General features: G+C 74.0%; 195 protein-coding genes and 5 pseudogenes (1 of these 200 only partly in view). 94 read left to right on the top strand and 106 right to left on the bottom strand.

Going from position 1 to position 228,060, the window contains the following annotated elements; translation table 11 throughout:
• Positions 1 to 1,907, top strand: a 1,907-nt coding sequence (locus tag D7M15_RS00030) for a helicase associated domain-containing protein (protein ID WP_121515582.1), incomplete at its 5' end; no start/stop codon positions are given.
• Positions 1,908 to 2,129: 222 nt separating this feature from the next.
• Here the strand turns inward: D7M15_RS00030 and D7M15_RS00035 are convergent.
• From D7M15_RS00035 to D7M15_RS00075, 9 genes are all read right to left on the bottom strand, one after another.
• Entirely contained in the window at positions 2,130 to 2,687 is a 558-nt protein-coding gene (locus tag D7M15_RS00035) for an XRE family transcriptional regulator (RefSeq protein WP_121515583.1), read from the bottom strand.
• 9 nt (positions 2,688 to 2,696) lie between these two features.
• Positions 2,697 to 4,943: a helix-turn-helix transcriptional regulator gene (locus D7M15_RS00040; RefSeq protein WP_121515584.1), complete on the bottom strand. Its 2,247-nt coding sequence runs from the start codon at positions 4,941 to 4,943 to the stop codon at positions 2,697 to 2,699.
• A 342-nt stretch (positions 4,944 to 5,285) separates the two neighbouring features.
• Entirely contained in the window at positions 5,286 to 5,684 is a 399-nt protein-coding gene (locus D7M15_RS28805; RefSeq protein ID WP_240649060.1) for a DEAD/DEAH box helicase family protein, read from the bottom strand.
• Positions 5,685 to 5,881: 197 nt separating this feature from the next.
• Positions 5,882 to 6,388, bottom strand: a complete 507-nt coding sequence (locus D7M15_RS00050; protein ID WP_121515585.1) for a hypothetical protein — start codon at positions 6,386 to 6,388, stop codon at positions 5,882 to 5,884.
• A gap of 268 nt (positions 6,389 to 6,656) precedes the next feature.
• Positions 6,657 to 7,901 carry a TIGR02679 domain-containing protein gene (locus D7M15_RS00055; RefSeq protein ID WP_206337292.1) on the bottom strand — a complete coding sequence of 415 codons (1,245 nt, stop codon included), beginning with the start codon at positions 7,899 to 7,901 and terminating at the stop codon, positions 6,657 to 6,659.
• A complete protein-coding gene (locus tag D7M15_RS00060; protein ID WP_121515586.1) occupies positions 7,898 to 12,922 on the bottom strand; it encodes an SbcC/MukB-like Walker B domain-containing protein in 5,025 nt (1,674 codons plus the stop codon). The genes D7M15_RS00055 and D7M15_RS00060 overlap by 4 nt, the downstream gene beginning before the upstream one ends.
• The gene (locus tag D7M15_RS00065; RefSeq protein WP_121515587.1) at positions 12,919 to 14,232 is read right to left on the bottom strand and encodes a DUF2398 family protein; all 1,314 of its coding nucleotides are present in this window, start codon (positions 14,230 to 14,232) and stop codon (positions 12,919 to 12,921) included. Before D7M15_RS00065 ends, D7M15_RS00060 begins: the two co-directional genes overlap by 4 nt.
• A complete protein-coding gene (locus D7M15_RS00070) occupies positions 14,229 to 15,785 on the bottom strand; it encodes a DUF2397 family protein (protein WP_121515588.1) in 1,557 nt (518 codons plus the stop codon). Before D7M15_RS00070 ends, D7M15_RS00065 begins: the two co-directional genes overlap by 4 nt.
• Before the next feature lie 286 nt (positions 15,786 to 16,071).
• Entirely contained in the window at positions 16,072 to 18,462 is a 2,391-nt protein-coding gene (locus D7M15_RS00075; RefSeq protein WP_240649061.1) for a UvrD-helicase domain-containing protein, read from the bottom strand.
• A 325-nt stretch (positions 18,463 to 18,787) separates the two neighbouring features.
• On the opposite strand from D7M15_RS00075, the gene D7M15_RS00080 reads away from it, so the two are divergent.
• On the top strand, positions 18,788 to 20,164 hold the full coding sequence (locus tag D7M15_RS00080; RefSeq protein ID WP_121515590.1) for a hypothetical protein: 1,377 nt from the start codon (positions 18,788 to 18,790) through the stop codon (positions 20,162 to 20,164).
• Between the two features lie 93 nt (positions 20,165 to 20,257).
• Here D7M15_RS00080 and D7M15_RS00085 read toward each other — a convergent pair whose 3' ends face one another.
• From D7M15_RS00085 to D7M15_RS00120, 7 genes are all read right to left on the bottom strand, one after another.
• The gene (locus tag D7M15_RS00085) at positions 20,258 to 20,626 is read right to left on the bottom strand and encodes a hypothetical protein (RefSeq protein ID WP_127201701.1); all 369 of its coding nucleotides are present in this window, start codon (positions 20,624 to 20,626) and stop codon (positions 20,258 to 20,260) included.
• A 55-nt stretch (positions 20,627 to 20,681) separates the two neighbouring features.
• Positions 20,682 to 22,562: a hypothetical protein gene (locus D7M15_RS28810; RefSeq protein WP_240649062.1), complete on the bottom strand. Its 1,881-nt coding sequence runs from the start codon at positions 22,560 to 22,562 to the stop codon at positions 20,682 to 20,684.
• A gap of 23 nt (positions 22,563 to 22,585) precedes the next feature.
• Positions 22,586 to 23,404 (bottom strand): hypothetical protein, encoded by an 819-nt coding sequence (locus tag D7M15_RS00100; protein ID WP_240649063.1) that lies wholly within the window; start codon positions 23,402 to 23,404, stop codon positions 22,586 to 22,588.
• On the bottom strand, positions 23,401 to 24,786 hold the full coding sequence (locus D7M15_RS00105) for a hypothetical protein (RefSeq protein ID WP_240649064.1): 1,386 nt from the start codon (positions 24,784 to 24,786) through the stop codon (positions 23,401 to 23,403). Before D7M15_RS00105 ends, D7M15_RS00100 begins: the two co-directional genes overlap by 4 nt.
• 74 nt (positions 24,787 to 24,860) lie before the next feature.
• Complete coding sequence (locus D7M15_RS00110) at positions 24,861 to 25,694, bottom strand: ATP-binding protein (RefSeq protein WP_121515594.1); 834 nt, start codon at positions 25,692 to 25,694, stop codon at positions 24,861 to 24,863.
• Positions 25,688 to 26,491, bottom strand: a complete 804-nt coding sequence (locus D7M15_RS00115) for an ATP-binding protein (protein WP_121515595.1) — start codon at positions 26,489 to 26,491, stop codon at positions 25,688 to 25,690. The genes D7M15_RS00110 and D7M15_RS00115 overlap by 7 nt, the downstream gene beginning before the upstream one ends.
• A complete protein-coding gene (locus tag D7M15_RS00120) occupies positions 26,488 to 28,071 on the bottom strand; it encodes a Mu transposase C-terminal domain-containing protein (RefSeq protein WP_240649065.1) in 1,584 nt (527 codons plus the stop codon). Before D7M15_RS00120 ends, D7M15_RS00115 begins: the two co-directional genes overlap by 4 nt.
• Positions 28,072 to 28,474: 403 nt before the next feature.
• Here D7M15_RS00120 and D7M15_RS00125 point away from each other — a divergent pair, with 403 nt between their 5' ends.
• From D7M15_RS00125 to D7M15_RS00135, 3 genes are read left to right on the top strand one after another with little or no spacing between them, the layout of a single operon-like run.
• On the top strand, positions 28,475 to 29,185 hold the full coding sequence (locus D7M15_RS00125) for a hypothetical protein (RefSeq protein ID WP_240649066.1): 711 nt from the start codon (positions 28,475 to 28,477) through the stop codon (positions 29,183 to 29,185).
• Positions 29,182 to 31,155, top strand: a complete 1,974-nt coding sequence (locus tag D7M15_RS00130) for a hypothetical protein (protein ID WP_121515596.1) — start codon at positions 29,182 to 29,184, stop codon at positions 31,153 to 31,155. Before D7M15_RS00125 ends, D7M15_RS00130 begins: the two co-directional genes overlap by 4 nt.
• 37 nt (positions 31,156 to 31,192) lie before the next feature.
• Positions 31,193 to 33,262: a hypothetical protein gene (locus D7M15_RS00135; protein WP_121515597.1), complete on the top strand. Its 2,070-nt coding sequence runs from the start codon at positions 31,193 to 31,195 to the stop codon at positions 33,260 to 33,262.
• Positions 33,263 to 33,478: 216 nt separating this feature from the next.
• On the opposite strand, the gene D7M15_RS00140 is transcribed toward D7M15_RS00135, so the two are convergent.
• Positions 33,479 to 35,182: a helix-turn-helix transcriptional regulator gene (locus tag D7M15_RS00140; RefSeq protein WP_240649067.1), complete on the bottom strand. Its 1,704-nt coding sequence runs from the start codon at positions 35,180 to 35,182 to the stop codon at positions 33,479 to 33,481.
• Positions 35,183 to 35,285: 103 nt separating this feature from the next.
• On the opposite strand from D7M15_RS00140, the gene D7M15_RS00145 reads away from it, so the two are divergent.
• A protein-coding gene (locus tag D7M15_RS00145; protein ID WP_240649068.1) for an IS5 family transposase occupies positions 35,286 to 36,094 on the top strand; the annotation gives its coding sequence in 2 pieces (ribosomal slippage) (positions 35,286 to 35,603 and positions 35,606 to 36,094; 807 coding nt in all).
• 428 nt (positions 36,095 to 36,522) lie between these two features.
• Here the strand turns inward: D7M15_RS00145 and D7M15_RS00150 are convergent.
• From D7M15_RS00150 to D7M15_RS00160, 3 genes are all read right to left on the bottom strand, one after another.
• Positions 36,523 to 37,059, bottom strand: a complete 537-nt coding sequence (locus D7M15_RS00150) for a hypothetical protein (protein WP_240649069.1) — start codon at positions 37,057 to 37,059, stop codon at positions 36,523 to 36,525.
• Positions 37,060 to 37,341: 282 nt separating this feature from the next.
• Complete coding sequence (locus tag D7M15_RS00155; protein ID WP_121515598.1) at positions 37,342 to 37,995, bottom strand: DUF998 domain-containing protein; 654 nt, start codon at positions 37,993 to 37,995, stop codon at positions 37,342 to 37,344.
• Between the two features lie 192 nt (positions 37,996 to 38,187).
• Entirely contained in the window at positions 38,188 to 38,814 is a 627-nt protein-coding gene (locus tag D7M15_RS00160) for a TetR family transcriptional regulator (protein ID WP_121515599.1), read from the bottom strand.
• A 70-nt stretch (positions 38,815 to 38,884) separates the two neighbouring features.
• Between D7M15_RS00160 and D7M15_RS00165 the strand changes: the two genes are divergently transcribed.
• Positions 38,885 to 39,760 (top strand): 2-dehydropantoate 2-reductase N-terminal domain-containing protein, encoded by an 876-nt coding sequence (locus D7M15_RS00165; RefSeq protein WP_121515600.1) that lies wholly within the window; start codon positions 38,885 to 38,887, stop codon positions 39,758 to 39,760.
• 130 nt (positions 39,761 to 39,890) lie between these two features.
• Here D7M15_RS00165 and D7M15_RS00170 read toward each other — a convergent pair whose 3' ends face one another.
• The gene (locus D7M15_RS00170) at positions 39,891 to 40,100 is read right to left on the bottom strand and encodes a hypothetical protein (protein ID WP_121515601.1); all 210 of its coding nucleotides are present in this window, start codon (positions 40,098 to 40,100) and stop codon (positions 39,891 to 39,893) included.
• A gap of 333 nt (positions 40,101 to 40,433) precedes the next feature.
• Between D7M15_RS00170 and D7M15_RS00175 the strand changes: the two genes are divergently transcribed.
• Positions 40,434 to 41,558, top strand: coding sequence for an NADH:flavin oxidoreductase (locus D7M15_RS00175; RefSeq protein ID WP_121515602.1), 1,125 nt, complete (start codon positions 40,434 to 40,436; stop codon positions 41,556 to 41,558).
• 90 nt (positions 41,559 to 41,648) lie between these two features.
• Here the strand turns inward: D7M15_RS00175 and D7M15_RS00180 are convergent, their stop codons facing one another.
• On the bottom strand, positions 41,649 to 42,026 hold the full coding sequence (locus D7M15_RS00180) for a VOC family protein (RefSeq protein ID WP_240649070.1): 378 nt from the start codon (positions 42,024 to 42,026) through the stop codon (positions 41,649 to 41,651).
• A 62-nt stretch (positions 42,027 to 42,088) separates the two neighbouring features.
• Entirely contained in the window at positions 42,089 to 42,718 is a 630-nt protein-coding gene (locus tag D7M15_RS00185) for a hypothetical protein (RefSeq protein ID WP_121515604.1), read from the bottom strand.
• A gap of 220 nt (positions 42,719 to 42,938) precedes the next feature.
• Here D7M15_RS00185 and D7M15_RS00190 point away from each other — a divergent pair, with 220 nt between their 5' ends.
• On the top strand, positions 42,939 to 43,901 hold the full coding sequence (locus D7M15_RS00190; protein ID WP_165906174.1) for a LysR family transcriptional regulator: 963 nt from the start codon (positions 42,939 to 42,941) through the stop codon (positions 43,899 to 43,901).
• Between the two features lie 143 nt (positions 43,902 to 44,044).
• On the opposite strand, the gene D7M15_RS00195 is transcribed toward D7M15_RS00190, so the two are convergent.
• Both D7M15_RS00195 and D7M15_RS00200 read right to left on the bottom strand, forming a co-directional pair.
• On the bottom strand, positions 44,045 to 45,064 hold the full coding sequence (locus tag D7M15_RS00195) for an NAD-dependent epimerase/dehydratase family protein (RefSeq protein WP_121515606.1): 1,020 nt from the start codon (positions 45,062 to 45,064) through the stop codon (positions 44,045 to 44,047).
• On the bottom strand, positions 45,061 to 45,498 hold the full coding sequence (locus tag D7M15_RS00200) for a MerR family transcriptional regulator (protein WP_121520050.1): 438 nt from the start codon (positions 45,496 to 45,498) through the stop codon (positions 45,061 to 45,063). The genes D7M15_RS00195 and D7M15_RS00200 overlap by 4 nt, the downstream gene beginning before the upstream one ends.
• Before the next feature lie 104 nt (positions 45,499 to 45,602).
• Here D7M15_RS00200 and D7M15_RS00205 point away from each other — a divergent pair, with 104 nt between their 5' ends.
• The 3 genes from D7M15_RS00205 to D7M15_RS00215 all read left to right on the top strand — a co-directional run bounded on the left by D7M15_RS00205 (position 45,603) and on the right by D7M15_RS00215 (position 47,385).
• Complete coding sequence (locus tag D7M15_RS00205; RefSeq protein ID WP_206337293.1) at positions 45,603 to 45,923, top strand: hypothetical protein; 321 nt, start codon at positions 45,603 to 45,605, stop codon at positions 45,921 to 45,923.
• A 37-nt stretch (positions 45,924 to 45,960) separates the two neighbouring features.
• The gene (locus D7M15_RS00210) at positions 45,961 to 46,266 is read left to right on the top strand and encodes a hypothetical protein (RefSeq protein ID WP_206337294.1); all 306 of its coding nucleotides are present in this window, start codon (positions 45,961 to 45,963) and stop codon (positions 46,264 to 46,266) included.
• Between the two features lie 129 nt (positions 46,267 to 46,395).
• Entirely contained in the window at positions 46,396 to 47,385 is a 990-nt protein-coding gene (locus D7M15_RS00215; RefSeq protein ID WP_121515607.1) for a S66 peptidase family protein, read from the top strand.
• Positions 47,386 to 47,410: 25 nt separating this feature from the next.
• Here D7M15_RS00215 and D7M15_RS00220 read toward each other — a convergent pair whose 3' ends face one another.
• The 3 genes from D7M15_RS00220 to D7M15_RS00230 form a co-directional block, all read right to left on the bottom strand.
• The gene (locus tag D7M15_RS00220) at positions 47,411 to 48,208 is read right to left on the bottom strand and encodes a DeoR/GlpR family DNA-binding transcription regulator (protein WP_121515608.1); all 798 of its coding nucleotides are present in this window, start codon (positions 48,206 to 48,208) and stop codon (positions 47,411 to 47,413) included.
• A gap of 93 nt (positions 48,209 to 48,301) precedes the next feature.
• The gene (locus tag D7M15_RS00225; RefSeq protein WP_121515609.1) at positions 48,302 to 49,660 is read right to left on the bottom strand and encodes a gluconate:H+ symporter; all 1,359 of its coding nucleotides are present in this window, start codon (positions 49,658 to 49,660) and stop codon (positions 48,302 to 48,304) included.
• Positions 49,657 to 51,081 (bottom strand): homoserine dehydrogenase, encoded by a 1,425-nt coding sequence (locus D7M15_RS00230; RefSeq protein WP_121515610.1) that lies wholly within the window; start codon positions 51,079 to 51,081, stop codon positions 49,657 to 49,659. Before D7M15_RS00230 ends, D7M15_RS00225 begins: the two co-directional genes overlap by 4 nt.
• Positions 51,082 to 51,278: 197 nt before the next feature.
• Between D7M15_RS00230 and otnK the strand changes: the two genes are divergently transcribed.
• From otnK to D7M15_RS28825, 6 genes and pseudogenes are all read left to right on the top strand, one after another.
• Positions 51,279 to 52,538, top strand: a complete 1,260-nt coding sequence (gene otnK, locus D7M15_RS00235) for a 3-oxo-tetronate kinase (protein WP_121515611.1) — start codon at positions 51,279 to 51,281, stop codon at positions 52,536 to 52,538.
• Positions 52,535 to 53,293, top strand: coding sequence for a class II aldolase/adducin family protein (locus D7M15_RS00240; protein ID WP_121515612.1), 759 nt, complete (start codon positions 52,535 to 52,537; stop codon positions 53,291 to 53,293). Before otnK ends, D7M15_RS00240 begins: the two co-directional genes overlap by 4 nt.
• Positions 53,294 to 55,268: 1,975 nt before the next feature.
• Complete coding sequence (locus tag D7M15_RS28815) at positions 55,269 to 58,595, top strand: type I polyketide synthase (RefSeq protein ID WP_121515613.1); 3,327 nt, start codon at positions 55,269 to 55,271, stop codon at positions 58,593 to 58,595.
• A pseudogene (locus tag D7M15_RS29315) lies at positions 58,552 to 59,040 on the top strand (polyketide synthase); the annotation flags it as partial. The gene D7M15_RS28815 and the pseudogene D7M15_RS29315, both read left to right, overlap by 44 nt.
• 30 nt (positions 59,041 to 59,070) lie before the next feature.
• Positions 59,071 to 59,529: a polyketide synthase gene (locus D7M15_RS28820; protein WP_240649537.1), complete on the top strand. Its 459-nt coding sequence runs from the start codon at positions 59,071 to 59,073 to the stop codon at positions 59,527 to 59,529.
• A 54-nt stretch (positions 59,530 to 59,583) separates the two neighbouring features.
• Positions 59,584 to 66,600 (top strand): type I polyketide synthase, encoded by a 7,017-nt coding sequence (locus tag D7M15_RS28825; RefSeq protein ID WP_240649538.1) that lies wholly within the window; start codon positions 59,584 to 59,586, stop codon positions 66,598 to 66,600.
• Positions 66,601 to 66,763: 163 nt separating this feature from the next.
• Here the strand turns inward: D7M15_RS28825 and D7M15_RS00260 are convergent, their stop codons facing one another.
• Positions 66,764 to 67,531: a MerR family transcriptional regulator gene (locus D7M15_RS00260; protein WP_121515616.1), complete on the bottom strand. Its 768-nt coding sequence runs from the start codon at positions 67,529 to 67,531 to the stop codon at positions 66,764 to 66,766.
• Between the two features lie 150 nt (positions 67,532 to 67,681).
• On the opposite strand from D7M15_RS00260, the gene D7M15_RS00265 reads away from it, so the two are divergent.
• The 6 genes from D7M15_RS00265 to D7M15_RS00290 all read left to right on the top strand — a co-directional run bounded on the left by D7M15_RS00265 (position 67,682) and on the right by D7M15_RS00290 (position 71,186).
• A complete protein-coding gene (locus tag D7M15_RS00265; RefSeq protein WP_240649071.1) occupies positions 67,682 to 68,110 on the top strand; it encodes an ester cyclase in 429 nt (142 codons plus the stop codon).
• A gap of 144 nt (positions 68,111 to 68,254) precedes the next feature.
• Complete coding sequence (locus D7M15_RS00270) at positions 68,255 to 68,458, top strand: hypothetical protein (protein ID WP_121515617.1); 204 nt, start codon at positions 68,255 to 68,257, stop codon at positions 68,456 to 68,458.
• Positions 68,459 to 68,582: 124 nt separating this feature from the next.
• The gene (locus D7M15_RS00275) at positions 68,583 to 68,951 is read left to right on the top strand and encodes a DUF4267 domain-containing protein (RefSeq protein WP_206337295.1); all 369 of its coding nucleotides are present in this window, start codon (positions 68,583 to 68,585) and stop codon (positions 68,949 to 68,951) included.
• A gap of 13 nt (positions 68,952 to 68,964) precedes the next feature.
• Positions 68,965 to 69,189 (top strand): hypothetical protein, encoded by a 225-nt coding sequence (locus D7M15_RS00280; protein ID WP_121520053.1) that lies wholly within the window; start codon positions 68,965 to 68,967, stop codon positions 69,187 to 69,189.
• A gap of 90 nt (positions 69,190 to 69,279) precedes the next feature.
• On the top strand, positions 69,280 to 70,293 hold the full coding sequence (locus D7M15_RS00285) for an SPFH domain-containing protein (protein WP_121515619.1): 1,014 nt from the start codon (positions 69,280 to 69,282) through the stop codon (positions 70,291 to 70,293).
• Entirely contained in the window at positions 70,290 to 71,186 is an 897-nt protein-coding gene (locus tag D7M15_RS00290; protein WP_121515620.1) for a hypothetical protein, read from the top strand. Before D7M15_RS00285 ends, D7M15_RS00290 begins: the two co-directional genes overlap by 4 nt.
• Here the strand turns inward: D7M15_RS00290 and D7M15_RS00295 are convergent.
• Positions 71,179 to 72,180 (bottom strand): sucrase ferredoxin, encoded by a 1,002-nt coding sequence (locus D7M15_RS00295; RefSeq protein ID WP_121515621.1) that lies wholly within the window; start codon positions 72,178 to 72,180, stop codon positions 71,179 to 71,181. The genes D7M15_RS00290 and D7M15_RS00295 overlap by 8 nt on opposite strands.
• Positions 72,177 to 73,382: a cupin domain-containing protein gene (locus D7M15_RS00300; protein ID WP_121515622.1), complete on the bottom strand. Its 1,206-nt coding sequence runs from the start codon at positions 73,380 to 73,382 to the stop codon at positions 72,177 to 72,179. Before D7M15_RS00300 ends, D7M15_RS00295 begins: the two co-directional genes overlap by 4 nt.
• 35 nt (positions 73,383 to 73,417) lie before the next feature.
• On the opposite strand from D7M15_RS00300, the gene D7M15_RS28695 reads away from it, so the two are divergent.
• On the top strand, positions 73,418 to 73,693 hold the full coding sequence (locus D7M15_RS28695; RefSeq protein ID WP_206337296.1) for a hypothetical protein: 276 nt from the start codon (positions 73,418 to 73,420) through the stop codon (positions 73,691 to 73,693).
• A 160-nt stretch (positions 73,694 to 73,853) separates the two neighbouring features.
• Here D7M15_RS28695 and D7M15_RS00310 read toward each other — a convergent pair whose 3' ends face one another.
• The 3 genes from D7M15_RS00310 to cseB form a co-directional block, all read right to left on the bottom strand.
• A complete protein-coding gene (locus D7M15_RS00310; protein ID WP_121515624.1) occupies positions 73,854 to 74,810 on the bottom strand; it encodes a serine hydrolase in 957 nt (318 codons plus the stop codon).
• Positions 74,811 to 74,945: 135 nt separating this feature from the next.
• The gene (locus D7M15_RS00315) at positions 74,946 to 76,232 is read right to left on the bottom strand and encodes a HAMP domain-containing sensor histidine kinase (RefSeq protein ID WP_240649072.1); all 1,287 of its coding nucleotides are present in this window, start codon (positions 76,230 to 76,232) and stop codon (positions 74,946 to 74,948) included.
• A gap of 1 nt (position 76,233) precedes the next feature.
• A complete protein-coding gene (gene cseB, locus D7M15_RS00320; RefSeq protein ID WP_121515625.1) occupies positions 76,234 to 76,935 on the bottom strand; it encodes a two-component system response regulator CseB in 702 nt (233 codons plus the stop codon).
• 224 nt (positions 76,936 to 77,159) lie between these two features.
• Here cseB and D7M15_RS00325 point away from each other — a divergent pair, with 224 nt between their 5' ends.
• Positions 77,160 to 77,930, top strand: a complete 771-nt coding sequence (locus D7M15_RS00325) for a phytanoyl-CoA dioxygenase family protein (protein WP_121520055.1) — start codon at positions 77,160 to 77,162, stop codon at positions 77,928 to 77,930.
• Between the two features lie 128 nt (positions 77,931 to 78,058).
• Entirely contained in the window at positions 78,059 to 78,205 is a 147-nt protein-coding gene (locus D7M15_RS28310; protein ID WP_165906175.1) for a hypothetical protein, read from the top strand.
• A gap of 28 nt (positions 78,206 to 78,233) precedes the next feature.
• Here the strand turns inward: D7M15_RS28310 and D7M15_RS00330 are convergent, their stop codons facing one another.
• Together D7M15_RS00330 and D7M15_RS00335 are read right to left on the bottom strand one after the other, a co-directional pair.
• Positions 78,234 to 78,644: an HIT domain-containing protein gene (locus D7M15_RS00330; protein ID WP_121515626.1), complete on the bottom strand. Its 411-nt coding sequence runs from the start codon at positions 78,642 to 78,644 to the stop codon at positions 78,234 to 78,236.
• 132 nt (positions 78,645 to 78,776) lie between these two features.
• Positions 78,777 to 79,841: pseudogene (locus D7M15_RS00335) on the bottom strand (peptidoglycan recognition family protein); the annotation flags it as partial.
• Between the two features lie 692 nt (positions 79,842 to 80,533).
• Between D7M15_RS00335 and D7M15_RS28315 the strand changes: the two are divergent.
• Positions 80,534 to 80,968, top strand: a complete 435-nt coding sequence (locus D7M15_RS28315; RefSeq protein WP_165906176.1) for a DUF2690 domain-containing protein — start codon at positions 80,534 to 80,536, stop codon at positions 80,966 to 80,968.
• Positions 80,969 to 81,207: 239 nt separating this feature from the next.
• Positions 81,208 to 81,791: pseudogene (locus D7M15_RS00345) on the top strand (DUF3291 domain-containing protein).
• On the opposite strand, the gene D7M15_RS00350 reads toward D7M15_RS00345, so the two are convergent.
• From D7M15_RS00350 to D7M15_RS00365, 4 genes are all read right to left on the bottom strand, one after another.
• A complete protein-coding gene (locus D7M15_RS00350; RefSeq protein WP_121515629.1) occupies positions 81,788 to 82,387 on the bottom strand; it encodes a TIGR03086 family metal-binding protein in 600 nt (199 codons plus the stop codon). The pseudogene D7M15_RS00345 and the gene D7M15_RS00350 overlap by 4 nt on opposite strands.
• Positions 82,388 to 82,582: 195 nt before the next feature.
• Positions 82,583 to 83,476 (bottom strand): DUF5753 domain-containing protein, encoded by an 894-nt coding sequence (locus D7M15_RS00355; RefSeq protein WP_240649073.1) that lies wholly within the window; start codon positions 83,474 to 83,476, stop codon positions 82,583 to 82,585.
• Positions 83,477 to 83,808: 332 nt separating this feature from the next.
• A complete protein-coding gene (locus D7M15_RS00360; RefSeq protein WP_121515631.1) occupies positions 83,809 to 84,639 on the bottom strand; it encodes a hypothetical protein in 831 nt (276 codons plus the stop codon).
• 209 nt (positions 84,640 to 84,848) lie between these two features.
• Entirely contained in the window at positions 84,849 to 86,075 is a 1,227-nt protein-coding gene (locus tag D7M15_RS00365) for an acyl-CoA dehydrogenase family protein (protein WP_121515632.1), read from the bottom strand.
• Positions 86,076 to 86,297: 222 nt separating this feature from the next.
• Between D7M15_RS00365 and D7M15_RS00370 the strand changes: the two genes are divergently transcribed.
• A complete protein-coding gene (locus D7M15_RS00370) occupies positions 86,298 to 86,942 on the top strand; it encodes a TetR family transcriptional regulator (protein WP_121515633.1) in 645 nt (214 codons plus the stop codon).
• Between the two features lie 115 nt (positions 86,943 to 87,057).
• On the opposite strand, the gene def is transcribed toward D7M15_RS00370, so the two are convergent.
• Positions 87,058 to 87,636, bottom strand: a complete 579-nt coding sequence (gene def / locus D7M15_RS00375) for a peptide deformylase (RefSeq protein ID WP_121515634.1) — start codon at positions 87,634 to 87,636, stop codon at positions 87,058 to 87,060.
• 107 nt (positions 87,637 to 87,743) lie between these two features.
• On the opposite strand from def, the gene D7M15_RS00380 reads away from it, so the two are divergent.
• The 5 genes from D7M15_RS00380 to D7M15_RS00395 all read left to right on the top strand — a co-directional run bounded on the left by D7M15_RS00380 (position 87,744) and on the right by D7M15_RS00395 (position 92,010).
• Complete coding sequence (locus tag D7M15_RS00380) at positions 87,744 to 88,982, top strand: MurT ligase domain-containing protein (protein ID WP_121515635.1); 1,239 nt, start codon at positions 87,744 to 87,746, stop codon at positions 88,980 to 88,982.
• A gap of 34 nt (positions 88,983 to 89,016) precedes the next feature.
• Entirely contained in the window at positions 89,017 to 89,745 is a 729-nt protein-coding gene (locus D7M15_RS00385) for a glutamine amidotransferase (protein ID WP_121515636.1), read from the top strand.
• 141 nt (positions 89,746 to 89,886) lie between these two features.
• Positions 89,887 to 90,846 (top strand): cytochrome c oxidase assembly protein, encoded by a 960-nt coding sequence (locus D7M15_RS00390; RefSeq protein ID WP_121515637.1) that lies wholly within the window; start codon positions 89,887 to 89,889, stop codon positions 90,844 to 90,846.
• Between the two features lie 136 nt (positions 90,847 to 90,982).
• The gene (locus tag D7M15_RS28320) at positions 90,983 to 91,159 is read left to right on the top strand and encodes a hypothetical protein (RefSeq protein WP_165906164.1); all 177 of its coding nucleotides are present in this window, start codon (positions 90,983 to 90,985) and stop codon (positions 91,157 to 91,159) included.
• Positions 91,160 to 91,302: 143 nt separating this feature from the next.
• Positions 91,303 to 92,010, top strand: a complete 708-nt coding sequence (locus D7M15_RS00395) for a lysophospholipid acyltransferase family protein (protein WP_121515638.1) — start codon at positions 91,303 to 91,305, stop codon at positions 92,008 to 92,010.
• A 124-nt stretch (positions 92,011 to 92,134) separates the two neighbouring features.
• Here the strand turns inward: D7M15_RS00395 and D7M15_RS00400 are convergent, their stop codons facing one another.
• Positions 92,135 to 93,793 carry an alpha/beta hydrolase gene (locus D7M15_RS00400; RefSeq protein ID WP_240649540.1) on the bottom strand — a complete coding sequence of 553 codons (1,659 nt, stop codon included), beginning with the start codon at positions 93,791 to 93,793 and terminating at the stop codon, positions 92,135 to 92,137.
• Positions 93,794 to 94,141: 348 nt separating this feature from the next.
• Here D7M15_RS00400 and D7M15_RS00405 point away from each other — a divergent pair, with 348 nt between their 5' ends.
• Complete coding sequence (locus tag D7M15_RS00405; protein ID WP_240649542.1) at positions 94,142 to 95,092, top strand: M28 family metallopeptidase; 951 nt, start codon at positions 94,142 to 94,144, stop codon at positions 95,090 to 95,092.
• Between the two features lie 188 nt (positions 95,093 to 95,280).
• On the opposite strand, the gene D7M15_RS00410 is transcribed toward D7M15_RS00405, so the two are convergent.
• The gene (locus D7M15_RS00410; protein WP_121515639.1) at positions 95,281 to 95,583 is read right to left on the bottom strand and encodes a type II toxin-antitoxin system Phd/YefM family antitoxin; all 303 of its coding nucleotides are present in this window, start codon (positions 95,581 to 95,583) and stop codon (positions 95,281 to 95,283) included.
• Between the two features lie 86 nt (positions 95,584 to 95,669).
• On the opposite strand from D7M15_RS00410, the gene D7M15_RS00415 reads away from it, so the two are divergent.
• The 3 genes from D7M15_RS00415 to D7M15_RS00425 are packed head-to-tail and all read left to right on the top strand — an operon-like array spanning position 95,670 to position 97,181.
• Complete coding sequence (locus D7M15_RS00415; RefSeq protein ID WP_121515640.1) at positions 95,670 to 96,326, top strand: ATP-dependent Clp protease proteolytic subunit; 657 nt, start codon at positions 95,670 to 95,672, stop codon at positions 96,324 to 96,326.
• On the top strand, positions 96,323 to 96,640 hold the full coding sequence (locus tag D7M15_RS00420; RefSeq protein WP_121515641.1) for a hypothetical protein: 318 nt from the start codon (positions 96,323 to 96,325) through the stop codon (positions 96,638 to 96,640). Before D7M15_RS00415 ends, D7M15_RS00420 begins: the two co-directional genes overlap by 4 nt.
• Before the next feature lie 28 nt (positions 96,641 to 96,668).
• Positions 96,669 to 97,181: a DUF6328 family protein gene (locus D7M15_RS00425; RefSeq protein ID WP_121515642.1), complete on the top strand. Its 513-nt coding sequence runs from the start codon at positions 96,669 to 96,671 to the stop codon at positions 97,179 to 97,181.
• Between the two features lie 30 nt (positions 97,182 to 97,211).
• Here the strand turns inward: D7M15_RS00425 and D7M15_RS00430 are convergent, their stop codons facing one another.
• Positions 97,212 to 98,366, bottom strand: a complete 1,155-nt coding sequence (locus tag D7M15_RS00430; protein ID WP_121520058.1) for an 8-amino-7-oxononanoate synthase — start codon at positions 98,364 to 98,366, stop codon at positions 97,212 to 97,214.
• Positions 98,367 to 98,586: 220 nt separating this feature from the next.
• Between D7M15_RS00430 and bioB the strand changes: the two genes are divergently transcribed.
• The 4 genes from bioB (at position 98,587) to D7M15_RS00450 (ending at position 102,470) form a co-directional block, all read left to right on the top strand.
• On the top strand, positions 98,587 to 99,651 hold the full coding sequence (gene bioB, locus D7M15_RS00435) for a biotin synthase BioB (protein ID WP_121515643.1): 1,065 nt from the start codon (positions 98,587 to 98,589) through the stop codon (positions 99,649 to 99,651).
• The gene (locus D7M15_RS00440) at positions 99,644 to 100,954 is read left to right on the top strand and encodes an adenosylmethionine--8-amino-7-oxononanoate transaminase (protein ID WP_121515644.1); all 1,311 of its coding nucleotides are present in this window, start codon (positions 99,644 to 99,646) and stop codon (positions 100,952 to 100,954) included. The genes bioB and D7M15_RS00440 overlap by 8 nt, the downstream gene beginning before the upstream one ends.
• A 68-nt stretch (positions 100,955 to 101,022) precedes the next feature.
• The gene (gene bioD, locus D7M15_RS00445) at positions 101,023 to 101,736 is read left to right on the top strand and encodes a dethiobiotin synthase (protein ID WP_121515645.1); all 714 of its coding nucleotides are present in this window, start codon (positions 101,023 to 101,025) and stop codon (positions 101,734 to 101,736) included.
• Between the two features lie 143 nt (positions 101,737 to 101,879).
• The gene (locus tag D7M15_RS00450) at positions 101,880 to 102,470 is read left to right on the top strand and encodes a GNAT family protein (protein WP_121515646.1); all 591 of its coding nucleotides are present in this window, start codon (positions 101,880 to 101,882) and stop codon (positions 102,468 to 102,470) included.
• Positions 102,471 to 102,527: 57 nt separating this feature from the next.
• Here D7M15_RS00450 and D7M15_RS00455 read toward each other — a convergent pair whose 3' ends face one another.
• On the bottom strand, positions 102,528 to 102,899 hold the full coding sequence (locus D7M15_RS00455) for a fic family toxin-antitoxin system, toxin component (protein WP_121515647.1): 372 nt from the start codon (positions 102,897 to 102,899) through the stop codon (positions 102,528 to 102,530).
• A complete protein-coding gene (locus tag D7M15_RS00460) occupies positions 102,896 to 103,132 on the bottom strand; it encodes an antitoxin (RefSeq protein ID WP_121515648.1) in 237 nt (78 codons plus the stop codon). Before D7M15_RS00460 ends, D7M15_RS00455 begins: the two co-directional genes overlap by 4 nt.
• Positions 103,133 to 103,483: 351 nt before the next feature.
• Here D7M15_RS00460 and D7M15_RS00465 point away from each other — a divergent pair, with 351 nt between their 5' ends.
• The 7 genes and pseudogenes from D7M15_RS00465 to D7M15_RS00495 all read left to right on the top strand — a co-directional run.
• Positions 103,484 to 104,830, top strand: coding sequence for a hemolysin family protein (locus tag D7M15_RS00465; RefSeq protein WP_121515649.1), 1,347 nt, complete (start codon positions 103,484 to 103,486; stop codon positions 104,828 to 104,830).
• Positions 104,827 to 105,846, top strand: a complete 1,020-nt coding sequence (locus tag D7M15_RS00470) for a hemolysin family protein (RefSeq protein WP_121515650.1) — start codon at positions 104,827 to 104,829, stop codon at positions 105,844 to 105,846. The genes D7M15_RS00465 and D7M15_RS00470 overlap by 4 nt, the downstream gene beginning before the upstream one ends.
• A 94-nt stretch (positions 105,847 to 105,940) precedes the next feature.
• Positions 105,941 to 106,732: an SGNH/GDSL hydrolase family protein gene (locus tag D7M15_RS00475; protein ID WP_121515651.1), complete on the top strand. Its 792-nt coding sequence runs from the start codon at positions 105,941 to 105,943 to the stop codon at positions 106,730 to 106,732.
• 10 nt (positions 106,733 to 106,742) lie between these two features.
• Positions 106,743 to 108,173: an adenylosuccinate lyase gene (gene purB / locus D7M15_RS00480; protein ID WP_121515652.1), complete on the top strand. Its 1,431-nt coding sequence runs from the start codon at positions 106,743 to 106,745 to the stop codon at positions 108,171 to 108,173.
• Positions 108,174 to 108,250: 77 nt separating this feature from the next.
• Positions 108,251 to 108,742 (top strand): G/U mismatch-specific DNA glycosylase, encoded by a 492-nt coding sequence (mug, locus tag D7M15_RS00485; protein ID WP_240649074.1) that lies wholly within the window; start codon positions 108,251 to 108,253, stop codon positions 108,740 to 108,742.
• Between the two features lie 207 nt (positions 108,743 to 108,949).
• Positions 108,950 to 110,116 carry an ROK family protein gene (locus tag D7M15_RS00490; RefSeq protein ID WP_121515653.1) on the top strand — a complete coding sequence of 389 codons (1,167 nt, stop codon included), beginning with the start codon at positions 108,950 to 108,952 and terminating at the stop codon, positions 110,114 to 110,116.
• Between the two features lie 367 nt (positions 110,117 to 110,483).
• Positions 110,484 to 112,871 (top strand): annotated as a pseudogene (locus tag D7M15_RS00495) (GH92 family glycosyl hydrolase); the annotation flags it as partial.
• A 108-nt stretch (positions 112,872 to 112,979) separates the two neighbouring features.
• Here the strand turns inward: D7M15_RS00495 and D7M15_RS00500 are convergent.
• Positions 112,980 to 113,726 carry a GntR family transcriptional regulator gene (locus tag D7M15_RS00500; RefSeq protein WP_121515655.1) on the bottom strand — a complete coding sequence of 249 codons (747 nt, stop codon included), beginning with the start codon at positions 113,724 to 113,726 and terminating at the stop codon, positions 112,980 to 112,982.
• Positions 113,727 to 113,937: 211 nt separating this feature from the next.
• Between D7M15_RS00500 and D7M15_RS00505 the strand changes: the two genes are divergently transcribed.
• Positions 113,938 to 114,699 (top strand): SDR family oxidoreductase, encoded by a 762-nt coding sequence (locus D7M15_RS00505; RefSeq protein ID WP_121515656.1) that lies wholly within the window; start codon positions 113,938 to 113,940, stop codon positions 114,697 to 114,699.
• A gap of 60 nt (positions 114,700 to 114,759) precedes the next feature.
• Here D7M15_RS00505 and D7M15_RS00510 read toward each other — a convergent pair whose 3' ends face one another.
• On the bottom strand, positions 114,760 to 115,662 hold the full coding sequence (locus D7M15_RS00510; RefSeq protein WP_276314409.1) for an RNA polymerase sigma-70 factor: 903 nt from the start codon (positions 115,660 to 115,662) through the stop codon (positions 114,760 to 114,762).
• Positions 115,663 to 115,796: 134 nt separating this feature from the next.
• On the opposite strand from D7M15_RS00510, the gene D7M15_RS00515 reads away from it, so the two are divergent.
• Positions 115,797 to 116,696 carry an alpha/beta fold hydrolase gene (locus D7M15_RS00515; protein WP_121515658.1) on the top strand — a complete coding sequence of 300 codons (900 nt, stop codon included), beginning with the start codon at positions 115,797 to 115,799 and terminating at the stop codon, positions 116,694 to 116,696.
• A gap of 46 nt (positions 116,697 to 116,742) precedes the next feature.
• Here D7M15_RS00515 and D7M15_RS00520 read toward each other — a convergent pair whose 3' ends face one another.
• Entirely contained in the window at positions 116,743 to 119,721 is a 2,979-nt protein-coding gene (locus D7M15_RS00520) for a tetratricopeptide repeat protein (protein WP_127201702.1), read from the bottom strand.
• A gap of 240 nt (positions 119,722 to 119,961) precedes the next feature.
• On the opposite strand from D7M15_RS00520, the gene D7M15_RS00525 reads away from it, so the two are divergent.
• Positions 119,962 to 121,611 (top strand): alkaline phosphatase D family protein, encoded by a 1,650-nt coding sequence (locus tag D7M15_RS00525; protein WP_121520060.1) that lies wholly within the window; start codon positions 119,962 to 119,964, stop codon positions 121,609 to 121,611.
• Positions 121,612 to 121,889: 278 nt separating this feature from the next.
• Positions 121,890 to 123,188 carry a GNAT family N-acetyltransferase gene (locus D7M15_RS00530; RefSeq protein WP_121515660.1) on the top strand — a complete coding sequence of 433 codons (1,299 nt, stop codon included), beginning with the start codon at positions 121,890 to 121,892 and terminating at the stop codon, positions 123,186 to 123,188.
• Here the strand turns inward: D7M15_RS00530 and D7M15_RS00535 are convergent.
• Entirely contained in the window at positions 123,115 to 124,311 is a 1,197-nt protein-coding gene (locus D7M15_RS00535) for a PLP-dependent transferase (RefSeq protein ID WP_121520061.1), read from the bottom strand. The genes D7M15_RS00530 and D7M15_RS00535 overlap by 74 nt on opposite strands.
• Positions 124,312 to 124,416: 105 nt before the next feature.
• Between D7M15_RS00535 and D7M15_RS00540 the strand changes: the two genes are divergently transcribed.
• Together D7M15_RS00540 and D7M15_RS00545 are read left to right on the top strand one after the other, a co-directional pair.
• On the top strand, positions 124,417 to 124,890 hold the full coding sequence (locus D7M15_RS00540) for an Lrp/AsnC family transcriptional regulator (RefSeq protein ID WP_121515661.1): 474 nt from the start codon (positions 124,417 to 124,419) through the stop codon (positions 124,888 to 124,890).
• A gap of 31 nt (positions 124,891 to 124,921) precedes the next feature.
• Entirely contained in the window at positions 124,922 to 126,682 is a 1,761-nt protein-coding gene (locus tag D7M15_RS00545) for a DUF885 domain-containing protein (RefSeq protein WP_121515662.1), read from the top strand.
• Between the two features lie 72 nt (positions 126,683 to 126,754).
• Here D7M15_RS00545 and D7M15_RS00550 read toward each other — a convergent pair whose 3' ends face one another.
• The 3 genes from D7M15_RS00550 to D7M15_RS00560 form a co-directional block, all read right to left on the bottom strand.
• On the bottom strand, positions 126,755 to 129,892 hold the full coding sequence (locus D7M15_RS00550; RefSeq protein ID WP_121515663.1) for an SMC family ATPase: 3,138 nt from the start codon (positions 129,890 to 129,892) through the stop codon (positions 126,755 to 126,757).
• Positions 129,889 to 131,073 (bottom strand): exonuclease SbcCD subunit D, encoded by a 1,185-nt coding sequence (locus D7M15_RS00555; RefSeq protein WP_121515664.1) that lies wholly within the window; start codon positions 131,071 to 131,073, stop codon positions 129,889 to 129,891. The genes D7M15_RS00550 and D7M15_RS00555 overlap by 4 nt, the downstream gene beginning before the upstream one ends.
• Positions 131,074 to 131,144: 71 nt before the next feature.
• The gene (locus tag D7M15_RS00560; protein WP_121515665.1) at positions 131,145 to 131,783 is read right to left on the bottom strand and encodes a YigZ family protein; all 639 of its coding nucleotides are present in this window, start codon (positions 131,781 to 131,783) and stop codon (positions 131,145 to 131,147) included.
• A gap of 82 nt (positions 131,784 to 131,865) precedes the next feature.
• On the opposite strand from D7M15_RS00560, the gene D7M15_RS00565 reads away from it, so the two are divergent.
• Complete coding sequence (locus D7M15_RS00565; RefSeq protein WP_121515666.1) at positions 131,866 to 132,333, top strand: CoA-binding protein; 468 nt, start codon at positions 131,866 to 131,868, stop codon at positions 132,331 to 132,333.
• 162 nt (positions 132,334 to 132,495) lie between these two features.
• Here D7M15_RS00565 and D7M15_RS00570 read toward each other — a convergent pair whose 3' ends face one another.
• Positions 132,496 to 133,068 carry an XRE family transcriptional regulator gene (locus D7M15_RS00570; protein ID WP_121515667.1) on the bottom strand — a complete coding sequence of 191 codons (573 nt, stop codon included), beginning with the start codon at positions 133,066 to 133,068 and terminating at the stop codon, positions 132,496 to 132,498.
• 103 nt (positions 133,069 to 133,171) lie between these two features.
• On the opposite strand from D7M15_RS00570, the gene D7M15_RS00575 reads away from it, so the two are divergent.
• Positions 133,172 to 134,047: a DMT family transporter gene (locus D7M15_RS00575; RefSeq protein WP_121520062.1), complete on the top strand. Its 876-nt coding sequence runs from the start codon at positions 133,172 to 133,174 to the stop codon at positions 134,045 to 134,047.
• Between the two features lie 59 nt (positions 134,048 to 134,106).
• Here the strand turns inward: D7M15_RS00575 and D7M15_RS00580 are convergent, their stop codons facing one another.
• Complete coding sequence (locus tag D7M15_RS00580; RefSeq protein WP_121515668.1) at positions 134,107 to 134,853, bottom strand: acyltransferase; 747 nt, start codon at positions 134,851 to 134,853, stop codon at positions 134,107 to 134,109.
• Between the two features lie 178 nt (positions 134,854 to 135,031).
• Between D7M15_RS00580 and D7M15_RS00585 the strand changes: the two genes are divergently transcribed.
• The gene (locus D7M15_RS00585; protein WP_121515669.1) at positions 135,032 to 135,610 is read left to right on the top strand and encodes a gamma carbonic anhydrase family protein; all 579 of its coding nucleotides are present in this window, start codon (positions 135,032 to 135,034) and stop codon (positions 135,608 to 135,610) included.
• 67 nt (positions 135,611 to 135,677) lie between these two features.
• A complete protein-coding gene (locus D7M15_RS00590; RefSeq protein WP_121515670.1) occupies positions 135,678 to 136,559 on the top strand; it encodes a fused MFS/spermidine synthase in 882 nt (293 codons plus the stop codon).
• Between the two features lie 24 nt (positions 136,560 to 136,583).
• Here the strand turns inward: D7M15_RS00590 and D7M15_RS00595 are convergent, their stop codons facing one another.
• Entirely contained in the window at positions 136,584 to 137,690 is a 1,107-nt protein-coding gene (locus D7M15_RS00595; RefSeq protein ID WP_121515671.1) for a hypothetical protein, read from the bottom strand.
• 161 nt (positions 137,691 to 137,851) lie between these two features.
• Here D7M15_RS00595 and D7M15_RS00600 point away from each other — a divergent pair, with 161 nt between their 5' ends.
• Positions 137,852 to 138,307, top strand: a complete 456-nt coding sequence (locus tag D7M15_RS00600; RefSeq protein ID WP_121515672.1) for a DUF4442 domain-containing protein — start codon at positions 137,852 to 137,854, stop codon at positions 138,305 to 138,307.
• 30 nt (positions 138,308 to 138,337) lie between these two features.
• On the opposite strand, the gene D7M15_RS00605 is transcribed toward D7M15_RS00600, so the two are convergent.
• Positions 138,338 to 139,279 (bottom strand): LysR family transcriptional regulator, encoded by a 942-nt coding sequence (locus tag D7M15_RS00605; RefSeq protein ID WP_121515673.1) that lies wholly within the window; start codon positions 139,277 to 139,279, stop codon positions 138,338 to 138,340.
• Between the two features lie 72 nt (positions 139,280 to 139,351).
• On the opposite strand from D7M15_RS00605, the gene D7M15_RS00610 reads away from it, so the two are divergent.
• Together D7M15_RS00610 and D7M15_RS00615 are read left to right on the top strand one after the other, a co-directional pair.
• Positions 139,352 to 139,756 (top strand): hypothetical protein, encoded by a 405-nt coding sequence (locus D7M15_RS00610; protein ID WP_121515674.1) that lies wholly within the window; start codon positions 139,352 to 139,354, stop codon positions 139,754 to 139,756.
• A gap of 224 nt (positions 139,757 to 139,980) precedes the next feature.
• A complete protein-coding gene (locus D7M15_RS00615; RefSeq protein WP_121515675.1) occupies positions 139,981 to 140,694 on the top strand; it encodes a VTT domain-containing protein in 714 nt (237 codons plus the stop codon).
• A 48-nt stretch (positions 140,695 to 140,742) separates the two neighbouring features.
• On the opposite strand, the gene D7M15_RS00620 is transcribed toward D7M15_RS00615, so the two are convergent.
• Positions 140,743 to 141,324: a TIGR03086 family metal-binding protein gene (locus D7M15_RS00620; protein WP_121515676.1), complete on the bottom strand. Its 582-nt coding sequence runs from the start codon at positions 141,322 to 141,324 to the stop codon at positions 140,743 to 140,745.
• A 64-nt stretch (positions 141,325 to 141,388) separates the two neighbouring features.
• On the opposite strand from D7M15_RS00620, the gene D7M15_RS00625 reads away from it, so the two are divergent.
• A complete protein-coding gene (locus D7M15_RS00625) occupies positions 141,389 to 142,192 on the top strand; it encodes a helix-turn-helix domain-containing protein (RefSeq protein ID WP_121515677.1) in 804 nt (267 codons plus the stop codon).
• Positions 142,193 to 142,222: 30 nt separating this feature from the next.
• Here the strand turns inward: D7M15_RS00625 and D7M15_RS00630 are convergent, their stop codons facing one another.
• A complete protein-coding gene (locus tag D7M15_RS00630) occupies positions 142,223 to 143,005 on the bottom strand; it encodes a nucleotidyltransferase domain-containing protein (RefSeq protein WP_121515678.1) in 783 nt (260 codons plus the stop codon).
• Positions 143,006 to 143,331: 326 nt separating this feature from the next.
• Here D7M15_RS00630 and D7M15_RS00635 point away from each other — a divergent pair, with 326 nt between their 5' ends.
• The 5 genes from D7M15_RS00635 to D7M15_RS00655 all read left to right on the top strand — a co-directional run bounded on the left by D7M15_RS00635 (position 143,332) and on the right by D7M15_RS00655 (position 148,488).
• Positions 143,332 to 144,210, top strand: coding sequence for an undecaprenyl-diphosphate phosphatase (locus D7M15_RS00635; RefSeq protein WP_121515679.1), 879 nt, complete (start codon positions 143,332 to 143,334; stop codon positions 144,208 to 144,210).
• 524 nt (positions 144,211 to 144,734) lie between these two features.
• The gene (locus D7M15_RS00640; RefSeq protein ID WP_121520063.1) at positions 144,735 to 145,247 is read left to right on the top strand and encodes a TetR/AcrR family transcriptional regulator; all 513 of its coding nucleotides are present in this window, start codon (positions 144,735 to 144,737) and stop codon (positions 145,245 to 145,247) included.
• A gap of 1 nt (position 145,248) precedes the next feature.
• A complete protein-coding gene (locus D7M15_RS00645) occupies positions 145,249 to 145,599 on the top strand; it encodes a hypothetical protein (protein WP_121515680.1) in 351 nt (116 codons plus the stop codon).
• Positions 145,600 to 145,612: 13 nt separating this feature from the next.
• Complete coding sequence (locus tag D7M15_RS00650; RefSeq protein WP_121515681.1) at positions 145,613 to 146,641, top strand: alpha/beta fold hydrolase; 1,029 nt, start codon at positions 145,613 to 145,615, stop codon at positions 146,639 to 146,641.
• Positions 146,642 to 147,321: 680 nt separating this feature from the next.
• Positions 147,322 to 148,488 (top strand): DMT family transporter, encoded by a 1,167-nt coding sequence (locus D7M15_RS00655; protein ID WP_121515682.1) that lies wholly within the window; start codon positions 147,322 to 147,324, stop codon positions 148,486 to 148,488.
• 49 nt (positions 148,489 to 148,537) lie between these two features.
• Here the strand turns inward: D7M15_RS00655 and D7M15_RS00660 are convergent, their stop codons facing one another.
• Together D7M15_RS00660 and D7M15_RS00665 are read right to left on the bottom strand one after the other, a co-directional pair.
• Positions 148,538 to 149,485, bottom strand: coding sequence for a SigB/SigF/SigG family RNA polymerase sigma factor (locus tag D7M15_RS00660; RefSeq protein WP_121515683.1), 948 nt, complete (start codon positions 149,483 to 149,485; stop codon positions 148,538 to 148,540).
• A 310-nt stretch (positions 149,486 to 149,795) separates the two neighbouring features.
• A complete protein-coding gene (locus D7M15_RS00665; protein WP_121515684.1) occupies positions 149,796 to 150,701 on the bottom strand; it encodes a Gfo/Idh/MocA family oxidoreductase in 906 nt (301 codons plus the stop codon).
• A gap of 207 nt (positions 150,702 to 150,908) precedes the next feature.
• On the opposite strand from D7M15_RS00665, the gene D7M15_RS00670 reads away from it, so the two are divergent.
• Positions 150,909 to 151,439, top strand: a complete 531-nt coding sequence (locus D7M15_RS00670; protein WP_121515685.1) for a hypothetical protein — start codon at positions 150,909 to 150,911, stop codon at positions 151,437 to 151,439.
• 25 nt (positions 151,440 to 151,464) lie between these two features.
• Here the strand turns inward: D7M15_RS00670 and D7M15_RS00675 are convergent, their stop codons facing one another.
• The 6 genes from D7M15_RS00675 to D7M15_RS00700 all read right to left on the bottom strand — a co-directional run bounded on the left by D7M15_RS00675 (position 151,465) and on the right by D7M15_RS00700 (position 156,002).
• Positions 151,465 to 151,962, bottom strand: coding sequence for a hypothetical protein (locus D7M15_RS00675; protein ID WP_240649544.1), 498 nt, complete (start codon positions 151,960 to 151,962; stop codon positions 151,465 to 151,467).
• A 154-nt stretch (positions 151,963 to 152,116) separates the two neighbouring features.
• Entirely contained in the window at positions 152,117 to 152,788 is a 672-nt protein-coding gene (ung, locus tag D7M15_RS00680) for a uracil-DNA glycosylase (protein ID WP_121520065.1), read from the bottom strand.
• A gap of 234 nt (positions 152,789 to 153,022) precedes the next feature.
• On the bottom strand, positions 153,023 to 153,778 hold the full coding sequence (locus tag D7M15_RS00685) for an SDR family oxidoreductase (protein WP_121515686.1): 756 nt from the start codon (positions 153,776 to 153,778) through the stop codon (positions 153,023 to 153,025).
• Between the two features lie 101 nt (positions 153,779 to 153,879).
• A complete protein-coding gene (fabG, locus tag D7M15_RS00690) occupies positions 153,880 to 154,641 on the bottom strand; it encodes a 3-oxoacyl-ACP reductase FabG (protein WP_121515687.1) in 762 nt (253 codons plus the stop codon).
• 150 nt (positions 154,642 to 154,791) lie between these two features.
• On the bottom strand, positions 154,792 to 155,184 hold the full coding sequence (locus D7M15_RS00695; RefSeq protein ID WP_121515688.1) for a DUF3037 domain-containing protein: 393 nt from the start codon (positions 155,182 to 155,184) through the stop codon (positions 154,792 to 154,794).
• Positions 155,181 to 156,002, bottom strand: coding sequence for a HipA family kinase (locus D7M15_RS00700; RefSeq protein ID WP_121515689.1), 822 nt, complete (start codon positions 156,000 to 156,002; stop codon positions 155,181 to 155,183). The genes D7M15_RS00695 and D7M15_RS00700 overlap by 4 nt, the downstream gene beginning before the upstream one ends.
• Positions 156,003 to 156,059: 57 nt before the next feature.
• On the opposite strand from D7M15_RS00700, the gene D7M15_RS00705 reads away from it, so the two are divergent.
• Both D7M15_RS00705 and D7M15_RS00710 read left to right on the top strand, forming a co-directional pair.
• Positions 156,060 to 158,168 carry a prolyl oligopeptidase family serine peptidase gene (locus D7M15_RS00705; RefSeq protein ID WP_121515690.1) on the top strand — a complete coding sequence of 703 codons (2,109 nt, stop codon included), beginning with the start codon at positions 156,060 to 156,062 and terminating at the stop codon, positions 158,166 to 158,168.
• 85 nt (positions 158,169 to 158,253) lie between these two features.
• Positions 158,254 to 158,718, top strand: a complete 465-nt coding sequence (locus tag D7M15_RS00710) for a Rieske (2Fe-2S) protein (RefSeq protein ID WP_121515691.1) — start codon at positions 158,254 to 158,256, stop codon at positions 158,716 to 158,718.
• Between the two features lie 138 nt (positions 158,719 to 158,856).
• Here the strand turns inward: D7M15_RS00710 and D7M15_RS00715 are convergent, their stop codons facing one another.
• The gene (locus tag D7M15_RS00715) at positions 158,857 to 159,762 is read right to left on the bottom strand and encodes a LysR family transcriptional regulator (RefSeq protein ID WP_121515692.1); all 906 of its coding nucleotides are present in this window, start codon (positions 159,760 to 159,762) and stop codon (positions 158,857 to 158,859) included.
• A gap of 72 nt (positions 159,763 to 159,834) precedes the next feature.
• Between D7M15_RS00715 and D7M15_RS00720 the strand changes: the two genes are divergently transcribed.
• Positions 159,835 to 160,821: a DMT family transporter gene (locus D7M15_RS00720; protein WP_121515693.1), complete on the top strand. Its 987-nt coding sequence runs from the start codon at positions 159,835 to 159,837 to the stop codon at positions 160,819 to 160,821.
• Positions 160,822 to 160,861: 40 nt separating this feature from the next.
• Here the strand turns inward: D7M15_RS00720 and D7M15_RS00725 are convergent, their stop codons facing one another.
• A complete protein-coding gene (locus D7M15_RS00725; RefSeq protein ID WP_121515694.1) occupies positions 160,862 to 161,377 on the bottom strand; it encodes a (2Fe-2S)-binding protein in 516 nt (171 codons plus the stop codon).
• A gap of 107 nt (positions 161,378 to 161,484) precedes the next feature.
• Entirely contained in the window at positions 161,485 to 163,716 is a 2,232-nt protein-coding gene (locus tag D7M15_RS00730; protein ID WP_206337441.1) for a molybdopterin cofactor-binding domain-containing protein, read from the bottom strand.
• Positions 163,717 to 164,362: 646 nt separating this feature from the next.
• Here D7M15_RS00730 and D7M15_RS29320 point away from each other — a divergent pair.
• The 3 genes from D7M15_RS29320 to D7M15_RS00745 all read left to right on the top strand — a co-directional run bounded on the left by D7M15_RS29320 (position 164,363) and on the right by D7M15_RS00745 (position 169,145).
• Positions 164,363 to 167,002, top strand: a complete 2,640-nt coding sequence (locus D7M15_RS29320; RefSeq protein WP_276314410.1) for an SAM-dependent methyltransferase — start codon at positions 164,363 to 164,365, stop codon at positions 167,000 to 167,002.
• Positions 167,003 to 167,113: 111 nt separating this feature from the next.
• A complete protein-coding gene (locus tag D7M15_RS00740; RefSeq protein WP_165906177.1) occupies positions 167,114 to 167,965 on the top strand; it encodes an SAM-dependent methyltransferase in 852 nt (283 codons plus the stop codon).
• Positions 167,966 to 168,212: 247 nt separating this feature from the next.
• On the top strand, positions 168,213 to 169,145 hold the full coding sequence (locus D7M15_RS00745; protein ID WP_121515696.1) for a PRC and DUF2382 domain-containing protein: 933 nt from the start codon (positions 168,213 to 168,215) through the stop codon (positions 169,143 to 169,145).
• A gap of 107 nt (positions 169,146 to 169,252) precedes the next feature.
• On the opposite strand, the gene D7M15_RS28830 is transcribed toward D7M15_RS00745, so the two are convergent.
• Together D7M15_RS28830 and D7M15_RS28835 are read right to left on the bottom strand one after the other, a co-directional pair.
• Entirely contained in the window at positions 169,253 to 169,735 is a 483-nt protein-coding gene (locus D7M15_RS28830; RefSeq protein WP_276314481.1) for an SRPBCC family protein, read from the bottom strand.
• Between the two features lie 3 nt (positions 169,736 to 169,738).
• Positions 169,739 to 170,272, bottom strand: a pseudogene (locus D7M15_RS28835) (YbhB/YbcL family Raf kinase inhibitor-like protein); the annotation flags it as partial.
• 151 nt (positions 170,273 to 170,423) lie between these two features.
• On the opposite strand from D7M15_RS28835, the gene D7M15_RS00755 reads away from it, so the two are divergent.
• Complete coding sequence (locus D7M15_RS00755; protein WP_121515698.1) at positions 170,424 to 171,113, top strand: GntR family transcriptional regulator; 690 nt, start codon at positions 170,424 to 170,426, stop codon at positions 171,111 to 171,113.
• Positions 171,114 to 171,164: 51 nt separating this feature from the next.
• On the opposite strand, the gene D7M15_RS00760 is transcribed toward D7M15_RS00755, so the two are convergent.
• From D7M15_RS00760 to D7M15_RS00800, 7 genes are all read right to left on the bottom strand, one after another.
• Positions 171,165 to 171,602: an SRPBCC family protein gene (locus tag D7M15_RS00760; protein ID WP_121515699.1), complete on the bottom strand. Its 438-nt coding sequence runs from the start codon at positions 171,600 to 171,602 to the stop codon at positions 171,165 to 171,167.
• A gap of 80 nt (positions 171,603 to 171,682) precedes the next feature.
• Positions 171,683 to 172,549: a glutathione S-transferase family protein gene (locus D7M15_RS00765; RefSeq protein ID WP_121515700.1), complete on the bottom strand. Its 867-nt coding sequence runs from the start codon at positions 172,547 to 172,549 to the stop codon at positions 171,683 to 171,685.
• Between the two features lie 487 nt (positions 172,550 to 173,036).
• The gene (locus D7M15_RS00775; protein WP_121515702.1) at positions 173,037 to 174,317 is read right to left on the bottom strand and encodes an acyl-CoA dehydrogenase family protein; all 1,281 of its coding nucleotides are present in this window, start codon (positions 174,315 to 174,317) and stop codon (positions 173,037 to 173,039) included.
• Positions 174,318 to 174,546: 229 nt separating this feature from the next.
• Entirely contained in the window at positions 174,547 to 175,737 is a 1,191-nt protein-coding gene (locus tag D7M15_RS00785) for an LLM class flavin-dependent oxidoreductase (protein WP_121515704.1), read from the bottom strand.
• A 59-nt stretch (positions 175,738 to 175,796) separates the two neighbouring features.
• Positions 175,797 to 176,354 (bottom strand): NADPH-dependent FMN reductase, encoded by a 558-nt coding sequence (ssuE, locus tag D7M15_RS00790; RefSeq protein WP_121515705.1) that lies wholly within the window; start codon positions 176,352 to 176,354, stop codon positions 175,797 to 175,799.
• Positions 176,355 to 176,774: 420 nt separating this feature from the next.
• Positions 176,775 to 177,800 carry an LLM class flavin-dependent oxidoreductase gene (locus tag D7M15_RS00795; RefSeq protein ID WP_121515706.1) on the bottom strand — a complete coding sequence of 342 codons (1,026 nt, stop codon included), beginning with the start codon at positions 177,798 to 177,800 and terminating at the stop codon, positions 176,775 to 176,777.
• A gap of 617 nt (positions 177,801 to 178,417) precedes the next feature.
• Entirely contained in the window at positions 178,418 to 178,810 is a 393-nt protein-coding gene (locus tag D7M15_RS00800) for a nuclear transport factor 2 family protein (protein ID WP_121515707.1), read from the bottom strand.
• An 83-nt stretch (positions 178,811 to 178,893) separates the two neighbouring features.
• On the opposite strand from D7M15_RS00800, the gene D7M15_RS00805 reads away from it, so the two are divergent.
• Positions 178,894 to 179,487, top strand: coding sequence for a PadR family transcriptional regulator (locus tag D7M15_RS00805; RefSeq protein ID WP_121515708.1), 594 nt, complete (start codon positions 178,894 to 178,896; stop codon positions 179,485 to 179,487).
• Between the two features lie 117 nt (positions 179,488 to 179,604).
• Positions 179,605 to 179,997: a nuclear transport factor 2 family protein gene (locus tag D7M15_RS00810; protein ID WP_121515709.1), complete on the top strand. Its 393-nt coding sequence runs from the start codon at positions 179,605 to 179,607 to the stop codon at positions 179,995 to 179,997.
• 88 nt (positions 179,998 to 180,085) lie between these two features.
• On the opposite strand, the gene D7M15_RS00815 is transcribed toward D7M15_RS00810, so the two are convergent.
• Positions 180,086 to 180,952 carry a (2Fe-2S)-binding protein gene (locus tag D7M15_RS00815; protein ID WP_121515710.1) on the bottom strand — a complete coding sequence of 289 codons (867 nt, stop codon included), beginning with the start codon at positions 180,950 to 180,952 and terminating at the stop codon, positions 180,086 to 180,088.
• A 96-nt stretch (positions 180,953 to 181,048) separates the two neighbouring features.
• Between D7M15_RS00815 and D7M15_RS00820 the strand changes: the two genes are divergently transcribed.
• The 4 genes from D7M15_RS00820 to D7M15_RS00835 are packed head-to-tail and all read left to right on the top strand — an operon-like array spanning position 181,049 to position 187,501.
• Entirely contained in the window at positions 181,049 to 182,281 is a 1,233-nt protein-coding gene (locus tag D7M15_RS00820; protein ID WP_121515711.1) for an ATP-grasp domain-containing protein, read from the top strand.
• A complete protein-coding gene (locus D7M15_RS00825) occupies positions 182,278 to 184,317 on the top strand; it encodes an IucA/IucC family siderophore biosynthesis protein (protein WP_240649075.1) in 2,040 nt (679 codons plus the stop codon). The genes D7M15_RS00820 and D7M15_RS00825 overlap by 4 nt, the downstream gene beginning before the upstream one ends.
• Before the next feature lie 5 nt (positions 184,318 to 184,322).
• A complete protein-coding gene (locus D7M15_RS00830; RefSeq protein ID WP_121520069.1) occupies positions 184,323 to 186,224 on the top strand; it encodes an IucA/IucC family protein in 1,902 nt (633 codons plus the stop codon).
• On the top strand, positions 186,221 to 187,501 hold the full coding sequence (locus D7M15_RS00835) for a type III PLP-dependent enzyme (protein ID WP_121515712.1): 1,281 nt from the start codon (positions 186,221 to 186,223) through the stop codon (positions 187,499 to 187,501). The genes D7M15_RS00830 and D7M15_RS00835 overlap by 4 nt, the downstream gene beginning before the upstream one ends.
• A 70-nt stretch (positions 187,502 to 187,571) precedes the next feature.
• On the opposite strand, the gene D7M15_RS00840 is transcribed toward D7M15_RS00835, so the two are convergent.
• The 8 genes from D7M15_RS00840 to D7M15_RS00875 form a co-directional block, all read right to left on the bottom strand.
• Positions 187,572 to 187,922: a VOC family protein gene (locus D7M15_RS00840; RefSeq protein WP_121515713.1), complete on the bottom strand. Its 351-nt coding sequence runs from the start codon at positions 187,920 to 187,922 to the stop codon at positions 187,572 to 187,574.
• Between the two features lie 146 nt (positions 187,923 to 188,068).
• On the bottom strand, positions 188,069 to 188,593 hold the full coding sequence (locus D7M15_RS00845; protein WP_206337297.1) for a hypothetical protein: 525 nt from the start codon (positions 188,591 to 188,593) through the stop codon (positions 188,069 to 188,071).
• A gap of 126 nt (positions 188,594 to 188,719) precedes the next feature.
• The gene (locus D7M15_RS00850; RefSeq protein WP_165906178.1) at positions 188,720 to 189,589 is read right to left on the bottom strand and encodes a putative RNA methyltransferase; all 870 of its coding nucleotides are present in this window, start codon (positions 189,587 to 189,589) and stop codon (positions 188,720 to 188,722) included.
• Positions 189,590 to 189,612: 23 nt separating this feature from the next.
• Positions 189,613 to 190,521, bottom strand: coding sequence for a SigB/SigF/SigG family RNA polymerase sigma factor (locus D7M15_RS00855; protein WP_121515715.1), 909 nt, complete (start codon positions 190,519 to 190,521; stop codon positions 189,613 to 189,615).
• Positions 190,522 to 190,749: 228 nt separating this feature from the next.
• Positions 190,750 to 192,243 (bottom strand): DEAD/DEAH box helicase, encoded by a 1,494-nt coding sequence (locus D7M15_RS00860; protein ID WP_121515716.1) that lies wholly within the window; start codon positions 192,241 to 192,243, stop codon positions 190,750 to 190,752.
• Between the two features lie 207 nt (positions 192,244 to 192,450).
• Positions 192,451 to 192,654, bottom strand: a complete 204-nt coding sequence (locus tag D7M15_RS00865) for a cold-shock protein (protein WP_121520071.1) — start codon at positions 192,652 to 192,654, stop codon at positions 192,451 to 192,453.
• 221 nt (positions 192,655 to 192,875) lie between these two features.
• Positions 192,876 to 193,427: a pyridoxamine 5'-phosphate oxidase family protein gene (locus tag D7M15_RS00870; protein ID WP_121515717.1), complete on the bottom strand. Its 552-nt coding sequence runs from the start codon at positions 193,425 to 193,427 to the stop codon at positions 192,876 to 192,878.
• Positions 193,428 to 193,619: 192 nt separating this feature from the next.
• Positions 193,620 to 194,459 carry an endonuclease gene (locus D7M15_RS00875; protein ID WP_121515718.1) on the bottom strand — a complete coding sequence of 280 codons (840 nt, stop codon included), beginning with the start codon at positions 194,457 to 194,459 and terminating at the stop codon, positions 193,620 to 193,622.
• 301 nt (positions 194,460 to 194,760) lie between these two features.
• Here D7M15_RS00875 and D7M15_RS00880 point away from each other — a divergent pair, with 301 nt between their 5' ends.
• The 3 genes from D7M15_RS00880 to D7M15_RS00890 all read left to right on the top strand — a co-directional run bounded on the left by D7M15_RS00880 (position 194,761) and on the right by D7M15_RS00890 (position 197,227).
• The gene (locus tag D7M15_RS00880; protein WP_121515719.1) at positions 194,761 to 195,273 is read left to right on the top strand and encodes a DoxX family protein; all 513 of its coding nucleotides are present in this window, start codon (positions 194,761 to 194,763) and stop codon (positions 195,271 to 195,273) included.
• Between the two features lie 94 nt (positions 195,274 to 195,367).
• Positions 195,368 to 195,562, top strand: a complete 195-nt coding sequence (locus D7M15_RS00885; RefSeq protein WP_121515720.1) for a hypothetical protein — start codon at positions 195,368 to 195,370, stop codon at positions 195,560 to 195,562.
• Between the two features lie 111 nt (positions 195,563 to 195,673).
• Complete coding sequence (locus D7M15_RS00890; RefSeq protein ID WP_240649546.1) at positions 195,674 to 197,227, top strand: hypothetical protein; 1,554 nt, start codon at positions 195,674 to 195,676, stop codon at positions 197,225 to 197,227.
• On the opposite strand, the gene D7M15_RS00895 is transcribed toward D7M15_RS00890, so the two are convergent.
• Complete coding sequence (locus D7M15_RS00895) at positions 197,215 to 198,738, bottom strand: PLP-dependent aminotransferase family protein (protein ID WP_121515721.1); 1,524 nt, start codon at positions 198,736 to 198,738, stop codon at positions 197,215 to 197,217. The genes D7M15_RS00890 and D7M15_RS00895 overlap by 13 nt on opposite strands.
• Before the next feature lie 101 nt (positions 198,739 to 198,839).
• Here D7M15_RS00895 and D7M15_RS00900 point away from each other — a divergent pair, with 101 nt between their 5' ends.
• Together D7M15_RS00900 and D7M15_RS00905 are read left to right on the top strand one after the other, a co-directional pair.
• A complete protein-coding gene (locus D7M15_RS00900; RefSeq protein WP_240649076.1) occupies positions 198,840 to 199,574 on the top strand; it encodes a hypothetical protein in 735 nt (244 codons plus the stop codon).
• A gap of 305 nt (positions 199,575 to 199,879) precedes the next feature.
• The gene (locus tag D7M15_RS00905) at positions 199,880 to 200,257 is read left to right on the top strand and encodes an RNA polymerase-binding protein RbpA (protein ID WP_027751042.1); all 378 of its coding nucleotides are present in this window, start codon (positions 199,880 to 199,882) and stop codon (positions 200,255 to 200,257) included.
• A 257-nt stretch (positions 200,258 to 200,514) separates the two neighbouring features.
• On the opposite strand, the gene fxsA is transcribed toward D7M15_RS00905, so the two are convergent.
• The 5 genes from fxsA to D7M15_RS00930 form a co-directional block, all read right to left on the bottom strand.
• Positions 200,515 to 201,123, bottom strand: a complete 609-nt coding sequence (fxsA, locus tag D7M15_RS00910; RefSeq protein WP_121515722.1) for an FxsA family membrane protein — start codon at positions 201,121 to 201,123, stop codon at positions 200,515 to 200,517.
• Between the two features lie 3 nt (positions 201,124 to 201,126).
• The gene (locus tag D7M15_RS00915) at positions 201,127 to 201,897 is read right to left on the bottom strand and encodes a polyprenol monophosphomannose synthase (RefSeq protein WP_121515723.1); all 771 of its coding nucleotides are present in this window, start codon (positions 201,895 to 201,897) and stop codon (positions 201,127 to 201,129) included.
• The gene (gene lnt, locus D7M15_RS00920; protein ID WP_240649077.1) at positions 201,894 to 203,684 is read right to left on the bottom strand and encodes an apolipoprotein N-acyltransferase; all 1,791 of its coding nucleotides are present in this window, start codon (positions 203,682 to 203,684) and stop codon (positions 201,894 to 201,896) included. The genes D7M15_RS00915 and lnt overlap by 4 nt, the downstream gene beginning before the upstream one ends.
• 492 nt (positions 203,685 to 204,176) lie before the next feature.
• Positions 204,177 to 205,778 carry an amidohydrolase gene (locus tag D7M15_RS00925; protein ID WP_240649547.1) on the bottom strand — a complete coding sequence of 534 codons (1,602 nt, stop codon included), beginning with the start codon at positions 205,776 to 205,778 and terminating at the stop codon, positions 204,177 to 204,179.
• 197 nt (positions 205,779 to 205,975) lie between these two features.
• A complete protein-coding gene (locus D7M15_RS00930) occupies positions 205,976 to 206,416 on the bottom strand; it encodes an Lrp/AsnC family transcriptional regulator (protein ID WP_121515725.1) in 441 nt (146 codons plus the stop codon).
• Between the two features lie 201 nt (positions 206,417 to 206,617).
• Between D7M15_RS00930 and D7M15_RS00935 the strand changes: the two genes are divergently transcribed.
• Together D7M15_RS00935 and D7M15_RS00940 are read left to right on the top strand one after the other, a co-directional pair.
• Positions 206,618 to 207,016: a hypothetical protein gene (locus D7M15_RS00935; protein ID WP_121515726.1), complete on the top strand. Its 399-nt coding sequence runs from the start codon at positions 206,618 to 206,620 to the stop codon at positions 207,014 to 207,016.
• Between the two features lie 245 nt (positions 207,017 to 207,261).
• Positions 207,262 to 207,906, top strand: a complete 645-nt coding sequence (locus D7M15_RS00940; protein WP_121515727.1) for an endonuclease — start codon at positions 207,262 to 207,264, stop codon at positions 207,904 to 207,906.
• Between the two features lie 92 nt (positions 207,907 to 207,998).
• On the opposite strand, the gene D7M15_RS00945 is transcribed toward D7M15_RS00940, so the two are convergent.
• Positions 207,999 to 209,171 (bottom strand): acyl-CoA dehydrogenase family protein, encoded by a 1,173-nt coding sequence (locus D7M15_RS00945; protein ID WP_121515728.1) that lies wholly within the window; start codon positions 209,169 to 209,171, stop codon positions 207,999 to 208,001.
• Between the two features lie 347 nt (positions 209,172 to 209,518).
• Between D7M15_RS00945 and D7M15_RS00950 the strand changes: the two genes are divergently transcribed.
• Positions 209,519 to 211,687, top strand: a complete 2,169-nt coding sequence (locus D7M15_RS00950) for an alpha-galactosidase (protein ID WP_121515729.1) — start codon at positions 209,519 to 209,521, stop codon at positions 211,685 to 211,687.
• A 169-nt stretch (positions 211,688 to 211,856) separates the two neighbouring features.
• Positions 211,857 to 213,584 carry a bifunctional 3'-5' exonuclease/DNA polymerase gene (locus D7M15_RS00955; protein ID WP_121520074.1) on the top strand — a complete coding sequence of 576 codons (1,728 nt, stop codon included), beginning with the start codon at positions 211,857 to 211,859 and terminating at the stop codon, positions 213,582 to 213,584.
• Positions 213,585 to 213,624: 40 nt separating this feature from the next.
• On the opposite strand, the gene D7M15_RS00960 is transcribed toward D7M15_RS00955, so the two are convergent.
• From D7M15_RS00960 to D7M15_RS00975, 4 genes are all read right to left on the bottom strand, one after another.
• Positions 213,625 to 214,524: a helix-turn-helix transcriptional regulator gene (locus D7M15_RS00960; RefSeq protein ID WP_121515730.1), complete on the bottom strand. Its 900-nt coding sequence runs from the start codon at positions 214,522 to 214,524 to the stop codon at positions 213,625 to 213,627.
• A 129-nt stretch (positions 214,525 to 214,653) separates the two neighbouring features.
• A complete protein-coding gene (locus tag D7M15_RS00965) occupies positions 214,654 to 215,496 on the bottom strand; it encodes an SAM-dependent methyltransferase (protein ID WP_121515731.1) in 843 nt (280 codons plus the stop codon).
• 207 nt (positions 215,497 to 215,703) lie between these two features.
• Complete coding sequence (locus D7M15_RS00970; protein ID WP_121515732.1) at positions 215,704 to 216,405, bottom strand: GntR family transcriptional regulator; 702 nt, start codon at positions 216,403 to 216,405, stop codon at positions 215,704 to 215,706.
• A 159-nt stretch (positions 216,406 to 216,564) separates the two neighbouring features.
• Positions 216,565 to 217,947, bottom strand: a complete 1,383-nt coding sequence (locus D7M15_RS00975) for a peptidase C39 family protein (RefSeq protein ID WP_121515733.1) — start codon at positions 217,945 to 217,947, stop codon at positions 216,565 to 216,567.
• Positions 217,948 to 218,434: 487 nt separating this feature from the next.
• Between D7M15_RS00975 and D7M15_RS00980 the strand changes: the two genes are divergently transcribed.
• Both D7M15_RS00980 and D7M15_RS00985 read left to right on the top strand, forming a co-directional pair.
• Positions 218,435 to 219,025, top strand: coding sequence for a hypothetical protein (locus tag D7M15_RS00980; RefSeq protein WP_121515734.1), 591 nt, complete (start codon positions 218,435 to 218,437; stop codon positions 219,023 to 219,025).
• Between the two features lie 486 nt (positions 219,026 to 219,511).
• Complete coding sequence (locus D7M15_RS00985; RefSeq protein WP_121515735.1) at positions 219,512 to 221,473, top strand: AAA family ATPase; 1,962 nt, start codon at positions 219,512 to 219,514, stop codon at positions 221,471 to 221,473.
• A gap of 50 nt (positions 221,474 to 221,523) precedes the next feature.
• On the opposite strand, the gene D7M15_RS00990 is transcribed toward D7M15_RS00985, so the two are convergent.
• The 7 genes from D7M15_RS00990 to D7M15_RS01020 all read right to left on the bottom strand — a co-directional run.
• A complete protein-coding gene (locus D7M15_RS00990) occupies positions 221,524 to 222,579 on the bottom strand; it encodes a hemolysin family protein (RefSeq protein ID WP_121515736.1) in 1,056 nt (351 codons plus the stop codon).
• Positions 222,576 to 224,060 (bottom strand): hemolysin family protein, encoded by a 1,485-nt coding sequence (locus D7M15_RS00995; RefSeq protein ID WP_121515737.1) that lies wholly within the window; start codon positions 224,058 to 224,060, stop codon positions 222,576 to 222,578. Before D7M15_RS00995 ends, D7M15_RS00990 begins: the two co-directional genes overlap by 4 nt.
• Positions 224,061 to 224,412: 352 nt before the next feature.
• A complete protein-coding gene (locus tag D7M15_RS01000; RefSeq protein ID WP_121515738.1) occupies positions 224,413 to 224,874 on the bottom strand; it encodes a PH domain-containing protein in 462 nt (153 codons plus the stop codon).
• Positions 224,875 to 224,890: 16 nt separating this feature from the next.
• Positions 224,891 to 225,739: an ATP phosphoribosyltransferase gene (hisG, locus tag D7M15_RS01005; protein WP_121515739.1), complete on the bottom strand. Its 849-nt coding sequence runs from the start codon at positions 225,737 to 225,739 to the stop codon at positions 224,891 to 224,893.
• A gap of 102 nt (positions 225,740 to 225,841) precedes the next feature.
• Positions 225,842 to 226,114 carry a phosphoribosyl-ATP diphosphatase gene (locus tag D7M15_RS01010; protein ID WP_121515740.1) on the bottom strand — a complete coding sequence of 91 codons (273 nt, stop codon included), beginning with the start codon at positions 226,112 to 226,114 and terminating at the stop codon, positions 225,842 to 225,844.
• Between the two features lie 32 nt (positions 226,115 to 226,146).
• Positions 226,147 to 226,632: a 6,7-dimethyl-8-ribityllumazine synthase gene (gene ribH / locus D7M15_RS01015; protein ID WP_121515741.1), complete on the bottom strand. Its 486-nt coding sequence runs from the start codon at positions 226,630 to 226,632 to the stop codon at positions 226,147 to 226,149.
• Between the two features lie 154 nt (positions 226,633 to 226,786).
• Positions 226,787 to 228,060, bottom strand: the 3' portion of a protein-coding gene (locus D7M15_RS01020) for a bifunctional 3,4-dihydroxy-2-butanone-4-phosphate synthase/GTP cyclohydrolase II (protein ID WP_121515742.1). 52 nt of this gene lie beyond the right edge of the window; 1,274 of the gene's 1,326 nt are visible here — the last part of the coding sequence; the start codon falls outside the window, past its right edge; its stop codon occupies positions 226,787 to 226,789.

The raw sequence follows: 228,060 nt of genomic DNA on the forward strand, positions 1-228,060 counted from the left end.
CCATCGAGCGGGCGATCCTCGCCGGGTTCGAGATCGACGTGCTGGAGATCCGGGACCCCGACCCGATCCTGGGTCTGTCCGAGGATGCTCTGCGCGGCCGGCGGCTAGCGCTGCTCCAGGCCGCGCTGCTGGAGCACGCGGCGCAGATGAACCTGCACACCGTCATGACCTTCCATCAACGGGTCGAGGAAGCCGAGGCGTTCGCGGAGCAGATGCCGCGTACGGCGGCCGAGCTCTACGCCACCGAGGCGTCCGAGGCCGCTCTCGCTCACGCGGAGGAGCTGCCCGCCTCCTCCGTCGACGCCCAGTTGTACGAGCTCGAGGACGGTCGCCACGTGCCCCCGGACCGGGTCTGGGCCGGCTGGCTGTGCGGCGACCACCCCATCGCCCACCGGCGCGAGCTCATCCGCCAGTTCGCAAACGGCATCAACGCCGCGAACCGGCGAGTCCATCGGGCGTTCCTCGCCTCCGTACGCGCCCTCGGCGTCGGCGTCGACATCACCGGACTGCGCGGTGTGGAAGCGGTGTGCATCGTCGGCTCGCGCAGCTCCCAGGTCGACATCGTCCAGAACATCGGGCGGGCGCTGCGCCCGAATCCGGACGGCAGCACGAAGGTCGCGCGGATCATCATCCCGATCTTCCTGCAGCCCGGGGAGGACCCCAAGGACATGGTCGCCTCCGCCAGCTACCAGCCCCTCGTCGACATCCTCCAGGCCCTGCGCTCGCACTCGGAGCGCCTCGTCGAGCAGCTCGCCTCGCGTGCCCTGACCCGCGGCGCCGAACGCCGGCGCCTCCACGTCCGCCCTGCCCCCGCAGGAGGAACCGGCGGCGGGGACGACGAGGAGACCAATGAGGCGCAGCGGGAGATCGAGCGCGTCACCCAGGTCGTGGTCAACTTCGCCCGCCCCCGCGACGCCGCCGACATCGCCGCTCTGACCCGCTGCCGCGTCATCCGGCCCGAGTCCCTGGTCTGGCTCGAGGGCTACCAAGCCCTCATCCGCTGGCGGAAGGAGAACGAGATCACCGGCCTACACGCCGTCCCCTACGACACCGAGGCGACAGTGGGCGCGACGCCGGACTTCCCCCTGGGCAGATGGGTCCACCAACAGCGAAAAGCGCTGCGTGCCGGTGAGCTCGACCCCCACCGCAAGGAGCTCCTCGACCTGCCGGAAGCCGGGATGGTGTGGGAGCCGGGCGAGGAAGCCTGGGAGACCAAGCTCGCCGCGCTCCGCTCCCACCACCGCGCCACCGGACACCTCGCGCCAAGGCAGGACGCAGTGTGGGGCGAGGGCCAGGCGATGGTGCCCGTCGGACAGCACATGACCAACCTCCGGCGCAAGGGCGCGAAGAACGGCCTGGGCAAGGACCCGGAGCGGGCCGCCGTACGTGCGGCGCAGCTGACGGAGATCGACCCGGACTGGGACTGCCCATGGCCGCTGGACTGGCAACGCCACCACCGCGTCCTCGCAGACCTCGCCGACGCCGACGGGCACCTCCCCGACATCCAGCCCGGCGTACTGATGGACGGCGACGACCTGGGGAAGTGGCTGAAGCAGCAGAAACAGCCGGGCACCTGGGCACGGCTCCTGCCCGAACAACAAGAGCGCCTCACCCGGCTGGGCGTGACGCCCGCTGAGCCGTCGTCTCCCGCCCACACGGAGAAGGGCCCGAGCAAGGCGCAGCAGGCGTTCCAGCGGGGCCTGGCAGCCCTGGCGCAGTGGGTGGAGCGGGAGGGCGCCCACCGGCCGGTGCCAAGGGGCCACGGTGAACTGATCGCGGTCGACGGGGAGGCCGAGCCGGTGAACGTGAAGTTGGGCGTGTGGGTCTCCAACACCAAGACCCGCCGCGACAAGCTCGACCAGGAACAGCTGGCCGCGCTGCGCGAGCTCGGCGTGGAATGGGCCTGACGCCGTCTCCGGCTGACCGTTTGAACCGTCCGGACACGCGAAGTGCGGAGAGACCCCGGGGAGTCAGGCCCTGGCTCTTGTGCGGTCAGCGCTCCAGTTCGGGCAGGTAGGCGACAGGCCCGGTGTCGAGCAGGAGATGCGGCTGACAGTCTCGCTCAGGGCGCTGTCGGAACGCGGGGACGACCTGCACCAGCGGAAGCCGTCTGCCGTTGGGCGCGGTTGCTAGAGCCCGAACTCCAGGTGCTCGATGTCCGTAAAACGGACCTCCTCCAGGCTGCCGGCGCGGCGGCCGTTGTCCTGGAAGTACACCTCCTTGAGCGCTTCGGCAGCGATTTCCTGGAGTTCGCGTTCGCTGGCGCCGGCCTCCTGGGCCTCGAAAAGGCGGGCGGCGTGCTGCGGGGGCAGGGCGACGGTCAGGTGCCGGATACGGTCCTGGTCCGTCGACCCGATCGGCGCGGTGTAGCCCATGCGGGCGCGGGTGTCGATGACGATGCCGCCGGTGGTGGCCGCCTTCTGCCGGGCCTTGGCCCTGATCTGCGGCTGCCACCGCTTCTTCACCTCGCGCTCCAGGCGCGTGGCGAGGTCGGCGCGGGGCTTCTTGATCTGGTCTTTCACGTACCGCTCGACGGTGCGCTGGGAGATGTGCAGCATCTGGGCGACCGCCTTGGTGCTCCCCAGCTGCTTGACGAGGTACCGCATCTGCGCGCCCGCGCTCTTGGGCGCCGGGCGGGTGAACGCCTTCTGCACCGCGGCGTCCAAGCCGTCCCCGAACAGGCTCATCGCCCTCTCCTACTCTCCGTTGTCGGCGTCGGTGACGGTGCCGTCCTTGATGTACCGGGCGAGGTTGAGCTCCGGGGCCTTGAACTGCTCCCGTACGCCCTCGCCCCACAGCACGCTCTGCGTGCCCTCGTGCTTCACCAGCCCGGGGTTGACCCCGAGCTTGAAGCCGCCCGGCAGCGGCTTGCCTTCCCGGTACGGCAGGAAGTCCAGCGGGGACTCGCCGTCGACCGCGTACACGACGCAGTCGGAGAGGATCGCGACCGGGTACTGCCCGGTGAACGACGCGTGCTTGACGATCTTGCGGTGCAGGTTGATCCGGGTACGGGAGATGACCGCCGCGCGGATGTCCGGCCGCCACGTCGGGCGGGACAGGGCGCGCCACGGCTCGCCCGGCCGCCAGTTCTCCCCGCGCGGGCGCTCGCGGAGCTTGCCCAGGCCGCCCTTGACCGTCGCCTTGATCGCCGAGACGACGAGTCCCAGCTCCGGGTCACGGTTCTTGTAGCCGTCCATCGCGGCGAGGAAGTCCTCCGGGGCGAGGTCGGCGGCGACGCCGAGATCGGCCATCGTGGCGAGGTAAGCGTCACGCAGCCGGTTGTACCAGCCGTCCAGGTAGCGGCCGTTGTCGTACCGGACCCACGCCTCGGTCGGCCGCACCTCGTACCCGAGCTCCACCGCGTACGCCACGGTCGGCGTCGCGTACCAGGCCGGCCCCTCGGGGCGCTCGCCCTTCCACGTGAACGGGCTGGGCAGCAGCGTGCCGTCCAGCTCCGCCCACTCCTTCCCGACCTTCACCTTCGACAGGTCGACGTGGCTCAGGTCGACCAGCCAGCTGCCGGGCAGCTTCGGGTCGAACGCCGGGTTCTTGACGTGCGTGGGCGCCCCGAGACCGACGGTCAATCCGTTGGCGCCCGCCCCGAACGCGAGGTTCACGTCAATACCGACCAGGTGGCGGCGCAGGCATTCGGCGTCGGTGAGCGGGCGCGCCCAGTCGTACGCCTCCTCGAACAGCTTCTCGTCGGGGCCGCGGACGTGGAAGCGGGGCAGGTCCGCCAGGAGCGGATGCCCGTCGGGAGCCTCGCACGGCGCGCAGTCGACGGGGTCCTTGCCCAGGGAACCGGGGTTGTGCTCGGAGTGCCGCTTGCCGTCGGCGTCCGGCTCGGAGGCCCGGGTCGGCGGGTGCAGCGCGGTCATCAGCTCCAGGCCGGTCACGGCGGTCGATCCGCGCGGCGTCATCACCCTGGAGGCGTACACGCCCAACATCTGGGCGAGTTCCGCCGGCGGGAGCTGCCCGGCCTCACCCCAGTGCCGGGTGTCCAGCGCGTTCCAGGAGGGGATGCACAACTGCACGCAGGCCCGCTCCGAGCCCTGCGCGGGGCGGTAGATCCGCGCCCACGGCCCGAAGCCCCTCTTCGTCAGCTTCCACTCCGCGCGGACCAGCTGCTTGATGACCTTGTGGCCCTCCGGTAGCCGGCCGGAGAGCCGCTCCTGCTCCGTGAGCGTGGCCGGGAGGCCGTAGCGCTCCAGCACGGTCTCGGTGAGGACGAGCAGCGGGTCGGCGTCCTTTCCGGGGCCGGAGAGCTTCGGCTGTCCCAGCTTGGCCTCCTTGAGCGTCCAGTCCACCAGGGACGGCAGGGACTTGGCGGGCACATGAAGGACCAGGCCGCCGGTGCAGTACGCCAGCACCTGCCCGTCAGCGTCGACGTCCAGGACCGCCAGCGGACCGTTCTCGAACCGCGGGTCAGCGCCCCCGCCCGCCGGGGTCCCGGCCGGGGCCGCCTTCCGCGCGCCCGGACGGCGCGACGTCGACGCCGGCCCGGCGGTGCGCACCGGACGGAATGCGGTCGCCTGAGCGACGGTGGGGGCAGGGGTCTGGGTGTTCTCGTGTGCCGTCGTCATGGCCGCAGCACCGCAGGCCGGGTCTGTGGGCAGAGCCCGAGCTTCCGGCATGGGGGCCACGGGGGCGGCGAACATCGCCGGTACCGCCGCGTCCTGCTCCGCCGCACCGGTGTTGGCCGGGGCGGGGTAGAGCTTCGCGAGCCCGTCGAGAAGCCGCGCATACGCGTCGCGCTCCGGCGGGCGGGGCTCGGTCTTGCCGGACTCCCAGCCACTGACCGTGGCCCGGCGCACCTTCAGCGCGGTGGCCACCTCGTCGATCGTCAGACCGTGCGCAGCACGCAACCTCTTCCGCTCCGCCGGCGGCGGAAGGACGGCGCGGGACGCGAGCAGCGCATCGACCGCGTCGAACAACTCGGACATGGAGCACCTCCCGACCTGAAGCCTACCCCACGAACCGCACGATTCGCGTACGTTCAACGCACGAACAGCGTGCACATGGCGTGCATTTCAGATAATGGCGTTCCAGGGGCCTGGCAGACTGATCTCTCGCAGCGAAGGTTGAGTGGCCGTTACAGCCTGGCTGCCTGGGGCAGGCGATCAGGGACGGGGACTCCCAGGCCGGTACGAGGTCCGTTTCGGGCGTGGGCGGGCATCCGGGGCCTCGGCCAGCGGCGCCTCCCACTCATACGGCGTCGCGGTCAGATACAAGCGGCGCTTGGTGCGGACCCGGGAGGAGTCGTGGATCACCGGCCAACCCTTGTCTCAGCCGCCCGCGGTGCGGTGTGCCTCATCCGCGAACGCGAGATCGAAGACTGCAGCCGGGAAGACGGAGTGCTGGATCTCCTCGATCCGCAGGAGTGAGTCGAGGGTCACGAACACGGTCGCCGGCTCGTTCTTCTTGGCACGCTGGGCCAGCCAGTATGCGAGGTACTCCCCCGACCCCGTACTGCTCGCTTCTGCCTCGGCCAGCACGGGATGCTTGTGCGCCTCGAGTGAGGACACGGCCATCAGCGGCTCGCGGCGGCCGTCCGCACGGGCGGCCTGGGCCCATTGGCCGATCAGATCCCGGGAACGGCACCACACCAGCAGAAGCCGGGTATCGAGGGCCTCGGCCGCCCGCAGGGCGATCAGCGTCTTGCCCGTGCCGCACGCGAGCACCATTTGACCACGCGAAGCCAGCTTCCTGGGGCCGGGTAGCCTGCTGTGAACCGCCGCCTGCCGACCGGAGCGCAGCATACGGCGGACGGGCGCGATGGCGGCGGCCAGAGGCGGGGGCTGTCCGGGGCGGCAGAGCTGGGGTCGGTGGCCATCAGGTGGTCCTTGGGAGTATCGGCTGCACGTCGCGGGGCAGAGGGAGGTTACTGATAGAGGAAGTCCGCTCCCCATACCTGGAGTCCGTCGACCAGGGCTACGGCGGTGTCCGCCGCTTCCCGGAGCTGTGCGGCTGTGCACGCGTCGTAAATGGCGTTGATCGCCTTTGAGTTGTGGTATTCTGCGGCGATTCGGCGGAAGGTGGCCGAGGGACGGAAAACGGTATCCGCCGCCGCACGCTCATCCACGAGTTCCGCGGGAAGCCCGCAGTACGTCTCCGACGTGATGTAGCACGCCCAGTCGACCAGTTTGCGTGTCGACCACACATCGTATGCGACGCGGTCGAGGAGCAGCGGACGGCAGTGGGGGTCAGGGCATTCGTCCACCGTCGCGTAGAACAGCTGGTCCACCAGGGCAGCGTCGACCCTGGTCCCAACCGGGTACAACTCGGACGGCGGCACGAACTGCCGCTGCCGACGGCGGACCGTGGCCGCAGCGTGTACATGGTCAGCGCCGATCACCATTCTTTCCACGGCCTCCTCCAGCAGGCTCATTTCCCGGCATCACAGTTCATCGTCGCGCGCCCTGGGTCACAGCGGCCGCAAAACGGCGAACACGCCGCACAACGGTAGATCTTCTTGTAGGGGGCGGAGCTCGAAGGCCAGCTCGCTTGGGGGCGGGCCTCCCCGATCCGGTCGGACGCGGTCCGCGGTGATCCAGTCGTGCTCATCGATGACCGAGGTGCGCGTCACCTCGGTGCGGGCGGACCGCCGGTTCCGTCGGTAGGGCATCAGCCCCTGGCCGATCTGGGGTGGATGACACTCATCTGCCTGCCTCCGGCGGGCTCGCTGGCTGCCCCAGCACCTGGCGCAGTACCGCATCGTGCTCCTGGAAGACCGCTCTCCCGCCTGCCCTCAAGGCGTCCCACACGGTCTCCTCTCCTGTTCCAGGAGCCGGCCCGAGAGGGACTGATGAGGGCTCGGGGCCCGCGTCTTGAACCGTCGATGCGTCCATCGCGACCAGCTCGGCTCCGTACGTGCGGGCCACGTACTCGGCAATCCGCAGACCACTCCCGTCCAGGTCGCCGCTGTATCTCAGGTGGATTCCCTGGTCGACCGCGAGCTGCAGGAGGGTGTGGTCGACGCTGCCGAGCTGCCCGCAGGTGCACGCCAGCGGGCCCGGGCTGTCGCAGGCCATGGCTGCTTCGAGGACCGAGGGGTTCTCGACCACGGTGAGCACCTGGGGTGCGAGCGTGGGCGGGGTACGGGTCAGGTCGAGCAGGGTCAGCGCCACTGGTGTGGCCGCCTCTCGTAGCCGCCGGTCCACCGGCCCGTCGCCCACGGCCTGCACCTGGTACAGCAGCACGGTGGCCGACAGCCGGTCGGCGATCACTCCGTAGTCGGCGAGCAGCGCCCGGACCAGGTCCGGGCGGCTCGGTTCGGGGCGCCCTGCCAGTTCGGCGATTGCGGCGGCCAGTCGGGTGCCGGCGGTGGTGTCCAGGTCGAAGTAGTGCGGGTCGCCCGCGCAGTCGTGCGAGAGCTTCGCCAGAGAGACCGCGGGGCTGTGCGGCAGCTGCGAGGTGGCGGCAGCCATGGCGTCGACGAGGCGGCGTATCGAGGCCGCGTCGTCGTCCGCGACGCCGGCCGCCCGCATCCGCGCCACCAGGGCAGGTAGGTGCGGCAGGGCTCGGCTTGTGTAGTCCCACAGTTCCTGGCGCAGCGTTGCGGCTGTGCGCCGGTCTGCTGCGCGGTCCTCCACTGGGCGGCCGACGGCGCGTTCCACCAGCGGTGACAGGTCCTCGGTGGTCAGGCCGAGGACCGTCAGTAGTTCGCGGAGCGGCACGCGGACGCCGGTCGCACTGACAGCGACGGCTGAGCGGACACTGCGGCGGCGGGCGGTGGTGTCCAGCCAGGAGCGCAGGGTGGCGATTCCCGCCGGGGGCAACGTGGGCACCCGTACGGCGGCGATCGTCTCGGGGGCCTGGCCGGAGCACAGTCGGTCGTGGATGGCCGTCCACAGGGGGGCCAGGTCGGGGTCGTCGGCAATCAGGCCGAGGTCGGCGCTCACGTGTGCTCCTCGCGATGGGCCTGATCCAGGGCCAGGTCGAGGGTGAGGGGCTGTGGTTCGCCGTGGCCTTGCCACAGCCAGGGCACGGTGACCCGGTTTCGTCCGGCGGTGACTACTTGGTGGACCATGACCTGCCCGGCTTCCTGTTTGATCATGGGGGTCATGAAGGGGGCGGTAGCGAGCACGTCGAAGTCCCAGGAGCGCAGGAGCGCGAGGACTTGGCGCAGGTTGGGTTCGTCGAATGCTGCGTCGATCTCATCGACGGACAGCAGCCGGGGTCCGTGGAAGCCTTCGCCGGAGTACATCGACCATGCTGCGGCCAGCAGCGGGAGCATGGTGGCCAGTCGCCGCTCGCCGGTGGACAGTGACTCCAGCGGGTTGGAGCGGGCGGTCACCTTGCGGAATTTCTCCGTGCTGCCGTCGCCGAACGAGGCGTGGGTCAGGGAGATTTGCCAGTCGTGCCAGGCGCGGTAGTCGAAGGTGTGGGCGACGCGCTCGGCCCAGGGCTCGCCGGCCTTTTCGTCCATTCGCTGACGCAGCACGGCGTACATCTGCTCGAAGACCGCGTCGGAGGGCGGCTGGGAGATGAGGTCCACCATGCGCTGGGCGTCCTCGTCTTCGCGTACCGTCCATTCGACCTGGACGCCGACGCCTGCGACGCCGGTACGGACTTCGCTGAGGGTGGAGCGGATCTTGCGGACCAGTTCCTGGGCCGCCTCACGACGCAGGCGCACATCGCTGCGCAGTCGGGTGAACAGGCTGGTCTTCAAGGTCTGTTTGATGTCTGCGCGCAGGTCGTCCTCGAGTTGGCCGGTGGTGGCCTCAAGGGCCTGGACGGCGGTGTGGAGGTCTTCTCCGCGGACAGCGCCTGGATCGGCGACGACGGCGCGGCGCCAGTCGCTGTTCTCGATGCTGATCAGGGTGACCTGGCGGTCGAAGCGGACCAGCGCGGTGTTCGCTGTGCGGGCACTGGTCTCCAGTCCCGCCAGGGCGCGGTCGCGGGTCTGGGTGAGGGCGGCGAGGCGGTCGGCGGAGGCGGGGCGGTCAGCGAGCAGGCGGCGGGCCCAGGCCAGGCCGGCGGTGAGGTGAGCGGGCCGTTTGGAGGCGTCGGTGGGCAGGTCGTCGGGCACGGTGGCGAGGTTTTCCTCGGCGAGCCGGGCCAGTTGGCGCAGGCAGTCGTCGCGGCGGTTCTCGGCGGCCTGCCGGTAGGGGGCGATGCTCTCGAGTGTCGCCTGGGCGGCGGCGGCCTGTACGGCGGCGTTGCTGCGCCGTTGGAGGAGTTGCTCGGCCTGGGTGCGGGTTTGGTTCAGGGTGGTGGCGGTGTTCGCGCGGTGCTGCCGCAACCGCTCGTATTCGGCGCCGTGCAGGGCGCGGATCTCGGCGACGGCAGCGGCTTCTCGCTGGGCATCCCGACGGGCGGCGTCTGCCTCCTGGCGGGCGCGTTCGCAGCGGCTCGTCCATTGCGTGGCCGCACGGACGTCGTGGCCGGCGCGCTGGAGCAGGTCGGTGGCGCGCAGTGCGGCGTGTTTCCATGTCTCGGTCTGCGAGGCGAGTTGTTCGGTTGCACGTTGATGGTGGTCGAGCGCGGCCGGCTCGGTGGGCAGGAGCGTTCCGTCGGGCAGGGTGGCCCGTCGGTTGAGCGTACGCAGGGCGCCTTTGACCGTCTCGCCGGCCGTTCGGTGCCGTTCGGCGGCAGCCAGCACTGTGCTGCGGGATCGGGTGAGGGCGTCGCCTGCATCGTCCTCGGCCTCCTGGGCGGTGCGGGCGGCGGCGAGGGCGGCGAGGGGGAAGGCGGCCTGTTCGGCGTCCGCCTGTTGTTGTGCGTCGGCGGCTGCGGCCAGGGCAGTCTCGCTGCGCTGTGCGGCCTGCTGCCGCTGATCGAGTGTCTGGTGTGCTTGGTCGGCCTGGGTGCCGGTGTCGGTGGCGGCCTGCTCGGCGTGACGCAGCTCCTGTTCGACGGCGGCCAGGCGTGCGGCGCGGGCGACGGCGGCGGTCTGCAGCTCGGCGAGGGCCTGCTGGCGCCTGTGTCCGGCATCTGCGATACGGCTGTCTGTCTGTCGTCGGACAGTCTCGGCCTCGCGCCGCAGCCGGGCCGCGGTCTCAGTGGCGGTCAGCAGCGCCTCCGCCTTCGGCAAGGCGTCGCGTTCGTCGGCGGCAGCCTGGATGTCCTGGCGGCGGCAGCGGGCCTCTTCCCGCGCGGCGTCAAGGAGCTGCTCGGCGGCGGCCAGGTCGCCCTCGAGGGCGGCAACGCGCTCCAGCCGGGCCCGCTCGCGGGCGGTACGGCCGATGTACGCGGCTCGGTAGCCGTCGGGGGCGGCAGCCGTGAGCACGCCGGATGTCAGCCGGCCGGTGGCCAGGTCGTTGCCGGGGGTGTCGACGGGGATGGCGTGCAGGAGTCGCCGGATGCGGTCGGGGTCGATGGCCGGGTCTGGTTCGAGGTGCAGCAGGTCGGCCAGAGTGGTTCCGGCGGTGGGGTGGGGGGTGGGGGTGAGGGTGAGGTCGCCGGCCACCGCGCTGCCGTCTGAGGTGACCAGGGCGTCGAGGATGCCGGCGACCAGTAGGGCGCCTTCGAGGCTGCTAGCTTCGGTGTCGGTCAGGTGGGGGGCGAAGTCGACCAGTGCCCACAGGGGGATGCCGTCGTGGTCCTGGCGGGTCCGCCACGGCGGGGCAGGCGGGGTGGCGGCGGCCTGGCGGCTTGCGGCCAGCTTGGCTTCGATGGCGGCGACGTCGGCGGCGGCGAGTTCGGCCTGGTGCTCGGCGGCCTCAGCGTGGTGGTGCAGGCGCGGAGCGGTGGCCGCGTGGGCGCGCTGTGCCATCAGTTCGATGTCGGCCGGGCGGAGGGTGCCCAGCCAGGTCTCGGTGTCGTTCGCGGGGCTGTCCGATGCGGGGGCCTGGGGTACCTGGATGGCCTCGGCAGACAGATGGACGAGGCCGGCTCGCCAGCGGTGCACGTCCCCCAGCCAGGTGCGGGCGGCGCGGGCGGCAGCGTCCACGCCGGCGTTCCATCGCTGCTGGGCGGCAGCGAGGTCGGCGCGCGCGGCGTCCTCGGCCTGCTGGTAGGTGGCGTGGGCTTGGTCTCGTTGTTGTTCGGCTTCCTCGGTCTCGGCGCGGGCGGTCTCCTGCGCGTCGCGGTAGGCGGTCATGGCCTCGGTGGCTGTGGCCTGCGCGGCCTGGTACACGGCGCGGGCTCGCTTGGCGGTGGCGGCGGCCTCGGTGGCCAGGGCGGCATCGGTGGCGGCGGTCTGCTGGTGGCGGGGCAGGTCGATGCGGGCCCGGGCCGCAGCGGCAGCGGAGGCGAGCCAGGTGGTCAACTGCCCGAGGTCCACGCGGCGCTCGTCGTCGGCGCAGGTGGTGAGTTCGCTGGGGGCGGGTTCCAGCTGACGGATGGCGGCTGACCATTCGGTGGTACGGGAGGCGAGTTCGTGCTCGGTGTGTTGCCGGTGGGTGGTGGCTTCGGCGGCGAACCGGCGGTGGGTGTCCTCGTCGTCTTCGGCGGCGCGCAGTTCTTCGGCAGCCGTGTATTCGGCTTCCTGGGCCAGTTGGTGGCGGCGCAGCGCGTCGTCCACCGCCCGTATCTGGCTGGTGCGTGCTTCGGCCCAGGCCCCAGGAGTTGCGCACAGGGGGTCGATATCGATGGCCGTTTGGCTGCCGATGTCGGCCGAAGTCAGCTGCCCGGCGGCGGCCAGAAGGCGTTCGATGGCGGCTTCGGCACCCAGCGTCGTGGCGATATAGCGCAGTTCATCCGCCAGGTGGGCCAGATGGTGCTGGCTGGTGCGGGCAAGGTCCGCCGAGCCGTCGGCCTGTTCGGTGGCCGCGCTCGCGTCGGTGGTGGCCTGCCTGGCACGTTCGGCGGCCTCGTCGGCGGTCTTAGCCAGTTCGGCGGCCCGGATTTCCCGGTGCGGCAGGTCGGCCCCGGCGTGGCCGCGCAGCTCGCTGTCGGCTGCCTCGAGGCGGCCTTCGAGTTCGGAGATCCGGCTGAGAGTGGCTGTGTGCTCCTGGTCAGCTGCCACCTCGGCGTCCTGGGCCGCCTGGACCTGGGCAGTCGCCTCCCGTGTCCGCCGGGTCTGGTCGTCGAACTCGGTGTTGGCGGCGGTCAGCGCCGCGGCCTGGGTTTGCGCGACGGTGGTGAGGTAGCGGCGGTAGGCCCGGTCGGTGCTTTGAAGCAGCTTGGCTTCCTCGTGGGTGCGCTGCAGTTGCGTCTCCAGTTCGGCGATGCGTTCCATCGCCTCCGCGATCAGGGTGAGGCTGTCGGTGTCGAGGGCGGGCAGCGCGTCGGTGAGTACCTGGCGCATGCGTGTGGGCGAGATGGCCTCGGCGGTGCGCAGACTGCGCAGGCTGCGCAGGACGGCGATGAGCGCGTCGAACTGGACTTCGTCGAGCGGGGCGAACAGGCGGGTGCGGATGGTTGGCCGATAGTCGCGTTCGTCCTCAACGACGGGCAGGTGGGCCAGCGCCTTGGTGCGCAGGCTGGGTGAGGCGGTGAACAATTCTCCGTCGCAGGCGGCCAGTTGCCCGGCCAGGTCCTCGATCCGGACCGGCTCGCGGTCGCGTTGCAGCAGCAGGTCGGCCCCGATGCGGCCGGGGGCAAGGAAGAACGCGCGGTGCAGGTGGCCGCCGGTTGCCCGCAGCCACAGTCCGGTGGTCAGGAACGTCACCTCGCCGGTGTCCGCATCGCGCAGCCCGTACTCCAGCCACCAGGCGCCGGTACGGTCCTCCCGGTCGTTGAAGTCGGTGTGGCGGCTGGTGAGTGTGCCGGCCGCTTTGCCGGACACCGACAGGGCCGTCTGGGAGGTGTCTGCGTCCAGCAGGACGGTGACCAGCATGGAGGCGGTCAGAGATTTGCCGGAGCCGTTGGGGCCGGCCAGGGTGAGCCAGCCGTCGGCGAACAGCAGGTCCTCGCTGGCCCAGGCCCAGGAGTTGACGATACCGGCGCGGGTGGGCTGCCAGCGGCCGTCGGCGCCGGGCTGGCCGAGGGGCACGGCCCAGGCCGGGTGCGCGGTGGGATGGTCGGTGACGCTCATGGGTGAAGTTCCTGCCTGTCCTGCGTGCGGCGCGGTGGGGGCGGTGAGAAGCCGGGTTCGGCCGGCACGGAACGGGGAGGGTGTCGCAGGTGGGTACGCCACAGGTAGATCCCGGGGGTGGGGTGCCAGTGGTCGGTCAGGTCGGGGTCTGCGGTGAGCAGCCCGGCCTGGACGAGTTCGGCGGTGGCGGCGCGGGCCAGGGCGGGCAGGCGCCGGTCGTAGGCGGCGGCCCAGCGGGGCAGGTCGTCGCGGTGCCGCTGGAACAGGGCAGTCACCTCGGTGATCGGAAGTGGGCCAGTGGGGGCGGCGCGGCGGGGCAGTTCGGCGAGCAGGGCGAGGGCTGCCTGCCGCTCGGTCCGGCGGCCCTGAGGGAAGTCGATGCCGCTGCCCAGACCCGTCGGATCGGTGGTCTGCCACCAGTCGCGGCGGACGGTGGCGGCAAGCCCGAGGCAGGCCACGACGCTCAGGGCCCGTTCACGGCCGGTGAGCGTGTGGAGGTAGGCGGTGGTCTCCGCAGCATCGTCATGGGGATCGGTGGCGGGGTCGTCAACGAGCCGGCGCAGCGCCTTCAGCCGCCGCTCGTCCCGGGTCGGGGCTCCCGATGGTTCGAGAGCGGCGGTGTGGTCCAGCAGCGACTCTGCGGACAGAGCGGCGGCGTGCTGCTGCGGGGAGAGGTCGTCCAGACCGAGCAACGTGGGGGAAAGCGAGGAGAACTTGGCGGCGAGACGGTCTCTGGATGCCGTGACGACCAGGTCGCTGTCCTCGTCGGTGACGGCACGGTCGAGGTCGGCGTCCACAGTGACCGATCCTTCAGCGACCAGGAGCTTGAGGGCGTCGACCAGGTGCCGGCGGCTTTCGCGGGCTTCCTTCTTGCCCGTGCCGTCGGAGGCCACGATACGGAACTGCGGCAGCCGCCCAGCGGGAGCTTCGGCCGCGCACACCTGCGCGACGGCCTGCAGCAGCTCGCGCAGACTGACGCGCGGACGACGCCACAGCTGCTCGCAGACCAGACAGACCAGTACCAGGACCTCGGTGGGAGCCATCTGCGTGGCGCGGCCGTCGCGGGGAACATGGGGGCCGCGGTCGTCGGGTACGTCGGCGCGGCGCTTGTGGAGGCGGACCAGTTCGGCGACTTCATGGACCTCCAGGCGCCAGCCAAGTTCGGCGCGGAAGAACTGGGCAAGCGCCGCACCGCCTTTGACGGCGGCGCGGTAGAGCTCCGGGTCGCTCTCCGCGCGCAGACGGCCGGTGGCGATGAGCCGGCGGGCTGCCTCGCGCAGGTCGGGATCGAGGAGGTCCGGCGCCGTCATGCCACGCTCCATGTCTTCGGGACGCGCTCTGGTCGATCACTCGCGGCGGCATGGTCGGTGGCGGTGACCCGTACTCTCAGGTCGGGTCCGGTCAGTCGGCCCTCTGCGAGTGCCACGGTCACGGTCCGGTCCGGGTCACCGCGCCAAATGTGGACCACGACGCCTGCCCCGTCGGCCTCGGCCTGCCCGCGGCCGGTAGAGGGGTCGATCTGGGCGTAGGCGACCTCGATGGCGCGGAACAAGATGACCGCCGCGTCGGTGGGCAGGCCGGCGAAGTGCTCCAGCCCCACCTCCGTGTCGGTGGCCAGCAACGCGGCGAAACGCCGACGCCGTGCCGCCTCGGCTGCGGCTTCGGCCAGCGCGGCCTGGCGCTCAGCCGCGGTGTCGGGTACCTTGCGGGGCCGGCCGCTGGATGGGCCGTGCCGCTCATGTTCCCGCAAGGTCACCTCCACCTGGTGCCGGCCGGCGCCGGCCGCGGCGGCGGTGCCGTGGGCGACGTCTTCTTCTGCCGGGCCGATGAGCGCATGCCAGGCCGGCCAGTCGCCGAAGGCCGCGGCATACACGCGCCGTGCCTCGGTCGGCGTGGGCTGCCGGTGGAGGCTGCAGGCGAGGGAACGGAAGTCGACCCCCAGGTCGGAGCCGCGCCGCCGCGCGGCGTAGCGCCGGTCGATGGCGACCAACAGCGTGTGTACGGCGCCGGTGGCCGAGGCGATCAGGCGATGCACGGTGCCGTCGGGGCAAAACCACGCCTGGAGGTCTCCCAGACGGCGCACCCGTTCGTCGACCCAGTGCTGCTGGTCACCGGGGTCGATCAGGCCGGCGTGGGGCACGGCGGCTTCGACGATCCGGCGGGGACCTGCCGCCTGCAGGTCGCCCAGCGCGGCCTCGACCCGTCGCAGTGCCCGACCGTACTCGCGGGGAAACTGGCGCAGCGCTTCGATAACCCGGTCGCGGTTGTCGCCGAACAGGCCGTCATCGGTGACGTCGGACTGGACCATCTGCGCCAGGGCGGCGTAGAAGTCGGCGGTGACCCGCTGGAGTTCGTCGATGCGGGTGCGGACGTCCTCCAGGTCGACGGGAAGCAACCCGTGGTCGGCGCCGAGGTGCTCAAGGATGCCGCGCACGGTGTGCTCGACGCTGTCCAGCAGGCGGCTGGGCAGTTGGAGCGCGCGGCGAGCGTCGACCACGGCCGCCCGGACGGCGGCGACGATGCCTCGTCCCTTGCGGGTCAGCGCCCACGCCTCCTGGCGGATGATCATGCCCTGGTAGCTGCGTACGGGGGCGGCGTAGTCACGGAACGGTTCGGCGAAGCCCCACTTGGCCAGCTGGTCCAGCGCCTTGAGCAGGTCCGGCTCGGGAAGCGGGTCGTGGTAGCCGATGGCCCGCAGCTGGTCGGCGACGTCCGCCAGCGTGGACATCGGGCCGCGCGTGGACAGTTCCTCCAGGGCTGCCAGCAGCGCGGTGTACCGCTCCCGGACCAGGTCGTCGGGCAGCGCGAACGCGGCCCAGTCGCCGGGATGGACCTCCTGCCACCACATGCGCGGTCGGCTCATCGCCCGCCCCTTTGTTGCCACGGCGCCTCCACGCTCAAGAACTCGTGTTCGTTTGGTGGTGTCCCGCCTCGGTTCGTGACCCGCTTGGCTGGTGTCTGTGCGACGGTATCCGCCGCCACTGACATTGACTGCCGAAGCAAAGTACGGCGTATATCAACGAATCATCGCTTTCGTGCGCTGTGGATCACTGCCTGGCGGAGCTTGCGGGTGTGCGCTGCATCTGAGGTCATGCCCGTGAAGCCGGGGGCACAGTGGAGCGCTGGGTGCGGCACGGTGCGAAGTGGCCTCAGCGGCGGGCAGCCTCACGCAGGTGCCGACGGAGCCGTTCGCGTAGCTGCGCCAGCGGCATGGCCGCGCCGAGCCGACGCAGGAAGTCGGCGGCATCCCAGGTGATCAGGCCGCCCTGGCGCGAGAGGTACATGCCCACCTGGTCGATGCCGAACTGGTCGTCGTAGTCCAGCAGGAGGTATCCGGCGAGTTGATAGATCTCCTCTCGGCCCAGGCGGCGGGGGTCCTTGGTGGCTTTGCAGTCCAGCAGCAGGCCGCCGAGGATGTAGTCGGCGTCGGCGCCGCCGATGTCGCCGCTGCCGGCGAAGACCGGACCGCACACGCGGGCCCTTTGCGGCAGGGCCCGGAAGGCGGCAAACGGACCCTCGGCGAGCCGCATCTGCTGGCCGATATCGGTCACAACGTACTCGGGGACCGCAGCGGTGAGGTCGTCCAGGGTCGTGGCGGGGGTGGCGGAGCTGAGCATGCTGAAGCGGCGGATCTCACCGGTGCGGGCGATGTCCTCAAAGAAGCCGGCAACGAAGCACAGCCGGATGAGCGCGTTCTCGTCCAGGCTGCCGGGATCGGCGAGGCAGGTGTCGACGCTGGCCAGCAGCTCCCGGCCCACCGTGTGCAGGGCCTTGCGGGCCCCACGCGCCGGTGCTCCGCGCAGCGGTCCGGTCTCGTCAAGGAGCATGACACCGGCGACAACGGCCAGTCCGAGCCGCCCGCCGAGACTGAGGCGCAGGCGGTAGTCGACGGCGTGCCCGAGGGCCGACCAGTTCGGGTACTGCACGTCGATCGGCTGCACCGGGTGAGGGAGGCCGGCGATGCGCGCCTGATAGTCGCCCACCAGGTTCTGGCTGTACGAGAGGTGGGCGACCATGAACTGCGAGATCGGTGAGGAGTCGTACTTCAGCTGCCCGGTCAGACTGAGCTCGATCATCGGCCGGCCGGCCACCGTGCCGTCCCGGCCGGCGTCGGCCATGGTCTTTTCATACGCGTCGATCCAGGCGATGCCCTCGGTGTCCAGCAGATGGCGGGCGCGGGTGACCGCGACGTAGATCAGGCGGGCCTCGCTCGCGTTCAGCGCGCGTTGCAGACCCAGGTCGTCCACCGACGGGGCCATGAAGCCCTTGCCGATGCGTACCGACGGCCACTCGCGTCCCTTGGCCTTGTGCGCGGTGGAGACGGTGACCTGCGCTTTCTCCTCCGGTGAGAGGCGGTCCACCGCGGCGATGATCTGGTCGGGGCCGTAGGTGTCGACCAGTTGCACGATCGCTTTGAGGTCCTGGCCGGCCTTGTCCTGCTCGGCGTACTCCTGCACCTCGCCCCAGGTGGAGAACAAGAACAGCTCCGGGTGGCTGGTGCGCTGCCCGGCTTTGAGCTCGAGTGCGGCCTTGGCGATGCGCTGCAGCGCGCTGCCTCCGCCGGTCAGCGCCACCGGGATGCCGAGCTCCAGGTAGGACAGGACCTCGCTCATCGCGTCCACGTTGCCCCGGCACAGCACCGCCTCGGGCTGCGCCACCTCGCCGACACGGGAGCCGGGTCCGTGGCCGGTCAGCTGCATCTCCGACTCGGCGTGTCCCAGCCACCGGTTGGCCACCTCGGCGATGGCCGGGCCGAAGCGGAAGGACTGGGTCAGGCGCAGCTGCTCAGCGGGGAAGCCGGTCATCACATCGCGCGCGTTGCGCCAGCCGTAGATCTGCTGGGCGGGGTCCCCGACGCACACCCGCTGCGCGTCCTGGGCGAGGAAGACCTCCTCCAGGACGGGGTTGGTGTCCTGGGCCTCGTCCAGCAGGACGAAGTCCGCCCCGAGCTGCGGGGAGGTCATCGCCCACAGCTTCATGTAGTGGTCGTGCTCGAACCGCAGCCGGCCCGCGGGCGAGCAGATGTCCTGCCACGCACGGTGTGCGTAGGGCAGCAGGGTGCGGGCGAGATGGTCCTGGCCGGGGCCGTCGAGGCCGTTGACCGGCTCCATGTGGCGGGCCATGACCTGCCGGTCGGTGGTGTAGCAGAACTTGCGGACCATGCCCATCACCAGGCGCGCGGCGTGAGTGACCTTGATCTGGCGGGAATTGATGTCAAGGTCGCGGGTGATGCCGAGCAGGCGGGCGGTGTGCTTGGCGGGTATCCGCGCCGAGGCGTCCAGACGCTCACGGTAGTGGTGGCCGACAGCGCGGAAGGCCAGGGAGTGCGCGGTGCGGCACTCGACGTTCGGCCCGAAGCGTCCGCGGGCGTCGTCGGCGATCGCCCGGTTGAACGCCACGTACAGCCCGCGTTTGCGGGTGGCGGCGCCCATCAGGATGAGTGTCGAGGTCTTGCCCGTGCCGGCGCCTGCGACCAGGGCCAGGTCCCGGCCGGAGGCGAACACCTCGCGGGCAGCGTGCTGTTCCTTCGTCGGCTCCATGGCCATGAGTTCCTCTCTGGGAAGCGCGGCTTCATGTACCGCAGCCCCAGAGGCTGGACCAGTCGATGACCAACCGTCAATACAATTATACGTTCGGTAGCCAGTTCCGGCCGAATTCAGGACGGGCCGCACAAGGAAGCGCCGCGGACCTGTGCGCTGCCGGTTCTTCCCTCCCCGCTCCTTGGGCGGTGCATCCGGTCGCTGCAATCAGGCCAGCGAACTTCCCTGATTCCGGAAGGAGTTGTCAGTCCCGGTTTCTATGCTGCCGTGGAACCGCTGGGCACCGCGCTGATGCCCGGCCACACGATCAATTGGGAGGTGCGGCATGGCGACGTGTACCCGCCGGGCCAAGTCGACCCGGCACTTATGCCGACGCGAGGCCGCCGAGTGGCCCCGCTACGACGATCTTCCCGCCCCCGTGGTGGCGTGCGCCAGCCACCTCACGCCGGCGGAATGGGCTGCCTGCCAGGAAGCCCGCGCCCGGGCGCGCACCGAGTACGCCGCCCGCCAAGCAGAGGAACTGGCCGCACGCGAAGAACGGGGTGAACAGGCGCAGCCGGCGGCCACCGTGGCGCACTATGTCCCGCGGCCGTGCACCGGCCAGTGCGTCTCCCAGGAACGCGCCTGGGGCCGCGAAGCCGACAGCGCTTCCAGCCTGTGCGCGACCTGCGACGGCTACGTGTGCCTGGCCTGCGGCAAGGCCGAAGTCGACGGCATCTTCGACTTCTGCAGCCGATGCTCGGCGTTCGAATCGGAGATCGACCAGGAGCCGGACGCGGTCTGGGACGATGAGATCGACACCGGGCCCGAGCCGCGCATGCGGCTGACCGCGATGGTGAACCAGCTCGTCGCGGCCACCGGCGCCACACACCGCGACGTCAACGCCCGCATCAACCGGACCATCGGAATACACACCCGCGTCGGAGCCGACGCGCAGATGATCCGCCGCGCCGCACGAGCCGCCCGCGACTGGCTCGACCAACTCCTCCCAAGCCCCCAGCCGGACACCACAAGCGCCCCGCCCGGCGTGCCCGATCCCGGCGCAAGGACAGTGACCGCGGAGCACGTCGAGCCCTCTGCGCGGGCCGAAGGCGCTGCGCTCACGGGCGGCCTGGCACTACGGTCAGCGCCCATGGACACCCCCGCACCACGCCCTGCCGACGACGCCGTGGGCGAGCACGCCGAGCTGACCGTGACCGTGCGCCTGACCGGCCAGAGCGCCAGGCGCCTGCGCCGCGCGGCCGAGATCCAGCAGCGGCCCATCGAGGATGTCGCGGCCGAGTGCATCAGTGACGACATGCACCGTGACGTGCACGAGGCGCTGTACAGCGGCAGCGACGCGTACGCGGCCACCCTCGACGGCCTCGCCAAGCGCCTCGCACTCCTCGTCCGCGAACTGGGCGCCCTCCCCTCCGGTACCGCCGCCAAGGTGATCGCGCTGGCAGCCGCCGAGAAGCACGGGCCCCTGCCCGAAGAATGGCACCAGCGCATGCTTGAGCAGCTCACCGACCTGTGGACCGGCCGCACCACCGAGTTCGGCCAGCGGCCCGACGGCTCCGTCGGCCCGCTGGAGGACATCAAGGTCCACGCGATGGTCACCCCCGCGCAATGGGACGCCCTGGCCCGCATCGGCACTCCCGGCAGCCTCGCACACGGCACCCAAAAAGCCCTCGAGGTCGGGAGCACAGCCCTGGACCGGTAGCCGGTCCGGCCCGCGCGGGGCCCGGCTAGCATGGCCCGCTCCCCCGCCCAGCAGGAGAAGGCAATCGATGGACCCCGAACACTGCCCCTTCCATCACCGCCAGGACACCCGCGTGCCCCCCGCCCGGCTGCTGGCCCCGGCTGGCAGCAGCACCGCCGGATCGGTCTCGGCCGCCAGCGCCTGGCCGTCGAGCGGCCCCGCCTGAACGCACAGCGGCGCACGGCACCCGGACGCGGAAGCCTGGGCGAGCGCCGTCTTGAAGTACTGCTTGCGCCGCGGCAGCACCGGCAGCGCTTGGCACCGCAGGTAGGGCGATGGCAGGCCGGGCTGGTAGCGGTCGCCGAGCGGCAGCGCGAGCGCGGCGGCGAGGAATGTGGCGTGCAGGAACGGCGATGCCTTGGCAACCGGCCCGGCGGGCGGGATCGTCTCGCGGGGGAAGGCCGCGTCCCGTGCGTCGACCAACCTCACGCACCTGTGCGGTGAATGACACGTGGCTTCGTGTCACCGAGGCATCTGGTCAAGAAGTCATGAGGCGGTCATAGCGCTCAACCTGCTGGGCCAGGTCCTCTTCGGGGACGCCAGTAAAGGCACTCAACCGAGCGTAAGACAGGCCGGCCCGGCGCCCGACCAGCGCGAACTCCCACAGGGCCTGGTCGATCCGGGCCCGGGCAGTGCCGAAGGAGACCATGCCGAGCTCGACACCGTCGGCCGCCGGCAAGGTGCCCTCGATCTTCAGCTCCGTCAGGTGACGCACCGCGCAGGTGATCAGATCGGTGACGAACTCCGGCATGTCGGAGGGGACGTTGCCTGCCCAGGTCCGCTCATGTGGCACCGGCGAGCCGATGTCAGCGTGCTGCTGGGAGCGGCGATCGGTGATGTACTCCCACACCCACCGGTAGGACACCGGGAGCCCGTCGGTGCGACGGTCCAGCTCCTCATACAGCTCGAAGGCCGAGCGGCGCTCCTCGGGCGCCTTGGCCTGGTCTTCTTCCAGCAGCGCATCCAGGAACTGGCGGGCCTGGTCCAGGCCCTCTTCGTCGACCGGGAGGGGATGCGGCAGGGGCAGCACGGCCGAGATCGCCTCCTTGACCGTCGCTCTGGCCACACCGTGCCGCGCGGCCAGGGAGCGGGGCAGCCTGTCGCCGGCGCGGTGGTCGCGGCGGATCGCCTCGAACAGTTCTGTCCCCGGCTCGGTCATCGTCTGCTCCCTATGTGTGTGCGGGTGCTGGTTGTGTTTACCCGCCTCATGCTGCCCGGCCCGGCGTGGGTGTGCTGCCCGCGCTGCGGCGCGAGGCCGGCCGGCCGGCCGGCCGCCTGGAACGCGAGGTCGCGGCAGAGTGCCGCTTCGGGTCCCGTGGTGCTCGTGCAAGCCGCAGGCGTGGGCTGCCTCGGTCACGGCCGTCTGGTCCCAGGGACTCAGCCGCAGCGGGCGGGCGCTGTGCTGGCGCCCTTCCAGTTGCCCGAAACGGCGCCCTGCCTCGATCAAGTCCACCGCCCAGGTGGGGGCCGGGCGCTCGGGGCCACGGCTTTGCCGGGCCGGCGGGGTCGTGTGAGCGGCGGGCCACTGCAGCTGCGTGGCGGGGCAGCCGGTGAAGATGCGCACCGCCAGCGCCGCGGCGTGAACGGGATGGGCGATCCGCGTATGGAGCCGGCGCGCGAGGAGCACAGTCGGCTCGTCGGGCTGGGACGGGAAGCGGCCGGCCGCGGGGAGCGGGAGCACCGCGCAGCCCAGGCGGCGGACCGCTGCCTCGATCACGCCGCGGCCCGGCGTACGGCGGGTGGGCAGCAGGAAGCACGGCTCACCCTCGCGGGGCGGGAACGGCTCGCCTGCCTCCCACCACGCGAACCGGCCGGCGGGCGGTGATGGAGCGGACGCGGCCAGGGCACGGTGGGCCGCGGCCAGGGTGTCCGCCTCTTCATGCGGGAGGGTGGCGAGCGCGGCGGCCAGCGCAGGCGGGAGCGGGCCGTGGCACAGCAGGGTCAACCGGATTCTGGTGAGCTCGGCCAGGGCGAAGAGGTACTCGAAGTGCCGGGAGCTGATGCGATGGGCCCGGGTGACGATGACATGACCGATGCGCAACGCCAAGATCCAGGCGGCGACCGCGCGCCAGGCGGTCTCGGTGCTGCCAGTCCAGTAGGCGCCGTCCTCGCTCCCCGTCAGGGGAAGGTGTTTGCCCAGGCTGCGCAGCAGGTCGTGGGCCAGGGAGGCGGGAGCACTCGCCACCGGGGTGGGGTGGACGGTGATACGGCCGAGCGCGGAGGTGTGGGCGGCCAGCGCGGCGGCCATGAAGGCGTAGTCGTCGCCGCGGTCGTGCACCACGGTGAGCGGGGACAGGCCGGGGCCGGCATCGCCCGGTGACCATGTGGGCTTCCACGGGCCGGTGGCGGTCTCGGGCACGGTGGCCGTACGCGGAGGCGGCATCATCGCGCTCCGGGTGGTGGCGGTGTGGCAGCGGCGGGCGCCGGCGGGGAGCCGCCGGCGGAGTGTGCGTCAGCCGCAGCGGCGTGCCGGTGGTCGGCGGCGTCCAGGAGGGGGTGGGCGGCCAGCCCAAGGGCGAACAACACATCCGGGTGGGGACTCTGCTGTTTTGCGGAGGGGGCAAGCAGGCGTCGGTTGGCCAGACGCGGGATCTGCTCGGCGGGCAGGTCGGGGGTGAGGCCGCTGGCTGCGCGGTGCAGCAGGAGGGTGAGGGCGGCGGCCTCGCCGGGGGCGAGGGAGGCGGCGGTGTGGCCGGTATTGTGCAGGTTCTTCCGCTGCCCCGGGTCAAGCAGGCCGGGGACGCAGGTCAGATGGATGGTGGTGTCGGTGTGGACGAGCCGGTGAGGGCTGCTGGGCTGCTCAAGGTGTGCGGCCAGGGTGGTGGCGGCGCGCTTCAGGCGGTGTGGGGGCCATTCCAGGGCGGAGGCCAGGTCGTCCGGGTGGATGCGGCCGACCTCCAGCAGGGCGGCGTGCAGCACGGTCGCGTGGGTGGCCGCACCCGGGACGGAACTGCGGGAGGCGCGCTCGGGGACGCGCAGGAGGGATTCGGGTGAGGTGTTCAGGGCGCGGGCGAGGGTGAACAGGGTCGCGGCGGGGAGGGTGCGCGGGGTGAGGTGGGTGCCCCAGTCGGCAGTGGGGATGCCGGTCAGCGCGGTCAGGTCCTCGTCTGTGAGCCTGCACTCCGCGGCGCGTGTCCGCAGGAACATCAGGTCGAACGCGACCGCGGACGTGTCGCTGGGCGGCTGGGGCTGGTCGGTCACGGGCGTAACTCCCCAAGGCGCGGCAGGATGTCCGGGGCGGGCGGCGCGGGGGTGTGCAGGTACCAGCAGCGGGCGGCGGTGTGCCAGTCGTCCCCCGCATGGGGGTGGGCCAGGACGGGGAGCGGGAAGCCGGCGTCGGCGATGAGGGCCTCGAATCGTGGTGTGGTGCCGAAGCAGTTCGCGAACAGGCCGTGGTTATCAGCGGTGCGCGGGGTGCGGCGGCGGAATTCGACGGCGGCGTGCAGCAGGGGGCGGGCGCGGGGCGGGACGGCGTACAGGTGCCGGGGCCCAGGAGGTTCGCCGATGTTGATCCGCGAGTCGCGGTCGATAGCCACGGTGGTGCCGTCCTCGTCGACGGATCCGATCTGGGTCATCGACAGCAGCGACTTCTCGGTGCCGGTGAACAACAGGGCCGCGATGGCGGCGGCGCGCAGCGGGTTGGGCAGGCGCACAGTGATCGTGTGCACGGTGCGCGGGGTGATGGGCACTGTGGTGAGGCCGGGCCCCGCGCAACTGGTGAGGTCGTCCGGCACGTTGAGCAGCACTGAGTGGCTGAGGAAGCCGGCCTGGGCGCCGCGCACGCGGGCCACGGTGTGCGCGGCGCTGGGACTTGAGACGGTCAGGCGGGCCAGGAACAGCCGCAAGGCCTCGGTCTCCTGCAGGGTGAAGGGGGTTGGCTCGGCCGGACCGTCGGCGGATTCGATGCCGCCGTCCGAGGCTGGTGGGGGTGGCAGGGTGCGGGCCAGCCAGGTGCGGGCGGCGGCGTAGCCGGCGCGGTACTGGCCGTCGCTGTGGGCGAAGTCGGTGGCGTTCTGGCGGCGCCAGCAGTCCGCGCGGAACGCAGCCACCGAGCTGCGCGGCAGCACCGGGAGCGGGTAGGCGTGATCGTGCGGCGGCGGGCCTGAGCGCCGCCCGGTGGCGGCCGGGCCGATCGCCTCGAGAACGGCGGCCGTGCCGCGTATGGTCACCACGTCCACCAACTCGGCGGCTGTGAGGTGGTCGAGCAGGCGCTGGAAGTCGGTCTGCTCCGGGGTGTGGACCAGGAGGGTCAGGCGGATACCGGTGTCCGCGTGCCACGCGGCCAGGCGGCGCAGCCGCTCGGTGGTGAGGCGGTGGGCGCGCAGCACGATGACCTCGTCAAGGCCGCAGTTCAGGGTCCAGCAGGTCACCGCCCGCCAGGCCGGGTCGGTGGACATCCGCTCGGCCTCGGGGCGCAAGAATCCGTCGCGGCCCATGGCGCGCAGCACGTCCCGCGCGAGGTATGCCGGGCTGGTGGTGTGCGGGGTGGGATCGACGGTGATCCGGCCGCTGGCGGGATCGGCCCACTGGTAGGCGGCTCGGTGTACCGCGTAATCGTCGTCACCGTCCAGCAGCAGCCTCACCGGCCGCGCCGCCGGGGGTGTAGCGGCCCGTGAAGCAGGAGCGGGGGCGAGGGTGGGAGAAAGTGTGGATGCGGTCATGGGCGACGTCCGCCGTCGACCCGGTCAGCCGCGTCCTGCAGCATGTCCCAGTCGGGCGTGCTTGCTCCGGTGGCAGCCAACACCCGCTGGGTGTGAAGGGTCAGCACGATCCAGCGGCGCAGACAACCATCGGCGAGGCGGGCGTCCAGCGCCTTGAGGTCGTCGGGCGCGACGCTCTGCCACAGCGGGTGCAGCGCGGGAAGTGCCTTGGGGACCTGGTCGCGGGTGAGCGGCCAGATGTAGGGCCAGCCGGCGGTGCGGGTGGCGAGCATCCGCTGGGCGCGCAAGGAGCGTTCGCCACGCGCCTGGGCGATCAGGACCACGCACAGCCCCTGGGGGAGGTCGTCGTGGAGGAAACGCAGGTACTCGAAGCAGGATGCCGACAGCCGGTGGGCGTCCTCGACCACGACGATCCGCGGCTTGAGAGCCAGGGCGCGACGAATCCAGGCGTCGGCGGCCCCTGGGTCGGCGGGCGCCTCACCACGGAGGCCAAGTGCACGGTGAAGGGCGGCTCGCAGGTCAGCCGGCGTCGGCTGAGCCCGGAAACGCAGCGGCAACAGCAACAGCTCACCGAGACGGCGGGCGGCGGTGTGGACGGCGAAGGTCTTGCCGACCCCGGCCTCGCCCAGCACGCACACAAACCGGCCCTGGGAGTACGCGTCGACGAGCGCGTCGCCCACGGCGAGCATGCCCGGGGTGAGCAAGGTGCGCACACCTGGGGTGTCGAGGAAGTGCAGACCAGACGAGGCCGCGTCGTCCATGACGGCGAAGGGCTCGGCTGCGGCGGCCGCGCCCCAGACGACCGACGGCACAGGCGGGATGGTCAGCATCGCTTCAGGGCCCAGTCCACGACCCGGTCGTCGACCTTGTCGACCCCCAAATGCTCCATGCCCTTGACCACGTGCTTGGTGACCTTCACCCACTCCCGGAAGGAGCCGAGCGCGTACTGGGTGTCGACCCGCTTCAGCAGCGCCTCATCCGCGCCCCTCCACACCGGGTGGGAGTCGGGCACGGTCTGGAGGACCTCGTCCTCGGTCATGGCCAGGATCTCCAGGCGGATGTAGATCCGCGAGGCCAGCGCCGGATCGCTCTGCAGCGTCTCGTACGCCTCCCGGCCGCCGACGAAGAGGATGGCGGGCTTGGGGTCGCAGGTGTCCCACAGCTTGCGCAGGAACTCGAAGTTCTCCCGCCGGTACTGCTGGGCCTCGTCGCACACGATCACATACGGGCGCCTGGGCAGGGTCTCGCGCAGCAGCTTGTCGAAAGCGGTCGGGGTGCCGGGCATCTTGCAGGACAGATTCATCTGGTGGAACAGCTCCTCGCGCAGGTCCTTCGGCCCCGGGCGGGAACGGGCGAAGTCCAGCGGGAGGATCAGATCCGGGTTCATCTCCTGGATCGTGGCCCGGGTGCCGAAACTCTTCCCCAGCCCGGCGTCGCCGTAGATCACCGACATCGCCCGTGATTCGACGGTGTCGACGACGGTGTCCTTGATCTGCAGCAGCGTGTCGGTGGCGACCAGTGAGGAGTCCTCAAGGCCGAGGAAGAACTGCGGACGCAGATCCGGACGGCGCGGCGGCCCCGATTCGAGCGGCTGGGACGGCGCGGCAGAAGTGGCGGCGGTGGTCATGTGTCCTCCGAAGACAGATCGGCGGGGGCAGTGGCTTGGCCGGGGCGCACCCAGCCGGCCGGGACGGGCGTCAAAGGCTGATACGGCTCTGCGCGCCGACGAGGCGCGGCAGGCGCTCGCTGGCTGGTGCCCGCGAGTTCGGCGAGGGCCTCTTCCTTGGTCATGCGGGTCGCAGAGACAGGCAGTTGGGGTTCGGTAGCCGGCAGATAACGGTCGCGTTTGCGCTCACCGGAGCGCTGCAGGGCCCGGCGCAGGTCAGCGCTATGCTCCTGGCGGTCGGCAAGGACCTTGGCGCGCAGTTCCTCGGTGGCCTCGTCGCTGAGGAACGCCCGGCCCAGGTAGCGGTCGCCGCGGAAGGTGTACAGGTCGATCTCATGACTGTGGTGTGGCATCCACCGCACCCACACCTCGACCCCGATCCGGCCCACGCCGTTCTCCGGCATGTAACAGCGGCCCGCGAACTCCACCCCGTGACTGGTGATCTTCCGTGGCCTGTGGTCGCTCTCCAGCATGAACGCACGCAGCTCGGCCGGGGTGGGCTCGGGACGGATCTCGGTGGGGTCGGCCAGCCACGCCTCAAGCGGCGTCACCCCGGTGCGCTTCACCACGTGCTGGGTGTTGTGCTCGGTGACCCACTCCCCCAGGAGCTCCACGAATGCCTCGAAGGCCAGCGGCGGATCCGTCTCGCCGACGCGACGGCGGTGATCAAGCAGGGGCGCCTGGGTGTAGCGGGGCAGGTCGGCGAAGAAGCGGGTCATGCTGGTGCGGTTCAGCCGTTCGATACCGCCTTTATGGCGGGCACTGCGCACCCGGTGCACCGGGGCGCCGAGCAGACCGAAAGCCCGCCGGACGGTCTTGGACAGGAAGTCGGCACCGCCGTCGACCCGTACCAAGTGAGGCAGTCCCCCGGCCGGCCCGTAAGGATCCTCCCGCAGCACCGACGCCCGCACGGCCGCCAGGACCGAGCCGCGGTGCGCGGAGCCAGCGGTGACCGCCCAGCCCATCACATAGCTGGTACCACGGTCCTCGAACCACGTCACCCACACCTTCGACAGCTTCCTGTCGGGCATCACCACCACGAGCGGAGCCTGCTTGTGGTCCCCCTCCCACACCTGGTTCCGGGCCACCGCCGGGCGCTGGAAGGCGGGGTCGAAGCCGCGGGCGGCCGGAATGCCCTCCCGCAGGCCCGCCATGAAACCGGGGTCGAGGTCACGGGCGATCGCGTCGTGCAGCGTCGTCAGACCGATCGGCTTCTCCCCCGCCGCCAGGGCCGCGCGCACCAAGTGCTCATGGGCACGCTTGACGTTGCCCTGGTAGTCGGCGAGGACATCGATGATCTCGTCGGTGATCCGCAGACGCTTCCTGGCAGGTTTCTCCGGCGTGCCACTCTCCTCGGCCTCCTTGAGCCAGCGCCACACCGTACGGATGCTCACGCCCGCCGACTCGGCAACCAGCCTCACATGCGCGGTGGTCAACTCCCCCGCCCCGCGTAGCCAGAGCAACTGGACCACTCCGGCAGGCCTCAGCTCATCCCGATGCCGGCCCAGCTCCTCCGTCGGGGCGCCCTCCAGCGCGGTCACTGGTGGCGACTACTGTGAGGCGGGCGTGCGGATAACGACACGGTGATCAACCACAGTCTCCAACGTCGAACAGCACTGACACGCAAGACAGTTCAGCCAGGGACCGTCCTCTGTGACGGACGAACCCGACGCGAGACTACGAGCCGGGAGTGAACCTCCAACCCAGCTGTTCACTCGGACGAATGGTGCCTCGACATTCCCACCAGACCGCGCACACGCGCATGCTAGCTGGCTCTGCAGTGCCTTCCGTCTTGGCCAGTTCCTGGCATCGGCCTCGCCCCGGCAGCGGCCGCCCCGGGGCAAGGCCGACTCGCAGTCCGAGTGCCGCCGAGCTATTACCCGCGCCCCAAGAAGACCTGTCACAGCTTGTCCGGTGATGTTCACCCGGCGCTACGCTGGCGCGGTGGATCACGAACCGCACGGAGGAGCGCAGGAAGCGCCGGTGACAAGTCGGGAGCAGGACGCGGTGCGCGTCCTGCTGCTCATCGACAGTGCCGGCGAGAGTCCGATCCAGCCGGAGTTGGCTGATCCGGCACTCGCCTCCGCCGTCGGCGTCGTACGTACCCAGGTGCGGCTGCAGAAGCTGGACTTCTGGCTTCGCAATCCCGACTACCTCGCGGATGAGTTGCTCACCGACTACGAGAGCAGTCGTGAGGCGCCTCTGCTGCACCTGGCAGGGGAGATCCTGGATTCCGAAGAACCCGAGGTGCGGCGCTACCCGATGCTGCGGCACCACTTCGGCGCGTACGAGCCGCTGGACGACGCGCTGGCCGTCTTGCGCAGTGCCGGTCTAATCGCCGTCCGGCGTCGAGGCACCGTCAGCCGTGTCCGCCAACATGACTACTTCCTGCTCGGCGACGGGCGCCGGGTGGCGAATGAGATCGTCTCCCAGGAGCCCGTGTTCCAGTACTACGTGGAGCGTGTCGCGCTGGTGGTGGCGCTGGCCGACGGGCTGGGTGGCACCGAGTTGAAGGCACGACAGTACTTGCAGCGGGAGTACGCGCAGACCGATCGGGGCACGCGAATCGGGTCGGTCAGCGCGCAGGCCCGAACGCGACTGGAGCAGTTCCGCGCGCAGGCTGCTGCGCCGCAGCGCGAAGCGGAGGTCAAGTGAGCGAGATCGAACGGTTGTTGGAGTCGCGGATCGCGGAACGCGCTGGTGTGCCGGAGGAGGGCGTGCGGGACGTGTTCGCCACCTACGGTCTGCCGTTGGTCGCGACGCCGTCCCGGCCGCGGTCGCTTCGCCTGCACCGGCTGCGGGTCAGCGGAGTACGCACGGGGTCCGTCGCTCCGGGGCCGTTCGACTCGACCATGCGCTTCTCCGACGGGATGACCGCCCTGGTGGCGTCCAACTTCCGCGGCAAGACGAGCGTCCTGGAACTGGTGACGTGGTGTCTACGCGGAACTCCCCGTGAACTGCAAAGCGGGGTGCGGAACTGGCTGAGCACCCTGGACCTCGATGTCGTAGTAGCCGGACAGGCGATGGGCTTTCGACTCGACATCGCTGAAGGTGAGATCGTCTCGGCAGTCGTGCTCACCGCCATGGACGTCACGCAACTGCAGTCGCTGCGCGAGGCCGACCCGGCACGAGACGTCTCACCGCTGATCCGGGCCGCCAGTTCCGCCAGCTACGCCGAACAGGTCCAGGCGCTGATGCTCGGCAGACTCGATCTGCAGCCGCTGGTCAACAGCTACAAGGGCACCGCCACCCAGACCCACGGCTGGCCCGCCTACTACGGCGCCATCTACCTGCCCGCCGGAGGCGACAAGGCTCTGCTGGGCGACCTCACCATGGCGGGGCTACCGGGCCGACTGCTGCAGGTTTTCCTGGACCTGCCGGCGACGGCCGCCCTCACCCGCGTGAAAACCGCCCTGGATGTGCGGGTCAACGAGAACAAGGCCCGTGCGGCAACCGCCGCAGCCATCGCCGGCGAACTCGATTCCCAACGCGTAAAACTACAAAGCGATTTGACGCAAGCCCGCGCCCGCCTGGAGGCTCTCGACAAAGAGTCGGCCATGGAGGAGTCGCTCTCCGGTCTCGCCGAACGGGCCGTCGCACTCGCCGGCCGGGTGGTAGACGCGCAGGAGACGCGGAACGAGCTGGTGCAGGCGCACCGCCTGGCACGGTCCCAGCGTCAGCAGGACACCAAGATGCTCAACGACGTCACCGAGAGCGCCACCGCGCGCCGGTTGTTCCACGGACTGGATCCACGCGCCTGTCCGCGATGCGATCAGGCGATCGAGGAAGAGCGCAGACTGCGGGAGAGTGCCACCCATGCGTGCGCCGTGTGCGCCCGACCGGTCGAGGGCGATGACGAGACCCCCGAGGACGTCATCACCGAGGCCAAGACACGGCTGAGTGCGAGCGAGGCGGCAGAGCAAGCCGCATGGGACACACTGGGCCCGGCCGAGGAAGACCTGGCACGGGTCACCGAAGAACTCGCCGCGGTGCAAGAGCGCCTGCGGCGTGCCCAGACCGCGTCGCAGCTACCGGCGAGGCTGGCAGCCCAGGAAGCAGTGCTGCGGCTCGAAGGGGCGCTCGACTTCCTTCCGAAACCCCGGCCGACCGCCGCTGCCCCTGCCGAAACGGCGGCGGTGGACATCCTGGCCGCAGGCGCCAAGATCCTGGAGGACGACAGCAAGGACGCAGCGGCCGCCCTCTTCGGCGCACTCAACGCGGAGATCGCCGAGCTCGGCCGTCGCTTCGGCATCGTGTCGCTGGAGTCCGTGGAGATCGACCGCTCCGCACGGCTGAAGGTCACCAAGGACGGCGGCATCGAGGACCGCTTCGGGAAACAGAGCGCGGGAGAGCGCCTGCGTCTTCGCATCGCGGTGGTCATCGCGCTCCTGCGCGTAGGCGCGGCGCACGGCGTGTCCACACACCCCGGCCTCCTCCTAATCGACAGCCCCAAGGCCGAGGAGGTCCAAGACCTGGACGCACACACCCTTCTGAAGGAACTGTCGCAGCTCGCGGCCGACAATAAGCTCCAGGCCGTGATCACCACCGCGGACCCCGTACTCGCCCATGATGTCCTGCCCCCGGACAGCGTCATCGAGGCCGCCGACGGCGCGCCACTGTGGTGAGCACCGTGCACCGCGCGCTCGGGGCGGAGCGGCGGCCGTGACCCGGCTCGCCGACCGCCTGTGCGCCCTGGCAGCCGACAGCGAGGCGATCAACTTCACGACCATCGCACTGCCGAACGACGTCGTCGAAAGCGAAGCCGCCACGGTCGCGGCGGGGCCGTTCTCCGCCTTGCTCGCCGAGGCCATCGCACACGCCTACGACCACGGCGAGGCGCAGTGGACGAACACCGCAGCCTCGTTCGCCGCAGGTCTGGCCGGCCAGCACAGCTTCCTCCACCTGACGAGCACGCTCGAGGCGCTGCTGCGCAGCCCACAGACCACCCAGGCCCTGGCCAAATCCCTCAACAACGCGCTCCTGAACGGCTTCGCCGACACGCTCCGGCAAACACCCCTTCTGGCGGCGGCGCGCCTCGAAGGCGCGGTACGGCTGGCGACCTCCAAGGCCGTCAGCCCCTACAAAGTCTGGGGCACACTGGACGAACTGCCCACCAACGGGCCCGAGGACTTCCTCGAATGTGTTCCCCGCATCCTCGGGGTTGCCCTGGACTGCTGGGCCCAAGAGGAAGCCGTCACCTCGACGGTGCGCGGCCTGCTGGAGCAGTTGTCGGTGGACGAAGCCGCAGACGCCGGCGCGATGTTCGAACTTGGCTGCGACCGGCTGCGCCAGGCCCTGGGCTCTTCTTCCCTCACCGATGTCACCCGCCAGACCGCCGAGGCCCGCAGGTACTTCGCCGCCGCTGGCGCCGCCGAGGAAGCACGCGACGACGCCAGCGTCTACGCCGCGGTCTGTGACGCCCTCCTCGGCTTCACCTCCCACGACGCCGACAAAGTCTCCGCCGCCGCGGACGCGATCGAGAACGCCATGCACCGACGGGCAGCCTGGCTTCTGGGCACACACCAACCCGCTTGGCTGCAGCCCCGGGTGTCGGCCGAGATCGCCTGGAGCCGTCTGCTCCTCCAACTTCGCGCGGCGAGCGATCTGCTCCACCAGCCGGTGTGGATGGACCCGTGGCGTGCGCTGGACGCGGTACTCGCCGCCTACCGCTCAGCCCGCACGGTCCAGCCCGTCGGCAACGCCGCCGAACTCACCGGCCTAGCAACGCTGGTGGAACCCGCCATCGAAGAAGGCTTCTTAAAACAGCAGTCCTTCCTCGCCGCCCTGCAACACGCCGCACAGCAACCACACGAGCACCCTGACGCCGTCTTCGACGCCACAACGGCCGCCCAGTTGGCCTCCAACCTCAGCAAGCGGATGCAGGACCGGCAGCAGAACACGACCCCGCAGCGGTCAAGCGACTTGGACGAAGATGATCAGAGCGGACGAACCGCCCCCCGGCTGCACCGCCTTGCTCCCACCCTCGTCCTCAATCTCGGCCTCGACGACGCCCTGCGGATCGCCCAGGGCCTGGACGACAGCGCACTGCTCACCATCGAAGGCATCGCCTACAACGGCGACGTCGCTCGCCTCAAGGCATCCGACCCGCTGATCATCCCTCAACTCGACCGTCTCATCGCCGAACTCTCAGCATTCCCCGACTTCACAGGCGAGGTCAGGCATACCTTCGAAGCCCTCGTCGAACAGACACTGCTCTTCCTCAAGAGCCGCTCCGATCTGACCAGCAAGAGCCTGCTCGGCCCAGGAAGGAAAGGCGAGAAGCCCTACGACTACCGCCGTCAGCCCGAGCAAGGACAACGAGCCCCGCTGGAGGACGACCTGCAGCGAGACTTCCACGGCTGGCTCCAAGCCGGCCCCTTGCACAACATCGTCAGTATCGAGCCCATCGACGCCGCTCTGGGGCGTGCCGATGTCCTGGTGCACTTCGGCGCCCTGCGCTACCTCACCGAGATCAAGATGGACTCCACGGACAACACCCGTGACCATCTCGAACGCAAGTACCTCACCCAGGCATCCGAATACAGCAACACCAACGCCCCCTTCGGTCAGCTCCTTGTCCTCGACCTGACCAACAAAGCCACCGGCACCCAGCGCATCGACGAATTGACATGGGTCACCTCCCACCGCCCCGACGGCGCGACAATCGACCGCGCGGTCGTCGCAGGCATCGTCACCGGCAACCGCGTCACCCCCTCCGTCTACTCACGCTGACCCCGTCCCCCTCCGCCCGCTGCCTCCCAGCAACATGATCAGCGACGCAAAGGAGACACGGGAAACACGACACCGAGCAGTGCGGGTTCATGCCACTGCAATATTCGGAAAACTGTCACCATGATCGACATGGTCAATCGGCCCTGAACAGCACTGATATGTCTACACGTCGGTGACACGCACAGCCGAACATCCCAGTGACATCACGACCGAACCTCACACCGTGCCCTTGATCGCGGCCAGCACAGCGGCCATCGCCGGATCGACCTCCCTGTGACGTTCCATCGCCACCAGGAACTCCACATCGGAAAGGTCCTTGGTGACGCCGAGGTCGGCGAGGGTATCGACATACGCATTCTTGAGCCGGTCGTGCCACGGGTCCAAGTACGCACCGGTCTCACGCCGCAGATACGCCTCAAGCGGCTCCACGTTGTGACCCAACTCCTGAGCGTAAGCGACGGTGTGCGTCTGATACCAGGCCGGCCCCGCCGGCCGCACGCCAGCCGGCGTGAACGGCGAAGGGAGCCGCGGATCCAGCTCGATACCCGAGAGATCCACCAACCAACTCCCCGGCACCTTCGGATTGAACGGCGGGCCCACGAAATGCACCGGCTCCGACAGGCCGACCATCAACCGCGCGGAAGCGGCGAGGAACGCCGTATTCAAGTCCAAGCCCACCGCGTACGGGAGCAGACACTCCTCGTCACTCAGCAGCTGAGGAACGCGCACCCACTGATACGCCTCCTCGTGAAGAAAACCACCCATCCACCCGGAACGGTGGACCGCAGGGTGCTCAAGCTGGCCCTCCGGCGGCGCCGGATCCATCGGCCCCGTACCCAAACTGCCAGGATTATGACCAGACACCCAATTACCAGTCACCTCATCACGCACAGGCCTCGTCGGCGGACGCAACGCCGTCATCAACTCCAAACCACACACAGCCACAGAACCACGCGGGGTGATGACGCGCTGGGCGTACACGCCGAGGACGCGGGCGATGTCGGCCGGTTCCAGGTCGCAGACGCCGGGCCAGGACCGCTCGTCGAGCGCGTCCCACGGCAGGATCGCCAACTGCACGCACTGCCGGTCGCGCCCCTGCGCCGTGCGGTAGATCCGTGCCCACGGACCGAAACCCCGCCGAGTGAGCTGCCAGCGCGCCGTGAGCACCTGACGGACGACCGGGTGGTCCTCGGGCAGACGCAGGCCGCGTCGGTCCTCGAGGCGCTCGGGCAGTCCGAGCTTCGCGGCCGCGGCCGCGGTGAGGACGACCAGCGGGTCGGCGTCCTTGCCGTAACGGTGCAGCGCCGACGCGCCGAGACCGGACTCGCCCAGTGTCCACTCCACCAGCTCCACCACGTTGGTGGCCGGGCAGTCGAGCACCAGGCCGCCCATCGCGTACGCGGAACCGTCACCGTCCAGCACCACGAGCGGACCGTGGGGAAAGCGCGGGTCGACGGCGGACGCGGCCCCCTTCTTCACCGCCGGGCGCCGCAACGCGGACGGGCGTACGACCGAACGACCCGGCGTCCCGACCAGGGCCGAGGCGGCCGGGGTCTGCTCAGGGGCGGCAGCCTCCGTCTGCTCCGGGGCGACCGAGCCGGAGAACGTCTCGAGAACCTCCGGCTCCGGCGCGGAGCCCGAGACCGGAGTGGGCGTGACGGAGGCGCCGTGCGCGGGGTACTTCGCCGCCCAGCCCTTCAGTAGCCGTTGATACGCCTCCAAGCGCGGCGACTTCGGCTCGGAGCGGCCGTTCTCGTAGTTCTTCACCGTCTGCACGGTCGACTTCAGGGCCTGCGCGAGCCGAGCCTGGGTGATACCCGCAGCCTCACGTAGCCGGGCGCGTTCCGCCGGGGGCGGGAGCTGCGGCTCCTCCTCCAGCAGAGCGTCGATGTTCGCGAACAGCTCTTCCTCGGACGCCATCTCGATCCCTTCTCGCACCCTCACCTTAGAGCTCGTAACACGATCTTGTTGAAGTGTCCTGGTCGGGCGTGACTGGTGCGGCGATTCGGCCGTTCGGAAGGTTGTGAGTACCCGGCCGTGGATCGTGGACGACGACTTGTGGGCGCTGATCGAGCCGCTGCTGCCGCCCTGGCCCGAGAAGGCGCCGGGGCCGCGGCCTGTGGCCGACCGGCTGTGTCTGCAGGGCGTCCTGTACGTGCTCCACAACGACATAGCCTGGCAACTGCTACCCTTGGAGCTGGGATTCGGCTTCGGGCAGACCTGCTGGCGCAGGCTGGAGCGGTGGCAGCAGGCCGGTGTCTTCGATCAGCTGCACCACCTCCTGCTCGCCGAACTCAACGCGGCCGGCGAACTCGACTGGTCCAGGGCGTGCGTGGACGGCTCCCACATCCGCGCGAAAAAGGGGGAGCCGACACCGGTCCGTCGCCGGTCGACCGGCGGAAGACGGGCAGCAAACACCATCTGATCTGCGACGGACGCGGCACTCCGCTCAAGGTCATCACCACCGCGGCCAACGTCAACGACGTCACCCAGACCCTCGCTCTCGTCGACGGCATCCCGCCCGTCGCAGGCCGCCCCGGCCGACCACGCCGCCGCCCCGACACACTGCTCGGGGACAAGGGCTACGACTCCAACCCCAACCGCCGAAAGCTACGCAAGCGCCGGATCCTGCCGGTCATCTCCCGCAAGGGCGCCCCGAACATCAAGGGGCTGGGCAAACTCCGCTACGTCGTCGAGCAGACCTTTGCCCTGCTCCACCAGTTCAAGCGGCTCGCCGTGCGATGGGAACGCCGCACCGAACTCCACGACGCATTCGTCTCCCTCGCCTGCAGCCTCATCTGCTGGAGACGGCTCAAGAAGCACCGATCATGATCGTGTTACGAGCTCTTAGCGCCATTTAACCTAGATATGCACCTCTTTCTTTAACCCGCCGGAAAGACTTGTGATAAGCCTCCGACGTGAACCCTGACTCGCAGCAGATCGGAGAAGGACTCTGAACCGTCGTGTCCCCTCAAGTGCCGGGCGGGGAGATGCGGGCGATCGCATGCTCGGAGCACCAGAAGGTTACGTGGGGTGGAAAGAAGCGTCCGGCGATGCCACGAAGGAACTAGAGGTGACGTCGAGCCCACCGCCCGCACCATCGACGTTCCGGAGAGGACCTTGACCGGCCTCGGCCTCCTCGACGGCGCCCTCTGGCCTTGGCCTTGCGCAAACCCCAGGACTACTTCCACCACGTGTGGTCCACCGCCCTCCGCACCACAGCCACGATCGCTACGGCGATGGATCCGGCAGTCGGCGACTCAACCGCCGGGCAGATCCGTTCCCTTAGGCGCCCGATAACAGCCTGAGTCGACATCGACGAGGATGATCTCTTTCAGATCCCCCGAACGCTTTTCCCGCCATTCCACGGACAGGGTGTGGTGCGTCTTGGGATGAACGGCGGTGATTTCCGGGTTTCCTGCCTCCGTGTTCGCCTTCCCGTCCCTGGTGATGTTCCAGCCGTTCTTGGGGAGTTCCGTGCGGAGTTTCGCCATCGCCGCGGCGAAACTCCCCCTCTGCACGTCGTAGACGCTCCACGGGTGGTTCACCGCGTAGTACGTCGTGAAGTCAGGATCGACAGCGTCGCAACTACCGGCCGCGGCACCCGACTCGCTCACCTCGCCCTCGATGGCCATCCATCCGAGGACCTTGCTGGAGGTCCTGTCCACATCTTCCTCGGCGGCCGCGACACCCCGTACCTCAGGTACGTACCCCAGCTCTTCCCGTGCTTCCGACTGCTCGTGTGCCACCTTGTCGGCGGGCTTCTCCACGTCACCCGACCCGTTTCCGTCGTCCATCGAACACCCCGTCAACCCAGCCAGCAGGATCGCCGTGGACACGGCGTACAGCGCCCGAACCCTCGGATGCTTACGAATGACTCGCCCCTGTATCTCTCGCCGCTCTTCCGGTTGCCCGAACCATTTCAGCCGCACGTTACGTAGTCCCCGACCACCACACTCGACAGGTTGCGGAGGCTCGTCGAGGGGTAACCACCGTCCGCGTCCCAGACCATCCTCGGGGAGCCAGGTCGCATCGCGTATCAGGGCGCGGCACGCGTGTGCACGCGTACTCGTGGGCGCTCAGGGGGCGGCTGGACGGGCTGCTGGCCGGTTGAGCAACAGCGCGACGCCGGCGACCAGTTGTGCGGCGAGTACGGGGTAGGCGGCGAGGCGCTCGAACGTGCCGGCGGCCTCGACGTGCAGGACGGGGTGGAGCAGACAGGAAACGCTTCCGACGGTCGCCAGCACCGTGAGAGCACCGGTGAGGAGGGGCGGCCAGCGCAGCCGACGGGACTGGACGGCTGCGAGCAGCACGACGACGTTGCCGCCGCCGATGGCGAGGACCGCGCCGATGAAGTGGAAGGGGAACGTCTCCGACGGCGTCTCGTGGAAGAACGCGATCGTCACCAGACCGACCGCGTAGGCGAGGGTGAAACCGAACATGCACTGCCCCAGGCGACCCGCCGCGCGGAAGCCCGGTGCGCGGGTCGCCGCCCACGACACCAGAAGAGCGTTCAGTACCCAGGCGCCGTTCAGCGCCCACGAGCGGGGTGAGTCGGCGATCCTGTCGTCGAACACCGTGCGCGAGGTGACCCCGAGGTCGCTGATGAGGTTGTCGGCGTAGCTGTAGGCAGGGGTCGACCAGGCATGGGCCGCGACCGCCTCACCGACCCAGTAAGCGGTGCAGGCGACCAGAAAGGCGAGCCCTGTCACTCGGTACGACGCGCTTCCCATGATCGTTCATCGTACGGGCCGTCCTCCGGCCCCATCCGACCGGTCACCGAACTCCACGCCCAACACAGAACCCCACGGAGAGGGAAGGGCCGGACAGTCACCGGAAGATCCGGCACCCCGACAACTCCCCCGCGCGAACAGGGAGATGGGCCGCGACTCCGCTCCGCACGGAGCCCGCCGACGTACGTGCCGTCAACCCCGGGTCGCAGGCGCACTCATCGCCGCCGCCAGGAACGTGATCGCCCACCGCCGGGACTCGTCACCCGCCACCGAAGACGCGCACCCCGGAGACGACCCCTGATGCACCTCAAGGCGGTCGACGGCCGTCACCGCGAGGATTCCCCGCATCCGGAACCACAGTTCAGCCGAGTCGACGCCGGGCAGTGCGCGTGCGAAGGCCGCGAGGTAGCGCGTACGCACCGCCTCCTCGGCCGGGCCGGTCCAGCCACGTACCTCGTTCGCCGGGTCGCTGAGGATCGCCATGATCAGCCGCGATCTCCGCGCACCCCCCTCGTCCACCGACATGCCGTCGAACAGCGGCCCCGCGAACGCCTCCACCAACGCGTCGACCGACGGTTCGGGCGTCCGCGCGAGCAGCCTGTCGAGCCCCGCGCGCTGGGCGGCGACGACGGGCTCGCTCACGCGGCGGGCGACCGCCGCCATCAGCTCCGCCTTCGAGCCGAAGTGGTAGCCGACAGCGGCGACGTTCGCCCCGGCGAGACCGGTGATCGCGCGGATCGAGGTGCCGCGGTATCCGTGCTCGGCGAAGAGCTGCTCGGCCGCGTCGAGGATCTGGGTGCGGGTGTCTGGGGTCGCCACGGAAGGAACTGTACATATGCTTGAATGAAACGAACGTATGAATCAAGCAAACGTGTGAGTGAGGATCGCCATGAAGTTGCTCGTGTACGGCGCCGGGGTCTGCGGCACCCTGTTCGCCGCCCGCATGTACGAGGCCGGGCACGAGGTCACGCTCCTCGCCCGGGGCGCGCGCCTGGCCGCCCTGCGCCAGAACGGGGTACGGCTCGCCCAGGAGGACAGCCCGGCGGTCCAACGACTGCCGATACCGGTGGTCGGGACCCCTGCCGACGCGTACGACCTGATCGCCGTCTTCGTCCGCGCCCACCAGGTGGACCCGGTGCTGGAATCACTCGCCGAGATCCGGGGCGACGTGCTGTTCCTGCTCAACTGGGCAGCCGGACCGGAGCCGTTGACCGCGGCGCTGGGCCACGAGCGGGTACTGCTCGGCTTCCCCACCAACGGCGGCACGATGGACGGCGACGTGGTCCGCTACCGCGGCAGCAGCGCACTCACCCGCCGGGTCGCGATGCCGATCGGCGAACCCGACGGCCGTACCACCCCGCGGGTGGCGCGGCTCGTGGACACGTTCCGCGCCGCCGGGATCAACGCGGCAGCCGAGACGCGGATGGATGCCTGGCTCACGACGCACGCCGCCTTCGAGGTGCCGCTCGGCCAGGCGGCGGGGGCGGCCGGCGGACCGGTGGCACTCGCCGCCGACCCGGCCGCCGTACACGCCATGCTCGAGCAGATACGGCGCAACCTCGCCACGCGGGGAACGCCACCGGTACCACGCGCCTTCACCGCCTTGCGCTCCCTCCCGCAGGGGCTCCTCGTGACCGTGCTGCGCCGCTTCCTCAGGAGCCCGACGGCCGTGCACAGCGGGCTCAACGACTCCTCCCCCGCCGCCGCGGCCGAACTCGAACGGCTCGCCGCGCAACTCCGGGCCCGTACGGAGACCCGCAGCTGACGTCTGACGACGCTCCCACGTACCTCCGGTACGGGCACGGGGCGTACCTGGCGCCGTCCGGGCAGCACCTCGGCCGCGAACGGTGCCACCAGCCGGTCCGGGTCCGCCCGCCCCATGTCGACGCACCGCGTCAACGTCGACCGGACTTCCCCTTCCGTACGAAGCCGTAGGCCACCGCCAGCGCGCAGACGACGATCGCCAGAACGCCCCACGTCCCGGTGCTCTCGGAGGCGACGAGGAAAACGCAGAGCATGATGCCCGGAACGGCGAACGCGGCGGCGAAGCGGGCGTAGCGTCTGACGACGGTCCGCTGCTCCAGGGACCATCCTGTGTAGGGCATACCGGTTTTCCTCCCGTACGGCCCGGACGGTGCTTCTCCGCCCACGGCCTTTTCTTCCTCTTCGACGGCTCGGGCCCCGACGTCGTCGGAGGCGGGCCGTCCTGCCTAGTCCAGCGTTCCCGGAGCCTCCCGGATGATTCCGATGTGGTGGGAAACCTGCCCGCGTGGTCGCGGCCCGCGTACGCCCTCGGTCGCGGCCACGGCGGTGGCACAGTGATGTGCCACACCCCGACCGTCCCGGGGGCCCAGGTCGAAATACGTGCGGGCCGAACGGAGTTGTGGTGAGGCGTACGTGTAGGTGTACGTCCCACCTTCCCCTGTCCAGGAGCCGTGATGACCCTCGCCCCCTCGATCGCCGAGCGCGCCGCCGCGGCGCTCTCCCGTCCCGCCGTGATCAACGGCCTCAAGATCCCCAACCGGATCGCGATGGCCCCGATGACCCGCATGTTCTCCCCGGGCGGGGTTCCCGGCGACGACGTCGCGTCGTACTACGGTCGCCGCGCCGCCGCCGGAGTCGGGCTCGTGATCACCGAGGGCACCTACGTCGGCCACCCGTCGGCCGGACAGAGCGACCGGGTGCCGCGCTTCCACGGCGAGGAGCAGCTCGCGGGCTGGCGGCGCGTGGCGGAGGCCGTGCACGCTGCCGACGGCAGGATCGTGCCGCAGCTGTGGCACATCGGGATGGTGCGCAAGGACGGCGAGCCGCCGTTCGCGGACGCGCCCGCCATGGGCCCGTCCGGGGTGCGGATCGACGGGAACGGGACGGGGCGCGCGATGACCCGTTCCGACCTCGACGACGTGATCGGCGCCTTCGCGGAGGCGGCGGCCGAGGCGGAGCGCCTCGGCTTCGACGGCGTCGAACTGCACGGCGCGCACGGCTACTTGCTCGACCAGTTCCTGTGGGAGCACACCAACCGCCGTACGGACGCCTACGGCGGTGACGCCACGGCCCGTACCCTGTTCACGGCCGAGATCGTGGCGGCCGTACGGGAACGCGTCTCCAACACGTTCCCCGTCCTGTTCCGATACTCGCAGTGGAAGCAGGACGCCTACGACGCCCGACTGGCGCACACCCCGCAGGAGCTGGACGCCCTGCTCGCCCCGCTCGCGGCTGCCGGGGTGGACGCCTTCCACGCCTCGACACGGCGCTACTGGGAGCCCGAGTTCGACGGCTCCGCGCTCAACCTCGCGGGCTGGACGAAGAAGCTCACCGGGCTGCCCACGGTGACGGTCGGCTCGGTGGGCCTGAACGGCGACTTCATCAACGCCTTCAAGGGTGAGGGCTCCAGCGTCCGCGGCCTGGACGACCTCGTGGAACGCCTGGAGGCCGACGAGTTCGACCTCGTCGCCGTCGGCCGCGCGCTGCTCCAGGACCCGACGTGGGCCGCGAAGGTCCTCGCGGGGCGCCTCGACGAACTCGCCCCGTACGACAAGGTCGCGCTCAAGTCCCTGAGCTAGTCGGGACGTCCGCCGCCGGGCCCCCGCGACGGGGCCCGGTCGGGGGCGGAACTCCGGGCCCGTACGACGCGCCCGTCGTACGGTGGGCCGCTACGACCGCCGGTCGGGCGGCAGGAACCCGTGCTCCGACAGGTCGAACCAGTTGCCCTCGGGGTCCGTCGCCCGGTACTCGGCGAACGGCCGGTCGCCGCCGCGCAGCACCGGCTCGGCGACGCCGTGCCCGGTCAGCCGTTCCGCGGTGGAGGCGACGTCGGGCACCTCGAAGCCGAAGTGGTTGAAGCCGACCGGTACGTCCCCGTCCAGGGCACGCTGGATGAGCGCGAGGTTGATGTATCCGTCGGTGACGAACCGGCTGCCGTCCGGGTCCTGGTGGAACTCCTCCATCTGGAGCGTCTCGCAGTAGAAGTGCGCCGCTGCGGCGGCGTCCTCGACGACCAGGGCCAGGTGCCGGAGGCGGGGCCTGCTCATGTCGGTTCTCCTCGGTGGTCTCGTCGGTGGTCTCGTCGGAACGTCGTGGTGGCCGTGGCCCGTCAGCCGTCGGCGTCGCCCGGTCCGGGCAGTACGTCGGCGGGCGCCAACCGGTGTACGCGCAGGGCCAGTCGGTCGCAGTTCCCGTCCCATGCCGAGAGGGCGTACCCGTGGGCTCCGTGCCGGCGTTCCACGTAGCAGACGACGTTGACGGGCCAGCCGCTGCCGCGGAACATGTGCCGGTCCATGTCGGTCGGCAGTTCGTCCAGCGGGTGCGCGTGGGCCTCCGGCGGGCCGAGCCGGTGCCAGTCGGGGTGCATGTGGACGGACCCGAGGATGTCCAGGCCCCTGCGGTCGGCCTCACGTCCGATGCGCAGCAGGTCCGCCGGGTCCAGCCACCAGGCGCGTACGGGATTCTCGTACGCGGTCCCGAAACGCGGCACTATCGTCGCGGCGAACTCCTGGCGCGCGGTCGGGTCGGTGGTGCGGGCGTTCCGTCCGAAGGCCACGTCGTGGACGAGCCAGTCACCTTCCGCCGCGGCCCCCAGCAGAACGGCGAAGCACGGCACCGGATTGGTCTCGGTGATGCACGCGTACTCCGTTTCCGCCGCGGCGAGAAAACGTTCCAGGGCGGATTGTGAGAACAGGACCGCGGATTTCTCGGAAACCTCGATGATGCGCTCTGTCGTCATTGCGGGACGCGCCAGCATGTAGCCCACCTGTTCGGGAATGCGGCTTCGTAGGCCGGTGTGCCTCACCGTGTCATCGGCGGCTGCGGGGCCGCAACGCGCCACTGGTGGAGGGGAATCGGGAAGTGGGCAATCGTCGCCCTCTGTCCTGTTTCGCGGCCCCATCGCATTGGGCGATAACACTTCTGTTCCACGGCCCGCGCCCAGCCGTACGATCTGGGCCATGCGTCTGGACGTGCGACATCTCGAACTTGTCCTCGCGATCGCCGAGGCCGGTAGCCTGCGGCGCGCCGCGACGCGGCTGCACCTCAGCCAGCCCGCGGTGACGGCCCAGCTCCAACGGATCGAACAGCACGTGGGCGGCGCCCTCTTCGTACGTCTCCGGGACGGGGTGACGCCCACGCGCGCGGGCACGCTCTTCCTCCGCGACGCGGCCCGGATACGTACGGACCTCGCGAATCTGGCGCACACCGTGCGGGGCGTCCTGCACGAGGACGCGGCGGCGCCGATACGGGTCGGCGGTGTGCCCGCTCAGCAGTTCAGCCTGCTGCTCAAGGCGTTGAGCGAGGTGGTACCGGAACGCGGCACCACCAGCCGTACGGTGCGCAGCACGGGGACCGCCACGGCGATGCTCGCCTCCGGCGAGTTCTGCGTGGCCGTGCTGCCGCGGTTTCCCGGCGCTCCGCTGGACCTGCCGGCCGGGGTGATGCACCGGGTACTGGTCACGGAGCCGATATTCGTCGGTGTGTCACGCGACCATCGTCTGGCGGGCGCCGGACGGATCGCGCTGCGCGAACTGGCGGACGACGAATGGGTGATGCCGCACCCGGACGACAGCGGAATGAACGAGTACGTGGCCGCGGCGTGCCGGAGTTCCGGTTTCGAGCAGCGCGTCACGCATTACGCGGACGAGGCGCAGGTGGCTTTCTCGTTGACCGCCACGGGCGAAACGGTGTGCGTGCTCTACCCGTTGGGCAGCGCGCGGGAAAAGCTGGCGACTCTCACGCTGGCGGGCGATCCGTTGTTCCGTGACATCGTTCTGGCCTGGCGTACGGATTCCCCTCTGGCGGGTGTGGTGGACGCGTTGTGCGCGCACATCTCCGAGGGATATCTCGCCCTGGTGGAGGCGGACGGGATCTACGCGGACTGGTGGCGCGGAAGCGGGGCGCGGCTCTCGCTCTCGTAGCGGTCGCGGGGAATCCGTCAGGCGTACGCGGCGCGCTTCGGGGGTCGCGGCTCGGTCCTGCCCGCCTCCCCACTCCCCACCGCCTCCCGGCGCGCGTCCAGCGCGGCCGCCGTGCCGTACGGCGGCGCCGCGGGCGGTCGCCGTCAGTCCGCCGCGTGCAGCATGCCCATCGCCCGCAGGCTCTCCACCGTCTCGACCAGCGTCGTCTCCACCGGGCGGGGGCGCCAGCCCAGCAGCGCGCGGGCCCGGTCGTTGCGGATGACGAGGCGCGGCGGCTCCTCCCCCGGCGCCTCCCGCGTGGGCGCGCGGTCCGCCAGGGCGCCGAAGCGGCGGCGCAGGAGCGCGGCCACCTCCAGGAAACTGGTGGTCGGGCCGTCGGCCACGGCGAGGAAGCGCAGGCCCGCCGCCTCCGGCGCGGCCATCGCCCGTACGTGCAGCTCCGCCACGTCCCGGACGTCGACGACGCCGAAACGGTGCCGGGGCGCGACCGGCATGCCCCCTTCCAGCATCGTCTTGACCAGCTCGGCCGAGGAGCGGATGTCGGTGGTGAGCGTGGGGCCGAACACACCGGTGGGGTTGACGACGACCAACTCGGTGCCGCCGCCCTCCCGTTCGGCCCAGTCCCAGGCGGCGCGTTCGGCGGCGGCCTTGGAACGCGGGTACGGGGCGAGGCCCGGGGTGTCGGGGTCGGTCCAGTCGTCCTCGGTCCAGTCGCCGGTGCCGGCGCCGGCACGGTCGGCGTCGGCACCGCCGACGCCGGGCTTCGGCGTGTACCCGACCGCGGCGAACGACGAGGTGAGCACCACCCTCCGGGCCCCCGCGTCCCGGGCGGCCCGCAGCACCCGCAGCGCGCCGTCCCGCGCGGGGACGAGCAGCGCGTCGGGGTCCTCGGGCCGCGCCGCCGGGAGGGGCGACGCCACGTGGTGCACCTCCGCGCAGCCGGTGGCCGCCGCGGCCCACCCGTCGTCCGCCGTGAGGTCGGCCGCCACCACCTCCAGCCCGGCGTCGTCCGCGCCCCCGCGCCGTACGGCCGCGCGTACGGTCTCCTCACGCGCCGTCGTCGAGCGGACGGTCGTCCGCACCTCCCGGCCCTGCCGCAGGAGTTCGGTGATCAGGTGCGTGGCCAGGTAGCCGGACCCGCCGGTGACCAGTACGGGGTTCATCGTGTCGCCTCCAGTCGGCCGACCGTCTCCAGCAGGCGGTCGGTGATGTGCTTCTCGGCGGCGCCGTCGCCCCGGTCGCGCGCGTCCCACAGGGCGGCCTTCTCCCGCAGGTACGTCAAGCGGACTCGCCGCGCGGCGAGTTCGGCCTCGACGCGTTCGGCGTACCGGAGGAGCAGGTCGCGCTGTTCGGCCGCGGCGGTACGGCCGCGGGCCCGGTTGGCGAGGTACGCGCGCATGTCCTCGATGCCGACGCCCACCGCCCGCAGGCACGCGAGGATCTCGGCCGTGTCGAGGTCGCGTTCGTCGTACCGCCGGTGGCCGCTGTTCTCGTCGCGGGCGACGGGGCCGAGCAACCCGACGTCCTCGTAGTACCGCAGGGTCGGTTCGCTCAGCCCGCTGCGCCGGGACATCCCCCGGATGGTGAAGGTCGCCATGTCGGCCACGACACCACACCTCAAGCGCTTGAAGGCAAGCACGTCGCGGCGTCACGCTGCCGGGCTCTCGACGGGAACGCGGTCCGCACCCCATGATGATCGCCATGGCCACGACAACACGTCGGGGTGCCGCGCTGGCCCTGACCGCCGCCCTCGCCCTGCTCTCCACCGGCACCGCGCACGCGGACCCGACCGTCCCCGAACACGCCGTCATCACCTGCGACAGCGCCAGCTTCTACGCCAACTACGACAGCGCCTCCGGCCCCACCGGGCTCAAGCGCACCCTGCTCCCCCGAGGCGACAAGGTCGGACACACCCGCGGCGCCCACCCCGTCTACAACGGGTGGGCCGCCACGTTCGACTTCGGCGCCAACGACTGGGGCTTCGTACGGCAGGAATGCCTCGGCGGCTTCGGCTCCTGGTGAACCCCCGCCCCCCACCCCGAAGGAGGACCGCTCCCCCATGACCCGTACCCGTACCCCTGCTCGTACCGGTAAGCGCCTCACCCTCGTCCTCGCCCTCACCGCCACCGTCGCAGCCCTGACCGCGGGCCCCGCCACCGCGGGCGACGGGCACGCCGGGAAGCGCGAGACCGTCTGCGCCGACGACCTCGCGGTCCGCGTCACCGCGCCGCACGGCGCCTGGATGGGCACCCTCTTCCGCGGCCAGACCTTCCTCGTCGAGGAGGCGGGCGGCGACTGGGTGTACGGCTTCGCGTACGGCGACATCAACCGCCGCGGCTGGGTGCAGAACGGCTGGTTCTGCTGACCCCTCCGCATCCCCGGCGGCCCGGACGGTACCCACCGCCGGGCCGCCACGCGCTCGCGGCGGCGGAATAGCGGGCGGGGGGACCGGGTTGACGGCCGTTGTCGACCCACCAGGACAGGAAGAGGTCCCGTGCCCCCGCTTCTCCGGCCCCGCGCCCTGCGTCCCGGCGACCTCGTGGTCGTCACCGCCCTGTCGGGCCAGCTCGAACCGGGCGAGGAACCCCTGCTCGCGCGTGGCGTGTCCGTACTCGAACGCATGGGCTTCCGCGTACGCGTCAGTCCGCTGGTCGACCCGGCCCGTACCCGCTGGTGGGCCTCGGGCACTCCGGCCCAGCACGCCGAGGAGCTCAACGCGTTGCTCCGCGACCCGGAGGTGCGGGCCGTCGTCGCGCACACCGGCGGGCAGTCCACGATCGGCTACCCCGACCTGATCGACCTGAACGCGGTACGGGCCGACCCGAAGCCGATCCTCGGCTACAGCGACATCTCACTCCTGCACATGGCCCTCCACGCGCGGACCGGCCTCGTCGGCTTCCACGCCGACATCGCCACCCACGGTTTCGGCCGCGACTGGTACACCCTCGTCGACGAGGACCGCCGCGCCCGGCTCGTCGACCTCTACACCCGCGTGCTGACACGGGCCGAGGCCCCCGGCGCGCTCCCGGCGTACGGGGCGTGGGAGACGTGGCGGCCGGGTCAGGCGCGGGGGCCGTTGTTCGGCGGCCTGCTGAACCGCATGATCCTGCTCCAGGCCACCCCGTTCGCGCCCACCCCCGAAGTGCTCGACGGCGCCGTGCTGTTCTGGGAGGAACTGCAACGGCCGGTCTCTCGGATCTGGAACGACCTGCACGCTCTGCGGCTGTCCGGCGTGCTGGACCGGATCGCGGGCATGGTGGTCGGCGTACCGACCGAGGTCGCGCCGTACGAGAACGCCGGGGAGCACGCGGACCTGCGCGACGTGGTCCTCGACGTGCTGGGGGAACGGGACGTCCCGGTTCTCGCCCGGGTCGACTTCGGGCACTCCTCGCCGAACCTGCCGCTGCCGCTCGGCGTCCGCGCGCATCTGGACGCCGACAACCGGACGTTGTCCCTCCTCGAACCGGCGGTCGCCGAGGGCTGAGCGGCACGGCCCGCGGCGCGGCCGTTCAGCCGCCCGCCGCCAGGTGGAGTTCCACGCCGCTGTCCCGTACGCCCGCGGCCGCGGCCTCGGAGAGGGCGTCGTCGGTGACGACGGTGCCGAGGTCGCTCAGGTCGGCCACCCGGTACCTGCCGAACGTGCCGAACTTCGACGAGCCCGCCACCAGTACGGCGCTCCGCGCGCTCTCCAGCGCGGCCCGCTTCACCTCGACCTTCGCGTCGGACGGGGTGGTGACCCCGCGCAGCAGGTCCCAGGAGCTGGTGCTGAGGAACGCGAGGTCGAGGGCGAGTTCCCGGAGCGTCGCGGCGGCGAGGCGGCCGACCGTGGAACGGTTCGCCACCTCGGCCCGGCCGCCGGTGTGGATGATCTCCAGGTGCGGGCCCTCCGCCATCAGCCGGTCGACGGTGCTGAAGTCGTTGCTGACGACGGTGAGCCCCCGGTGGCGGGCCAGGTGCGGCACCAGCGCCAGCAGCGTGGTCCCGGCGTCCAGGTAGAGCGTCATGCCGTCCTCGACGAACGCCGCCGCGCAGCCCGCCATCGCCTCCTTCTGCGGCTGCTCCAGCAGCGACTTGTCCTGGTGGCTCGGCTCGCTGCGCACCTGGCTGGCGATGCGTACGCCGCCGGGGACGGTGAACGCCAGCCCCTGGCGCTCCAGTTCGGCGATGTCCCGGCGTACGGTCATGTGGGAGACGCCGAGCAGCTGCGTGATCTGCTGCACGCTCAGCACACCGTCGCGGCGCAGGTGCTGGAGTAGTTTCTCCCGCCGCTGATACGGGATCAGCGGCGGTGACGCGTCATCGGCCATCGCCGTGTGCTTCCTTCCTCGTCGCGGGCCCGGTCCGCCCGGCACCCCGATTCTGCCCGGTGCCGCCCCCGGCGCGGCGGCGGCCCCGGCCCGTCAGCCGCCGACGAACAGGCTCAGCAGCAGCACACCGCCGAGGCTGAACAGCGACTGGAGGGACAGCATCAGCGTCCAGGTGCGGAAGGTCTGCGCGACCGACAGCTGGAAGTACTCCTTGAACAGCCAGAAGCCCGAGTCGTTCACGTGGGACAGCATGACCGCGCCGGACGCCGTGGCCAGGACGAGCAGTTCCGTCGACAGCCCCGGGTAGGCGCCCGCGAGCGGGGCGACGATGCCGGTGGCCGCTGCGGTGGCGACCGTCGCGGAGCCGAGGCAGATCCGCAGCAGCGCCGCGACCAGCCAGGCGAGGAGGAGCGGCGGTACGGACCAGTCGACGGCGTAGTCCGAGATGATGTCGTCGATGCCGGTGGCGGTGAGCATCGCCTTGAGGCCGCCGCCCGCGCCGAGGATGAGGACGATGCCCCCGACCGGCCCGAGCCCCTTCGCGGCCATGCCCTGGATTTGCCCGGCGCCGAAGCCGGAGCGCACCCCCAGTGCGAAGAACGCGAAGAGGACGGCGACCAGCAGCGACAGCACCGGCGAGTCGCACGCCTCGAAGGCGGTGTACGGGGCGGTGCCCTCGCGTACGTTCGCGGTCCCGACCGTGCCGATGAGCATGAGGACGGGCGGCAGCAGGACGGTGGTGAGGGCGAGGGCGAACGACGCCGGGCGCCGCTGGTTCTCCGGCGCGGGCCCCGGCTCGGGCACGGGCCCCTTGTCGAGGTCGGGCGCCGGGCCGAACCAGCGGGCGCCGTACCGGGTGAGGAGCGGGCCGGTCAGGACGGCGACGGGGACGCCGATGAGCAGCCCGTAGAGGATGGTCAGCCCGGTGCTCGCGTCGTACGCGGAGACCGCGAGGGTCGGCGCGGGGTGCGGCGGCAGCAGGCCGTGCGAGATGTAGAGGCCCGCGGCCATGGGGAGGCCGACGTACAGCAGGTGCGAGCCGGTGCGCTTGGCGACGGCGTACACCAGCGGGACGAGCATCACGAAGCTGACGTCGAAGAGGTGCGGCATGCCGATGAGCAGGGCGGCGGCGGTGATCGCGGCGGGCACCCACTTCACCGGGCGCGTGCCGATGAAGGCGGTGGCGATCCGGTCGGCGCCGCCGGAGCCGAGGAGGATGCCGCCGAGGAGCGTGCCGAGGCCGATGGTCGGGCCGACGCTCTTGAGCGCGTCGCCGAAGCCGTCCTGGAAGTGGCCGACGGTGTCGGCGGGGCCGATGCCGGAGGCCAGGCCGAGGCCGATGGCGCTGAGCGCGAGCGCCAGGAACGGGTGCAGCTTCGCCCTGGTGATCAGTACGACGAGGGCGACGACGGCCGCGAGGCCGAGGAGCAGGTGGCGTACGTCGTCGCTCATGACCCGTTCACCGGCGTTCCGTCGGCGGGGGCAGGGGCGGTGGCGGGGCGTGCCGTACGGCCGGAGTGCCAGGCGTGCAGCAGGTCGGGGTCCGGGTCGGCGAGGTGCCCGAGGGTGAGCAGTTCACCGGCCGGTACGTCGGCGGCGAGGGTCCGGTGGGCGGCGAGGTAGAGCGGCGCGACGTCGTCGGGGGCGTCCTCGGCGGCGAGCAGGACCGCCTGGACGCCGGTGACGTCGTGGTGGTGCCCGCCCATGTCCAGCACGGTGCCCGCCGTCAGCGTCCGCCGGGCCCGTCCGGCGAGTACGGCGTGCCCGCGGGGGTCCGTACCGCCGGAGGGCCGGTGGTGGAGCACGGCGGAGAGCAGGGTGACGGGGGTCTCGACGCCCATCAGGTGGTACGGCAGGTACACGGCGGCGTAGCGGCCGTCGCGGCTGACCACGTGGCCCTTGCCGCGCAGGGTCTCCCAGGTGACGGGGTCGCCGGTGCGTACGACGACGAACACGCCGCCCGCGAAGGACGCCTCGTCCGGCAGCCGCAGGGCGGTGAAGACGTCGACGGCGCCGGGGCGGTGCAGGACGCCGCCGTCGGCGCGGAGTGCGTACACGTCGGCCAACTCCGCGACGCGGGCGACGGGGTAGTGCAGCCGTTCGGTGTCGGGGCGGAAGCCGGTGCCGTTGGCGACGACGGCCATCTCGCAGTAGTCGGCGGTGGCTCCGGTGGGGAGGGCGGCGACCGCCTCGGTGCGGGCGGCGAGGGTGGCGCGCGGGTCGTCGCCGAGGGTGAGGAGGTCGGCCAGGCCGGGCGCGGGGACGCACGTGTCGAGCTGGGTGACGGTACCGGCGGCGGGGTCGAGGACGAGGTCGTACTCGGAGGACTTGCCCACGGCCACGACGTCCAGGCCGAGCAGGCGGACCCAGGTGACCAGGCCGATGAGGTTGGCGGGCTGGTCGCCGTCGGCCGTGGTGTAGACGACGTCGTGCGCGCGGGCCAACTCCGCGAGGTGGAGTCCGGCGACGGAGTCGACCTCCTTGCTGACCATGGCGACGTGGCGGCCGTCGGTCAGTGCCCGGCGGGCGGTGGCGTAGCCGGAGGCGGGGTCGCCGGTGGCCTCCACCAGGATGTCCCAGCCGCACTCGGCGAGCAGGTCCCCGCTGCGGACCAGGACCGTACGGCCGTCGGCGGCGGCCCGCCGTACGGCCGGGGCGTCGGCGCAGATCCGCAGGGCGTCGTGGGCGTACCCCAGTTCCAGGAGCATGGCGTGCAGCCAGTCCACGCCGTGGTCGCACAGGGCGGCCGGTTCGAGCCCCGGGACGCGCGGGGTCTGGGCGAGGAGGGTGCGGGCGAAGCCGCCGCCGGCGCCGGAGAGCGCGTAGCGCACGGTCCGGTCGCCGGTGGCGGCGAACAGGTGCTGGAGATTCATGGGCACTCCTCATCGGGTGCGCGGGGCGAGGGGGCTGCCGTGGTCGGCCGGTGGCCGGACCCACTCGGGAGCCGTTTCACAACATGTATCAAGACAAACCATTCACGTAAAGTCTGCTAACATTTTTTCACATCACGACCCACCGAGCGGTTCCATCCAGAGGCTTCGCGGACCGCGCGACACCACAGGGAGGCCCCATGCCGGTCCTCGGCGCCCTCGCGGACGACTTCACCGGAGCCACGGATCTCGCCACCGCGCTGGTGTCACGCGGCTTCCGCACCGTCGTCGCCGTCGGCGCCGACGCCGCCACGCCGGAGCGGACCGCCGACGCCGACGCGGTCGTCGTCGCCCTCAAGTCCCGTACGGCGCCCGTGCCGGAAGCCGTCGCGGACTCCCTCGCCGCGTTCCGCGCGCTCCGGGCGGCCGGATGCCGCCGCTACTACTTCAAGTTCTGCTCGACCTTCGACTCCACCCCCGACGGCAACATCGGCCCGGTCGCGGACGCGCTGCTCGACGCCGTCCCCGCCGACCGGACCGTGGTGGTGCCCGCGTTCCCGGCCACCGGCCGCACCGTGCGCGACGGGCTGCTGTACGTGCACGGCGAACCGCTCGACCGCAGCCCCATGCGGCACCACCCGCTCACCCCGATGACCGACGCCTCCGTCGTACGGCTGCTGCGCCCCCAGACCCGACACCCCGTACGGCACGTGCCGCTGGACACCGTCCGAGCCGGTACGGCCGCGCTGCGCGCCGCCCTCGACGACCCCGCCGGGGCGGGCACCCTCGCGGTGGTGGACGCCGTCACCGACGCCGACCTGCGCACCGTGTCCGCCGCCACCGCGCACCTGCCGCTGGTCACCGGGGCGTCCGGGCTCGCCCTCGGCCTGACCGGGCCCCGCCCCGGCGCCGCCCGCTCCGCCGCCGCGTCCCGCGCGGGCGACCCCGCCGCGGTGCTCTCCGGCAGCGCCTCGGCCGCGACCCGGGCCCAGGTCGCCCACGCCCGTACGCACCTCCCGCACCGCGCCCTGGACCTCGCCGCCCTGCGCGCCGACCCCGGCGCCGCCGTCGCCGCGCTCACCGACTTCGTCCGCGAGCAGTGGCGGCGCCGCCCCGGAGCGCCCCCGCTCGTGTACGCCTCGGCGGACCCGGCGGACGTGGAACGCCACACCCCGGCGGGCGCCGTACCCGCCGCCGTACTCCTCGAACGGGCCCTCGCGGACCTCGCCGTCGCGCTCGTCGACCACGGCGCGCGGCGCCTGCTGGTCGCCGGGGGCGAGACCTCCGGCGCGGTCGTGACCGCGCTCGGCGTCCGCACCCTGGCCATCGGCGCGCCCGTCGGCGCGGGCATCACCTGGGCACGCGCGGACGGCGAACGGTCCGGCGTCGATCTCGCCCTGAAGTCGGGCAACTTCGGGGACACCGACATCTTCACCACGGCGTGGGACGCCCTCGCATGAACGGCCCGGGGAGGGACGGCACGGATACGGACGGCCTGCCGACGAACACCGCGCGTACGGACCACGCGCCTACGGACCTCGCCGCCGCCGGGGCGCGCCTCGCCGCGCTCGGCCTGAGCCCCGGCTCGTCGGGGAACCTGAGCGTCCGCCAGGGCGACCGCCTGTTCGTCACCCCCACGGGGGCGGATCTCGCCCACCTCGCCCCGGACGCGTTGAGCGTCCTGGACCTCGACGGCACGCACCTGGACGGACCGAAGCCGTCCAAGGAACACCCGTTGCACACCGCCTTCTACCGCCGCGACCCGGCCGCCCGCGCCGTGATCCACCTGCACTCCCGGTACGCCGCGGCCGCCTCCTGCCTCCCCCCGTGGTCCGAGCGCAGCGCCATCCCGCCGCTCACCCCGTACTTCGTCATGCGCGTCGGCCAGACGCCCCTGCTGCCGTACGCGCCTCCCGGCGACGCCCGGCAGGCGGAGGACATGGAGCGGTTGCCGTTCCCCGTACGCGCCGTCCTCCTCCAGAACCACGGCCCCGTCGTCTCCGGTACGTCCCTCGCCTCGGCGCTGGAGGCGGCCATCGAGGTCGAAGAGGTCTCCGCGCTCCTCCTGGCGCTCGGGGAGCGCCCGGCGCGGCTCCTCAGCACGGCGGAGGCGACGGCGCTCGCCGCCCGTCACGGTTCCTGCTGGACGCCCGGCGCCGACCCCGTACCGGAACAGGCGTCGGCCCGGGCCGACTTCACGGATCGGCGCCCGTAACACGGCTCCGCCCTGCCGACCGACCGCGAAACCCTCTCCCGGCCGATGTGCCCCGCACCGCAGCCGGGAGAGGTTTGTTGACGCCCGGTCAAATACGGCATCCACGGACAGAGAGCGACCGCGCCAGTCCGTGTGCGTGACCTTTCTCACTGTGTGCACGCAGCCCGTAACCGTCAAGTTCACTCCAACTACGGCGCGGCGGCGCGCAGTTCAGTCGGACCGAAAGCGGAATCCGTGCAGCGCAGCGCACCCTCGACACCCACCCCGACGACCCGGGGAACCCCCGTCACCGGGCCGCTGGTGATCGAGTGGATAGAGAGAGACCAACACCGGAGGGCAAAAGTTGACCCTCAGTCATGAAGTGCCGTTCGAAGGCCAGTTGAATCACGATCAAGCTTTGATAGTGTCCAAAGCAGTCGCCGGAGGGGAGCCCGACGACGGCACCCGTACGAGGAGGTGAGCGACAAAGCAGTCGCACTCCCGATAGGACCTCTTCGCAGTGCCAAAGCTCCTGGAACTGACCACCCAGGTACGAAGGGAATACAACCCGTCCGCCGTCTCGGCCGACCATGCCGATCCACGGACTCCCGCATTCCCGGAAGACTCCGACCCCGCGGAGACCGTCACCATGATCGCGGTACCTTGTATAGCAGTTTTCTCATGCTGGATCATGAAAACCACATCATTCACTGCCCGCCGAAACGTCTCCGGACCCTTCGGCCGCAACGACGCGTGGTGGGGGCTGCGCGGCGTTGACGCAAAACGGCGTGAAACCGGAGCAGGCAGAGTATCCGGCTCGAGCTTCCGGACCGGAAACGGGCGCGGAAAGTGGCTGCCACTCGCCTCGCGTCCAGCCGACCCTCTTCGCCTCGGCGGCCACGGCGGGGCTTTCGCGCCCGCGGTGCTGAACGGCCGAGCCGACGCTCCTCCACCCCCCTGTCCAGCCAGGCCCGCGGACACCCTGGTACGGCTCACGCCCGGCCCGGCGCAGCGGCCCACCGGGCCCGACCGCGCAGGTCCCGCCCTGTCGCCCGCCGCAGGCAGCGCCTGAGCCGCCCCACACTTCCCACGCCGCGAACGCCGCGACGCTTTCCTTCCACGGCATCCGCCGGACGTACACCGGGAAAGCCTCACGTTGCACACGGCGCAACGTCTCCACTGTCAGCCGGGTGGCCCGAAACGCTGCCCAACCGCTGATATCGGGCAACCGTCGCGCACTCCGTTCCGCCCTTCGCCACAGCTGTGAACACACCACCTGGCAGGGGTAACCACGGGATGCCCTTTTCGTACGAGAGAAGCCCCGCGGAAAACGCCAGGGCAGCTCTTTCCGAGAACCCGCACCTCCCGCACGTACGAGATGCTCTGTTCCGCACACGAAGGCCACAGGACACCATGGTTGACTCGTTTTTATGCACCCTGACCAGAGCTGACCGAATTCACCCGTACTGCACCGGACTGCGGCACAGCCATGCCGCCTCGGCGCAATCGATGCCGTATCCCGCGGGGTAATAGACCAACCTCCGCGCAGAACCTTCAGCGGAATAGACCACTGACTTCCGGACCCCGCGCGCGGGAAATCGGTGAACCCGTGAAAGGCGTCCCGGCATGGTCGGCCGGACGATTCACGAACGATTTCACGCACGTTCCACACACCGCGCACACAGCTTCCGACGCGTCACGCGGAGGCCGTACGCGGGACGCGTCAGCACGGCGGCGGCGGCCTCGGCCGAGGCTCCGCACGGCAGCCGAGCCATGCCGCCTCGCACCACGGGCATCCCGGCCCTCCACCACGTCAACCGTCCACGCGCGCCGTACGCACCAGCCGTACGACATGCCCCGAACTCACCTGCCGTACGCGCGACTTGACGCCCACGGCGCAGCTCCCGCCCCGCGTTCAGAGGTGGGAGCCCCGGCCAGGCACTGGTCCTGACCGCAACCACCAGACCCACATCCACTGAGGGAGGCACTCGCCACCATGACGAGTGATCGTGTTTTGAGTAGTGACGCCGTCGCCGTTGTTGGCGCTTCGTGCCGCCTCCCTCACGCGCCGGACGTCGGTGCTTTCTGGGGGTTGCTGCGTGGGGGGCGTAGTGCGATCGGTGGGGTTCCGGCGGGGCGTTGGGATGCGGATGTGGTGTTGCCGGATGCGTCGGAGGCGCATCGGGCGGGGTTGCGGTTCGGGGGGTTCCTGGAGCGGGTCGACGGGTTCGACGCGGGGTTCTTCGGGGTGTCGCCGCGGGAGGCGGTGGCGGTTGATCCGCAGCAGCGGTTGTTCGCGGAGTTGGCGTGGGAGGCGTTGGAGGACGCGGGGATCGTTCCGGAGTCGTTGCGGGGTTCGTCGACCGCGGTGATGGTGGGGGCGATCGCGGGGGACTATGCGGCGTTGGCGCAGCGTGGTGGTGCGGTGACGCAGCATTCGTTGCCGGGGTTGAACCGTGGTGTGATCGCGAATCGTGTGTCGTACGCGTTGGGGTTGCAGGGTCCGAGTCTTGCGGTGGATTCGGCGCAGTCGTCGTCGTTGGTGTCGGTGCATCTGGCGGTGGAGAGTCTGCGTCGTGGTGAGTCGACGTTGGCGTTGGCCGGTGGTGTGGCGTTGAACTTCGCGCCGGAGAGTGCGGAGGTCGCGGGTCGGTTCGGTGGGTTGTCGCCGGATGGGCGTTGTTTCACCTTCGACGCGCGTGCGAATGGGTATGTGCGGGGTGAGGGCGGCGGCGTCGTGGTGTTGAAGCCGTTGGCGCGTGCGGTGGAGGACGGGGACACCGTCTACGGGGTGATCCTGGGGAGCGCGGTCAACAATGACGGTGCGACGGAGGGTTTGACGGTTCCCAGCGCCAAGGCGCAGGCGGCGGTGTTGCGTCGGGCGTGTGAGGACGCGGGGGTCGATCCGGCTGAGGTCGGGTATGTGGAGTTGCACGGGACGGGGACGCCGACGGGTGATCCGTTGGAGGCGGAGGGTGTCGCCGCGGTTTACGGCAGTGCCCGCCCGGCGGGTGTGCCGGTGGTGGTGGGGTCGGCGAAGACGAACGTCGGTCATCTGGAGGGTGCGGCGGGCATCGTCGGGTTGTTGAAGACGGTGTTGAGTCTTCGGCACCGGGAGATCCCGGCGAGTTTGAACTACGAGACCCCGAACCCGCGGATCGATCCGGAAGGGTTGAACCTGCGGGTCCAGACCGTCTCCGGTCCCTGGCCCCAGACGGCCGAGGGCGGGCGGTTGCTCGCGGGTGTCAGCTCGTTCGGTGTGGGTGGCACGAACTGCCACCTCGTCCTGAGCGAAGCCCCCGCGACCACCGAACCGGTCGAGGCTGACGACGACGAGACCGTTGGTGGCTCCGAGCTGCCGGTGGTTCCGTGGGCGGTGTCGGGTCGTACGGCGGCTGCTCTGCGTGCGCAGGCGGGTCGTCTTCGTGATGAGCGGGACGCGGACGCTGACGTGTTCGATGTGGGGTGGTCGTTGGCGTCGTCGCGGACGCATTTCGAGCACCGTGCTGTGGTGTTGGGTCCGGATCACGGGGCGCAGTTGGGGGCGTTGCGGGACGGGGATGAGGTTCCCGGTCTGGTCACCGGTGTGGTGGGGGACACGGGGAAACTGGCGTTGGTGTTCCCGGGTCAGGGTTCGCAGTGGGAGGGCATGGCCCGTGAACTCCTCGCGACCTCGCAGGTTTTCCGTGCGTCGATCGAGGCGTGCCACGAGGCGTTGGCCCCGCACACCGACTGGTCGTTGCTGGACACCCTGACCGGTGGTGAGGGTGCGGCGGATCTGGAGCGCACGGATGTGATCCAGCCGACGTTGTTCGCGGTGATGGTGTCGCTGGCGCGGGTGTGGGAATCGCTGGGTGTCACCCCCGACGCGGTGGTCGGCCACTCGCAGGGCGAGGTCGCCGCCGCGCATGTGGCCGGCGCGTTGAGCCTGGAGGACGCGGCGCGGATCGTGGCGCTGCGCAGCCGCACCATCATGTCCCTGGCCGGGACCGGCGGCATGGCCTCCATCCCCCTCTCGCAATCGGCTGTCCGGGAACGGATCGCCTCGTACGGTGACGCGTTGGGCATCGCGGCCGTCAACGGCCCCGGCACCACCATCGTGGCCGGTACGCCTGAGGCCATCGCCGAACTCGTCGCCACGGCGGAGGCGGAGGGGGTGCGGGCGAAGACCGTGCCGGTGGACTTCGCGTCGCACTCCCCGGCCGTGGAAACCATCCGCGAGCAGCTCCTCACCGAGTTGGCGGGGGTGGAGCCGCGGTCGTGTGAGATCGCGTTCTACTCGACGGTGACCGGTGGGGTCATCGACACCGGTGTGATGGATGCCGAGTACTGGTACACCAACCTGCGGCAGCCGGTGTTGTTCGAGTCGACGTTGCGGACGATGGCGGAGGAAGGGTTCGGGACGTTCGTCGAGTCCAGCCCCCACCCCGTGCTGACCCGCGCGCTGCGGGAGACGCTGCCCGGCACGCTGGTCGTGGACTCCCTGCGGCGGAACGAGGACGTGTGGCCGCCGCTGGCCACTTCCCTCGCCCAACTGCACGTACGGGGTGTGACCGTCGACTTCAACGGCCTGTTCACCGGCCGTACCCCCCGCCGGGTGACGCTGCCGACCTACGCCTTCCAACGGGAAAGCTACTGGCCGAACCTCACCACCGACTTCACCTCCACCGCCAGCACCGCTGTGCCTCAGATGGACGACGCTGCCGCGTCCTCCATCTCGCCGGTCTCGGCGACGGGGTCGTCGTGGCGGGAGAAGCTGGCCGCCACGGCGGAGGGTGAACGTCTGGATGTCGCGGTCGAGTTGGTGCGTTCCCGGACCGCGATGGTGTTGGGGCACCTCACCGCGGACAGCGTGGATATCGACCGGACGTTCCGTGAGTTGGGTATGGACTCCACTCTCGCGGTCCAGTTGCGGCAGAGGTTGGCGGACGCCACCGGTCTCACGCTTCCCGACACCGTCGTCTACGACCACCCCAACCCCACCCGCCTCGCCCAATGGCTCTGCGACCTCGCCCTCGGCACCTCCTCCACCTCGGCGGTGCGCGGTTCTGCTGTCTCGGTGGTGGATGCGGACGACCCCGTGGTGATCGTCGGCATGGCGTGTCACTTCCCGGGCGGGATCGATTCGCCCGAGGCGTTGTGGCGGTTCGTGGACGAGGGGACCGATGCGATCGGCCCGTTCCCCACCGACCGTGGCTGGGACCTCGAGGGCCTCTACGACCCCGAGCCCGGTATCCGGGGGGAAGACGTATGCCCGTCATGGCGGGTTCCTCGACCAGGCCGCCGAGTTCGACGCCGAGTTCTTCGGGATCAGCCCCCGTGAGGCGACGGCGATGGACCCGCAGCAGCGGATGCTGCTGCAAACCTCCTGGGAGACCTTCGAGCGTGCCGGGATCGACCCCGACACCCTCCGCGGCAGCGACACCGGCGTGTTCGTCGGCGCGATGCCCCAGGAGTACGGGCCCCGCCTCCACGAAGGCGGCGACGACATCGGTGGTTACCTCCTGACCGGTACCACCACCAGCATCGCCTCGGGACGCCTGGCCTACACCTTCAGCCTCGAAGGCCCCGCCGTCACCATCGACACCGCCTGCTCCTCCTCCCTGGTCGCCCTCCACCAGGCCGCCCAAGCGTTGCGGAGCGGGGAGTGCTCCCTCGCGCTGGCCGGTGGCGTGACCGTCATGTCCACCCCGGGCATGTTCGTGGAGTTCGGCCTCCAACGCGGACTGGCGACCGACGGCCGCTGCAAGTCCTTCTCCTCCGACGCGGACGGCACCAGCTGGGCCGAAGGCGCCGGCATGGTCCTCCTGGAACGCCTCTCCGACGCCCAGGCCAACGGGCACCAGGTCCTGGCCGTGCTACGGGGCTCCGCCGTCAACCAGGACGGCGCCTCCAACGGGCTGACCGCACCCAACGGCCCCTCCCAGCAACGCGTCATCCAAGCCGCCCTCGCCTCCGCCGGTCTCGCTCCGGGTGAGGTCGACGCGGTCGAGGCCCACGGCACCGGCACCTCCCTCGGTGACCCCATCGAGGCCCAGGCCCTCCTGGCCACCTACGGCCAAAACCGGGAACGGCCGCTCTACCTCGGGTCGTTAAAGTCGAACATCGGCCACGCCCAAGCCGCCGCCGGTATCGGTGGTGTCATCAAGATGGTGCAGGCCATGCGCCACGGCACCCTCCCCAAGACCCTCCACGTCGAGGAACCCAGCCCCCGTATCGACTGGACCACCGGCGCCGTCCAACTCCTCACCGAATAACAGCCCTGGCCCGAGACCGGCCACGCACGCCGCGCCGCCATCTCCTCCTTCGGCATCTCCGGCACCAACTCCCACATCATCATCGAACAAGCACCCGCGACCGACGACACCGAAGCGCCCCGTGGCGAGCGGCTGCCCTCCGTACCGTTGGCCCTCAGTGGTGCCACCCCCGAGGCCCTGCGCGCGCAGGCGGAGCGGATCTCCGCGTACCTGCGCGACCACGAGGACGTGGACACGCTCGACGTCGCCGCGTCGCTCGCCCTGGGCCGTACCGCGCTCGACCACCGTGGCACGGTGGTCGCGGAGGACCGTACGGGCCTGCTGGCAGGGCTCGCCACGCTCGCCGGAAACGGTACGTCGCCCGCTGTCGCCGTCGACAAGAACAAGTCCGGCCGTACGGCGTTCCTGTTCACGGGGCAGGGGAGTCAGCGGGTGGGGATGGGCCGGGAGTTGTATGAGGCGTTCCCGGTGTTCGCCGCCGCGTTCGACGAGGCCTGTGCCGTGCTCGACCCGGCGGTGCGGGAGGTGATGTGGGGTGACGAAGAGGCGTTGTCGCGTACGGAGTTCACGCAGCCCGCGATCTTCGCCCTCGAAGTCGCCCTCTTCCGCCTCGTCGAGTCGTGGGGTGTGAAGGCGGATTTCCTGGCGGGTCACTCGATCGGTGAGGTCGCCGCCGCGCATGTCGCGGGGGTGTTCTCCCTCGAGGACGCCGGGCGTCTGATCACCGCGCGTGGCCAGTTGATGCAGGCCCTGCCCGCGGGTGGGGCGATGGTGGCGCTTCAGGCCACCGAGGCCGAGGTCACCCCCCACCTGACAGGCCAGGTCGGGTTGGGTGCGGTCAACACCGAGGGCGCTGTCGTCATCTCGGGTGCCGAGGACGCCGTCACCGCGGTCGCCGCGCAGTTCGCGGACCGTAAGCAGACGCGGTTGAAGGTCTCCCACGCCTTCCACTCCCCCCTCATGGAACCCATGCTGGAGGAGTTCCGGCAGGTCGCACAGACCGTCACCTACCGCGCGCCGTCGATCCGGTTGGTCAAGGACATGGGTACGGCCGACTACTGGGTCGGTCATGTGCGGAACGCGGTGCGTTTCGCCGACGACGTCCGCACCCTCGAAGGCGAGGGCGTCACCCGGTTCCTGGAGATCGGTCCGGACAGCATCCTGACCGCCATGGCCCGCGAGACCGCCCCCGACGCCACCGCCGCCGGCACCCTCAACCGCAAGCACCCCGAAGCAGACAGCCTGTTCACCGGCATCGGCCGCCTGTGGGCCGCCGGCACCCCGGTCGACTGGAACGCCCTCTTCGACGGCCGAGGCGCCCGCCGCGTCGAGCTGCCCACCTACCCCTTCCAACGCGACCGGTACTGGATCACCGCCCCCAAGCCCACCCTCGGCGCCGAAGGCCTCGGCCTGCGCGCCACCGGGCACCCCGTCCTCACCACCCTCGCCGAACTCCCGGACGATGGTGGGCATCTGTTCACCGGACGTATCGCGGCGGACAGTCCCGCATGGGCGGCCGAACACATCGTGTTCGGCGCGTTGATCATCCCCGGCGTCGCCTTCGTCGACCTCCTCCTCGACGCCGCCCAACACGTCGACTGCACCCACATCGACGAACTCACCCACCAGGTGTTCCTCTCCGTCCCCGAACGCGGCGCGCTCCAGGTGAGGGTGTTCATCGAACCCGCCGACGGCTACGGCCGCCGCCCCTTCACCGTCCACTCCCGCGCGGAGGACGCGCCCACCGAGAACGACTGGACCCTCCACGCCACCGGCACCCTGGCGGCCGGTGAACGCGAGACCCCGGCCGTCGAGGGCGTGTTGACGGACGAGGTGTGGCCGCCCGTCGAGGGCGACGGGCTGGACATCACCGAGTTCTACCAGCGGATCACCGACGCAGGGTTCGGCTACGGCCCCCTCTTCCGTTCCGTGCGGACCGCGTGGCAGGACGGCGACACCACCTGGGCCGAGATCGTGCTGCCCGAGGACGCCGACGCCGAGCACTACGGCATCCACCCCGGCCTCCTCGACTCCGCCCTCCAACCCGCCGCCCTCGTCCTGGGCGACACCCCCGAACAGGACTCCATCCGCGTCCCGTTCTCCTGGAGCGGTGTCTCCCTCCACGCCACCGGCGCCCGCGCCCTGCGCATGCGCCTGACCTGGCCCGCGACCGACACCGTGTCCCTGGTCATCTCCGACCACACCGGCGCACCCGTCATGGCCATCGACTCCCTCGTCATGCGCGCCGTGGCCTCCGAACAACTCGCCGCCGCCCGCGCCGCCGACTCCGGCGAACTCTACGAAGTCACCTGGACCCCCACCCCCACCAGCAACGACGAGGACACCCCCACCTGGGCCGTCCTCACCCACGGGGACGAGGGGCGCACGGCACAACTGTCCGCACTCGGCGCGACAGGAGAACTCCGTGTCGAGGAGTTGGCCGAGCCCGGGGAACGGCCAGAGGTGTTGGTCACCTGGGTGACCTCGCAGGAAGGCGCCGATCCGGCCGCCGCTTCCCACACCCTCACCCACCACGTACTCGACCTCGTCCAGACCGTGCTGGCCGACGAACAAGAGCCCCGCCTCGTCCTCCTCACCCAACACGCCATGACCACCACCCCCAACGACGAGCGGGCCGACCTGGCCGCCGCCTCCGTCTGGGGCCTCATCCGCACCGCCCAAACCGAACAACCCGACCGCTTCACCCTCATCGACACCGACGGCACCGACGCATCGTTGAACGCCGTCCCCGCCGCACTCACCTCCAGCGAACCGCAGTTGGCGCTCCGCGACGGGAAGCTCCTCGCTCCCCGCCTCGCCCGCGCCACCAGCGAGAACGACAGCGAGCAGGCGACGTTCAGCCCGGACAAGACCGTCCTACTGACCGGTGGTACGGGTGCGTTGGGCACCCTCCTGGCCCACCACCTCGTCGAGAATCACGGGGTGCGGCACCTGCTGCTGGTCAGCCGCCGTGGTGAACAGCCCGGGAGCACACTGGTCGCGGACCTCGCCGCGCTCGGTGCGCAAGCCAGGATCGCGGCGTGTGACACCGCCGACCGGGACGCCCTGGAAACCCTCCTGGCCACCCTCCCCGCGGAGCACCCGTTGGGTTCGGTGATCCACTGCGCGGGCACCCTGGACGACGGCCTGATCACCGGTCTCGACCACACCCGCCTGGACACCGTCCTGCGCCCCAAGACCGACGCGGCGTGGAACCTGCACGAGCTGACCTACGCGACCGAGTTGGACGCGTTCGTGATGTTCTCCTCCGCCGTGGGCACCCTCGGTGGCCCCGGACAGGCCAACTACGCGGCCGCGAACAGCTTCCTCGACGCCCTCGCCCAACACCGCCACACCCAGGGCCTTCCGGCGAAATCCCTCGCCTGGGGCCTGTGGGAGGGCGGTATGGCCGACACCCTCGACGAAGCCGACCGCGCCCGCATGAGCCGGACCGGGCTGCTGCCCATGCCCGCCGACCGCGGCCTGGCCCACTTCGACACCGCGCTCACCGCACCCGCGGCGACCGTCGTGCCCGCCAAGCTCGACCTGACCGGTCTGCGCACCCGCGCCGCCACCGCACCCGTCGCGTCGATCTTCCGTGGCCTGGTCCGCACCCCCATGCGCGCCGCCGCGAAGGCCACCACCGCCACAGGGGACGCGGGGAGTCTCCAGCAGTCCCTCACCGGCCGCCCCGAAGCCGAACAGACCAAGGCGATCATGGACTTCGTCCGTGGCCACGTCGCCACCGTCCTCGGCTACAGCTCCCCCGAAGCCATCACTCCCGACAGTTCCTTCAAGGAACTCGGCTTCGACTCCCTCAGCTCCGTCGAGCTGCGCAACACCCTCAACAAGGCGTCCGGGATGCGCCTCCCCTCCACCCTCCTCTTCGACTACCCCACCCCCGCCTCCCTCACCGCCCACATCCGCACCGAACTGGTCGGCAGCGAACAGACCGACTCCGCGACGAAGACCCGCGGACCCGCCCGCACCCCACGCCGTAAGGGCGACGCCTCGGAACCCATCGCGATCGTGGGTATCGGTTGCCGCTTCCCCGGCGGCGCCACCACCCCCGAGGGCCTGTGGCAGCTCGTCGCGGAAGGCCGCGACGCCGTCGGCTCCTTCCCCGAGAACCGGGGCTGGGACGTCGAAGGACTCTACGACCCCGACCCCGACGCCGGAGGCAAGACCTACGCCCGCGAAGGCGGCTTCCTCTACGACGCCGACCGCTTCGACCCCGACTTCTTCGACATCACCCCTCGCGAAGCCCTCGCACTCGATCCCCAGCAGCGGCTTCTCCTCGAAACGACGTGGGAGGCGTTCGAGAGTGCGGGTATCGAGCCCGCGTCCCTGCACGGCAGCTCCACCGGCGTCTTCGCCGGAGTCGTCACCCAGGAGTACGTGTCCCTGACGCACCACGGCAGTGAACGCGTCGAGGGCTACCTCCTCACCGGCACGACCGCCAGCGTGGCGTCCGGACGTGTCGCCTACACCTTCGGCCTCGAAGGCCCCGCCGTCACCGTCGACACCGCCTGCTCCTCCTCCCTCGTCGCCCTCCACCAGGCGTGCCAGGCGATCCGGAACAGCGAGTGCGACATGGCCCTCGCCGGTGGCGCGACCGTCATGGCGAACGCGGGTATGTTCCTGGAGTTCAGCCGCCAGCGTGGCCTCTCCCCCGACGGCCGCTGCAAGTCCTTCGCCTCCGCCGCCGACGGCGTCGCCTGGGCCGAGGGTGTCGGCATGGTCCTCCTGGAACGCCTCTCCGACGCCCAGGCCAACGGGCACCCCGTCCTCGCCGTGATCCGGGGCTCCGCCGTCAACCAGGACGGCGCCTCCAACGGCCTCACCGCCCCCAACGGCCCGTCCCAGCAGCGCGTCATCCACGCCGCCCTCGCCCAGGCCGGACTCACCACCGCCGACGTCGACGCCATCGAAGGCCACGGCACCGGCACCAAACTCGGCGACCCCATCGAAGCCCAGGCCCTCCTGGCCACCTACGGCCGGGACCGGGACACCGACAACCCCCTGTGGCTCGGCTCGTTCAAGTCGAACATCGGCCACGCCCAAGCAGCCGCAGGCATCGGCGGCGTCATCAAGATGGTGCAGGCCATGCGCCACGAGACACTGCCGCGGACCCTGCACGTCGACGAACCCAGCCCGCACATCGACTGGGACGGCACCGTCCAACTCCTCACCGAGGAACAGCCCTGGCCCGCCGGGAACAAGCCCCGCCGCGCCGCCGTCTCCTCCTTCGGCATCTCCGGCACCAACGCGCACCTCATCATCGAGGACGCACCCCAGCCGAAGAACCACACCAAGCCCGTCGAACCGCGCCCCGCGCAGGTCCCCTGGCTCCTCTCCGGCAAAACCGAGGAAGCCCTCCGCGACCAAGCCCAACGCCTCCTCGACCACATCACCGAACACCCCGAACTGCCCCTGACGGAGGCGGCACACGCCCTCGCCACGACCCGCACCCACTTCGCCCACCGCGCGGCACTGACCCCCTCCGACCGGGACGGGCTCACGCGGGCGCTGCGTGCCCTCACCCGTCGTGAGTTCTCGAACGATCTGGTCACGGGCGCCACTCACCGGGGCAGGACCGCGTTCCTGTTCACCGGGCAGGGTTCGCAGCGGGCGGCCATGGGGCGCCGTCTCCACGCCACGTATCCCGTGTTCGCCACCGCGTTCGACGAGGTGTGCGCGGCGCTGGACACCCACCTGGAGGCCGAACGCCCGCTGAAGGACGTCGTGTTCGACGACGACCCGACGCTCCTGAACCGCACCGCCTTCACCCAGCCCGCGCTGTTCGCCCTGGAGACCGCGCTCCACCGCCTCGTCACCTCCTTCGGGATCACCCCCGACTACGTGACCGGCCACTCCATCGGCGAACTCACCGCAGCCCACGTCGCGGGCGTCCTCTCCCTCGACGACGCCTGCCGCCTGGTCGCCGCACGCGGCACCCTCATGCAGGCCCTCCCCGCCACCGGCGCCATGCTGTCGGTCCGCGCCACCGAGGACGCCGTACTCCCCCTCCTCGAAGGCAAGGAACAGGCCGTAGCCGTCGCGGCGGTCAACGGACCCGACTCCCTCGTCCTGTCCGGCGACGACGACGCCGTCACCGACATCGAGAACGCCCTCGCCCAACGCGGCGTCAAGACGCGCCGCCTGACCGTCTCCCACGCGTTCCACTCACCGCACATGGACGCGATGCTGGACGACTTCGAACGCGTCGCCGACAAGCTCACCTTCCACGCGCCGCGGATACCCGTGGTCTCCAACCTCACCGGCGAGTTGGCGGACGCCGACGAGATCACCACCCCCGCCTACTGGGCCCGGCACGTCCGGGAGGCCGTCCGCTTCCACGACGGCGTACGCGCCCTCCACCGCCACGGGGTACGGCACTTCCTGGAGCTGGGCCCCGACGGCACCCTCACCGCCATGGCACGCGAGGGCCTGCCCCACGACGCCACGGACCTCACCCTCGCTCCCGTGCTGCACCGGGAGCGGGACGAGGCGCACACGTTCCTCACCGCGCTCGGTACGGCCCACGCCCACGGCATCGCCGTCGACTGGACCCCCGTCTTCGGCGAGGACGCCGCCGCACACGTGCAACTGCCCACCTACCCCTTCCAGCGCCAGAGCTACTGGCTGGACACCAGGACGGTCACCGGCACACCCTCCGGCCTGGGTCTGGAACCGGCCGCGCACCCGATGCTGTCCACGCACACGGAACTCCCGGACGGGACGCACCTGTTCACCGGGCGGCTGTCGCTGAACACCCATCCGTGGCTGGCCGACCACCTGGTGCACGGCACGGTCGTGCTGCCGGGCGCGGCCGTCGTGGAGCTCGCCCTGTACGCCGCCCAGACGGTCGGCGTGGACGAGATCGCGGAGCTGGTCCTCAACTCGCCGGTCCTCTTCGATCCGAAGGCGGCCGTGCTGTTCCAGATCATCGTCGGCCCCGAGCAGGCCGGGGGCCGTACGTTCACCATGAGGTCCCGGGCGGAGGACGACCACGCCTGGGTGACCAACGCGAGCGGGGACCTGGCGCTCGTACGGGAGCTGGCCGGGTGAGCCCACGGGGTCGGGGGAACGGGTCGTGGTCCGGGTGACGGCCCGTTCCCCCTGACCCCGGCGCGGTAGGGAACGTACGGAGGCCGGTCGGCCCGCGGTGGCTCGCGGGCCGACCGGCCTCGGGCGTTCCGCGCGCGGGGGCCACCCGGCCGCGTACCGGCGCTCAGATGGTGTCCCGTGCCCGGCGCGCCACGGTCTCCAGGGCGCGGCGTACCGCGGCCGACTGGGCCGGGGCCAGGTCCCCGAAGAGCGCGTCCGCCGCGACGCCCCCGGTGCCGGAGGGTCCAGCCCCGCCGGGCAGGTACGCGGCCAGCCCGTCCGGCAGCAGCGCCGCGAGTTCCGCCGCGACGGTGCTGACGCGCGGGTCCCGGGTGGACGCGTCCGCGAGGTCGTCCAGGAGCGCGTAGACCGTGTCCGCCTGCCCCCGCATCCCCTCCAGGAGCGCCATGAGTCCGGCGCGCTGCTCGGCGGGGAGTACGCCGTCGAGGTACGCGAGGTGGTCGCGGTCCTTCGCCGCCATGGGCGACTCCCGTACGTCCCCGTCGAGTTCCGCCAGCAGCCTGGTGACCTCGGGCGACAGCGGCCCGCCGTCCGCGAGGCGCCCGGCGCGCGCCTCGGCGAGTACGGCGCGCAGCCGCGTACGCCGTTCCCTGAGCGCCGCCTCCTGCCGTCCCAGGCTCTCGTCGAGCCCTTCCAGGACCTCGACCAGTTCCCGCCCCCGGTCGTCCGTGAGGACGTCGCGCACCTCCTCCAGCGCGAGGCCCAGCTCGGTGAGGCGTCTGATCCGGGCGAGTACGACGGCCTCGCGCAGGCCGTAGTCCCGGTAGCCGTTGCCCAGTCGTACGGGCTCGGGCAGCAGCCCCTGGTGGTGGTAGTGGCGTACGGCCCGCGGGGTGACCCCGACGAGCGCGGCGACCTCGCTGATGCGCATGGGCCCAGTACAGACCCTGACGCCACGGCAACGTCAACACGGCGCGGGCCCGCGCGCGACCGCCTTGACCCTGCCGCGACGTCAGGGATTCCACTGGGCGTGCCCGGTCGCCGTACCGCGACCGGCGAACCCCCGGAAAGGACGGGTCACGTGACCACCACGCCCGAGCAGAACATCGCCCTCGTACGCACCGCCTACCGGGCGATGGAGAACGGTGATCTCGACGCCGCCGTCGGGATGCTCACCGAGGACTTCCTCGCCCACGTCCACGGCGCCGCCGAGCCCCTCCCCGGCCGTGACGTGTGGCGTTACGGCGCGCAGGGGATGCGGGACGCCTTCCCCGACCTGACGATCACCGTGCGGGACATCTTCGCCACGGGCGACAAGGTGACGGTCCTCGTGCTCATGGAGGGCACCCATCAGGGCGCGTTCCAGCAGTTCGAGGCCAGCGGCGCGCGGGTCGCGTTCCGCAGCGTGGAGGTCTACCGCGTGGCGGGCGGCCGGATCGCGGAGGAGTGGGTCGCGCCCGACCTCCTCCAGCTCATGCAGCAGATCGGTGCCGCGCCGGTCGGTCTCTGAGCGGCGGTCTCCCGTGGCGGGTGCGCGGCCGCCGTACGGGACGCGCGCCCGCCGTACGGAGCGTTCCTGGTTGAGCGCCGGGAACCGGGGCAGAGGCTGTTGCACGCTCAACGAGCCAGCCCGTCACGGCACTTGGAGGAAACGATGAGTTCGACCGACCGGTGGCACGTCGTCCCGCGGAGCCGCGTCGTCAGTGTGTGCCTGCTGATCGCCGGTGTCCTCACGCTGATCAGTTCCGGCAGCCAGTTGGCCGACGGCGTGGCCGCGCTGCCGCTCGTCGCGGCCGTCCTCGCCGTCGTCGTCATCGGCTTCTCCCTGGTGGGGCTCGTACGGTCCCCGGCCCGGTGACGCGGCGCGGGCCGGGGCGGTGGCGGGTTCGGACGCGTACCGGCGGCGAGGAGGGGAACCCCGGACCGGGGACGGCCCGCGCGTGCGGGTCGGCCGAGGACGCAGCGGACACGAGGAGGACGCCGTGGGAGCCGGACCGGTACGAGTGGTGGGCGCGGCGACCGCCGCTTACGGCGTAGGGGTGCTCGTCCGCCCGGAGCTGATGGCGCGCCCCTGCGGGCTGACCGACGAGGACGGGTCCGTGCCCGCCGCCACGGCGCTGCTGATCCGCGCCCTGGGGGCCCGGGACGCCGCGGTCGGCGTCGCCATGGTGGCGGCGGGGGACGGGTCGGCGCGGCGGACGGCGACCGCGTGCCGCGTGGTCTCCGACGTCGCCGACGCCGTACTGCTGGGCACCCTGCTCCCCGACCCGGCGGCGCGCCGCAAGGCGGCGGTCGTCGCCGGTGTCTGGGGAGCGCTCTGCGCGGCGGCGGGGCTGGCCGCGGACAGCTGACAGGATGAGCGGCATGGACACCGTGAAGCTGGAACTCGCCGCACAGCGCCACAAGGAGGCCGCCGCGGCCCTCGACGCCGCGGAGAGCGATCTGCGCGACGAGGCCGTCGCCGCTCTCCGCCAGGACCCGGCCGCGGCCCCGGACGTGCGGGGCGCCGATATGGCGGAGGTGGCACGTGTCACCGGCTGGACGGAGGAGCAGATCGCGTTGCTCGTACGGGCCGCCGGGTCGCGGTAGCCGGAGGCGCGCCTCACCCCTCTTATCGTCAGCTTGACGATTCATGGAGAGCCCCCTTATCGTCAACATGACGACATCAGGGGGTCCTCCATGGCCGACATCACCCGGCGCCTCGGCTGGCGCCATCTGCGTTCCGCGCCCACCGCGCACATCCGCCACCACCGGCACGGCCGTCTCGTCCACGACGGCCGGGGCATCGGCTTCTGGTACCGGTCGCTGTCGGCCGCGCTCAGCGAAGTGCCGGTCGACGACCGCGAGTTGGCGATGGCCTTCCACGCCCGTACGGCCGACTTCCAGGACGTCACCGTGCAGGCCACCGTCACGTACCGGATCAGCGACCCCGCCCAGGCGGCCGACCGGCTCGACTTCTCCGTGGACCCCGACACGGGCACCTGGCGCGGCACCCCCCTGGAGCAGATCGCCACGCTCCTGACCGAGACCGCGCAGCAGCACGCGTTGGACGTCCTGACGGGCATCCCGCTGGCCGACGCGCTGGCGAACGGCGCCGCCCGCGTACGGGAACGGGTCGCCGCCGGGCTCGCCGCCGAGCCGCGCCTGCCCGCCACCGGCATCGACGTGGTGACCGTACGCGTCGTCGCGATCCGCCCCGAGGCCGAGGTGGAACGCGCCCTGCGCACCCCCGCCCGCGAGCGGATCCAGCAGGAGGCGGACCGGGCCACGTACGAGCGCCGGGCCGTCGCCGTGGAACGTGAGCGCGCCATCGCCGAGAACGAGCTGGCCAGCCGCATCGAACTGGCCCGCCGAGAGGAGCAGCTGGTCGAGCAGCGCGGCACCAACAGCCGCCGCGAGGCGGAGGAGGAGGCGGCGGCCGACGGCGTGCGGGCCGAGGCCCAGGCCGCCCGCACCACCCGGCTCGCCCGCGCGGACGCCGAGGCGACGCGCGCCAAGGGCGCCGCCCGCGCCGAGGCGCAGGCCGCGTGGCTGCGGGCGCATGGCGAGACCGACCCCGCCACGCTGCACGCGCTGGCGGCCACCCGGGCGGCGGAGAACCTGCCGCGGATCGACAGCGTCACGCTCTCCCCCGACGTCCTCGGCGCCCTGCTCGGCAGGCTCGGACGCCCCTCGGCCGGGACCGACGCGTGAGCCTGGCGCCGCGTGCCGTGCTGGTGCACCGCAGGACGGAGTACGAGGAGCTGCTCGCGCGGCACGGTACGCACGGGCAGGCCGCGTTCTTCCTCTCCAGCCGGGGCCAGTCGGTCGACGAGGTCGTCCGCCGTCACGAGCGCACCCGGCGGGCGCTCCAGGAGGTGGCGGCGGCCGTACCGCTGACCTGGCGCAGCTGCCGGGTGGAACGGGCCGACCTGGACCGCTTCCTGTTCGCGCCGGAGGACGTGGTGGTCGCCGTCGGGCAGGACGGGCTGGTCGCCAACACCGCGAAGTACCTCGCCGGGCAGCCCGTGGTCGGCATCGACACCGACCCGGGGCGCAACCCGGGCGTGCTCGTCCGCCACCGCTGCGCCGACACGGCCGCCCTGCTGCGTGCCGCGGCCGCCGGGCAGGGGGCGGAGGAGCTGACCATGGTCGAGGCCGTCGCCGACGACACCCAGCGGCTGCTGGCGCTCAACGAGATCCACCTCGGCCCGCCCGGCCACCAGACCGTCCGCTACCTCCTCGCCCCGGGTGAGGAGGGTGACCCGGTCGAGGCGCAGGCGTCGTCGGGTGTGCTGGTCGGGACCGGTACGGGCGCGACCGGCTGGCTGCGCTCCCTCTGGTCGCAGCGCGGGGGCACCACCCCGCTGCCCGCGCCCCGCGATCCGCGCCTGGTGTGGTTCGTACGGGAGGCGTGGCCCTCCCCGACGACCGGGACGTCGTACGTCAGCGGGGAGTTGGGGCGCGGCCAGGAGCTGCGGCTGACCGTGGAGTCGGACCGCCTCACGGCCTTCGGGGACGGGATGGAGGGCGACGCGATGGAGCTGGCGCGGGGGCAGACCGTACGGCTGTCGGTCGCGGGCACCTCGTTGCGGCTCGTCACGTGAACGCGTCCGGGGGCGGTGACGTTGGCTTCGGTCCGGGCGGTGACGTGGACGGCGGAGGGGCCGGGGCGGCGGCGTGGAGCGAGACCACCTCGTACGAGAGTGCCGTGCTCGGCTGCGCCCCGCGGCAGGTCAACCGGCGTGGCGGGGCACGGCGGGCCAGCACCCCGACCTCCAGGAGCGGCGGGTGCGGCGGGCGGCCGGAGACCCGTACGCGCCAGCCGTCGCCCTCGCGTACGGAGCCGGTGACGGCGTAGTCGTACCGCCCGGCGGGCCCGAAGCGGGCGAGGAGCGCCGCCACGGCGGCCTGCTGCGGCGGGGGGAGGGTGGTGTAGCCGCGCAGGTGACCGGCGTGGACGCGGTCGGCGAGGTGTTCCGCGACGACCGCGACGGCGGCGGTGGCGTCGAGGCCGCCGTAGTAGACGCCGTCGGGAGCGACGACGACGTTGGCGGCGAACCGGTCACCGCCCACGTGCGTGCACTCCCACACCAGGTCGGGCCAGCGCTCGGCCAGGGCGCGCCCGACGGGCCTGCCGCGTACGGCGCAGCAGGTGTCGTGCACACCGTGGGCGCAGACGAGGACCACGGGCGGGTGGCCCGTCTCCCCCGGATCGTCCACGGCGGCGGCGATCGCCGCCAGGTCCTCGTCGCGGCGCCAGGTCCCCCAGCGCTGGCGCAGGGCGCCGGAGTCGTCGTGGCGGAGCACCGCCCAGCGGCCGTACGCGCGGGGTCCGCGCCGCCCCGCCCTGCCGGGCCGTCTGACCAGCAGGATGCGGGCCCGTACGGCCTGGGCGGCGGCGAAGACCAGCGCCTTGGTGGCCGGGTCGAGCGGGAGGCCGTCGAACCCGTCGGCGGGCCAGCCGCCCGGGTGCTCGACGAGCACCCAGCGCGAGCCGTACGGGGCGGTGCCCGCGAGCGTGTCCCCGCGCGCGCGGGCGGCGTCCGCGCACAGGAAGCGCGGCGGGGCGGCGGGCGGTTCGCCGGGCGGGCCGGTCACCGGTCGGCGGGCACCAGTACGCCCGCCCGCAGCAGCCGCTCGGCCAGTTCGACGCCGAGGTCGCCGGCGGTGTCGACCCGGCCCGCCAACAGCCGTGCCACGCGCGGCAGTTCCGTCTCCGGGAAGTCGAGCCAGCCGACCCGCGTGGACAGCCGCGCGCCCTCCAGCCGGGGCGCCAGCGCGTCCCGCAGCCGTACGGGCGAGGTGGGGCCGAGCGCGCGCAGCGCCGCCAGCTGCGCCAGCGGCCCCAGCGCCGCCGGGCGGCCCTGGCCCCGGTGCGCGCGGTGGAAGGACGGGGCGGGGTCGGCGGCGGCCACGGCGGCCAGCAGGCGTTCGCGGACCCGTTCGGTCTCGGCGCCCGTCGCGTCCGTACCCAGGGGCAGGCTGTCGCGCATGCCGGGGTCGTCGCGCAGGGCGGCGAGGGCGGCCCGGGTCAGCTGCTCGGCGAGGGCGTGGCGGGTCCAGGGGTGGACGCCGAGGGTGAGGTGTACGGAGACCTCGCCCCGGGCCCGCGCGGAGTGCAGCCAGCCGCGCGGCAGGTAGAGGACGTCGCCGGGGCGGAGGACCGCGTCGAGGCGGGCGGGTCCGCGGGCCGCCTCCGCGACGGCGGCGCGGTGGTCGGTCCACGGCTGGTCGCGCAGCGGGGCGGGGAGCACCGGTTCGTGGACGGTCCAGCGCTTCGTCCCCTCGACCTGGAGGACGAACACGTCGTGCACGTCGTAGTGCGCGTCGAAGCCGCGGTTCTGCGGGGGTGTCACGTACGCGTTGGCCTGCACCGGGTGCCCCAGCTCCGTACCCAGTCCGGCGACGAGGTCCGCGACCGGCTCCCACGTGCGGTGGAGCGCCTGGAGCACGAGCGTGGCGCCGTCCGCGAACGCCCGCCACAGCTTCGTGTCGTCCAGCTGGTCCCCGATGGTGGCGCCCACGCCCGCGGGCGCGGTGAACGCCGACTCGGGCAGCGTGGCGCCGTCCTTCGCGACGCGGAGGAAGGGCGTACGGAGTCCGCGCCGGGAGACCAGTTCGTCGACGGCCGCCGCGGAGAACAGGTCGGAGAAGTCGCTCGCGCCTTCGGTGAGTCGCGCGGAACGGGCCCACACGAGGTGGGCGAAGTCGTCCCGGGTCAGTCCGGTGAGGCGGGGGATCAGGACGCCGACACCGCTGGTGGTGTCGGCGTCCTGGTGCCCGGTGGGGGTCACGCTCAAGAACGGCTGCCCGCACCGCCGTCGGCGCCGCCGTCGTGTTCGCCGGGCGTACCGGCCGCGCCACCATCGGCGGGGCCCTCGGCACCTCCGTCAGCGCCACCGTCGTGCACACCCGGCGTACCGGCCGCGCCGCCGTCCGCCGGACCCTCGGCACCACCATCCGCCCCGCCGTCGTGTTCGCCGGGCGTACCGGCCGCGCCACCATCGGCGGGGCCCTCGGCACCTCCGTCAGCGCCACCGTCGTGCACACCCGGCGTACCAGCGGCGCCACCGTCCGCCGGACCCTCGTACCCGTTCGGGTCCTGTTCTGACTGGGTCATCGTTCCTCCAAAGGTCCGTGTGGCCGGATGTGTGTGCCCCACGCGCCGGACGAGACCGGGCGCTCCACCGGACGGGACCACTCCGCACGGCGGGACCCTACAAACCGTATCTCTCCGGACGAAAACCCTCGAATCCACCACCGCCGTCTCCTCACTTCGCGGCCCACGCGCGGGCGCCCTCCGCGAGTGCCCGGCTGCGCGCCAACGCAACCTCCAGGCCGGGGGCCGGGCCGGAGCCGGGGCGCTGGTGCAGTACGACGCCGAGGACCAGCCGTTCCGCCGCGCCCCCGCCCGTGGTCGCCGCCCACATCAGGGCGCCTCCGGCGGGGGTGCTGGAGCCGGTCTTCCCGCCGACGATCCCGGCGTGGCCCAGCAGGGTGTTGGTGTTGGCGAGCCGCGCCCCCGTGCCGGGTTCGGTGGTGCCCGGCTGCGCCACGATCTCCCGGAACGTACGGTTCCGCATGACCTTCGCGGCGAGTACGAGCTGGTCGTCGGAGGTGCTGCGGGTGGTGGGCTCGTAGCCACTCGCGCCCGTGTACGTCGTACGGTCCATGCCGAGCGCCGCCGCCGCGTCGTTCATCCTCGCCGTGAACGCCTCCTCGCTGCCCGCGTCCCAACGGGCCAGAAGCCGCGCCGCGTTGTTGCCCGAGGGGATCAACATCAGCTCCAGCAGGCGCCGTTGGGAGAGCCGCCGTCCCTCCCGCAGCCGTACGCTCGACTCGTCCGCCGACGCGGACTCCGCCGCCGCCCGCCGGTCGACCGTCACCGACGGGCCCGACTCCCCCGCGCGCAGCGGGTGGTCGCGGAGGATCACGTACGCCGTCATCACCTTCGTGACGCTCGCGATCGGCACGGGCTCCTGCCTCCCGCGCGTGCCCAGGCTCCCCACGCCCTCGACCGCGACGCTGGCCTGGCCCTCGCGCGGCCAGGGCAACGGCCGCGCGCCGGGGCTGAGTTCGTCGCCGTCGCGCGGGTCCGCGAGGCCCGGCACGCTCCACAGCGCGAGCAGCACGGCGGCGACCACGCCGACGACCGCGCGGGGCGGGCGGGCGCGTACGGGTGCCGGTGCGGGTGGGGGGACGACGGGTGTACGCGGTGGGCAGCGCATGGACGGACGCCTCCGGAGCCTCGGGGACGGCGGAACGTGAGCCGTTCACGCCTGCCGCCCACGCTCCGGCGCGCCCGTGTCCGCCACCCGCGCGCCCGGCGCTCCGCCGCCGCTCGGCCACGCCTCCGCCGTGTATCAGCCCCGGTCCGCGGGTGCCCCCGGCCCGCCCCCGGGCAGCCGCAGCGTGGCGACGGCGCCGCCCTCCGGCGCGTTCGCCAACGTCAGCTCCGCCCCGATGACCCGCGCCTGCCCCGTAGCGATCGTCAGGCCGAGGCCGTGGCCCCGACCGCGTTCCGCCGCGCCCGTACGGAAGCGCTGCGGGCCCTCGGCCAGCAGCACCGCCGGGAAACCCGGGCCACGGTCCCGTACGGAGACCACGCCGTCCCGCACCGCGACGCTCACCCGCGGCGCCTCCCCGGCCCGCGTGCCGTCCGGGACGGCGCCGTGCCGGTGGGCGTTCGTCACAAGGTTGACGACGATGCGGTCCAACCTGCGCGGGTCCGTCTCCACCAGCGGAGCGCCCTCGACCGTCAGCTCCACGGGGAACCCCAGGCGTGCCACCGCGTCCGCGACGACCTCGCCGAGCGGTACCCGGCGGAGGTCCGCGCGCTCCGCGTCCGCGTCCAGCCGGGAGACCTCCAACAGGTCCTCGACGAGGCCGCGCAGCACCCCCACCCGGTCCCTGACCAGGTCCGTCGCCTCGCCCTCCGGGAGCAGGCCCGCCGAGGTCACCAGGCCCATCAGGGGTGTCCGCAGTTCGTGGGCGACGTCGGCGGTGAACCGCTGCTCGCTCACCAGCCGCCCCTGGAGGCTGTCCGCCATGGAGTCGACCGTGGCCGCGATGTCCGTGATCTCGTCCCCCGCCCGGCCGCCCGCGCCGGTACGGGCGCCGAGGTCACCGGCGGTGATGCGGCCCGCCGTACGCGCCACCCGCCGCAGGCGCCGGTTCGGCAGCTCGGCGGCCAGCGCCGCGAGCGGCACGATCACCGCCAGCGCCAGCAGCGAGTACTTGACCATGTGCCGGTCGAGGGCGCGGCGGCTCAGCTGGTCGGGGACCATGTCCACGGGGATCGCGACCAGCCGCCCGCCGTCCAGCCGCCGTCCCGCCCACATCCGCGGCCGGTAGGCGCGGCTCTCGTCGTACAGGTGCGCCTCGTCCGCCGACCGCAGGCGCCGCGCCAGTTCGGGCGGCATCTCCCCGGCGCCGTACGCCAGGACGCCGTCCTCGTCGCCGGAATCCAGCGCGCCCTCCAGCGCGGAGTACGCGCGCGCGGCGCCGTCGTTCATCGACCGCTCGTACGTGCTCCGGTGCACCAGCAGGCCCACCGTGAGCGCGATCGCGCAGCAGGAGACGGCGACGAGCAGGGCGATCCGCCAGCGCAGGGAACGCCAGTTGGCCGTCTCCCGGACCAGGCCGCGCACGTCAGCGCCGCAGCTTGTAGCCGAAGCCGCGGACCGTCTCGATGCGTTCGGCCCCGATCTTCTTCCGCAGCCGCTGGACGCACAGGTCGACGACGCGGCTGTCGCCGTCCCACCCGTAGTCCCACACGTTCCGCAGCAGCGTCTGGCGTTCCAGCACGATGCCGGGGTGGGCCGCGAACTCCAGCAGCAGCCGCAGTTCCGTCGGCGCGAGCGCGACCGGCCGCCCCGCCCGGAACACCTCCAGGCCCCCGGTGTCGATGCTGAGGTCCCCGAAGACCAGCGGCGCCGGTCCGTCCGGAGCGGTGTCCGGCGGCGGGTCCGGCGCGGGGTCCGGGCGGAACGTCGTGCGCCGCAGCAGCGACCGGATGCGCGCCACGAGCACCGACGTGTCGACGGGCTTCACCACGTAGTCGTCGGCGCCCGCCTCTAGCCCGGACACCACGTCCAGCGCGTCCCCCCGCGCGGACATCATCAGTACGGGGTCCGTGCTGGTCTCCCTGATCCGGCGGCACAGTCCGATGCCGTCCAGGCCCGGCAGCATCACGTCCAGCAGCAGCAGGTCGTACCGCCCCTCCCGGAACAGCTCCAGGCCGGTCAGGCCGTCCTCCGCCGTGGTCACGCCGTAGCCGTAGCGCTCCAGGGCCAACGCGACGGACCGGCGGATGACCTTGTCGTCCTCGACGAGAAGTACGGATACGGGCATGTCCCCCACCTGTCGGCCCCTGTCACCTCGGTCGCCGCGTGCGCCCGGTCGCCGCCCAGCCTGCCGTGAGCGGGTGTCCGTACGGCCGTCGCGGAGCGTTGAACGTACCTCAGCCGTGTATCGGCCGGGCATCACGACCTGCCGCGACGCGCGTCGCCCGGCGCCGGGGGCGGTGCGCGAAAACCGTTTGCCGGAGCCGTGCGGCGGGCCGAGACTTGGCGACCGTGCTGACACGTACGGAGATCGAGGAGTTCGTCGCGAACGGCTTCGTCCGGGTGCCCGGCGCCGTGCCGGAGGAGGTCGTCGGGCGGTGCCGGGCGGAGCTGTGGGAGGCGACCGGGTCGGACCCGGACGACCCCGCGACGTGGACCGAACCGGTGGTGCGGCTGGGCGGCTTCGCGACGCCGCCGTTCCGGTCGGCGGCCAACGCGCCCGTACTGCACGAGGCGTTCGACCAGCTCGTCGGCGCGGGGCGGTGGCGGGCGCCGGGCGGGCTCGGCACGTTCCCCGTGCGCTTCCCCAGCGAACGGGAGCCGGGCGACGACGGCTGGCACCTGGAGGCGAGCTTCCCGGGCGCGGCGGGTGAGAACCGGGTCAACGTGCGTTCGCGCGGGCGGGCGCTGCTGATGCTGTTCCTCTTCTCCGACGTCGGCCCGGACGACGCGCCGACCCGGGTGCGCGTCGGGTCGCACCACGACGTACCGGCGCTGCTCGCGGACCACGGGGACGAGGGCCGCGAGTGGTTCGAGCTGTGCGGGGACGCCGTCGCCGCGAGCGAGGGCCGCCCCGAGACGGCGGCGACGGGCCGGGCGGGGGACGTGTACCTGTGCCACCCGTTCCTGGTGCACGCCGCGCAGCCGCACCGGGGCACGGTGCCGCGGTTCATGGCGCAGCCCCCGCTGGAGCCCGTGGGCCTCCTCGACCTCACGTCCGACGCGCCCGTCCCGGTGGCCCGGCCCGTGGTCGAGGCGCTGGCGCGGGCGCGGGAGTCGTAGCACGCGGAACGGCGGGCGGGCGTACGGGCGTTCGCGGGGCCCCCGGAGGCTGCGGCGCGGCCCCCGGCCCCCGCGTCTACCCGGCACAATGGACGGCAGGAAGCACGACCCCCGTCGGAGGAGAAGACATGCCCGGACTCATCGGCCGCCTCAAGGAGTTCAGCCGCAGCCCCCAGGGCCAGAAGGCCATGGACGCGGCGCGGCAGGCCGCTTCGGACCCCAGGAAGCAGGCGCAGGCCCGCAAGCTGCTCGACAAGCTCCGCAAGCGCCCCTGACCCGCCCGGTCCGTGACGTCGCCCGGCGCTACGGCAGTTCGGCCCGTACGCGCGCGGCGACGGCCTCGGCGTGGGCGTCGTCCGGGTAGCGCCCGCGGGGCCAGAAGAAGCCGCGCAGGCCGTCCTTGGGGTTGCGCGGCACGACGTGCAGGTGGAGGTGCGGCACGGACTGGCTGACGCGGTTGTTGGCCGCCACGAACGAGCCCGCCGCGCCGGTGCCGCGCTCCACCGCGCCGGTGACCTGCCGGACGGTCTCGAAGAACGGGCCGACCTCCGGCACCGGCAGGTCGGTCAGCGTCTCGGCGTGCCGTCGCGGGACGACCAGCGTGTGGCCGGGGAAGAGGGGCCGGGTGTCGAGGAACGCGACGGCCCGGTCGTCCTCGTACACGCGGTGGCCGGGCGCCTCACCGGCCACGATGGCGCAGAAGATGCAGTTCACCCGGCCCACCGTACGAGCCGGGGGCGGGCGGGGGCCGGAGCCGCCGCCGGAACGGTTCGGCGGCGGCCCCGGCCTGTGGCCTCCTCGGGGTGTGCGGCCTCGTCAGCCGTTGACGTAGGCCATGTACGTGTCCCAGTTCCAGTTCGGGCCCGGGTCGGTGTGGTCGTTGCCGGGCACCTCGCTGTGGCCGACGATGTGCGCGCGGTCCTTCGGGATGCCGTGGGTGTCGCACAGGTGCTTCGTCAGGGCCGCGGACGAGCGGTACATCGCGTCCGTGAACCACGACGGGTCGTCGACGAAGCCCTCGTGCTCGATGCCGAGCGCCGAGGCGTTGGCGGAGCGGGCGTGCCAGGCGGTGTCGGCGTCGCGGACCATCTGGGTGATCTCGCCGTCGGCGGAGCGGACCACGTAGTGGGCGCTGACCTCGGCCTCCGGGTTCTGGAACCAGCTGATGGTGCCCGCGTAGCTGCCCTGCGTGACGTGCACGACCACCTGGCTGATGGCCGCCGAGCGGCCCGCGGCGTAGTTCCCGGCGTTGGCCGGGACCCAGGCCGCGGGCGGGTAGTCGGGGCTCTGCGTGCCGATCGCGGGCACGTCGGCGTAGTCGCCGCGGTCGGGTCGTACGTCGCGCGCGCGGGTGCGTACGTCGGCGCCGCCGCGTACGCCCTCGGCGAGGATCTCGTACGCGCTATCCGCGTAGAACTTCGCCAGCCGTTCGTTCTTCACCCCGCCGTAGCGGGCGACGGCCGGGTACCACTTGGCGACGTCGTCCCGGGCGGAGGCGTCGAGGCCCAGCGCGTCGGCGTGCGCGCGGAGGACGGCGGCGCCGCCCCTTATGTTGGCGCGCGTGTCGCGCTTCAGGTCGGCCCGCGACTCACCGGTGATCTTCGCGGCCCGGCCCAGGGAGTCCCGCTCCGGGTTGCTGACCAGGTGCATCACGCCGTAGCCGTTGTCCTGGCTCGGCTTGCCGTCGTGGCCGTCGAGGTGCGTCTCGCCGTAGCCGACGGCCACGAGGAGGTCGCGCGGTACGTCGTACTCCGCCGCGGCGTCCGTGAACGCCCCGGACATGGAGTCCGCCTCGGGCGCGCCGGTGGCGGTGGCGGGCTGCGCGGTGAGGGTGATCGCGGCGATCGCGGCGGTCCCGCACACGACGGCCGTTCCGCGGCGCCACGCGCTCCTTCTGGCTCCTGACTTCATGGTGTTCCCTTCTGACATCCGGCGCCCGTGGGGGGTGCTCCGTGCTGCCGCTCCGTTCCCGACGGGACCGACACGCCGGACCCGGCCTGCCGTCAGGGACGTTCAGCGCGGCGGCGGACACGGGGGCCGGTGGGGAGCGGGGTGTCCGCTCTCCGGGGTGGGGGGGGCCGGCCGTCGTTCCGCCCGTTCGCATCGAGCCAGGCAAGGAAAGCAGCCAGATCATGTTCGCGACAAGATCTGGGAGCTGATGACAGGTCGATTCCCCAGTGACACGCGCGGATTCGGAGGTGGCGGCGTGGGCGCGACCACGGACGGGCACGGGCGGGCGGCGGCACCGTACGGCCGGGGTGGTACGACACGCCCGGGGTCGGTGGGAGCCGCGTGGCGGGAGAGCGCCCGCACGCGGCGCGCGGGGTGCCGTACGGCTCCCGGCCACACCCTGGCGGCGCGGACGCGGACAGCCGGTCGGGAACCGGCGCGGACTGACGGGAAATGCCGCAGTGCCGATCCGGGTCGCGCAACTACCGTCGAAAGAAGGGCGGTTGACGCATATCCGGAGGAGGGCACACGTGGCGGGAGAAGGCCGTGCGTCGGGGGCGCTCAGGCGTCTGGGTACGGGGCTACGGCACCCGGGACCAGCGCTGCGGTCCGCCTGGCGGTGGGCGAGCACCCATGCGAGGAGCGCCACGGCGTTGGCCCTGACCGTGGCCGTCGTGGGCGGCGTCGCGCCGGTGCTCGTGTCGGACTGGCTCGCCCCCGACCCGTCCTCGTGTCCCGGGTCGGGCTGCGGCGGGAAGGCTCCGCAGAGCGCGGGGTGCGACGCGGACGCCGTGTCGCTGGAGCCGCCGCGGGACAACCCCGTCCGGCTGATGGTGCGCTACAACGAGCGGTGCGACGCCGTGTGGGCGAAGGTCATCCGGGCGCGCGCGGGCGACAAGGTGACGATCCGGGTGGCCGGGGGCGACGCGGAATCGGAGGTCGTGAACTACGGCCGGGACCAGTACACCCGGATGACGTACGCGCCCGGGTCCTTCACCGCCACCGCCTGCGCCGTACCGAGCACCCAGTCACCCCGCACCTGGACGAAGTACTGCACCGAGGCCGAGCCGCGGTCCCCCTGGCGGTGAACGCGGGCGCGGACCGGTCGGCCGCCACGCGCGCACGGGCACCTTCCGTACGGCTCCGTGGCCCCGGAAGCACCGGGCCGGGAAGCCACGTGACCGGGGAGAACGCAACTTCGACACCGTCCGCGCGGACGGCTACGTTCACCCGGTCCCCGGCGGACGCGCACGGCCGAGCCCTCGGCCGCTCCGCGCGCACGCCACCGCACCGGGCCCGTGTGAGGCGCCCCGTCAGGGAGAGAAACGTGCCGCATCTCGCGCTCTACACCTTCGGCGTCCTCCACTCGCCGCTCGCCGCCGCCACGCCCCTCATGGACGCGTTCTACGACACCGGCGAGGCCGTCCACCGGGAGATCGCCCGGCGCCCCGGACACCTCGCGCACGCCGAGGCGGCGGACGCCGCCCGGGGCGACCTCTTCGACGCGGACTGGGGCGCGTGGGGAGAGTTCGCCGTACCGACCTGGTACGACAAGGGCCGTACGCCCGACACCACCGCCCTGGCCGCGAGCCTCTCCCTCTGGACGGCCTGCGCCCCGCGTTCGACGCCGTCCACTCCGGTGCGCACCGTACGGCGCTGCGGCGGCGCGGCGACTGGTTCGAGCGGACGGGGCGCGCCAACCACGTGCTGTGGTGGGTTCCCGAGGGCACGGTGCCCACCTGGCGGGACGGGGTCGCGCGGCTGGAACACCTGCACGGCCACGGGGCGGCGCCGTACGGCTTCACCTTCCGGGACGCGTACGCCCAGGACGGGGCCCCGGCGCGGGTGCGGGCCGACCGCGCGGCCGACGGCCGGGACCGCGGGGCTCGCGGGCTGGAGGGCCAGGGCTAGGGCTGGCGGGCGGTCCAGGCCGGGTCGCGGCCGCTGAGGCCGACCGCCTGGTCCAGCCGCGACGCGTCGGACGGCACCGGTACGGGCGTCCCGAACAGTCCCCCACCCTCCCCGGCCTCCTCGGCGGCCCGGCGCAGGAAGGCGACCACGGCCTCGGTGACGGCGGGGTCCCCGGCGTAGGGGCGGTTCAGGGCGCGGCTCAGGTCCCAGCCGTGGATGAGGAGTTCGTCGGCGGTGACGAGCGCCGCGACCCGGGCGGGCATGGTGACGCCGCCCGCCTCGGCCGTACCGACCCAGGCCGCGGGCCGCTGCCAGGCGGCGGCGAGCGCGTCGAGGCGCTCCGGCAGCAGGCGCCGCCACTCCGGGTCCAGCCGCTCGGCGGAGCTGGTGGGGGCGGCGGTCGCGCCCGCGTCGTAGGACTTCTCGGCGGCCATCCGGAACGCGGCCGCGAGGCCCATCATGTGGTCGAGCAGGTCACCGACCGTGTACTCCTCGCAGGGGGTGGGCAGCGTCAGCTGCTCGTCGCCGAGGTCGTCGAGCAGACGCTTCAACTCCTCGGTCTGGGCGGTCAGGTCGAACGCGGGCTTCTCCAGCATGCTGCTTCCTCGGTGTGTCGGGCGGCGTACGGCGTGCCGCGGGCGCGCGCGGGCTCCGCCGCGGTTGTCGGGGGTACGGACTCCCGGCGGGCCCGGAACTCATCGGTCCGCCGGCACTCCCCCGTACGGCGTGCCGACGGCGCGACGGGGCGTACGGGTCCCGGCGCGCCGTACCGTCGGCGGTGGGCGTCGCCGTTACCGGGCGTCGAGCCCGTCGATCATGCGCAGCAGCAGCGCGCGGGTGACCGGCGCGGGCTCGGCCCGGGTGACGAGCTGGTCGATGACGTGGCGGTAGGACTCGACCTGTTCGGGGTCGTCGGGGTAGGCGGCACCGATGAGCTGTTCCAGGTAGACCACGTCGGGGAGTTCGCGCTGCGGCAGCCGCAGCAGGGTCACGGGGCCGCCCGCCGCCGGGTGCGCTCCGGCCCGGAACGGCAGCAACTGCACGGTGACGTGCGGCAGTTCGCACACCTCCACGAGGTGCCGCAGCTGCGCGCGCATCACGTCGGGGCCGCCGACCGGGCGCCGTAGCGCGGCCTCGTCGATCACGCACCACAGGTGCGGGGGGCGGGGCCCGTGGAGGATGCGCTGGCGCCGCATGCGCAGTTCGACACGCCGTTCCCGCTGGTCCTCCGAGGCGTCGGCGTGGCCGAGGTCGATGACGGCACGCGCGTAGTCCTCCGTCTGGAGGAGGCCGGGCACGAACTGCACCTCGTAGCCGCGGATCACGTCGGCGGTCTGTTCCAGGCCGAGGTACGTGTGCAGCCAGCCGGGTACGACGTCCTCGAACTCCTGCCACCAGCCACAGGTGTTGGCCTGCTCGGTGAGCGCGAGCAGCATGGCGCGCTCGGACTCGTCGGAGACGCTGTAGATGGTCAGGAGGTCCGCGACGTCGCGCGGTCGGCAGGAGACGCGGCCCAGTTCGAGCGCGGTGATCAGCGCGGGCTCGGCCCTGATGGCCTCCGCCGCCTCCTCCCGGGAGACGTACTCCGCCTCCCGCAGCGTCCGCAGCCGCGCGCCCAGGACCATGCGCGGCACGGCCGGACCGCCCCGCTGGTCCGCGACGACACGGCCGGTAGGCCCGTTCACGGTGGCCCGAGTGCTACGCATCGTCTCGCTTTCCGTCCTGGCTGCGCCCTGCTCCGACCACGTTACGCCCGCGCCCGTACGGGCGGGCGCCGCGGGGGAACGGGCCCGGAACGGGCAGCACCGCTCCGCCCCGCAGCATCGCGGACCCCACGTCGCGCGGCACGTGCCGTACGGGCGATCCCGGCGTCGTTCCCAATGTAGGAGACAGCTGACCGCATGTCAGCAGCAGTGCGCAACCCGGCTGGTCGGTACGGCGGTTGACGCCCGTCGCCCGGAACGCGGTGCCCGTGTGGGCCCGTTCGCGCACCTCGCGGGCCGGGGCGGGCGGCGGGTCAGGTCGCCCGGCGCGGGGTGACGAGCAGGTGGCGCCTGCGGCGGCTGTCGAGATAGCGCTCGGCGTCCCAGCCGCGGGCGGCCAACAGCCGGGCGCAGGCGTCGAGTCGCTCGGCGGGGCCGTCGCCGTACGCGTCGCCGCCCACCGGCTCCGTACCCGCGGCGTGCCGCCACTCGACCCGTACGGCGTCCGGCCCGGCGTCCTCGTCGTCGGCCGCGGCGACCCGGTAGCCCGTACGCACCCGGCGCCCGGCCCCGTCCACGGCGGACGGCGGGACACCCGCCGACTCCAGGGCGAGCGCGACGGCGTGCAGGGGGCGCGCCCGTTCCCAGCCGGCGGGGACGGCGCGCGGGTCCCGGACCGGCTCGGCGTCCGGCGCCGCCCCGGAAGGAGGGGCGGCGGTGACACGTCGGATCTCCAGCAGGGCGTCCCAGGCCCGGCGCGCGGCCCCGAGGTGCGCCTCCGGGTCGGCGGGCGGATGCCCGTCGCCGTCCGCGGGGGTGAACGCGCCGCCCCCGGCGCCGGGTTCGACACGCGCCGGGCCCGCCGCCTCGGCCAGCAGGCGGTGCCGCAGGTCACGCCCGGCGGCCGTCAGGTAGTGCGCGCCGAAGCGCCCGTACGGGAGCGCCAGCCCGTACGCGGCCAGCTTGCGCAGGGTGGGCGCCCCGCCGCCGACGCGGCCGGTGTCGGGGTCCGCCTCGGACACGGCGCGCCGCTGGGCGCGCGTCAGCTCCGGCGCGGGCGGCGCGGTACGGGCCTCGCCCGGCTCCGCGCCGTGCGCCGCGCGCCGCTCCGGGTCGGTGGGTCCCGACGATGCCCCGGCCGTCATGCGCTCACCCCCGGGGGCGCCGTACCCGCGTACGCGCCCCGCACCCACCGTAGCCGCGACCGGCACGCGCGGCACGGCCGCGCGGACCTCTCCCCGCGTGGCGCCGAGGGACGGCAGGTCCCACCGTGGGCGCGGGTGATCCGGGCGCGCCCGCCGACCAGGCTCCCGGAGGGACCTGACCGGCGGGCGGGTGCCGTCGCGCCGGGGTGTCAGCGGATCGGTACGCCCGAGACCGTACGGGCGATGACCAGGCGCTGGATCTCGCTGGTGCCTTCGAAGATCGTGTAGATCGCCGCGTCCCGGTGCATCCGCTCGACCGGGTACTCGCGGGTGTAGCCGTTGCCACCGAGGATCTGCATGGCCTGCGCGGTGACGGACTTGGCGGTCTCCCCCGCGAACAGCTTCGACATGGAGCCCTCCGCCGAGTCGAACGGCTTGCCCGCCGCCGCCATCCACGACGCCCGCCACACCAGGAGGCGCGCGGCGTCGACGCGCGTACGCATGTCGGCCAGCTGGAAGGCGACGCCCTGGTTGTCGATGATCGGGCGCCCGAACTGCACGCGGGTCTTGGCGTATTCGAGCGCGACCTCGTACGCCGCGCGCGCGATGCCGACCGCCTGCGCGCCCACGGCGGGGCGGGACGCCTCGAACGTCGCCATGGCGGCGTTCTTCACCCGCTGGCCGCCGGTCTTCGCCCGCTCGCGGGCGCGGGCGAGGCGCTCGTCGAGCTTCTCCTTGCCGCCGAGGAGGCAGCTGCCGGGGACGCGCACGTCGTCGAGGACGACCTCGGCGGTGTGCGAGGCGCGGATGCCGTGCTTCTTGAACTTCTGTCCCTGCGCGAGACCGGGGGTGTCGGGCGGGACGATGAACGACGCGTGGCCCTTGGAGCCGAGTTCGGGGTCGACGACGGCGACGACGACGTGGACGTTGGCGATGCCGCCGTTGGTGGCCCAGGTCTTGGTGCCGTTGAGCACCCACTCGTCCTTGGCCTCGTCGTAGACGGCGCGGGTGCGCATGGCGGCGACGTCGGAGCCCGCGTCGGGTTCGGACGAGCAGAAGGCGGCGACCTTGACGTCGTCGGCGTCGCCGTACATCTGCGGGATCCAGGTGCCGACCTGCTCCTCGGTGCCGTTGGCGAGGACGCCGACGGCGGCGAGTCCGGTGCCGACGATGGAGAGGGCGATGCCCGCGTCGCCCCAGAAGAGTTCCTCCATGGCCATGGGGATGCCGAGGCCGGTGGGGTCGAAGAACTGCTGGGCGTAGAAGTCGAGCGAGTAGAGCCCGATCTTGGCGGCCTCCTGGATGATCGGCCAGGGGGTCTCCTCGCGCTCGTCCCACTCGGCCGCGGCGGGCCGGATGACGTCGGCGGCGAAGCCGTGTACCCACTCGCGGACGGCCTTCTGGTCGTCGTTGAGGTCGAGTGCGAATTCCGGCATGGGGAGCCTCCGCGGTGGTTCGGTGCCAGGATGGTGGTTACTATCGGTAACACGCAGTCTGTTACCAGCGGGTAGCACCTGTCAACTCCCCTCGTCCGCCCGCTGTCCGGAAGCGGCCCGCCGCAGGTCCGCGTACGTGCCGTCGCCGCCCCCGGCCATAACCGACGGCGACCGCCGGGTGTTACGTTGCGCGGCAGGAGATCACACGCGAGAGGACTCACCGTGGCGACGACACAGCGGGACGACCAGCGCGGCGCCACGGAGCGGCGGCGCGGGGAACTGCTGGAGGCCGCCGACAGAGTCGTCCTGCGCGACGGGCCCGCCGCCTCCATGAACGCGATCGCCGCCGAGGCGGGCATCACCAAGCCCATCCTGTACCGGCACTTCGGGGACAAGGGCGGCCTCTACCGCGCCCTGGCCGTACGGCACACCGACGCGCTCCTGGAGGCCCTGCGCGCCGCCCTCGACGCGCCCGCCGACCGCCGCGCGCGCGTGGAGCGGACGCTCGACACGTACCTCGCCGCGATCGAGTCCCGGCTGGAGGTGTACCGCTTCCTGATGCACCCCGCCGACAGCGGTTCCACCGGCGAGCAGGGCTTCGACGTCGGGCAGCACTCCGCCCCGCTCCTGCGGCGGCTCGGCGAGGAGTTGGCCACGGTCATAGCCGAACGCGTCGACCTCGGGCCCGGCGGCGCGGAGCAGGCGCGCGTTTGGGGGCACGGGATCGTCGGCATGATGTACGCCGCCGGGGACTGGTGGCTGCGGGAACGACCCTGCTCCCGCGAGGAGTTGGTACGTCACCTCGCGGACCTGCTGTGGGGGCGGCTGGCGACGGCGGCCGACCGCGAGGGCGGGCCGGGCTTCTGAACGGCCGCGCCGCGTACGGGAGTTGCCGGGCAGGCCGGTTGGCACATGCCGAAGGCCGCGTGCCGACGGCGTTTTCGGGCCAGGTTTTCCGGCCACCCCGCCCGTAGGCCCCGCCTCAGCCCGGCCCCGTACCCGACGCCGTACCCGTACCCGACCCCGTCGCCCACGGCGCGCGCCGCGCCGCCCGGAGCGTACGGCGGCGGCGCAGCCCGCCGAGGCGGTCCGGGTAGACCGTCCCCTCCAGGTGGTCGCACTCGTGCTGGAGGCAGCGCGCGAAGAAGCCCGTGCCGCGCACCCGCAGCGGTTTCCCGCTCAGGTCCTCGCCGGTCACCAGCGCCTCGTCGTGGCGTACGGTCGGCGCCTCCAGACCGGGCAGCGACAGGCACCCCTCCGGGCCGCGTACGGTGACACCGCCCGTCTCCGCGAGGCGCGCGTTGACCACGTGGCCGCGGTGGCGGCGGTCCTCATCGTCGGGGCAGTCGTAGACGAACACCCGTAGCGGCACGCCGACCTGGTTCGCCGCGAGGCCGACCCCGCCCACCGCGTACATCGTCGCGAACAGGTCCTCGACCAGCCGCTCCAGCGGCCCGTCGGCGGGCGTGACGTCGCGGCAGGGCGCGTGCAGGACGGGGTCGCCGAGCAGCCGCAGCTCCCGGTGGACGCCCGAACTGCCGGGGATCGTACGGCGTGGCATGCGGCAAGCGTACGAGTGCCGGGGCCCGGCCGGTGACGCGGTGTGCCGGACCGGCCGCGGACCTCGATAGGCTGGGCCGAGACCGAGGGCAAGGAGGCATCAGGACGATGGCAGGCAACACGGAGCCGCTGTCGCCGCGGGCGAAGCTGGCCGTGACGGCGGGCAAGGCTGCGGCCGCGGTGTCGCGGGCCGCGGGCCGCGGCAGCGGGTCGGTGATCGGCGGCAAGGTGGCGCTCAGGCTGGACCCCGATCTGCTTGCCCGGCTGGCACGACACCTGGACGTGGTCCTGGTGTCGGCCACGAACGGCAAGACGACCACGACCAGGCTGATCGCCGAGGCCCTGCGCGCCAACGGCGGCGTGGTCTCGAACGCGTTGGGCGCCAACATGCCCGCCGGGATCACGTCGGCGCTGGCCGGTGGCTCCGACGCCAAGTACGGCGTGATCGAGGTGGACGAGAAGTACCTCGCCGGTGTCGCCGGTGACGTGGGCCCCAAGGCGATCGCCCTGCTGAACCTCTCCCGCGACCAGCTCGACCGGGCCGCCGAGACCCGGATGCTGGCGGAGAAGTGGCGGGAGGGGCTGTCCGGTTCGAAGGCCGTGATCATCGCCAACGCCGACGACCCGCTCGTCGTCTGGGCCGCGTCCTCCTCGCCGAACGTCGTGTGGGTGGCCGCCGGGCAGGAGTGGAAGGACGACGCCTGGTCGTGCCCGTCGTGCGGCGGTGTGCTGCAACGGCCGGGCGACGACTGGTTCTGCGGCGACTGCGGTTTCCGCCGCCCCACCCCGACGTGGGCGCTGAACGGGGACCACGTGCTGGACCCGCACGGCGCGGCGTGGCCGATCCACCTCCAGCTGCCGGGCCGGGCGAACAAGGCGAACGCCACCACGTCCGCCGCGGTCGCCGCCGCCTTCGGGGTGCCCCCGCTGACGGCGCTCCAGCGCATGTACGCGGTGACGGCGGTCGCGGGCCGGTACGACGTGGTGTCGTACCAGGGGCGCGACATCCGGTTGCTGCTGGCGAAGAACCCGGCGGGCTGGCTGGAGACGTTCTCGCTGATCGACCCGCCGCCGACCCCGGTGATCCTCGCGGTCAACGCGCGCGGCGCGGACGGCACCGACACCTCCTGGCTGTGGGACGTCGACTACGCGCGCCTGGCCGGGCACCCGATCTGCGTGATCGGCGACCGGCGCCTGGACCTGGCGGTGCGGCTGGAGGTCGCGAACGTCGACTTCCAGGTGTACGACTCCGCGCAGGAGGCCGTACGGAACTGCCCGCCCGGTCGGATCGAGGCGATCGCGAACTACACGGCGTTCCAGGACCTGCGCCGCGTGGTCGGCAACTGACAGACGGACTCGCACAGATACGGAGAGCGGGCGCATGAGTGAGACCAACCTGCGGCTGGTGTGGATCTATCCGGACCTGCTGAGCACCTACGGGGACCAGGGGAACGTACTGGTCACGGAGCGACGGGCACGGCAGCGCGGGCTGGCGGTGCAGCGGGTGGACGTCCGCTCGGACCAGCCGCTGCCGACGTCCGGGGACATCTACCTGATCGGCGGCGGCGAGGACCGTCCGCAGCGGCTGGCGGCCGAGCGGCTGCTGCGGGACGGGGGCCTGACCCGCGCGGTGGACAACGGCGCGATCGTCTTCTCCGTCTGCGCCGGCTACCAGATCCTGGGCCAGGAGTTCGTCAACGACCTGAACCAGCCGCAGCCCGGTCTGGGGCTGCTGGACGTGGTCAGCACGCGCGGCGAGGCGGAGCGCTGCGTGGGCGACGTGCTCGGGGACGTGGACAGCAAGCTGAACCTGCCGCAGCTCACGGGCTTCGAGAACCACCAGGGCATCACCCACCTCGGCCCCACCGCGCGCCCCCTGGCGCACGTACGGCTGGGCAACGGGAACGGCACCGGCGACGGCACCGAGGGCGCCTGGAACGGCACGGTCTTCGGCACGTACATGCACGGCCCGGTCCTCGCGCGGAACCCGCTGATCGCGGACCACCTGCTGAAGCTGGCGCTGGACGTGAACGCGCTGCCCCCGGTCGAGGAGCGGTGGTACGAGGCGCTGCGCGGCGAACGGATCGCGGCGGCCACCCAGTCGGCGTGACCCGAGGCGTGTGACGCGCGGGGCGGTACGGGACTCCCGTACCGCCCCGTTCCGCGTGCGGCCACCCCGGCGCGTACGCCCGGGGGCGGCGGTTCTACCCTGGTGCGGACGGACGGACCGTCACGAACCGGGAGCGTACGGATGGACCACGGCGGCCACGGCGGGCACGGCATGACGACGGACCTGCCGCCGTTCACCCTCTCCTGCGGGCTGGAGTTCACCGGCGACGGGTTCTTCCTGGCGGGCTGCGTGCTGGCGCTCGCCCTGTACGGCTGGGGCGTGCTGCGGCTGCGACGGCGCGGCGACGCGTGGCCCGTGGGCCGTACGGTCGCGTTCACGCTGGGCGTGCTGACGGTGGCGCTGGTGATGTGCACGGCGCTCAACGCGTACGGCATGGTGCTGTTCAGCGTGCACATGGTGCAGCACATGGTGGTCAGCATGCTGTCGCCGATCCTGCTGCTCCTCGGGGCGCCGGTGACGCTGGCGCTGCGGGCCCTGCCCGCGGCGGGCCGCGGCAGGCGCGGGCCGCGCGAGCTGCTGGTGGCGGTGCTGCACAGCCGGTGGGCGCGGGTCGTGACGCACGCGGCGTTCACCATCCCGCTGTTCATCGCGAGCCTCTACGGGCTGTACTTCACGCCGCTGTTCGACTTCCTGATGGAGTCGCGCGCGGGGCACGTCGCGATGATGACGCACTTCCTGCTGGTGGGCCTGGTGTTCTTCTGGCCGATCATGGGCGTGGACCCGGGCCCGCACCGCCCCGGCTACGTGATGCGGATGCTGGAGCTGTTCGCGGGCATGCCGTTCCACGCGTTCTTCGGGATCGCGCTGATGATGGCGAGCGAGCCGATGGTGGGCACGTACGCCGATCCCCCGGCGTCGCTGGGCGTGACAGCGATGGACGACCAGACATGGGCGGGCGGCATCGCGTGGGCGTTCAGCGAGATCCCGTCGGTGCTGGTGCTGATCGCGCTGGTGTACCAGTGGTACTTCTCGGAGCAGCGGCAGGCGCGCAGCCGCGACCGCGCGGAGGACCGCAACGGCGACCGGGAGCTGGTGGCGTACAACGCCTACCTCGCGTCCCTCCAGTCGCGGGGCCGGTAGCCCGCGCGCGGAGCGCACGCCGGACCGTACGGGAGGTAGCGCTCGCGGGCGCGGCCGGTGACCATGGATACCTGGCGGACGGTCCGGCGTCGTTCCCGGCGGCGCCTCGCCGTGCCGCGGGGAGGAAGGTGCTGCGATGCTTGGGACGACGGGGCTGCCCCGTGCCGCGAAGGCGATGACCGTGTGCACGGTGGTCGCCCTGGTGGTGGTCACGGGGTACACGGTGGTGCTCGGCGGCAGCGGCTGGCTGTGGCTGGCCTGGATGGTACTGGTGCTGGTGACGGTCGGGATGGCCTCCGCCGGGGATGGCTGACGGGCCGGGCGCGCCACCGTACGCCCGCGCGCGGGCCGTACGCCGGGGGCGTTCCGCTCGGAATCGTGCCCCGGCACTCGCCCGTACGGTGATCGGCAAGTACATTGCGGCGACACCGTGAACGATGGGGGAAGGCCAGCCGCGTGTTCTACCACCTGCTGAAGTACGTGCTCCTGGGACCGCTGCTGCGACTGCTGTTCCGGCCGAGGATCGAGGGCCTCGAACACATCCCGGACGAGGGCGCGGCGATCATCGCGGGGAACCACCTCTCGTTCTCCGACCACTTCCTCATGCCCGCGGTGCTCCAGCGCCGCATCACGTTCCTGGCGAAGGCCGAGTACTTCACCGGGCCGGGCGTGAAGGGCCGCCTCACCGCGGCGTTCTTCCGGAGCGTCGGGCAGATCCCCGTGGACCGCTCCGGCAAGGGCGCGGGCCAGGCCGCGATCGACGAGGGGCTGGGGGTGCTGGCCAAGGACGAGCTGCTGGGCATCTACCCGGAGGGGACCCGTTCGCACGACGGGCGGCTCTACAAGGGCCGCGTCGGGGTCGCCGCGATGGCGCTGCGGGGGAAGGTGAAGGTGGTGCCGTGCGCCATGGTCGGCACGTTCGAACTCCAGCCGCCCGGACGCAAGTTGCCCCGGCTGGGCCGGGTGACGATCCGTTTCGGGGAGCCGTTGGACTTCTCCCGCTTCGACGGGATGGAGAACGACCGCACCGTGCTGCGCGGGGTCACCGACGAGATCATCTACGCGATCATGGAGCTGTCCGGCCAGGAGTACGTCGACCTGTACGCGCAGGAGGCCAAGGCCGCCGAGCAGAAGAGCGGTGAGGGCCGCCCCGGCGGCAAGTGACCCGACCGTTCCGGACCGCCGTCACCGGCCGGGAACACGTACGGCCCCCTTCCGCGGTCGGATTCCGACAGCGGAGGGGGGCCGCTTCACGCGATCACCCGGTCACCCGGTCACGGGAGCACCGTCACGGGAGCCGGGGCAGGTCCGCGGCGGCCTTGCGGGCACCGGCGGACTCGCTCGCCTTCTCCGGCTCGGGCACGGCGTGCGGCTCGCACGTCACGTCCCGGCGGTCGGTGGTGCCCTTCAGCAGGTACGTGTCGACCCGCTTGTTGACGCAGGCGTTCTCCAGACCGGTGACACCGTGCGAACCGGCGTCCCGCTCCGTGACCAGACGCGAGCCCTTGAGCCGCTCGTGCAGCTCGACGGCGCCCTCGTACGGCGTCGCCGCGTCCCGCTCGGACTGGACGATCAGCACGGGCGGCAGGCCCTTGTGCGTCGCCACGTCGACCGGGCGCTGCTGCTTGGCGGGCCAGGTGGCGCAGGGCAGGTTCATCCAGGCGTTGGACCAGGTGAGGAACGGGTAGTCGGCGTGCAGCCGCTCGCTGTCCCGGTTCCAGCGCGACCAGCTCCTGGGCCACTTGGCGTCGGTGCACTCGACGGCGGTGTAGACGGCGTTGCCGTTCTCCGACGAGGCGTTGCCCGCGGTGTCAGACATGTCCGGGGCGGCGGCGTCGACGAGCGCCTGCTCGTCACCCTTGAGGTACGCCGACCAGGTCGCCGCGGTGGGCGCCCAGGAGCTGTCGTAGTACGGCGCGCCCTGGAAGAACGACAGCAGCTCGGCGGGGCCGACGACGCCACCGAGGGGCTCCTTCTTCGCGGCGGCGCGCAGCTTCTCCCACTGGGCCTGGACCTTCTCGGGGGTGTCGCCGATGCCGTAGGTGGCGTCGTTGGCGGCGACCCAGTCCTTCCAGTCGTTCCAGCGCGTCTCGAAGGCGACGTCCTGGTCCAGGTTCGCCTGGTACCAGATCTTCTCCCGGGACGGGTTGACGACGCTGTCGACGACCATGCGGCGCACGTGGTCCGGGAAGAGGGTCGCGTAGACGGCGCCGAGGTAGGTGCCGTACGAGACGCCCAGGTAGTTGAGCTTGCGGTCACCGAGCGCGGCGCGGACGACGTCCAGGTCGCGCGCGGTGTTCGGCGTCGTCATGTGCGGCAGCATGTCGCCGCTGCGCTCGGCGCAGCCCTCGGCGTACTCGCGGGCGAGCTTGCGCTGGGCGCGCTTGTCGGCCTCGTCGTCCGGTACGGGGTCGGCCTTGGGCGCCTTGACGAACTCCTGCGGGTCCATGCAGGAGATGGGCGCGGAGTGGCCGACGCCGCGCGGGTCGAAGCCCACGAAGTCGTACGCCTTGGCCGTCTTGGTCCACAGCGGGTTCCCGGTGGTGACGCGCGTCGGGAAGCGCATGCCGGAGCCGCCGGGGCCACCGGGGTTGTAGACGAGGGAGCCCTGGCGGGCCTCGGCGCCGCCGGTGTTGCGGGCGCGGTTGACGGCGATGTCGATGGTGCGGCCGCGGGGGTGCGCGTAGTCGACGGGCACGGTGACGTAGCCGCACTGGATGGGCTTGTCGAAGCCCCAGTCCTTCGGGCAGTCCTTCCAGGCGACGCCCTTGTCGGCGGCGCGTGCCGCGGCCTGCCGTACGCCCCGGGCCTCGGCGGAGTCCTTCGCGGCTGCGCCCGTGCGGTCGGCGCGCTGGGCGGCGGTGGTCCCGTCGGCCATGGCCGACGGGACGGTTATCAGGCCGGCGACGAGCGCGCCGGCGGCGATCGTGCCCGACGCGGCGAGCACGGTGGTGCGTCTGTTCAACGTGAGGACCCCCAGTTTGGTCCCACCGCTGGTGACGGCGGTGGCATGTACGTGGTGATTTTGCGCCGAATCCTTCCTGCCCGCGGGTGTCGCGGGACAGGGTCGCCGGGCGTTCTTTGCCAAGTAATGAATATGATCGACGGTCAGCGCTCGGGAAAATGCCCGACTTTGCAGGGAGTCCGTACACCGTGAAGTCCGCTCCGCGCGACGCTCTGTTCACAGAGCGGCCTTGACGAGCGGCCCGCCGCAAAGAATCATCATGCGCGCGTCAGCCGTCCTGGTGGCGCAGCTCCGCAACCTCCCCCCACAGAACATCGGAGCCACATCGTGATACACAGAGTGAAGCGACGTTCCGCCATAGCCGTGGCCACGGGCACCGCCCTCGCCGCGTCGCTGCTGACCGTCGCCGGAGCCCAGGCCGGCGAGCAGTCCTCCGACGCCGCCGCCGCGCCCGACATCTCCGTCGAGAACGTCCAGGGCCACCTCAAGGAGCTGGACTCCATCGCCCAGGCGAACGGTGGCAACCGCGCGCACGGCGAGCCGGGCTACAAGGCGTCCGTGGACTACGTCAAGGGCAAGCTCGACGAGGCCGGGTTCGAGACCCAGGTCCAGGAGTTCGACGAGGGCGGCGCGACGGGTTACAACCTGATCGCCGACTGGCCCGGCGGCAGCGGTGACGACGTCCTGATGGCGGGTGGTCACCTCGACTCCGTCACCGAGGGCGCGGGCATCAACGACAACGGCAGCGGCTCGGCCGGCCTCCTGGAGGTCGCGCTCGCGGTGGCCTCGGGCGACCTGGAGCCCTCCAAGCACCTCCGGTTCGCCTGGTGGGGTGCCGAGGAGCTGGGCATGGTGGGCTCCACCCACTACGTCGACAGCCTCGACGAGGCCGAGCGCGGCAAGATCGGCGGCTACCTCAACTTCGACATGATCGGCTCGCCGAACCCCGGGTACTTCGTGTACCAGGAGGACCAGGCGCTGGAGAAGGTCTTCACGGACTACTTCGCCGGGAAGAACATCGAGACCGAGCCCGCCGAGGGCACCGAGGGCCGCAGCGACCACGCGGCGTTCTCCGACGCGGGCATCCCGGTCGGCGGTCTGTTCACCGGTGCCGAGGGTGTCATGACCGAGGACCAGGCGGCCAAGTGGAACGGCACCGCCGGTGAGGCCTTCGACAAGTGCTACCACTCGCAGTGCGACGGCATGGACAACCTCAACACCGAGGCCCTGGACGCCAACAGCGACGCCCTCGCGCACGCGGTCTGGGAGCTCAGCTCCTGACCCGGGTGCCACCCGTCCGGGTGCCGCGCGGCGGCTGAGCGGACTCCGCCCACCACCCGCGGAACGCCGGGCACGGACGGCACCACGCACGGACGAGTACGACGGTACGGCCCGCACGCAGGACGCGTGCGGGCCGTTCCGCGTTCCCGCACTCCCCCGGCGCCCCGTTCCGCCGTTTCCCGCTCCGGTCAGTCCCGACGGCCCGGACGCCGCTCCCCGGTGTCCGGGCCGCGGTGTTCCGCCGCGATGCCGAACCGGCGCCGTTCGCCGGGAGCGGACGGGAGGTCGCGGACGCTGGAGACGGTGCTGATCACCCCGTCCCGCTCGGCCTCGCTGAGGGCTTCGAGTCGTGCCAGGTCAGCGGCGGACACGAGACCCACCAGGGGCTTGCCGTGCCGGGTCACGACGACCCGTTCGCCGCCGTACACGACGCGGTTGATCAGTTCGGCGAGGGCTGCGCGGGCTTGCGTCACCGGAATCTCGTAGGCCATGCTCCCAGCATAACGTCATGTACGTCCTGTACATTTTTGACAGAGCGCCCGCGCGGGCGCCCCGTCACCCGACGAGAGGTGTGGCCATGGACCGCCCCCGCACGTACGCCACCGGGATCACCGTCCGCTACGTCCTGCCCGAGTTCACCGAGCGCACCAGCGCCGGGACCCGGACCCTCGACCCGTACTCGAAGCTCCTCGACGAGCGGATCGTCTTCCTCGGCACGCAGATCGACGACACCTCCGCCAACGACGTGATGGCGCAGCTCATGCACCTCGAACACGCGGCGCCCGACCAGGACATCTCGCTCTACATCAACTCCCCCGGCGGCTCCTTCACCGCCATGACCGCCATCTACGACACGATGGCGTTCGTCACCTGCGACATCGAGACGGTCTGCATGGGCCAGGCCGCCTCCGCCGCGTCGCTGCTGCTGGCGGCGGGCACCCCCGGCAAGCGGCTGGCGCTGCCCGGCGCGCGTGTCCTGATGCACCAGCCGTCCTTCTCCGAGCCCGTCCAGGGGCAGGCAGCCGACCTGGAGATCCAGGCGCGCGAGATGCTGCGCACCCGCGAGCTGATGGAGGAGATGTACGCGCGGCACACCGGCCGCCCGGTGGAGCTGATCCGCGCCGACATCGAACGGGACATGGTCCTCGACGCGGCGGGCGCCCGGGAGTACGGCCTGATCGACCGCGTCACCGTCTCCCGCAAGCGGTCCGCCGCCGGGCGCGCGAGCCGGTGAGCCACGCACTCCCGCCGGAGCTGCCGCCGCTGCCCGCGCTCACCCGCGCGGAGGGCCGGTACGTCGACGGCTACCTGGAGGTGGTGGACCTGCTCGGCCGGACCAACCCGGCGCGCGGCGGCGACACGTACGGCGCCCTGCGCGCGGCGCAGGCCCTCGCCGGTCGCGCCGCGGAGCTGCGGGACGCGCTCGCCGTGATGCACGAGCGCGGCGAACGGGAGCTGCACGCCGAGGTGTTGGCCCGCGCGCTGCGCGTGCTGGACGGCGAGCGGCGGGCGTCCCGGGTGGCGGTCCCGCCGGGGCGGCGGGACTGAAGCGCTCCCCAGCGGTTACCCGGTGTGCATGGATGCCGGGGAGTGCCGCGCGAGGGCCGGGGACGGGACGCCGAACGCGGCGCGGAACGAGACGCCGTACGAGCAGGCCGACCGCAACTTCGCGGAGCTGCTCCAGGAGTTGAGGGTGACGCAGACGGGGGTGCAGATCCTGTTCGCGTTCCTGCTCACGCTCGCGTTCACCGAACGCTTCCCGGACCTGGACGCGTACCAGCGCGGCACGTACCTCACGACGCTGCTGCTGGCGGTGCTGGCCGCCGCCCTGTTCACCGCGCCCGCCGCGCTGCACCGCACGCTGTTCGGGCGCGGCGCCAAGCGGCTGATCGTGGACGTGTCGTCGCGCCTCGCCGCGTACGGACTGGCCGTGCTGGCGCTCGCCCTGGCCGGGGCGGTGACGCTGGTGGTGGACGTGGTGCTGGGCCGGGCGGCGGGAGCGCTGACGGGCGGGCTGGCGCTGCTCACCTGCGCGGGTCTGTGGGCCGTGCTGCCGTGGGCGCTACGGCGCGGAGCGGGCGTCCCCTGAGACCGGCGGTCACGCCGCGCGCCCGCCCGTTCAGGCGCCCGGCGGCGCCGTGCGCAGCACCGTGTCCGCCGCCCGGCGCACCTCGTCGGGGCCCAGGTCGGCGCGGGCGGTGAGGCGCAGCCGGGACACCCCGTCGGGGACGGACGGCGGCCGGAAGCAGCCGACCGCGACGCCCTCCGCCCGGCAGTCCGCCGCCCAGCGGACGGCCGCCTCCGGGGAGGGCGCCCGTACGGAGACCACGGCCGCGTCCGGCTCGCGGGCGGTCAACCCGGCGGCGGTGAAGCGCCGGTGGAGCTCCGCCGCGACGTCCCGCACCCGCGCGGGACGGCCGGGTTCGGCGCGCAGCACCTCCAGGGCGGCGAGCGCCGCGCCGGTGGCGGCGGGGGCGAGGCCGGTGTCGAAGATGAAGGTGCGGGCGGTGTTCAGCAGGTGCTCGATCACGCGGCGCGGGCCGAGGACCGCGCCGCCCTGGCTGCCCAGGGACTTGGAGAGGGTGACGGTGACCACGGTGTCGTACGCCCCGGCCAGCCCCGCCGCGTACGGGCCGCCGCGCCCGCCGTCGCCGAGGACGCCGAGGCCGTGCGCGTCGTCCACGAGCAGCGCGGCGCCGTGCGCGCGGCAGGCGGCGGCGAGCGCGGGCAGCGGGGCGGCGTCGCCGTCGACGGAGAACACCGAGTCGGTGACGGCGACGGCCCGCCCCTGGTGGGCGTCGAGCGCCTTGCGTACGGCGTCCGGGTCGGCGTGCGCGACGACGGCGGTGTCGGCGCGGGACAGGCGGCAGCCGTCGATGAGCGAGGCGTGGTTGGCGGTGTCGGACACCACGAGGCCGCCGGGTCCGGTGAGGGCGGTGACGGCGGCGAGGTTGGCGGCGTACCCGGAGGACAGCACGAGGGCGGCCTCGAAGCCGCAGAACTCCGCGAGCGCCGCCTCCAGTTCGGCGTGCAGCGCGGTGGAGCCGGTGACCAGCCGGGAGCCGGTGGCACCGGCGCCCCAGCGGTGCGCGGCGTCGGCCGCGGCGGCGGTGACGGCGGGGTGGCGGGTGAGGCCGAGGTAGTCGTTGCCCGCGAGGTCCAGCGGCCCCGCGTCCGCGGGGCGGGGGCGCAGGGTGCGGGTCAGGCCGTCGCGGCGGCGCTGCTCGGCGGCGGCGTCGAGCCAGCCGAACGGGTCCTTGGGCGGTACGGGCATGGGTGGGCGGTCCTCGGTCTCGCGGGCGGCGGCGGTCGGCGTACGGCGGCGGGGCGGGCGCGGCGCGGGCGCCCGGCTCGGCGGGCGCTCCTGTCCGCCGACCATAGAACGTAGCCGCGCGGGCGGGCGGACAGGGTGTGGCGATACCCACACCGGAATCAACCGATCTTGTGGACTCCCTCCTTGGCCGACACCGCCGCCGTAGGCGAGTATCGGCGCCATGGACCTGCTGAACGCACTGGTGGACAAGGGGCTGCGGGGCGAATCCCCGACGCGCGAGGAGGCACTCGCCGTACTCGCCACATCCGACGACGAACTCCTCGACGTGGTGGCGGCGGCCGGGAAGGTGCGCCGCCGGTGGTTCGGGCGGCGGGTGAAGCTCAACTACCTGGTCAACCTCAAGTCCGGGCTGTGTCCCGAGGACTGCTCGTACTGCTCGCAGCGGCTGGGCTCGAAGGCGGAGATCCTCAAGTACACCTGGCTGAAGCCGGAGGAGGCCGCCAACGCCGCGAAGGCCGGGGTCGCCGGGGGCGCGAAGCGGGTCTGCGTGGTGGCGAGCGGCCGCGGCCCGACCGACCGGGACGTGGAACGGGTCTCCGACACCATCGCGGCGATCAAGGAGCAGAACGAGGGCGTCGAGGTGTGCGCCTGCCTCGGCTTCCTCTCCGACGGCCAGGCCGAGCGGCTGCGCGCGGCGGGCGCCGACGCGTACAACCACAACCTGAACACCTCCGAGGCGACCTACGCCGACATCTGCACCACGCACGGCTTCGACGACCGCGTGGACACCGTACGGAAGGCCAAGCAGGGCGGCCTGTCGGCCTGTTCGGGGCTGATCGCGGGCATGGGCGAGTCGGACGAGGACCTGGTGGACGTGGCGTTCGCGCTGCGCGGTCTGGACCCGGACTCGATCCCGGTCAACTTCCTCATCCCGTTCGAGGGCACCCCGCTGGCCGACGAGTGGAACCTCACGCCGCAGCGCTGCCTGCGCATCCTGGCGATGGTGCGGTTCGTGTGCCCGGACGCGGAGGTACGGCTCGCCGCGGGCCGCGAGGTGCAGCTGCGCTCGATGCAGCCGCTGGCCCTGAACCTGGCCAACTCCATCTTCCTGGGCGACTACCTGACCAGTGAGGGCCAGGAGGGCAAGGCGGACCTCGACATGATCGCGGACGCCGGTTTCGAGGTGGAGGGCGCCGACACCACCACCCTGCCCGAGCACCGCGTCGAGGAGCTGGTCAGCGTCCGCAGGCGCGGTACGGGCACGGACCTGCCGCCCAATGCCTGAGCCGGGCCCCCTGCCCGCCGCCGAACTCCTCGCGCTGGACCGGCAGCACGTGTGGCACCCGTACGGGCCGATGCCCGGCCGGGACGAGCCGCTGCTGGTCGAGTCGGCGTCCGGGGTACGGCTGCGGCTGGCCGAACCGGTCGAGGGGCGGCGGGAGCTGGTCGACGGCATGTCGTCCTGGTGGTCCGCCGTGCACGGCTACGGGCACCCGGTGCTGCACGACGCCGCGGTGGAGCAGCTGGGGCGGATGAGCCACGTGATGTTCGGCGGGCTCACGCACGAGCCCGCCGTACGGCTCGCGAAGCGGCTCGTGGACCTCACGCCCGACGGTCTGGAGCACGTGTTCCTGTCCGACTCCGGTTCGGTGTCGGTCGAGGTCGCGGTGAAGATGTGCCTCCAGTTCTGGCGGTCGACGGGGAACACCCGCAAGCAGCGGCTTCTGACCTGGCGCGGCGGCTACCACGGCGACACCTGGCACCCCATGTCCGTGTGCGACCCGGAGGGCGGGATGCACGGGCTGTGGTCCGGCGTCCTGCCCCGGCAGGTCTTCGCGGACGAGCCCCCGGCGGGCTTCGACGCCGAGCCCGACCCGGCGTACGTGGCGGCGCTGCGAGAGCTGGTCGCGCGGCACGCCGACGAGCTGGCGGCGGTCGTCGTGGAGCCGGTGGTGCAGGGCGCGGGCGGCATGCGCTTCCACTCCCCCGGCTATCTGCGGGTGCTGCGCGAGGCGTGCGACGAGTACGGCGTGCTGCTCGTGCTGGACGAGATCGCCACCGGGTTCGGGCGTACGGGCGCCCTGTTCGCCGCCGAGCACGCGGGCATCACCCCGGACGTGATGTGCCTGGGGAAGGCGCTGACCGGCGGCATGATGACGCTGGCCGCGACGCTCTGCACCCCGCGCGTGGCCGAGGGGATCTCCTCGGGCGAGGTGCCGGTGCTGGCGCACGGGCCGACGTTCATGGGCAACCCGCTGGCGTGCGCGGTGGCCGACGCGTCGGTCTCGCTGCTGCTGGAGCGGGACTGGGCGGGCGAGGTGAAGCGCGTCGAGTCCGGGCTGCGGGAGGGGCTGGAGGCCGCCGCGGACGTGCCGGGCGTGGTGGACGTACGGGTGCTGGGCGCGATCGGCGTCGTCCAGCTGGACCGGCCGGTCGACATGGCGGCGGCCCGGCGGGCGGCGGCGCGGGAGGGCGTGTGGCTGCGGCCGTTCCGCGACCTCGTCTACACGATGCCGCCGTACGTGACGGGTGACGAGGACGTGGCGCGGATCTGCGCCGCGGTGCGCGCGGCGGCAGCGGCGGGCTGAACGGGACCGGGTGGACAGGGCCGCGCCGGGAGCGTGGGGGCGCGGGCGGGGTACGGAGCGGGAGCACGATGGCGATCATGGTGGTGTCCGGTACGGGCACCGGCGTCGGGAAGACCGTCGCCACGGCGGCGGTCGCGGCCGCGGCGCTGGGCGCCGGGCGGTCGGTGGCGGTGCTGAAGCCGGCGCAGACGGGCGTCGGCCCGTACGAGCCGGGCGACGCGGCGGAGGTCGTACGGCTGGCGGGCGACGCGGTGACCACCGCCGAACTGGCCCGCTACCCCGAGCCGTTGGCGCCCGCCACCGCCGCCCGCCGCGCGGGCCTGCCGCCGGTCGGCCCGGAGGCGGTCGCGGAGGCGGCGGCGGAGCTGGCCGGGCGGCACGACCTGGTGCTGGTGGAGGGCGCGGGCGGGCTGCTCGTACGGTTCGACGACCGTACGGGCGCCACGCTGGCCGACGCGGCGCGGCTGCTGGCGGCGCCGGTGCTGGTGGTGGCGTCGGCGGGGCTGGGCACGCTCAACTCCACGGCGCTGACGGCCGAGGCGCTGTCCCGGCGCGACCTGGCGTGCGCGGGCGTGCTGGTCGGCGCCTGGCCGTCCGACCCCGACCTGGCCTGCCGCTGCAACCTCGCGGACCTGCCGGTGGCCGCCGGGGCGCCGCTGGTGGGGTTGCTGCCCGAGGGCGCGGCGGCCGGTGATCCGGCCGGGTTCCGCGCGGCGGCGCCGGGCTGGCTGGCGCCCGCGCTCGGCGGCCACTGGGCCGGGCCGGACGCGGCCACGGCGTAGGGACGACGGCGCGGCGCGTACGACCTGGGGCCGACGCGCGTACGGGCCGCGCGGTCCGTGGCCCGCAGCCGTACGGGCGTGAGACGATCCCGGCGCCGAGACGGCGCCCGGCCGCCGGGCCCGTGCGGAACGTGGAGGGTGCCATGCTCGCGACATCCCTGGGCGACGACGGCGCGGAACTGTGCCCGGTCGAGCCGTGGCGGGCCGCCGAGTTCCTGGCGCACATCGACCGCGGCCGGGAGTTCATCGGCCGCTACAACGGCCTGCCGGACGTCGTGACCGACCTGGCGTCGAGCCGCGCGTACCTGCGGGAGTACGCGGACCGGGCCGCCGCCGACACCGGGCGGCTGCACGGCATCCGGCTGGACGGCGCGCTCGTCGGCGGTGTCCTGCTGCGCACCCTGGACACGGTGCAGGGGACGGCCGAGGCGGGCTGCTGGCTGGAGCCGTCGGCCGTGGGCCGTGGCCTGGTGACGCGGGCGGTGCGCGTACTGGTCGACTGGGCCGTCGAGGAACGCGGCGTGCACCGCGTCGAGTGGTGGGCGGCGTCGGCGAACCTGCCGAGCATCGCGGTCGCCCGGCGGCTGGGCATGACGCGGGACGGTGTGCTGCGGGAGAGCTACGCGTACCGGGGGACGCGCCACGACATGGAGGTCTGGTCCGTGCTCGCCCCGGAGTGGCGGGCGGCGCGTACGGCGGGAGCGCCGGGGGCGGACCGGGCGGCGGCGCCGTAGCGCGTACCGACGGGGCGCGCGGCCGGGGCGACGTACGGGCGTCCCCGTGCGCGGGGCTCAGACGCTCCAGGTCCGCAGCTCCTCCGCGATGGCGTACACGTCGGCCATGCCGTCCTTCACCAGCCGCGCCAGGTCGCGGATCTGCTCGGGCGAGGTGGCGACCTTCAGCCCGCTGGCGACCAGGTAGGCGTACGCGACGGCGGAGGCGAACAGCGCGTTGGAGCGCTCCAGGGCGGGGACGTGCAGCAGCAGTTGGAGGAGGGCGGCGGCGCGTTCGTGCGCGTCGGCGTAGACGGGGCGGTCGAAGACGGCGGCCTCGTGGCGGCTGATGGCGGCGATGAGCGCGCCGTAGTCGGTGACGCGGGGGTCACCGGGGGTCTTCTCGTCCGCGATGATCAGCAGCCACGCCAGGTCGATACGGAGGGTCACCGACCGCTGCGGCCTTCGCTCTCCCTGGCGCCGAACTCCTCGGCGAACACCGACTCGTAGCTCTTCATGAAGTCCGCGGCGGCGTCCACGAAGGTGTGTCCGACCTCCCCGGCGTCCCGCTGGACCAGTTCCTCGATGTAGCGGTTCACGCTCATCCCCCTCTGGAGGGCCCGCTCGCGGGCGGTCTCCGCGGTCTCCTCGTCCACCCGTACGTTCAGCTGCGTCTTGGCCACACCTTCACGCTAGCGCCGGAACGCTATCACGACAAGCGGCGGTGCGTACGGCCCGCTCCCCGGCCCGTACGGCGGAGGGTCCGGCGCCCGTACGGGGATGGACCGCGCCCCGCCGGGTACGCGTGCCACGTCCCGCTTCCTCCCGGGGCGGGACGTCCCGCCCCGCCCGCAGTCGGGCCTTTGCGGCCCCTTTACCATGAGTCGTCCACCGCACCACCACCCCCACGAACTTCCTCCCCACGAAAGGTGTGAGCGTCCGCAGATGGGCGAGCCTCCTTCCCGCCGCTGCGCCGACCCGAGCCGTCGCGCACGTACCGCCACCCCCTCCCACCACGGGACGGGGGTGACCCGATGACCGAGACGCTCCTCCTCCTGGTGGCCGTCCTGCTCTCCCTGGCCTGCGGCTGCTTCGTCGCGGCCGAGTTCTCCCTGACGACCGTCGTCCGCGCCGAGCTGGAGAAGGCCGTGGAGAACGGCGAGCGCGGCGCCGCCAACGTGCTCAAGGCCGTCACGTCCCTCACCTTCCAGCTGTCCGGCGCCCAGCTCGGCATCACCGTCACCAACCTGCTCGTGGGCATGCTGGCCGAACCGTCCATCGCGCGGCTGATCTCCGGCCCGATCACCTCCCTCGGCGTACCGGCGTCGGCGGCCTCGTCCGTGTCGCTGATCGTGGGTACGGCGCTGTCCACCGTCTTCGTCATCGTCGTCGGTGAGCTGGTGCCGAAGAACTGGGCGATCTCCAGCCCGCTGCCGGTGGCCAAGCGCGTCGCCGCGCCGCAGCGGGCGTTCTCCGCGACGTTCCGGCCGCTGATCCGGCACCTCAACAACAGCGCCAACCGCATCCTGCGCCGCCTCGGCCTGGAGCCCACCGAGGAGCTGGCGTCCGCCCGTTCGCCGCAGGAACTGGTCGCGCTGGCCCGGCACTCCGCCAAGGAGGGCGCGCTGGAGCCGGACACGGCCGACCTGTTCGTCCGCACCCTGCACCTGTCCGAGCTGACCGCGGAGAACGTGATGACGCCCCGCGTCCAGGTCACCGCCCTGGAGGTGCAGGCCACCGCCGAGGACGTGGCGAACGCGACCCGCGCCACCGGTCTGTCCCGCTTCCCCGTGTACGAGGGCAGCATGGACACCGTCGTCGGCGTCGTCCGCATCAAGGACGTCCTGGCGCTGCCCGCCGCCGAACGGCCCACCCGGCCCGTGACGGCCCTCATGCGGGAGCCGCTGCTGGTGCCCGAGTCGCTCACCGTCGACCGGCTGCTGGACCGGATGCCGGGCGGCGAGCGGAGCATCGCCGTCGTCATCGACGAGTACGGCGGCACGGCGGGCGTCGTCACGCTGGAGGACATCGTCGAGGAGGTCGTGGGCGAGGTCCGCGACGAGCACGACCCGCAGGAGCGGCCCGACCTGGCGCCCGCGGGCGAGGACACCGAGGGGCGGCCGCGGTTCGACGCGGACGGCGCCGCCCGTACCGACCAGCTGGAGCAGATCGGGCTGCGCGCGCCAGAGGGCCCGTACGAGACCCTGGCCGGGCTGGTCGCGGCGGAGCTGGGCCGGATCCCCGTGGCGGGCGACGTGCTGGAGGTCGCGGACTGGCACGTGGAGGTGGCGGACGCCAGCGGGCGCCGCGCCGCGCGCGTACGGCTGACGGGGCCGCCGCCGACGGAGGAGCAGGACGAGGAAGAGGGGGTCTGGCGATGATGCTCGTGCAGGTTTTCGTCGGGCTGCTGACGCTGGTGCTGAACGCGGCGTTCGTGGGCGGCGAGTTCGCCCTGATCTCCGTACGGCGCAGCCAGGTCGAGCCGCTCGCGGAGGAGGGCGACCGGCGGGCCCGCAAGGTGATCTGGGGGCTGGAGCACGTCTCCGCGCTGCTGGCCACGGCCCAGCTGGGCATCACGCTGTGCAACCTGGTGCTGGGCGTCGTCGCGGAGCCGCTGATCGCGCACCTGCTGGAGCCGGTGTTCCACGCGGTGGGGGTGCCGGTGGGGCTGATCCACCCGGTGTCGTTCGCGATCGCGCTGGGGGTGGCCACGTATCTGCACATGCTGTTCGGCGAGATGGTGCCGAAGAACATCGCGCTGGCCGAGCCGCTGCGTACCGCGATGCTGCTGGGCCCGCCGCTGGTCACCCTCTCCCGGGCGCTGCGGCCCGTGGTGTTCTCCGTCAACGCCTTCGCCAACGGCCTGCTGAAGCTGCTGCGGGTGGAGCCGCGCGACGAGGTCGAGTCGACGTTCTCCGACGACGAGCTGTCCCGGATGGTCGACGACTCCGGCGAGGCGGGGCTGCTCGACGACCGCGCCACGGAACGGCTGCGGGACGCCCTGGAGCTGGGCCGCAGGCCCGTGTCGGAGGTGACGCGGCCGCTCGGCGCGGCGGTCACGGCCCCGCTGGGCGTCACCCCGGAGGAGCTGGAGCGGCTGTCGGCGGAGTCCGGCTACTCGCGCTTCCCCGTCGTGGGCCGCAACGGCCGCGCCATGGGCTACCTGCACGTCAAGGACGCGCTGGACGCGGCCCCGCGCGACGAGCCGTTCCCGCTGACGGCGATGCGGCCGATCGCGGTCGTCCGCGACTCGATGCCGCTGGACGACGTGCTGGGCGCGATGCGCGGCGGCGGTACGCACCTGGCGGCGGTCATCGGCGCGAACGGGCGGGCGGCCGGGCTGGTCACCATGGAGGACGTGCTGCGGCAGCTGGTGGGCGGGCCGCGGGCGGGCTGACGTACGGCCGGTGTGCGGGCGCACGGACACCGGCCGCCCGCACACCGGACCCGGCACGGGCGCCCCGGGGGGCCGGGGATATCCTGCACGGGCCATGGAGAGCACACCCACACCACCCCTGATCAGCAGCTACGTCGCGCTCGGCGACTCGTTCACCGAGGGCATGTCGGACCGGCTGCCGGACGGTACGTACCGCGGCTGGGCCGACCTGCTGGCCGCCCGCCTCGGCGCCCGCGCCGACGGCTTCCGCTACGCCAACCTGGCCGTACGCGGCAAGCTGATCCAGCAGATCGCCGAGGCCCAGGTCCCCGTCGCGGCGGAGATGAAGCCCGACCTCGTCACGCTCGTCGGCGGCGGCAACGACACCCTCCGCCCCCGTTGCGACATGGCACGGGTACGGGCCCTGCTGGAGGAGTCCGTCGAGACCCTCGCCCCGGCCTGCGGGCAGCTCGTCCTGATGTGCAACCCGGCCCGCAACGGCCCCGTCCAGGACCGCTACCGGGACCGGATGGAGGCGCTGTTCGCCCTCGTCGAGGAGCTGGCGGGACGGCACGGCGCGGTCCTCGTCGACCTGTACACCGGGGACCCCCTCGGGGACCAGCGCTTCTGGGCCGACGACCGGCTGCACCTCACCGAGGAGGGCCACCGCCGCGTCGCGGAGGCCGTCTGGCAGTGCCTCGGGAACGCCGCCGAGTCGGACTGGCGCAGCCCGCTGCCGCCCTCCGCGCGGCAGGGCTGGACCGCGCGCCGCCGCACGGATCTGCGCTTCACCCGCGAACACCTGGCGCCGTGGGTCGTACGGCGGCTGACCGGGCGCTCCTCCGGCGACGGCCGTCCGCCGAAGCGGCCGGAGCTGGCGCCGTGGCCCGGTGAGGACACGCCGTAGACTCCCCCGCGTGACCGAGAAGCCCCGCATCCCGAACGTCCTGGCCGGCCGCTACGCCTCCGCGGAGCTGGCCGTCCTGTGGTCCCCCGAGCACAAGGTGCTGCTGGAACGGCGGTTGTGGCTCGCCGTCCTCCGCGCGCAGCAGGACCTCGGCGTGGACGTGCCCGAGGGCGCGCCCGCCGACTACGAGCGCGTCCTGGACCGCGTCGACCTCGCGTCGATCGCCGCGCGGGAGAAGGTCACGCGGCACGACGTGAAGGCCCGGATCGAGGAGTTCAACGCGCTCGCCGGGCACGAGCAGATCCACAAGGGCATGACGTCCCGGGACCTCACCGAGAACGTGGAGCAGCTCCAGATCCGGCTGTCCCTGGAGCACGTACGGGACCGCACGGTCGCGCTGCTCGCGCGGCTCGGCGGGCTCGCCGCGGACCACGCGGAGCTGGTGCTGACCGGCCGTTCGCACAACGTGGCCGCGCAGGCGACGACGCTCGGGAAGCGCTTCGCGACCGCCGCCGACGAACTGCTGGCGGCGTACGGGCGGTTGGAGGACCTGCTGGGCCGCTACCCGCTGCGCGGCGTCAAGGGCCCCGTCGGCACCTCCCAGGACATGCTGGACCTGCTCGGCGGCGACCCGGAGCGGCTGGCGGAGCTGGAGCGCCGTACGGCCGCGCACCTGGGCTTCCCGCGCGCCCTCACCTCCGTCGGGCAGGTCTACCCGCGGTCGCTGGACTACGAGGTGGTGACCGCGCTCGTCCAGCTGGCCGCCGCCCCCTCCTCGCTGGCGCGGACGATCCGGCTGATGGCCGGGCAGGAGCTGGTGACGGAGGGCTTCCAGGAGGGCCAGGTCGGCTCGTCCGCGATGCCGCACAAGATGAACACCCGCTCGTGCGAACGCGTCAACGGCCTCGCCGTGATCCTGCGCGGCTACGCGTCGATGACCGGGGAGCTGGCGGGCGACCAGTGGAACGAGGGCGACGTGTCGTGCTCGGTCGTGCGCCGGGTGGCGCTGCCGGACGCGTTCTTCGCGTTCGACGGGCTGCTGGAGACGTTCCTGACGGTGCTCGACGAGTTCGGGGTGTTCCCGGCCGTCGTCTCCCGCGAGCTGGACCGCTTCCTGCCGTTCCTGGCCACGACGAAGGTGCTGATGGGTTCGGTGCGGGCGGGTGTGGGGCGCGAGACCGCGTACCAGGCGATCAAGGAGAACGCCGTCGCCGCCGCCCTGGAACTGCGCGCGGGCGCCGAACGGAACGTGCTGCTGGACCGGCTGGCCGACGACGCGCGGGTGCCGCTGGACCGGGCCGCGCTGGACGCGCTGATGGCGGACCGGCTGTCGTTCACCGGCGCCGCCGCGCAGCAGGTCGCGGCGGTCGTGGCGCGGATCGAGGAGGTCGTGAAGCGGCATCCGGAGGCCGCCGCGTACACCCCGGGGTCGATCCTCTGACCGGCCCGGCCCCGGCCCCTCCCCCGCGTCCGACGCCCGCCGAACTGGACGCCGCCCGCGACCGGTTGGTGCCCGACGTGGCGGGGCCGGGGCTGCGCGTGCTGTTCTGCGGCATCAACCCGGGGCTGTGGTCGGCCGCCACCGGCCACCACTTCGCCCGCCCCGGCAACCGCTTCTGGCCCGTCCTGCACGCCTCCGGCTTCACCCCGCGGCGGTTCGCGCCCTGGGAGGAGCGGGAGCTGCTCGGCCTGGGCCTCGGCATCACCAACGTGGTGCCGCGGGCCAGTGCCCGCGCCGACGAACTCGCCCGCGAGGAGTACGTCGCGGGCGGGCGGGCGCTGGCGGAACGGGTCGGGCAGTGGCGGCCGGACTGGCTGGCGGTGGTGGGCGTGACGGCGTACCGCGCGGCGTTCGACGACCGCAAGGCGCGGATCGGGCCGCAGGAGCGGACGTTCGGCGCCACCCGGGTCTGGGTGCTGCCCAACCCCAGCGGTCTGAACGCGCACTGGACGGCGGCGGGGATGGCCGAGGAGTACGGGCGGCTGCGCGCGGAGGCGTGCGGGACGTGAGGGCGTCGCGTACCCGTACGGGGTGGCGTCCGGTGCCGTCGGCTGTTCGCGCGCGGCGGGGCGAGCCCGTACGGCACGGGTTGACGTCGCGTCATCGCGCCGGTCCGCGCCGACCGGCGGCGGGAGTGGCGGGAGCCTCGTGCTCGCTCGCCGCGCCCTGCCGTTCCGGATACGATCCGGCACAGGCAACGGGGCAGGGAGGCGGCGTTGGGGAGGCTCACCGGCGGGGACCCGTCCCTGCTGCGACGGATCAACTCCTCCGTCGTGCTGCGCGCGCTGCGCGGCACGGCCGAGCCCCCCGCGCTGACCTTCACCGACCTCGTCCACGACACCGGCCTGTCCCGCCCGACGGTCGAGGGCGTCGTGGACGGCCTCATCGAGACGGGACTGGTGGCCGAGGCGCCGCCGGAGGCGGGCGTCCCGGGCGACCCGCGCCGCGGGCGGCCCGCGCGCCGCTTCCGCTTCCGCGCCGAGGCCGGGCACGTGCTGGGGGTGGAGATCGGCGCACACCGTACGGCGGCGGTGCTGGCGGACCTCACCGGCCGCGACGCCGGTACGGCGACCCGCGACGTCGGTGAGACGGACTGCGCCGACGTCCGGCTGGAGCAGGTGCGCGGCGCGATAGGGGACGTGCTGCGCCGTTCCGGGGTGCCGCGCGACTCGCTGCGCGCGGTGGGCGTGGGCAGCCCCGGGATCGTACGGGCGGACGGCACCGTCGGGCTGAGCACGGCGCTGCCGGGGTGGACGGGGCTGCCGCTGGCGGACCGGCTGCGGCGGTCGTTCCGCTGCCCGGTGCTGGTGGAGAACGACGCCAACGCGGCGGCGCTCGCCGAGCACTGGAAGGGCGCGGCGGTCGGTACGGACGACGTGGTGTTCGTGCTGGCGGGCCTCAGCCCGGGGGCCGGGTCGCTGATCGGCGGGCGTCTGCACCGCGGGTTCAACGGCGCGGCCGGTGAGATCGGCGCGCTGCACCTGCTGGGCCGCGAGGCGCGGCCGGAGAACCTGCTGTCGACGACCGGCGAGCCGCTGCCGCCGCTCGACGAGCCCGCCGTGGCGCGGGTGTTCGCGTTGGCACGGCACGGCGACGCGCGGGCCACCGAGGCCGTCGACCGGTACGTACGGCGGCTGGTGCACGACGTGGCGGCGCTGGTGCTGGCGCTCGACCCGGAGTTGGTGGTCGTCGGCGGCTGGGCGTCCGGGCTGGACGGCGTACTGGAGCCGCTGCGCCGGGAGTTGGAGCGCCACTGTCTGCGGCCGCCGCGCGTGGAGCTGTCGTCGCTGGGGGCGACCGCGGTGGCGGTGGGCGCGCTGCGGCTGGCGCTGGACCACACGGAGGAGCAGCTGTTCGCGGTGGAGGGCGCGGCGGCCCGCTAGGTGTGCTGTCCGCTTCCCGCGCACGCGTCGTACGGCAGCCGCGCACCGCTGGTCCGCGGGCCGCACCCTTGACACCCGTACGGGCTGACGGCGAGTATCGCGCCCGTTCGTTGACATCGTTATCACCCGGCGGTCCCCACCGGCCGGACCATGCCGCCCGCCGTACCGGAAGGAGCCGGAACGAGCAGGTCAGCGCAGGTCGGAAGAGGACGGAAGGCGACGGAGCACGCGCATGAGCCCAGTGACCCCCACCACTCCCCCAGGCGCCCCCGAGCCCGCGCCGCCGAGTGCCCGCCGCGGCTGGCACGGGCCGTTCGGCCGGACCGCACGCCGTGGCCGCGCCGGGGCCCTCGCCCCGGCCGTCGCCCTGCTGACGCTCGCCGCCGGCACCCCCGCCCTCGCCTCGGCCCCGGCCGCCGCGCCGGAGGCGGCGCGGCTCGCGGAGGACCCGGCGCAGTACGTGGACCCCATGATCGGCACGAGCAACGCGGGCAACGCGTACCCCGGCGCGGTCCGCCCGTACGGGATGCTCTCCTGGAGCCCGCAGACCTCGAAGGGCCAGCAGAACAAGAACCCGGCGCCCGGCGGCTACCAGTACGACGCCACGAAGATCCGCGGCTTCAGCCTCACGCACCTCAGCGGCGTCGGCTGCTCCGGCGCGAGCGGGGACATACCGATCATGCCGCACGTCGGCGCGGTCGACTCCTCGCCGAGCGCGGACACCACCGACAGCACGTACGCGTCGACGTTCTCGCACGAGAACGAGGAGGCGCGGCCCGGCTACTACAAGGTGGGGCTGGACAGCGGCGCCGGGGTCGAGCTGACCGCCACGGAGCGCACCGGCAGCGGGCGCTTCACGTTCCCCGAGGACAAGGCCGCGTCGCTGCTGTTCCGTACCTCCAACTCCGAGACGGGCAGCACCGCCGCGGACGTGAAGGTCGACAAGGAGCGGCGTACGGTCTCCGGTTCGGTCGAGGCGGGCAACTTCTGCGGCCCGCAGAGCGAGAACAACCGGCACCGGATGTACACGCTGCACTTCACCGCGCAGTTCGACCAGCCGTTCGCGGAGACCGGCGGCTGGCGGGACGGCGACCTGGAGCCGGGCGCCACCTCCGCCTCCGGCGGCACCGGTTACAACGAGGACGGCGACGCGCGGGCGGGCAAGGGCTCCGGCGCGTACGTCACGTTCGACGAGGGCGTCGGGGAGGTGGGCGCGCGGGTCGCGGTCAGCTACGTCAGCGAGGCGGGCGCCGAGGCCAACCTGGCGGCGGAGAACCCGGAGGGCACCGACTTCGGGAAGGTCGCGGAGGAGGCCACCGCCGACTGGAACGAGGAGCTGGGCCGGATCGAGGTCGGCGGGGACGACCAGAAGCGCCTCACCACCTTCTACACCGCGCTCTACCACTCGATGCTGGAGCCGACCGTCGCCAACGACGTGGACGGCAACTACACCGGCGCGGACGAGAAGACGCACCGGCTGAGCGAGGGCCAGGAGCGGCAGTTCGGCACGTTCTCCGGCTGGGACCAGTACCGGGCGCAGGTGCAGCTGATGGCCTGGCTGTCGCCCGAGGCCGCGAGCGACTACGCGCAGTCCCTCTACAACTTCGCGGGTCAGCGCGACGGCGAGTGGGACCGCTGGCTGCTGCACCACGCGAAGACCAGCGTGATGTCCGGCGACCCGTCCGCGGTCGCCCTCGCCGGGATGCACGCCTTCGGGGCCGACGACTTCGACGTACGCGGCGCCGTGGACTCCCTGGTCCGCGCGGCGAAGGAGCCGACGGCGAACGACTCGTCCGACGACGGCTGCCCCGTGGAGTGCGTCGGCCAGCGGCCCGCCCTGGACTTCTACCTGGACGAGGGGTACGTACCGGCCGACGACTGCCACTGCTGGGGCGGCGCGGCCGAGACGTTGGAGGACGCGGCGGCCGACTTCGGCCTGGCGGAGCTGACCGGGCGCCTCGGGGACGAGGCGAACGCGAAGGAGTTCCTGCGCCGCTCCGGGAACTGGGCGAACGTCTTCGACCCCGACGCCACCGACGACGGCGGCTACATGCGGAACCGCGAGCGCGACGGCAGTTGGGCCGGTGACAGCTTCGACCCGGCGACGGGCGAGGGCTTCGTCGAGGGCAGCAGCGCCCGCTACACGTGGATGGTCTACTCCGACGTGGCCGGACTGACGGAGAAGATGGGCGGCAAGGAGCGGGCCGAGGAGCGGCTGGACGCGTTCTTCCGCACGCCGGACGGGAAGTTCGACTTCTCGGCGGAGGACGACACCCGCTACGACCCGACGAACGAGCCGGACATCAACGCGCCGTACCTCTACAACTACCTGGGCACGCCCGCGAAGACGCAGGAGACGGTGCGCGCCGAGCTGGACCAGCTGTGGACGACGGGCCACGGCGGCATCCCGGGCAACGACGACGCCGGGACGATGTCCGCCTGGTACGTCTTCTCCGCCCTCGGCGTCTACCCGCAGGTGCCCAGCCGGGCCGACCTGGTGCTGTCGGCACCGGTGTTCCCGACGGCCGTGGTGCACGGCGGGAACGGCAACACCCTGCGGATCAACGCGCCGGAGGCGGCGGACGGCGCCGCGTACATCGCGGGCGTCCGCGTCGACGGCGAGGACTCGGACCGCACCTGGGTGCCGGGCTCGCTGGTCACCGAGGGCGGCACCCTCGACTACACCCTGGCCGACCGGGCCGGGGGCTGGGGCACCGGCGCCGACTCCGCGCCGCCGTCCTTCCCGCCGGGCGGCTGACGGCACACGTACGGCCCGGCTCCCCGCGAGGGGCCGGGCCGTACGCGCGGGGACGGGGCGGAGGTGTCCGTTCCTGGTCTCGGCTCGCGGTGTCGGCTCGTGGTGTCAGCTGGCCACCAGGGCGACCGGGTCGCTCTCCCCGAAGGTGAGCCGGCAGGTGTCGGCGCGGTAGGTGGAGACGCCGACCGCGGCCGTGCGGCCCTGCGCGAAGTACCGCGTGGTGACCACGAGGACGGGGGCGCCGGGCAGCCGGTCGAGCTGGCGGGCGTCGTCCGCCTGCGCCGAGCCCAGCTCCACGGCGCGGTCCTGGCCCTCCAGCTCCAGCCGCCGCAGCTCGCGCAGCACCAGTTGCGCGCGGGCCACGTCGTCCAGTCCCTCGCCGGGACCGGCCGCGGCGGGCACGGTGGCGGCGGGTACGTACAGCAGCTCGGTGGCGACCGGCTGGCCGTGGTTGAGCCGGGTCCGGCGGACGGCGTGCACCACGGCGGACGGCGACGTGGCCAGCAGCCGGACGACGGAGGCGGGCGGCGTGACGTCCTCGGAGCCGTCCGTCTGCCAGCTGTCGTCGGCGAGGCCGCCCCAACTGTCGTGCGTGGGGCCCACGTCGAGGCCGATACGGGGCGGCGCGACGGTGGTGCCGACGCCGCGCCTGCGCTGGAGGCGGCCCTCCAGCTCCAGCTGTTCGAGCGCCTGCCGCAGCGTGGCGCGGGCGACGCCGAACCGGGCGGCCAGCTCGCGTTCGTTCGGCAGGACCTCCCCGACGCCGAACTCGGAGTCGAGCGCGTCGGACAACACGGTCCGCAGATGCCAGTACTTCGGCTCCGGCACCGTCTCCAGCTGCGTGGTCCCCACCGTTGCCTCCCCGATCGTCGAGCCCAGCCCAGGCTTTACGCGTGATTCTTTATTAAAGGTTGTTGCGTATCGACGATATGGCCGCCCCCGGGACTTGGTCAAGACCAATGCCCGGCCGATGCCCGGCGACGGGCATTTCCCGGCGCCGTACGGTTGTCGCGGTCACTTCCCCGCTGTAATGATCGATCATCGCTCATTTCTGGGAGGCGGGATGACACATCGGGAGGAACGGCCCGTGACGGTCGTCACCGGCGGCAGTCGCGGCATCGGCGCCGCCACGGCCCGGCGGCTGGCCGCCGACGGGCACGACGTCGGCATCGGCTACGAGCACGCCGCCGACGCGGCCGAGGAGACCGCCGAGGCGGTCCGCGCGGCCGGGGGCGCGGCGGTGGCCGTACGGCTCGACACCTGCGACGAGGAGCAGGTCGACGCCCTCTTCGCCACGGTCCGCGACCGCCTCGGCCCGGTCACCGGGCTCGTCAACAACGCGGGGATCACCGGCCCGTTGGGCCGCCTCACCGAGACCCCGACAGCCGTGCTGCGCCGCGTCGTCGAGGTGAACGTGGTGGGCGCGCTGCTCTGCGCGCGCCGCGCCGCCCTGGAGATGTCGCGGCGGCACGGCGGGCGCGGCGGGGCCGTCGTGAACATCTCGTCGTGCGCGGCGACCCTGGGCAGCCCCGGCGAGTACGTGCACTACGCCGCCACCAAGGCCGCGGTCGACGCGATGACCGTCGGGCTGGCGAAGGAGCTGGGCCCCGAGGGCGTACGCGTCAACTGCGTACAGCCCGGGACCGTGCTCACCGACATGCACGCCGCGATGGGTGACGCGGAACGGCCGTGGAAGAAGGCGGCGATCACCCCGCTGGGGCGGCCCGGCGAGCCGTCGGAGATCGCCAACGCGGTGGCGTGGCTGCTGTCGCCCGAGGCGTCGTACACGACGGGCGCGGTGCTGCGCGTCTCCGGCGGGCTCTGACCGGACTCCGGCGGGCTCCGTACGGGCCGGGCGCACCCGGTCCGTACGGCCCGCCGCGCGTCAGGGCGCGAGCCGGGCGAGCTTGTCCGGGTTGGTGACCAGATAGACGGAGTGGACGCAGCCGTCCGCGACGTCCAGCACGAGCGCCGTGTGCGGGCGGCCGTCGCTGGTGGCGAGCACGCCGACGGCGCCGTTGAACTCGACGAGCGCGACGTCGAGGCCGGTGATCCCCTGCTGCGCGATGGCGGCCACGAAGCGGCCGACCTTGTCGGCGGACCCCATGATCCGGCGCGGCGCCTTGGCCTTGCCGCCGCTGTCCCCGATCAGGCGCACGTCCGGGGCGAGCACCGCGAGCAGCCCCGGCAGGTCACCGGCGGCGGCCGCCGCCAGGAAGCGCTCGGTCAGGTCCCGTTGCTGCTCCGGGTCGGCCTCGAAGCGCGGGCGGCGCTCCTCCACGTGGCTACGGGCGCGGCTCGCCAGCTGGCGTACCGCCGGGACGCTGCGCTCCAGCGTGGCCGCGATCTCCGCGAACGGGAAGCCGAACGCCTCCCGCAGCACGAACACCGCCCGCTCCAGCGGCGACAGCGACTCCAGCACCACGAGCACCGCGAAGGACACGGACTCCGCGAGCACGACGCGTTCCGCGCCGTCCGGTACGGACGGCGGCGCGTGCAGGTCGGTGGGCAGCGGCTCCGGGAGCCACGGGCCGACGTACGTCTCCCGCCGCGCCCGTACCTGGCGGAGCCGGTCGACGGCGAGGCGGGTGGTGACGCGGGCGAGGTAGGCGCGGGGCTCGCGCACGTCGCCGCGGTCGGCGGCGGACCAGCGCAGCCAGCTCTCCTGGACGACGTCCTCGGCGTCCGCGACGCGGCCGAGCATGCGGTACGCGACACCCAGCAGGAAGCCGCGGTGCTCCTCGAAGACATCGGTCGCCGTGCCGGTCGCGGTGTCGTCTGCTGCCACCGGACCATCCTGCCACCCGGGGGTACGGGCGCCGCGCGCTCCCCGTACGGACCGGTCGGTAACACCCTTCCGCCGCGCGCAGCTTGCTGACATCGTGTCCAACGCAGCGCCCGTTGTCCCCGAAGGAGTCCCGTATGTCCGTCGCCTCCCCGCACGCACCCGTACGCGCCACCCGGTCCGTCGTCCACGTCCCCGCCGCCGGCGGGCGGCCCGCCTTCGACGTCGCGTACGAGCGGCGCGGCACGGACGGCGGGCACGGGGACCGGCGGCGGATCGTGCTGCTGCACGGCATCGGGCACCACTGGCAGGCGTGGGAGCCGGTGCTGACGCTGCTCGCCGCCTCGCACGAGGTGGTCGCCCTCGACCTGCCCGGGATGGGCGCCTCCCCGGCGCTGCCGCCGGGACTCGGCTACGACCGCGGCGGCATGCGTCCGGTGCTCGCCGCCACGCTGACCGCGCTCGGCCTGGAACGCCCGCACGTCGTCGGCAACTCCCTCGGCGGGCTCCTCGCCCTCGACCTCGGGCTGCACGGCCGGGCGGCGTCGGTGACGGCGCTCTCCCCCGCCGGGTTCTGGACGGAGGCGGAACGGGTGTACACGGGCGTGGTGCTGCGCGGCATGCACGCCGCCGCGACGGCCGCGCCGGAGGCCGTGGTGGCCCGGCTGGCGCGGTCGGCGGCGGGCCGCGCGGCGCTGCTGGGCACCATCTACGCGCACCCCGGCCGCCGTTCGCCGGAGGCCGCGGTCGCCGAGACGGCGGCGCTGCGGGACGCGCCGGGCTTCACGCGGACGCTGGCCGCCGCGGCCCGTCCGGACACGCTGTTCACCAGTGACGTACCCGACGTCCCGGTGACGATCGCCTGGGGCGACCGGGACCGGCTGCTGCCGCGCCGCCAGGGCGTGCGCGCGAAACGCGTGATCCCCGGCGCGCGGCTCGTGCGGCTGCGCGGCTGCGGGCACGTGCCGATGCACGACGACCCGGCGCTGGTGGCGCGGGTGGTGCTGGACACGGTGCGGGAGCCGGTGACCCCGTAGCCCCGGCGGTCGTACGGGCGCCGCGCGCCGTCGGGCCGGGGCGCCCTCAGACCGGGGCGCCCGCCTCCGCCAGTACGGCCGCGGCCTCGCGGCGGCGGCTCTCCAGCGCGCCGTCGGGGTCGGGGGCGTCCGGCGGGCACGCGTCGAGCACGCGGGCGGCGCGTTCGGCGGCGGCGGCGTACCGGGCGAGGCCGATCTCCAGCCAGGCGGCGAGGAGTTCGGCGCCCGCGCGCGCGTCGAGCCCGGCCGGGCCGCAGGTGCCGAAGGCGGTCGCGGCGTGCTCCGCGAAGACGACGGCCTCCTCGTAGACGACGCGGCTCATGTCGTACCGCTCGGGCGGGTCGCGTTCCTCGTCGGGCGGCCCGGCGGTGGTCCGCAGGAGGAGTTCGGCGGTCTGCCGGTAGGTCTGGCCGAGTTCGCCGCGCAGCCCGGTCCGCTCGTCCTCCGTCGCGGCGTGCCGCAGCCCGCCCTCCACCTGCTGGAGGGCGGCCTCCATCAGGTCGATGGCCTCGGGCACGCGCGCGCCGTCGACGGCGATCCAGGCGCGGGAGCGCAGGGCGCGTACGGCGGCGTGCGTGTCGCCCAGCGGCACCCACAGCCCTTCGGCGCGGGCGTACGCCTCCTCGGCCTCGCCGGTGCGGCCCGCGTGCAGCAGCGCGTCGGCGGCGAGGTGGGTGAGCATGGCGTGGTCGCCCTGGTCCGTCCAGGGGGCGGCGGTCTCGGCGGCGGCGAGGAACTGGTCGGCGGCGGGGCCCGGTTCGCCGGTGCCGGTGAGGGCCTCCCCCAGCCAGCGGCGGGCCTGCACGGCGTCGCGGGGACCGGCGCCGGGGAGCAGGTCGGGCAGCGCGTTCTCCAGTACGGTCGCGGCCTCGGCCCAGCGGCCCAGGCCGACGTACGCGCCGCCGAGGCGGAGCCGGGCGCGCGCGGCGAGGGCCTCCGTCTCGCGGGTGCCGTCGCCGTCGGCGGCGCCGTCCGCGAGGCGCGCGGCCTCCAGCAGCAGCGCGACCTCCTCGTCGGGGCCGGACCGCGCGCCGACGGCCTCCGCCAGCGCCAGCCGTACGCGCGCGTGCTGGGCGGGGGTGAGTGCGCCGTCGTAGCGGGAGTCGCGGAGCACGGCGCGCAGCGCGTTCTCCGCCTCGGCGGCGGCGCCGTCGGCCAGCAGGGCGCGGCCGAGGGCGAGTTCGGCCTCGACGGCCTGCCAGGGGCGGTCCGCCGCGTGGTAGGCGCGGGTGGCGTCGGCCAGCAGGCGGGCGGCGGCGCCGGGGTCGCCGGACTGCCCGGCGACGCGGCCGCGCGCCTCGGTGGCCTCCGCGATGCGGGCGAGGACGCCGGGTTCGGCGCGGTGCGGCTCCGCGAAGCCGATCAGCTCGACGAGTTCGGCGTCGACGGCCGCGGCGGTCGGGGTGGTAGCGGGGTCCGGGGCGGTCGCGGGGTCCCGGCCGCCGTCGGCCGCGCCCTCGGCGGCGGCGAGCGCCGTGGCCCGTATCCGCGCGCGGGACAGCAGTACGGCCGTCGTCTGCCGCACCCCGGCGGCGCCCCGCGTGTGCAGCGCGAGGGCCTGCGCGCACAGCGGCGCGATCCGTTCCAGGGCGGTCGCGGTGTCCCCGGCGAAGGCGGTGGCCAGCGCGGCGCGTGCCTGGCAGGCGACGGCGTCGCCCTGCCGCCCGGCGGCCCGGAAGAGGGCGGCGGCGTCGGTGAACAGCGCGGCGCCCGCGGCCGGGTCCGTACGGGCCGTGCGCATGGCGTGGTGGTCGAGGAGTTCGGCGCGTTCCGCGTCCCCGAGGACGATCCCGGCGCGGGCGACCGCGTCCTCCGCGCGCCGCCAGTAGGCGGGCGCGCTGGGGTGGCCCTCGTCGCTGCGGCGGCGGGCCTCCGCGAGGAGCGCGAGCGGGTCGGCGCCCGCGAACGACGCGTCGTCGGGGTGACCGGCGTCGCCGTGTGCGGCGCCGCCGCCGAGCGGCGGGTGGCGCAGCCCCAACGGCACCGTGCCGGGCAGGGGTTCGGCGGCCATGCGCGCGCGTACGGCGTCGCTGACGGCGGTGGTGCCGTTGCGCGCGTCGAAGGCGCCCGCGAGGGCGAGGGCCTCGTCGGCGGCGTGTTCCAGCAGGGTGACGACGGTCCACTCGCGGCCCGGCGGGCCGGAGACCGGTACGGCGGCGTGGCCGAGGCCGGTGAGCCGCCGCAGCAGCAGCGCCACGCACACGGTCCAGTCGAGGTGGCCGCCGGGGTCGTCGCCCGGCTCCCAGCGCGCGACGCCGTGGGCGGCGAGCCGGGCCTGCTCGTCGAGTACGGCGAGGGCGCGCCGCTCGTTGCCGGTGAGGGCGCAGAACTCGACGTGCGCGGCCAGTTCGCGGCGGGCGTCGGGCAGGGCGCGCACCATGCGGTAGCCGGTGTGGTGGGCGGCGCGCGCCTCGTCCGTACGGCCGGTGCGGGCCAGCGGGAGCAGCGCGGAGGTGAGGACGGCGTACGGGTCGTAGGGGCACTCGACGGTGCCGTCCAGCAGCGGTGCCCAGATCCGCAGGGCCGCCGCGTCGTCCCCGAGCCGGGCCTGCCAGGCGCCCTGTTCGTGGAGTTCGCAGGCGGCGCAGTCGCTCGACGCGTCGCGGTCGGCGGCCAGCCAGGCGTCGTGGGCGCGGGCGGCGCGGGCGGTGTCGCCGGTGTGCAGGGCGAGGGCGAACTCGTTCTGGCGCACGGCCCGTTCGGAGTGCTCCGCGAGCCGGTGCCGGTGCGCGGCCTCCGCCTGCCAGCGTTCCAGGACGGCCAGGGGCAGTTCGGGGCGGCCGAGGAGGCCGCCGGGCGCCCACTTGAACAGCCGGTGCAGCCGGTGCGCGGCGTCCTCCCCGAACGCGTCGGGCCGCTCGGCGCGCAGCCGCAGCAGCCGGGCGTACGGGACCAGGGCGCGGTCGGAGTCGGGCCCGTACGCGTCGGCCTCCAGCTCCGCGAACAGCGCCTCCGCCTCGGGCACTTCGGGCGCTTCGGCGGCCCCGGGCGCGGGCGCCCCGGCGCCGGGGCCGTGCGGCGTCATCTGCGCGCGCCCGGCGCGTACGTGCGGACGGGGCGGGCGCGCGGCGGTATCCGTACGGGAGTCACCGGCGAATCCTATGACCGCCGCCCGCGCCGCACCACGGCGGTCGTACGGCGGGCGGTCCCGCGCGCGGCGGCGGTGTCGGCACGGGGCCGCGCGCCACCCTGTGCGGGCCGCCACCCGGCACGTACGATCCGGTTCGCCCGCTCTCCTCGTTCCCCCGCTCCCCGGAGGCCGTTGATGACGCACGCCGACCCCGACGCGACCCCCGCGGGCCGCCCCGCGCCCGCCCGCCGCGCCCTGCTGCGCGGCACCCTCGCCGCGTCCGCCGCGCTGCCGCTGCTCTCCCGTACGGCGCCCGCGCAGGCCCTGTCCGGGCGGCCGGAGGCCCGGTGGGGCGTGCAGACGGGCGACGTGACGGCCGACTCGGGGCTGGTGTGGGTGCGCGCGGACCGTCCGGCGCGGATGGTCGTGGAGACCTCGGCGACGGAGTCGTTCCACCGGGTACGCCGCTGGCACGGCCCGCTGCTGGGACCCGGCACGGACTTCACCGGGACGACGGCGCTGCGCGGCCTGCCCGCCGGGGAGCAGGTCCACTACCGGGTGCTGCTCGCGGACCCGGACGACCCGCGGCGCACGGGCGAGCCGGTGCGCGGCACGTTCCGTACGGCGCCGGGCGCGCGGCGGGCCGGGGGCGGCGCGGGCGGCGGCGACGTGCGCTTCGTGTGGTCCGGCGACATCGCGGGGCAGGGCTGGGGCATCAACCCGGACCGCGGCGGCTACCCGATCTTCGACGAGATGGCCGCGCTGGACCCGGACTTCTTCCTGAACAGCGGCGACACCATCTACGCGGACGGGCCGATCGAGGCGACCGTGCCGCTGCCCGGCGGCGGCGTGTGGCGGAACGTCACCACGGAGGAGAAGTCGAAGGTCGCGGAGACGCTGGCGGAGTTCCGGGGCAACTACCGCTACAACCTGCTGGCGCGCTCGCTGCGGGACTTCAACGCGCGGGTCCCGTGGATCGTGCAGTGGGACGACCACGAGGTGCACAACAACTGGTACCCGGGCCAGCTCCTGGACGACGACCGGTACACGGTGAAGGACACCGACGTGCTCGCCGCCCGTTCCCTGCGCGCGTTCCGCGAGTACTTCCCCTTCGGCGCCCCGCACACGGGCCCGGGCGGACACGGCGGGGAACACGGCGGCGGGGGCACGGACGGCGGGCGGGTGCACCGGGTGCTGCGCCACGGCCCGCTGCTCGACGTGTTCGTGCTGGACATGCGCGCGTACCGGAACGCCAACTCCCCCGGCAGGCAGCCCGACGACCGTCGCGGCATCCTCGGCGCCGAGCAGCTGCGCTGGCTCAAGCGGGAGCTGTCGCGGTCCCGCGCGGTGTGGAAGGTGATCGCCTCGGACATGCCGCTGGGGCTGGTCGTCCCGGACGGCGCCACCGACTTCGAGGCGGTCGCGCAGGGCGGCCCGGGCGCCCCGCTGGGCCGCGAACTCCAGATCGCGGAGCTGCTGCGGCACATCAAGCACCGGGGCGTCACCGGCACGGTGTGGCTCACGGCGGACGTGCACTACACCTCGGCGCAGCACTACGAGCCGTCGCGCGCGGCGTTCCAGGACTTCGCGCCGTTCTGGGAGTTCGTGTCGGGACCGCTGAACGCGGGCGGTTTCCCCGCGCTGAAGCTCGACGGCACGTTCGGGCCGCACCAGGCGTTCCTGAAGGCACCGGAGTCGGCCAACGTGCCGCCGTCGGCGGGCGGCCAGTTCTTCGGGCAGGTGGACATCGACGCGGCCAGCGGCGAGTTGACCGTACGGCTGCGGGAGGAGGGCGGCGCGGTGCTGTTCACGCGGACGCTCCAGCCGGGGCGCGCCGGGCAGTGAGCCGTACGGGCGGGTCGTGACGTACGCGGCGGGGCGGGGTGGGACGGACGGTGCGGCGTACGGCCCGCGTCGGGGGCGGCGGGCGTCAACCACCGGGCGGCGCACGGCGTCTGGCTGACCGTGGCCGCCTCCCGGCGGCCGTGCGGACGGCGCGGGCGACCCCCGGAACCGCCCGTACGGAATGGCCGAAAACGTCACCAACCCCACGGATACAGCTTTTACTCATCTGTCACGGGGCGTTCGTGGTCGCGCAACACCGGAGAGTGAGGGTGAGTCCCATGACCGACGTACCGCCGCACCCGCCGTCCCGCCGCACCGGCCGTCCCCGCCGCCGCGACCGGTTCACCGCCGCGTTCCGCCCGCGCTCCGCGCGCGGTCGCGCGCACGCGGCGCCGGAGGCGCGCGCGGTGGAGCCGTCCCTGCCGGACCTCCGCCCCGCGCTGTGGCGGATGCGGACGACCGTACGGGAGGAGCCGGGGTCCCTCGCCGCCCTGTGCACGGCGCTGGCGGAGCGCCGGATCGACGTCCTCACCCTCCAGGCGCTGCCGCTGGGCCCCGGCGGCCCCGACGACGCCCCGTCGCCGGGCGGTTGGACGGTGGACGAACTGCTGGTGCGGGCCCCCGGGGGGCTCACCGCCGACGACCTGAGGCAGCTGGTCGCGGGCGCGGGCGGCACCCGTACGTGGGTGGAGCGCGCCGTCGCGCACGACCTCGTCGACGCGCCCGCGCAGGCGCTGGCCCTGGCCACCCGCACCGCCCTGGACTCCGCCGAACTCCCCCTGGCGCTACGGCAGCTGCTGGGCCGTTGCGTCGTACGGTCGCTGCCCGCCGGTGCCGTGGGCAACGCGTCGGGCGCGTCCGGCGCGGCGGCGGTGCCGCCCGAGGGCGAGTTCGGGGAGCACCTGCTGCGCTTCCCCGACCCGGCGGGCGGCACCCTGGCCGTGGAGCGGCACGACCCGCCGTTCACCCCGGCGGAGTTCGCGCGCGCCCGCGCCCTGGTGGAGCTGGACGCGCGGCTCGGGGAGAGCCGCGTACCGCGCGGGCGGGAGGCGCTGGCGCTGTCGGAGGGGCGACGGATCACCGTACGGCGCGCCGACACCCGCGACGTCGAGGCCGCCCGCGCCATGCACGAGCGGTGCTCGCCGCGGACGCTGTCGCTGCGCTACCACGGGCCCGTCGGCGACGCGGACCGCTACCTCCAGCACCTGCTGTCGCCGCGCTTCGGCCGCACCCTCGCCGCGGAGACCGCGTCGGGCCGCCTCGTCGCCCTCGGCCACCTGCTGTGGGACGGCGACGAGACGGAGATCGCCCTGCTCGTCGAGGACGACTGGCAGCGGCGCGGCATCGGCACCGAACTCGTCCGGCGGCTCGTGGACATGGCCGCGGAGACGCGCTGCGCCCACGTGTACGCCGTCACCCAGGCGTCGAACACGGGCATGGCCGCGGCCATGCGGAGCCTGGGCCTCCCCCTGGAGCACCAGATCGAGGCCGGCACCCTGGTGATCACGGCGCGGCTGGACCGTACGCCCGCTCCGGCGTCTCCCGCGCACTCCCCGTCGGACGGCCCCGGCCGCTGAGCGCGGCGTCGAGGTCGCGCCACAGGTCCTCGACGTCCTCCAGCCCCACGGACATCCGCAGCAACCGGTCGCTGATGCCGCCCGCGGACCGGCCCGCCTCACCGACGACGCGGTGGCTGATCGAACCGGGGTGCTGGATCAGGGAGTCGACGCTGCCGAGGCTGACGGCGGGCGTCACCAGCCGCACCCCGGCGATCACCTCGTGCGGGTCGCCCGCCACCTCGAACGCGACCATGGCGCCGCCCAGCCGCGGGTAGTGGACGCGTACGACGCGGGGGTCCGCGGCCAGTCGCCGGGCCAGTTCGGCGGCGGTCGCGGACTGGGCGGCGACGCGTACGGGCAGGGTGGCGAGGCCGCGCAGCAGCAGGTAGCCGGCGAGGGGGTGGAGCACTCCGCCGGTCTCGAAGCGGACCTGCCGCAGCTTACGGGCGTACTCGGCGTCGCAGGCGACGACGCCGCCGAGCACGTCGCCGTGCCCGCCCAGGTACTTGGTGGCGCTGTGCAGCACCAACCGGGCCCCGCTCTCGTGCGGGCGCTGGAGCACGGGCGTCGCGAACGTGTTGTCCGCGAGCAGCGGCACCGTGCCGCACGAGTGGGCGATCGCCCGCAGGTCCAGCTCGCGGAGCGTCGGGTTGGCGGGCGTCTCGACGAGGACGAGGCCGGTGTCGGGGCGCAGCGCCTCCTCGATGCCCGCCGGGTCGGTCCAGGTGACCTCGGTGCCGAGCAGACCGCCGTCGAGGAGGTGGTCGCTGCACCCGTAGAGCGGGCGTACGGCCACGACGTGCCGCAGCCCGTCACCGACCCGTACGAGGACGGCCGCGGTGAGCGCCGCCATGCCGCTGGCGAAGGCGACGGCGTCCTCGGTGCCCTCCAGCCGGGCGAGGGCCTGCTCGAAGCGGGCGACGGTGGGGTTGTCGAGGCGGCCGTAGACCGGCGGCCCGTCGGGCAGTTCACCGGTGGCGGCGAACCGGTCGAGCCGGGCGGCCTCGGCGCGGCTGTCGTACGAGGGGTACGTGGTGGACAGGTCCAGCGGCGCGGCGTGCACGCCGAGGGCGGCGAGGTCGTCCCGCCCGGCGTGCACCGCCTCGGTGGCCAGCGCGCGGGCGGCGGGTGTCGGCTCCATGGTCGTCGGCTCCTCCGGTGTCGTCTTCGTCGACGGCGTCTGCGTGGTGCCGATTCTGAACACCTCACGGGTGGTTGCGGGGAACAGCCGTGCTACGTTCGGCCGATGCCTGGTTCCGTCGCGCTCGATCCGGTCGATCTGGACATACTGCGTCTGTTGCAGAACGACGCCCGGACGACGTACCGCGAGCTGGCCGCGGCCGTCGGTGTCGCCCCCTCCACGTGCCTGGACCGGGTCGCCCGGCTGCGGCGCGGCGGCGTCATCCTGGGGCACGCGCTGCGGCTCGACCCGGCGCGGCTCGGCCGGTCGCTGGAGGCGCTGCTGTCGGTGCAGGTGCGGCCGCACCGGCGGGAGCTGATCGGGCCGTTCGTGGAACGGGTGCGGGCGCTGCCGGAGTCCCGGGCGCTGTTCCACCTCACCGGGCCCGACGACTACCTGGTGCACGTCGCGGTGACCGGCACGGCCGACCTCCAGCGGCTGGTGCTGGACGAGTTCACGTCGCGCAACGAGGTCGCCCGCGTCGAGACGCGGCTGATCTTCCAGCAGTGGGAGTGCGGACCGCTGCTCCCGCCCGCGTGACGCGGCAGGCCGCACGTACCAGGATGGGCGCATGTCCGACGCGATGAACCCGAAGAGCACGCCGGCCCCCGACCAGGCGCCGCTCCTGCCCCGCGAGGTCGCCGACAGCTATGTCGACGCCCTCGTCGAACTCGACCCGATCACCGGCACCTACCTCGGTGTCCCCACCAGCCACGGCAGGCTGCCGGACTTCTCCCCCGCCGGGCAGGAGGCGCTGGCGCAGCTCGGCCGCGACACGCTCGTACGGCTGGCGGAGGCCGAGGAGCGGCCCGGCGCCGACAGCGACGCGGAACGGCGCTGCGCGCGGCTGCTGCGCGAACGGCTCACCGCCGAACTCGCCGTGCACGACGCCGGGGAGGGGCTGCGCGCGGTGAGCAACCTCAGCTCGCCCGTGCACTCCGTACGCGGCATCCTCAGCGTGATGCCCACCGAGACCGACGCCGACTGGGCGGCCGTCGCGTCGCGGCTGCGGGCGATGCCCGCGGCGCTGGAGGGCTACCGGCTGTCGCTGGAGGCGGGGCTCGCGCGGCGGCTCCCGGCGGGGCCGCGCCAGGTGGAGACGGTCCTCGGGCAGCTCGGCGAGTGGATCGGTGACACCCCGGACGGTGCGGACGGCGGGGCGTCGGACGAGGGGGCGGACGGCGGGAGTTGGTTCGCCGCGTTCGCCGCCGGGGGGCCGGAGGCCGCGCGCGCGGAGCTGGCGGACGCCGCCGCCGACGCGACGGGCGCGGTACGGGCGCTGCGGGACTGGCTGCGCGACGTGTACGCGCCGGGCATCGCGGGCTCCCCGGAGACCGTCGGCCGCGAACGGTACGCCCGCTGGGCCCGCTACTGGAACGGCACCGACCTCGACCTGGAGGAGGCGTACGCGTACGGCTGGGCGGAGTTCCACCGGCTGCTCGCCGAGATGCGCGCCGAGGCCGAGCGGATCCTGCCCGGCGCGGACACCCCCTGGGACGCGCTGCGGCACCTGGACACGCACGGGCAGGCGATCGAGGGCACCGAGGAGGTCGTCGCCTGGCTCCAGTCGCTGATGGACGAGGCCATCGACGAGCTGGACGGCACGCACTTCGAACTGGCCGAGCCCGTACGGCGGGTGGAGTCGCGGCTCGCCCCGCCCGGCGGCGCGGCGGCGCCGTACTACACGCAGCCGTCGCTGGACTTCTCCCGGCCCGGCCGCACCTGGCTGCCGACGATGGGCGAGACCCGTTTCCCCGTCTACGACCTGGTCTCCACCTGGTACCACGAGGGCGTTCCCGGGCACCATCTCCAGCTGGCGCAGTGGGCGTACGTCGCGGACCGGCTGTCGCGCTACCAGACGACGGTCGGCATGGTCAGCGCCAACGCCGAGGGCTGGGCGCTGTACGCGGAGCGGCTCATGGACGAGCTGGGGTTCCTCGGGGACCCGGAGCGTCGGCTCGGCTACCTCGACGCGCAGATGATGCGGTCGCTGCGGATCATCGTGGACATCGGCATGCACCTGGGGCTGGAGATCCCGGCGGAGTCGCCGTTCCACCCGGGCGAGCGGTGGACGCCGGAACTGGCGCAGGAGTTCTACGGGATGCACTGCGGGCGTCCGGCGGACTTCGTGGAGAGCGAGATGGTGCGCTACCTGGGCATGCCGGGCCAGGCCATCGGCTACAAGCTCGGCGAACGCGCCTGGTTGGCGGGCCGGGAGGCGGCGCGGGCGGCGCACGGCGACGCGTTCGACGCGAAGGCGTGGCATATGGCGGCCCTGTCGCAGGGGTCGCTGGGGTTGGACGACCTGGTCGCGGAGCTGTCGGCGCTCTGAGCCGGGCGGGGGCGGCGGTGCGGCGGGCGCCGGGTCGGCGGGCCGGGTGTCCGCCGACCCCGCGCCCGCCCGTCAGCCGCCGGACGGGACCGCGCGGCGGCGTACGGACGAGCCGGCGCGGGTCTTCACCACCTCCAGCTGGGCGGGGACACGGCGGCGCAGGTCCGGTACGTGGCTGACGATCCCGACGCTGCGGTCCCGCTCCCGCAGGGAGTCGAGCACGTCGAGCACCTCGTCGAGGGTGTCCTCGTCCAGGCTGCCGAACCCCTCGTCGATGAAGAGGGTGTCGAGCGGGGTGCCGCCCGCCTCGTCGGTGACGACGTCGGCGAGGCCCAGGGCGAGGGCGAGCGACGCGAAGAACGTCTCCCCGCCCGACAGGGTGGCCGTGTCCCGCTCGACGCCCGTCCAGGAGTCGACGACGTGCAGGCCCAGCCCGGACCGGCCGCGCCCCGTCGCGCGCTCCGCGGAGTGCACCAGGGTGTAGCGGCCGCCGGACATGCGCGCGAGGCGGGCGCTGGCGGCGGCCGCGACCTGTTCGAGGCGGGCGGCCAGCACGTACGTCTCCAGGCGCATCTTCCGCTCGTTCTCCGCGGCGGTGCCCGCGGTGAGGTGCGCCAGGGCGGCGACCCGCCGGTGGGCGGCGCGGCGCGGCGCCATGGCCCGGACGTCGGCGGCGGCGCGGGCGCCCAGCTCGTCCAGCTCGGCGCAGCGGGTGCGCGCCGCCTGCTCCACGGCGTGCGCGTCCCGCAGCCGCTCGGCGGCCGCGGCGGCGGCCGTCTCCGCCGCCCGCGGGTCGGCGGGCGGCCGGGACGCGGCGGCGGTCAGCCGCTCGTCGGCCAACTCGGCCGCCACGGCGGTCTCCTCGGCCTGCCAGCGGTCCAGCCACTCCTGCGCGGCGCGCTGCCGCGCCTCGTCCAGCGCGGCGTCGGCGGCGGCCTCCGGCGAGTCGAAGCCCGCCTGCCGGGCGGCCTCGGCGGCCCGGGTCCGCGCGTCCGTACGCCGCCGCGCCGCGTCCCGCGCCGCGCGGGCGGCGCCCGCCGCGTCGGTGAGGCACACCGCCAGCCGCTCCAGCTCCGCCGCGCGCGCGGCGACGTCGACCGCGTCGCCGCGCGCCCGCCGCACCTCCTCGGCCAGCTCGGCCTGCTCCCGCAGGAGCCCTTCGCGGTGCGAGGTACGGGCGGCCGCGCGCCGTTCCGCCTCGCGTTGCTCGCCCGTACGCCGCGCGTGCTCCCGTTCGGCCCGCTCCAGCTCCTCCCGCGCGGCGTGCGCGCCCGCGGCCTCCGCGTGCGCGGCGGCGTGCCCGGCCTCCAACTCCCGTACGGCGTCGGCCAGTCGGGCCACGGCTTCGGCGCCGGCCGTGGCGCGGGCGGCGGTCAGCCGCTCGTCCACGGCGTGCAGCGCGCGGGCCGCGTCCTCCCGGGCGGTCTCCGCCTCGCCGTGTCGGGCGAGCGCGGCCTCCTCGGTGTGCCGGTCGACGTGGTCCGCGCCGGGCCGGGCGGGGGCGGGGTGCTCGGTGCCGCCGCAGACGGCGCAGGGCGCGCCGGGGGTGAGCGCCGCGGCCAGCTCGGCGGCGATGCCGCGCAGCCGCCGTTCCTTGAGGTCGAGCCAGTGGTCGCGGGCGGCGGTGACCCGTTCGCGGGCCCGGAGCAGCGCCTCGTCCGCGGTGGTCCGTTCGGCCTCCAGCCGGTCGCGGTCGCGGGCGGCCGTGAGGCGGAGGCGGGCCGGTTCCAGTCGGCCCGCGATGTGTTCCGAGCGGGTGGCGGCGGTCTGCGCGCGCTCGACGCGTGCCCGCAGCTCGCCGTGGCGGCGCTCCCAGTCGGACAGCCACTCGTCGGCGTCCCGCAGGATGTCGTCGTCGGCGCGCGACTCCCGTTCCACGGCGGCCAGTTCGGTGTCGATCTCGCGGACGCGTCCCTCAGCCCGGCGGGCGGAGGCGAGCGCGCCGAGCCGCTGCCGGGTCTCCCGCTCCAGCTCGGTGAGGCGGGTCTCGTCCGCGGTGGCGTGCCCGGCGGGCAGCCGGGCCCGCCCGCGCGCCTCGTCGTCGGCCGCGGCGGCGTGCTCGGCCTCGGCGGCGGCACGCAGCGCCACGGCGGGCGCGACGGCGGCGGCGGCGCGGGCGCGCGCCAGCCGCCCGGCGGTGTCGCGCCGCTCCCCGGCCGCGCCCGACAGCTGCTCGTGGCGGCGCCGCGCCTCGGCGAACCGCTCCTGGCGGCGGGCCAGTTCACCGGCCTCGTCCCGGCGCCGTACGGCCGTGTCGTGCGCCTCCCGCGTCGTACGGGCGGCGACGGCCGCCGCGTCGCGGCGCTCCCGCGCGCCGCAGCGCGCCACGGCGGCCTCGGCCAGCACGGTGTCCGCGAGCGCCGGGTCGCCGGGGGCGCCGGGCGGCCCGGCCTCGCCGGGCTCCGCGCCGGGTCCGGCGGCGCGCTGGTCGGGCAGGCCGCCGCCGGGGGCGCGGCGGCGCCCGGCGGCGCGCCCGTTCCCACCGCCGGGCGCCGGTTTGGGCGGGTCCTCGGGGGCGTCCGCCTCGGCGGCCGGGCCCGCCGCCTGCCGCGTCCGGTGCGCGAGGGCGAGCAGCGCCTCGTCGGCCTCGCGCACCTCGTCCTGCGCGGACCGGCGCATCCGCGCCAACTCCTCCTCCACGGCGGCGAACCGGCCGGTGTCGAAGAGCCGCCCCAGCAGCTTCGCGCGGTCCTCCGCGCCCGCCCGCAGGAAGCGCGCGAAGTCGCCCTGCGGGAGGAGCGCGACCTGGCAGAACTGGTCGCGGCTCATGCCGAGCAGCTGCCCGACCTCGTCACCGATCTCCTGGTGCGACCGGCTCAGCGCGCGCCACTCCCCCTCGGCGGCGTCCCACTCGCGCAGCGCGGAGTGCGCGCGTTCGCGGGTGCGGCCGGTGCCGGTCTTCTTCGGGCGGAGCTGTTCCGGGCGGCGGGTGATCTCCAACCGCCGTCCGCCGACGGTGACGTCCAGCACGACCTCGGTGAGGGTGTGCGGGTCGGCGTGGTCGCTGCGCAGGGTGCCGCCGGGCTGCTGCCGGGCGCCGGGCACCGTGCCGTACAGCGCGAAGCACACGCCGTCCAGCAGCGACGTCTTGCCCGCGCCCGTCGCCCCGTGCAGCAGGAACAGGCCCGCGGCGCACAGCTCGTCGAAGTCGACGCGCTGGGTGCCGCCGAACGGTCCGAACGCCGTCAGCGTCAGCCGGTGCGGCCTCATCGGCCCACCCCTTCCGGCGCGCGCTCCGGCTCCGCGACGCGCTCCGGGCGCGTGGCCTCGAACGCGTCGCGCAGCAGGCGCCGTTCCCCCGGGTCGGCGTCCCGGCCGGGGCGTACGTGTGCCACGAAGTCCTCCGCGATCTGCTGGTCGGTGCGGGCGCGCAGCCGGTCGCCGTAGCTGCCCCGGGTGCCCTCCTCGGTCCGGTCGGGGTCGAAGACGAGGCTGAGGACGTGCGGGAAGCGCGCGGCCAGCCGCGCCATCGGTTCACGCGGCCGGGCGGTGTCGGTGAGCGTGGCCTCCACCCACGCGTCCTCGTGCCGTTCGAACTCCGGTTTCTCCAGCAGCTCGTCGAGGGTTCCGCGGAGCCGGGCGAGGGGCCGCGGCACCGGGCAGGGGACGCGTTCGGCGTGGACGGCGCCGTGCTCGTCGAGGTCGACGAGCCACATCGTCTTGCGGTGCCGGGCCTCGGAGAAGGAGTACGCGAGGGGCGAACCCGAGTACCGCACGCGTTCGTTGACGGTCTGGCAGCCGTGCAGGTGGCCCAGGGCCGCGTAGTCGACCCCGGCGAAGACCCCGGCGGGGACGGACGCGACGCCGCCGACGGTGATGTCCCGCTCGCTGTCGGACGCCTCGCCGCCGGTGACGAAGGCGTGCGCGAGGACGACGGAACGGGTGCCGCCGGGCCGTTCGGCCAGGTCGGCGCGGACCCGGTCCATGGCGGCGGACAGCACGGCGGTGTGGCCGCGGCCCTCGGCGCCCAGGACACCGCGGGCGAGGGACGGTTCGAGGTAGGGCAGCCCGTAGCAGGCGACGTCGCCGTGGTCGTCCGCGAGGACGACGGGGGTGCCGCAGCCCGCGGGGTCGGTGCGCAGGTGGATGCCGGATCTGCCGATGAGTCCGGCGGCGACGCCGAGGCGGCGGGCGGAGTCGTGGTTGCCGGAGGTCAGGACGGCGGGCACGCCGAGGTCGGCCAGGCGGTGCAGCACGTCGTCGAACAACTCGACGGCGGCGAGGGACGGGACGGCGCGGTCGTAGATGTCACCCGCGACGAGCACCGCGTCGACCCGGTGCCGGTCCACCGTGTCCACGAGGTGCGCGAGGAAGGCGCGCTGGGCGTCGAGCAGGCTGACGCGGTGGAAGCCGCGGCCCAGGTGCCAGTCGGATGTGTGGAGCAGACGCATGGTCAAGGACCCTACGGCCAGGCACTGACAACGCCCGCGACACCCGGCCCCCGCGCCGCGCCGGCCCCCGCTCAGGCCGGTCCGGCGGCCGATCCGTAGACCTCGCCGCCGAGTTCGAGCCGCGCCGTGCCCGCCGTCGCGTCCGCGAGCCAGCCGCCGAACGTCCCGACGTCCGCCTCCGGCAGCCCGACCGTGAACGTGACCTCCGTGCCGTACGCCACGTCCCGCACGTCGCGGCCCGCCGCGCGCAGGTCGTTCGCCAGGCGCCCGGCGCGGTCGTGCCCGACGGTGACCTCGGCGAGCCGGAAGCGTTCCCGTACGACGGTGCCGACCGCGTCGAGGGCCTCCCCGACGGCGCCGCCGTAGGCGCGGATCAGGCCGCCCGCGCCGAGCTTCGTACCGCCGAACCAGCGGGAGACGACCGCCACCACGTACCGCGTCTCGCGCCGCAGCAGCATCTGGAGCATCGGCACCCCGGCGGTGCCGCCCGGCTCGCCGTCGTCGCTCGCGCGCTGCACGGAGCCGTCCGCGCCGAGGACGTAGGCCCAGCAGTGGTGGCCCGCCGTCGGATGCGCGGCGCGGACCCGCGCGAGGAACGCCCGCGCCTCCGCCTCGTCGGCCGCGGGCGCGAGGGCGCAGCGGAAGCGCGAGCGGTTGACCTCCGTCTCGTGGACGCCCTCGCGGGCGAGGGTCACGTAGCGGTCGGGCATGCCGCCACCCTACGGGCGCCGCCGTACGGGGGCGGTGCCGGGCCGCGGGAATGCGGTGCCGGTGCGCGCCCGTTGTCCGGGCATGGGCGCAGACGAGAACGGCGAGAACGGCGGACCCGGCGGGTACGCGGACGAGGCGACGATCCGCAGGGTCCTCACCGGGACGGGCGACACCTGGGCCGTGGTGGGCCTGTCGAACAACGCGGACCGGGCGGCGTACGGCGTGGCCGGTGTGCTGCGCCGCCACGGCAAGCGGGTCGTGCCGGTGCACCCGAAGGCGGAGACGGTCGGCGGGGAGCGCGGGTACGCGACGCTGGCGGACATCCCGTTCCCCGTGGACGTGGTGGACGTGTTCGTCAACGCGTCGCTGGCCGGGCCCGTGGCCGACGAGGCGGTACGGGTGGGCGCGAAGGCCGTGTGGTTCCAGCTGGGCGTGGTCGACGAGGCGGCGTTCGCGCGGACCCGCGCGGCCGGGCTGGACATGGTGATGGACCGCTGCCCGGCGATCGAACTCCCGCGCCTGGAGCGGGAACGGCAACGGGCCGGCTGAGCGGCGCGCCGCGCGGGCGGCGGCTCGCACCCCGGGGCCGCCCGGCAGGCCGAAGGGGGGTGATGCCGCCGTGATCCATGCCGGCCTCCCCCACGGCGGGTCGTGCGGCCGTCCGGGGTACGGGTGTCACGGGCGTACGGGCCTCCCCGTCCCGTACGGGTCTCAGCGGGGCGCGGGAACGGAGACCGCCATCGTCATCTCGACCGGTACGGCGCCGTCGTTGCGGTAGCCGTGCGGGACGTGCGCCTCGAACGACGCGGAGGTGCCCGCGGGCAGCGCGTGGTCGGCGCCGTGCGCGGAGAGCGTCAGCTCGCCGGTGGTGACGTGCACCAGTTCCGTGGTGCCCGGCGGGTGCGGGTCGGAGGTGCTGCCCTCGCCGGGCATCAGCCGCCAGGACCACAGCTCCAGCGGCCCGGGTGCCTCCGTACCGGCGAGGAGGGTGCTGTGGCTGCCCGCCTCGGTGGACCAGAGGCGTACGGCCTGCTCGGCGGGTACGAGGCGGACCTGCGGCTGCTGGTCGTAGTCGAGCAGGGTGGTGACGCTGACGCCGAGCGCGTCGCCCACCTTGACGACGGTGCCGACGCTGGGGTTCGTGCGCGCCTGCTCGATCTGGATGAGCATGCCCCGGCTGACGCCCGCGCGCGCGGCGAGCGCGTCGAGGGTGAAGCCGCGTTCCTGGCGGTGGCGCTTCAGGTTGCGGGCGAGGGACTGCGTGAGGTGGTCGAGGTCGGTCACGTTACTCCGGCACCGTCAAATATTTTGGATGACTGGGTCGAACAGAATGCACTACGGTGTGCTGGACTTCAGCGTTCATCACACCGTACTGCGAGGAGCCGCGATGACTGCCGTACTGGCCCTGGTCACCAGTCTGATGTGGGGGCTGGCCGACTTCGGCGGCGGGCTGCTCACCCGGCGGATGCCCGCGCTCACGGTCGTGGTGGTGTCCCAGACGCTCGCCATGTCGGTGCTCGGCGTGCTCGTCGTCGCGACGGGCGGCTGGAGCGAGTGGGGGCCGCAGCTGTGGTTCGCGGTCGGGGCGGGCGCGGTCGGGCCCGTCGCGATGCTCGCGTTCTACCGCGCGCTGGCCCAGGGCCCGATGGGCGTCGTCTCGCCGCTCGCCTCCCTCGCGGTACTGGTGCCGGTCGGCGCCGGGCTGGCGCTCGGCGAACGGCCGGGCCCGCTGCAGGCCGTCGGGCTGCTCGTCGCCGTCGGAGGCGTGCTGCTCGCGGGCGGCCCGGAGCTGCGCGGCGCGCCCGTGCAGCGGCGGACGCTGCTGCTGACCCTGGTCGCCGCCTTCGGCTTCGGCGCGGTGCTGGCGCTGATCGAGCACGCCTCGTCGACCATGGCCGGGCTGTTCCTCGCGCTGTTCGTGCAGCGGGTGTGCAACGTGCTGGTGGGCGGCGCCGCGCTCTACGCGCAGGTACGGCGCGGCACCCCCGCGCTGCCCGGCCCGACCCGCGAGGAGGGCCGCCGGACGCTGACCGCCGCGCTGCCCGCGCTGGCCTTCGTCGGGCTGGCGGACGTCGCCGCGAACGGCACGTACATGGTCGCCGCGCAGCTCGGCCCCGTCACCGTCGCCGCCGTGCTCGCCTCCCTGTACCCGCTGGTCACCGCCCTCGCCGCGCGCGGCGTCCTGCGGGAGCGGCTGCGCGTGGTCCAGGCCGCGGGCGCGGGCCTCGCGCTGTTCGGCACGGTGCTGCTCGCGTCGGGCTGACCGGGCCGCGGGCGTACGGACGTACGGACACGGGCCGTACGCCTCGACGGCCGTACGCCTCAGGGCCCTTCGCGGCCGGTGGCGGGCACGTTCCGCTCGACCAGCTCCGTCAGCGCGGACAGCTGCTCCGGCGTGACGCCCTCCGGTATGGGTACGGGCGGCGGCGTGCGCAACGGCGGCTGCCAGCCGTCGTCGGGGTCCCAGCGGCGTACGATCCGCGCGGGCGCGCCCGCCGCGACCGCGTGGTCGGGCACCTCGCCGCGCACGACGGCGCCCGCCGCCACCACCACGTTCCGGCCGAGCCGCGCTCCCGGCAGGATCACCGCGCCCGCGCCCAGCCAGCTGCCGCGCCCGATCTCGACGGGCGCGGTGCGCGGCCACTGCTTGCCGACCGGCTGTTCGGGGTCGTCGTAGCTGTGGTTGGTCGAGGTGATGTAGACGTACGGGCCGCAGAACACGTCGTCCCCGAGGGTCACCGAGGTGTCCGCGATGACGTGGCTGCCGCGTCCCAGCACCACGCCGTTGCCGAGCCGCAGCACCGTCTCCGGGCCGAGGTCCAGGTCGGGCATCATGCCCGCGGTCAGCGTCACGTCCTGGCCGATGACGCAGTGGTCACCGATCTCGATCCACGCGGCGCCGAATATCGTCCCCTGCGGGAAGGCCAGTCGACTGCCGGTGCCGAAGGCCCGGAAGGCGTACGGGCCGCGCCGTTCGGCGGTCACGCCGCCCAGGCGCTGCGCGCCGCGCCAGAGTCCGTGCACCGCGCGCGCGGCGAGCGAGTCGAAGGCGTTCCTGAGCCGGGGCACCCGCTCACGGTAACCGCAGCCGCCCGTAGGGGCTCCGCGTACTCCCTGTGATCTTCCCCCCAGGACCCGGCCATGATCTACGGTGCAGCCAGGACGCACGGGCGGCACCGCACGCCCGGCGGCACGGGACGCACGGACGCAGGAACGCCGGAACGCACGGACGGAAGAGGCGAGGACCATGGCCGGACTGGATGCGCTGATCGCGAGTGTGGGCGGCCGTACGCCCGACGTGGACCCGGACGCGCTGGTCGCTCCCACGTCCGTCGTGGTCGGCGGGGTGACGCTCCGCGCGGGGGCCAGCGTCTGGTACGGCGCGGTGCTGCGCGGCGACTGCGACACGATCGTCCTCGGCCGGGACAGCAACATCCAGGACAACTGCACCGTGCACGCCGACCCCGGCTTCCCCGCCGTCGTCGGGGACCGTGTCTCGGTCGGCCACAACGCGGTGCTGCACGGCTGCACCGTGGAGGACGACGTACTGGTCGGGATGGGGGCGACGGTCCTCAACGGGGCGCGGATCGGGGCCGGTTCGCTGATCGCGGCGCAGGCCCTCGTACCGCAGGGCATGCGGGTGCCGCCCGGTTCACTGGTCGCCGGGGTGCCCGCGCGGGTGAAGCGGCAGCTGACGGACGAGGAGCGCGAGGGCATCCGGGCGAACGCGGCGATGTACGTGGAGCTGGCCCGCGCCCACCGGGCGGGCGGACTCGACCGCGAGGACGACGCCACCGGGCGCGGCGGGGCGGTCCCGGCGGACTGACCCGCGCGGGCACGGGCCGGGGGCGGCCACGGGAGCACCGGGCGCCCGCGCCCGCCACAATGGGGCCGTGCCAGAACCCGAGTCCCCGCACGAAGCGTTCCCGCCGGACGGCGAGCCCCTGCCCGAGAGCCGCCCCGTCACGGGCGGCACCGCGAAGCTGCTGCCCGACGTCGACCGGCCCCGCGCCTGGCTGTTGACCGTGGACGGCGCCCCGCAGTCGTACGTGGACCTCGACGACCCGCTGCACCTGGAGTTCGAGTACGCGCGACGGCTCGGCCACGTGCTGGACCTGGCCGGTCCCCCGGGCCCCCTCGACGTGCTGCACCTCGGCGGCGGCGCGCTGACGCTGCCGCGCTACACGGCCGCCACCCGCCCCGGCTCCCGGCAGCACGTCGTGGAGTACGACCGGGCGCTGCTCGCGTTCGTCACCGAGCGGCTGCCGCTACCGCCCGACCCCGGGCTGCGGGTCGAGGCGGGGGACGCCCGTACGGTGCTGGAGGGGCTGCCCGCCGCGAGCGCCGACGTGGTGGTCGGGGACGTGTACGGCGGCTCGCGCGTCCCCGCGCACCTCACCACGCTGCCGTACGCGCGGGCCGTGGCACGGGTGCTGCGCCCCGACGGCGTGTACGCCGGGAACCTCGCGGACGCGTCCCCGTTCCGCTTCCTCGCGTCCCAACTCGCCACGTTCGCCGCGGTGTTCCCGCACCTGTGCCTCATCGCGGAGCCCGCGGTGCTGCGCGGCAGGCGGTTCGGCAACACGGTGCTGCTCGCCTCCCGTACGGAGCCGCCCGTACGGGAGCTGGCGCGGCGCACCGCGGCCGACGCGTTCCCCGCGCGCGTCGTGCACGGGGCGGCGCTGCGCCGGATGGCGGCGGACGCCGCGCCCGTGCGGGACGAGGCCGCGGAGCGGTCACCGGTCCCGCCGGAGGGCGCGTTCGGCGTCGGCTGAGGGTGAGGGAGACCCGTACGGCCGTCAGCCGCGCGGGTCGCCGGCCTCGCCCGGTTCGCCGGAGGAACGGAGGCTGTTCATCATCTTCTTGACGGTGGCGTCGGGCAGTTCGTCGTCGACCCCCGCGTCCGTCAGCATGATCCAGATGGCGAGGTCGTCGTTGGCGTTGATCCACGAGACCGTGACGGCCTTGGCCGCGCCGGGGTCGCACTTGCTGTCCTTGGGGCCGCCCGTGAGCGTCGCGACGGCGGTGTGGCCCTTGATGCCGTGCGCGTTCTTGAACGGCTTGCCGCCGGACTCCTTCAGCGTGCCCTTCTGCTTCTGGTCGTAGCCTGCGAGCACGAAGTTGGACGCCGCGATCTCGGCCGCCTCCTTCGTGTTCTTGGACCCCTGCGCGCCCTTGGTGCCGACGACGGCGCGGTTGCTGTCCTTGCACCAGTCCTGCTTGTAGTACGCGGGCGCGGACATGGCGACCAGCAGTTTGCCGTCCTCGTCCTCGAAGCCCGTGATGGTGCCGGTGGAGGCGAGTTCCCAGTCCGGGGTCTTGGGGACGTCGAACGCGGAGAAGTGCTTGGGGTTGACCACGGTCTGCCAGCCGGGGACCACCGGGTCCGTGGGGTCGTCGGACTCCTCGGGGGTGGGCTCCGCCGAGGGCTCCTCCGCGGTCGGTGAGCCGGAGGGGCGCTTGTCCCCGCCAGCGGTCTCCTTGTCGTCCCCGTCGTCCTGGAGCAGCAGGAAACCGGCGACCGCGGCGGCGACCACGGCGACGGCCGTGACCCCGGCGATGACCGCCTTCTTCCGGCCACCCCCGCCCTGCGGCGGCTGCGGCGCGCCGGGCTGCCCGGGGGCGCCCCACTGCTGCTGCCCGTACGGCTGCGGCGGGTACGGCTGCTTGTCCGACGGCCCGCCCTGCGGCGGCTGGCCGGGCTGCTGCGGGTAGCCGCCCGGCTGCTGGGGATAGCCGTATCCCGGCTGCTGCGGCGGCTGTTGGGGGTAGGGGCCGGGCTGCTGGTACGGGTTCGGCTGCTGTCCCGCCCCCGACTGCGGGTGTCCGGGCTGTCCCGGTTGCTGGTACGGGTTCGGCTGCTGCGGGTTCTGTTCGCCACCGGGCTGCTGGTCTCCTGGCCACATGGCCGGTAACTCTATTGCCCGCTCAGGGGCCGGACCACGGCCGGTCGCGGATCGGTACCGAGCCGGTACACGGGCTCCGCGCGCACGGCTTCCCGTCCCCCGCCCGTACCGTCCCGGGATCGGCCTTCCACGCCTTGTTACCCGGTGGTAACGTGCCCGGCATGTCCGCAGAACCCCTGCCGTCGATCGGCGAACTGCTTCCGGCCACCGTGCCGATGGTCCGCACCCTCAACCTCGAATTCCACGAGACGACGGCCGAGCGCGCCGTCCTCTCGCTGCCCGACCAGAGCGCGTTCCACAACCACCTCGGCGGCCCGCACGCGGGGGCCATGTTCACGCTCGGGGAGTCCGCGAGCGGCGCCATCGTGCTGGCCGCCTTCGGTGACCAGCTCTCACGGGCCGTGCCGCTCGCCGTCAAGGCGGAGATCGGCTACGCGAAGCTCGCCAAGGGCACCGTCACCGCCACCGCCGAACTCGGCCGCCCCGCCACCGAGATCGTCGCGGAACTGGACGCGGGAGAGCGGCCCGAGTTCCCCGTGCGCGTGGCGTTCACCCGCGCGGACGGTGCCGTGACCGGCGAGATGAGCATCGTCTGGACCCTGCGCCCCAACGAATGAGCACGCCCCGGCGCGGGACGGCCCGTGGCGTCAGCCGCCCCGCGCCGGTTCCGGCGGGCGCGGGGTGTCGGCGTCCAGTTCGGCGGCGAGCGCGATGATCGCGTCCAGGACGGTGACGACCTCCGTGCGCGGTTCCGAACGGGTCGTACGGTGGCGGGCGATGAGGCTGCGGGTCCCCAGGCCGGGCAGGGACACCGCGCGGACCCCTTCGGGCAGCGCGCCGCGTACCGCCAGTGCCGGGACGACCGCGATCCCGAGGCCGCCGGAGACCAGCGACAGCGCCACCTGGTAGTCGTGGTAGCTGTGCGCCGCGGGCGGCGCGCCCGGCAGCCCGCGCCGGGCGTGCTCGGTGGCCGCGTGCGCCGCGGTGTCCGAGTCGACGCCGAGCCAGGTGAGGCTCGCCAGGTCGGCGGTGCTCGCCGGGACGGGCGTCGCCGCGGGCATCACCACCAGCCACGGCTCCTCCAGCACCGGCACGTCGCGGGTGCCGCGCGGCGCGGGCCCGGGGCCGACGCCGCCGTTGACCTCCAGCAGGAGCAGGTCGACGGCCCCCGCCCGCAGCTCCGCCTTGGCCTTCTCGCTCTCCATCTCCCGGATCACCAGCTCCAGCGCGGGGAACTCCTCCTCCAGCCGGTGCACGAGCGGCACCAGGAGCGTACGGATCACCGTCTGGAACGCGCCGATGACCACCGTTCCGGTCACGTCCTCCCGCAGCGCGGCGAGCGCCTTGCGGGCGTCTATCAGCTCGGCCTCCACCCGTTCCGCCGCGTCGGCCAGCACCCGGCCCGCGCGGGTGAGGACGGCGCCGCTGGGCTGGCGGTCCAGCACGGCGGTGCCGATCGCCTCCTCCAGCCGGGCGATCTGCTGGGACACGGCGGACGGCGAGAGACGCAGTACGTCGGCCGCCGCGAGCACGCCACCGGCCCGGTGGACGGCGAGGAGGACGGCCAGTCTGCGGGGGTCGATATCCATTCAGGTGAGCTTAACCCCGAGAGCAGATAACTTCGATTGCGCTACAGGGGTGCGGAAGGCCACGATGTCGGCATGAAGGAGATGTTGTCCCTGGTCGCGGAAGCGGCCGGATGGATCGGCGCCCTGTCCACCGCGGCGGCCTACGCCCTTGTTTCCCGTCGCCGGATCGAACCGGATTCGGCCGCGTTCCAGTCCCTGAACCTGCTCGGCGCCGCCCTGCTGGCCGTCTCGGCCGCCTCCACCGGCTCCTGGCCGTCCGTCACCGCGAACTTCGTCTGGATCCTCATCGGCGTGCAGGCCCTCGTGAGCGCCCGGCGCGTGATCGGCGCCGCCGCCGACCACGTCGACGACTGCCTGCGCACCCGGCTGGCGCCGGCGGCCGGGCACGCGGGCGACACGGAACGCGAACCCGCCGCCGTACCCGCGCTGCATCCCGTCGGCGCCGGTGAGGTGCTGGCGGCACCCCGGCTCGGCTGACCGACCGGGTCGACCGCGCCGCGCGGCGGCCCCGTACCGGCCCGCTCCCCCACCCACCCGTCCCACGGCCGCCCCGCCGCACACCGGCCCGGCGGCCGTACCCGTACCCCCGCGTCCCCCGTGGCCCCACAGCCCGTGTCCCCGTGCCCCCGGGCAGGGTCAGATATGTCACGGCGGAGTCCGGACCGGCCGGAACGCCACGCGCGTCGGCTACTCTCCGCAGGATGTCCGTCCCCGCCGCGCAACTCCCGGGCCTCCCCGCCCGTCTGTCCCGGGCGCTGCTCTCCCCGTGGTCCCGACTCGGCCTGCTCGTCGCGCTCCTCGCGACCGCCGCCGGGACGGTGCTGGCGTACGAACCGCAGCGCCTCCTCGCGGACGGCTGGCCGACCCGGCTGTCGGGTGCGGCGGCCGTCGTCCTGTTCGCGGTGGCGTACGGCTTCTGCACGACGGCGTTCGTACCGCGCCCCTTCCTCAACCTCGCCGCGGGCGCGCTGTTCGGCGCCCAGGCGGGTACGGTCGCCGCGCTCGGCGGCACCGTCCTCGGCGCGGGACTCGCCTTCGGCCTCGGCCGGCTGCTCGGCCGGGACGCGCTGCGCCCGCTGCTGCGGGCCCGCGTACTGACCGCCGCCGACCGGCAGTTGAGCGAACACGGCTTCCGCTCGATGCTGCTGCTGCGGCTGCTGCCGGGCGTGCCGTTCGTGGCCGCCAACTACGGCGCGGCGGTGTCGCGCATGAGCTGGTCCGCGTTCCTCGCGGCGACGGCGGTCGGCTCGGTGCCGAACACGGCGGCGTACGTGGTCGCGGGCAGCCGCGCCGCGACGCCCACCTCCCCGGCGTTCCTCACGGCGTTCGCCTTCATCGCGCTGTCCGGGCTGGCGGGCGCGGCCGTCGCCTGGCGCAAGCGCACCCGGCTGCGCGCCGCCGCGGCCACGGCCTGACGGACGCGCCCCCGGCACGTACGCGCGCCCCTCCCCTCCCCGGCCCGGTCAGCCCCGCGCGGGCGGGCGCCAGCCCGGGTCGCGCCCGGTGGCGGCCAGCAGCCGGTCGAACGGGGACGCGTCCGCCGGTACGGGCGCGGGCTCGGCGAAGACCCCCATCCGGCGGGCCGTGGGCGCCAGCCCGTCCAGCAGCGCGGTCATCTCCGTGACGCACGCCGGGTCCGGTGTGAAGGGCACGCCGACGGACCGCGCCAGGTCCCAGCCGTGCACGGTGAGGTCCAGCACCGCGAGGGAGCCGACGGTACGCGCGGGCATCTCCATCCGGCCCGCCGTCCCCTCCTCCGCGCCGGGCGCCGCCCACGCCGTGGCCAGTCGGCCGGTCTCCGCCGCGAACCGTTCCCGCCAGCCGTCGTCGGCCACCCGGTCCGGCGTCTCGGCCAGGTCGGTGTCGCCCTTGGCGGCGAGCGCCTGGAAGTTGACGACCACGGAGAAGAGGTGGTTGAGCAGGGCCCGTACGTCGTACTCGGCGCACGGCGTGGCCGCCCCGAGCCGGTCGTCGGGCACCGCGCCGACCACGGGGACGGCGCGGGTCGAGGCGGCCCCGAGCAGGTCGCTGATCGTGTGTGTCATGCGCCGAAGCTAGCCCCGGCGGCGCGGCGGAGGCTTGAAGAAACGCGACAGTAGGATCGCCGCCATGGCCGGTCCGCGACGCGACACCCGGGGCATCGTCGACGCTCCGGGGCTGTTCACGCGCGTACGCTTCCGCCGCCACGAGCCCGCCCCGGCGCTCCGCCCGTACCTGGAGCACTACTGGCTGATCGACTGGGACCTCACCGAGCCGTACGTCTCGCACGTGGTGCCGCACCCGTCGGTCAACGTCGTCTTCCAGCGGCACCCCGGGCTCCCCGCGTACGGCGAGGTCGCCGGGGTCGGCCTGGAACTGTCCGCGCACCGGCTGGAGGGGGCGGGCCGGGTGTGCGGCGTGCAGTTCCGGCCCGGCGGTTTCCGGCCGTTCGCGCCGCGGTTCCCCGTCTCGCGCTGGACGGGTCTGCGGGTGCCGCTGGCGGCGGCGTTCCCCGGCGTCGCGGACGACGCGGCGGCGCGCGTCCTCGACGGCGGCTCGGACGCCGAACGGGTCGCCGCGCTCGACGCGTTCCTGCTGGCGCGCGACCCGGAGCCGAGCCGCGCCGCCGACCGGGCGACGGAGCTGGTGGGGCGCGTGCGCGCGGACCGGGGCGTGCGGCGGGTGGCCGCGTTCGCGGCGGCCGAGGGGATGTCCGTACGGTCGATGCAGCGGCTGTTCGCGGCGTACGTCGGCGTCAGCCCCAAGTGGGTCGTCCTGCGCTACCGCATCCACGAGGCGCTGGAGCGCGCCGCCACCGGCGCGGGAACGGACTGGGCGGCCCTCGCCGCGGACCTCGGCTACAGCGACCAGGCCCATCTCGTACGGGACTTCACCGCCACGGTCGGGGTGCCGCCGTCCGCGTACGCGCGCTGAACGGCGCCCACCACGGCCCCGTCACCGCCGTCACGGCCGTTCGGCGGCGAGTGCCGCGCGGAACAGCTCCTCGGCGCGCGCGAGGACGCGTTCGAGCGTGCCCGGATCGGGGGCGCCCGCCGTGGGTGCGAGCGCGGCGGTGAGCGCGTCGACGTCGCGCAGTCCCGCGCGGCGCAGCAGCGCCTTCTCGTTGGTGACCCACTCCCCGCGCGCCGCGAGGACGGCGTGCGCGCACTGCGCCGCCGCCGTGGCGAGGGCGCCCGCGGTCTCGGTGAGGCGCGCGTGGGGCGCGTGGTGGGCGCGGGCGTACGCCAGCGTGGCGAGGGCCATGTCGTGCCACCGCCGCGCGGCGGCCGTACGCAGGGGCGCGGGGTAGCCGGCGGGGCGCGGGAGTACGCCCCGGAGCACGCGGTTGACGGCGAGTTCCGCGACGACGAGGTAGCCGGGGATGCCCGCGAGGTGGAACATCAGCGGCTCCACCCGGAAGCGGCCCTCCTCCGCCTCCGCGAGTTCGTGCTCGACGACGTCGAGGTCGCGGTAGTGGACGTCGACGCGGCGGCCCTCGACGGTCAGCCAGGCGCCGCCGTTGAACACTCCGCCACCCCACTCGCCGATCCCGGAGACCTCGCCGGGCCAGCCCAGCGCGCGCAGGTCGGCCGGGTCGAAGACGCCCCGGTAGTAGACGGCGAGGTCCCAGTCGCTGTCGGGCCGTTCGGTGCCCTGCGCGCGGGAACCGCCGAGCGCCACCGCCCGTACGCCCGGCAGGGACGCGAGTCGGTCGGCGAGGTGGTCGAGGAACTCCTGGTCGCGCATGGCACGGCAGCGTAGGGCACGCGACGGCCGCACGGCACGCCGTACGGGCGCGGGCGTACGGGCTCGCGCGGGGGCGGCCGACGGCCGGGCCGTGCGGGACGCTACGCTGCCTCGCAACCAGGGCGCGCACCTCATCCGCCGCCGCGCCGCCCACGTTGCCCCGGGGCTGACGTGCCGTCAGCCGTGTCCGTACGGGATCGGCGTGAGCGGGGCGACCCCACCGGCGGCACGACGAGACGCGCACCTCGCCCGGCAGTCCGCAACCATCCGCTGACCCGCGCCCGCGCCGGTCAGTACGATCACACCCCTGGACGGCACAACTCCCCATGTCTTGGTTCGAATCATTCATCCTCGGGCTCGTCCAGGGGCTGACCGAGTTCCTTCCGATCTCCTCCAGCGCGCACCTGCGGCTCACCGCCGCGTTCGCGGGCTGGGAGGACCCGGGTGCCGCGTTCACCGCCGTCACCCAGATCGGTACGGAGGCGGCGGTCCTCATCTACTTCCGCAAGGACATCGCCCGCATCATCTCCGCCTGGTGCCGCTCACTGGTCGACAAGGAGATGCGGCAGGACCACGACGCCCGGATGGGTTGGCTGGTGATCGTCGGGTCCATCCCGATCGGCGTGCTCGGGCTGGCGTTCAAGGACCAGATCGAGGGCCCGTTCCGCGACCTGCGGCTGATCGCCACGACGCTGATCGTGCTGGGCATCGTGCTGGGCATCGCGGACCGGGTGGCCGCCCGCCGGGGCGTCGGCGGACGGCACCGCGCCGCGCCGGAACCCAAGACGATCGAGGCGCTCAACGCGCGGGACGGCATCCTCTTCGGACTCGCCCAGTCCCTCGCGCTGATCCCCGGCGTGTCCCGTTCCGGCGCCACCATCAGCGGCGGTCTGTTCATGGGCTACACCCGCGAGGCGGCGGCCCGTTACTCGTTCCTGCTGGCCATCCCCGCCGTACTCGCCTCCGGCCTGTTCGAGCTGACGGCGATCGGCGAGGGGCACGTGTCCTGGGGGCCGACGCTGTTCGCGACGGGACTGGCGTTCCTGGTGGCGTACGCGGTCATCTCGTGGTTCATGCAGTTCATCTCGACGAAGAGCTTCATGCCGTTCGTGATCTACCGCATCCTGCTGGGCATCGTCATCTTCGCCCTCGTCGGCGCCGGTGTCCTCGACCCGCACGAGGGCGAGTCCATCGGCGGGGAGTGACCTCCGGGCGGCCACACGACGACCCGGACAGCTAGAGGTAGTTGAAGGCGTTCCCAGTCCACTTTCCTTGATCATCTCCCATTCCTCTCCCACCGGGAGACCAGGGCGGGCTGACCCTGGGGGTTCAGCGCACCCCGTCCCGACCCGAGGCCGCGCGCCGCCCCGCCGCCACCCGCGGTGCGCCGCTCCCCCGCGCTCCACGCGCGGCGGGAGGAACAGGCAACGACCGCACCGGAGCCGGTACCGCCTCCGATCACGGCCGATCGAGCGTGGACGAGCGCCGAGCCGCGGGTCCCGCACGTGAACGTGCGGGCGGGCGGCGGTAGCCACCGGCGGCCCCGTACGCACGACCGGCGGTCCTCACCGGACGGGCCGAGGAGTCCGGCCGGGCGGTGAGTCGCACCGACCACGCAAGCCCTGGGCGGCGCCCGGCACACGGAACGCATCGCACCCGGCCCGCCGTACCGAAATAAAGGAACGATCGTTCTTGACTGATCGTTCCTCACATGCGTACCGTACTGGCCATGGGCAGGCCGAGAGCATTCGACGAGGACGAGGTGGTACGAGCCGCCGTGGGCCTGTTCGGCGGGCGCGCGTACGACGGCGTGTCCGTCGACGACCTGGTCACCCACCTGGGCGTGCACCGCAACAGCCTGTACAAGACGTTCGGCAGCAAGCGCGGCCTCTACCTGATCGCCCTGCGTCGCCACCTCGCCGACGACGTCCGTCCGCTGCTGGACGCCCTCGCCGACGCGAAGGACGCGGAAGGCGCGCTACGGCTCGTCACGTCGGCCGACCTCCGCCTGCTCCTCCTGGCGGCGATCGAACGCTCACCGGTCGACGAGGAGGTCGCCTTCGAGGTCACGTCCGCCCTGGACTCCGTCGACAGGGCGATCGCCGACGCGCTCGGCGTTCCCACCGATGTGGCCACCGCCCTCACCGCCGCCGCACTCGGCATCCTCCTGCGCGGCAACCCCGACAAGGTCGCCACCGCTCTGACCCGGCACCTCGGCCCCCTCACCCGAAAAGGGACCTGACATGGCATCGATGCGGATCACCGACGGCCACCTGGAGGTCGTGATGGAGGGCCTCGACAAGCTCTGGACCTTCCGAACCCGTCTCACCATTCCCCTGGCCAACGTCCGAGGTGCGACCGTCGACCCCGGTATCGCCAGCGACTTCAAGGGCGTCCGCGCACCGGGCACCCACATACCCGGCCTGATCATCGCGGGCACCTTCCATCACGACGGCGACAAGGTCTTCTGGCACGTCAAGGACGCGTCGAAGGCCATCGTGGTCGAGCTCGCCGACGAGGAGTACACCCGCCTGGTCCTTCAGGTCGACGACCCCCGCGCGGCCGTGGCGCTGGTCGAGAACGCCCTCGCCTGAAGGAGGTGCACCGATGATCCGCCACCTGGCGACGGCTCTGCTGGCACTGGCCGTCGGAACCACCACTCCGGCCGCAGCGACACCGGCGCTCGTCCCCGCCGCCGACCGCGAGATCGTCTTCACGGCCGACGGAACGACCGTGTACGGCACCCTGCGCGTTCCCGAGCACCGCGCGGGGCACCGACTGCGCGCGGCACTGCTGCTGCCCGGCAGCGGCCCCACCGACCGCGACGGCAACCAGCCGCCCGGCTCGACTCCTGACACCCTGGCGCACCTGGCCGACGCGCTCCAAGGGGACGGCATCGCCACGCTGCGCTTCGACAAGTACGGCACCGGCCGCACCGGGCTGGGCGCCTACGCGGACCGCCCGGAAGAACTCGACCACCCCGCCTTCGTGCGCCAGGCCCGGGCCGCCTACGAGGCGTTGCGCGATCAGCCGGAGAGCGACCCGCGCTCCCTGCTGGTCGTCGGACACAGCGAAGGCGCGATGACGGGGCTGCTGCTGGGCGGCACCGTCCACCCGCGTCCGGCCGGGCTGGCCCTTCTGCAACCGCAGGCGATCCGCATGCTGGACCTGGTCGCGCTCCAGCTCAAGGCCCAGGTCGCCGAAGCGACCCGGCAAGGCCAGCTCACGCCGGAGGAGCAACGCACCATCAACGCGGCCGTGGCCGCGGCCGTCACCTCGCTGCGCGCACAGCGACCGGTGGACACCTCCGCTCTCCCGCCCGCGCTCGCCCAGCTCTTCGAAGCGTTCCAGGGTTCCAGCGCCCGGTTCGTGGCCAGTGACGACGCCGTCTATCCACCGGACACCGCTGCCGCGCTCGCGCCGGGAACCAAGGTGCTGCTGACCTGCGGGACGAACGACACCCAGGTCCCCTGTTCCACGACGAACGCCCTGACGACCGCCCTGCGCCGGGCCCACGCCGGGAGGCCCGGCCGCGTGAGGCTGCCGGAAGTGGACCATCTGCTGCACCGTGCCGACCGCCCGGACGCGCTCGCGCCACCCGTACTCGACGCGCTGCGCCGGTTCACCCTCCGCTGACGCCACCGGACGGGGGGCGGGAGCCACCTCCCGCGAGTCGGAACGCGGACACGTGCTGCGGCTCCCCGCCGGCAGCGGTACGGGACGCACCGGATCGGCCGGAACCGCTGTCCCAGGGTCGGGCTCCCCGAACCGGCGGGACACCCCCTCCCCGCAGGCGACGCGGTGGGGGCCCCGACCCGTCGCGACCGGACGCCACGGCCGAGGGATGCCGGGAACGGGCCGCGCCCGCGGCTCCTCCTGAAGTCGTAGCGGGGAGTGGTCCCCGGGGGGGCGGGTCCGTCGGTCGACGGAGGTGGGATTCCGTACGGGCCCGCACACCCGAGCGCCGTACCCGATATGTCCGTGTACGTGTCTGGTCATCCGCCCGCCACCTCGGCATCATGAACGGGAGACTCCCCCACCGGTCGACCGCCGGGCACCCCCGCGCTGGTGTCCGGCACGGGGCGGAGGACGCGGGCGACGCGCCCCGCCGCCCCGGAATGTCCGGCGCGACCGGAGTGTTGGGACTTGCGGGACTCCCGAGCGACGGAGGTCGTCTCCGCTGCCGGGTGTACCGGGCGACCCGACGTACTCCGCTGGCTGTACGGCAGGACTCCCCTGCCAGACGACGACAGGACGGTCGCGGAGGAGAAGGCTGGAACCATGAACAGCAAGAGCGCACCCCGCCGGAACCAGCCGTGAACGCCCTGCTGGCCTCCGTGCTGCTGTCGCTGGTGTCGGCCGTGGCGTACGCCGCGGCGGCCATCCTCCAGGAGCGGATCGCCGCGACCACCGCGCCGAGCCGCTACGCCCTGCTCCGGCGCGGCCGGTGGTGGGCGACGGTCGTCCTCAACGGTCTCGGCGCGCTCCTGCACGTGGCCGCTCTCGGTCTCGGCCCGCTGACGGTGGTGCAGCCGCTCGGCGTGCTGACCATCGTCCTCGCCGCGCCGATGGCCGCCCTCATGGTGAAGCGGCCGGTCACGTCGGAGGCGTGGCGCGGCATCCTGCTGGTCTCGGTCGGGCTCGCGGCGATCCTGCTGTGCACCGGCGCGCACCGGTCCCGTTCGCTGGGTGAGGCGGAGCAGTTCGCGGTGGCCGCCGCCGCGGGCGCGCTCATCGTGGTCCTCCTCGGGCTCGCCGTGGCGGCGCGCGGGGCGCGCCGGGCGGGCGCCCGCAGTGCCGCGTTGGCCATGGCGGCAGGTGTGGCGTTCGGTACGGCGTCGGTGTGCGTGAAGGCCGTGGCCGAGGGCTCGGCCCTGGAGTCTGCGGCGACGGCGCTGCCCGTGGCGGGGCTGATCGCGGCGTTCGCCGTCACGGGCCTCGCCACCTCGCAGGCGTCGTACCGCGGCGGCGGTCTCGCCGCGCCGCTGGCGACGTCGACGGTCGTGAACCCGGTCGTCGCGGCGGCCGTCGGCATCCTCCTGCTGGACGAGGGCTTCCGCTTCGGTACGGCCGGGGCGCTGGCGGCCCTCGCCGGGGCGCTGGTCGCGGGACGCGGGCTGGTCGTCCTGACCGGTACGGGCGGTGGTGCCATTACGGCGACCGCCGCGGACGCGGTGGCGGCGCCCGCCGAGCCGGTGACGTCCGCTCAGCCGGTGACGCCCGCCGACCCCGTGGCCACCGACGCGCCCGTGCCCGCCGACGTACCCGCCGCCCCCGCGCGCTCCACCGGCCCCGTGGTGATCCCCCGGCCGACGCCGGTCGCCGCGCGACCCGCCGTGCCGCGCGCCACCCCGTACGGGGGCCGCGCCCCGGTGACCGCGCGTGAACCGCGCTTGGCGGTGCCGGAGACGCTGCCCGCACTGGTGGCGGACCTCGTCCCCAACACCGTTCCGGACCGGCTGCCGCTCCCGGCGCCGCACTGAACCACGCCGGAGGGGCACGGCGAACCGCGCCCCTCCGGCACCGCGTACGTCAGGCGGCGGCGCGCGCCTTGCCGGGGGCCGGGGTGTCCGGGCGGTCGGCCGCCACGGCGTCCGCGCCCCCCGCGCCCTCGATCTCGTCGTGTATCCGCTTGCAGGTGCGGTTGATCAGCCGGGACACGTGCATCTGGGAGATGCCGAGCCGGTCCGCGATGGAGCTCTGCGTCATGTCGTGGAAGTAGCGGAGGTAGAGGATGTGGCGTTCGCGCTCCGGGAGCCGTTCGAGGTGCGGCTTCACGGCCTCGCGGTAGAGGACGAGGTCGAAGCCGGGCTCGCTGTCGCCCAGGGTGTCCTGGAGGCTGTACCCGTCCTCCGCGCCCGGGAGTTCGGCGTCGAGCGACAGCGGGCTGAAGCTCTCCAGCGCCTCCATGCCGGCCAGCACGTCCTCCTCCGGCATGCCGCTGTGCTGGGCGATCTCGGCCACGGTGGGCGAGCGGCCGTCCAGGTTCAGGGACAGTTCGCGGATGCTGACGCGGACGCGGTTACGGAGTTCCTGGACCCGCCGGGGGACGTGCAGGCCCCACAGGTGGTCGCGGAAGTGCCGCTTGATCTCCCCGACGATGGTGGGGACGGCGTAGCTCTCGAACGCGCTGCCCCGCTCGGGGTCGTACCGGGCCACGGCCTTGGTGAGTCCCAGCGCGGCGACCTGCTCCAGGTCCTCCAGGGACTCGCCGCGGTTGCGGTACTGGCGTGCCAGCCGCTCCGCCATAGGAATCCACGCCTCCACCACCTGTCGGCGGAGGGCGGCCCGTTCGGGGCCCTCCGGCAGCGCGGCGATCGCGGCGAAGTCCGCGGCGCTGTCCGGCGCGTCGTCGTGCGGGTGGCGACGCGTACGGCGGGGGGTGGGGTGCACCCGCTGCTGCCTGCGCTCGGTCGGCGCCTTGCGCTGCCGGGCGGCGGGACGTCGGTTGCGGTCTCGGGTACGTGTGGCGGTGGTCATTTCGCTCTCTCCGTCGCGGTTGTCTGATCTGTGAGCGATCACCGCGGGAGCAGACACAGGCGGGAGCAAGTTCGCGACACGCATGGTGTCGCACCGCTCCCGCGGCAGTGCCTTCACGTCCGAAGCACGAGGGTTCGCATGCCCGGCCCCCAGGGAGCCAAACCGGCGTGGGGAAACGGATTCCGACGGATTTCCGGAGCGCGCCGGAACCCGTGTGAGCAGGGGCGTAAGGGGCGGACGCGGGTACGGGGGCGAGGCGCGCGTACGGGCACGGAGGTGCGTACGGGACGGGCGCGCGTACGGGTTCGGGTCAGCCCGCCTGCTCGTGCACGGCGTCGACGATCCGCTCGCACAACTCGTGCGAGCGCAGGGCGTCCTGGGCCGACAGCGGGCGCCCGGCGCGTACCGCGTCGAGGAACGCCAGCACCGCCTGCTCGATACCGCGCTGCCGGGCGACGGGCACCCAGTCGCCCCGACGGCGGACGCTCGGCTGACCCTTGTGGTCGACGACGGCGGCGAGGTCGCGCACCTCGCGCTTGGTGTCCTGCCCGGAGACCTCCAGGACCTCCTCGGCGGAGCCGGAGAGCCGGTTCATCGCGCCGACGGCGGTGAAGCCGTCGCCCGCGAGCTGGAGCACCACGTGGTGCAGCAGCCCGTCCCGTACGCGGGCGCTCACGCCGACGTGGTCGACGGCGCCAGGGGCCAGGAAGCGGAGGGTGTCGACGACGTGGATGAAGTCGTCGTAGACCATCCGCCGCGGGTCCTCGGGCAGGCCGACGCGGTGCTTCTGGAGGACGATCAGGTCGCGGGGGTGGTCCAGGCACTGGGCGTAGCCGGGGGCGTGGCGCCGGTTGAAGCCGACGGCGAGCGGGACGCGCCGCTCGTCGGCGAGGGTCACCAGCCGGGTGGCGTCGGCGAGTTCGTACGCGAGGGGCTTGTCCACGTACGTGGGTACGCCCGCTTCGAGGAGCCGCGTGACGAGCGCGGCGTGCGCCGGGGTGGCGGCGTGGACGAAGGCCGCGTCGGGGCGCGCGGCGAGCAGGCCGTCGAGGCCGCCGTGGCGGTGCGCGCGGGGGACGCGGTGGGTGTCACCGAGCCGGTCGAGGACGGCCGGGTCGCGGGTGACCAGGTGCGGTTCCAGTCCGGGCTGGGCGGTGAGCACGGGCAGGTACGCCTTCTCCGCGATGTCGCCGAGCCCGATGATGCCGACCTTCACGCTGCTCCCCCTGGGACGTCGGGACACCGGACCGGTGCGCCCCGGCAGCATACGGCCACCGTCGCGGGTACGGGCCCGTACGGCGACACGTACGGCGGCACGGGCCGGGCCCCGGGAAGCGGGGTGGCGTCAACGGCAGCTCCGCGCCCGGGAGTTCACCCCTGCGGGGGCTGTCCCCCGCCCCGTGCGGCGAGCAGAGTGGCCGGGATGCGACGGATGACGGAGACGCTGCTGCTGGCCGGGCTCGCCGTGGCGGCGCTGTCGGGCTGTGTGACGGCGGAGGGCGGCGGCGGCCGGGACGGCGTACGGGGGCCGGAGCCCGTCCCGGAGCGGCCACGGCTGGACGGCGCGGCGCACGGCGCGCCGCCCGCGCCCCGCGAGGGGCTGTCGCGGCCGGAGCCGACGCGCTCCCGCGCGGCGCCCGCGCCGGACGGAGAGCCGGGCGCCGGCGCCCGTACGCCCGATGCCCCGGACGTCGGCCCCCGCGTCGCCGACGCCCGTACGCCCGCGCCGCCGCCCGCCGCCCGTCCGCCCGCGCGGGCCGACGGGGCGCCCGGCGGCCCGGGTCCGCGGCGGGGCGGCGTCCGCGCCCCGGAGGGCGCGCCGGAGCGGCGTGCCCGTACGGGCGGGGGCGGGGACGCGCCGGGGCCGGGCGTGTGCGCGCTCGGGGAGCGCTACGGGCGCTGGGACCCGGACAGCGCGCCCGCCGCCATCTGCCGCGACACGTACGGTCGCTGACCGGCGCGGGGTCCCCGCGCGGGCGCTACCGCGCGCGCTCCAGCGCGGCGAGCCGCACCTCCAGCCGTTCGACGGCGTCCCGTACGCCCCGGCCGTACGCGTCGTGCTCCAGGACGTCCGCCTTGCCGCGCGCGAGGGACAGCTCCCGGCGGGCGGCGGGGGCGTCCCGCAGTCTCACGTGGTCGGCGGCGAGGTTGAGGTGGAGCGACGGGTACAGCGCGCGCACCGCCGACGCGTGCCCGTCCGACCCGGCGCCCTCTCCCGACAGGGCGTCGGCCGTGGCCAGGGCCCGGCGGTCCCACGCCAGCTCGTCGACCGGGTCGTCCTGGGTGTCCGCCAGGTAGTGCGCGATGGTGCAGCGGTGGAAGAGGGCCGTCCCGTCGTCCGCCGTCTCCGCCCACAGCCCGGCGAGCCGATGGCGGGCCTCCTCCCGGTCGCCGCCCCGGTGCAGGACGACCGCCTGCCCGATCCGGGTCATCAGTGCCTCCTCGGCACCGCACGTCTCCCGCCGCTGCTCCGCCACGCGCTCCTCCTCGTCCGCTCCGACCGGCGACGGCCGCGACCCGTACCGGGCGCCGCCGCACTGGCCGCGCCCCGAGCCGGGCCCGGTCACAGCCACCTCCGCCGACGCTAGACCGCCGTCTCGGCAAGCGCGCTCCGCGCGACGGCCGTTCGGCTCAGTCCGCGAGGTTCGGCACGCGCCAGTCGATCGGGGTGTGCCCGTGCGCCTCGATCGCCCGGTCGATCTGGCTGAACGGTCGCGACCCGAAGAACTTCTTCGCCGACAGCGGCGACGGGTGCGCCCCCTCCACCACGGTGTGCCGCGCGGTGTCGATGAGCGGCAGCTTCTTGCGCGCGTACGCCCCCCAGAGCACGAAGACCGCCGGGTCCGGGCGGTCCGCCACGGCGCGGATCACGGCGTCCGTGAAGGTCTCCCAGCCCTTGCCCTTGTGGGAGTTGGCCTCGGCGGCGCGCACGGTCAGCACCGCGTTGAGCAGGAGGACGCCCTGGCGGGCCCACGGCATCAGATAGCCGTTGTCCGGGACGGGGTGGCCGAGGTCGTCCCGCAGCTCCTTGTAGATGTTGCGCAGCGACGGCGGGGTCTTCACGCCGGGCCGCACCGAGAAGCAGAGGCCGTGGCCCTGGCCCTCGCCGTGGTACGGGTCCTGGCCCAGGACCAGGACCTTCACCTGGTCGAACGGGGTGGCGTCCAGGGCTGCGAAGACCTCCTCGCGCGGCGGGTACACCGGGCCGCGGGCCCGCTCCTCCTCGACGAACTCGGTGAGCTCCTTGAAGTACGGCTCATCCAGCTCGCCGCCGAGGACGTCCTGCCAGGATTCGGGCAGCATGCCGTTCACGCCACAACCTCCGGTATGTGAGGGCTCGTCGGTGCTCCTGCACCGCACCGAAACGTACCGGCGGCCACTGACAACGCCGATCCGGGAGGACGGGAACAGGCCGTCGGCGCGTACGGGCCCCCGACACGTACACGTACGGCCCCGCGACGCGAGACACCCCGGTGCCGGTCCACAGGGGACCGGCGCCGGGGTGTCCGGACGGGCGACGCGCCGCCGTCCGCGGGCTCAGACCCCGGCGTTGAGGTACAGGCCGCCGTCGACGACCATCGTCTGCCCGGTGATCCAGCCCGCGTCCCGGGAGGTGAGGAACGCGACCACGCCCGAGATGTCCTCGGGGACGCCGAGGCGGCCCATCGGGTAGCGCGCGACGGCCTCCTCCTCGCGGCCCTCGTACAGCGCCACGGCGAACTTCGTCTTCACCACGGCGGGCGCGAGCGCGTTCACCCGCACCACGGGGGCGAACTCGTGCGCCAGCTGCTGCGTGAGGTTGACCATCGCGGCCTTGCTCATGCCGTACGCGCCGACGAACGGGGCGGCGCCGAGCCCGGCGATCGAGGCGATGTTGACGATGGAGCCGCCGTGGTCCCGCTGCCAGCCCGCCCAGGTGCGCTGGGCGAAGCCGAGCGCGGAGACCACGTTCGTCTCGAACACCTTGCGGGCGACGCCGAGATCCAGGTCGGCCATGGGGCCGAAGACCGGGTTGGTGCCCGCGTTGTTGACGAGGTGGTCGACGCGGCCGTACGCCTCCAGCACCCGCTCGACGGCGTCGGCCTGGTGCGCCTCGTCGTGCGCCTTACCGGCCACGTACATGGCGCGGTCGGTGCCGAGCCGGGCGACGGCCTCCTTGAGGGCGTCCTCGTTCCGTCCGGTGACGCAGACCCGGTCGCCCCTCGCGACGAGGGCCTCCGCGATGCCGTACCCGATGCCGCGGCTCCCGCCCGTGACGAGGGCGACCTCGCCGGTGTCCCGCTGCTCTGCCATGCCGTTTCCGCTCCGCTTCCGCTCCGTGCCCGATCCCGCCGCCGTACCGCCCGTGCGGTCGGCGTGTGCCGCCCGGCGTCCGAACGGACGCCGGGGAGGCGTCAGTTGAGCGGCCCGCCAGCGACGTACATGACCTGGCCGGACACGAAGCCCGCGTCGTCGCCGGTGAAGAAGGCGATGGCGTTGGCGACGTCCGCGGGGCGGCCGACGCGCTGGACGGGGATCTGCGTGGCGGCGGCGGCCTGGAAGTCCTCGAAGCCCATGCCGACGCGCTCGGCGGTGGACGCCGTCATGTCGGTGACGATGAAGCCGGGGGCGACGGAGTTCGCGGTGATGCCGAACTTGCCCAGCTCCTTGGCGAGCGTCTTGGTGAAGCCCTGCATACCGGCCTTGGCGGCGGCGTAGTTGACCTGGCCGCGGTTGCCGAGGGCCGAGCTGGAGGAGAGGTTCACGACCCGGCCCCACTTGGCGTCGACCATGTGCGACTGGCAGGCGCGCGTCATGAGGAACGCGCCGCGCAGGTGCACGTTCATGACGGTGTCCCAGTCGGCGTCGCTCATCTTGAACAGCAGGTTGTCGCGGAGGACGCCCGCGTTGTTCACGAGGACGGTGGGCGCGCCCAGTTCCGCGGCGACGCGCTCGACGGCCGCGGTGGCCTGCTCCGAGTCGGACACGTCGCAGCCGAACGCCGCCGCCGTGCCGCCCGCCGCCGTGATCTGCTCGACGGTCTCCTTGCAGGCCGCCTCGTCGAGGTCGAGTACGGCGACCTTGCGGCCCTCGGCGGCCAGGCGTACGGCGGTGGCCGCGCCGATCCCCCGTGCCGCGCCGGTGACGATCGCGACGCGCTGCTCGGTGCTGGACATGCTGGTTCTCCTCGCCGTGTCAATAGTGAGCAACCGCTTAGTAGGTCGCACGCGTGACGCTAGAAGGCCGGGCACTCCGTGTCAACGGGTCCTCGCGCCCGCCTCGTCCGGAGCCCGGCCCGTCCCGGACCCGCACCACCCCGCCCGCGCTCAGCGCACCAGCAGCTCCAGCAGCCGTTCCACCTCCGCCGCCGGGTCCGCCGTGAGCCCCGTGTGCACGGGGCCGGGCTGTACGACCGTACTCCGCGGCGCCACCAGCCAGCGGAACCGCCGCCCCGGGTCGTCCCCCGCGGCCTGCCCCGCCGCGTCGCCGCCCCGGCACACGCCCTCCACGGCGCGCAGCGCGGCCCGTACGCCGGGCAGGTCCGCGGCCGGGTCGAGGGCGCGCAGGCGCCCCTCGTCCAGGTGCGTGCGGGCCGTCACGAAGGTGTGCGCGCGGCAGTACAGCAGCACGCCCGCGTTGATCCGTTCGCCGCGCTCGACGCGCGGGACGACGTGCAGCAGCGCGTACTCGAACACGTCACGCCTCGTCCCGCCGCTCACCGCACACCGCCTTCCGCGCGTCCGGTGAGCCAGCCCGGCGCCCGCGAAGGCCGGTCGGGGCTCGGTGCGCCGAGGGTGACGCGTTCGTGCAGTCCCTCCGCGCGCGCGGTCAGCACCTCGACGTACGCGGCGCGTACGGCGTCGGGCGTGGCGAAGCCGGGCTCGTCCGCGAGCCACGCGTCGGGCACGTCGGCGGCGCACTCCGCGAGCAGCTCCGGCGTGACCAGCGGCGCCAACTCCCGTGCGGCCGCCGCCACGTCGGGCCCGAAGGGGGCGAGGGCGTGGTCGGAGGCGTCGTACGGGCGGCGCGCGGCGGCGGGCGCCGTGGGCCAGTTGTGGTGCCAGATCATGGCCGCGCCGTGGTCGATGAGCCACAGGTCGCCGTGCCACACCAGCAGGTTGGGGTTGCGCCAGGACCGGTCGACGTTGTTCACGAGCGCGTCGAACCACACGACGCGCCCGGCCTGCGCGGCGTCCACCCCGTACGCGAGCGGGTCGAAGCCGAGGGCACCGGGCAGGAAGTCCATGCCCAGGTTGGTCCCGCCGCTGGCCTTCAGCAGCTCCTGCACCTCCTCGTCCGGCTCGGCCAGGCCGAGGACCGGGTCGACCTCGACGGTGACGAGGTCCGGCACGCGCAGCCCGAGCCCCCGGGCGAGCCGGGCGCAGACGACCTCGGCGACGAGGGTCTTGCGGCCCTGCCCGGCGCCGGTGAACTTGGTGACGTACGTCCCGAGATCGTCGGCTTCGAGGAGCCCGGGCAGGGAACCGCCCTCCCGCAACGGGGTGACGTAGCGGGTCGCGGTGACTTGGGGGAGCATTCCGCCAGGTTAGAGGGCCTGCTTCCGCGCCCCGGCGGCGGATGCGAGAGTCACGGGATGCACTCCGACTCCGCGGCGGGCCCGGCCCGCGACTTCCCCCGCCAGTACGCCCGTACCCGCCGCTTCTCCCTCGGCGCGGTGCGCGACGTGAAGGTGTCGCCGGACGGGGAGCGGGTGCTGTTCGTGCGTACGGTCAGCGGCAGCGACCCCGTCGGGCGGCTCTGGGTGTGGGAGCGGGGCGTCGAGCGGCTCCTCGCGGACCCGCGCGCGCTCGGCGTCGTGTCGGGCACGCCCAGCGCGCGGGAGCAGGCGCGGCGGGAGCGGGCGCGCGAGCAGTCGACCGGGTTGACCGCGTACGCGACGGACTCGGCGGCGGAGCTGGCGGTGTTCACCCTCGGTGGGACGCTGTGGGCCGTCCGTACGCGCGGCGGGTCGAGCGCCGCGCCGTTCCCCGTGCCCGCGCACGGCCCGGTGCTCGACCCGCGGCCCTCGCCCGACGGGCGGCTCATCGCGTACGTCACCGGGGGCGCGCTCCGCGTCGTCGCGCCGGACGGCGGCGGGGACCGCGAACTGGCCGCGCCGGAGGGCCGGGAGGTGACGTACGGGCTGGCCGAGTACGTGGCAGCCGAGTCGATGGGCCGCATGCGCGGCTTCTGGTGGGCGCCGGACTCGACGGCGCTGCTCGTGGCGCGCGCCGACACCTCGCGCGTGGCCCGCCGCTACCTGACCGACCCGTCGCGGCCGCACCTGCCGCCGCGCGTCCTGCCGTACCCGGCGGCGGGCACCCCCAACGCCGACGTGTCCCTGCACGTCGTCGGGCTCGACGGGCGGCGGCGCGAAGTGGACTGGGACCGGGCGGCGTTCGAGTACGTGGCGGTCGCCGGGTGGGACGCGCACGGCCCGTTGGCCGCCGTGCAGACCCGGGACCAGCAGGCGCTGCGGGTGCTGGCCGTCGACCCGGGCACGGGCGCGACGCGGACGCTGTCGGAGCAGCGCGACCGGCACTGGGTGGAGCTGGTGCCCGGCACCCCGTGCCGTACGGCGTCGGGCGCGCTGGTCGACCCGTACGAGAGCGGCGACACGCGCGGGCTCCGCGTCGGCGGCCAGTCGGTCACGCCCGCCGGGCTCCAACTGGGGGCCGTGCTGGGCACGGACGGGGAGGCGGTGCTGTTCACCGCGGGCGACGACCCGACGGAACGGCACGTGTGGCGGTACGCGCCGGACACCGGCTGCGTACGGCTGAGCGGGGCGCCGGGGACGCACACGGCGGCGTACGGCGGCGGCACGGTGGTGCTGGACAGCCTGGAGCCGGACGGGCAGCGGGTGTCGGTGCTGCGCGGCGGCGTACCCGCGGGGACGATCCGCCCGCTGACGGAGGAGCCGTGCGTACGGCCGCGCCCGGAGCTGCTGGTCCTCGGCGAACGGGAGCTGCGCGGCTCGCTGTTCACCCCGTCCTGGTACGAGCCGGGGGCGCCCGGCAGCGCGCCGCTGCCGGTGCTGCTCAGCCCGTACGCCGGGCCGGGCATCCAGCTGGCCGTACGGGCGCGGCTGGCGCAGTCGTGCGTGGCGCAGTGGTTCGCGGAGCAGGGGTTCGCGGTGCTGGTGACGGACGGGCGGGGCACTCCGGGGCGCGGGCCGCGCTGGGAGAAGACCGTCCGCGGCGACCAGTTGACGCCCGTGCTGGAGGACCAGATCGACGCGCTGCGCGCGGTCACCGCCGACCGGCCCTGGCTGGACAGCGGACGGGTGGCGGTGCGCGGCTGGTCGTTCAGCGGGGCGCTCGCGGCGGCGGCCGTGCTGCGGCACCCCGAGGTGTTCCACGCCGCGGTGGCGGGGGCGCCGCCCACCGACCAGCGGCTGTACGACACGCACTGGAAGGAGCGCTACCTCGGCCACCCCGACGAGGAGCCGGACAACTACACCCGCAGCTCCGTCGTCCACGAGGCCGCCGCGCTGCGTCGCCCGCTGCTGCTGGTGCACGGACTCGCGGACGACAACGTGGCGTTCGCGCACACCCTGCGGTTCTCCTCGGCGCTGCTGGCGGCCGGGCGGGAGCACAGCGTGCTGCCGCTGACGGGGGCCTCGCACATGGTGCACGACGAGGTCGCGGCGGAGCGGCTGCTGACGTTCGAGCTGGACTTCCTGCGCGGCGCGCTGCGGCGTTGAACGCGGGGGCGGCGCGGCGCGTAAGAAGGGGGGACCGTTCGCGGCCGGACACGCGCCGGAACCGCCACCACAGAGGGAGCCCGCCATGACCGACCACCTCACCTCCCGCCGTACCGTCCTCGCCGCCGCCGGGACCGTTCCGCTCGCCACCGCGCTCGCCGGGTGCGGCGACTCGGAGGACTCCGGCGGCGGTGACGCGGGGAGCGACACCGGCGGCGAGGGCGGCGACGGCGGGAAGAGCCCCGACGCCGAGGAGAGTAAGGGGCAGGAGCTGGGCAAGGCGGCCGACGTGCCGGAGGGCGGCGGCAAGATCTTCGAGTCGGAGAAGGTCGTCGTGACGCAGCCCAGCGCGGGCGAGTACAAGGCGTTCTCCGCCGTCTGCACGCACAAGGGGTGCGTGGTGACGTCGGTGGGCGACGGTGCCGTCAACTGCGCCTGCCACGGCAGCAAGTTCGACCTGGCGGACGGCTCCGTCAAGGCCGGTCCGGCGACGAAGGCGCTGCCGGAGGTGAACGTGACGGTCGAGGGCGGCAGCATCAAGCTGGCCTGACGGCGGGCGGGGGGGGCGGCGCGCCCGGCGCGCGTGCGCCGCTCCCCCGCCGGGCGTACGGAGCCGGGGGCGGGGGTCGTACGGGCGGGGGCGTCGTACGGGACGCGGGCGCGGGCGTTGTACGGGCGCGCGTGCCACTCAGCCGCCGATGTCCGCAGCCGACCGCTGGAGCGCCTCGACCACGGCCCGGATGGACGGCCGCCGGTCGGCGTCCTCGCGCCAGATCGCGTAGACGTGCCGGCGCATGGTGCTCCGCACCGGCACCACCACGACGCCCTCCGGCACCGGGCCCCGGCCGAGCCGCGGGGCGATGGCGACGCCGAGCCCCTGGGCGACGAGCGCGAGCTGCGTGTGGTGCTCCTCCGCCATGTGCGACAGCCGCGGCTCGACCCCGTCGCTGCGCAGCGTGAACATCAGCCAGTCGTGGCAGAACTCGCCCTCGGGCCAGGAGACCCACTCGTCGTCCGCGAAGTCCCCCAGCGCCACCTCGCGCCGCCCCGCCAGCGGGTGGTCGGCGGGCAGCGCGACGTCGGCGATGTCGTCGTGCAGCGGTGCCTTGGCGAGGCCGTCGGGCAGGGACAGCGGGCGGTTGTGCCAGTCCAGTACGACGGCGAGGTCGATGTCGCCGCGTACCAGCTCCGGCACCGACCGGTGCGGCTCCATCTCCGACAGGCGGGCGCGCAGCTGCGGGTGGTCGCGCCGGAGCGCCGCGAGGGCGGCCGGGAAGAGGCCGCGGGCGGCGGTGGGGAAGGCGCCGAGGCGGAGTTCGCCGACGGGCTGGCCACGGTGGGCCTCCAGCTCGGCGTGGGCCAGTTCGAGCTGGGAGAGCATGCGGGCGGTGTGCCCGGCGAGGAGGCGGCCCGCGTCGGTCAGCCGGACCCCGCGGCCGTTCTTCGCCAGCAGCGGCTGGCCGGTCTCCCGTTCGAGCTTCGCCATCTGCTGGGACACGGCGGAGGTCGTGACGTGCAGCGCGTCGGCTGCCGCGCCGACCGACCCGTGGTGGGAGATGGCGTGCAGGACGCGCAGGCGGTCGAGACTCAACATGTAAGCCACACTACGACATGGGCGAAGAAGGAATCACTTGTGCTTACCTTTCGTAAGCGCCACCGTAAACGCATGCCAGCCGTCACCCGCACCCCGGTCCCCTCAGCCCCCTCCCCCACCGCACCGGCCGCCGCGCCCCCTGCGGCCTCCGCCCCCTCCGCGCCCGACCGCCGTACGGGTCACCGCCTGGACTGGCGCGTCAGGTTCGCGGCGCTGTCCCTCGTGTGGGGGTTCAGCTTCCTGCTCATCAAGCTCGGCACGGAAGCGTACGCCCCGCTCCATGTCTCCTTCGGCCGCCTGCTGTTCGGCGCGCTCGTGCTGCTCGCCGTGCTCGCCGTACGGCGGGAGCGGCTGCCGCGCGGCATACGGCTGTGGGGCCATCTCGCGGTGTCGGCGTTCCTGCTGAACGTCCTGCCGTACTCCCTCTTCGCCTACGCCGAGCTGACCATCCCCTCCACCCTCGCGGGCATCGTCAACGCGACCTCGCCGCTGTTCGCCATGCTGCTGTCCTTCGCCGCCCTCTCCGACGACCGGCCGACGCGCCGCCGCGTGGCGGGCATGGCGGTCGGCTTCGCCGGGGTGCTCACGGTGCTCGGCGCCTGGCAGGGCTCCTCCGGGCACGACCCGGTGGGTACGGCGATGGCGCTCGGGGCGTCGGCGAGCTACGCGGTGGGGTGGGCGTACGTACGGCGGACGCTCGCCGGGAGCCCGTACTCGCACACCGCCATGTCCGGCGGGCAGTTGCTCGTCGGCACCGTCCAACTCGCCGTCGTACTGCCGCTGTTCACCTCCGCGCCGGACTCCTTCGCGGTGGTGCCGCTGCTGGCGGTGGTCGCGCTCGGGGCGCTGGGGACGGGGCTGGCGTTCCTGCTCCAGTACGGACTGGTGGCCGAGGTCGGGCCGACCACCGCGCAGATGGTCACGTACTTCATCCCGGTCATCGCGACCGTCGCCGGAGTCGCGCTGCTCGGCGAACGGCTCACCTGGAACGCCCCCGTGGGCGCCGCCGTCGTACTCCTCGGCGCCGCGCTCGCGCAGAGCGGCCCGCGCCGGCCCTGACCGCCCGGCGCCGGGGCACGGGCGTGCGGCGCCGGTGCGGCTACCCGGCGCCGTCCGGGCCGTCCGCCGGGGCGCGGCGGCCCGCCGCGCGCGAGGCCGCGCGGATCGCCTCGCGGATACGGGGGTACGTGCCGCAGCGGCAGATGTTGCGGATGCCGTCGAGGTCGGCGTCGGTGATCTCGCGTCCCTCGTCGGCGAGTTCGCGCACCAGCGCGACCGCGGCCATGATCTGGCCGGGCTGGCAGTAGCCGCACTGGGCGACGTCCTGGTCGAGCCACGCCTGCTGCATGGGGTGCAGGTCGGCCCCTGCCGTGGCGGCCAGCCCCTCGATGGTCGTCACCTCGTCGTCGGGCCGCAGCTGACCGACGGGCACGGAGCAGGGGTTGACGGCCCGGCCGTTGAGGTGGCTGGTGCACGCCTTGCAGACGTTGATGCCGCAGCCGTACTTGGGCCCGGTGACGCCGAGCAGGTCGCGCAGCACCCACAGCAGGCGCTCGTCGTCGCCCGCCTCGACGGTGACCTGCTCCCCGTTGAGCCGGAAGGTGTGTGCGGGCATGGGTGCTCCGTGTGTCGTCGGATGCCCCGGGGCGGGCCCGGGTGCGTGCGGGCGGGTGGGGCGCGGGTGGGTGCGGACCGCGTACGGGAAAGGGGACGCGGGCCCGTTCAGCGGAGGCCGTCCAGGCCGTCGGTGGGCGAGGCGGGGACGGGCGGGACGGTGGGCTTGGGCTCGAAGGACAGGGTTCCGTGGTTGATCGGGAACGACGTCGGCATGGTGCCGGTGGCCCGGCCGTACGCGCAGGCCACCGCGGCCATGGCGGCGGCCACGCCCAACTCGCCCGCGCCGCCCGGGTGTCCGGTGGTGTCGGGCATGACGACGACCTGCACCTCGGGCGGGGTGTTCCACTGCCGGGTGTAGAAGTAGTTGTCCCAACTGGCCTCCAGGAAGTGCCCGTCGCGCAGGTGCAGGCTGGAGGTGAGCGTCTGCGCGATGCCGTCCATCAGGCAGCCGAGCATCTGCGCCTCCAGCCCGCGGGGGTTGACGGTGAGGCCGACGTCGACGACGACGACCGCCCGGGTCACGCGCGGGCCGCCGACGCCGTCGCGGATCGGCCGGTCCACCGTCTCGGGGCGGCAGTCCAGTTCGACCAGGACGGCGTTGCGGGAGTGGTACTCGGAGTGGAACGCGATGCCCTGCGCCACCCCTTCGGGCAGTTCGCGGCCCCACCCGCCGACCTCGGCGGCCTTGTCGAGGACGGCACGGGACCGTTCGTCGCGCAGGAAGTCCCGGCGGAACTCCATCGGGTCCCGGCCCATCGCGGCGGCGAGCCGGTCGACGACGAGTTCGCGCGCGCAGGCGACGTCCGGGGAGTAGACGTTGCGCATGCTGCCGGTGTTGAAGCCCTTGTCGACCTCGTTCAGCAGCCTGCTGTTGGCGCCGAAGTCGTACGGCAGGGACTGCGACAGGTGGAAGAACGTCTGCGCGAACCCGATGTCCCCGACCGGGAGTTGGGCGGCCAGCGCGGTGAACACCTCGCCCAGGCCGTGGCCGAGGTCGGTGGCGACGCCGGTGTGGCGCTGCTGGTAGCCGACGACGGTGTTCCCGACGTAGCCGATGCGCACCCGGGACGTGGCCATGGGGTGGGCACGTCCCTGGCGGGAGTCGTCGGCGCGGTGCCACATGAGCTTGACGGGCTTCCCGGTCTTCTGCGAGATCCGGGCCGCCTCCAGCGCCGCGTCGAAGAACAGCTTCCGGCCGAACGAGCCGCCGCCCTCGGTGACGTGGACGGTGACCGCGCCCACGGGCAGGCCGAGCGCGGCGGCGATCGTCTGCCGGGCCACGACCGGCGACTTGAGGCTGGACCAGATCTCCGCGCGGCCGTCCCGTACGTCCGCGATCGCGCAGTTGGGCTCCAGCGCGCTGTTGCCGCGGAAGTGGAACGTGAACCTGCCCTCGACGCTCTTCGTCAACGGCGGCAGCACGATGGGCGGTTCGGCCGCGCGCAGTGACTCCCGCACGGACTCGTCGGACTTGCCCTCGGCGGTGCCCGGCGCCCAACTGACCTCCAGGGCCCGTACGGCGTCCACGCACCGGCCGAACGTGGCCGCCCGGACGGCCACGCCCGTCGGGATCTCCACCACGTCGGTGACGCCCGGCATGGCGCGGACCTCGTCCGCGTTGGCGACGGACCGGACGCGGCCGTTGATCGTCGGCGGGCGGCACACCATCGTGGGCAGGGCCCCGGGGACGTCCAGGTCCATCGTGAACCGCTTGCGGCCGGTGACGGCGGCGAGCGCGTCGACCCGGCCGTGCGGCCTGCCGATCACGGCGAAGTCGCCGCGCGGTTTGAGCGCCACGTCGGCCCGCTCGGTCCGTACGGCCGCGGCGTCCTTGGCGAACGCGCCGATCCCGGCGCTCCGCCCGCCCGGACCGACGACCGCACCGGCCCGCAGCCGCACCTGGGACACCGGCACGCCCCACCCGGCGGCGGCCGCGCCCCGCAGGCGTCGACCGGCGAGGGCGGCGGCGACGCGGATCGGGGTGAACGTCGCGAAGGTCGTGTTGGAGGCGCCGGTCAGCTGGTTGAACAGCAGCTCCGGGCGGGCGTCGGCGAGGGTGACGCGCACCCGGGCGACGGGCACGTCGAGTTCCTCCGCGATGAGCATGGCCGTGGACGTGGTGATGCCCTGGCCGACCTCGGCGCGCGGCAGCGCGAAGGACACCGTGCCGTCCTCGTCGACCCGTACGGTGACGAGGCCGGAGGTGGGCAGCGCGGCGGCGGTCAACACGTCGTTGAGGTCGACGAGTTCGGTGATCTCGGGCGACGGCACGTCGGCGCGGGCGTCGGGTGCGGCGGTGAGTTCGGCGGCGGTCACCAGCGTGGGCGCGGCGAGCACCAGCCCGAGGAACCGGCGCCTGCCGACCGGCGCGGGGCCGTCGGGCGCCGGGCCGTCGGCGGGGGCCGTGTCCCGGCCGTGGTGCGGCGCGCGGTGGCGGTCGCCCCGGTTCGGTTCGGTGTCCAAGGACCTGCCCGTCTGCTCGTCGGGGTGTGGCGGCGTACGTGTCGCGGCGTACGTGCGCCGTACGGGTGCGCCGTACGCGCGTGCCGTACGGTCCCGGCCGCGGCGCGGCGGGCACGGGTGACAAGGGAACACCGTGCCGCGGCCGGGAGGAAGGGGTCGGTCGGGCCGGTTCGTGTCGGGGATCTCCAGCTCGACGCCCCGGCCCTCGGAGCGGAGGCGGGCGGGACCGTTGGTCCGGGACGGGGCGGCCGCCGTTCCCACGGTGTACGGGCGCACGAGCGGGATCCGGCGGGAGATCATCGGCCGGTCGTACGGCCCGCATCCCTCCCGGCCCCGGCGCGCCTCCCCCTCCACCTGCGCGTTTCCGGCCCGCGCGCGCCCCGTGCCCTCGACGCACCGCACGGAGTCGAAGGCGCCGCCGCCGTCCCCCGGGGCGTACGGTCGGCCCGAGCGTCGATCTTGGTCGGCGGGACGTCGGCTTGAGAGGGTGGGGGCACGCGGAGCCCCTGGAGGTGGTCGAGTGAGACTCGTCGAGTTCGTGCTGGACGGGCTGCTGCGCTTCGCTCCGGGTGAGCCGGGCCGGGCGCGGGAGGAACGCGTCGAGCGCGTGGTGCTGGTGGACTCGCCGCTGGCCGCGCGGGCGACGGGCGACGGGGACCTGGTGGTGGTCGCCGGTGGCGGCGCCGAGGTGTGGCGTACGGCGTCGGACCGCGGGGCGGTCGGCCTGGTCGCGTTGCGCGGGGCCGAGGACCTGCCGGAGCTGACCGGCGCGGCCCAGGTGCTCGTACCGGCCGGGGAGGCGCGGCCGGACGCGGTGGGCCTGTGGTCCGCGCTGGAGGCGCGGATGCGCCGGGCCCGCGAGGAGGAGCTGGTGGCGGCGGCCGTACGGGCCCGCCGTTCGCGGGAGCTGAGCCGCCTGCTGGTGCGCCTCGCCCGGGAACGGGACGGCGCCGCGGAGGTCGCCGCGTGGGGCGCCGGGCAGCTCGCGGCGCGGGTGTGGCTGGTCTCCCCCGGTGACGGGCCGCCGTTCGGCGCGGGCTGGGGCGGTTCGGGCGAGGTGCTGGACACGCTGGCGGCGGGCGCCGGTGAACCGATGGTGGAACGGGGTACCGCGCGCGGGGAGTACGGGGTGGCCGTGCGGGTCGGGTCGCGGGTGCCGCACCCGGTGCTGCTCGCCGTACGGGCCGAGGCGTGGACGGACGAGGACCTGGCGGTCCTCTCCGACGTGGCGTCCGGGGTCGAGGTGGCCGTCTGGGCGACGGACGTCGCCGCGCGCGCGGAGCGGCTGACATCGCTGTCGGCGCGGATGCGCGTCTCGGCGCTCCAGTACCTGATGGCGTGCGACCTGGCGGAGGCGGGCCGCGTCCTGGAGCACTTCGTGCCGGGGCTGGTCAGCGCGGGCTCCGGCGTGGTCGCGATCGTGGAGGGCGTCGACGGGGAGGACCGGCACCGGCTCGCGCGGATCGTCGAACGCGCCCTGCCGATGGGCTCGTTGACCGTGGAGTGCCCGGTCGAGGACCGGCACGTGATCGTCGTGGACCGCGCGCCCGACGGGCCGCAGGGGCTGATGGACGTCCTCCGCCCGGTGGTCCTGGCGAGGGAGGGCCGGGCGGCGGGGGTCAGCCGTACGACGCCGTGGCTGCGTACGGCCGGGGCGTACCAGGGCGCGATGGCCGCGCTGGCCCGCGTACGGGGGAAGTCGCCCGCGATCGGCGTCGACATCAGCGGCCCGGGGCTGGAGGAACTCCTCGGGCTGGACGCCCGCATCTGGTCCGCGCTCGTCATGCAGCCGCTGGAGGGCCTGCGCCGGACCGAGCACACCGAGCTGGCGCACCTCACGGCGGAGACCCTGTGGTGGGGACCGGACGCGGCGGCCCGGCTGGTCGGCCGCAGGCGCCGCGTACTGGCCGAACGGCTCGACAGGCTCAGCGAGTGGACCGGCCTGGACCACCGCGACCCCGGGCAGCGCGCCGGACTGCACCTGGCCGTACGGCTCTCCGCGCTGCCCGCGCCGCCGGTCCTGGACCAGACGGTGACGATGCACCAGGCCCTCGACCACCCCGGGGCGCGGTCGTGGGCGGAGGAGATCCTCGCGCCGCTGGAGGCGCCGCACCGGGACGCGTTGCGGGAGTGGGCCCGTACGGGAGGGGATCCGGCGCGGGCCGCCGAGGCGCTGGGCACCGGCGTACCGGAGACGGACGGGCTGCTGCGGGAGGCGGCGGCGCTGACCGGGAAGGAGCTGCTGCGGTATCCGGGGCCCGCCGAGGAGATGCTGCTGGCGCTGCACGTGGCCGGAGTGACGTCGCTGGGTAGCCTCCCGCCGTTGGGGGAACGGCCGTTGGCCGTCGGGCGGGGAGAGGAACCCATGGACGTCTCCGAGATCAACACGGACGAACCGCACGTGGCACGCGTCTACGACTTCCTGCTGGGCGGCCGGTGCAACTGGCCCGCGGACCGGCAGGTCGCGGAACGCCTGCTGGAGCTGAACCCGCTCACGAGGGTGGCGGTGCACGCCAACCGCGCGTTCATGCAGCGCAGTACGCGGTTCCTCGCGAGCGAGGAGGGGATCACGCAGTTCCTCGACCTGGGGTCGGGCATCCCCACGTCCCCGAACCTGCACGAGATCGCGCAGAGCAACAACGCCGGTGCCCGCGTCGTCTACGTCGACAACGACCCCATCGTGCTGGCCCACGCCGAGCCGCTGCTGCGCAGCACGCCGCAGGGCGCGACCGCGTATGTCGAGGCGGACGTCGTGCGCGACACCGCCGCGCTGCTGGAACACCCGGACGTGACGGCCCTGCTGGACGTCGACCGGCCGGTGGCCGTGAGCCTCAACGCGATCGTGCACTTCATGAGCGACGAGGTGGCGCACGGCATGGTCGACGTGCTGCGCGCCAAGCTGCCGCGCGGCAGCCACCTGGTGATCACCTCGATGACCCACGACTACGCTCCGGAGCTGATCGGCACCGTACGGCGCTACTACAGCGGGCAGGTCGTCCCCCTGGTGACGCGCACGCACGCGGAGATGCTGGAGTTCTTCAAGGGCACCGAACTGCTGGAGCCGGGTCTGGTCTCCGGCCCGCGCTGGCGGCCGGAGTCCGGCGCCCCGGCCGAGCGCGACGACCACACCAACCTGTACGCGGGGGTGGCCCGGCTCTGACGGGGCGGCGCGGGGCGGCGTCACCGCGTGATGTGCTGGGCCACCGCACGTACCGCACGCACCACCCGTTCCGCACGCACCGCCCGTACCGGGCGAGCCCCAGGGAGAACCGTGACCGACCACGCCAGCCACCCGCACGACCCGTCCCCGACCGGCCCCGCGGCGGGCGGGGGCGACCCGGAGCGGGCGAGTACGGCCCGCGCCTACGCCGGTTACCTCCGCCCGGCGGACGGAGGCGCCGCCCCGGAGGGCGACCTGGTGGCCGAGGTGCTGGCGGCCAACCCGGCCACGCAGGTGTCCGCGCGGGAGAACCGGCGCTTCGTCGCGCGGGCGCCCGCCGTGCTCGCGGGCTGGGGCGTCACCCAGTTCCTCGACATCGGCTGCGGCATGCCCGCCGAACCCAGCCTGCACGGGGCGGTGCAGGCGGTGGCACCCACCGCCCGCGTCGTCTACGTCGACCGCGACCCGGCGGTGCGCGCCCGCCACGACGCCCTCGGGCCGGGCGGCCCGCAGGGCGTGGTCCGTACGGTCGTGGGCGATCTGCGGGACCCCGGCGCCCTCCTCGACGACCCGGAGGTGACGGCCGTCCTGGACCTGTCCCGGCCGGTCGCGGTGTGCACGCACGCGGTCTTCCAGTTCTTCCGCGACGACGAGCGCGACCCGCGCGACGTGGTGCGCGAGCTGATGGCGCCGCTGGCCCCCGGCAGCTTCCTGTCCGCCACCCACGCCACCCCGGACTTCCATCCGGGGCGGATGCGGGCGGCGCTGGAGGTGTACCACCGGCACGGCGTCACGGGCGCCACCCTGCGCACCCGCGACGAGTTCGCCGGGTTCTTCGCCGGGCTGGAGCTGGTCGAGCCGGGGATCGTCCCGGTGCAGCGGTGGCGCCCGGACGTGCCGGAGGCGGATCTCCCGCCGGACGAGGACATGGGCTTCTGGGCCGCGGTGGCGCGCAAGCCGTGACGTGACGCGGCGGCGCACCCGTTCCCCGTGCACCCGACGTTCACCCGTTTGGGCGTACGTGGGCACTGCGCCACCCGCGCCCGGCACCCCGCCGCCGCCCCCTGCGTACGCCCCGGCACCGGCAGCGTCCCGCCCGCGCCCCCGGGGCACTGCGCTTGCGGGCGACGGCGGCCCGTGTGTCGCTGGGAGGACGCGCGCCCGCGGAAGGGAAAGCCCTTGCGCCACGCGTCGAACAAGGAGAGTGCTCATGGCAGGCGAGGCGTATCTCAGCACCAGCGAACTGCGCGGCCTGACCGTCCACGACCCGGACGGTGCGAAGGTCGGCAAGGTCTCCCAGGTCTGGCTCGACAAGGGCAGCGGTCAGCCCGAATGGGTCTCCGTCTCCACGGGCCTGTTCGGCACGAAAGAGACCTTCGTGCCCCTGCGCGGCGCACGCCGCGACGAGGACGGGCTCCAGATCGCGTACGACAAGGAACTGGTGAAGGAGGCGCCCCGGGTGGACGCCGACGAACACCTCGACCAGCAGGAGGAACGGAGGCTCTACCGCCACTACTCCGTCCACGACTCCGGCGGTCTCAGCGGCACCAGCTCCTCGGGCACGACGGGCGCGGCGGGCGCGGCGGGCGCGGCCGGGGCGGCGGGCGCCGCGGGCACCCGCGGCGCCAAGGGCGGCACCGGCGCCATGGGCGGCCACGGCGGGCACCGGCCGAGCGACGGGGCGGGCCGGGAACCGGCCGCCGCGGGCATGGGCCGCGAGGCCGCGGCCAGCCGCTCGTCCGGCAGCGAGGAGATGATCCGCTCCGAGGAGCGGCTGCGCGTGGCCACCACCGAGGACGAGGTGGGGCACGCGCGACTGCGCAAGGTGGTCGTCACCGAGAACGTCACCACCACCGTCCCGATCAGCCACGAGGAGGTGCACCTCGTCCGCGAGCCGATAGCCGAGGGCGACCGCAGCGCGCGGGGACGCATCGGTGAGGAGGAACGCGAGGTCACCCTGCACGCGGAGAAGGCGACCGTACGCAAGGAGACCGTGCCCGTCGAACGCGTACGGCTGGAGACGGACAAGGTCACCGAGCAGCAGGAGATCACGGACACCGTCCGCAAGGAGCAGCTGGAGTACGACGACCCCTCGGCGCAGGGCCGCGGTCGTCGCGGCGAGGGCCGGGGGCCGCGTCACTGACCGGCGAGCGGGCGAGCGCAGGCGGACGGCCGCGCCGTACCCGGGGCAGCGCGCCCCGGGTGCGGCGCGGCCGCGCGTACGTGCGCCGTGCGGCCGGTGGCGCGCCGTCAGGCGGCGGCGCGGCGGCGGACGACGCGTTCCAGGATGCCGAGGGTGGCCTTGAGCGCCGACTCGGGGACGACCGGGAAGGTGACCCGCCGCCGCCACTCCTCGCCCACCCGCGACCAGTCGTAGTACGAGGTGACGAGGGTGCCGCCGTCGGCGGGTGCGAGCCGGTAGCCGTACACGTGCCCGGCCGGGGGCCGTCGCCGGGACTCGACGGTCCAGGCGATCTCCGTGTCGGGGGTGAGCGCGGTGATGACGACCTCGACGTCGTACCGGCCCAGCGGCACGTCCCCCAGCGCCTCCCGGTCCATGTGCACCAGGAACCGGTCGCCGGGCCGCCGTACCCGCTCCCCCTCGGCGTCCAGCAGCATCCCGGAGGCGTCGATGTCGACATGTCCCCTCGGGTCGGTCAGGACCGCGAAGACGTCCCGGGCCGGGGCGGGCACCAGCCGGGAGACCTCGATCCGCCGGAGCCCGTCGGGCAGGGGCGGTGTCGCCGCGGTGGCGGTGAGGACCGCGCGGCCGAGGGTGTGCCCGGCCATGGCGAAGCCGAGGTACGCGGGCGTGGCGTCGTCCGGTACGTCGACCGTCGCGACGTCGAGGGCGTGCACCACGACCAGGTAGCGGTGCGGGCCGTGCCCGGCGGGCGGGGCGGCGCCGAGGAAGCGCGGGACGCGGGCGTCGTTGGGCAGTTGGCGGGCGCCGTCGGGGAGTCCGGAGCCGGTGTCGTCGCCCGCGCCCTCGGGCAGCGAGACGGTGCTCGCGGGGAGGTCGGCCACGGCCCAGTGCCAGAAGCCGGAACCGGTCGGGGCGTCGGGGTCGTACACGGTCACCGCGTAGCTCCTGGTGCCCTCCGGGGCGCCGCTCCAGGACAGCTGCGGGGAGGCGTCCTGGCCGCCGGGGACGCCGGAGAGCCCGGAGAGCTGCGCGACGGGCCACGGCTCGCCGTCGGCGACGGTGGTGCTGGTGACGGTGAAGGGGGCGGCGTCGGGGAGGCGGGCGAAGGGGTCGGTGGCAGTCATCGGGTGCTTCCTTCCGTGGAGACGTGCGCGGGTGGGTACGCGGGTGCGCCGGGTACCCGTACGCCGCCCGGTCGAGGGGCGGACCGGGCGACTCCTGATCGACCATAACAGCAATAATCGATTATCAACCGGACCGTCTATGCTGGCACCCATGACAAGGACGGCCGACCCCGGCGCCCCAGCGCCGAAACAGATGCTCTCCGAGCAGGTCCACACCCGGCTGCGGGATTCGATCATGCGCGGCGACCACGCACCCGGCGCGCCCCTCAAACCGCAGGACCTGGCCCGGGAGCAGGGCGTCAGCCTGGCCGTCGTCCGCGAGGCGCTGGTACGGCTCGTCGGGGACGGCCTCGCGGACCGGCTCCACAACCGCGGCTTCGCCGTGCCCGCCTTCGACGACCGGCGCTGGCGGCAGATCGTCGAGGCCCGCCGTACGGTCGAGCCCGTCATGCTGCGGATGGCCGTGGAACGCGGCGACCTCGACTGGGAGTCCCGCGTACGCGCCGCGCACCACCGGCTGGCACGCACCCCGCCGTACCCGCCGGGGTCGGGGCGGCACTACGGCGAGGAGTGGTCGGAGGCGCACCGGGTCTTCCACCGGACGCTGCTCGACGGCTGCGGCAACCCGGTGCTGCTGGAGACCTTCGACCGCACCTGGACGGCCGGTGAGCTGGCCCGCCGCTGGTCGGCACGGAGCGCGCCGGAACGGGACGGCGCGCTGGAGCACCGGCGACTGGAGGAGGCGGCCCTGGCGCGCGACGCCGACACCGCCGCCGCGCTGCTCGTACGGCACCTCACCCTGACCCTGACCGGCCTCGACGGCACGGAACCGGAGGGCTGACGGCGCCGGTCGTACGGGGGCCCGCGTACGGCACCCACGCGGCGTACGCCGTCAGGGGGTGGCCAGCAGCCGGTCCACCGCGCGACCGAACAGGCGGCGGGAGACGAAGCCGACGACCGGGTCGCACCAGCGCGGCTGCCAGCGCAGCCGCAGGTCCTCGCGCCAGACGGCGCGGGAGCCGGTCCCCTCCGGCCGCACCTCGATCTCGTTCCAGCCGAGGACCCACCGGCCGCGCTTCTCGACCCGGCAGCGCCCGGGGGCGCCGTGCCGTGGCGGCTGCCACGCCACCACCTCCATCGGGTCGTCAAAGGCGACGCCGAGGAAGCGGGTACGGGCGTTGAAGGCGGTGCCCACGCCCTCCTCCGCGCGCGCGGTGACGGTGACCTCGGTGAGCGGGATGACCGCCGAGTGGCGCTCCCAGCCGGTGAGACGCCGCCACGCCTCGTCGGCGGGGAGACCTGTTGACCTGTCGACACTGAAGGTGGCCATGGTCCGACCCTAGGTGGTGTCCGGCGCGTCCCGCCCCGGCCACGGCGGTCGCGGGTGGCCGTACGCGCGCGGGCGGCGCGTCAGCCGCGCGCCGCGCGGACCCGTGGGGCGGGCGGCCACGCGGCGTCGAGGGCGGCGCGCGCGTCCGGGGGCAGGTGGCCGCCGAAGGCGGGGTCGGCCGTCAACCGCCGCGCGTACGCCCACACATGGCCGTACGCGGCGGCGTCCGCGCCGAGCGTGTCGAGGGGGCGCGGCGGGATGGCCGGCGCCACCAGGGCAGCCCACGTCTCGACGTCCGCGAGGCTCGGGGCGTCACCGAGGAGGTACGGGCGTACGGCGAGCCGCCGGTCCCACACCTCCAGCGCGCCCAGCAGTTCGGCCAGGCCGTCGGCGCGGGTGGTGGCGGTGGCGGCCGGTCGTACGGCGCGTGCGCAGAGCCTCCCCAGGGTGTCGACGGCCTCCTCCGCGCCGGCCGGGTAGAGGTCCGGGCCGTGACCGCCGAAGCGGCGCGCGAGGTCGCGCAGGATGTCGGGGGTGTGGGTGCTGACGATGGTGCCGGTCCAGTCGTCGCTGAGCACCGGCGCCACGGCGGGCCCGGGGTGCTGGTGCCAACTCGCCTCGTAGAGCGCGGCCAACGCCCGGTGACCGCCGCCCGGGGCGTCGGGTACGGCGGGGAGCGGGGTGACCGGAAGGGTGTCACCGAGGTCGAGCAGGCCGTGGACGACGGCGAGTTGGAGGGACTCCGGACAGGACGGCGCGAGGTGCAGGCGGTAGCGGCGCGGTACGGCGTAGTGGCCGCTGCGGGCGTCGCGCCCGATGCGGCCGCGGAAGCGCGGAACGGGCGCCGCGCGCGCGGAGGCGGCGAACGGTGCGGCAGCGGGAGCGGTTACGGCTGTGGCTGCGGATACGGCTGCGGGGGATGCGGCGGGTGAGAATGCGGCGGGCATGCGTCTCCCAGGGTGCTCGGTCACGGGCGTACGGGCCGGGGCGCGCGGCGTCGTCGGCGCGGCCGGGACGTGCGGGGGGGGCGACGTGCGGGGCAGGGGCGACGTGCGGGTGGGATGCGGGCTCCTGGTCGGGCGGCGCCCACCGGGTGCGTGCCTCAGGCACGGCCCCCCGGCGGTGCGCCCTCGGCGCCGGGCGCGGGACTCGCCGCGCCGCACACCCGCAGCAGGTCGATGTGGCGGCGGGAGGTCAGCGGCGGGGACGCGTACAGCGACGGCCGTACCGCGGCGCGGGACCGGGGTGCCGGGGCAACCGCCGTACGGGGGCGGGCCGTTCGGCCACGGACCGTACGGACACGGGCGGCGTCGCCACCGGGGTCCGGCACCGCACAACCCATGATTCCCTACCGTTCCACTAGGGTTCTCCTTCGGAGTGTCGGCCCGCACCCGTCCGCCGTCAAGAGCGCGCGCACGACCCGGCGCGCGCCCCTCAGGCGGGCAGCGTGAAGGGCGGGTGCGAGCCGTGCAGGAAGTAGTCCCCGACCTCCCGCAGCCGGTGCGCGACGGGCTCGCGCAGGGTGTGCGTCCGCGCGTCGCGCCAGAAGCGGTCGAAGCCGTGGCGCGCGGCGGCCGCGTCGGCGCCGACCACGTCCAGCGCGCGCGTGGCGCCGTCCTGCGCGGCCCGCGCGGCGGCGGCCTCGGCCGCCCCGGCGAGGACGGCGATCTCCGCGCACTCGTCGTCGTCGAGGTCCTCGCCCCGCGCCAGCCCTGCCTCCAGGGCGCCGAGCGCCTGGTCCGCCAAGGCGGCGGCGGCCCGTACGGCGACGGCCAACTCCCCGTACAGCGCGACGGCGTACGGGTCCCGCCGCTCCGGCCCGTCCGGCCCGTCCCGCCACGGGTGCACGGCGTCCGGCCACGGGCGTCCGGCGGCGGGCGGGCGCCAGGCGGGCTCCGCCCAGGGGGAGTCGGCCAGTCGCTCGTACTCGCGCACCTCCGCGAGCAGCCCCTCCGCGACGCCGAGGCAGAACTGCGCGGAGACCAGCCGGGCCGTCGGTGCGGCCAGGCAGGCGTACGGCGACAGGATGCCCTCGTCCGGCGAGAGCGAGCCGAGGACGTCGTCCGCCGCGACCGGCACCTCGTCGAACTCGACCGCGCCGCCCGCCGCCAACCGCTGCCCGAAGGTGTCGCCGCCGCCCCCGGCCGTGACCCCGGGGTGGGCGGGGTCGACGAGGACGGCCAGCGGTTCGTCCGTGCCGGAGCGGACGGCGCGGACCGCAAGCCGGTCGGCCACGGCGACGCCGGTGACGTGGCGGCGGGAGCCGCCGAGGAGGTACCCGTCCGAAGTGGGGACGAGGGTGAGCGGCGGCTCCCGCCCGGCGATGCCGCCGCCCCAGCACCACTGACCGGCGGCGGACTGCCGTTCGACGCGCTCGGCGCGGGCGGGGCTGGCGAGGTGGCGGGCGGAGGTGGACAGGAAGTAGTGGTTGCCGAGGAGGTGTCCGAGGGCGCCGTCCGCGGCGGTGACGGTGCGCAGCACGGCGTGGGCCGTACGCCAGTCGGCGCCGCCTCCCCCGCGTTCGGCCGGTACGAGCAGCGCCAGCAGTCCGGCCTCGCGCAGCCGCGCGACCTCGTCGAGGGGCGCCTTGCCCGCCTGCTCGCGTACGACGGCGTCCGTGGCCAGGTCGTCCGCGATCTCGCGGGCGATGTGCGGCCAGTCGGGCCGCTCGTGCCCCGCGGGGGGCGGGGTCGCGTTCTCTCCGTTGACCGGCATCCGCTTCCCTACTCGTTCGATAGGAAATCCAGGATATCCCCTGTGCCACGGACGAGGTCGGCGAAATCACCGAACGTGCCGGGGGTCGCCGCGCCGTCCAGCGCGCGGAGGTGGCACTCCGTGTCGCAACGGGCGGCCCGCCACGCCCGGTCCGACCGCCGCTCCCGCGCCGCCCGTTGCCCGTACGGGTCCCGGTCCGGCCGCTGCGCCCGTTCCCCGTAGGCGTCGTTCACCGGGGGCTTCCCGCGCCCGCCGGCACCGCCCGCGCGCCGGGCCGTTCGGCGTCCCGCGTCCCGACTCCCGCCGTGGGGACGGCCGTACGGGCCGGGTGCGTCCAGAGGCCACGCGCGGCCAGCAGGGGCAGGACGCCCTCACCGAAGTGGTACGCCTCCTCCAGGTGCGGGTAGCCGGAGAGGACGAACTCGTCCACGCCCAGCCGGTGGTACTCCTCGATCCGGTCGGCCACCTCCGCGTGGCTGCCGACGAGCGCCGTGCCCGCGCCGCCGCGCACCAGCCCGATGCCCGCCCACAGGTTGGGGTGGATCTCCAGCCCGTCCCGGCCGCCGCCGTGCAGCGCCAGCATGCGCCGCTGCCCCTCCGACTCGCTGCGGGCGAGGCCCTCCTGCACCGCGCGTACGGTCTCCGGGTCGAAGCCGCGCAGCAGCCGGTCCGCCTCGGCCCACGCCTCCGCCGCGGTGTCGCGGGCGATGACGTGGAGGCGGACGCCGTGGCGCGGGGTGCGGCCGTGGCGCGCCGCCGCCTCCGTGACCCCGGCGGCCTTCTCCGCGACGGCTGCGGGGGGTTCGCCCCAGGTGAGGTACACGTCCGCGTGGCGGGCGGCGACCTCGACGGCGGCGGGCGAGGACCCGCCGAAGTACACCTCGGGCACCGGGTCGGGCAGCCGCGTCAGCGCGGCGTCCTCGACGCGCAGGTGCTCACCCGCGAGGTCGACCGTGCCACCGGCCCACAACTCCCGTACGACGTGCAGGAACTCACCGGTACGGCGGTAACGGGCGTCCTTGTCGAGGAAGTCGCCGTACGCGCGCTGCTCGTGGCTCTCGCCGCCGGTGACGACGTTCAGCAGCAGCCGCCCGCCGGTCTGCCGCTGGAAGGTCACGGCCATCTGCGCGGCGAGCGTGGGCGAGACGAAACCGGGCCGGAAGGCGACCAGGAACCTCAGCCGCTCGGTGTGCTGGCTGACCATCGCGGTGGTCAGCCACGCGTCCTCGCACCACGCGCCGGTCGGGGTGAGCGCGCCGACGAAGCCCAGGTCCTCGGCGGCGCGGGCGATCTGCCCCAGGTAGGCGACGGTCGGCGGCCGGTCACGGCCGGAGGCCGTGGTGGGGCTGCCGTGGCCGCCGCCGACGACGTGGCGGCTGTCGCCGTTGGTGGGCAGGAACCAGTGGAAGGTGAGCGGCATGTCGGACCTCCGGGGGTGCGGGAGTGCTGGAACGGGGTCGTGGGCGGCGGGCCCGCGCGTCATCCGGTGGCCGCCAGCACCGTCGTACGGCCGCCGAGAGCGGCGGAGAACTGGTCGGTGACCTGCGCCAACGCCTCCGCCGCGCCGGGCGCGACGGTCAGCGCGCCGTCGGCGCCGACGGCGAGGTCGGAGTCGAGCGTGAACCAGCCGGGGACGATGTGCGCCGCGCCCATCGCGCTCAGCACGGGGCGCAGGGCGTAGTCGATGGCCAGTACGTGCGCGGACGTGCCGCCGGTCGCCAGCGGCAGGACGGTCCTGCCGGTCAGCGCGTACTGCGGGAGCAGGTCGAGCAGCGACTTGAGCAGACCGGAGTACGCGGCCTTGTAGACGGGCGTGCCGACGACCACGCCGTCGGCACGCTCGAACTCCGCCACCACGCGCGCGATCGCCGGGTGCCGGAGGTCGGCCCCGAGCAGCGCCTCGGCGGGCAGGCCGCGGACGTCGAGCGGGACCACCTGGTGCCCGTGCAGGGCGAGTCGGGCGTCCAGATGGCGCAGGAGCCGCGCGGTGCGGGAGGTGGCGGAGGGGCTGCCGGAGACGGACAGGACGCGGGCCATACGGGGACCTTTCGGAAGTACGGGGCGTGTGCGGGGAGTTCACCGACGCGTACGGTCGCGGTGGGGGCCGTGAGGGACGGCAAGGGCACGTGGCGGTACGCGCGCACGGGTCGCGGACGGCCGTACGGAACCCGGATGCGGTGCGGCGGACTCGCCGGGCGGTTGGCGGCACCGGGGGGCGCGGCGCGGTCGGCGGAAGGCCGACCGGCATGGGCGCGGCGGATGTTGCCCGGTCGACTCAGCGACGGCGGGTGCGACAGGAAGCGCTGGAGACGCGCGCGAGATCGACGTGACGGCGACGCGTGAGATCCGTCCTCCGCATGCCTTCCCTTCCTCGACGAGGCCGCGAGCGGCCGGGAGACCGGCCCGGCACTCCCCTTCCGGAGGCCGAACGGGGCCGGGGGCGACGGGAGTTCACGTTCAACGGCACCTCCGGCGCCCCGGCCCGCGCGGCGCGGCCAGGCGCCGCGACACGGCGGCGGGCGGCCACGGCGCGGCCAGCGGGGCGGGTGCCGTACGGGGTGCCGCCGGGCGTGGCAGCTCCAGGTGGTCGCGGAGGGTGCGGCCCGCGTACGCGGCGCGGAACAGGCCGGACCCGCGCAGCGCCGGTACGACCTCGCGCACCACGGCGGGCACGTCCGTGCCGGGCGCGGCGGGCAGCAGGTGGAAGCCGTCGACGCCGCTCGCCGCGTGCCAGTCCGCGAGGAGGGCGGCGAGTTCGGTCCCGGTGCCGGTGAAGCGCAGCGTGTCGGCGGGCGGGGGCGCCAAGTCGCCGTGTGCGGAGGCGGGTTCGGGTTCGGGGGCCTGCGCGTGCCCGCCGTCGTCGAGCCGGACCGCGACGCGCACGAGGACCCGCAGCCCGCCCGGCTCCCGTCCCGCGTCGGCCGCCCGGCGCAGCAGCGCGGCGCGGGCCAGCCACGCGGCGCCCGGCCCGTCGGCGTCCAGCAGGACGACCTCGGCGCGGGCGGCCGCGAACACCCATCGCGGGTCGGCGTCGTGCACGTCCAGCGCCACGGCGACCGGCGGACGTCCCTGCGCCGAGCCGGGCACGTAGGGCAGGCCCGCGCCGGGGCCGGTACGGGCGCCGGAACGCGCCCCGGGCTCGGCCAGCCAGCCCGCCCGGCCGCCGCTGACGGTGTCGAGCGCGGCCACCGTGTCGACGGTACGCGCGTGGCCGGTACGGCCCGCCGCCGCCGGGACCTCGGGGACCAGGCCGATCCGTCGGGTCAGCCGCGCGGCGCCCGCGAGCGCGGCGACGGCGACCGACCGTCCGCGCACGCCCCGCCCGTACGCCGTGTCGCCCACGGCGACGAAGTCGAGGCGGCCCTCCTCGGCCAGCCGGACGTGCGCGGCCAGCCGGTCGCCCGTTCGGGCGCCGGTGCCGGGGTCGGGGTCGGGTACGGAACCGGTGGCGAGTCCGAGTGAGAGGTGGAGTCGACGGGGCATGGCCTCAAGTCCTGTACGGGAGCGGGGAGTCGGTCACGAAGACCTCCGGGAGGGTCGACGGCGCCGACTCGCCGCGTACGGGCGGGAGTTCGGCGGCCGTCGACCGAAGGGCGGTACACCACGGGGGGCGTGGGAAGTGCCGACGCCGGGCGTCGGGGGAGGTGCGGCAGCGTGTGTCCGGGTCCGCGCACCGAGCGCGTACGGCATCGGCGTGACGGAGACCACTCGACCCGCGACGGGGTCGGTGAGGGGGAGGGCCGGTCAGACGGCCCGCTGCCAGGTCAGGCGCGACACGCCGCGGACCACACCCGACCGAAGTCGATGTGGTCGCGCGAGACCAAACGCCGCTGGACAGCCATGCGGACCATTCAGCAGGATGCCGGACCGCGCGTCAACCCTCGCCCGGATGCCGGACGGGTCGCGGGTGGCGGCCCGGCACGGTACGGGCGGGGGCGGGGGCGGGGGCGGGGGCGGGGGCGGGGCGACCGTACGGGGCCCGGCGGGCGCGCGCGGGAGGCCGACACGCGCGAACGCACCCGCGTCCCGTACGGCCACCGCCCGGCTCCCCACGTCCGTACGGGAGTCGGCCGCCGCGGCCGTGCGGGGCGGCGCCGTGCCTACGCCTCCGCGGCCTCCCGCGCGATGCGCGGGAACTCCGCGCCCATGGCCTCGGCCAGGGCGTTGGCCGCCGACAGCGGGCGGACCATCACCTGGAAGTCGTCGATCAGCCCGTCCTCGTCCAGGTGCAGCAGGTCGACGCCGTGGACCTCCAGCCCGTTGATCCTGGCGCGGAAGACGAGCGCGTGGTCGCGGCCGCCGGTGTCGTCGAGCTGGCGTACGTAGCGGAAGTCCTCGAAGACGCGCAGCACCGCGCGCAGGATCGCGGCGGTCATCGGCTTGCCGGGGTAGGGCGCGAACGCCACGGGGCTGGTGAAGACGGCGTTCTCGGCGAGCAACGCCTCCATCGCCCGGTGGTCGCGGGCCTCCACGGCCTGACGGAAGGACTCCACAGCGGCTCCCCCTCTCCCGGCCCGGCCACCGCCGGATCGGATAGTCAACTAATTGAATAGGTGCGCATGCTAGCGTCTCCCCCATGGCCCTACGCAACGCCGTCCTCGCCGCCCTCCTGGAGGGCGAGGCGTCCGGATACGACCTGGCGAAGGGGTTCGACGCCTCCCTCGCGAACTTCTGGATGGCCACCCCGCAGCAGCTCTACCGCGAGCTGTCCCGGCTGGAGGCCGAGGGGCTGCTCGCGGCACGCGTCGTACGGCAGCGACGGAGGCCCGACAAGCGGCTGTTCTCGCTCACCGACGCGGGGCGCGCGGCCCTGCGGGAGTTCACGGCGGAGCCCCCGCGTCCGGGCGCCGTCCGCGACGAGCTGCTGGTGAAGGTGCAGGCGCTGGACGACGGGGACCCGGACGCCGTACGGGAGTTCGTCGCGGAGCGCGCCTCCTGGGCACGCGCCAAACTCGACCGCTACGAGCGGCTGCGCGCGCGGCTGCTGGACGGCCGTACGGAGGAGGAGCACCTGCGGGACGCGGCGCGCGTCGGGCCGTACCTCACCCTGGCGCGCGGCATCGCCTTCGAGGAGGAGAACCTGCGCTGGTGCGCGCGGGTGCTGGCGGTCCTCGACGCGCGCTCCGGCGCGCGCCCGCCGCACGGCGGGGTCGCCCCCGACCGGGGGTGAGCGGCCCGGTCTTCACCGCTCCCCCACCGACCCGGCGGGACGGCGCGGCGGGCGACCGGGTAGAAAGACTGGGGCAACCGCCGCGTACGACCGCAACAGCCCTCTCACGGAGGCCACATGACCAGCCCCGAGTCCGCCGCGCCCGTGCAGTCCGAGGTGCGCACGCGGATGGCCGACATCTTCGCGGACATCGACTCCTTCGATCCCGCGAAGTTCGTCGCGCACCTCACCGACGACGTGCAGTTCCGTTTCGCCAACAACCCGCCCGCCGTGGGCCGCGAGGAGGTGCGCGAGGCCGTCGCGGGGTTCTTCGGCACCATCGCCGGGCTCGACCACCACGTGCGCGAGGCGTGGCGGGTGGACGACACGGTCATCGTGCAGGCCGACGTGACGTACACGCGGCTCGACGGCAAGGAGGTCACCCTCCCCAACGCCGACATCCTCACGTTCCGGGGCGACCAGGTCTCCGACTGGCGCATCTACATCGACCTGGCGCCCGTCTACGCCTGAACGGACCGCCCCCGCCGAGGAGTTCGCCGTACGGCCGGCGCCCGCGTACGGGACGCCGTACCGGCCGCCGCGCGTACGCCCGTACGGGTCAGGCGGGGTCCTCGGCGGTCAGTCGGCGCAGCCGTTCGGCGTCACTCGTACGGGGACAGGTGAGGCAGGCGTCGGCGGGCTCGATCGTGTAGTAGAGGCAGCATCCGGCGCGGGTACGGGTCGGGTACGACCGCCCGTCCGCCGCCGCCAGCCGCCGGAAGTCGGCGCCGCCGGGGAACGGCGCGACGGGGCCGGGGAGCAGCGCGTGCGCCTCCGCCAGGGAGCGTTCCTCCTGGTCGAGGGTGCGCCCGAGGTACCAGACCCCGGAGACCAGGTCGTCCCCGACGAGCCCCCACAGCGCGCGCGGCCCGCGCCGGACGACCGGCGCGACGGCCGCGAGCAGCGGCCGTACGTGGTCGGCGACCGCCGCGCGCAGCTCGGCCCGCAGCGCCTCCTCGTCCGCGACGACCCGCACGTCGGGCAGCGCGCACGCCGGGTCGTCGGGGAGGCAGGCGAAGCCGCCGGTGACGACGGTCTCCAGGGCGCCGGTGGCGAGGTCGATCCGTACGTCCTGGAGGCGTACGCGGGGGACGCGCCGCTCCTCGTACCAGGCGCCGCTCATCAGCAGCGCGACGTTCCAGACGTACGAGTGCAGGGCGCGGGAGGCGGCGACGTCGCGGCGGACGGCGCGGCCGTGGCGTTCCAGGAGGCGGGTCTGCTCGGCGTCGACGAAGGCGGTCAGCAGCTCGGGGCGGTCCGCGAGGTCGGCGGCGCACACCTGGCCGCGGGCGGGTCGGGAGCCGGGTTCCGCGATCGCGACCTGGAGGGACTCGCAGGTCGCCGCCAGTCGGCGGTACGCCGCGGCGAGCAGGCTGGGGGCATGCGCGGCGGCCGACGCCGCCGGGGTCTGCCGGACCGGGATCATGGAACTCCTCGAACTCACTGACACGTGATCCACATAGTAAGGTAAGCCTCACTTCAGTCACGGCAGCCACACGCGCCCCGGGAGTGTCAGAGTCCAGTGCGGTTATACCTGTTGGCCCTCAACCCCACCGACTCGGTACGGGAGGGCTTCCTCCCCGCCGCCCGCGGTCTCGGTCTCCGGGTGACGGTGCTCACCGACCAGCCGACGGCCCACGGCGGGGACGAGGACGGTGGCGGTGGCCCGTACGGGGGCCACGGGGACACCGTAGCGGGGGACGTCGAGATCCTCGGATGCGACGTACGGGACTTCCGCGCCGTGATCAGCCGGATCTCCGCGCACCACCGGCCGGACGCCGTCTTCACCAACAGCGACCACCTCCAGACGCAGGCCGCCCTCGCGGCGGACTACTTCGGGCTCCCCGCCAAGGACTGGCGCGCGGCCCTGCGGACGAAGGACAAGGCCGAGACCCGTCGCCACCTCGCCGCCGCCGGGCTGGACGCGGTGTGGTCCGCCGAACTGGCCCCCGGGCGGGACCCCGCCCCGCTGGCGGCGCGCGCGCCGTACCCGTGCGTGGTCAAACCGCGCGAGGGCGTCGCCAGCGAGGACGTGTTCCTGGCCGCCGACGCCGCCGAACTCACCGCGCGCTGCGGGGAGATACGGGAGCGGCGCCCGGACGCGGCGCTCGTCGTCGAGGAGTACCTGGCGGGCGAGCTGCACACCCTGGAGACCCTCGGGGACGGTCACGTACGGCACGTACTGGGCGGTTTCCACACCGAGTTGTCGCCGCCGCCGCACTTCATCGAGGAGCGCATGGCGTACGAACCCGCCCCTCCCGCCGGAGTGTTGGCGCAGGTGCTCGCCCAACTCGACGCGCTGGGCGTGGGGTTCGGCGCGTGCCACACGGAGTACGTGGTGCGCGCGGGCCGGGCGCGGATCGTCGAGGTCAACTACCGCGCCATCGGCGACCAGTGCGACCTGCTGCTCGCCCGGATGCTGGACGTGCCGCTGTTCGAGCACGTCCTGCGGGTACATCTCGGGGAGCGGCTGCCCACCGCGCTCGGCGCGCGTACCGACCGGCGGGCACGGCTGACGTATCCCTGCGCCGACCGCACCGGGACGCTGACCGCCGCCCCCGGCCCGGCCGAACTGGTGGTGGACGGTGTCGAGCTGACGTACCGTCCGCTGCGCGAGGTCGGGGAGCGGCACGCACTGCACCGTACGAACCGCGACTTCCTCGGCGTCGCGCGCGCCGTCGGCCCGGACCAGACGCGGGTGGACCGGGTGGTGGCGGACTTCCTGGCCGCGCAGCGATGGGAGATCACGCCGTGAGGGTGTGCGACACCGTGGAGTCCGGGGCCGTGGTCCCCGGTGGCGGCCCGGCGCACGGCGCGGACCGCGACGCGGACGAGGCGGCGCTGGTCCTGCGCGTGCTGGACGCGCTGCTGCGGGAGGACGTGGCGGGGCTGCGCACCCGCGGCACGGTGGTGGAGCGGCCGGACGGGCGGTGGCTGCGCCTCGCGGACGACGCGGCACGGGGCGGAACGACGCCGGCCGGGGCGGTACGTGGGCGGACCGCGCCCGAGCGGGCCGTGCCGGGACGAGGCGTGCCGGGACGAGCCGTGCCGGGACGAGGCGTGCCGGGGCAGGCGGTACGCGAGCAGGCCGTACGCGACGGGGCCGACGCCCCTCCCCCGCTGCTGCTGCCGGTCACCGACGACGGCTTCCAGTGCGCGCTGCGCGCCCGGCTGCCGCTGCTGCTGCGCGAGCCGGACGGCGTACGGCTCACCACGTGCGGTGCCGTGCTCGCCGCCCTGGCCGCCTACGCGGACCCCGCCGACCGCGGCGGCTTCGACGCGTTCGCCGCCGAGTGCGGGCAGACGCTGGACACGACGCGGCTGCACACCGCCACGTGGCGGGAGACGGCCGACCGGCTCACCGCGCGCCACGGCCCCGACCCGGCGCGCTGGACGGGCCTCGTCGGGTCCCTCGCGTACGACGCCCTCGCCGCCCGCCACGACCACCCCGTCTACCCGACGGCCCGCGGTCGCGCGGGCCTCAGCGCCCGCCGACTCACCGCGTACGCGCCGGAGTTCGCGCCGCGTTTCGCGCTCCGCTGGCTCAGCCTGCCGCGTACGGCGCTGACCGTACGGGGTGGCGTCGACGACCTCCCTGGCTGGTGGCCCGGCGACGCGGGCACCGGTCGACTGGCCTTCCCCGTACACCCGTTGACCCCGGACGGGCCGCTGCGGGACGCCCTGCGCGCCGCCGGGCTCGACGCGGACACCGCGCTGCGCACGGCCCGGCCAGCCCGCGAGGCGGCGGAGTCGGGCGACCCGTACGGCCCGCCGCCGTACCCGCTCGGCACGCCGACGCTCTCCATGCGGACCGTCGCCCTCGCGGACGACCCCCGCACGCACCTCAAGCTGCCGCTGCCGACCGCCACCCTCGGGCTGCGCAACCGCCGCACCGTCAAGCCCGGCACCCTCACCGACGGCGCCGCGTGCCAGCGGCTGCTGGAGGAGGTCGTACGGCGCGAGCCGCGCTTCCGGGAGAGCGTGCTGCTCGCCGACGAGACCTGTTACGCGCACGCCGGGCACGAGCTGCTGGCGTTCCTCCGCCGCCGCTACCCGGCGGGGCTCGACGACGCGCTCGTCGTCCCGCTGGCCGCGCTCCTCGCGCCCGCCCCGGACGGGCGGCTCGTCGTCGACCACCTCGCGGACCGCCACTACGGCGGCGACCCGGTCGCGCTCCTCGACGCCGTGCTCGTACCGCTCCTGGACTGGCAGGCCACGCTGTTCGGCTACGGGGTCGCGCTGGAGTCCCACCAGCAGAACGTCTCCCTCGTCCTGGACCGGCCCGACCGTACGCCCCGGCCGGACGGGACACCGCCCCCTACCGAACCCCCGCCGCGCGTACGCCTGTTGTTCAAGGACAACGACGGCCCGCGCGTCCACACCGCCCGCCTGCGCGGCGCGCTCGGGCCGGGCGCGGACGCGCTCGCCGCCGCGTTCGACGACGCGCGGATCACCGTGGACGGCGACGGCCCCGTCGCGGACCTCTTCACCACCGTCACCGTGCACCTGTGCGCGGGCGCGTACGCGTACGGGCTGGCCCGCCACGGCCGCGCCCCCCTCGGCACGCTGCTGGCACTCGTACGCGACCGGCTGGGCGAGGCCGCCGAACGCCTCGGCACCGCCCCCGGCGAGCCCGGCGCCGTCCTCCGCGCGCGCGTCCTGGACGCCGACCGGCTGCCCGTGAAGGCGATGGTCACCGCGGGCACGCTGCTCAGCAAGGAGCGGTCCGGCGCGGCCGACGTCAACAAGCACTACGTCAGCGGCCCCAACTACCTCCGTACGGGAGCGTGAGCCGCGTGACCACCGCCGCCTCCCGCACGCGTGCCCACACCGCGCCCGGCTCCCCCGGCCCGTACCCGCCGCGCGCCGCCGCCGCGCCGCCACGGCCCGGCGCGTACGGCCCGTCGGCCGCGCCCGCCGGGCCGCCCGGCGCCGACGAGGCCGTCGCGCACACCCTCCTCAACTGTCTGCTGCGCGAGGTCTGCGGACCGGACGGGCAGGCCACCGTGCACGGCGGGCACCTGCTGCTCCGGCTCCCGCACCGCGGCGTGCTGCTGCGCGTCGCGGTGCGCCGCACGTCGCTGCTGGGCGCCCACCGCTTCACCGGTCCCGTCGCGGAACGGCGCGGCGAAGGCTGGACGGAGCCGGGCTGGCGCCGCCTCGCGGAGCTGACCCGCGCCGAACTGTCGCTCCGTACGGGCGTGGAGAACGACGAGTTCACCGAGCAGGTCGCCGCCAGCCACGCGGGCACGGCCGCCGCGCTGGCCCACGCCGCGCACACGCCCGGAGGCCCTGGGCAGGGCCCGGCGGCCGACCCGCTCACCACGTACCTGCGGTCCGAGCAGGCGCTCCCCCTCGGCCACCGCTTCCACCCCGCGCCCAAGGCGCGCGGCGGGCGCGACGCCGACTGGGCCGCGTACGCGCCGGAGGCCGGGGCCGCCTTCCCGCTGCGCCGACTCGCCGTGCGCCGCCACCTGGTGGCCGAGGACACCGCCGCTCCGGGCGCCGCCGCGCCCCTCGACCGGGCGCGGCCCGTACCGGACGGCTACCGGTCGCTGCCCGCGCACCCGTGGCAGTACGCGCTGCTGTCCGGCCACCCGTTGCTGCGCGCCGCCCTGGACCGGGGCGACGTCCTCGACCTCGGCCCGTACGGCCCGGTGTGCACACCGACCGCGTCGGTGCGGACGCTGCACGACGGGGAGTCGTTCCTCAAGTTCAGCCTGAACGTGCGGATCACCAACTGCCTGCGGAAGAACTCCCGTTACGAGCTGGCGGGCGCCGTCGCCCTCACCCGGCTGCTCCGGCCGGCGCTCGCCGACCTGGCCGCGCGGTTCCCCGGCGCGGCGGTGCTGCGCGAACCCGCGTACCGGGGCATGGCGCTGCCCGGCGCCGACGGCGAACCGGACCGGGCCCTGCTGGAGGGCTTCGGGGTCATCGTGCGCGAGGGGCTGACCGGCCATGTCCCGGCGGGCGCGACGCCGTTGCTGGCCGCCGCCGTCGCGGACGAGTACCCGACGGGCCCCTGGCACGTGTCGCGGCTGCTCGCCGGTACGGGCCCGGACGCGGCGCTGGAGTGGTGGAGCGCGTACCTGCGGCTGCTCGTACCGCCCGTCCTCGCCGCCTACTTCGACCACGGCCTGGTGCTGGAGCCGCACCTCCAGAACGTGCTCGTGTGCGTCGACCCCGACGGCATGCCCGTACGGGTCCTGCTGCGCGACCTGGAGGGCGCCAAGCTGCTGCCCGAACACCACGCCGACGCGCTCGCCGGGCTGCCCCCGGAGGTCGCGGGGCCGCTGACGTACGACGCGCGGCGCGGCTGGGACCGGCTCGTCTACTGCCTGCTCGTCAACCACGTCGCGGACCTGCTCGCCGCCGTCGCGGACCTGCACCCGCGGCTGGAGGGCGCCCTGTGGGCGCGGGTCGGCGACACCCTCCGCGCGTACGCCGCCGAGCACGGCTGCCCGCCGAGGCTGCGCGCCCTGCTGGCGGGCGTGCCGCTGCCCGCCAAGGCGAACCTGCTCACGCGCTGGGCGCGGGCCGCCGACCGGGAGGCGGGGTACGTACGGCTGCCCTCGCCGCTCGCCGGGCGGGCGGCGCGGGAGGCGGGCACCGGCACGGGCGGGGAGACGTACGACGGCACGGACACCCACGGCACCGGCACCGGCACCACCGACGACCCCACCAGGACGCCCCGATGAACGCCCCGACACCCGGCACGACCCCCGCCCCCGCCGTCCCGGCGGCCGTCCGCGACCGCGTCCACGCCCTCGACCCGGACCAGCTCCCCGCCTACCTCTACGACAGGACGGCGCTGCGCGCCCACTCGGCGGCCGTACGGGCCGCGCTCCCCGCGCCCGTCGAGTTGTACTACGCGGCCAAGGCCAACCCGGAGCCGGAGATCCTCGCGGCCCTCGGCACGTACGTGGACGGCTACGAGGTCTCCTCCGGCGGCGAACTCGCCCACGTCGCCGCCGCCGTGCCCGGCCGCCCGCTCGCCTTCGGCGGCCCCGGCAAGACCCCGGCGGAGATCGCCGCCGGTCTCCGTCTCGGCGTACGGCGCTGGCACGTGGAGAGCCCGCACGAACTGCGGCTCCTCGCGGACCTCGCCGCCCGCCCGGACGCCGTCGGCTCCACGGAGGACGGCGCGGACGGCGCGGACGACCGTACGGCCCCCCGCGCCGAGGTGCTGCTACGGGTCAACCTCCCCCAGGCCGACGACGCCCTGACCGGCAGCGCCCTCGCGATGGGCGGCCGACCCTCGCCGTTCGGCCTCGACCCCGAGCAGGCGGCGGCGGTCGTACGGCTGCTCACCGACGGCACGCTGCCGCACCTGCGGCTGCGCGGCGTGCACGCCCACCTCGCCAGCGGGCTCGACGCGCCACGACTCCTCGCCGTCGCCGCCTCGGTGACCGAGTGGGCCGCCGGGCTGGCGGAGCGGCACGGCGTCCCGCTCGACGAGGTCGTCGTGGGCGGCGGCATGGCCGTCGACTACGCCGCGCCGGACACCCGCTTCGACTGGGCGGCGTACGGCGCGGGGCTGGCGCGCCTCGCGCGGGCGCACCCCGGGGTGACGCTCCGCGTCGAGCCGGGGCGGGCGCTCACCGCGTACTGCGGCTGGTACGCCACGGAGGTGCTGGACGTGAAACGCAGCCACGGCGAGGAGTTCGCCGTCGTCCGTGGCGGCACCCACCACCTGCGGACGCCCGCGACCAAGGGCCACGACCAGCCGTGCGCGGTCCTCCGCTCGCCGCGCCCCTGGCCGCACCCGTGGGAACGGCCCACGGCGCGCGGCGAACTGGTCACGATGGCGGGCCAGTTGTGCACCCCGAAGGACGTCCTGGCGCGGCGCGTACCGGCGGCGGGGCTGCGCGCCGGGGACCGGATCGCGTTCGCGCTGGCGGGGGCGTACGCGTGGAACATCTCGCACCACGACTTCCTGATGCACCCGCGCCCCGGCTTCCACTTCCTGCCGTAGCCGCGCCACCTGCTCGCGGCGCGGGCACGGGCACGGGCACGGGCACGGGCACGGCGGGAGGCGTACGCCGTCAGCGGTGGCCGAGCACGTTCACCACCCGCCCGTCGGGGTCGCGGACGAAGAAGCGGCGTACGCCCCACTCCTCGTCCCGCAGCGGGTGCACGATCTCCGCGCCGCGCTCCCGCAGCGCCGCGTGGACCGCGTCCACGTCGTCCACCTCGACGCTCAGGTCGGGCACGACGGGCGCGGTCAGGTCCCCGTCCGGGAAGAGGCTGAGCTGCGCCGCCGGGGCGGACGGGGAGGCGAGCGTGGCGATCCAGCCGAGGTCCATGACCTCCGCCAGGCCGAGGGCGCCGTAGAAGTCGCGGCTCACGGCCACGGATCGGGTCGGCAGGTTGGGTACGACGCGGCGCACGGTCATCGACGGCCTCCGGTGGGACGGTGCGGTGGGCGGACACCCCCTGTCTACGCCACGGGTACGACAACGGGCCCGCGACGTGCGGGCGCCCCGACCGCCGGGCGGGCGGTCGGGGCGGGGGCGTACGGGCGACCCCGTACGCCGTGCGCTCAGCAGCGCTTGGAGCTGGCGGCCTGGTACTGGAGCGGCACCCCGGCCTCCCGCACCGCGCCGATGGCGGCGGTGCACTCCGTCGCCGTGGCGGTCGGGTGCGACCAGAACTCCTGGCCGTTGGTGTTCTTCCAGGTGCGGCTGCCGAGGACCTCGTCCTGCGAGTAGCTGTAGACGGCGGAGCTGACGTCGTAGTCCTGCTCCTTGTCGCGGAAGCTCTGCCACACCCACAGGTAGCCGTAGTTCTCCTGGCACTGGGGCGAGTAGAACTGCTTCACCGAGGCGATGGTCTCGGTGCCGCGCTTGACGTGACCGAGGGTGCCGATCTCGTACGCGTCCGGGCAGACGTCGGCCGCCTTGGCTGCGGCGCTGCGCGGGTTGCCCTGCGCGGACGGCGTGGTGGAGTCCGCCGCGGCCCGCTGGGACGGGCCGGGAGCGGGCCCGCTGCCCGCCGAGGCCGTGGCGGCGGGGACGAGGACGAAGGCGCACGCGGCCATCGTCACGGCGATCTTGCGTGAACGCATGGGTGGTTCCCCCCTGCTGTCTGCGGACTGCTGTCCGCGATTGGGTCGTTTCCCCCCGACGAACCCGGGCCCGAGCGTTCGGTTGTCAGGGAAGACCCGCGAGTCGGGCAAAGGGTTGCGGTCGCCTCAGAGCGGGCGGTAGACGGACAAGCGGAATGAGGCGGTCATTCCCACCGCTCCGCCGAGCCGCGCCGCGCGCTCCGCCGCCTCCCCCGCCTTCAGGTGGTGGCCGGTCGGCCCCATCGACACCAGGTCGGCGACCTCGCCGGGCGGCAGCGTGACGGCGTACTCCAGCGGTCGTGCCTCCTCCCGCCGGAAGTACGCGGACAGCGTGCGGTCGAGCCGTTCCTCCTTCGCCTCGTCGACGGCCAACGTGCCGAGCGCGTCGCGGAGTTCGGCCATGTGACGGGGTGTCGGGGTGACGACGAGCAGTGCGCCGTCGGGCTTCAGGACGCGCCGGAACTCCGGCCCGTTGCGCGGCGCGAAGACGTTGACGACGAGGTCGACGGAGCCCGTGGCGACCGGCAGCGGCTCCCACACGTCCCAGGTCGCGGCGGCGGCCCGGGCGTGCGCCCGCGCGGCACGGCGCAGCGCGAACTTCGAGGTGTCCAGGCCGAGTCCGACCGCGTCCGGCAGCGCGTCGAGCACGGCCGCCAGGTAGTAGCCGGTCCCGGCGCCCGCGTCGAGGACGGCGCCACCGGGCGGGCAGAGCGGCCCGGCGAGCCCCGCGAGGGCTGCGGCGAGCGGCCCGTAGTGCCCGGTGCGCAGGAACGCCTCGCGCGCCTCGACCATGGCGGCCGTGTCGGCGTTCGCGGCCCGCCTGCCGCCGGTCAGCAGGCCGACGTAGCCCTGCCGCGCGATGTCGTACGTGTGCCGCCGCGCGCAGGCGAGCGCGCTGCCCGTACGGGACAGCTCCGCGCCGCACAGCGGGCAGCGCAGCAGGTCCAGGGCGGTACGGGCGGGGCGCGAGGCGGCGCCGGGAGGTGTGGTGTGCATCCCGCCCATCATGCCGGGCGCGGTCAGCCCGCCGGTCCCCGCGCCCCCGCACCCACCCCGGCACCCGTACCGGCGCCGGCACCGGCGCCCGCGCCCGCGCCGGACGCCACCGCCACGGGCCCGCGTTCCCGGCACCACTCCGCCTCGACGCGGCGGTGGATACGGTCGCACGTCTGGTTGATCAGCCGGGACACGTGCATCTGGGAGATGCCCAGCTGCTCCGCGATGCGGCTCTGCGTCATCTCGCAGAAGAACCGCAGGTAGAGGATGCGCCGTTCGCGTTCGGGCAGGGAGCTGAGCTGCGGCTTGACGGCCTCCCGGTAGACGACCAGGTCGAAGCCGGGCTCCGGGGTGGCCAGGGTGTCCTGGAGGGAGTAGCCGTCGTCGGCGCTGGGCAGCTCCGCGTCCAGGGACAGCGTGCTGTAGCTCTCCAGCGCCTCCATGCCGAGCAGCACGTCCTCCTGCGACAGTCCGCTGTGCTCCGCGATCTGCGCGACGGAGGGCGAGCGGCCACCGAGGGTGAGGCTGAGTTCCCGGTGGCTGACCCGTACGTGGTTGCGCAGGTGCTGCACGCGGCGTGGCACGTGCACGTCCCACATGTGGTCGCGGAAGTGCCGCTTGATCTCACCGACGATCGTCGGTACGGCGTAGCTCTCGAACGCGGTGCCCCGCGACGGGTCGTACCGCGCGACGGCCTTCACCAGCCCCAGCGCCGCGACCTGCTGGAGGTCCTCCAGGGACTCGCCCCGGTTGCGGTACCGGCCGGCCAGCCGGTGCGCCATGGGCACCCACAGGCGCACCACCCGCTGCCGCAGCTCGTCGCGTTCCGGGCCGTCCGGGAGAGCCGCGATCCGTTCGAAGTCGGCGGCGGTGTCGGGGGCGTCGTCGTGGGGGTGGCGTGCGCGCTTGGCGCGGAAACCAACAGCGTTCATGGGCTTCGCTCTCCCATCGCACGGGACCCGGAGGGGCGGATCGCCGTGTGAGCAGGACGCGGCGGACACGCCCACCGGGGCCGGCGGGGTGCCTGCGGTCCGCAGCACGGGGGGCCACGCGCGCCTGGGGCGGCACGTGGCCCGACCGTCGTTCGCTTACGCCTTCACGCTACGCGCGGGCACCCGTACCCGCGATCCGGAGCGGCCCGCGCCGCCCCCGCTCCCGCCTCAGCTGCCGTGCGTCTCCCCGCGCGGAGCCCGCCGGGACGCGGTGTTCGTCCTGGCGGCGCCGCCCCTGCGTGCCTCGGCCGAGCGGCTGCGCCGACCCCGGCCGGGACGTCCGCCGCGCTTGGGCCGTTCGGAGGCGGGTGCCGCCACGGGCGCGGGCGGCGTGACGGTGACGGGCACGCCCGAGGGCGTACGGGCGCCGGTGACCTGCGCCAGCTCCTCGTCCCCGGGGCGTACGGACTGCGTACGGGGCTCGATCCCGGCGGTCGACATCAGCCGGGACATCTCCCGCCGCTGGTCCGGGAGCACGAGGGTGACGACGCGCCCCGTCTCGCCCGCGCGGGCGGTGCGGCCGCCGCGGTGCAGGTAGTCCTTGTGGTCGGTGGGCGGGTCGATGTTGACGACCAGGTCGAGCCCGTCGATGTGGATGCCGCGGGCGGCGACGTTGGTGGCGATCAACGCGGTGACGTGCCCGTTCTTGAACTGCTCCAGCGTCCGGTTCCGCTGCGGCTGCGACTTGCCGCCGTGCAGCGCGCCCGCCCGTACGCCGTTGGCCAGCAGGCGGCGGGTCATCCGGTCGACGGCGTGCTTGGTGTCCATGAACATCAGGACCCGGCCGTCGCGTGCCGCGATGTGCAGCACGGCGGGCGTCTTGTCCGTGTCGCTGACGTGCAGCACGTGGTGGTCCATCGTCGTCACGGCGCCCGCGGACGGGTCCACGGAGTGGACCGACGGGTCGTCGAGGAAACGCCGGACGAGCTTGTCGACGTTCCGGTCGAGCGTCGCGGAGAACAGCATCCGCTGCCCGTCCGGCCGTACCTGCTCCAGCAGCGCCGTGACCTGCGGCATGAAGCCCATGTCGGCCATCTGGTCGGCCTCGTCGAGGACGGTGATCCGCACCTCGTCCAGCGCGCAGTCGCCGCGCCCGATGAGGTCCTTGAGACGGCCGGGGGTGGCGACGACGACGTCGGCGCCGCTGCGCAGGGCGGCGGCCTGACGGTTGATCGATATGCCGCCGACCACGGTGGCGAGGCGCAGCCGTACCGCGCGGGCGTACGGCGTGAGGGCGTCCGTGACCTGCTGCGCCAGCTCGCGGGTGGGCACGAGGACCAGCGCGCGCGGGCGGCGCGGCTCGGCGCGCGTACCGGCGGTGCGGGCGAGCAGGGCGAGGCCGAAGGCGAGGGTCTTGCCGGAGCCGGTACGGGCGCGGCCGAGCACGTCGCGGCCGGTGAGCGAGTTCGGCAGGGTGGCGGCCTGGACGGGGAACAGCGTGTGCACGCCGTTCTGCTCCAGCGCCGCCTTCAGCTCCGCCGGGAGGTCGAGCCCGGCGACGGACTCCGCCGGGGGCAGCGCGGGCGTGGTGCTGACGGGCGGCGCGAACTCGCCGCTGACGGGCGCGGCGGGTCTGCCTCCGCGCCGCCGGGCGCCCTGCTGCGGGCGGGGGCGGCGGGGGGACCGTTCGCCGGAACGGTTGCTGCGGTCGGTGCGGTTCATCGGGAACCTTCCTCGGGACGGCACGTGTCGAGGAGGTCCCGGCGGCCGACTGCCGCACAAGGGAATCGCAAGAACGAACCGCGGAATCGCGTGGATCGGGGTGGTGGAGCCGGACACGCGCGGAAACGTCGCGGGCCCGCACCGGTGGTACGGGCCCGCTGCGCGCGTCGTGCGCGGGAGGAGCCCTGCGGACGCCTCCGGCGTGGATCAGACGACGTTGATGCTCTCGGCCTGCGGGCCCTTGGGGCCCTGCGTCACGTCGAACTCGACCTTCTGGCCCTCGACCAGCTCACGGAAGCCCTGAGCGTTGATCGCGGAGTAGTGCGCGAAGACGTCGGCGCCGCCGTTGTCCTGCGCGATGAAGCCGAAGCCCTTTTCGGCGTTGAACCACTTCACGGTTCCTGTGGCCATGTCGATCTCCTTGGGGTGGTGGAACGCGGCCCGCACTGCACGGGCCCGTGTCGCTGCGATGATCACCCGACGGGAGAAACACACCGGGAAACAGAAAATGCGCCTGGAGGTCCAGAACCAGCAGGCGCACACAAAGAATCCATGGGAACCACAACTGCAACTGGAGCCAAGGTAGCACGCCCCCGCCCCGACCGGCCGCGCGACCGGGGGCGGAGCCCCGCTCAGCCGGTGAAGCGCCAACGGGTCTGCCCCGGTGTGCCCTTGGCGAAGCCGAACGCCGTGACGGGCGCCACCCGGTACACGGGCACCGGCCCGCCCGGCGCCTCGTCGCCGCTGTGCCGGAACGCGCCGTCGCGCACGTCGAAGCGCCAGTCCGGGCCGTACTTGGCCACGTACGCCGCCGCGAGCGCCCGTAGCGCGTGCTCGTCGGTGACCCGCTCGGCGCTGCCCTCGACGACGAGGTCGAGGCCCTCGTCGAAGCGGTTGCAGCCCGTGGTGAGCGCGCACCGCGCGTTCCCCGCGAGGTTCCGCGCCTTCTGCTCGTCGGCCCCGGTGCAGAAGTGGAGCGCGTCGTCGTGCCAGACGGCGAGCAGCGTGGTGACGTGGGGGCGGCCGTCGGCCCGTACGGTCGACAGCCAGTACGTCTGCGCCGCCGCCAGCGCGGCGCGGGCCTCGGCCCAGGGGGTCGGTACGGCGTCCGGGCCGCTGAAGCGGGCGTCGAGGTGGGTCTGCGGCTCCGCGTGCGGGCGGGGGCCCGGGGTGGTGGCGGTCATGGTGCTCCTCCGGTGCGGTCCAGCGGGTGCGGGCCCGGCGGGCCCCGGAGGGAGGACGGTTGCGGCGCGCGGAACTCATCGCGGGCGGGGATGCCGCCGGGGTCCACGACGCCGTGCACGCGTGGTGGCCGCGCCCGGACGGGCCGGGCGCGGCCACCGTTCTCCCGCTCTACCCGCGTAGCGGTTCCGGCGTCACGGCCAGATCTCGTTCACCCACTCCGGGTGGTCGACGAACGGGTTCCGGTTGTGCTGGAACTGGTCGAAGATGACGTCGTTCCGGTTCTTCTCGAAGTCGTCCGGCGGGTCGGACTCGTTCCACTCCTTGAGCACCGAGGACCGGCCCATGAACGGGTCCGAGCCGTTGTCGACGTTGTCGTTGGGCTCCAGGTCCGGGGCGCCGTCGCCCTCGTAGCGGACCGCCATGTAGTAGATCATCCGGGCGACGTCGCCCTTGACCTCGTCACGCGGCTCGAACGAGTCGTCGTCGGTGAAGTTGCCCGGCGCGCCCTCGACTTCGGAGCCGCCCGCGTCGAAGTCCTTGTTGCCGCGGGTGCTGTTGACCGTCACGTCGGTCGGGCGCAGGTGGTGCACGTCCGTACCGGGGCCGGGTGAAGTGCCGAAGTCGCCGTGGGACTTGGCCCAGACGTGCTCCCGGTTCCAGTCGCCGGAGTCGCCGCCGTTGGCGTCGGCGCTGCGGGACTCGCCGCTGTAGAGCAGGATGACGTTGCCGTCGTTGGCCGGGTCCTTGTCGGTGGCCTTGAGCGCTTCCCAGACGTCGTCGTACGAGAGCGTCGTCTGCTCGCTGATGATGCCGTTCAGCGCGGACTTCAGCTCGTCGCCGGTCTTGCCCATGGCGTCCTCGTAGTAGGTGTCGTCGTAGGTGCCGACAACTTTCTGCGCGAGGGAGGAGGAGGCCGCGGGCTGGTCGGCGGGCGTGGCGGTGGCGGGTATCTGGGCCGTCAGGCCGGCGATCGCCGCGCCCGCGACCACGACGGCCAGCGATGTGCGGCGGGTTGGTCGCGACAGGTGCATGTGGGGGGTCCTCTCGGTGACCGTTGGTTGGCACAGGCATCCTGCCCCGTCATGCGCACCTCAACAATGGCCTACGGAGATCCATTCGGTGCCGATGCGGTGGACATGTCGTACTCGATCCCCAACTTCCTTGCCCACGCGCCCTGTTGAGCTGGGGCACTGCGTGCACGGGACAGCGAAAGGTGAACAGCCACTGGTCTAGACATCGTGACGGGGACATGACTACGTTGAGAGGTAGGTCCAGACCAACCTGACGCAGCGCTGCTACCTGCCCCCTCGTCCCCGCACCCAGGAGCTGATCATGCGTAGCGGACCCCACCCTGTCGCCGTTCTCGACAGCGAACCGTTCAAGGCGTACGTGCTCGGACTGTTCCGCATCGTCGTCGGCCTCCTCTTCGCCTGCCACGGCGCCGCCACCCTCTTCGACGTCCTCGGCGGCCCGCACGGCGGCGTCCCCGGCTTCCCGGACTGGCCCGGCTGGTGGGCCGCCGCCATCCAACTGGCCGGCGGCGCGCTCGTCCTCGTCGGACTCGGCACCCGCCCCGCGGCGGTCCTCTGCTCCGGCTCGATGGCCTACGCGTACTTCGTGGAGCACCAGCCCGAGGCGCTCTTCCCGATCGAGAACAACGGCGAGCCCGCCGCGATGTTCTGCTGGGCCTTCCTGCTGATCGCCGCCTTCGGCCCCGGCAACCTGGCCCTGGACTCGCTGCTCGGCCGCGGCCGCGTCCGGACCGCCGACGCCCCGGACACCCCGGACCTCCCGGGCGCCAAGGCCGCCGACACCGAGGAACCGTCCCGATCCGTCGCGGGCTGACACGAGATCACCCATTTGATCCTTTTTTCATACGGAACCTTCTGTGAAGGTGGGAAAGCTCATGGTGACCGAGCCCCCATCTCAGGAGTGATCCGTGGTGTTGTCCGTCTCCGGTGTCGTCCTTCTCGGCGTGATCGCCTTCGTCCTCTTCCGGAAGGACGGGTTGAAGATGTCGCACGCGGTGGTCTGCTCGCTGTTCGGCTTCTACCTGTCGGGCACGGCCATCGCGCCGAGCATCAAGCAGGGCAGCGCGAGCCTGGCCACCATGCTCGGCGGCATCCAGCTCTGACCCTTCCCCGCACGGAGAGCACCCGAGGAGGGTCACGTGGGCCTGCGCCCGCTGCCCGGCCTGCTGCGGCGCGACGGCGGGACGCCCCCGCGCCCGTCGCCCCGCCGCGGCCTGGACCGGAGTCTCGAAGTGGTGCGTACGGGTGCCGGTGGCGCCCGTACCGCGCTGCGCCCGCTCGGTACGGTCGCCCGCGGCCTCGGGCGGCTGGCCACGGCCGCCCGGGGCTGGTGGGAGCAGGCGCCCCAGGAGCGGCGGGGTCCCGCCCTCTGTCTGGCGGTGGTGTGCCTGCTGGTCGTCCGGCTCGTGCCGTACGGCCCGCAGGGCGCCGCCGTCGCCCTGGCGCTCGCCGCCTTCTGGTGGGGCCGCGACGGGGACGGCGACCCGCCGGAGCCCGAGGACACCGGCCCGGACGAGGCGCAGACCGCGCGGCTCCAGACCCTCTACGAGGCGCTGGTCCCGTACTTCACCGTCCCCGACGACCCGCACCCCGAGCCGCTGTACGCCCACGGCGGTGACTGGCAGCGGTCGTTCGAGGAGTTCGCGTTCACCGCGTCGGGCCGCCTCGCACGGCTGACGCTGCGCTACCCGCCGTGCTTCCGGGACGGCGAGGCGGCGCAACGCGCGCCCGTCGAACGGCTGTTGGGCGCGAAGGCCGGACGCGGCCGCGAGTACGCCTTCGACTGGGACGAGGAGCGGAACCTCCTCTCCCTGCGCGTGGTCGCGCCGCTCCCCACGGACATCTGCGCGCAGCCGTTCGTCACGGCCCCCGGCGAGATCGTGCTCGGTTTCACGGACACCGACGCCGTACCGCGCACGCTGCCCGTGACGGACGCCTCCGGTACGCGCGACGTACCGCCGGTGCTGTGGCGTACAGGCCCGCGTTCCACCGAGCCGCACCTGCTCGCGCTGGGCAACCCGGGGTCGGGGGTGAGCACCCTGCTGCGGTCGCTGGCGGCGCAGGCGCTGCGGTACGGGGACGTGCTGGTGGTGGACGGTGGCGGCTCGGGCGAGTTCGCGTGCCTGGTGGGGCGGGACGGGGTGCTGGGGGTGGAGTCGTCGCTGACGGGCGCGTCCGCCGCGTTGGAGTGGGCCGTGCACGAGACGGAGCGCAGGCTGCTGACCGCGAGCCGCTGCCGACAGGCGGGTGAACCGGTGCCCGCGGACGTACGGCGGCCGCTGTGGCTGCTGGTGGAACGGCCCGCCGTGCTGCGGCACATGGCGGGCGCGGAGGGGCGGCGCGACCCGCAGGAGCTGCTGGACGTGCCGCTGCGGCACGGGCGTGCGGCGAACGTGACGGTCGTGGTGGCCGAGCAGTTCGAGGGCGCGGAGGGGCTGACGCAGGCGGTGCGCGCGTACACCCGGGCGCGGGTCGTGCTCGGCGCGGCCTCCCCGGACCAGGTGCGCGCCATCCTCGGCGAGCCGCCCCGTACGACGCCGGTGCCCGACCCTCCGCCCGGACGCGGGTACGCGCGGCTGGGCGGGGGCCCGGTGCTGCGGCTCCAGGTGCCCGCGACGCCCGACCCGCACGACGAGGCGACGGGCGAGGCGCAGCGGCGCGCGGTGCTGGCGCTGCTCCCGGAACGGCAGCGGGCGGACGTACGGGTCGCGGGCGTGCGGGCGGGGGAGGTACGGACGGCAGGTGGGGCCCCCGCTCAGGCGACGTAGCTGCGCGGGGTCTCCGCCCCGGCGGCGCCCCCGGAGCGGACCAGTTCGGCGGCCCGCGCCAGGCGCTTCACCGCCTCCACGGCGAGCGCCTCGGGCAGGGTGAACGGCAGCCGTACGTACGCCTCGAACGCCCCGTCGACCCCGAACCGCGTGCCCGCGGGCACCCGCACCCCCAGCCGCTCCCCCGCCTCCGCGACGCGCGAGCCGGACAGGCCGCCGGTGCGGGCCCAGAGCGTCAGGCCGCCGCGCGGCACCGTGAACTCCCAGTCGGGCAGGTGCTCGCGCAGCGCCGAGACGAGCGCGTCCCGGTATTCGCGGGCCAGTCGGCGGCGTACGGCGACGGCCTCCTCCCAGCTACCGTCGGACAGCAGCCCGACGACGGCGAGCTGTTCCAGCACGGGGCTGCCCAGGTCGGCGTACGCGCGCGCGGCGACCAGGCTGCGGATGACCTCCGGGGAGGCGCGTACCCAGCCGATGCGCAGGCCGGACCAGATGACCTTGCTGACCGAGCCGACGGTGATGACCGTGGAGCCGCCCGCGTCGAACGCCGCCATGGGGCGCGGGAGCGCGAGGCCCGGGTCGAGCGGCAGCTCGGCCATCGTCTCGTCCGCGACGAGCAGGGTGCCCGCCGCGCGCGCGGCGGCGACCAGTTCGCGGCGGCGTTCCTCGTCCGCGAGGGCGCCGGTGGGGTTGTGGAAGTCCGCGACGACGTACGCCATGCGCGGCGCCGCGTCGCGCAGCACCTGCCGCCAGGCGGGCAGGTCCCACCCCTGCGGCTCCCCGGTCATCGCGACCGGCACCAGCCGGGCGCCGCCGCGCCGCAGCAGCTGGAGGATGTTCGCGTACGAGGGGTGCTCGACGGCCACGCGTTCGCCGCGCGGGGTGAGGAGGTGCGCGAGGGCGGCCACGGCGCCCATCGCACCGGTGGTGATCATGATCTGCTCGGGCATGGTGGGCACCCCCCGCGCGGTGTACCTCTCCGCGATCGCCTCCCGCAGCACCGGCAGACCCGCCGGGTAGTCGCCGTGCGTGCGGATGTAGGGCGGGAGTTCGGCCAGCGCGTGTTCGAAGGCGCGGCTCAGGTACGGCTCCGGGGCGGACAGCGCGGCACAGCCGAGGTCTAGCACCCGGTCCGCGGCCTCCGGCGGCAGCGGCACCAGCTCCCCGGTGGGCAGCGGGTTCCCGTCCGGCATCGCGGTCCAGCTCCCGGCGCCGCGCCGGGACGCGAGGTACCCCTCGGAGCGCAGCTCCTCGAAGGCGGCGGCCACGGTCGTACGGGAGACGGCGAGGGCGGCGGCCAGTTCCCGTTCGGCGGGCAGGCGGGCGGCGACGGGGACCCGGCCGTCGAGCACGAGCGTGCGGATGCCGTCGGCGAGGGAGCGGTAGGCGGGCGTACGGCGGGCGCCGCCGGAGCCGCCCCGCGCGGGCGCGTCCGGGCCGGAGCCGGGGCGCTGCGGGCCGAGCAGGCGGGCGAGTTGGGCGGAACCCACCGCGGAGGTCCACTGGGGCACTTGATCAGTCCACCTCTCCCGTATTGGCCATGGAACTGGCCTCGTTCCGCGTTCCAGACTGTCACGCGCCAGGCCACATCGACCAGCGGAGGGGGTTCTCCATGCCCGGTCCCAGGGCGTACCCGACAGGTCGCCGCGTCCCGCGGCGGCTCGCACAGCTGTACCTGGGGCTCGTGCTGTACGGCGCGAGCTCCGCCCTGCTCGTGCGCGCCGCGCTCGGGCTGGGCCCGTGGGACGTGCTGCACCAGGGCCTGTCGGAACGCGTCGGGCTGTCCATCGGCACCGTCGCGGTGGTCCTCGGGGCCGCCGTACTGCTGCTGTGGGTGCCGCTGCGGCAGCGGCCGGGGCTGGGGACCGTCTCGAACGTGTTCCTCGTCGGCCTCGTGATGGATGCCACACTGGCGCTGGTGCCGGAGCCGCGCGCGATGGCGGTGCGCGTCCCGCTGGTGTTCTTCGCCGTGGCGCTGAACGGGCTGGCCACCGGCCTGTACGTCTCGGCCCGCTTCGGACCGGGCCCGCGCGACGGGCTGATGACCGGCCTGCACGAGGTGACGGGCCGCTCGGTGCGCCTGGTGCGTACGGGCATCGAGATCGTGGTGCTGGCCACCGGCTTCGCGCTCGGCGGCTCGGCCGGGGCGGGCACCGTGGTGTACGCGCTGGCGATAGGTCCGCTGTCGCAGTTCTTCCTGCGGGTCTGCGCCGTACCGGAGGCACCGGCCGCGGACACGCCCGACGCCCCGGACACGCGCGAGGGGGAACGGCCGCGTCCCGCGCGGTGGTGGACCCGACGGAACCGGGCCGGACGGGGTACGGAATGCCCCACGGCGGGTACGTGACAGGGGGCGGCGGCCACGGCGAACGGCCCCGCGGCGGGACCGGATTCACGGACTCGCCCCGCGGACCGGTAGTGTACGCCTCCGGCCCGCCGGAGGAACCGCGTACGCAGCGCCACACGGACGCGACACCGGATGACAATCCCTGTCAGATGTGACAAACGGGGCGCCGGTGGGTAACCAGAAGGGGCGGCACGACGGGCGACGCATGTCCCACTACGGGAATCTTCACCGCCGACCGGACGTTGACCGGATGACGACGACAGCGACACCTGTCCTGTGGGCGACAAGCCCGGGAGGCACGATTCATGAGTGAGCGAGCTCTTCGCGGCACGCGACTCGTGGTGACCAGCTACGAGACCGACCGCGGTATCGACCTGGCACCACGCCAGGCCGTGGAGTACGCATGCCAGAACGGACATCGATTCGAGATGCCGTTCTCGGTAGAGGCCGAGATTCCGCCGGAGTGGGAGTGCAAGGTGTGCGGCGCACAGGCCCTCCTGGTGGACGGCGAGGGTCCTGAGGAGAAGAAGGGCAAGCCCGCGCGCACGCACTGGGACATGCTCATGGAGCGGCGCACCCGCGAGGAGCTGGAAGAGGTGCTGGCCGAACGGCTGGCGGTCCTCCGCTCCGGCACCATGAACATCGCGGTGCACCCGCGGGACAGCAAGCGCAAGTCCGCGTAGTCCCGCGTTCCGGTCCCGTCGGACGGGAGAGCACCCCGCGCCGCACGAGGTCGGACGAGCGACACAACAGGCTGGACGAAGGAGCCCGAGCCGCGCGAAGCGGCCCGGGCTCCTTCGTGTGCCCGCGCGCGGATACGGATGCCCGCGTCCTGCCGCGCGTCGGCGCTCCCGCGAACCGGGCCCCGGCGCCCCGCGGGACGACTTCGACGACCGGCGGAGCCGCGACCCCGCCGGCCCCTCTCCCGTACGTCCGTACGTCAGTCGCGCGCCGGCCCCGCCGGGTCGTCGTCCCGCACGACCTCGCCCTGGACGACCTTCCCGTCGGGCCTGCGCATCCGCGCCGACCGCTCCGCCGCGCGGGCCTGCCGCAGCGCCTGCCCCAGCTCGCCCCGGGAGAGCAGCCGCTCCGTACCGCGGCGCAGCAGGGCGGACGTCGGCGGGAACAGGCAGAGCAGGCCGAGCACGTCGGAGCCGAAGCCCGGCACCATCAGCAGCAGCCCGCCGAGCATCGCGAAGGCGTTGCCGCCCGCGCGCTCGTCCGTGGTGTCCGGCAGCGGCGGCCCGCCGGGCTGCGCCGCCTGCATGGTGGCCTGGAGCCGCCGCCAGGCGCGCCGTCCGGCGCGCTTGATGGCGACGAGGCCGAGGACGAAGCCCGCGACCAGCAGCGCCAGCACCACGAGCCCGCTCGTCGCGTCGGCCACCGTCACGAGCAGCCAGATCTCCAGCACGATCCACGCCGCGCTGCCGAGCGCGAGGACGGTGCGCGTACGGGAGGGGCGGTCAGGGCGTCGCGCGCCGTCCGCCCGGTGGGCCTGCCGGTCGTCCCCGGCGGGGGGTTCGTACGGGTAGGGTGCGCCGTTGGTCATGGCTCAAGTGTGCCTGTGTCCGCGGATTTTCTTCACCCGGTGGTCCACGCCCCAGGCGGTGACGCGCCACAGGGCCTCCGCGAAGATGTCGCGGCTCATCTTGGAGTCGCCGCGCTCCCGCTCCACGAACGTGATCGGCACCTCCACCACGTGGTAGCCCGCCCGGAAGGCGCGGTGCGCGAGGTCGACCTGGAAGCAGTAGCCCTGCGAGGCGACACCGTCCATGCCCAGCCCCTCCAGCGTCTCCCGGCGGAACGCGCGGTAGCCGCCGGTCAGGTCGCGGATGGGGACGTCCAGCAGGAGGCGGGAGTACGTGCTGCCGCCGCGGGAGATGAACTCGCGGCTCTTCGGCCAGTTCACGATGCGCCCGCCCGGCACCCAGCGGGAACCGAGGGCGAGGTCGGCGCCCTTGAGGGCGGTGAGCAGCCGCGGCAGCTCCTCGGGCTGGTGCGAGCCGTCCGCGTCCATCTCGACGAGCACGCCGTAGTCGTGCTCGATGCCCCACCGGAACCCGGCGAGGTACGCCAGGCCCAGGCCCTCCTTGCCGCGTCGGTGGAGGACGTGGACCTGCTCGTCGTCCACGGTCAGCTCGTCGGCGATCTTGCCGGTGCCGTCCGGGCTGTTGTCGTCCGCGATCAGCACGTGCGCGTCGGGCACGGCGGAGCGTACGCGTCCCACCACGGACTGGATGTTGTCGGCCTCGTTGTACGTCGGGATGATCACGAGGACCTTGCCGAGCGGCCCGTACTGGCGCCGCTGCCCGCTGTGGTTCACTGCTGCTGCCCCTCTGCCTGGACGTCTTCCCGGCCCTGTGCTCCCCGTGTCCCGCGCGCCCGGCGGCCGAGGACCCCGGCCGCGACCCAGGCGAGGACGCCGCCGACGGCGAACGTCCACTCCGGCCCCGCGCCGACGCGGTCGGCGAGCGTGGTGCCGTCGCGCAGGGGCAGCCTAGCCGTGAGCACATCCTGGGTGAATTCGTCGGTCTCCTGCACGACGGTCCCGTCCGGGGCGACGACCGCGCTGATGCCGCTGGTGGCGGCGGTGACCACGGCCCGGCCGTGCTCGACGGCCCGCAGCTTGGACATCACCAGCTGCTGCTCGGGCTGCCCGGTGCGCCCGTACGTGGCGTTGTTGGTCTGGACGACGAGGGCGCGGGCGCCGTCGTTGACGGTGTCGCGGACGATCTCGTCGTACGCCACCTCGAAGCAGATCACGTCACCGAGCCGGGCGGGGCCGACCTGGAGGACGCCCGCGTGGTCGCCGGGGTAGAAGTCGCGGGGGACGCGCTGGAGCCGCGTGACGATCCGGCTCAGCTGGTCCCGGAACGGCACGTACTCGCCGAACGGCACGGGGTGCTGCTTGGTGTACGAGGCGCCGGGCCCGGACTCCGGGTCCCAGACGATGCCCTGGTTCTCGACGTACCCCTCCTTGGTGGGGTGGTCGACCAGGGCGCCGACGAGGATGGGGACGCCGACGGCGCGTACGGCCTCCTCGATGCGGGCGCGTGCCTCCGCGTTCCGGTAGGGGTCGAGGTCGGAGGCGTTCTCCGGCCAGATCACCAGGTCGGGGCGGGCGGTCTCGCCGGATCTGACGCGTTCCGCGAGCTGGAGGGTGGCCTCGACGTGGTTGTCGAGGATCATCATGGGGCGGCCGAGGAAGTCCATCCCGGCCTGCTGCACGTTGCCCTGGACGACGGCGATGTCGGCGGTGTCGTCGGCCTCGGTGTGCACCGGGACGGCGTACCCGCCGACGGTGACGGCCGCGGCGAGGGCGAGGCTCCCGGCGACGGGTACGCCGCCCGCGCGCGCGAGTCCGGCCGCGGTCCGCGGCTCGTGCCGCAGCCGCCGCGCGGCGAGAGCGGCGGCGGCGACCAGGGTGCCCGCCAGGGCGACGGCGAAGGTGACGAGGGGGGCGCCGCCGAGCGCCGCGAGCGGCGTGAACGGGGAGTCCGCGTTCGCGAACGCCAGCCGCCCCCACGGGAACCCGCCGAACGGCACGCGGTCGCGCGCCCACTCCTCGGCCACCCACAGGCAGGCGGCCCACAGCGGCCACAGCGGGAGCCGCGCGGTGACGGCGAGGGCGGAGCCGAGCCCGGCGAGGAACACGGCCTGGATGACGGACAGCCCGACGGTGACGTCCCAGCCGATCACGTGCAGCCACTTCAGCAGCACGAAGAAGAACGGCAGTCCGAAGGCGAAGCCCGTCCAGGCGCCCTGCCGTGCCGTACGGCCCCGGGTGAGGAGGCTCAGCGCGGCGACGGCGGCCGGGGACAGCGGCCACACGCCGTACGGCGGGAAGGCCAGGCCGAGGGCGATCCCGGCGAGGGCGGCGAGGGCCGTACGGCGCCACTCGCGGCGTACGAGCGCGGTGAGGCGACCGGCGTGGGGCGGGCGCGCGGAGTCGGCGCCGGGGCCGGTCGGGCCCGTGGGCGCCGGGTCGTCGGCCGCGGGCTCCTCACCGGGCCCGGGTGCGGTGTCCGCGGCGGCGGACGCGCCCGTACGGTCCTCGCGGGCGGGCGGCCCGGAGGTCGTGGCGTCGGTGGTGTCGGGGCCCGATGGCACGGTCGCGGCCTTCCTGCAGGTCGTGCGGTGGTGAGGTGACCGTACATGGAGAGGGCGGCGCGGCGGACCCGAGGGTGCGCGCGGGCGGGGGTGCGGATCGGGGCCCGGCGCCCTTCGGGCCGACCTGGGACCCGCTGGCTGCGGATCGACCGAGAGCCGTTGTCTACTGAGCGTCCGGGCCCCACCCGGGTCGCACCCGCCGGTCAGACGAAACCTTCCGCCCCCGTGACGCGGGCGCTGGACCTGGCTCCCAGTGGTGGTGTGCCGGTGCGACGCACCACCCCGTGGCCCAGCGGCGTACGACGACTGCGCGGAGGTCTTCCGGCCGGACATCCGTTGGTGGACTCCGCCGAACCTACCGGGCGGACGGCGCCGCCTGTCAACAGCCCTGCTACCTGGAGTGTTTCGGAGAACCAGCAGGTCAGTGCCGAGGCGTTACGGGCGGTACGGGCGCCGCCGCGGGCATCGTTCGGCCGTATCCGCGGCCCCACGTCACTCGATCGGCCGCCCGTGGACCGTACGTCCGGCCACCACCGTCCGCAGACAGACCGGGAGTTGGCCGCCCGGCGTCAGGTCGGGGAGGCCGGGGGTGCCGGAGCGGGGGTCGGTGGACCAGTTGGCGACCGTCGAGTCCGGTGCCTGCACGACGAGTTCGCCCGTACGCCAGACCGCGTAGTCGGCGGGCGCGCCCGGTACGAGGACACCCGCGTCGTCGCGGCCGATCGCGCGCCAACCGCCGCGCGTGTGGGCGGTGAACGCCGCGCGCGCGGACACCCGGTGGGCGGGCGTGCGGTGGAACGCGGCGGCGCGTACGGCCGCCCACGGCCCCAGCGGGGTCACCGGGCTGTCCGAGCCGAGGGCCAGCGGTACGCCCGCGCGCAGCAGCGCCGCGTACGGGTTGAGGGCGCGGGCGCGGTCCCGGCCGAGGCGCTCGGCGTACATGCCGTCGTCGCCGCCCCACGCGGCGTCGAAACCGGGCTGGACCGAGGCGGTGAGGGCGAGTTGGGCGAACGCCTCCACGTTCCGCGCGTCCAGCAGCTCCGCGTGCTCGACGCGGTGCCGGGCGGCGCGTACGCGGGCGAGGCCGACGCGTTCGGCGGCGGCGCGCACGCCGCCGGTGACGGCGTCGAGGGCGGCGTCCCCGATGGCGTGGAAACCGGCCTGGAGCCCGGCCTCGGTGCAGGTGGCGACGTGGGCGGCGACGGCGTCCGCGTCGAGGAAGGAGCTGCCGGTGTGCGGGCTGTCGGCGTACGGCTCGCGCAGGTGCGCGGTGTGCGAGCCGAACGAGCCGTCCGCGAACAGGTCACCGGCCGCGCCGACGGCGCCCAACTCCCGTACGCGCGCGGCGTCCTTCGCGGATGTGACGACCTCGGCCCAGTAGCCGGTGACGCGGGGCAGCGGTTCCTCGGCGGCGAGCCGCAGCAGGTCGGCGAGGTCGTCCTCGCCGGAGATCTCCGGTCCCGCGCACTCGTGCACGGAGCCGATGCCGACGGACGCCGCGTGCCGCAGCGCGGTCCGCTGCGCCTCGGCGCGCTGGCGCGGCGAGAGGGAGTCGTGGGCGGCGGACCGTACGGCGTGGTGGGCGGCGGCGGTGAGCGGCGCGTCGGGGGCGTACCCGGCGAGGCCCGTGACGCCGGGTACCAGGTCGAGCAGGGCGGTGGTCACCAGCGCGGAGTGGACGTCGACGCGGGAGAGGTAGAGCGGCCGGTGGCCGGTGGCGGCGTCGAGTTCGGCGCGGGTGGGGTGGCGGCGCTCGGACCAGCCGGTGGTGTCCCAGCCGGTGCCGAGCAGCACCCGGTGGTCGGGGTGCGCGGCGGCGTGGGCGCGGACCCGCGCGAGGGCGTCCGCGGGGCCGGTGGCGGCGGCGAGGTCGAGTCCGGTGAGCGACAGTCCCGTCGCGGTCGTGTGCACGTGCGCATCGGTGAACGCCGGGGTGACGAGCGCCCCGTCGAGCCGTACGGTCTCGTCGACGCCGTCCGCGAAGGAGTCCGCCGCCCCTTCGGAGCCGACCCAGGCGACGCGATCGCCCTCGACGACCATGGCGGTGGCGAAGGGGTCCGCGGGGCTGTGCACCTCTCCCCCGCGCAGCAGCACCGTACGGGCGCGGCCGGAGGCGTCGTACGGGCCCGCCGTGCCGGGGCCGGTGGTGCCGCTGGGGTCGGTCGGGTCGCTGGGGTCGTTCACTGCGGGCGCCTCGCGGATCGCGGTTCGGTTCGGTTCGGGGCACCAGTCTCGCCCCCGGGCCGCCGGAGACGGACACGGGGGCGGGGCGCGGGGGCGGCGCGCGGCGCTCAGACGCGCGGCGGCCGGGCCTCGTACGGCGTGGAGAGCACCACCGTCGTACGGGTGGAGACGCCGGAGAGCGTACGGATGCGGGCGAGCAGGTCCTCCAGTTCCAGCGGGGTGGCGACGCGCACCTTGAGGATGTAGTTCTCGTCGCCCGCGACGCTGTGGCACGCCTCGATCTCCGGTACCTCGGCGAGGCGTTCGGCGATGTCGTCGGGCGCGCTCGGGTCGAACGGCTTGACGGAGATGAACGCCGTGATCGGCAGTCCCACCGCCTCCGGGTCGACGATCGCCGCGTAGCCCCGTACGACACCGCGCTGTTCGAGGCGGCGCACGCGTTGGTGCACGGCCGAGGTGGACAGGCCGGTGGCCTTCCCCAGGTCGGTGTAGCTCATCCGCCCGTCCTTGACGAGCAATTCCACGATCTGTCGATCCAACTCCTCCACAGCACGTCAACCTACTGCGCCGGAGCCACTCCGGCACAGCGGGCGAGGGCGCGCGACCCGTACGGGAGGCGCGCGGTGTGAGCAAGGCCACACCCGCGCACCCGTGCCCGGCCGGGCTCGGCGATTACGCGCCGGTGACGGCGGGAAGCTCTTGCCGGGACCGGACTTGGCGGTCCGGCGCGTCACCTGAGGGGGAAGTGCATGGCGAAGACTCTCCGTCCCGGCCGTACGGAGGACGCGGCCGACAGCGCGGCGGACGGTACGGACACCGTCGAGACGTACGAGACCTACGAGACCTTCCGGGTCGGCTGCCCGGAGTGCGGCCGACCGATCGCGCTGCTGGCGGGCGAGGAGCGGCTGCCGGAGCACGCGCACTGCCCGACCCGCTGGAACCCCTTCGGCCTGACGGTGTGCCCCGGCACGGGGCGGGCCGTGGCGGAGGCGACACCGGCCACCGGCGAGCGCGTCGCGCACGAGGAGGACGGGGTGGTACTGCTGACCCTGCCCGCCGGGCTGGACTGGCGCAAGCAGCCGTTCTCGCACGTCGGCGGGCCCGGCTCGCGGCCGCTGCGGCAGCAGACGGTCGCGCGCGCCGCGTAACGGCGGCGGTACGCGCCGCGTAGCCGCGGCGGTGAGCGGTGCGGGCGCCGTACGGCATGTCCCGCACACGCGTCGCCCACGTCCCACCCGCACCACCACTCCCGTACACCCGCGCCCGTACGGCCACGCGTCCGTGACCGTACGGGCACCGCGCGCGGTGGCGTGTCGGCCGGTCCGCGCGGGGCACCCGTGGCACCGTCCCGGAACCACCGGGGCCGGTGAGCGGGAACGGGCGGGTGAGTCGGGTGAGTGGGAAGCAGGAGGACGTCGTGCGCGTGCTGCTCCGGCGGCACGGACGCACGTACGCGTCGGAGGCGGGCGTCACGCTCCGGGACACACCCGCGCCGTTGTACCAAGTGCTGGTGCTCTCCCACCTGTTGAGCGCCCGGATCAGGGCGGGCATCGCCGTGGCGGCGGCCCGCGCCCTGTTCGACGCCGGGTACCGCGACGCGCGCCGGATGGCCGGGGCGACCTGGCAGCAGCGCGTCGACGCGCTCGGCGCGGGCGGCTACCGGCGGTACGACGAGCGGACGTCCACCCAGCTCGGCGAGGGGGCCGAGCTGCTGCGCGACCGCTACGGCGGCGACCTGCGGCGGGTGCGCGAGGCGGGCGTACGCGAAGTGCCGCGGCTGCTGCGGGAGTTCCCCGGGATCGGCCCGACCGGGGTGGACATCTTCCTGCGCGAGGTGCAGGGCGTGTGGCCGGAGTTCGCCCCGTGCTTCGGGGCGAAGGCACGTGACGGCGCGGACCGGCTGGACCTGCCGCGTACGGACGCGCGGCTGGCGCGCCTCGTACCCGGGGCGGAGCTGCCCCGGCTGGCGGCCGGGCTCGTACGGGTGGCGCTGGACGCCGAAGTGGGCGCGGACGTACGGGAGTCGGCCGGGGTGTAGCACCCGTGCCGTGCCGCGGTGGGGCCACCGCGGCACGGATCGGCCGGTCCCGTACGGACGTCGGCGCGTCAGCGTGCCGGTGAGTCAGCGCCTCAGCGCGCCTCGGGGCCGAGCAGGTCGCGGGCGATGACCACACGCTGGATCTGGTTGGTGCCCTCGACGATCTGGAGGCACTTCGCGTCGCGCATGAGGCGTTCGACGGGGAAGTCGAGGGTGTAGCCGTAGCCGCCGAGCAGCTGCACCGCGTCCGTGGTGATCCGCATCGCCGCGTCGGTGCAGAACAGCTTGGCCATCGCCGCCTGCCGCGCGAACGGCTGCCCGGCATCGCGCAGCCGCGCCGCCGTCAGGTACAGCGCGCGGCCCGCCTCGATCTGCGTCGCCATGTCCGCGACCATGAAGCGGAGGCCCTGGAAGTCCCCGATGGGGCGGCCGAACTGGCGGCGCTCCGCGAGGTACGCCAGCGACTGGTCCAGCGCGGCCTGGGCCACCCCGACCGCGCACGCGGCGATCCCCAGTCGGCCGGACTGGAGCGCGGCCAGGGCGATGGAGAACCCCTGGCCCTCGTCGCCCAGACGGCGCGCGTCGGGCACCCGTACGCCGTCGAAGTGCACCTGGGCGGTGGGCGATCCGCGCATGCCCATCTTCCGCTCCGGCTCGGCCGCGCTCAGCCCGGGGGCGTCGCCGGGCACGAGGAACGCGCTGATGCCGCGCGGACCCGGGCCGCCGGTACGGGCGAGCACCGTGTAGAAGTCGGCGATCCCGCCGTGGGTGATCCACGCCTTGCCGCCCTCGACGACCCAGTCGTCGCCGTCCCGGGTGGCGCGGGTGGTGAGCGAGGCGGCGTCGGAACCGGCGGCGGGCTCGGAGAGGCAGTACGCGCCGAGGAGACCGCCGCCGAGCATCGCGGGCAGCAGCTCGGCGCGCTGCTCCTTGCTGCCGAACTCCGCGACCGCGTGGCACGCCAGCGTGTGCACGCTGGTGCCGAGGCCGACCGTCAGCCGGGCGGCGGCCAGCTCCTCGACGACCTGGAGGTACACCTCGTACGGCTGGTCGCCGCCGCCGTACTCGCTGTCGTACGGCAGGCTCAGCAGGCCGGATTCGGAGAGCAGCCGGAAGGTCTCGCGGGGGAAGCGCCCGGCCTCCTCGTCCTCGGCGGCCGTCGGGGCGATCTCCCGCTGGGTCAACTCGCGTACGAGGGCCAGCAGGTCGCGTGCTTCCGCGGTGGGCAGTGAGCGTTCCACCGGCCGGGGTCCGTATTCGGGCATCGCGGCGCTCTCCTCCTGTCGGGGGCTGCGGCGTCGGCCGCCGGGGTGTGGCGGCGTGGCCGGGGTCGTCACCGCCTCGCCGTGATGCTCCGGTGTCGGGTCTCGACGGGCGCTGACCAGCGACTGCGGCGATCTGGAGTATGCCCGATCGGAGGCACCGCGTCACTTCACCGAAGGTGTGACGTGACCCTCCGGCGTACGGATCGCGCCACCCGTCCGGGGCGCCGTACGCGACGGGGCGGGCACCGTACGGACGGCGGCGGGGACCGTACGGGCGGGCGGTGTACCGGCCGGCTCCGGGCGCGGCCCGCTTCCGCCGGGCGGGGTGCGGCGGGAGGGTGGGGCGCATGCCGTCCTCCGACTTCCCGCACCTGGGCAACGCCGCCGTCTCCCTGCTGCTCGACGCCCGCGGCCCCGGGCTGCCCACCGTCCTGCACTGGGGAGCGCCGCTGGCCGCCGCCGACGTGGCCGCCGCCCCCTCCCTCGCCGCCGCGCTGTCCCGACCCGTGCCGTCCGCGGGTCCGGACGCGCCCGTGCCCGTCGGCCTGCTGCCGGAGCACGGCGCCGCGTTCCCGGGGCGTCCGGGCCTGCGCGGGCACCGGGACGGCGCGGACTGGGCGCCGGTGTTCACGCGTACGGGGCTGCGCGAGGAGCGTGCCGGTGACCGCGCGCGGCTGGTGGTGACCGCCGCGGACACCGCCGCCGGGCTGGGTCTGACCACCGAGGTGGAACTGCACGACGCGGGGCTGCTGCGCGTACGGCACCTGCTGCGGAACGCGGGCGGCACGCCGTACGCCGTCGAGGGCCTGGAGGCGGCCCTGCCGCTGCCGCCGCAGGTCGGGGAGCTCCTCGACTTCACCGGCCGCCACTGCCGCGAACGGCAGCCGCAGCGGCACCCGTTCCGCGACGGCGTGTGGGTGCGCGAGAGCCGCCGCGGCCGGCCGGGTCTGGACGCGACGATCGGGCTGCTGGCGGGCACGCCCGGGTTCGGCTTCCGGCACGGCGAGGTGTGGGCGGCGCACGTGGCGTGGAGCGGCAACCACGTCGCGTACGCCGAGCGGCTGCCGGAGGGCGACGCGTTGCTCGGCGGCGGTGAACTGCTGCTGCCCGGCGAGGTGGTGCTGGAGCCGGGCGGGGAGTACGCGATGCCGTGGCTGTGCGCGGCGTACGCCGGGCGGGGTGTGGACGGGATCAGCGCGGCGTTCCACGGCTGGCTGCGCGCGCGGCGGCGCCCGCGCCGTACGGGTGCGCCGGACCGCCCGGCGGCGCCCGTCACCCTCAACACCTGGGAGGCCGTCTACTTCGACCACGACCCGGTCCGCCTGCACGCCCTCGCCCGTACGGCCGCCGCGGCCGGTGTGGAACGGTTCGTGCTGGACGACGGGTGGTTCCGGGGGCGGCGGAACGACCGTACGGGGCTGGGCGACTGGTACGTGGACGAGGACGTGCGCCCGGACGGGCTGGGCCCGCTGATCGACCATGTCCGCGATCTGGGCATGGAGTTCGGGCTGTGGGTCGAACCGGAGATGGTCAACCCCGACTCGGACCTGTGCCGCGCGCACCCCGACTGGCTGCTCGCCGACCCGGACCGCCCGCCGCCGCCCGCGCGCCACCAGCAGGTGCTGGACGTGGCGCACCCGGAGGCGTACGCGTACCTGCTGGAGCGGCTGGACGCGCTGCTGTCCGCGTACGACATCGGCGCGCTCAAGTGGGACCACAACCGCGACCTGGTGGCGGCCCGGCACGCGGGCCGGGCGGGGGCGCACGCGCAGACGCACGCCGTGTACCGGCTGCTGGACACGTTGCGCGCGCGGCACCCGGACGTCGCCGTGGAGAGCTGCGCGTCCGGCGGCGGGCGCGTGGACCTGGGCATCCTGGAACGCGCCGACCGGGTGTGGGCCAGCGACTGCAACGACGCGCTGGAACGGCAGGTGATCCAGCGCTGGACGGGCGTGTTCCTGCCGCCCGAACTGATCGGCGCGCACGTCGGCCCGGAACGCGCCCACACCACCGGGCGGCGGCACGCCCTGGACTTCCGGGCGGCGACGGCGCTGTTCGGGCACCTGGGCGCGGAGTGGGACCTCGACGGCGCGGCCGACGACGCCGAACGGGCCGCGCTGGCGCGGGTGTTCGCCCTGCACAAGGAGCTGCGCCCGCTGCTGCACGGCGGCACGGTCGTCCGCGCCGACCACCCCGACCCGGCGGCCTGGGTGCACGGCGTCGTCGCCGCCGACCGGCGTACGGCGGTGTTCTGCCACGCCCAGCTCGCCGTGTCCGCGCACGCGGTGCCCGCGGCCGTACGGCTGCCGGGGCTGGACCCGGAACGGCGCTACCGCGTACGGGCGGTCGACCCGACCGGGGCGCCGGTACGGTCGCCACGGCCCGCGCCCGCCTGGTGGGGCGGGGACGGGGTGGTGCTGACCGGGCGGCTGCTGGGATGGGTCGGGCTCCAGCCGCCGGTCACGGAGCCGGAACGGGCCTGGCTGCTGCGCGTGGAGGCGGCCGGGGAGGCGTGACGTGGTGGGGGTGACGCGGCGGGGCCGGTGACGCGGCCGCGCGGCCGCCGGGGCCGGATTGTCGGAGGCGGGTGCCAGACTCGGCCGCGTGCGAGGTGAGCCGGGCGGTACGGACGCGGGCGGGCGCGACGGCGGGGCGCGCGCCGCCGCCGTGCCCACGGACGGGCCGGTGCGGTGGGCGCTGGCCGAGACCGCCGACGGGCGCGCGCTGGTCTGCCCGCTGGACGCGCGGGGCGCGCCCGCCGGGCCGGTGCGGGCCGAGGAGTCGGCGGTGGCGGCCGTACGGGACAGGCCGGGGGTCGGCCGGTGGGTGTGGCGGTCGACGGCCGCCGTGTACCCGCGGCTGCTCGCGGCCGGGCTGCGCGTGCCGCGCTGCTACGACACGGAGGCGGCGGAGTCGCTGCTGCTCGGGCACGAGGGGCGGGCGGGCGCGGCGCGTTCGCTGCCCGCCGCGCGGGCCCGGCTGCGCGGCCTGGCGGTGCCGGACGACCCGCCGCCCGTGTCGCACGGCGCGGACCCGCAGCCGTCCTTGTTCGAGGCGGGCCCGGTGCCGCTGCCGGAGGACGCGGACCCGATGGAGGCCTTGCTGGAGGTGTACGCGGCGCAGCTGGTCCGTACGGAGGCGGCCGAACACCCGGGCCGGATGCGGCTGTTGCTGGCGGGCGAGTCCGCCGGGACGCTCGTCGCCGTGGAGATGGGCCGGACGGGCGTGCCGTGGCGGGCCGACGTGCACCGGGCGCTGCTGGCGGAGCTGCTCGGCGAGCGGTACGCGGGCGGGGGCGAGCCGCGGCGGCTGGCGGAGCTGGCCGCGGAGGTGTCGCGGGCGTTCGGGCCGGACGCGCGGGTCCGCCCGGACCTGCCCGCGGACGTCCTGCGGGCGTTCGCGCGGGCGGGCGTCGCCCTGTCGTCGACCCGCGCCTGGGAGCTGCGGAAGGTGGACCATCCGGCGGTGGAGCCGCTGCTGCGCCACAAGAAGCTCTACCGGCTCTACACCGCGCACGGCTGGAGCTGGCTGCGGGCCTGGGTGCACGACGGGCGGTTCCGCGCGGAGTACCTGCCGAGCGGCACCGTGTCCGGGCGCTGGACGACGAACGGCGGCGGCGCGCTCCAGATCCCGAAGGTCGTACGGCGCGCGGTCGTCGCGGACCCCGGCTGGCGCCTGGTGGTGGCGGACGCCGACCAGATGGAGCCGCGCGTGCTGGCCGCCGTGTCCCGGGACCCCGGGCTGATGGAGGTGGCGGGCTCCGGCCGGGACCTCTACTCGGTGCTGTCGGAACGGGCCTTCGCCGGGGACCGCGACCGGGCCAAACTCGCCCTGCTGGGCGCGGTGTACGGGCAGACCAGCGGCGACGGGCTGAAGCACCTGGCGGCGCTGCGGCGCCGCTTCCCGGCCGCCGTGGAGTACGTCGACGAGGCGGCGCGCGCGGGCGAGTCCGGCCGTCTGGTGCGCACGTGGCTGGGGCGTACGTGTCCCCCGGCGGCGGGCCACGCGGACGGCGGCGGCCACGCGTACGAACCGCCGCCCGGCCCGGCGGACGCCCCGGACACCGGGGCGGACGGCGACGCGGGAGGCGCGGGAGCGGGCGCGTACGGGGCGGGGGCCGGGGCGCGGGCGCGCGGCCGCTTCACGCGCAACTTCGTGGTGCAGGGCAGCGCCGCCGACTGGGCGGTGCTGATGCTGGCCGCGCTCCGGCAGGAACTGACCGGTACGCGCGCGGAGTTGGTGTTCTTCCAGCACGACGAGGTGATCGTGCACTGCCCGGCGGACGAGGCGGAACGGGTCGCCGGGGCGGTGCGGGCGGCGGGTGAGCGGGCGGGCGTGGCGGCGTTCGGCGAGACGCCGGTGCGCTTCGCGTTCACGATCGCCGTGGTGGACTGCTACGCGGACGCGAAGTAGGGCGCCGCCGGGGCACCGCGTGGGGCGCGGGTGGCGGCGTTCAGAGCAGCGACCGGATGAACCGGCGCGTCTCGTCGGGCGGTTCGGCCTCGGCGCAGAGCCGCTCCATGATGAGCGTGTACTGGTCGACGTTCTCCTGCTTGTCCAGGTAGACGGCGCCGGTCAGCTGCTCCAGGTACACCTTGTCCGGCAGGTCCGGCTCGGCGAAGCGCAGGATGGTGATCGGCGAGCCCGCCGTGGCGTTCGCGCCGACGCTGAACGGGGCGTACTGGAGCGTCACGTTGGGCAGCGCGGTCACCTCCAGCAGGTGCTCCAGCTGACGGCGCATCACCTCCTGCCCGCCGAACGGCCTGCGCAGCACCGCCTCGTCCACGACGGCCCACAGCGTCGGCGCGTTCTCCCGCCGCAGCAGCCGCTGCCGGGCCATGCGCAGCTCCACCAGCCGTTCGATCTTGCGGATCGGCGCGTCCGGGTACCCCATGCGGGTCACCACGCGGGCGTACGACTCGGTCTGGAGCAGGCCGGGCAGGAACTGCACCTCGTACGTGCGGAGGACGGACGCGGACTCCTCCAGCCCGATGTGCAGTTCGAACCAGTCGACGAGCACGTCCGTGTACTCGTGCCACCAGCCGGGCGTGTTGGCCCTGCGGACCAGCTCCCGGTACTCCTCGCGCTCCGCCGGGGAGTGCACGCCGTAGAGGGTCAGCAGGTCGCCGAGGTCGCGGTCCTTGAAGCCGGTCTGGCCGAGTTCGAGGCGGCTGATCTTCGCGTGGGAGCCGCGGATCGCCTTCCCCGCGTCCTCGCGGCTGATCCCGCACCCCTGCCGCAGCTTGCGCAGCCGCGCGCCCAGCGTGATGCGCACCGCGGTCGGGCCGGACCGCGGGGGCTCCGGGCGCCCGTCGGGGCCCGGGTCGCCACTCGGCTGGATCATGGCGGTCATGGCAACTCCTGCGGCTCTGCGGTCGGATGCGGCGTCGGGGGCGGCGACGGTCGGGCGGGAACGGTCGGTGCGGCGGGGCGGGGCGGCGGCGCGTCGGGCGCGGGCCGGCGCGGGGAACCCGGCCGGGCGTCACCTCTTGCGGGCCACCCCCGCGTACAGCGGGAGGTCCGTCGGGCCGAGGGCCCGGTGCCCCAGGTCCATCGGGTCGGGGCGCCAGTTCTGGACCACTTCGAGTCCGGGCTCCAGCAGCTCCATCCCGTCGAAGAAGCGCAGCACCTCGTCCCGGGTGCGGGCCACCACGTTGGAGCCGCCCGCCTTCAGCCCGTCGGTGGCACCCCGCATCTCCGCCGGTTCGAAGTCCTGGGTGACGTGCGTGAGCGCCAGGTAGCTGCCCGACGGCAGCCCGTCGAGGAGGGTGGCCACGATCTCGTACGCGTCCACGCCGTCCGGCAGCCAGTAGACCGTGGCGAGCAGCGTGAGGGCCACGGGCAACTCGGGGTCGAACGTGGCCCGCAGCTCCGGGTGGTCGAGCAGCGCGCGCGGCTCGCACAGGTCGCCCTGTATGTACGCCGTGCCGCCCTCGGGACTGCTGCGGTGCAGCGCGCGGGAGTGGACGAGCACGATCGGGTCGTTGTCGGCGTACACGACGCGGCACTCGGGCGCGACGCGCTGGGCCACCTCGTGCAGGTTGGGCGAGGTGGGTATGCCGGTGCCGATGTCGAGGAACTGCCGTACGCCCTTCTCGGCCGCGAGGTACCGGGCCACGCGGTGCATGAACGCGCGGTTCTGGCGGGCCATGTCGGCGGCGACGGGGAGCGAGGCGAGCAGCTGCTCCGCGGCCTGCCGGTCCGGCGGGTAGTTCGTCTTGCCGCCGAGCAGCACGTCGTAGACGCGGGCGGCGTGCGGCCGGTCCGTGTGCAGCTCCACGGGCGGCTTGGGCTCCACCCGCATCCACTCTTCGGTGTCCGCCATGCCGCGCGGCCCCCTCTCCCGGGCCCTGCGCTCCGGTGGCGGGCCGTCAATCTCCCCACCAGGCTAGCCGGTTGGCGGCGAGGCGCTAGCCTCCGCGTCACGCAGCGTCCGATTCCGGCGCGTGCGGGGGGCTGCGGGCCGTACGGGATGGGGCCGGGGACTCGTACGGCGTGCCGGGCACGGGTCCGTACGGCGTGCCGGGCCGGTTCAGCCGCCGTGCGGGTCGCCGTACACGCCGCCGTGTCCGCCCCGTGGGGCGCGTAACGTGCGGGCGTGCGCCAGGTGGTGGCGCATCTGCGCCCGCGCGCCCGCCGCGTCGCCGCCGAGCATCACGTCGACCAGCGCCACGTGCTGCCGCGCCGACTCGGCCAGCGCGCCGTCCCGTTCGCGGTCGGCGAGCCCGTACAGCCGGGAACGGCGGCGCAGTTCACCGACGACGCGCACCAGGTGCGCGTTGCCCGCGAGGGCCAGCAGGGCGAGGTGGAAGCGGCGGTCGGCGTCGAGGTAGCCGACGACGTCGCCGTCCCGCGCGGCGGTCACCGTCTCCTCGGCCACGGGGCGCAGCGCGCGCAGCCGCTCGGGCGGCGCCGTCTCGGTGACGCGGCCGACGGTGGGCACCTCGATCAGCGCGCGTACCTCGGTGGCGTCGTCCAGGTCCCGTTCGCTGACCTCGGTGACCCGGAAGCCCTTGTTCCGTACGGCCTCGACCAGGCCCTCCCGGGTCAGCTCCAGCATCGCCTCGCGTACGGGCGTCGCGGACACGCCGTACTCGGCGGCGAGGGCGGGCGCGGAGTAGACGGTGCCGGGCCGCAGCTCCCCGGACAGCAGCGCGGCGCGCAGTTCCTGCGCGACCTGGTCGCGCAGGTGCTCCTGGACGGAGACGAGCTTGCGCGGTACGGGGATCTCCATGCGCTTGCCTTCCCGTGGCGCCTCTGGGGCGGCCGGATGAAGCACCAGATCTTACGAGGTGACCTTTCCCGCTTCCCCGCAGGTCCGCACGGCTCGCTCCCGCCTGTACCGGGCCGGGCGCCCCGCCGGGAACGTGTTCCCGGCGGGGCGCCGGGGTGGTCAGCCGATGCCGAGTGAGGCGAGGACCTTCTTCTGGGCCGCGGTGGTCTCGCGCGGGAAGTACAGGTAGCAGACGCCGCCCGTGCCGCTGAGGACCTTGCCGTCGGCGTCCTTGCGCTTGGTGCGCAGCCAGATGTTCTCCCACTGCCGCCGCTTGTAGACGTGGCGGACCGAGGGGTTGTCCGGCGAGGCCGGGTCGTTGGCGACGACGTCGCCCTCGGCGGTGAAGCCGACGACGGTCATCAGGTGCCCGGCCGTGCCGTAGCCCGCGCCGTCCAGCTCCTCCTCGACGAACGACTGCGAGGTGATCAGCGGGATGCCCGCCGCGATCAGCCGCTCGGCGTCCGCCAGTGAGGCGAGGCGCGTGACGACGGCCTGCATGTCGTCGTACGTGGCGGCGTACGCGGCGTTGAACGGCCAGTTGCCGCAGCCCTCGTAGTCGTAGTCGAAGGTGTACCGGGCGGCGTGGCAGACCTGCGGGTCCGCGTAGTCCGGGTTGACCCACGACAGGTCCTCGGGGGTGGGCTTGCGGCCCCAGTGCTCGATGATCATCTGCGAGGAGGTGGGGCTGCACCACGCCTCTCCCCCGCCGTCGTACTCGGGGTACTGGCCCTCGTGGACGTTCTGCGAGTAGCGCGGCACGTCCAGTTCGACACCGGCGGCCGGGCCGGGCTCCGTGGCCGGGACCTCGAAGCGGTCCGGCAGGTCGGAGGCCATCGCGCCGAGGCGCCACACGGTGGGCGTCGCGTCGCCGCCAGGCGCGCGGTGCAGGGTGACGCGCAGCCGGTACGAGGCGAGGCGCGGGCCCGCGTCCAGGTCGTCGATGGCGAACGTGTCGGTGTACACGCTGCTCTTGCCGTCGCCCTGGTCGGGTACGGAGGTGCGGCGCGGCACGTCGTCGCCGTCACCCGCGGTCCACACGCCGAGGGTGTACCAGGGGGTGTCGCCGCCGCCCGTGTACGTGCCTCGCAGTTCGATCCGCAGCCAGGTGCCCGCGGGGGTGTCCGCGTTCCAGGAGGCGATCACCTCGCTCGCGGGCACGGTCGGTTCGTGACGCGGCGAGGTCCACCGGGCGTACTCCCAGGTGGCCTCGGTGCCGGTGTGCGGGTCCGTGTAGGCGACGGTGCCCGCGGGCTTCGCGAGGGTGATGCCGGGCCGGTCGCCGCCCGCGCGGGTGCCCTCGTGGGTGCCGCCCTTCCAGTCGGAGAGGCAGCTCCAGTCGTGGTGGTCGATGAGGTCGTCCTTCCTCGGTCGGCCCGGCCTCCCGCGCCCGCGTCCCGCCGCGCCCTGGTCGGTGCGGGCCGCGGCGGGGGTGGCGGCCCCGGCGGCCGTGGCGAGGGCCGCGGCCAGCACGGTGCGGCGCTTGGCTGGTCTGCTGATCATCTGGTGGTGCCCCCAGTCGGTCGCTGAGATCCGCCGCGCCGGACGTACCGCGCCGGGTCGTACGCGCGAGGCGTGCGTCCGGTGCCGGGTGAGCGGTGGTGTGTGCCCCCGGCGCGGTGCGAGCGGCGCCCCGGGGGAACGGCGTCGCCTCCACTATCGCCGCTGCACGGGCGCGCGGGCCAGTGACCGGGCCAGCGGTGTGCCCGTACACGCGGAAAACATTGGCCGGACCACTGGCGGGAGCGGCGTACGGCGGCGAGCGCGTACGACCGCGGTACCCGCACGCGGTGGCGGCAGCGGCGCACGGCGGCGAGCGCGTACGACCGCGATGCCCGCACGCGGTGGCGGCAGCGGCGCACGGCGGCGAGCGCGTACGACCGCGGTACCCGCACGCGGTGGCGGCAGCGGCGTACGGCGGTGGCGTCCGCGCGCGACGGAGCGCGTACGGCAGGGGGCGATGCGGCGCGCGCACCCGTAGGCTGCCGGAATGCGACAGGTGCACGACCTCGGCGGACTCACCAGCGCGTTGCGCGGACTGCCGCCGTCCTGCGGTCCGGTACGGCTCGTCGGCGTGGACGGTCACGCGGGCTCGGGGAAGACGGCCCTCAGCGCGCGGCTGGCGCGCGCGCTGGGCGGCGCGCCCGTGCTCCATCTCGACGACATGGCGAGCCACGACGCGCTGTTCGACTGGATCGACCGGCTCGACACGGAGGTGCTCGGGCCGCTCGCGCGCGGGGAGCGGGCGCGGTACGGCCGCTACGACTGGGAGCGGCGCACGATCACTCGTACCGCTGAACTCCCGCCCTCCCCCGTCGTCCTGGTCGAGGGGGTCGGCGCCGGACGCCTGGCGCTGCGCCCCCGGCTGGCGGCGCTGCTGTGGATGGATCAGACGCGGGACGTGGCATGGGCGCGCGGAATGCGCCGGGACGGGCCGGATCAAGCCGAATTCTGGCGGGGTTGGCGCGCGGCGGAGGCGGCGCACTTCGCGGCCGACCCGTCCCAGCCGTACGCGGACTACCTGGTGCGGGAGCAGGGCACGGGGTACGTGGTGCGGGAGGGGCCGCCGGGAAACGGATGAACTCGTTCCGGCGTCACCCTCGGTGATCTACGCGCGGAGTACGGCTCGTTCGGGCGGGTAGCGGCCGAGAGTGCCTTGACCGACCGCCGGTGCAGGAATTACGTTCTCAATACGCGGCCTGCGCAGGCCGCACCTGACGCGGAGCCCCTGGTTGTTCCCCCGTGACCGGGGGCTTCGTTCTGCCCAAAACCCGTCCCCCGGACCGGAATTTGCTCACCCTGCGTCACCATGACCGGGGTGCCGCCCACCGCCCCGGCCCCCGCCGCACCCGCCGCGACCGGCCGCTTCACACGTCGCGCGCCGCCCGCGGCGCCCTACGGCGGCGCGGCCCGCGCGGGTACGATGCGAAAGGGGCGCGGAAAGCCGGACACTCCAGGCGCGGAGCGGCAACTTCCGTGTGGGGTACGGCTGTTCGCCCGTCTCCTCCCGGGCGGACGGACGGGTGCGCCGCGGAAGCTGCGGAGGACACGCGTCGTGGGGGAAGTGATGGATTTCGGCAGGCGGGACGCCCGGGGCCTGCACGCCCCTGCCGATCTCGCCTGGCTGCGCGGCGTCGACGCGTACACGGTGGGCGGATACACCGAGGCGGAGGACGAGTTCCGGACAGCCGTACGACTGGACCCGGGCATGGCCGACGGCTGGCTCGGGCTGCACGCCCTGCGGGCGGACACCGGCACGGCGCTGCTGCGGATGTACGAGCACCGGGGCCGGTTCGGGGAGCAGCGCACCCGGCACGGGCGGAACCTCAACTCCTGGTACTGGCTGGGCTGGTGGGTGCAGCCCGTCCTGGAGACCGGCCGCGACCTGCTGCTCGCGCACGCCTCCCACTGGCTCGACGGGCGGCACGTGGCCGAGCTGGACCGGGCGCTCGCCGACTGCCCGCCGGTGGAGACCGACCAGCAGGCGCGCTTCCTGCACGCGTGCCGCGCGTATCTGGCGAAGGACTGGGACCGGCTCGTACGGCACACCGAACCGCTCGTGGACGACCCGCTGCTGGGCATCGAGGCGGGCCTGTTCGCGGGCATGGCACGGGTCAGGCTGGAGATGTTCGCGCAGGCCGAACCGCTGCTCGCCGCCGCCCTGATGCGCTGCCGCAGCGAGCAGCCGCAGCGCAAGGAGCTGCGGTACTGGCTGGCGCGGGCGCGCGAGGGCACCGGCCGCAGCGCCGCCGCCCTGCCGCTGTACCGGGCGGTGCACCGGATCGACCCCGCGTTCATGGACACGGCGGCGCGGCTGACTGCGATCGCGGAGGGCGACGGGCTCGGCGACCCGTCCGGCATGGCCGCCGCCATGTCCACGGCGAACGCCGCGGGCGGCCAGGACCTGCTGGACCCGGGCGCGGACCCGGGCGGCGAGCCCGGCGAAGGACCGGACACCGTCGGCCTGCCGGAATTCGGCGACGACGACCCGGAGCTGGACCTCGACGGCGCCGGGATCGACCCGTTACGCCTCGACGACACCGGCGACCCGCCGCGTACGGACCCCGGTTCCGCGCGGGAACGGCTGACGCGGCGCCACGGCGCGTCCGGCACGGACCGGCTGCCCGTCGGCCCGTCCGACCCGGTGCTGCTCGCGCAGGCGCTGGACGAGCTGGAACGGATGGTGGGGCTGGAGCCGGTGAAGCGGCAGGTCCGCGCACTGTCCGCGCAGCTGCACATGGCGCGGCTGCGCGCGGGCCAGGGGCTGCCCGTGCAGCCGCCGAAGCGGCACTTCATCTTCTCGGGGCCCTCGGGCACGGGGAAGACGACGGTCGCGCGCATCCTCGGCCGGGCGTTCTACGCGCTGGGGCTGCTCGGCGGCGACCATCTGGTGGAGGCCCAACGGGCCGATCTGGTGGGCGAGTTCCTCGGCCAGACCGCCGTCAAGGCGAACGAGCTGATCGACTCGGCGCTGGGCGGCGTCCTCTTCGTGGACGAGGCGTACGCGCTCTCCAACTCCGGTTACAGCAAGGGCGACGCGTACGGCGACGAGGCGCTCCAGGTGCTGCTGAAGCGCGCGGAGGACAACCGGGACCGGCTCGTGGTGATCCTCGCGGGCTACCCGGAGGGCATGGACCGGCTGCTGGCGGCGAACCCGGGGCTGGGTTCGCGCTTCACGACGCGCGTCGACTTCCCCAGCTACCGCCCGCTGGAACTGACCGCGATCGGTGAGGTGTTGGCCGCCGAGAACGGCGACGTGTGGGACGAGGAGTCGCTGGAGGAGCTGCGCAGCATCGGCGGGCACGTCGTCGACCAGGACTGGATCGACGAGCTCGGCAACGGCCGTTTCCTGCGCACCCTCTACGAGAAGAGCTGCGCCTACCGCGACCTGCGGCTCTCCGGCTACTCCGGCACCCCCGACCGGGACGACCTCTCGACGCTGCGGCTGCCGGACCTCATGCAGGCGTACGGCGAGGTCCTCGCGGGGCGCGGGCCGGAGCGCCCGCCGCCGGACGCGCCGCTGATCTGAACGGCGGCGGGGCGCGGCCGTACGGGTACGGTCGCGCCCCGCCCCGCCCGTCAGCCGCCGGACGGGCTCGGTGCCGCGTCCCGGTGCGCGGGGTCCCGCACCTCCCCGACGAGCATCTCCAGCACGTCCTCCAGCGCGACCAGCCCCAGCACCCGCCCGCCCGGGTCGGCGACGGCGGCCAGGTGCGAGGCGGCGTTCCGCATCGCGCCGAGGGCGTCGTCCAGGGGCAGTTCGGCGCGCAGGGTGGCCATCGGCCGCCACAGGCGCTGCGGCACGGCGCGGTCGACGTGCTCGACGTCGAGGACGTCCTTGACGTGCACGTAGCCCATGAAGGCGCCGTCGGCGGCGCGTACGGGGAAGCGGGAGTAGCCCGTGCGGACCGTCAGCTCCTCGATGGCGCGCGGGGTGACGGACGCGTCGACCGTCACCAGGTCCGCCGGGTCCAGCAGCACGTCGGTGACCGGCCGGGAGCCCAACTCCAGTGCGTCCGCGAGGCGTTCGTGCTCCTCGTGGTCGAGGAGCCCGGCCTGCCGGGAGTCCTCCACCAGGTGCGTCAGCTGCTCGCTGGTGAAGACGGCGTCGACCTCGTCCTTCGGTTCGACGCCGAACGCCCGCAGGATGACGCCCGCGCAGGCGCCGAGCGCCACGGTGAACGGGCGGCACAGCCGGGCGAACGTGACCAGCGCCGGGCTGAACCAGAGCGCCGTACGCTCCGGCGCGGCCATCGCCAGGTTCTTCGGCACCATCTCCCCGATGACGAGGTGCAGGAAGACGACGGCGGCCAGCGCGATGACGTACCCCAGCGGATGCACCAGCGCCTCCGGCACCCGTACGGCGTGGAACACCGGCTCCAGCAGGTGCGCCACGGTCGGTTCGGCCACGGCGCCCAGGGTGAGCGAGCAGATGGTGATGCCGAACTGCGCGGCCGCCATCATCTGCGGCAGGTTCTCCAGCCCGGTGAGCACCCGGCGGGCGCGGGCCGAGCCCTCGGCCGCGAGGGGCTCGATCTGGCTGCGGCGGACGGAGACGAGGGCGAACTCGGCGCCGACGAAGAAGCCGTTGGCGAGCACCAGCACACCGGCGAAGAGGAGTTGGAGGACGCTCACGACGCCGCCCCCGCCCGTACGCCGCGCGCCGCGCGCGTACCCGCGCCCGCGTCCGGAACCCGGTGCGGGTCCGCGGCGGGCGCGCCGTCGCGCGCGCCCGTACGCGGGCCGGGTGGCGCGGGCGCCCGCGCGCCGGTGGTCTCCGCGCCGGGCGCCCCGGGCGCGGCGGGTTCCGTGCGCACCAGGCGTACGCGCTCGGCGCGGTGGTGGGTGACCAGGCGCACCCGCAGCTGCCAGCCGCCGGGGCCGTCCAGCCGGGCGGTGTCGCCGGGCGCGGGGATGCGCCCGAGGACGTCCGCGACGAGTCCGGCCACCGTCTCGTACGGCCCGTCGGGCGCCTCCAGGCCGATCCGCCGCAGCGTGTCGACGCGGCAGGCGCCGTCGGCCTCCCAGGCGGGGAGCCCGTCGGGGTCGGGGACGACGGCGAGCGGCGGCGGGTCCTCGTCGTCGTGCTCGTCGCGGACCTCCCCGACGAGTTCCTCGACGATGTCCTCCAGGGTGACGACCCCGGCGGTGCCGCCGTACTCGTCGACGACGACCGCGATCGGCTGCTCGCTGCGCAGCCGCTCCAGCAGCGGCTGCACGGGCAGGCTGCCGGGGACCAGCAGGGCGGGCACGGTGATGCGGGACACGGGGGTGCGGGGGCGCTCGTCGCGCGGGACCGTCAGCGCGTCCTTGAGCTGGACGATGCCGGTGACCTCGTCCAACCGCTCGCGGTAGACGGGGAAGCGGGAGAGGCCGGTGGCGCGCGTCAGGTTCAGCACGTCCTGCACGGTGGCCCCGGTCTCCAGCCCGCAGACGCGCACGCGCGGTGTCATCACGCGCTGCGCGGTGAGGTCCCCGAGCGACAGGGTGCGCACGAACAGGTCCGCGATGTCCTGCTCGATGGCCCCGGCGCGGGCCGAGTGCCGGGCGAGCGAGACGAGTTCACCGGGCGTACGGGCGGACGCCAGCTCCTCCGCGGGCTCGACGCCGAAGAGGCGGACGAGGCGGTTGGCGACGGCGTTCAGCAGGGCGATCACCGGGCGGAAGAACGTGGCGAACACCCGCTGCGGCCCGGCGACGAAGCGCGCGACGGCCAGCGGCCGGGACACGGCCCAGTTCTTCGGTACGAGTTCGCCCACCACCATCTGCACGGCGGACGCGGTGAACATGCCGACGAGCACGGCCACCCCGGGCACCACGCCCGTGGGCAGCCCGGTCGCGGTGAGCGGGCCGTCCAGCAGGGAGGCGAGCGCGGGCTCGGCCAGCATGCCGACGACGAGGGAGGTGAGGGTGATGCCGAGCTGGGTGCCGGAGAGCTGGAACGACAGCTCGCGCAGGGCCCGTACGACGCTGCGGGCGCGGCGGTCGCCGGCGGCCGCGGCACGTTCGGCTTCGGGGCGCTCTACGGTGACGAGGCCGAACTCGGCGGCCACGAAGAAGCCGTTGGCGAGGATCAGCAGGAAGGCCGCGGTGAGCAGCAGCAGGGGCGTGGTCACCGGCGCTCACCCCGTGCGGCGCGGCGCGCGCCGCGCTGTTCCCGTTCCTCTCGGCAGGCCGTCGCTCCGCGGGGGGCGACGGCGCGGGTACTGCCAGACGTTCCGTCCATCGGTGGAGGGGGTCACTCCTCGGTTCGCAGGGGTCCGCGCGGGGGCGGGGCGGCCGGGCGCCGCGACGCACCAGAGTAGTCAAAGGAGGGCGGCCCGTGGAGTCTCCAGTTCGCGCCCGACCGGTCACCCGGAGTGTCCGGGGGCGGCCCAACCGGCCCCGTACGGGGCGCCGTTCCGTACCCGCGCACGTCACGCCGTACGGGTCCGGGCGTACGGGTCCGGGTCGCGCGCCCCGGAGCCGTCAGCGCTCCGGGGTGCCGTACCGCTCCGCGAGGGCGCGCAGCGTACGGGCGTCGCTGACGGCCTGCTCCTTGGCGACGCCCGGCTGGATGCCCATCGCGGGGAGGCTGGTGCCGTCCGCGAGGTCCAGGTACACCCACGGGTCGCCCGCCCGCAGGTTCACGCGCAGGATCTCCGCCCAGTCCAGATGGCGGGTGGTGGTGAGGTTCACGACGGTGACGCCGTCCGTCGCCGCGATCACGTGCGGGCGGCTGAGCAGCAGCAGGACGGCGAGGAACAGCGCCCCGGTGAGGACGAAGCTGCTCCGCTCCCCCGGGCTCAGCGTGTCCAGCACCAGCGCGACGACGCTGATCACCGCGCAGGCGGCGACGCCCACACCGATCAGGACCACGCGGGTACGGGTCGGCCGGAAGGTGACGGGCAGGTCGGGCAGGCGGGCGGGGGCGGGCGAGGACTCGGACATGTGGACTCCCCGCCGGTCAGAGGCGGCAGGCGTGGATGCCGGTGGTGAGGATGGCGCGGGCGCCCAGCTCGTAGAGGTCGTCCATGATCCGCTGGGCCTCGTTGGTGAGCACCATGGACCGTACGGCGACCCAGCCCTCGTCGTGCAGCGGCGAGACGGTGGGCGACTCCAGGCCGGGGGTGAGGGCCACGGCGGCCTCCAGACGCTCGGCGCGGATGTCGTAGTCCATCATCACGTACCGCCGGGCGACGAGGACGCCCTGCATCCGGCGCAGGAACTGCTGCACCTTGGGGTCGTCGGCGGCGGCGCCCGCACGTCGTACGACGACGGCCTCGGAGTGCAGGATCGGGTCGCTGATGATCTTTAGACCTGCGTTGCGGAGGGTGGTGCCCGTCTCCACGACGTCGGCGATGACCTCGGCGACGCCGAGCTGGATGGCGGTCTCGACGGCGCCGTCGAGGCGGACCACGGAGGCGTCCACCCCGTTGTCCGCGAGGTGGCGGCCGACGAGTCCGGGGAAGGAGGTGGCGACGGTCATCCCGCCGAACTCGGTGACGTCCTTCGCCGTGCCCGGCCGGGTGGCGTAGCGGAACGTGGAGCCCGCGAAGCCGAGCCGGAGGATCTCCTCGGCGTTCGCGCCGGAGTCCAGCAGCAGGTCCCGGCCGGTGATGCCGATGTCGAGCTTGCCGGAGCCGACGTACACGGCGATGTCGCGGGGGCGCAGGAAGAAGAACTCGACGCCGTTGTCGGCGTCCGCGAGGACCAGCTCGCGGCGGTCCTTGCGCTGCCGGTAACCCGCCTCATGCAGCATCGCCGACGCGGGGTCGGAGAGTGAACCCTTGTTGGGGACGGCGATGCGCAGCATGGACGGGCTTCCTTCGGTGCGGTGGTGCGCGTACGGGCGGAGGGGTGCGGCGTGCGGGGGTTCGGGGTGGCGCGGAGGGCCGGGCCCGGTGGGGCCGCGGGCTCAGAGATGAGCGTATACGTCGTCGAGGGAGACGCCGCGGGCGATCATCATGACCTGCACGTGGTAGAGCAGCTGGGAGATCTCCTCCGCCGTGCGGTCCTCACCCTCGTACTCGGCGGCCATCCACACCTCGGCCGCCTCCTCGACGACCTTCTTCCCGATCGCGTGCACGCCCTTGCCGACCAGTTCGGCGGTGCGGGAGGTGATCGGGTCGCCGGTGGCGGCTTTCTGCTGGAGCTCGTCGAAAAGCTCCTCGAATGTCTTGTTGGCCATGGTGGGGCAACTCTACGTGGCGGCTGTACGGGTCAGCGTGCCGGGACGGGTACGGCGCGCAGGGCCGCGGCCGTGGCGACGGCGGCGGTGACCGCTTCGTGCCCCTTGTCCTCGTTCGATCCGGGCAGCCCGGCGCGGTCGAGGGCCTGGTCGTCGGTGTCGCAGGTGAGGACGCCGAAGCCGACGGGCACGCCGGTGTCGACGGAGACCTGGGTGAGGCCCTGGGTCACGCCCTGGCACACGTAGTCGAAGTGCGGGGTGCCGCCCCGGACGACGACGCCGAGGGCGACGACCGCGTCGTACCCCCGGTCGGCCAACACCCTGGCGGCGACGGGCAGTTCGAAGCTGCCGGGGACGCGGACCACGGCGGGCTCCGCGGCGCCCAGCTCGCGCAGCGCGCGCAGGGCGCCGTCGAGGAGGCCGTCCATGACCTTCTCGTGCCACTGCGCGGCGACCACCGCGACCCGCAGGTCGCCGCAGTCGGTGACGGTCAGTCGGGGTGCGCCGTTGCCGCTCACGTCGTTCTTCTCTCCTCGTCCGGGGTGCTGCCGGTGGTCAGGGGTGGGGTCGTACGGGTCCTACGAGTCGTGCGGGTCGTGCGGGTCCTACGGGTCGTGCGGTTGGTACGGGGTGGCGCGGCGGGTGTGCCGGGCGGCCGGGCCGGGTGGCGGCTCACTGGTTGCCGCACGCGGAGACCGCGGCGGCCGCGAGCGCGCCGTCCAGGCCGGGCAGGTCGTGGCCCATGCGGTCGCGCTTGGTGCGCAGGTAGCGGATGTTGTGCTCGCCCGCCTGCACGGGCATCGGCTCGCGGCCCTCGACGCGCAGCCCGTGCCGCAGCAACGCGTCGGTCTTGTCGGGGTTGTTGGTCATCAGCCGCAGGGAGCGCACACCGAGGTCGGTGAGGATCCGCGCGGCGGCGCCGTAGTCGCGGGCGTCGGCGGGGAGGCCGAGCGCGAGGTTGGCGTCGAGGGTGTCGTGGCCGCTCTCCTGCAACTCGTACGCGCGCAGCTTGGGCAGCAGCCCGATGCCGCGGCCCTCGTGGCCGCGCAGGTAGAGGACGACGCCGCGGCCCTCGGCCTGGACGCGGGCCAGGGACTCCTGGAGCTGCGGGCCGCAGTCGCAGCGCAGCGAGCCGAAGACGTCGCCGGTGAGGCACTCGGAGTGGACGCGCACCAACACGTCGGCGCCGTCGCCCAGTTCGCCCGCGACGAGCGCGACGTGCTCGACGCCGTCGGTGGTGGAGCGGTAGCCGTACGCGCGGAAGTCGCCGTGCCGGGTGGGCAGTCGGGTCACGGCCTCGCGGCGTACGACGGGCTCTTCGGAGCGGCGGTACGCGATGAGGTCCTCGATGGAGATGATCGCCAGGCCGTGCTTGCGCGCGAACGGCACCAGCTCCGGCAGCCGCAGCATCGAGCCGTCCTCGGCGGCGATCTCCACGATGGCCGCGGCGGGCCGCAGTCCGGCCAGCCGGGCCAGGTCGACGCCCGCCTCGGTGTGCCCGGGGCGTTCCAGCACGCCGCCCTCGCGGGCGCGCAGCGGGAAGACGTGGCCGGGGCGTACGAAGTCGTCGGCGGCGGCGCCGGGTTCGGCCAGGAGGCGGATGGTGGTGGCGCGGTCGGACGCGGAGATGCCGGTGGTCACGCCGTGCGCGGGGGCGGCGTCGACGGAGACGGTGAACGCCGTGCGCATCGACTCGCCGTTCCGCTCGACCATCTGCGGCAGGTCGAGCCGGTCCAGCTCGGAGGGGACCAGCGGCGCGCAGATCAGGCCCCGGCACTCGCTCATCATGAACGCGATGATCTCGGGGGTGACCCGTTCCGCGGCGACGATCAGGTCGCCCTCGTTCTCCCGGTCCTCGTCGTCCACCACGACGACGGGCCGCCCGGCGGCGATGTCCGTGACGGCGCGCGCGACGGGGTCGAGCACGAGGTCCCGCCCGTCGTACG

The sequence above is a fragment of the Streptomyces sp. Z26 genome, from assembly GCF_003665095.1.
Taxonomy (GTDB): domain Bacteria; phylum Actinomycetota; class Actinomycetes; order Streptomycetales; family Streptomycetaceae; genus Streptomyces; species Streptomyces phytohabitans.

Coding starts and splice junctions, on each gene's coding strand:
- D7M15_RS00035 (WP_121515583.1), bottom strand. CDS start 2,687: ATGAGCCTGTTCGGGGACGGCTTGGACGCCGCGGTGCAGAAGGCGTTC.
- D7M15_RS00040 (WP_121515584.1), bottom strand. CDS start 4,943: ATGTCCGAGTTGTTCGACGCGGTCGATGCGCTGCTCGCGTCCCGCGCC.
- D7M15_RS28805 (WP_240649060.1), bottom strand. CDS start 5,684: ATGGTGCTCGCGTGCGGCACGGGCAAGACGCTGATCGCCCTGCGGGCG.
- D7M15_RS00050 (WP_121515585.1), bottom strand. CDS start 6,388: ATGAGCCTGCTGGAGGAGGCCGTGGAAAGAATGGTGATCGGCGCTGAC.
- D7M15_RS00060 (WP_121515586.1), bottom strand. CDS start 12,922: ATGAGCGTCACCGACCATCCCACCGCGCACCCGGCCTGGGCCGTGCCC.
- D7M15_RS00065 (WP_121515587.1), bottom strand. CDS start 14,232: ATGACGGCGCCGGACCTCCTCGATCCCGACCTGCGCGAGGCAGCCCGC.
- D7M15_RS00070 (WP_121515588.1), bottom strand. CDS start 15,785: ATGAGCCGACCGCGCATGTGGTGGCAGGAGGTCCATCCCGGCGACTGG.
- D7M15_RS00075 (WP_240649061.1), bottom strand. CDS start 18,462: ATGGAGCCGACGAAGGAACAGCACGCTGCCCGCGAGGTGTTCGCCTCC.
- D7M15_RS00080 (WP_121515590.1), top strand. CDS start 18,788: ATGGCGACGTGTACCCGCCGGGCCAAGTCGACCCGGCACTTATGCCGA.
- D7M15_RS00110 (WP_121515594.1), bottom strand. CDS start 25,694: ATGCTGACCATCCCGCCTGTGCCGTCGGTCGTCTGGGGCGCGGCCGCC.
- D7M15_RS00115 (WP_121515595.1), bottom strand. CDS start 26,491: ATGACCACCGCCGCCACTTCTGCCGCGCCGTCCCAGCCGCTCGAATCG.
- D7M15_RS00140 (WP_240649067.1), bottom strand. CDS start 35,182: ATGGCGTCCGAGGAAGAGCTGTTCGCGAACATCGACGCTCTGCTGGAG.
- D7M15_RS00150 (WP_240649069.1), bottom strand. CDS start 37,059: ATGGACGACGGAAACGGGTCGGGTGACGTGGAGAAGCCCGCCGACAAG.
- D7M15_RS00155 (WP_121515598.1), bottom strand. CDS start 37,995: ATGGGAAGCGCGTCGTACCGAGTGACAGGGCTCGCCTTTCTGGTCGCC.
- D7M15_RS00165 (WP_121515600.1), top strand. CDS start 38,885: ATGAAGTTGCTCGTGTACGGCGCCGGGGTCTGCGGCACCCTGTTCGCC.
- D7M15_RS00170 (WP_121515601.1), bottom strand. CDS start 40,100: ATGCCCTACACAGGATGGTCCCTGGAGCAGCGGACCGTCGTCAGACGC.
- D7M15_RS00175 (WP_121515602.1), top strand. CDS start 40,434: ATGACCCTCGCCCCCTCGATCGCCGAGCGCGCCGCCGCGGCGCTCTCC.
- D7M15_RS00180 (WP_240649070.1), bottom strand. CDS start 42,026: ATGAGCAGGCCCCGCCTCCGGCACCTGGCCCTGGTCGTCGAGGACGCC.
- D7M15_RS00185 (WP_121515604.1), bottom strand. CDS start 42,718: ATGACGACAGAGCGCATCATCGAGGTTTCCGAGAAATCCGCGGTCCTG.
- D7M15_RS00190 (WP_165906174.1), top strand. CDS start 42,939: ATGCGTCTGGACGTGCGACATCTCGAACTTGTCCTCGCGATCGCCGAG.
- D7M15_RS00195 (WP_121515606.1), bottom strand. CDS start 45,064: ATGAACCCCGTACTGGTCACCGGCGGGTCCGGCTACCTGGCCACGCAC.
- D7M15_RS00200 (WP_121520050.1), bottom strand. CDS start 45,498: ATGGCGACCTTCACCATCCGGGGGATGTCCCGGCGCAGCGGGCTGAGC.
- D7M15_RS00205 (WP_206337293.1), top strand. CDS start 45,603: ATGGCCACGACAACACGTCGGGGTGCCGCGCTGGCCCTGACCGCCGCC.
- D7M15_RS00210 (WP_206337294.1), top strand. CDS start 45,961: ATGACCCGTACCCGTACCCCTGCTCGTACCGGTAAGCGCCTCACCCTC.
- D7M15_RS00220 (WP_121515608.1), bottom strand. CDS start 48,208: ATGGCCGATGACGCGTCACCGCCGCTGATCCCGTATCAGCGGCGGGAG.
- D7M15_RS00225 (WP_121515609.1), bottom strand. CDS start 49,660: ATGAGCGACGACGTACGCCACCTGCTCCTCGGCCTCGCGGCCGTCGTC.
- D7M15_RS00230 (WP_121515610.1), bottom strand. CDS start 51,081: ATGAATCTCCAGCACCTGTTCGCCGCCACCGGCGACCGGACCGTGCGC.
- otnK (WP_121515611.1), top strand. CDS start 51,279: ATGCCGGTCCTCGGCGCCCTCGCGGACGACTTCACCGGAGCCACGGAT.
- D7M15_RS00240 (WP_121515612.1), top strand. CDS start 52,535: ATGAACGGCCCGGGGAGGGACGGCACGGATACGGACGGCCTGCCGACG.
- D7M15_RS28815 (WP_121515613.1), top strand. CDS start 55,269: ATGACGAGTGATCGTGTTTTGAGTAGTGACGCCGTCGCCGTTGTTGGC.
- D7M15_RS28820 (WP_240649537.1), top strand. CDS start 59,071: ATGGTCCTCCTGGAACGCCTCTCCGACGCCCAGGCCAACGGGCACCAG.
- D7M15_RS00260 (WP_121515616.1), bottom strand. CDS start 67,531: ATGCGCATCAGCGAGGTCGCCGCGCTCGTCGGGGTCACCCCGCGGGCC.
- D7M15_RS00270 (WP_121515617.1), top strand. CDS start 68,255: ATGAGTTCGACCGACCGGTGGCACGTCGTCCCGCGGAGCCGCGTCGTC.
- D7M15_RS00280 (WP_121520053.1), top strand. CDS start 68,965: ATGGACACCGTGAAGCTGGAACTCGCCGCACAGCGCCACAAGGAGGCC.
- D7M15_RS00285 (WP_121515619.1), top strand. CDS start 69,280: ATGGCCGACATCACCCGGCGCCTCGGCTGGCGCCATCTGCGTTCCGCG.
- D7M15_RS00310 (WP_121515624.1), bottom strand. CDS start 74,810: ATGCGCTGCCCACCGCGTACACCCGTCGTCCCCCCACCCGCACCGGCA.
- cseB (WP_121515625.1), bottom strand. CDS start 76,935: ATGCCCGTATCCGTACTTCTCGTCGAGGACGACAAGGTCATCCGCCGG.
- D7M15_RS28310 (WP_165906175.1), top strand. CDS start 78,059: ATGCCCGGACTCATCGGCCGCCTCAAGGAGTTCAGCCGCAGCCCCCAG.
- D7M15_RS00350 (WP_121515629.1), bottom strand. CDS start 82,387: ATGCTGGAGAAGCCCGCGTTCGACCTGACCGCCCAGACCGAGGAGTTG.
- D7M15_RS00360 (WP_121515631.1), bottom strand. CDS start 84,639: ATGACGGCCGGGGCATCGTCGGGACCCACCGACCCGGAGCGGCGCGCG.
- D7M15_RS00365 (WP_121515632.1), bottom strand. CDS start 86,075: ATGCCGGAATTCGCACTCGACCTCAACGACGACCAGAAGGCCGTCCGC.
- def (WP_121515634.1), bottom strand. CDS start 87,636: ATGCCACGCCGTACGATCCCCGGCAGTTCGGGCGTCCACCGGGAGCTG.
- D7M15_RS00380 (WP_121515635.1), top strand. CDS start 87,744: ATGGCAGGCAACACGGAGCCGCTGTCGCCGCGGGCGAAGCTGGCCGTG.
- D7M15_RS00385 (WP_121515636.1), top strand. CDS start 89,017: ATGAGTGAGACCAACCTGCGGCTGGTGTGGATCTATCCGGACCTGCTG.
- D7M15_RS00390 (WP_121515637.1), top strand. CDS start 89,887: ATGGACCACGGCGGCCACGGCGGGCACGGCATGACGACGGACCTGCCG.
- D7M15_RS28320 (WP_165906164.1), top strand. CDS start 90,983: ATGCTTGGGACGACGGGGCTGCCCCGTGCCGCGAAGGCGATGACCGTG.
- D7M15_RS00410 (WP_121515639.1), bottom strand. CDS start 95,583: ATGGCCTACGAGATTCCGGTGACGCAAGCCCGCGCAGCCCTCGCCGAA.
- D7M15_RS00415 (WP_121515640.1), top strand. CDS start 95,670: ATGGACCGCCCCCGCACGTACGCCACCGGGATCACCGTCCGCTACGTC.
- D7M15_RS00425 (WP_121515642.1), top strand. CDS start 96,669: ATGGATGCCGGGGAGTGCCGCGCGAGGGCCGGGGACGGGACGCCGAAC.
- D7M15_RS00430 (WP_121520058.1), bottom strand. CDS start 98,366: ATGCCCGTACCGCCCAAGGACCCGTTCGGCTGGCTCGACGCCGCCGCC.
- bioB (WP_121515643.1), top strand. CDS start 98,587: ATGGACCTGCTGAACGCACTGGTGGACAAGGGGCTGCGGGGCGAATCC.
- D7M15_RS00440 (WP_121515644.1), top strand. CDS start 99,644: ATGCCTGAGCCGGGCCCCCTGCCCGCCGCCGAACTCCTCGCGCTGGAC.
- bioD (WP_121515645.1), top strand. CDS start 101,023: ATGGCGATCATGGTGGTGTCCGGTACGGGCACCGGCGTCGGGAAGACC.
- D7M15_RS00450 (WP_121515646.1), top strand. CDS start 101,880: ATGCTCGCGACATCCCTGGGCGACGACGGCGCGGAACTGTGCCCGGTC.
- D7M15_RS00465 (WP_121515649.1), top strand. CDS start 103,484: ATGACCGAGACGCTCCTCCTCCTGGTGGCCGTCCTGCTCTCCCTGGCC.
- D7M15_RS00470 (WP_121515650.1), top strand. CDS start 104,827: ATGATGCTCGTGCAGGTTTTCGTCGGGCTGCTGACGCTGGTGCTGAAC.
- D7M15_RS00475 (WP_121515651.1), top strand. CDS start 105,941: ATGGAGAGCACACCCACACCACCCCTGATCAGCAGCTACGTCGCGCTC.
- D7M15_RS00505 (WP_121515656.1), top strand. CDS start 113,938: ATGACACATCGGGAGGAACGGCCCGTGACGGTCGTCACCGGCGGCAGT.
- D7M15_RS00515 (WP_121515658.1), top strand. CDS start 115,797: ATGTCCGTCGCCTCCCCGCACGCACCCGTACGCGCCACCCGGTCCGTC.
- D7M15_RS00520 (WP_127201702.1), bottom strand. CDS start 119,721: ATGACGCCGCACGGCCCCGGCGCCGGGGCGCCCGCGCCCGGGGCCGCC.
- D7M15_RS00525 (WP_121520060.1), top strand. CDS start 119,962: ATGACGCACGCCGACCCCGACGCGACCCCCGCGGGCCGCCCCGCGCCC.
- D7M15_RS00530 (WP_121515660.1), top strand. CDS start 121,890: ATGACCGACGTACCGCCGCACCCGCCGTCCCGCCGCACCGGCCGTCCC.
- D7M15_RS00535 (WP_121520061.1), bottom strand. CDS start 124,311: ATGGAGCCGACACCCGCCGCCCGCGCGCTGGCCACCGAGGCGGTGCAC.
- D7M15_RS00540 (WP_121515661.1), top strand. CDS start 124,417: ATGCCTGGTTCCGTCGCGCTCGATCCGGTCGATCTGGACATACTGCGT.
- D7M15_RS00545 (WP_121515662.1), top strand. CDS start 124,922: ATGTCCGACGCGATGAACCCGAAGAGCACGCCGGCCCCCGACCAGGCG.
- D7M15_RS00550 (WP_121515663.1), bottom strand. CDS start 129,892: ATGAGGCCGCACCGGCTGACGCTGACGGCGTTCGGACCGTTCGGCGGC.
- D7M15_RS00555 (WP_121515664.1), bottom strand. CDS start 131,073: ATGCGTCTGCTCCACACATCCGACTGGCACCTGGGCCGCGGCTTCCAC.
- D7M15_RS00560 (WP_121515665.1), bottom strand. CDS start 131,783: ATGCCCGACCGCTACGTGACCCTCGCCCGCGAGGGCGTCCACGAGACG.
- D7M15_RS00565 (WP_121515666.1), top strand. CDS start 131,866: ATGGGCGCAGACGAGAACGGCGAGAACGGCGGACCCGGCGGGTACGCG.
- D7M15_RS00575 (WP_121520062.1), top strand. CDS start 133,172: ATGACTGCCGTACTGGCCCTGGTCACCAGTCTGATGTGGGGGCTGGCC.
- D7M15_RS00585 (WP_121515669.1), top strand. CDS start 135,032: ATGGCCGGACTGGATGCGCTGATCGCGAGTGTGGGCGGCCGTACGCCC.
- D7M15_RS00595 (WP_121515671.1), bottom strand. CDS start 137,690: ATGTGGCCAGGAGACCAGCAGCCCGGTGGCGAACAGAACCCGCAGCAG.
- D7M15_RS00600 (WP_121515672.1), top strand. CDS start 137,852: ATGTCCGCAGAACCCCTGCCGTCGATCGGCGAACTGCTTCCGGCCACC.
- D7M15_RS00605 (WP_121515673.1), bottom strand. CDS start 139,279: ATGGATATCGACCCCCGCAGACTGGCCGTCCTCCTCGCCGTCCACCGG.
- D7M15_RS00610 (WP_121515674.1), top strand. CDS start 139,352: ATGAAGGAGATGTTGTCCCTGGTCGCGGAAGCGGCCGGATGGATCGGC.
- D7M15_RS00615 (WP_121515675.1), top strand. CDS start 139,981: ATGTCCGTCCCCGCCGCGCAACTCCCGGGCCTCCCCGCCCGTCTGTCC.
- D7M15_RS00620 (WP_121515676.1), bottom strand. CDS start 141,324: ATGACACACACGATCAGCGACCTGCTCGGGGCCGCCTCGACCCGCGCC.
- D7M15_RS00625 (WP_121515677.1), top strand. CDS start 141,389: ATGGCCGGTCCGCGACGCGACACCCGGGGCATCGTCGACGCTCCGGGG.
- D7M15_RS00630 (WP_121515678.1), bottom strand. CDS start 143,005: ATGCGCGACCAGGAGTTCCTCGACCACCTCGCCGACCGACTCGCGTCC.
- D7M15_RS00635 (WP_121515679.1), top strand. CDS start 143,332: ATGTCTTGGTTCGAATCATTCATCCTCGGGCTCGTCCAGGGGCTGACC.
- D7M15_RS00640 (WP_121520063.1), top strand. CDS start 144,735: ATGGGCAGGCCGAGAGCATTCGACGAGGACGAGGTGGTACGAGCCGCC.
- D7M15_RS00645 (WP_121515680.1), top strand. CDS start 145,249: ATGGCATCGATGCGGATCACCGACGGCCACCTGGAGGTCGTGATGGAG.
- D7M15_RS00650 (WP_121515681.1), top strand. CDS start 145,613: ATGATCCGCCACCTGGCGACGGCTCTGCTGGCACTGGCCGTCGGAACC.
- D7M15_RS00660 (WP_121515683.1), bottom strand. CDS start 149,485: ATGACCACCGCCACACGTACCCGAGACCGCAACCGACGTCCCGCCGCC.
- D7M15_RS00670 (WP_121515685.1), top strand. CDS start 150,909: ATGCGACGGATGACGGAGACGCTGCTGCTGGCCGGGCTCGCCGTGGCG.
- ung (WP_121520065.1), bottom strand. CDS start 152,788: ATGCTGCCCGAATCCTGGCAGGACGTCCTCGGCGGCGAGCTGGATGAG.
- D7M15_RS00685 (WP_121515686.1), bottom strand. CDS start 153,778: ATGGCAGAGCAGCGGGACACCGGCGAGGTCGCCCTCGTCACGGGCGGG.
- fabG (WP_121515687.1), bottom strand. CDS start 154,641: ATGTCCAGCACCGAGCAGCGCGTCGCGATCGTCACCGGCGCGGCACGG.
- D7M15_RS00700 (WP_121515689.1), bottom strand. CDS start 156,002: ATGCTCCCCCAAGTCACCGCGACCCGCTACGTCACCCCGTTGCGGGAG.
- D7M15_RS00705 (WP_121515690.1), top strand. CDS start 156,060: ATGCACTCCGACTCCGCGGCGGGCCCGGCCCGCGACTTCCCCCGCCAG.
- D7M15_RS00710 (WP_121515691.1), top strand. CDS start 158,254: ATGACCGACCACCTCACCTCCCGCCGTACCGTCCTCGCCGCCGCCGGG.
- D7M15_RS00715 (WP_121515692.1), bottom strand. CDS start 159,762: ATGTTGAGTCTCGACCGCCTGCGCGTCCTGCACGCCATCTCCCACCAC.
- D7M15_RS00720 (WP_121515693.1), top strand. CDS start 159,835: ATGCCAGCCGTCACCCGCACCCCGGTCCCCTCAGCCCCCTCCCCCACC.
- D7M15_RS00725 (WP_121515694.1), bottom strand. CDS start 161,377: ATGCCCGCACACACCTTCCGGCTCAACGGGGAGCAGGTCACCGTCGAG.
- D7M15_RS00745 (WP_121515696.1), top strand. CDS start 168,213: ATGGCAGGCGAGGCGTATCTCAGCACCAGCGAACTGCGCGGCCTGACC.
- D7M15_RS00755 (WP_121515698.1), top strand. CDS start 170,424: ATGACAAGGACGGCCGACCCCGGCGCCCCAGCGCCGAAACAGATGCTC.
- D7M15_RS00760 (WP_121515699.1), bottom strand. CDS start 171,602: ATGGCCACCTTCAGTGTCGACAGGTCAACAGGTCTCCCCGCCGACGAG.
- D7M15_RS00765 (WP_121515700.1), bottom strand. CDS start 172,549: ATGCCCGCCGCATTCTCACCCGCCGCATCCCCCGCAGCCGTATCCGCA.
- D7M15_RS00775 (WP_121515702.1), bottom strand. CDS start 174,317: ATGCCGGTCAACGGAGAGAACGCGACCCCGCCCCCCGCGGGGCACGAG.
- D7M15_RS00785 (WP_121515704.1), bottom strand. CDS start 175,737: ATGCCGCTCACCTTCCACTGGTTCCTGCCCACCAACGGCGACAGCCGC.
- ssuE (WP_121515705.1), bottom strand. CDS start 176,354: ATGGCCCGCGTCCTGTCCGTCTCCGGCAGCCCCTCCGCCACCTCCCGC.
- D7M15_RS00795 (WP_121515706.1), bottom strand. CDS start 177,800: ATGCCCCGTCGACTCCACCTCTCACTCGGACTCGCCACCGGTTCCGTA.
- D7M15_RS00805 (WP_121515708.1), top strand. CDS start 178,894: ATGGCCCTACGCAACGCCGTCCTCGCCGCCCTCCTGGAGGGCGAGGCG.
- D7M15_RS00810 (WP_121515709.1), top strand. CDS start 179,605: ATGACCAGCCCCGAGTCCGCCGCGCCCGTGCAGTCCGAGGTGCGCACG.
- D7M15_RS00815 (WP_121515710.1), bottom strand. CDS start 180,952: ATGATCCCGGTCCGGCAGACCCCGGCGGCGTCGGCCGCCGCGCATGCC.
- D7M15_RS00835 (WP_121515712.1), top strand. CDS start 186,221: ATGAACGCCCCGACACCCGGCACGACCCCCGCCCCCGCCGTCCCGGCG.
- D7M15_RS00840 (WP_121515713.1), bottom strand. CDS start 187,922: ATGACCGTGCGCCGCGTCGTACCCAACCTGCCGACCCGATCCGTGGCC.
- D7M15_RS00845 (WP_206337297.1), bottom strand. CDS start 188,593: ATGCGTTCACGCAAGATCGCCGTGACGATGGCCGCGTGCGCCTTCGTC.
- D7M15_RS00850 (WP_165906178.1), bottom strand. CDS start 189,589: ATGCACACCACACCTCCCGGCGCCGCCTCGCGCCCCGCCCGTACCGCC.
- D7M15_RS00855 (WP_121515715.1), bottom strand. CDS start 190,521: ATGAACGCTGTTGGTTTCCGCGCCAAGCGCGCACGCCACCCCCACGAC.
- D7M15_RS00860 (WP_121515716.1), bottom strand. CDS start 192,243: ATGAACCGCACCGACCGCAGCAACCGTTCCGGCGAACGGTCCCCCCGC.
- D7M15_RS00865 (WP_121520071.1), bottom strand. CDS start 192,654: ATGGCCACAGGAACCGTGAAGTGGTTCAACGCCGAAAAGGGCTTCGGC.
- D7M15_RS00870 (WP_121515717.1), bottom strand. CDS start 193,427: ATGACCGCCACCACCCCGGGCCCCCGCCCGCACGCGGAGCCGCAGACC.
- D7M15_RS00875 (WP_121515718.1), bottom strand. CDS start 194,459: ATGCACCTGTCGCGACCAACCCGCCGCACATCGCTGGCCGTCGTGGTC.
- D7M15_RS00880 (WP_121515719.1), top strand. CDS start 194,761: ATGCGTAGCGGACCCCACCCTGTCGCCGTTCTCGACAGCGAACCGTTC.
- D7M15_RS00900 (WP_240649076.1), top strand. CDS start 198,840: ATGCCCGGTCCCAGGGCGTACCCGACAGGTCGCCGCGTCCCGCGGCGG.
- D7M15_RS00905 (WP_027751042.1), top strand. CDS start 199,880: ATGAGTGAGCGAGCTCTTCGCGGCACGCGACTCGTGGTGACCAGCTAC.
- fxsA (WP_121515722.1), bottom strand. CDS start 201,123: ATGACCAACGGCGCACCCTACCCGTACGAACCCCCCGCCGGGGACGAC.
- D7M15_RS00935 (WP_121515726.1), top strand. CDS start 206,618: ATGGCGAAGACTCTCCGTCCCGGCCGTACGGAGGACGCGGCCGACAGC.
- D7M15_RS00945 (WP_121515728.1), bottom strand. CDS start 209,171: ATGCCCGAATACGGACCCCGGCCGGTGGAACGCTCACTGCCCACCGCG.
- D7M15_RS00950 (WP_121515729.1), top strand. CDS start 209,519: ATGCCGTCCTCCGACTTCCCGCACCTGGGCAACGCCGCCGTCTCCCTG.
- D7M15_RS00960 (WP_121515730.1), bottom strand. CDS start 214,524: ATGACCGCCATGATCCAGCCGAGTGGCGACCCGGGCCCCGACGGGCGC.
- D7M15_RS00965 (WP_121515731.1), bottom strand. CDS start 215,496: ATGGCGGACACCGAAGAGTGGATGCGGGTGGAGCCCAAGCCGCCCGTG.
- D7M15_RS00970 (WP_121515732.1), bottom strand. CDS start 216,405: ATGGAGATCCCCGTACCGCGCAAGCTCGTCTCCGTCCAGGAGCACCTG.
- D7M15_RS00975 (WP_121515733.1), bottom strand. CDS start 217,947: ATGATCAGCAGACCAGCCAAGCGCCGCACCGTGCTGGCCGCGGCCCTC.
- D7M15_RS00980 (WP_121515734.1), top strand. CDS start 218,435: ATGCGACAGGTGCACGACCTCGGCGGACTCACCAGCGCGTTGCGCGGA.
- D7M15_RS00985 (WP_121515735.1), top strand. CDS start 219,512: ATGGATTTCGGCAGGCGGGACGCCCGGGGCCTGCACGCCCCTGCCGAT.
- D7M15_RS01000 (WP_121515738.1), bottom strand. CDS start 224,874: ATGTCCGAGTCCTCGCCCGCCCCCGCCCGCCTGCCCGACCTGCCCGTC.
- hisG (WP_121515739.1), bottom strand. CDS start 225,739: ATGCTGCGCATCGCCGTCCCCAACAAGGGTTCACTCTCCGACCCCGCG.
- D7M15_RS01010 (WP_121515740.1), bottom strand. CDS start 226,114: ATGGCCAACAAGACATTCGAGGAGCTTTTCGACGAGCTCCAGCAGAAA.